Below are 230,686 nucleotides of genomic sequence, written 5' to 3' on the forward strand. Positions count from 1 at the left end.
TTTAGGTACTTTAGATGTTACCTTTGACCCAAAAGGTGTTGTCGTTAATCATAATGGTGCTTTATTAAAAGTAGCTGATTATACTGAGGATGCACAAGCAGTAGAACTGTTAAAGCCTTATAAGGCGAAAGTAGAAGAAGTTTCAAAGAAAGAGATCGGTGCAGAAGCTTTAGTAGCGTTAGAGAGTCCACGTACTGGTGGAGATAATACAAAACCAAGTGTTCGTAAAAATGAAACACCTTTAGGCAATGTTATTACAGATGGCATGCTTGAAAAAGCACGAAAATATAATAAAGACGTTATTATGGCTCTTCAAAATGGTGGAGGTATTCGTGCTGGAATTGATCAAGGACCTATTACAGTTGGTGAAGTAATAACAGTACTTCCATTCGGGAATACTTTAGCGACAATGGAAGTAACCGGAAAAGAGTTGAAAGAAGCATTTGAAGTTAGTGTTGGACAATATCCTGCTGAAAATGGCGGATTCCTACATGTTTCTGGTGCAAAGGTAGAGTTCGATTCTTCTAAGGCAAAAGGTCAACGTATTGTAAAAATTTCATATAAAGATAAACACGGGAACTATGTAGACATCAAAGATAATGAAACTTATACAATAGCAACAAATGCATTTACTGCAAAAGGTGGAGATGGCTTTGATGTCTTTAAAAAGGCATACGAGGAAGGGCGAGTGACAGACTTAGGCTTGTCTGACTGGGAGAACCTTGCTGAACAACTTAAGTCCTTAGGCAAAGTCGATCCAAAAACTGAAGGAAGAATTGTAGATGTTGCTAATAGTCAAGTACCTGATAAAACTATCCCTGAATTAGATTTCTCTGGTACAGCTGGTAAATCTAAAGTTTATGAAGGAAATGTAACAGTAGATATTAAAAATATTTCTTTATTAGAAAATGCGGTAGTGAAAGGAAATTTAATTATAACAGGTACTGTAAAGGATGAATTATCTTTTAAAAACGTACAAGTAGAAGGGAATCTAGATCTTTCAAAAACAGATACTACAAAAGTTAACTTTGATGGAATCACAGTTAAAGGAGAAACAATTCTATAATATTTTTGCAAAGTCTTCTCTTAGTAGAGGGAAGGCTTTGCATTTTATAAACTAACTTTCCTAAATTTGAAAGGGGAATTGACTGGATGTCGAAGAAGAATTGGAAAAAGCCGATAAATGCATTTTTAGCAACAACCCTAGTTGCAAGTGTTGTCGCACCAGCAGCACCACTTACAGTTAAGGCCGAAGCATTAGCAAATGATTTAATCATTTCAGAGTATATTGAAGGTAGTTCCTATAATAAAGCAATTGAAATATATAATGGTACAGGTGCCGCGGTTGATTTAAGTAATTATACTTTAGAGCTTCATACGAACGGAGCTGCTGACGCGGATAAAAAAGTGAGTCTGACAGGGATTTTAGAAAACGGAGCTACGTATGTTATACACCATAAAGATGCAGACCCAAACATTAAAGCTAAAGGAAATCTAGTAGACTCAAATGTTATTAATTTCAATGGTGATGATCCAATCGTATTAAGGAAATCTGGGGAAGTTGTTGACTCTATTGGACAAGCCGGTGTAAAAATAAAATTTGCTGAAAATGTAACTTTAGTAAGAAAGAGTTCAGTCTTGTCGGGTGATAAAAATATTAATGATCCATTTAACTCGGCTTTGGAATGGAATTCTTCTTCAGTTGATGATTTTTCTAATTTAGGGCAACACGCAATGGACAATTCAGGTGAACCTGTTGATCCTGTTGATCCTGTTGACCCGGAAACACCGGCAATCCTCTCAATTGGAGATGCTAGAACTAAAGGTGTGGGTGAAACTGTAACCATTAAAGGTAAAGTAGCGGCAGGCTTGAAAAATACGTTCTCTGTCCAAGATGATACAGGTGGTATTGCTGTACGACCTACTAGTCTCCCTTTGTCTGTCGGAGATGAGGTTACTTTAAAAGGTAAATTAGTTGACTATCACGGATTATTACAATTAGATGGGGCTACAATCGTTGGAAAAGTTGAAAATGCCGGAGCACCATCTCCAAAGGTAGTAACTGGTGCTCAAGTAACGGAAGATAACGAGTCACAGTTAGTAACCGTAAAAAATGTTACGCTTTCAGATGCTCAGCAAGGGACTGGATGGACGAACTATACTGCAAATGACGGAACGAATTTCCTCGTACGTGATGAAACAAATTCACTTGGATTAACTGCCGGTACATCCTATGAATCTATCACTGGTATTGTCCAACAGTATGATAAAGACTATCAAGTGATCCCACGCTCAAAAGCAGACATAGTTGTGGATAGCTCAGCATTAAAACCTGCTATCGCATCTCCTGGAAGTGGAACGTTTACTGGGAAAACAGCAGTTACGTTGACAACACCGACTGCAGATGCAGAAATTTATTACACATTAGATGGCACTGAGCCAACTGATAAAAGTTCTAAATATGAGACGCCAATAGAAATCAATAAAAATACTATATTAAAGGCAATTGTTAAGGATAAAAATGGTACGTTTAGTGAAGTAACTACGTTTGATTATGTCATTGCCGATAAATTACAAATTCATGATATCCAAGGAGCCGATCATAATTCCCCATTCAATGGTAAAACTGTTGAGGGCATTGAAGGAATTGTAACGTATTCATTCTCATTAAATAACAATTGGTATTATAACATTCAAACACCTGATGATTTAGCTGATAAAAATCCGAATACTTCTGAAGGGATTTTACTATACAGTGGTAAAAACCCTTGGCCAGTTCAAGTTGGGGACTTAGTATCTGTTAAAGGGCAAGTAAATGAATTTGCCTATGATGGTTATAATGACAGACAGCAGACAGATTTGAAAACAACACAAATCAATGTACGTAACGATCAAGGCGGAAAAGTAGAAGTAGTTAAAAATAGTGTTGCGCTACCGAAACCAATTAAACTTGATAAATTAAAAATGTCCTTAAGCAGCATTGACAGTGATCAGCTTCAAACATTTAATCCAACGATTGATGCTATAGATTTCTGGGAAAGCATTGAAGGTATGCGGGTGGAAGTAGAGGACGTAAAAGCGGTAGCACCACAGGAGCATGGAGATCTGGTGACAGTACTTGATAGTGCACCAACAAATACAATTCACGGTGGCGTATTGTACGAGAAAGGAAATGCCAATCCAAACAGAATTCAATTCCGATTAGAACCGAATGCAGCTGCACGAGATTTTGAAGTTGCTACAGGTGATAAATTTAAAGGACCTATTACGGGAATCGTAGGCTATTCCTATCAAAACTTTAAAATCTATGCTTCTTTAGATGAAATGAAAGCCGCCCATCAAAAGGGTACTGTATCACCTGAGAAAACAAAAATTGTAAAAGCCGATGATAAGTTAACAATTGCCTCTTACAATTTAGAAAACTTCTCTAATAACAAAAGTTCTACTACTGATGATAAAGCGAAAAAGCTAGCACGAGCAATTGGCATTGACATGGGAAGTCCAGACATTGTTGGGGTAACAGAGGTGCAAGATAACAACGGCGCTTCTCCTGGTGATTCAAAAGCAGATCAAAGTTATCAAAGACTAATTGACGCGATCAAAGCTGCAAGTGGTGTTGAATATAAGTATGTTAATATTGATCCTATCAACAATCAAGACGGTGGAGCACCAGATGCGAATATTCGTGTTGGCTTCCTGTATAATCCAGAGCGAGTGAAGTTGAAGGAAGGTATTCCAGCAGGAGATGCTACAACAGCTGTAGGTTATAAAGATGGGAAATTAACACTGAACCCTGGCCGTATTGATCCAACAAACGAAGCGTTTACTAGCAGTCGTAAACCTTTAGCGGCACAATTTGAATTCCAAGGTGAAGATGTAGTAGTGATCGCTAACCATTGGAATTCTAAAAATGGAGATACGCCATTATTTGGTTCTAAGCAACCACCTGAATACGGAAGTGAAGGGCAACGTAAAAAAATTGCACAAATTGTTAATAATTTTGTTAGTGATATTAAAGCAAAAAATCCAGATGCAAACATTGTTTCTTTAGGCGATTTTAACGACTATCAATTTGCGGATGCTTTAAAAATTCATGAAGGTCAAGTAATGACTAATATGATTAATAAAGTGGAAGAGTCTGATCGTTACACATACGTATTTCAAGGGAATTCACAAGTATTAGATCATATTTTAGTATCGAATAATTTAGCAGACAAAACAGTTGTTGATATTCTTCATATCAATGCTGATTTTACGGACATGGCTGGTCGTGCAAGTGACCACGATCCTGTAATGGTTCAAATGGATGTTAAGAAAGGTTCAAGTGTTGAACCGATTCAGCCTGACATAGTATATGACTTTAAGAACTACAAAACAAACAAATTGACAATCAATAAACCAAGCGTGGCAGTGCATTTAGATGCTCAATCTGTTATTCCAAAAGGTGTATTTCTTAAAGGTAGATATGCAGAACTACATGGAGACGGCTTTAAGACGACTGATGTTATCCTTAGTCCAGTGAAAGCAGGGATGATTGTCGACCTTAAAGGCAATAGCGTGAAAACACTCACAATTGAAGGTCCAAATGTCAGTGAAATAAGAGGCGCTGAAAATTTAGATATACAATCGATAATATATAAAAAGGGTGCAGCTCCTGAGCAAATTAAATTTACAAATTCGAAGGGGGATCCTATTACGGATCCTTCTTTGCCTGCTGAAAATAATGCACCTATAATTAAAAAACCTATAGCAAACAAAACTGTAGCTGTCGGTGAGGCAATTAACATTGATTTAACAGAGCATTTCTCAGACCCTGATGGTGACAAGCTTTCATTTACAGCTACAAAAGGAACTGTAAATGGCAAGGTACTAACTCTTAATTTAGAAGAGGGTAGCCATATTGTAGGCGTTACAGCATCTGATGGTAAAAAAAATGTTACAACAAATTTCAGTGTCACAGTTGTTGCCAATGATTATTATACAGGTGCATATAACAAAGAGGGGGAAGCATTAAAAAAGGCGCTTCATGATATCATTTCTGAACAAAAGGTACTTTCTTATGATGAAGTTTGGAATGCATTAAAGTATACAGATGAAGATCCTAATAACCTAAATAATGTCATCTTATTTTACTCTGGAAAATCAAGTTCAAAAGCAAATAGCGGCGGCAATGTAGGAAACTGGAACCGAGAGCATACATGGGCAAAATCACACGGTAACTTTGGAACAAGCAATGGACCAGGAACGGATATCCATCACTTACGTGCAACCGATGTACAAGTAAATAGCTCAAGAGGAAATTTAGATTTCGACAATGGCGGCAGCCCAGTAGCAGGCTGCAACGGTTGTCTTAAAGATTCAGATTCATTCGAACCACCTAATCGCGTAAAAGGTGATGTCGCACGAATTCTATTTTATATGGCAACTCGTTATGAGGATGGAGATAAGGTTGACCTAGAATTAAATGACAAAGTCAATAATGGAACAGCCCCTTATCACGGCAAACTTTCTGTTCTTTTACAATGGCACGAGCAAGATCCTGTAGACGAATATGAAAAACAAAGAAATGAGAAAATCTACGAAATCCAAGGTAATCGCAACCCATTTATCGACCATCCTGAATGGGTAGAAAAGATATGGTAAAATAAAAAGAAAACGCCCACTTCAGTCCTGAACCCGAAGTGGGCGTTTGACGTTTATTGTGCTCGTTTCAACTCAGGGTTTGAAATCTTCTCCATTTATTTCGTCTCTCTTCTATTTAAATGTATCTAACTTTCCCCTATAGCATAGAAAATTAGATTGCTAGTATTGCCATTGACTCAGCACCAAAAGTTGTGGATGACATTTGTAAGTTGATTGGCCTGGAACTGGTCGACTCCTTGGAGATTAACGGCTCATCGGACGCCCCCAGTCGGAATGGAAATCAACCACACGTTATGGTGATGAGCCTTGCCTTTGCATTATTCGATAAATTATGACATGCTTAAATGAGAGATAACTATATTTAGGAGAATGTTTTGTGATTAAAGAGTGGGATTTACTACGTGTGGTGGCGTGTTTATCTATTTTACTATTACACACTTCTTCGTGGATTATTATGGAAGTTGGTGCGATACCAGAGCAGACATTTTATCTGTTTTTACGTATTGCGCTGTGTTATGCGACACCGACGTTTATTTTATTGTCTATATTAATTTTGGCGAATCGTTATCAGGATAAAATACCGAGTAACTTTTGGTCGAATCGAATTCAATATATTTTTTTACCTTATTTAATATGGGCTATGATTGATGCTTTACTTGTGGAGTTAATTTATAGCAAGGGCTTATTTTGGGAAAAATTTGTCCGCAATATCGTCTACAGTGAGTTTGTAGGCTGGTTTGTTTTGGTCATTATACAGCTATATGTAGTCTTTATGTTGTTGAAACGTTTTAAGTGGTCTATGGCTTGGTTTTTACCATTATGTATGCTGATTACGCTTGTCCATCATTCAGTGATTTCATTGCCATATCCGATTTTTGAAGAGAATGAGTCAATGTTTCGTTTACTCTTTACTGGTTGGCTTGGGTATTTTGCCATTGCTTATGCGATGGGGGTGTATTATACACAGATTGCTGCGCTTGCGAAAAAGTATCGTTACGCAACGATTGTATTCTTCGTGCTATCTGTTGCCTTTTTATACATCCGTATGCTACTCGGTTATACAGAGACACATTCGAGACGCCTTGACTTAATGCCGCTTGTTATAAGTACTGCATTACTAGTAATTGCCTGGGGACAGTCAATACCTTATACGAAAACAGTTCGAGTGCTAAGTCAATATTCATTTATGATCTACCTCATTCATTGGGAGGTTCTGCGTCTATCGACAGATTGGTTTATAGAGCACTTTGATCGTACACTAGTCCGAGTACCTTTGCTGATGCTGTGGACGTTAGTTGTTTGTATTACGCTGACGAAGTTGATTTCTTTACTTCCATATAGCCAGTGGATAGTTGGAAAAATAAAAAAGCGTGCTACATAGTAAAAGCAGTGATTTCTATTATTATAGAAATCACTGCTTTTTTTGAGTGCGCCGGAAAAATAGTTGGTTCCGCCGGTAAAGTAGTCGTTTCCGCCGGTAAAGAAGCGGATATCGCCGGTAAAAGTGGAATTGCGCCGGTAAAGAAGCGGATTCCGCCGGTAAAAGTGAAAGTTGCGCCGGTAAAGAAGCGGATTCCGCCGGTAAAAGTGGAATTGCGCCGCTAAAGTAGTCAGTTCCGCCGGTAAAAGTGGAATTGCGCCGGTAAAGAAGCAGATTCCGCCGGTAAAAGTGAAAGTTGCGCCGCTAAAGTAGTCAGTTCCGCCGCTAAAAGTCGAAATATCGCCGCTAACATAGTCAATTCCGCCGCTAAAAGTGAGATCTCCGCCGCCAACCAAGCGAATCCCGCCGCTAAAGGTTGAAACACCACCGCTAAAAAATGATATCTACACTAAAAGCTCTCATCACTCTGGCATCAATTTTAAATTACGGTCATTGTAAGCAAGCACGACGTAGTCTGGGTGCATGCTTTGTAAATAAGGAATAAGATCTTTATCCAAATAGCGTAAGTCTAAAATCGTCATCTTTTTAAAGTGACTTGCTACATGAAATTGAATGGCATTAAAATATGAATCTTTGATGACGACGATATGTTTATCGCTGTCATAGTCATTGTTAACAATCGTGAGCTCTGCAAAGTCTCGGCTGTAAGCATCAGCATAGTTTACGACTTTGTCAGGACTCGTTTGTTTGGCACGACCGTATACTGCCTCGTATGGAGCCGTGACGCCATCTTCAATTGTGCCATCATAGATTGTAAATTGCGTTGAGAACGAAGCGGGCTCGTTGTAGCAAATTTGATCTTGGTTATCGACGGTCATGTACAAGATTTTATTCCATGAGCCAGCAAACTTATTTGGTAAGCAATAAGTATTGGCTTCCTCGTATGGAATTGGCTCAATTGTTTCACCGAGTCGTTCGCTCATCGTTTTCATTAGTGCCTCGTAGCCTGAGTATGCGCCACGCATTGTCCAGTGATGATCGGTTTTGTAGAAGTTCCGTTCAGCAGAAAAGTCGTTCTTCATTTCATCATAGAGACGAATATTGTCTACATCTGCATCAGTAACAAGCTCATGTAGGCGCGCATTATTGGCAATTCCCGCATCATCAGGCATATAGCTTGGACTTGGCTCACGTGAGTAAGTCGCCTTAGCTGGTAGTGAGTAAAACGTAAACGGGATATTTTCTTCAGCAAGCCCTTCGCTTAGTGTTTGTAAATCGGAAGCGAAGGAGGCAAGCTCTTCATCAGATTTTGCTTCAGCGGGCTTTGAAATAATCCAACCGCTGTCATCATCAACTGCGTACTTATCGTTTAAGTAGGTTTTCCCCATTGCACGTTGGAAGTAAACGTAGTTGCGCATCCATGTATCACGTGCAGGAAATTGATCGGAAATATATGTTTCTACTTGTTTTGACCATGCCCCAGATAAGATCTCCTGTGGGCTTGGTGAAATGTTTGCAGATTCTAACGGACGGTTCTCCATTTCAGATTGCGGACGATCCACCGTTAACACATGCACGACGAAGCCACCGAAAATGATGCAAAAAAAGGTTATTGGTAATAGATACATTTGTATTTTTCGCATGTTGTCCCACCTAGAATCTAAAGTAAATGAATGGATTATGTGTTGCGTTTACTAAAAACATCGTGATAAAGAGCAACAATGCCCCATAATAAATTGTTTGTACAAGACGTAGACTCCAATCAAATGACAGGGAAGCCGTCGCTTTTTGCTCGCTCCAAGTGTGATAAAGTCTATAAATTGGCATAGCGAATATGATCGCGACTACAAAATACACGGCATAGTCCTTCGCCAGTAAAATCGTTTCATAATTATAAAGTGGAGCATCGGATAGGCCGAACATCGTTTTGATAAAATCAAAAGCATATGTAAAGTCATTCGCTCTAAAGAATACCCAACCTATCAGAACGATAATAAGAATATAAACATGGCGTAAGAAACGAGGAATACGTTCCAACCATTTTAAAAGCACCCATTTCTCGAGGCAAATTAATATACCGTAATAAAAACCCCAAGCCATAAATGTCCAGCTTGCCCCGTGCCAAAAGCCCGTTAGCGTCCACACAATTAATAAATTTCGATAGAGCTTCCATTCGTGGCTAACACGACTACCTCCAAGTGGGAAGTAGACATAGTCTCTGAACCAGCTGCTAAGCGAAATATGCCAGCGACGCCAAAAGTCTGTGACGGACTGTGCAATGTATGGATAGTTAAAGTTCTCTTCAAAATGAAAACCAAAAATTCGTGCTAAACCAATGGCCATATCACTATAACCTGAGAAGTCAAAGTAGATTTGTAACGAGTAAGCTAAGATACCGATCCAAGCAGTCCCCGTCGTTAAATCTCCACCTGATAAACTAAAGACATGATCGGCGACTTCACCCATCGGATTCGCAATCAGTACTTTTTTAGCTAACCCTTGAACAAAGCGACGCGTACCAATCATCCAATCCTCAGCTGTAGAGAGACGCTTTTTAATTTGCTCAGCAACCGTTTGATAACGAACAATCGGTCCTGCCACAAGCTGTGGAAACAGTGTAATGAAAAGTGATAAATCTAAAAAATTACGCTGTGCCTTTACATCTTTTCGATAAACATCGATAACATAGCTAAGTGCCTGGAACGTATAGAATGAAATACCGATTGGAAGCGGAACAGCCTCCCATTCAATGGGCTTATCCAAATAGTTGTTAATAATATCCACAAAAAAGCCAGCATATTTGTAATAGCCTAAGATGGCTAGGTTACTCATAATAACAAGCCAAAGTAGCGCTTTTCGATTGGACTGATCAACTGTATTTTCAATAACGATCCCCAAAATATAGTTGAGCAAAATGGAAATCATCATTAAAAGTACATACTTCGGTTCGCCCCATGCATAAAAGAACAGACTAGCCAATAGTAAAATTGTGTTGCGTAACATCTTCGGAGAGATGAAGTACACAACGAGCACTAATGGCAAAAAGACATATAAAAATATAAGGCTACTAAAAACCATTCCTTCAAATCCCCATCTCTAATAATTGTGTAATTGCTAATAGAATCGCTGGTAACATCGTGAACATCGCTGATAAAATGTCGGAAATCGCTGATAAGATCGCGCCCACCGCTGATAAAAAGCCAGAATCGCTGATAAAACCGCGAACATCGCTGATAAAAAGGCAGAATCGCTGATAAAACCGCGAACACCGCTGATAAAAAGGCAGAAATCGCTGATAAAACCGCGCCCACCGCTGATAAAAAGGCAGAATCGCTGATAAAACCGCGAACATCGCTGATAAAAAGGCAGAATCGCTGATAAAATCGTGAACATCGCTGATAAAAAGGCAGAATCGCTGATAAAACCGCGAACATAGCTGATAAAAAGCTAGAATCGCTGATAAAATCGTGAACATCGCTGATAAAAAGCTAGAATCGCTGATAAAATCGCGAACATCGCTGATAAAAAGGCAGAATCGCTGATAAAACCGCGAACATAGCTGATAAAAAGCTAGAATCGCTGATAAAACCACGAACATGGCTGATAAAAAGGCAGAATCGCTGATAAAACCGCGAACACCGCTGATAAAAAGGCAGAATCGCTGATAAGATCGTGAACATCGCTGATAAAAAGGTAGAATCGCTGATAAAACCGTGAACATCGCTGATAAAAAGGCAGAATCGCTGATAACATCGCGAACATGGCTGATAAAAAGCTAGAATCGCTGATAACATCGTGACCCCCGCTGATAAAATGCTCTAAATCGCTGGTAACATCGTGAACATCGCTGATAAAATGTCGGAAATCGCTGATAAAACCGCGCCCCCCGGCTAATAAGCTGCCCCAAATCGCTAATAAAACCGTCCAAACCACTAATAAAATGCCAAAAACCGCCGATAACACCACGAACTCCGCTGATAAGACAAAAATCGCCGATAATATCACTACAACATGTTAATAAGTTCCAAACCCTAATAAAACCGTCGACATTATATCGAGAAATCGCCAAAATAACTGATAATCTGCAAAACTGCTAGAAAATTCTAATATAATCAAGGAAATACAAGAATAAATTACCTACCTTATTGTAACGTATATTCACGATTTGTTCACTAATGGTTTTTGATCAAATATTGGTAAAAAGTCGATTTTTGTCGAAAAATAGTTGGGGAAAACGACATGGGTAAATTGGTATAATTTCCGTGTGGCAGTAAGGTTTGTATGTTAATTTTCAGGATGGGGACAATATGCACTTTAATCTAAAAAATGGGTATAAACCCTTTAAAAATCTACTGTTACCATATCTTTCATTCCATATCTTGCCCTTTGAAATTTATTATCTCGTACTCTTATAATAGATTCGTAGTCACCAAAAGTGGCTAATTTATCTAGGAGGTTCTTTCATATGAAACAAAAATATAGTAAATGGGTTGTCGGCGCAGCATCAGCGGCCCTAGTAGCATCAGCAATCGTACCAGCAGCAAGCGCAGCAAGCAGCTTTTCTGATATTGAAAAAAGTGACCACAAGGATGCAATTTTAGCATTAGCAGACGCTAAAATCGTAGCTGGTTACCCAGATGGAACATTCAAACCGAATGCGGTTGTAACTCGCGGAAATGTTACAAAATTCTTAGGTAAATGGTTAGTATCAGAAAACTACGAAATTCCTGCAAACTATGCAACAGAAGCACGTTTCACTGATTTACCAACAACAACACCTGACAAAGAGTTATTACAATATGCAGCACTTGTTAAAGATGCAGGCGTATTCAAAGGCTCAAATAACCAATTAATGCACACTAGTAACATGAACCGTGAACAAATGGCGGTTGTTTTAGTACGTGCTATTAAAACAGTTTACAACGTAGATTTAGTAGCAGATTACAAAGAATCTGACTTCAAAACTACAATCACTGATTTAGACAAAGCTACAGCTACTGAAAACCGTGAAGCAATTATCGCGTTAGAATATGCTGGACTTACAAACGTGAAAGCGTTCAATCCTAAAAACACATTAACACGCGGTCAATTCGCATCATTCTTACACCGTACAATTACTAAAATTGGTCAAGAAGCGACTTTAACTGTTAAAGAAGCTAAAGTTGTAGATGCAACTACATTAGAAGTAACACTTTCTAATGACAAAAAACATACTGTAACATTACCAACTCCACTTCCAGAAAACAAAGAAACTAAAGTAGAATTTGTAATCGATGGTAAAACTTATTCAGCTGTAGTTACATATGTAACTGACGTAAAAGTAAAATCTGTTGATGCAGTAAATGCAAAAACTTTAGCAGTAACTTTCAATAAACCAGTTGAAACTGAAAAAGCTAAATTTGAGCTTAAAAAAGATGGCTTCAAATCTAACTTCTCTTCTATTACATGGAACGAAGATAAAACAGTTGCAACAATTGAATTAACAAGCAAAATTACAAAAGGTGAATTCACTGTTAACGTAACTGGTCTTTCAGAGAAAGCAGTAACTGGTTCAGTGAAAACTGAAGACGAAAAAGTTGCTGGTATTGAAGTTCTAGGTGATGTAGCTCCATCAACTGGCGACAAAACAGCTACTATCGGCTTCCAAGTTAAAAACCAATACGGTGAAGATATTACAAAATTAAACGCTTCATCTTTAACACTTACTGCAGCAGGTGCTGATTCAGCAGTTGCAAATGCAGACGGCTCTATCACTATTAATAAAGCTGCTGGTCTTAAAGAAGGCGACAAAGTTGTACTTACAGTGATCCACGGTTCAACTGCAACTACAACTACAAAAACAGTAACAGTTTCTGCTAAAACTGTAGCATCTGATGTAACAATTGGTGCACTTTACAACAAAGATGGCAAAACTTTAACTGAAGATACTAATTTAGCAAAAGATAAATTCTATCTTCCTGTTTCAGTAAAAGACCAATACGGTAAAGAAGTTACTGATTTAAACCGTCTAAATGGCGCAAATGGTGAGGTTCTTGTAACAAATACAAACCAAGCTGTTGCAACATTTGGTGCATTTGAAAAACAAACAATCGATGGCAAAGATGTAATCGTACTTCCTGTTACTAGCATCGTAGCAAATGGTGATACAAACGTAATCGTTATCGCAAAAGCAACTGGTAAAAACAACCAAGCTGCTGTAAAAGTTGCTGAAGGTTTACGTGCTGATTCAGTAACATTAGGAGCACCAACAAAAGTTGTTACTGCTGGAGCAGACATCCTATTCCCATTATCTGTATTAGATAAACAAGGTAATGCAATTAAAGATACTGCTGTATTAGGCGGTTCTAAAGGTATCTCTATTACTGGCGGTACTTTAGTAGAAAAAGACGGTGAGCTTTATGCAAAAGTAGCAGGCGATAAAGTAGTAGAAAACACACCAGTAACTGTTGTTGTTACATCTTCAACTGGTAAAGTTGCAACTCAAACAGTTATCCCTAAAACTACAACTGCACCAAAAGTAATCACTGGCTTAGATAGCAAAGTAAGCACATCTATCCGTGAACTAGCTGATGCTAAAGTAGAAATTACTGCAAAAGACATCGTAGTTGAAGATCAATTCGGTCAAGTTGTTTCAACAGACGAGCTTCTTGCAAAACTTGCAACAGCAGGTTACACAATCAAAGCATTCACAGACAATGATGCACCATTCACTGTAACTGGTGAAATCAAAGATGCTACTAACAACAAAATCACAGTAGCATACAAAGCAGGCGCTACTAAAACAACTGCTAATGTAACATTCAAACTTGTAAAAGTTGCGGATAATACTGCAATTGAAGCAAGCTCTTACTCTAAACAATTCTCAGTTGTAAAAGATAGCTCATTCTCTTCTTATAAAGTAGAAGATATCAAACCTATCTACGTAGCTGGTAATGCAGGTTCTTTAGCAATCCCAACTGGATATGGCAAAGACATCGTAGTGAAAGCAACAACAGCTAATGGTGGAGAAGTTACACTTAAAGCAGGTTCTGACTACACTGTAAAATCTACAGTTCTTACAAACGTTGCAGATGGTAACATTACTACAGATGATGCAGCTAAAGTAGAATTCGATAAAGATGCAAAAACTGCAACTGCAAAAGTAACAATCACAATCAACGCTACTGGTGAAGAAATCGTGAAAGAAGTAACATTCTCAAACGTTGCTCCTAAAGTAGAAAAAGTAGCTGTAGTAGAAGAAGGCAAAGCTGATAAATTCATCGCTGGCGAAGCTGTTAACGCTGTAACAACTTCTTCTTACAATGTACCTACTAACTTCGACCTAGATGCATTCTTCAAATTAGCTGACGTAGTTGTTACTGACCAATACGGCGTAATGGCAACTGTTGCTGAAGCTGACGGTGCTGGCGTAGTTAAAGGTCAAGCTAAATTTAACAACGTTCCAACTGCTGCAACAACTTTAACTTTATCTAAAGTTTCTGGTGAAGTAGTATTCAGCAATAACGGTACAACAACTGCATCTGCTACAGGTAAAGCAAACGACGTATTCAATGCTCGCGTAAACATTGGTGGTCAAAGCGCAACTCCTGTAAAAGTTACAGCTAAACAAGACTTCAAAAACTAAGAAATCCTTTAAAAACAGTGGAAGTTCGAATTAATCGAACTCTCCACTGTTTTTTTGTTATCTATGAGAGCGATAGAGTAGCGGAGCGGCGGAAAGAAAAGCAAGAGTGACGGAACGGAGTCAAAGCAACAGAACTTGCCATGTTAGCGGCGGAGTATCAATCTTTAGCGGCGGAGTTGGCAATGTTGGCGGCGAAGTATCAACCTTTAGCGGCGGAGTTGGCAATGTTAGCGGCGAAGTAACCCCCTTTAGCGGCGGAGTTGTCAATGTTAGCGGCGAAGTAACCCCCTTTAGCGGCGGAACAGACAATGTTAGCGGCGCACCAAGAACCTTCACCAACAGAAAGCAAAGCCAAAGCAACAAATAGACCATCGAACGGAGCAAGATTGGCAATCAATCTCTGACATTTGAAGTAGAACCAGAGGAATAGGTTATCAAAATGCCTCATCACCAAAAGTTGTAGATGTCATTTTTGAAAATATATGCGCAGTATATTAGTTGATCTTCGCTTCGGCTGGGCGACTCCTTGCGGCTCATCGGACGCCCTCAGGAAGCTTTGCTCTGTGCGAAAGCGAAGCATCAGCAAATGTTTTATCTGTGCGAAAGCGTAGCGACAGCAACAACAAATGTTTTCTGTAGCGAAAGCAAAGCGTCAGCGGCAAATGTTTTCTGTAGCGAAAGCAAAACGTCAGCTACAAAGCCCCCAGTCGGAACGGAAATCAACCACACGTTATGGTGATGAGCTTTCGAAATGGAAAAATATTAAATTTTTGGATTCCATTGCACGTATTATCATAGTATGATAGATAAAATGTGTTGAGGGGTTGAACAAGTGAAGAAGCATACATTATTTCAGGGCGCAATGGTTGCTGCTCTAACGACAAGTGCTATTGTAATAGTGCCAACTGCGCAGGCAGCAGAAAAATTTACGGATGTTGATTACACGAAGGAATATGGTGCCGCGGTAAAGGATTTAGCAGCACGCGGTATTATTAAAGGTTATGCAGATGGTACATTTAAGCCATTCGCTGATGTGACGCGTGGACAGGCCGCGAGGATTGTAGCGGGTCTTTTAGGGCTGGATACTAAAAATGTAGTGGATCCTAATTTCAAAGATGTTAAGCAGAGCGATGAGTTTTACGGAGCAATCGCAGCTTTAGAAAATGCGGGGATTACTTCAGGACTTGCAGATGGTAGTTTTGGTGTCAATCAAGCGATTACACGTGAACAATTAGCGCAAATGCTAACAGCGGCGTATCATTTAGAAACTGAGGGAGTTGGCCAGACATTACCATTTAAGGATATTGTGAAATATTCCGATGCTTATTACGCAGTCGCTCCATTGTTTGAAAATAATATAACAAAGGGGATTACACCAACTACTTTTGGTGTAAAAGAAACTGTCAAACGTTCGCAGCTTGCGTTATTTATTCATCGTATTGAAGCAATGCAAGCAAAACGAGTTATCCAAACATTTACCGCAAGCGAGCTAGGTTCAAATTATATTGAGGCCTACGCTTCAGCCAATCTAGCTGCAGATGGTGAGCATGAATTTTTCCGCATTCTTCGAACAAATAATGATGTGAAGGTCGAGGCATTACGAGAAGGATCGGGCTATTTCATGCTTATTGGCTTCAATATGGATAATGAAGATAATTATGAAATAGTTGAAATGCAAAAATATAAAATTGATGTAACAAAAGTAGATGGAAAGCTACAAATTAACTGCCAGCCAACCGATGAAGTTACGCCGGGCTCAGCGCTGTTTTTGGAGGAGGATTTAGGCTTTAATCCGAAAAATATTAAGCTAACTACGGCTACTGGTCATGCAGTGAGTGAGAAAGTCTACAGCTATCAACCGATTAATCTCGAAGATTGGGAGGTAGAAACTCTTCCTAAGGGCGGTAACTATGAGCTTTGGCTATCACAAGCAGGGGACTATATTGCAACATTATCTGATGATAAAGGACAGTCGGTACGAGTAGGCATTCAGGCTAAATCTGATGGCTATGATTTGTATACAACTTCTGCGGTTGAAAAAAATAGTGTGTTCATTCCGAAAAGTGAAATTGGCTTTACTGTGAAAGATTTCAAAATTGAACAATACACAGGTGCGATGTATGATCATAAAATAGTAGATGTAGAGCTTTCAGCAGATGGTGTAACTGTAAAAAGCGTAGGAAAAGGTGATTCTATCTTTTCTGTCCGCCTGATTGGAGCAAATGGTGAGAAGCTATATGTACATGGAATGGTCTATGAGGTAAGCGGCATAACTGCAATGCACTATGAAATAGCGACACAAGAACAAATGGAGAATTCACCACTGAGATAATCGCTAGAAAAAAAGACATCGCCGATAAAAGTACTGAAATCGCTGATAAATCAGAGAACATCGCTGATAAAAGTGCTGAAATCGCTGATAAATCAGAAACATCGCTGATAAAAGTACCAAAATCGCTGATAAACCAAAGAACAACGCTGATAAAAGTGCCAGAATCGCTGATAAACCAGAAACATCGCTGATAAAAGTACCAAAATCGCTGATAAACCAGAAAACATCGCTGATAAAAGTGCTAGAATCGCTGATAAACCAGAAAACATCGCTGATAAAAGTACTGAAATCGCTGATAAACCAGTGTACATCGCCGATAAAAGTGCCAGAATCGCTGATAAACCAAAGAACATCGCTGATAAAACCACCAAAATCACTGATAATCCAAAAAATTCACCCAAAACCAGAAAACCTCCCCAACATGTCGGGGAGGTTTCTGTATGTTAAAAGACAATATATTTTACGTAGTCTTTCCAGCCGATTTCTTTAAAATGCTGCCACTCAATCTTTTGAAGAGGCATTGTGCGGAAGGTGCGAGCTAAAATATTGCGTTCTTCATTTGTAATTATAGGTGTTCCAATATTCATGGAGCCTGTGAAGATAGTAGAATCTGCTGTTTTAAAGGCTACCTTAATATCCTCAAGGCGAATTTTGCCGTTTTCATCAATAGTATAAACGCTACGTTTATTTTTCTTTCCAGATTTCACCCATTCGGAATTCACTTTAAACGCATCGGATGCTTCATTTACGGTAATAGAAGCCTTACCAACAGTTGAAAATGGAATGTCTTCTAGAATGTTATCGGGATGTAATATTACCTCATAGCTTGACGGATGAGGTAGTTTTGCAGTTTTGGCTAACTCATTTGTCCAAAGTGATTCATTATTTGTAGCGATTTTTTGTTTTTGGAACACAACGCCTGATAGATCATCTTTGAAATGCTGCAAGTTAAAATCAACGGTTTGTCCATCTTTTACTTTTTGCCATTCATCTTCAGATAAGTAGGCAAGCATAGCCTTTTCTGATGAATAGATTTCGAATGTTACAGCACCAGCTTCTTCTGTGATTTTTGAAATTACACCGTCTGCTGGGCAAATAACACCTTGGCGTGCCTGAATTTGGGCTATTTGCGCATCCATTAATGCTATTTGACGAGTTGTCTCGGCGATGTGACGGTTTAAAATTGCCACTGCTGTTGATGGAGATGTTTGCTGACCTAATTCGAATTGAACAGAGACATTTAACTTATCACTAACCTGATCGGTATTAATAGAGCTTTGCGGGTCACTGTTTTCACCGTATTCAGATTCTATCTGATCTAAAGCAGATTCTAAATCACTTAATTCGGTTTCATAGGCAGTGCGTTCAGCCTCGAGCTTTGTTAATTCACCGTCAACTTCCTCTGTTTTATAGGTAGCTAGTATGTCATTAGCCATTACTTCCTGTCCACGTTTTACATCTATTGCAGAAAGGCTTTTTGCATCTGCTGAAATCGTATAGGTTTGTGAAGGTGCAACAATCGCATCCTTTTCAACTGTCTCTACACGTTTACCAGTAGTAGCTCTCTGAAATTCAGCGATAAAGTAGGATCTGGCTACTTTACTATCGTCCTTAAATACAAAATAAGCATTTACACCGATTAATAACGCAATCACAATAATACTCAAACTTGTCCAAGGTCTAGATTTAATAAAGCGCATCAACCTAACCCCCTTGTAAACCATTCTTGTAGTGGTAACACACTAACCATTCCGATAAAAATAGCCATTAACACATAAAGTCCGATAATTTTCGCTAATAATGCTTTACGATTGAACTCTTCCTCCCATTTCGAAAGGAACGTGTATTGTACAATAATTGTTAGTAAAGTCGCTACAGTAAATTGATTGATGGCGAATAGCACAAAATCTGTATCAATTACTTGCTGAGCAATTGGTGCAAGTGAAAAGAAGGAGAAGTTGGTTGTGTACCCAACTGCATAAAATACAGCAAATAAAATTGTTTTTTCAATTAGTAAAAATACCATTACATAAAGTTGTACCTTTTGAATCCATTTGTAAGGGATGTCTGTTAATAGATGTAACAAGTATGTAACGCCGTAATAATGGAAGCAATAATAAATGATTCCCCAGGCAATAATCCCAACCATTGATAGTAAACGGGCTGTATAGTATTCATTCGGATTATTCGATGCAAATAATGTTGTTAAGCTTTCAGTGCCCATGCCCCAATACTCACGAATGACAAATAGTATCATAAAGAGCAGGAAAACGGTGAAGGATCGTTTTTTATAGCCTCTTATTTCCCCTTGCTCGACAGCTTGGGTAAAGTTAGTGGGATGCGTTAAGCTATGCCAAAACTTATATTGATAAAACATATATAGCTCCCTTTCTAGTAAATAAATATTAAAGTTGTAGTATACACCTAATTACTGGTAAATAACATAGTAGAAATGCTAAGTTTTTCATAGATTTCCCTCAATAAAGAGAAACGTTTTTTAAGACAATTATACAAAGTTTTTATTACGTGATGTGAGTGTTTTTTTTGACACAATAGCAGGAAGATAATATAAAGTCTAGTAGCACTTTTACTCATAATTAGACACCTTTTGCCAAAATTTGCACCAGATCAATGCACATAATTCAATTATATAGTATCCTAACAATAACTTCCTATAAAAAGACTATTCAATCTAAAAATAGCAATTATCTTTATGTTAGTAAAGTAGTTAAGCGACTTTATGAAAATAGCTTGAAATAGAGTGGTAAGCACCGATACTAAAGGTAGTAAATTAGAAATAAATATACATATCTATTTTCCTATAATATAGAAAGGGTGGGCATTTTGAAGAAACAAATTAAAGTTGGTATCATAACAAGTCTATTACTAACTCCGGCAGCGATTGCCAATGCTCAAGAAACACAACCTCAAACAATCTCTCAGGAGAATCAAGTAACTAATGTGAATGTAGCAGCAACAGACACTAAATCACAAACCATTGCACAATTTGGAAAACTATTTGATAAATCGACAGCAACAGATATGGCTGCTGCAAAAAGAGATTTAGACCTTTTAAGCTCATATGGTTTTAATAATGATGAAATTGATTTTATTAAAGCGAAATATTACTATACCGAAAATCAAATCAATTTATTAAGAGAAATTAAGGAAATTGGTGCAAGCATTAATGGCATCTCGTATTCTAGCAAAACTTTTGTTCAGGATGTGAAAAAGGTATCAGATCGATATAAGGAATTTTTAGGCACAGAGGATTCTCCAGAAAAATCTTATTTATTTGTTCAAAATACCTTTAAAAAAGCTGTTAATACTGCAATTAACAATACAGCTAAAGATATTGTCGTTAACGTTACAGGCTCATCCTTACAGTATAACTTTGATGATAATGGTCGTAATGGGTATTTCAAAAATAATGGGGCAGATATCGCAAAGCTTAACAAACTGGAAGATGATGCAAATGCGGTAAGTGTAACAATTGAGAACTTAAATACTCTTGTCACATTACTTGGTGACCAATCTTCTACCTCAACTCAAATTGCGGAGGCTGCAGCTAAAATAACTGCTAGCTTTAGCCCGCTCACAGCTGATCAAAAGAAAATTGTCATAGCGCATAATCCAACTAATGCAGCGGTGACACCATATAAAAAATATACAGATGTGTTAGCCAACCTATCATCGGCTGATCAAGTGATTGCAAGTATTACACAGCTGAATAATAAGAAGCCAGAAGACTTTTCAACTGCTGCAAGCTTTATTAGTGCTGTAACAACAATTGAAACTGCCTACAATAGACTAGATGAAGGCTCAAAGCGTTTAGTTACAAATTATAAAGATTTTGAGCCATATCAGGAAGCGGCTAATGTTTCCAAGCAAATTACAGCATTACGTCCGTCAAGTAATGCCGATTATCGTAATGCAGTAAAGGCAGCAAGTGATAAGTTAACAAACTTAGATAAAAAATTATTTGTGAAAAATTCCGCTGATTTAGAATTAGCTGTGGCAAATATAGCAACAGCACAAGAAATTGAAAAATTAATTTCAGAAATTGCTACAACTACAGATAAAATTACACAAATAGAGAAAGCACGTGCAGCTTACAATACACCAGTCGCACCTGCGGGACAAAAAATAGATGCGACCACTGTCAAGAAAATCGTGAACAATTTGCCGGAGCTAACAAGCTGGGAAAGTTCACATAAAGCTGTTTTAAATGTTATATCTCTTGTAGAAAAGCTAGACCCAACTGCGAAGGATTATACTAAAAAAGTGAAGGCTGCTAACACGGCTTACCAAAAGCTAGACCCTACAAAACGCGAATACGTGAAAAGCTATAAAACGTTGAAAAGTCAAGTAGAGGCGATGGATATTGTGGCACGAATCATGGCCTTAAACACGTCGCAAAAAACATATAAGGAAACTGTCGAACTGTTATCAGCAGACTACGAAAAGCTATCATCCGAAGCGAAAGCACTTGTAACAAATAATGCAGATCTTCAAACAGCAAAAGGCTATATTGCGACAGCGAAAAATTTCGATGATCGTGTGATTGCTTTAGGTAATGAATCAGATACTACATTTGTAGCAAAAGTGGCAGCGTTGTCTTCTGAGTATAAAACGATGGACAAAAATGCGAAAAAATTAGTCACACAATACAAGACATTAACAACTTATGAGAAAAATAATGCCAATGTAGTGAAGGTTATTAAATTAATTGCAGACTTAAATCCAGCAAATAAGGATTATACAAAAAAGGTTTTAGCAGCACGTAAAGCATACAATGCATTAGATCCTGCCTCACAAAAACGTGTCACAAACTATAACCAATTAACTGCAGTCGAGGATGTAGCTACATTAATATACTTAATCGAATCATTGAAACCAACAAGTAAAACGTTTTTAAATGATTTAGATACGGCACGAAAAAATTACGATGCACTACCAACAGAAAAGAAAAATGCTGTCACTAACTATGAAAAGCTTGTTACTGCTGAAACTGAGCTGAAATCTGCACATACAGTTATAGCATTGATCGATGCGGCAGTGCCTGATGATCCGGATTATTTAACGAAGCTCATGAATGCTCGCGTTGCTTACGATAAACTATCATCAGGACAAAAAAAGCTTGTTTCGAATGTGAAGTTGTTAACGGATCGTGAAAAGCAAGTGAAGCCTATTTTAAATGCCATGGTGCAAATTGATGCATTAGAGCCGGGAACAAGTAAATTTGTCAGTCAAGTAAACTCAGCGCGAAAAGCATACGATAATCTGACAAAGGATCAAAAGCAATATGTAAAAAATATTGATACATTACAAAAATATGAACCAACTGCAAAAGTGATTGAATTAATTAGTAAGCTAAAGCCGTCTAATAAAACATTCAATGCGGATACTGCACAAGCACGTGCATTATACGATGCCCTAAGTAAGGACATGCAACAATATGTAACAAACTACAATTTATTACAGGCTGCTGAGGGAAGTATTTTAGGTGCAGGTAATGTACAGAGCATGATTGATGAGCTTCCGTCTGTCTCGCCAAATCAATATGTTAAACGAATTGAAGAGATACGTGCAGCATATAATGCATTACCAAAAGATCAACAACTAGCTGTTGAAAACTATAGAATATTGCAGGAGCAAGAAAAGCTTATTAAACCAGTTATTAGTGTTGTAAATGAAATTGACAAACTGATGACATCTAAAGATATGGACGGCCAATACCAAAAGATTTTAAAAGCATATGATAATCTTACTGCTACTCAGCGTAAATATGTTTATAACGACCAGTTGCTTCTATCATTAGATAACGTTATTAAAGTTTATAAGAGTATTGAAGATTTAAAGCCGAGCGACAAAATGTATTTTGGTATGATTGAATCTGTGCGAAAAGATTACGATAGCTTGAGTACAATGGATAAGCAAAGAGTATCTAATTACCATATTTTGCTCGAAGCTGAGAAAAGTATGAGTGAAGTGAAGAAGGTTGTAGAAATTATTGCGGGTCTTAATCCGGCATCTAGCACATATATTCAAGATGTAGCGAATGCTTCTGCGGCATATAAAGCATTAGACTCTAAAATAAAAGGACAAGTCCTTAACTACGATACTTTAAAGAAAGCAGAAAAAGATACAGCGGCAGTATTAAAAGTTGTAGAAGCGATTGGTAAGTTGGACCCGGATGCTAAAACATTTGAAAAGAATGTACTATCTGCAAAAAAACTATACGATGCTCTTACTCTTGAACAACAGGATTTAGTGTATAATTACCGTATTTTACAGGATCATATGAGAACATTAGGTTTAGAATAAGGAGAGAGGGTTAGCCCCTCTTTTCTTCATTTATATGGCCTTGAGGAAAGGGAGCATTAAATTGAAGTTACATAAAGCGTGGGCTGTTGCCACTGCGGTAGCAGTAGTACCATGTGTTGCAGTCATTCCTACAGAAGCAGCTACAATGCCGTTTACAGATATAAAAAATAGCGGAAGCGAAGCAGAATTATACAAGGCAGTTAGTGAATTATATAGCCAGGGAATTGTATTTGGTACAACATCGACTACGTTCAGTCCTTATCAAAATTTAACGCGAGGGGAAGCGGCATACTTTTTAGCTGAAGCTCTAAATTTGGAGACAAAAAATGTAGTGAATCCTGGTTTTAATGATGTACCAGCCTCTCATAAATATTACGGTCATATTGCTGCACTTGCCGAAAAGGGCATTATCCAAAAAGGTACAAATTATAATCCAGATCATTTTATTAAGCGAAGTCAAATGGCAAAGATGTTGACTCTTGGCTTTGATTTACAACAAGCAACTACATTATCTGCCCCTTTTTCAGATTTTACAAAAAATAATGAAACTAATATGTATATTCAAACGTTATTAAATTATGGGATTACACAAGGTACTAGCGCGACAACATTTTCACCGTACACAGACGTTCGACGCGGCCAGATGGCGTTATTTTTATATCGCACCTTACAAAAAAGTGAAAATAATTTTTATATTATTAACATTGAATAAAAGCAAAGACTCACTCTTAGGTTATCCTCAATCTTGGAGTGTTTTTTAAAAAAACATTTAGGAAAAAATAGGTATTAATGGTATATTTGCCGCTCATCACCGGAAGTTGACCCTGGAGCGGGCTACGCGAGTGAAGGGGCTCATCGCAAGAAGCTTTGTTCTGTGCGAAAGCGAAGTGTCAGAAACAAAGCACACAGCCGGAACGGAAATCAACCACACGTTATGGTGATGATCCAAATTGTTGCTCATCTGAAGCAATTTAATTAAATTAATTAAATCTGTAATAACTCTTTTATTACCACGAGTGACTTATCAGAATGGAAATTAACAACAAGTACCATAATTCTCTATCAACGAAAGAGATAAAGATAGTGATTTTTGTATTGTGAAGCCGTTTCATATGTTAGGGCATTGTCGTCAGGAAAGTACTATACATAACTGTATAAAGGGGAGGTAGCTATGTTTAAAAAAGTTTCTGGTGTTGTTGGCATGTCACTTATATTGCTGACTTCATCATACGCTGTGTCTCTGACTAACACATCTGGAGAAGTATTGGCGGCCAGTATTGCAAATGATATTTCACAATCACATTGGGCAAGTAGCTCGATAGAACATATGCTCGAGAAGAACTATATGACAAATTATCAGGATGGCTTCTTTAGACCAGAGCAACCGATTACTAGGGCAGAGGCTGCAGCTGCAATTGCTCGTTCCATGCAGATAAAACCTGATACTACATATACGCCAAATTTTACAGATATAACGATCAACCATCCATATTACAAAGAAATTTGCGCTTTAGTTGAGTTAGGTATTTTACAAGATGGTGATTGTTTCCATCCTGAAGCACCGTTAACGCGTACACAAATTGCCAAAATGTTAACGCTCGCTTATCAAATTGAAGTTGATTCCCAAAATAAAAGTAAGTTTAGCGATGTTAATGAAGGACATTGGGCGAAAGACTATATTGAATCACTTGCAGATGTCGGCATTATTAAAGGGGTCAATGCACAACAATTTGCACCTAATCAATTGGTAACACGTGCGCAATTTGCTTCTATGGTTGAGCGAAGTCTTGACTTTTCAACGAAGGTAACCAATTTCGAGCTTGCTTATGACTTTTTATCAAAGTCTTATATACCGACAAAAAATTATTCATCAACCATGTCTAATGATGTCATTCGTTTAGTTAATGTTGAACGACAAAAGAAAAAGTTACAGCCACTTACCTATGATGCAGCTTTAACACAAGTCGCTGTTATTAAGGCGCAGGATATGGTGAATCGACAATATTTCGAGCACGAATCACCTTACTACGGGATGCCATGGGATTTAGCGACACTATTCGACTATCCATATACAAGTTTAGGAGAAAATTTAGGAAGAAACATCCCATCACCAGAAGCGGCTGTGAAAGCGTGGATGGCTTCCCCAACACATCGTGAAAACATCTTGCGAGAAAACTACACAAACACCGGGGTAGCTATTGCCGTTGATAGCAAAGGAAATTACTATTGGGTACAGTTATTTTCTAGTCAATAACTTGTACGGAGCGGTGGGGAAATAAATACCCGCGCGGCAGTGGAAGAATGTTTGCGCGGCGGGAGAAGCGAATCCTCGCGCACCGGCAAAATACCCGCGAAAGCAGGGCAAATACCCGCGGAAGAGGAGCGAATACCCGCGAAGCAGGAGCAAATACCCGCGAAGCAGGAGAAAACCCGCGTCAGAAGAAGCGAATCCCCACCCCGCGGCAGCAGAAACGGATCCCTCCCATCCCTCTCCACCGCGGCAGGATCCCCGCGAACAAAAAGCAAATACTCAAACTTAATATGAAACTCGTGTTCTATTGTAACAAAGCATAGCTAATATTACAGGAATGTTACAAAACACCGGGATATCCATTAATTAATACCCATATTTTAGCGCTGATAAACCACGGAAACGTTGGTGTATCAGCGTTTTTTTTGCTTTCAGAAATCCGTTACACAATTGAAAAATTAAAATAGCATCTTTTATGATAGTCTATGTATAGGCAAAAAAGTTCTGAAAGGGGTATACCGAAATATGAAAAAGAAATGGTTATTACCGATTTTTGCGTCTTTTATGTTATTTACAACAACTCAAATAGATACAGCTGAGGCAGCTACAGCATCTGATGTTACTGAAACAGCGTCAAAATATTTAGGTATTCCATATGTTTATGGAGGTACAACTACTAAAGGGCTTGATTGTTCAGGCTTTACATCTAAAGTGTTTTCAGATTTAGGTATTAAATTAAACCGTACATCAGGTTCACAATACGAACAAGGTACAGCGGTAGAAAAAGATGACCTACAAGTTGGTGACTTATTATTCTTCAATACTAGTGGTAAAGGTGTCTCACATGTATCAATATACATAGGTGACGGAAAAATGATTCACTCACAAACAGGTAAAGGTGTTAGTTACTCAGATTTAAACGATCCATATTATTGGGGTTCTCGTTATATCGGTGCTAAACGCGTAGCAACATTTGATAGTGAACAAGCAGAAGCTGTTAAAGAAGAAGTAAAGGATGCCGCTATTGATTTTACTGTTTACGCTTCTCGTGCTGAAGTGGCAGAGCAAATTGCTAAAGCACTTAACTTGGATACATCCGATAAAAATACGAAATTTACAGACGTAAAACCATCATATGCACATGCTGGTGCGATTGCTGCTGTATCGAAGTTAGGTATTTTTGATGGTGATGGTAATGGCAAATTTAACCCATCTTCACCTATAACACGTGCTCAAATCTCGAAAGTATTAGTACATGCCTTCGGATTAGAGCAACAAGGCGATGTTGTAACATTTGCTGATGCTCCTGCAAACCATTGGGCAAATGAATGTATTTCAATTCTAGCTTCAAATGGTATTACTGAAGGTACAGGGAATGGTAACTACGGTTACGATGAGATGTTAAAAATTTCTCAACTTCAAACATTTATCGAACGCGCACAAAAATTACAAAAATAATTAAATTTCGTATTACTTAGACAAGGGCTACGTTTAAAGTAATACAATGCAAGGAAGTTCTTTTAAATAATGTATAAATTGAGGGGAGTTTGCACTTGCAGGCTCTCTTCTTTTTATGAAATATCAAAATTCAAGGGGTGATGCCTAAAAATAGTAGAATAGTTACATTCGTATGATAGTTTTGTCAGTGGAATTTTGCTAAAATGAACACGAGAACAGGAAGGGAGGAAATAAGACAGTGTATTTCAAAAAAATCAGTCTTATATTATGCGTCTTATTCATTTCAGCTTCTATGTTTACGATACATAGTGCCCAAGCAAGTGGTGGGTTTGTAGATGTTCCTAAAGATCATGAAGCTTATGAAGAGATCAATTATTTAGTTAGTTTAGGTGTTATTAAAGGATATACGGAAAACGGCAAAACGTATTATAAACCTAATAATAACGTAACGCGTGGACAAGTTGCCAAAATGGTTGTTGTTGCTTCAGGTAACAAACCACTAGTTGCCAATAAATCAAGCTTCTCTGATGTAGCAGTTGGCACAGAGCTTTCAGGCTATGTAGAACGTGCTGTACAGCTTGGTTACTTTGCAACAAATACAAAGGGACAATTCTTACCGAATAAACCTTTAACTCGTGATGAAATGAGTCATGTTTTAACAAAAGCTTTTAACCTTGATACAAGTGAATATGAAAATATCGATTCTCCTTTTGTAGATGTGGGTATTACTAATCCATACGTAAAATACGTGAATACGATTTACTATAATGGTATTACAAAGGGAAGCGGCCAAAATTATAATCCCGATAGCCAAGTGACACGTGCACAGTTTGCGTTATTTGTAGCGCGTGCCAAAAGTGAAAAGTATCGTTTAGAGCTACCTGTAAAAGGTGTAGCTGTACCTGATACGTCACAGGTTATTGGATTAGTTTCCTCAACGACTGACGGATTAAATATTCGTAAATCTAAAGATTCTTCATCTAATGCTAACGTTGTAGGTACAGTGGATAAAGGTGGTAAACTATCAGTCTATGCAGTTGAAGGAGACTGGTTAAAAGTTACCTATAAAGGTGCCTATGCTTATGTTTATAAAACGTATGCACAGTTTTTAGATGCAGATGGTAATGCATTAGGGAATGTCCAAAAACAGGTTACAACAACACAAAATATAAATCTTTATGTAAAACCAACTTCTTCCTCGAAAATTATTACAACAGTTAATAGCAAAACGAAATTACCAGTTTATAAGACGGTAAGTGGCTACTATTTAACTGTAGTGAATGGTTTACCAGGATATATTGTAGCGAATAGTACAGAGGATGTTGAAGTAGTAAAACCTCCTACTCCAACTCCAGATCCAAATCCGAATCCAAATCCAAATCCAGATCCAACTCCTCCAGTAGTTTCAGGTGATCTATTAGGTCGAGTGACAGTTGATAATTTAAATATTCGCCAAGAAGCTAACTCTACTTCTGCGGTAGTAAGTAAGCTGAAAAAGGGCGAGTATGTTCAAGTAAATAGTATTAACGGTTATTGGGCGCAAGTTACTTCTAACGGTCAAAAAGGGTATGTCCATAAATCTTACTTAAAACTATTAAATCAAAGTGGTAATCCGTTAAAAGATCGTATTATCATTCTTGATCCAGGTCATGGCGGTAAGGACCCTGGAACTGTTGTAGGTTCTAATTCCGAAAAAGCCATTACATTAAAGGTTGGCACACTTGTGAAGCAAAAGCTAGAGGCTGCAGGTGCGAAGGTAATGATGACTCGTACGGGGGATACATATCCTTCACTACAAGACCGTGTTGACTTTACAAATGCTAATTACGGTGAAATCTTTGTAAGTATCCATGTTAACTCAGCAGCGAATACGTCTGCACAGGGTACTGAAACATATTATGCTATTTCAACAGGTGATATGCAACAGGAAGACGTTGATCTTGCTACATTTGTAAACAATCAAATCGTTAATAACTTAAATATGAAAAATCGTGGTGTTAAAGAACAGCAATACTATGTAATTCGCAACATGATTATTCCATCCATCTTAGTCGAGCTAGGCTTCCTCACAAATAATGAAGACCGCGCTAAAATGACGGATGATCAATATGCTGAGTTATTTGCTGAATCCATTTACAAAGGGATTTCACAATATTACGCAAAAAAATAATAAAAGAAGCTACATTGTTCTAAAGTGAACGATGTAGCTCTTTTTTTGTTTTTGGTCACTTATAAAATTGATAGAATATTTTTTACTATAAAAGGCTCATCACCATACGTACAGGGCCTATATTTAAAAAAATGTCATCCACAACTTTTGGTGATGAACCCTATAAAACCCAAAAATACTAATAGTTACATTAATATGATGGTTTTAAGTGTTAAATTTTGTTAAAATAAATTTGAGAATAGAAAGGGAGGAAATAGAGCATTGTATTTCAAGAAAATCAGTCTTATGTTATGTATCTTATTCATATCAGCTTCAATATTTACCATACATAATGCAAGTGCAAGTGGTGGTTTTGAAGATATTTCTCCAAAGCATGAAGCTTATGAAGAGATCAATTATTTAGTTAATTTAGGTGTTATTAAAGGGTATACAGAAAAAGGAAAAACTTACTTCAAACCTAATAATAACGTGACGCGTGGGCAAGTTGCTAAAATGGTTGTTGTTGCTTCAGGTAACAAACCATTAGTTGTTAATAAATCAAGCTTCACAGATGTTGCAGTGGGTAGTGAGCTGTCAGGCTATGTAGAACGTGCTGTACAGCTTGGTTACTTTGCAACAAATACAAAGGGGCAATTCTTACCGAATAAACCTTTAACTCGTGATGAAATGAGTCATGTTTTAACAAAAGCGTTTAACCTTGATACAAGTAAGTATGAAAATATCGATTCACCTTTTGATGACGTAGATATTACAAATCCGTACGTGAAATACGTGAATACAATTTACTATAATGGTATTACAAAGGGAAGCGGTCAAAATTATAACCCAGGTAGTCAAGTGACACGTGCACAATTTGCGTTATTTGTAGCTCGTGCGAAAAGTGAAAAGTATCGTTTAGAGCTACCTGTTAAAGGTGTAGCTGTACCTGATGCGTCACAGGTCATTGGATTAGTTGCCTCAACGACTGACGGATTAAATATTCGTAAATCTAAAGATTCTTCATCTAATGCTAACATTGTAGGTACATTGAATAAAGGTGGTAAACTATCAGTCTATGCAGTTGAAGGAGACTGGTTAAAAGTTTCGTCAAAAGATACCTATGCGTATATTTCTAAAAAGTATGCACAGTTTTTAGATGCGGACGGTAATACATTAGGAAATGTTCAAAAGCAAGTTACTACAACACAAAGTATAAACCTTTACGTAAAACCAACTTCTTCTTCAAAGGTTATTTCGACTGTCAATAATAAAGTGAAATTACCAGTTTATAAGACAGTAAATGGCTACTATTTAACAGAAGTGAACGGTTTACCAGGTTATATCGTGGCAAATAGTACAGAGGATGTTAAAGTAGAACAGCCTTCTACTCCAGCCCCAAAACCAACTCCAGATCCAAACACGCCATCAGTTACAGGTGACTTACTTGGTCGAGTGACAGTTGACAATTTAAATATTCGCCAAGAAGCTAACTCTACTTCTGCGGTAGTAAGTAAGCTGAAAAAGGGCGAATATGTTCAAGTAAATAGTATTAACGGTTATTGGGCGCAAGTTACTTCTAACGGTCAAAAAGGGTATGTCCATAAATCTTATTTAAAACTATTAAATCAAAATGGTAATCCGTTAAAAGATCGAATTATCATAATTGATCCAGGTCATGGTGGTAGTGACGTAGGGACCCTTTTCGATAAAATTCTTCTCGAAAAGAATATAACATTAAAGGTTGGTACTCTAGTAAAGAATAAACTAGAGGCTGCGGGTGCAAAGGTATTGATGTCTCGTACTGGAGATACGTTCCCTACATTACAGGGGCGTGTAGATTTTACACATGCTAATTACGGTGAAATCTTCGTAAGTATTCATGTTAACTCAGCAGATAATAAAGCTGCAAAAGGCACCGAAACATTCTACGCTCAAACATCGGGTGATATGTTTGAAGAAGATATTGATCTTGGGACATTTGTAAACAATCAAATTGTTAATAACGTAAATATGGAAAATCGTAAGGTCAAAAAATTTAATTACCATGTAATTGTAAATACGAATATTCCGGCCGTTCTAGTTGAGCTAGGTTTCCTTTCAAATAGTGAAGACCGTGCTAAGTTGTCGGATGATAAATATCTTGAGTTATTTGCTGAATCTATCTACAAAGGGATTTTGGAGTATTACTCAAAGCAATAATAGTGAAGAGCTACATCGTCCAATAGTAGACGATGTAGCTCTTTTTGTTTGATTAGTAGTATTCAAAGGAATTTTATCAGCAATTCGGTACTTCTACCGGCGATATCTAGGGGCTTTGCGGCGAAGCGACACTTTTAGCGGCGCAATCCCCGAGTTTAGCGGCGAACGGAGAACTTTTAGCGGCGCAATTCCCGAGTTTAGCGGCGAAGCAGGCACATTTAGCGGCGAAGCGAGCACATTTAGCGGCGAAGCGAGCACATTTAGTGGCGCAAATCCCGAGTTTAGCGTCGAAGCGGGCACTTTTAGCGGCGCAATACCCGAGTTTACCGGCGAAGCGAGCACTTTTAGCGGCGTAATTCCGAGTTTAGCGTCGAAGCGAGCACTTTTAGCGGCGCAATGCCCGAGTTTAGCGTCGAAGCGAGCACATTTAGTGGCGCAATTCCCAGGTTTACCGGCGAACCAGCGCTTTTGCTGGATAAATTCACAAGTTTGCCGGTGAAACTCACAGATTTATCATCGATTTGCTTCACCAGCGAGAAAAACATTCCAATCAATGCTCTAAAAAATCAACCTTTACCCTTGTTATTTTGAATTTGCATGAAGTGTTCTATTTACGAATTGTGCAAAGTTTTGACGTGTTACTGTACCATTTGGTTTAAACGTATTATCGGCATAGCCTGTTGTAATGCCGAGTGCATATAAAGCTTGGACATCTTTATAATAAGCATGAGATGTAGGTACATCTGAGAAAGTATGATTCGTGTAGCCCTGTAGTTTGAAGCCGTTGACGAGTGCTCTTGCCATAGCAGCGCGCGTCATTGGCTGATGGGCATTGATTTTGCCATCTTCTAATGCAATAATGCCGTGGCGTAAGCCTGTTGCTAAAACTGCATAGCCATAATCACTTGCTTTGATATCACTTGCATTTAATGTAGCTGAGCTTGATGCTGGAATACCTAATGCTCGCAATATCATTTCTGTTGCTTGTAAGCGAGTCAATGTACCCTGTGGATTAAATTTACCATTAGATCCTTTCACGATGCCAAGTGCATATAAGTTTTTTATATCATGATAGGCACCATTCGATGATGATACATCTGGGAAGAATGGAGCGGAAGCAATTGTTGCTTTGTTGGAACCTTTTGCGCGTGTGAGCGTTTTAATTTCTGCAATCGTTGCAAATTTTTCATCAGCATTTTTGCGATCATCACGCCCCTCTATAAAGGATGTACGTATCGTATATGTTCCGGCAGCTAAATTACCAGGCATAGAGATTTGATACTTTTCAGAAAGGGTACTAATATCTTTCTTATCAGCATTATCTGTCGTGGAATCAGCAGCAAGTCCTGGAATATAACGTTCGTGCCCTTTACCAACAACTTTATCGTTTGCGTCTAGGATTTCTACTTTCAATGTACCACGTGCAGGTACATTACCATTGTTCTTAACCGTTACAGTGGAGTAGAAAACAAATTTACCAGACGGTGCTACATAACCTTGCACCCCGTCAGAGTAAAGCGTAAGGTTATAACGGCGGGGCACATTGCCATTATGATTTTCGGCTACCCAATTTAGAGCATGCTTCATAAATACTTGTGCATCTTTATCACCATTAGTTGTTGAATGGGCAGCACCATTTTCGTTATCCTGCCAATCAGCTTTAGCATCAATGTTAATATAATCATAGATTTTGAATCCAATTTGAACAACTCGGCCCTTACCGTATTCGATAGCGTGGGCAGCACCAAATTCATTTTTTTTCATTGTTTTAGCCTTGTCAGTGTAATTGTAATCTGAGAAATATAAAATAGGTGTTGCAGATCCTCCTTGCCAAGGCTTAATGATTTCTACCCAATCACGATCTGTTTTTGTTAGATTAAGCTTGCTTTTGCCAAGCTCTTTTGTTGTATTTTGAATAATTGGATGAACAGTATTTATATTGCTTATTGTTGTATTTCCTAATACAATATCGTCAATAAAACGTGAATTGAACACCTCAGTTAAATTATCCCATTCCATTACCCAAGAATCGACATCATAGATTAATGGAGAAAGATCCATTTGGCCGGATTTAGGGAATTTTGTTGATTCATTACGCGCTGTCTGGAAGGCGAAAATGGCACCACCGCCATTTCGGACGTACATTTTGACATTTTCGCGTTGCTGATGATTCATCATGACTGTATAAGCAAAGACGATTGCATCATACTCACTTAAATTTTCTAAATTGTTTAAGTCTTTCTCATAAATTTTCTCTACCTGGAAGCCTTGTTGCTGATAGAGAAGAAAAGCTTTAAGTTCCTTATTATATGTGGAACTATAGTCAACCTTTGCAGAAACAGATTGACCATTAAATTTTCCACTTGGGTGTGTTGTATTGGCGTATTTTTCACTACTTTCAGAGAAAACGACACCGATTTTCTGAGCAGCTTTAGCTTGTGTTGGTGCTAAAAAAGCTATAAGCATAATAGAGCATGCTGCAAGTAGTGAAATGAATAATTTCTTCATTGAATCCACATCCTTAGTTCTATAATTTTTCATTAAAAATTGCACTACATTACTTATATTACACCTAAATAATGGTTAAATCATTAAAAAATGGTTCTTTTGTTGGGGTTTTTTTAAAAGAATTGTCGATAAAGTGAGGCTAAAATTCTGTTGATTCGAGCTAAATCATAAAACATTAAGTTCAGTGAGTGGGGGCTGGATGACACCTTGGAGATTAGCAGCTCATCGGACGCCTTTAGGAAAGCGCCCAGCCGGAACGGAAATCAACCACACGTTATGGTGATTAGCCCATTAATTATCCAAAATGAGAAATTATTGCATAATTTTATATTAAATCGATTCATTCCTTTCTATAAGTCTACATGTATTTATGATATAATAACTTTTGTTTTGTATAAGAAATGAAAAATAAAACAACTATGATTCGCGATAGAGGAGGGCAATCACATCTACTTAGATGTATGACATTTATGAATAAACTGAAACAAACTTTAGCAAAGGTCAATAAGATTGATACGTTTTCACCGTATTTCTTTTTACCTTTTATATTAGTGCTCTATTTCTTTACAAGTCTATTCGATTTCCATCGATTTGAACTATTTAATGTACGTGTGTCAATTTGGCCAGCGGTATTTTTAGCACTTGCTTGCTATTACATCGGTGTGTACATCATTGATAAATTACAATGGACAATCCCATCATTCGGGTTATCCTTCTTAGGGAAATATGTTGTTCATTTTATTGTAATTTTAACTTTAATTGGTTTAACTTCATATTTATTAATGATTTTTGGCGGAGGATTTGGGATTTCTGATGAATCGAATCGACGTAACCTTGATCCAAAATTAAACTTCTTTGCCCAATTATTATGGTTTGGAGTTTTATTGTTATTATCATATAAAATGATTTTAGAAAAGCATATGACATGGAAGAAAGTATTAGTATACGGTTCCATTTATGCGGCTGTTATGTTCTTATTCTTATTAATGGGTTACCGTACACCATTAATTATTATGTTATTTACTGGTATTATTATTTTCCATTATGTTGTAAAGCGTGTGAAATTAACATGGTTCCTTTCTGCTTTGTTTGTGATCGGAGTAGCTTTCTCAATGTTTGGTTTCCTACGTGTCGTATCAGAGGATACAACGAAGGAATTTAATAACCGTGATCAACCAGATGTAGAATTAACTGAAACAGAAAAGGAAAAACTGTTAACAGTAGAGCAACAAGTTAATTTAACGCCAAAATGGATTCGTTCATTGAATGGTGAGAGTGTTACAGGTCATATTGTTTTAAGTAAAATTATTGAATATACGCAAGAGGAAGGCTATCTACATGGTGAACTTCATGCTGGTATCTTGAATACAATTTTACCAGGTGAACAAGTGTCACCTCGTATGAAAGTAACAGAAGTTGTAAACTCTCTAAGTGTAGATGAAGGTAAATATATTACACGCCCTAATAGAACAACAACACCAACGTTCATCGGTCAGTTATTCTTAGACGGCGGTTATTTACTTGTAGGAATCGGCTTCTTCTTATATGGTGTATTAATCTCATTAATTTATAATAAAGTGAAGCAAGGCGGTATTCGTAGCTTCCACTCAGTAGCCTATGCGTTTGTCATTACACTATTCACAGTGTCTATGCATACAGGCTTACTTGATTTAATATTTATTTTAATGCTTGGCTTTGTTGTCCTAGCCTCGGCGGTTATAAAAACGGACAATAAAAAAACTTCATATTAACAATAGTAGAGATGTCTCAATGGTCAGCTGAGGCATCTCTTTTTTTTATATGGGGCGTTCTATCCGTCAGTTCGAAGGTCCAATCTGTCGCATCAGATCTTCTATCCGTCACCATGAAGGTAGATGTCGATATTTTTCAAAAGTTGGTTGATAAATTAAAAAAGTTGGTTGATAAATTAAAATAGTTGGGTGATAAATCGATAAAGTTGGTCGATAAACAATCAAAAGTTCTCGGCAAATCTCAAAAGTGCAGCTCATTAAAGTTTTTGTCGCTGCCGTTGCGCTCCGCTCCACTTTCGCTGCAGAAAAGTGAGATTTTGCCCCAGCCTCTCTTTTTGTATATGGGGCGTTCTATCCGTAATATCAGATCTTCTATCCATCAGTTCGATGGTGCAATCCGTCACATCAGCTCATCTATCCGCCGCCTCTGTTTCTACAGGCACAACGCGTAGTTCTTCAGCAGGAGTGTCGAGCATTTACCTCCAAAACAATATTTTAGAGCCGCCTTCACAGAAAAAAGCCGCCCTAATGATAGGACGACTTCTTATTTATTTTACAGTATTGATCACTTGTACATAGTCTTTGCTAACAAAAGCTGTTCCTGTATGCAGCTTATCAGAAAGAACCTCATACCAGCCGTTTGTAGCTGAGTTTGTGATGATAACAGGCATCCCGCTACGTGCATAAGTGAATAGTGGAGTATCGCCAGTAGATGCGCCTGTACGAACATTTAAGCCGTGTGTAGTTGTTAAGCCAATTGTGTATGGATTATTAGCATCCTTGAAGCCTAACGCTTTTTCAGCACGGTAGTAATGTCCTGTAATTTTTGCACCCCAGTATGGGTCAGAAGCGTATTTTACGTTAAAGCCAAGAGCTTTTGAACCAACTACAGCGCCGTTGGCAAAGTTTCTGCCTGGTGAACCACCTGGCGTGATATAGTTTGGCTGTAAAAACTTATCAACAAGCTCATTGATATTGGCAGCAATACTATCAAACTTTTTCTTTAGTGGATTAGTATCATACTCATACAAACCAAATAAGTTATTTAAGTTTTGTGCATTTGGACTCATACCATAAGCACTTTCATGCTGTGCAAGTGATAAAATAAGCATGGCATTAATTTGCGATTTTGCTTCTACTTCTTTTAATGTTTTGCCTAAACCTATTAATTTACTTTTCTTTGTTGCATCTTTATAAAGAGCAATCCCCGTACTTTCCATCTCAGCTAACTTCTGCATAATATAAGCATCAATTTCTTCTGCAGTATAGTGTGTTGTTGCACGAGCAGGTAAAAACTGATAGTAGTTATACGCGTCACCTTTAGAAGATCCATCTCCATTTGTGAAAGTGATGCCGTTCCAGCTATAGTATTTTTCACCTGGCTTCATGAAAGAAGGTGCTTTTCCGTACACATAGCTAGAAGAATATTTATTTGTTTTGTAATCGTAGAGCGTGTGTTTAATTTCACCATTCTCATTTGTATAGTAAGAGCGACCTTTGCTCATTGCAAATGGGATTAATGTAACATCAGCCTGTTTTAAGTAACCAACTTGACCAGCTAAACGTACTTTTACTTGTGTTTCATCACTGCTAAGGTATTCCATCTCTGTATTACCTGCAACAGCAATCGAGTCATTAATTGTTTCAGATTTTAGTGCTACATAATTATTTGTCACTACATAGCCTGAAGACATTTTCACAATTTTATCATTTTGAACAATAACCTGTGTATTTTTTGTCATGGCCTTTTCAGCATCTGCAAAGGTAGCGAATCCTTGATTGCCAACTAGTGTGCCGTTTGAAATTTCCTTAATAACGTATTTAGAGGAGTTAGCATTTGGATCGTCAGTGTTCGAAGTGCCGCCGTTTGAATTGCCAGAGTTTGGATCGCCAGTGTTCGAAGTGCCGCCGTTTGTACTTCCGTTGTTAGAATCGCCAGCGTTTGAATTACCGCCGTTTGTACTACCACCGTTAGAATTGCCAGCGTTTGAATTACCACCGTTCGTATTGCCGCCGTTTGTACTACCACCGTTAGAATTGCCAGCGTTTGAATTACCACTGTTCGAAGTGCCGCCGTTTGTACTTCCGCTGTTAGAATCACCAGCATTCGAATTACCACCGTTCGAAGTGCCACCGTTCGTATTGCCGCTGTTTGAATTACCGCCGTTCGAATTACCGGTATTTGAATCATCAGCAAGTGTCATTAAGCGGTGAACAAATGTAGCAGCTTGTCCAATAGTTGCATTTTTGGTAGGCATAAAGTTACCACCAGAGCCTTGAATGATTCCTAATTGGGCACCTATAGCTACTGCTTGGCGGTAGTCTTTAATAATAGATGCATTATCCTTAAAGGTAATTGTAGGAGTACCTTTAGGGATTTTTAAATAATCAATCGCTCTTTCTAGCATAATCGCCATATGCTGTCTTGAAATAGCGGCATTAGGCTTAAATGTACCATCGCCGTAGCCAGTAATAATCCCAGCGGAAGCAGCAAGCTTAATATCTTTTGCGTACAAATGTGTTGCTGGGACATCTTTAAAGATTATGTTGCTTGATTCTTGAAGGTTCATGGCCTTTGCTAAATAAGAAGCGAATTCTCCGCGAGTCACATTAGCATTTGGACGATAACTTCCTTTTGCATCTTTTACTAATGCATTTTTTGAAATTAAATAGCGAAGACCCTGTTCATGGGAATGTCCTGAAAGTTCATCAGCAGCAGATGCCATTTGGGGTTGCCAAAAAAGCATGCCGACTACAGTCATGAGCAATACAATGATTGATAGTTTTTTCATATTTTACCCTCCTAAACTTCTACACCATTTTAACAAAGTTATAGGGTCACGATAAAGGTTAACGCTAGAAAAATCATAAAATGAGACTATATGAATAGTTTTCTTAACAATTACTATGAAACTGGAAAATAGCTTAAATGTTCCATAGCTATTTTGGCATATTTTTGCTAATGTAATAGGAGTAAAACATGTGAAGGGAGAGTTGAGGGCTCTATATTACTTAAGAGCGCAAATAAAATGAAAAAAATAGCAAAGAATTTACTAGTTTTAGTTGTATTATTGTCAATGGTTGTTAGTCCGTTAAATGCTTATGCAGCTCAAACGGTCAAGAAGGAATATCCATTATCAAAAGGTGTGCAGTATAAACAATATACATACAGCAATACCTATACAAATTCTATTAATCATCTTCAGATTGATTTAACTGAACCAAATACAGAAGTACAATTAGGTATGCCTGCAACAGTCAATGGCAAAGAATCGACAGTAGCGAATGCTAATCGTAATTCACGCGAGGGAAATCGTGTAGTTGGTGCTATTAATGCAAGCTTTTTTAATATGTCAGAAGGTTACCCATTATTTTTACTAGCTAAAGATAATGTTATTTTTAACGGTGGTGCAGTTTCAAACGGCTCCGATCAATATATGAATGTCCCTACAGCTTTTGGGATGACAGCAGATGGCCGCGGTGCGATTGACTATTTTGATTTTGATGTAACACTTTCTCATAAAGGCACAAATTATGACATGACAGGAATGAATCGTGAACGTAATATAAACGAATCGATTGTTTACACACCACAATTTTATAGTAAAACAACAAATACAAATGAATACGGTTTTGAAATTGTAGTAGATACAGGTGCTCCAATTACTGAAAATAAATTTGGTCAAACGTTAACAGGAAAAGTGACAAAAATTACACCATATGGATCAAAAGAAAAAATATCCATTCCTCCAACTGGCTTTGTCGTTTCTTTACAAGGTGGAGATTGGCACAGTAAGCTAAGTCAAATTGCACTTGGAGATGAGCTGAGTGTTAACTTCTCAATTGATAAGCAGTGGCAGGATGCAAAATTTATCATGGCAAGTGGTCCGTATTTAGTAAAAGATAATAAGCCTTACATTATGATGAGCACATCTAGCTCTCGCGCAAAAGAGGTTGCGCCACGCACAGTTGTAGCGACAAGTGATAATGGAAAAAAAGTACACTTTATTACTGTTGATGGACGTCAGAGCCATAGTAAAGGGATGAATATGGTTCAACTCGCTAACTATTTAGTGTCGCTCGGTGTTGAACGAGCAATTAACTTAGACGGTGGCGGCTCAACAACAATGGGTATTCGAAATTACGGTAATAATAATGTCGTATTAGCGAACCTACCATCCAATTCAGGAAACACACAACGTCTTGTGTCCGCAACATTACAAGCTGTTAGTACGGCACCAACAGGTAAAGGAAGATATATTGACTATAAAAATAGTACAAGCAATGCAACTCTTTTAGAAGGTGCTTCGTCTAGTATAGCAGTAAAATATGTTTTAGATGAAAATTATAATGCACTTCCACTTGATGGTCATTTATCGTTAACATCTGAGAATAATACTTTAAACGTTAACGGCTTAAGCTATACTGCAACGAAAGCCGGCAATGATCGTATTTTCATCAACCATGATGGCACTGCTGTTCAATCATTCCAAGTGAAAGTAGTAGATGCTCCGGCAGCAATGAACATTGCACCAACATCAAAAACAGTGAATTCTGGCGAAACTGTCAAATTTACTATGGATGCAAAGGATGACGGTGGTAAACCTCTAGTTTACAATCCATCACAAGTGAAATGGTCTGTAGAAGGAAATATCGGTACCATTACTAATGACGGTAAGTTTACAGCCAAAAATCCAGGTGCTACTGGTAATGTAGTTGCGACTTTAGGAACAAAAAGTGTAAAGGCTCCGGTGACTGTAGCAGCTGCTGGATTGTTTAAAGATATTCCAAATAATTATGTGTACTATAAAGAAATTGAGTATTTAACAAAAAATAATATTATTACAGGTCAAGCAGATGGCACATTTAGACCGAATGATAAACTTACACGTGCACATGCGGCAGTTATTATTAGTCGCGCACTTGGTTTAGATACATCAAACGTAAAAAATTCAGGCTTTAAGGATATTCCTGCGAATCACGTTTATTATAAACAAATCGCAGCTGTAGTTGAGGCTGGTATTATGAGTGGTAAAGGCGGTAATACCTTTGATCCAAATGGTACTTTAACGCGTGCACAAATGGCGAAGGTTGTAGCATTAGCTTATGATCTAGAAGGAACAAGTAACATTAACTTTAAAGATGTATCGAAGGATCATTGGGCATACCCATATGTTCAGCAACTAGCTGCAAATGATATAACTACTGGCTATGGTGATAACACTTTTAGACCAAATGAAGCGATTAGTCGCGCTCATTTTGGATTATTCCTTTATAGAGCAATCCATCAATAACAGTAGTCATTAAAGAAAGGCTTTGCATTTAATAGCAAACTAGTAGTTAAACCTAGTTTGCTATTTTTGTTTTTAAATCAAAGGGAGTCGTAGTAGATAGAAATCTAGTTGATTTTTTACCATATTGCAAGAACTATATTACCTTTTAAAGCTTACTTTTTTTTTACTATTTTTAAAAAGAAAGAAAATCTACAATTATGGTATAATCTCAGTATTAAAAAGTAAAAGGATGTTTTTTAATGAAAATAGGCATTGTGGGGAATTACGGCAATGATAATAATGGTGATGAATCAATATTATACGGCATTCTTCAACAAGTAAAACAAACATTTTCGGTAACTAGTGATGACATTACCGTTTTTAGTAATAACACACAACAAACATCCGAACGTTATGGGGTACACAGCTATCCGTTGTATTACAGAAAGAGTAATTTATTTAAAACGTTTATCCATACTTATAAAAACAATAAACAATATGTATCCACATTTGACCTCCTCATCATTGGTGGTGGTGGTATTTTAATGGATTTCTATAAACGTGAGGCTCACCTGTATGGAGCGTATGCAATGATGGCTAAACAAAGTAATGTTCCCTACATTATTTACGGATGTGGCGCTGGACCACTCGATACGATTTCAGGAAAAATCAGTATTCGCGCGATGTGTCGTTATGCAGCAAGTATTTCTGTACGTGACCCTCAGTCTAAAGAGCTTTTGCAAAGTATTGGGGTAAAAAAGTCAATAGAAGTTATTGGTGATCCTGCATTTACATTAAAAGGGGATCGCCAAAATTACGCCGATAAACCAATTAAAATAGGTGTCTCAGCAGTTCCATACTATAATGCAAACTATTGGCCAGAGGGAAATGTTGAAAAATATGATGCGTACATTACAGGCATGGCGAAAAATTTAGATTATGTAATTTCTGAGCATAATGTAGAAGTTACGTTTTTTGCCACTAAATTCCCGCAAGACGTTACTGTGACGAAGGATATTCAGAGAAAGATGCAGCGACGTGAACATACAGAAATTATTGAAGAGAATTTGGTGCCAGAGCGATTACTTGAGGTGACTGAGGAGCAGGATATTATTATCGGTACACGTCTACACTCGCTTATTTTGGCAACTAATTCGGAAACTCCGATAATTGCGATATCCTATCATACAAAAGTACAGGATTTTATGTCCTTTGTAGGCGCATCAGATCGTTGCTTGCAAATGCAGGATATAGAGGATGATGAGAAGGCTCTATCCACATTAGTTGGCAAACTAAGTAGCAATTGGAAGCAGTCAATTGCAGAGACGAAACAAATTGCTACCCATATTCATAAAGAGGCCATGCATGGTCAGGAATTAATGAAAAAGGCAGTGACACGTCTATGAAAAAAGTACTCGTCATTAGTAATATGTATCCAACATCTGATCATTTATCATTCGGTATTTTTGTGAAAAATCAAGTCACTGCACTTGAAAAAGCAGGACTAGACGTAGATATATCAGTAAATACAAATCCGGCGACAGGTAAGAAAAACACCATTATGAAATATACAAAATGGGGCTTATCGACATTGATGAAAGGCTTGAAAAACAGAAAGTCTATTGATGTCACACATGCACATTATGTGTTCCCATCTGGTATGCTGTCGTTGCTATTAAAGAAAATGTTTGGTATACCGTTTATCGTTACAGCACATGGCGGCGATATTGAGCGTATGGCGAAAAAGAGTACAAGGATTCGCAATTGGACAGCTAGTATTTTACGTGAAAGTGAACATGTTATCGCAGTAGGCCCTGTCTTAGCTCAACAAATTGAACAAGATTTTGGGATTGAAAAAGGTAAAATCTCTATCGTTAGCATGGGTGTGAATCGTGAGGTTTTCACAAAAGGAAGTCAAGCAGCAGTGTGCAAAGAACTGCAATTAGCTTCTGAGCCATTCAGATTTTTGTTTGTAGGAAATGTTATTAAGCAAAAAGGCGTTGAGGAGCTATTACAAGCTTTCCAAATGCTAAAAACAAAAGTATCTCGTCCTTTAGAGTTAATTCTTGTTGGTTCTAGAAGAGACCAAGCATTTTTCCAATCCTTGCAACCATTAATCAGTGAAGACGTCAAATTTATAGATCCACTAAAACAACAAGAACTAGTGAAGTGGTTCCAAGCAAGTGATGTCTTTGTATTACCATCCCATTTAGAAGGTTTTGGGTTAGTGGCATTAGAGGCTTTAGCGACAGATACACCTGTTATTGCTTCGAATGTAGGTGGACTTGTATCTTTGCTTGGAGAAGGCGCAGGGCATTTAGTGGAGCCCGAAAACGCTATGGTTTTATCTGAGGAGATGCTGCGTGCAGTGAACACGCCAAAAAATCAATATATGAATCGTGAAGCGGTCGACAAAGTATTAGCCATTCACGATGAAAAAAATATAACAGCTCGCTGTATAGCGATTTATAAGTCGGCCGTCGAAGGTAGGGATGGCTTATGAATAAGTTTATAAAATTAATTGGGGCAGTTGCGATTATTAATGTTGTGGCCCGTGTTTTCGGATTTTTACGTGAAATGATTATCGCATACCAATTTGGTACTGGCCATACTTCCGACAGTATTTCTACTGCGTATATGATTCCAAACTTTTTATATTTAGTAGTTGGAGGAGCATTTACAACAGTTTTTATTTCTATTTATAACCGAGAATCAACGGACAAAGGACTATTCGTAAAGCAGTCGTTTACAATAGTTGCTGTGACAGCGACAATAATGACATTGATTGGGATGATCTTTGCTGATCCAATTTTAGATAGCTTTAAAACCGATAAGATTGTTAGCGAAGAAGAAGTGGCTTTAACAAGAGATCTTTATTTGTGGATGATGCCATCATCTATATTTCTTGTGTTATCTTCTTGGTATAGCGGTTTACTAAATGTAAATCAAAAATTTCATTTATCAAGCTTTGCCATTTTAATTTACAATGCGGTTTTCTTACTGATCGCAGTTGTATTATCGCAAACTATCGGCCCGATTGGATATGGTATTAGCGCATTTGCGAGCGCAATACTAATGGTGTATTTCTTAGTTATCGGTTACCGTAAATTAGATTCGTTTAAGGTAGGATTGTCTTTTAAACAAAATGTATCAACAAAAGAGTTGTGGATAATGGTTGTACCTATTATGCTTGGCGGTGCAACGGTTCAACTTTATGCACTACTACAGCGCTATATAGCAGGGCTATTATCATTAGAAGGAGCAGTATCATCTGTTAACTATGCTTCTAAGTTGATGCAATTCCCACAAGCTATATTAATTACGGCAGTAACGACAGTTATTTATCCAATTTTAAGTCAAAAGGAAGCTGATAATGACCATGCTTCTATAAAAAGCTTATATTCAAAGGGATTACATTACTTGTTACTATTACTTGCTCCAGTGACAATTTTCTCTTATTTTTATTCAACTAGTTTAATTCAAGTTGTTTTCGAATACAGCAATTTTAATGCGAAGTCAACGGCTGCAACAGCGCCGGTACTTGCCGTCTTCGTACTTTCTATGTATTTCCTTGCAGCAAACGGATACATTACACGCTTTTACTATGCAAAGGGTGACTCAATGGCACCTGTAATATTTAGTTTACTAAATGTATTTGGAGTAAATATTGCAGTTATTTTCTTAATGGTAGATTCAACTGGAGTAGTTTCAATTGCATGGGGGACTTTAATAAGTTCCATTGTGAACTTTATCATGCTTGTAGTGTATGCAAGCATTAAATATGATCTGAAAATGGGTATTTTCAGCAAAGAGCTACAATTTTTCAGAGCATTACCACCATTGATCGTTATCACGATTGTTATGTACTTTTCAAGCGAGTATTTAGTATTTGATAACAAGTGGGTAACTTTCATTGTAGGTCTTGTTATTTTTAGTGCTGTGCTTGCAGGCTCCTATTTATTATTTGGAGTGAAGGAAGTTAAAGAATTTAGTGATAAACTAAAAAGAAAACTTTTAAAACAATAGCAAAAAAGTGGGTATCTTAGAAGAAATTCTTTGATACCCTTTTTGTATTTAGCTGGGTTATTCCAGGAAAGTCAGGGATGGCATTTTTAAACGTATGCCATGTTGTTTGGAGTAAGTCTAGATGACTCCTTAGATCGTCACAGATGAGGCCTGGAGCGAAGTGAAGCGGCTCATTGGATGCACTTAGTCGGAACGGAAATAACCCTGATGATGAGCCATTTATCCGCATTAACGGGCAGTAACTTTATCAGTACCAAAAGCGAAGTGTCAGGTACAAGGCTTCCACTTCAAGGTGTGAGATTAACTGCCCATAAAAGCCCGATTGGTGAAGACTAATAATCAGTGTGGCCCACTGATTAAAGTTTCACTTTATTTTTAAGTAAGGAAATAAAATTCGGATTAGTTAGACAATATAAGTACTTGTTGCAAAAAAAATGTCATATTCATAATATTTTATAGTAAAAAAATAGGGGCTGTATTATAATAATTTTATTCAGATAGCGTGGTATTTTTTAACTTATTTCAGCATTCATTTCCCCTTCTATAGGTGGTAATAAGTTAAAGCCTCTGGTGGATGAAAAAATGGATTATTTCGGCATCACTTAGGATCATCACCAAAAATTGTGAATGAGCCCAGGTGGAACGGAAATCAACCACACGTTATGGTGATGAGCCGGACATATAGATAATTTGGAATTAATTAGTATTAATAATACTTGAAGGAACTACAATCTAAGATAAGGTGGAAAGTATGACAAGAGGTAGGAAGATTAATTCAAATGGTGAACGAAGTAAACAATTATTGCTTGAAAAAGCAGTAGAGCTATTTTCTGAAAAAGGTTATCATAATACAAAAATTAGTGACATTGTAAAAGCTGCCAATGTAACACAGCCAACGTTTTATTTATATTTTGAAAGTAAGGACTCTCTTTATAACGATCTGAATAGACGATTTCAGCGTGGATTTGATGAGGTCATGAGTAAACAAGCAGAAGAAGTTGTAAAGGGATTAGAAGGCTTTGTGACAATGCTGAAGCAAAAAATACAAATGTTGTTCGTCTACATAATTGAAAACCCGAAATTAACGAAAATTGGATTATTTGAATCTGAACAGTCATTTTTAGTTAAATCTCAGCTTACACAGCAGTTAATTTACCTTATACACCTCCATGATTGTGATGATGTATTACAATCGTATCGTGTCGAAATTAACGTAGTTGTAGATAGTTTTGTAGGATCCTTGGAGCGTTTAATATTAACAAATTTACTTGAACAAAAAAGACTTCCTTGCGAGCTAGCAAGAGACTTAGTTCATTTATATTTTTTAAGAGAAAATAAAGTGAATCTTTAATCAATGAGGTTTTCTCTTCACTAATCGGGCAAAAAAATTCCCCTCACCACTAAAATGGTGAGAGGGATTTTTTTATTTCTTCACTGTAATATGAAGATAACTGCCTTTTTGAAGCTTTTTATCTGTTTCTTTTTGAACAGATGGATGAACAAGAAGCATATATTCTTGCTCAGGATTTAATGGTTTTGATGGGGTAACAAGTAATGATTGACCCTCAACTTTTGTAGTAATTGGTACCTCGTTACCACCTAAAGCGACGAGCTGTACACTGCCTTCAGCAATTTGCGAAGAAAGTGCTTGTGAGAATTTCACTGTAAATGTTTTAGATGGTGATACATTTTTTAAGCTGGCTAGCTCTTTGTAATTTGGATATTGTTCTTTTATAGCATCGTAATGGGCCTGGAAAATAGGAGGAGTCTTTGTTTGGATATTTGGTTTTACCCCAACTTCATTAATTGTTTTCCCTGAAGGACCTGTAAATTTACCGACTGTAAGTTTTAAATAGCTACCGTCACTCAATTCAAAAAAGCCTTGCATAGCGCCTTTTCCATATGTAGTTTCTCCATATAAAATAGCAGATTGCTGATCTTGTAATGATGCTGATAACATTTCAGACGCGCTAGCACTATAGCGATTTACTAGAATGCGTGTATTAGCTGGGAATTTTTCGTTTTGATGGGCTGCACGTACTTTATAAGAGGCATGTGCTTCTTCTAGTAAAAAGGCAATTTTTGCTTTTGGGAATAACCCCGTCATCTCCTCAGCCGTTGATACATAGCCGCCACCATTGTTTTGTAAATCTAATATAAAGGAAGTTGCACCACGCTGTTTTAATTCAATAAGCGCGTCCTTAACGAGCTTTGCACCGTCTTCTGAGAAGGATGACATGGCAATATAGCCAACATTTCCAAATAGTAATTTAGATTCCACATTCGGTAATGTGAATTTTTTTCGTGTAATTGTTTTAGTAGAAGTTTTACCATTTTCATGTTTGAGTGTCACTTCTAGCTTAGTACCCTCATCACCGACTAATAAGGACGAGGTTTCTTGTATGGAGCCTCCTACAACGGATTGCCCGTTAATGGCAGTAATAATGTCTCCAGCCACGATACCGGCTTTAGCTGCACCACTATTCTCAAATACTCGTAAAATATGAATGCCATCTTCATGTTCTTCGATGACTACACCAATCCCAATTGTTGATAGATTGATGCTATTGATAAATTCCTCAAATTCCTCTTTTGTAAAATATGTGGAATAAGGGTCTAGCATATCAATGATTTCTGGAATTGTTTTGGCGTTTTGCAAATTCCCATTGATAGTCCCAACATAATTTTGCTCAATAATTCCCTTGATCTCTTTTACAAGCTGTTGTTCATTGCTTGCAGCAGATGCGTTCGCAAATGGGAAGATGAAGAAACTTAGAATAAATACGAAAGACCACAATATTTTTTTCATAGGACACCTCTTTTCTGATTACTTTTATTATACATGAATTACCATATAACCGCGAATAGGGAAAGAGAGAATTTACTGAAAAAAAGAATCTGCAAGCCTTTTGCGAAATAGTAAGTCTATGCAAGATTCGTAGACAGAGACTTACTAGCAAAAAGCAAGCAGATTCTAATTAACTAATAAAATGGCTTATCACCAAAAGTTGTGATGACATTTGTAAAACGTATACCGAACAGAAATCCTCATGATATAGCGATGGACCTGTGTAGAAATTTTAAAAAATCTCTTTTACCTTTTTGTAAGCTTATGAATGATAAAGCCGATAATTGCGCCGATAATTGCAGGTACAAGCCATCCCAGACTTTGCTCGTATAATGGTAAAGCATTTAAAATGTTCTCATATGGTGTAATTCTAATTTTCATTTCCTTTAAACCATCATATAGACTAACACAGAATGTTGGAATTAAAGCTAAAATGTAAACGATTTGTCCACCTTTAAAGAAATGATCGACAAGCGACAGTACCATTAACACCATTGCTAGCGGATAGATAATTAATAGTACAGGCAGTGATGCACTAATAATTGTAGAAAGACCTACGTTCGTAATAGCAGCACTAAAAATTGTGAAAACTATTAAAAATGTTTTATATGATATTTTTGGGAATAACTTATGGAAATACGTAGCATTGGCAGTTAATAATCCTACAGCAGTTGATATACACGCTAGTAAAATTGTAGCGGATAAGATAATGCTTCCAAAATTACCAAATAGAACTTTAGCTGATTTTGCAATAATATCACCGCCAGTATCAAAAGTACCAATGGCATCAATACTAGTGTTACCGATTTGGCCAAGAGAGATGTAAACAAATGATAGGCCAATAGCTGCAACAATTCCGGCGAAAATCGTCGTTTTGACTTGTTTTTTAGTATCTGACATACCCATGTCACGCAATGCTTGTAAAATAACGATACCAAAAACGAGTGCACTCAGAACATCCATTGTTAAATAGCCTTGAACAAAGCCTTCAGTCAGAGGTGATACAGTGTATTCTCCCATAGCTCTCCCTGGTTCACCCATTGGAGAAATAAAGCTTTTAACCGCTAAAATTAAAATAACGATCAATAAAGCAGGAGTTAAAATTTTCCCTACACGATCGACAAGCTTTGTAGGGTTAATAGCTAAGTATAATATTAAGGCAAAAAATAATATAGAAGTAATGAACAGTGGTGCCCAATGATCAGCTATTGACTCAGGTAGAAATGGTGCAATCCCTATTTCATAGGAAACAGAACCTGTACGAGGTACTGCAAAAAATGGCCCAATGGCTAAATAAACGATTGATGTAAATATTACACCAAAAGCAGGGCTTACACGATTAGCAAGTAATTGTAAATCCCCACCTGCTTTCGCCACAGCAACGATTGCTAAGAGTGGTAAACCCACACCTGTTATTAAGAAACCAATCATTGCTAACGTAATGTTCTCACCAGCTTGTTGGCCTAATAATGGAGGAAAGATAATATTTCCAGCACCTAAAAATAAGGCAAATAATAGTAAACCTACTGCTAAATTTTCCTTGATGAAAAGCAAACTGTTTTTCATAAAAATTAAAACTCCTTTAATTGAAAAGCTGAAACTTTCTAAAAATTTTAAATACAGATGTGTATGTTACCATAGTAATACGAATCTTGCAATTAATATCTTTTTGTGATTCGTCGGATTCTGTAGTATTTAATAAGATTGATAATTTGTTTGAAAAATAGTCAGTTTTTCCGATTTCTCATTACTTTGATATCTAGTATGATAGACTCACAAGGAAATATTCTAGCATGAACGGAGGCAATTTGGTATGAAAAAATCAAAAAAATTGAGAATACTAGCTTTAAGTACGATAGCTACTTCATTTTTAGCACTACAGACCGCAGAAGCAGCTACATATACCGTACAAAAAGGGGATACTCTATCTAAAATCGCCCAAAATCATCAAGTAACAGTACAAGATATAAAAAGCTGGAACAAATTAAAGGATGATATGATCTATGTGGCTCAAAAACTTGAGATTTCAAAACAATCTACTAATGAAACAGTAAAACCTTCAAATCCATCAACAACAAAACCAACAACACCTACAACACCACCGAAGTCTACAACTGATTCTCATACAGTAGTGAAAGGTGATACATTATCAAAAATTGCTAAGCAATATAATGTGACACAGAAGGACATTAAAGATTGGAATGGACTTACGACTGACACTATTTACGTTGGACAGGTGTTAAAATTATCTCCAGGAGCTACAATACCTGAGAGCGAAAATGGGCCTTCTGGTGTAGGAACACCATCAAAAGAAACGTCTAAAGAGCCTACAGCTAATGGACAAGCTGTTTATAAAAAAACAATAGAAGTAGCTAATACATTGGTAGGAACTCCATATGTCTATGGCGGTATTACACCAGAAGGTCTTGATTGCAGTGGCTTTATTTACTATGCCTTTAATCAAGGTGGTTTAAAAATTGGAAGAGACAGTAGCGAAGGATATTTTAATGGTAATACAACACAAGTTAAAAATCCGGTAGCGGGAGATTTAGTATTTTTCGAGAATACGTATAAAAATGGAATATCTCATATGGGTATTTATCTTGGTGATAATAAATTTATCCATTCAGGATCAGATGGTGTTGAAGTTTCAGATGTTACGTACTCCTACTGGTCTCAAAGATTAGTATCTTATAAACGATTCGACGCTATAAAATAAAGGTAAAGCGATTTTTGCATACACGCAGAAATCGCTTTTTTCATGCAGTGAGATAGTAATCGCTGATAAGAAGGTGGACATCGCTGATAAAAAGATGAATACCGCTGATAAGAAGGCAGATATCGCTGATAAAAAGGGGAACATCGCTGATAAGAAGGCGAATATCGCTGATAAAAAGATGAATATCGCTGATAAAAAGGAGAACATCGCTGATAAGAAAGCAGAAATCGCTGATAAGAAAGCAGAAATCGCTGATAAGAAAGCAGAAATCGCTGATAAAAAGGAGAACATCGCTGATAAGAAGGCGAACATCGCTGATAAAAAAGTGAACACCGCTGATAAGAAAGCAGAATCGCTGATAAAAAGGAGAACACGGCTGATAAGGAGCAGAACATCGCTGATAAAAAAGTGAACACCGCTGATAAGAAGGCAGAAATCGCTGATAAAAAGGAGAACATCGCTGATAAAAAGATGAACATCGCTGATAAGAAGGCGAACACCGTTGATAAAATGTTCCATATCACCGCTAGAAATCTCCAAATGAAAAAATCCCTTCTTGCTATGAAAAAGAAGGGATTTTGATAGTTTATCTCGCATTAACGGGCAGTAATTGATCCGTACGGAAAGCGAAGGTCGGGTACGAGACTCCCACCTCAAAAGCAGGGAAATTAAGTGCCCGATTGGTGAAAACAAATAATCAGTGGGGATGAAGAAAACCCCACTGATTAAAGTTTCATATTATTGTGTTACGCGTGCTGTCCAGCGAGAAAGATCGGCATCTTTTGCATCAACAAGCTCTGCAGGGAAGATGAATGTCCAAGGCTTCGTTGAGTCTGGTTGTACAGTTAAGATTGGATCCATTTTAAATGAACCTTTAGCAATTTGTTTACCTGTTGCATCAATAATTTCTAGTGGTAGTTGTTCAAGATTAATAGCTTTATTATGTCCATTACGAATGAAGATAGACACGTTTAAACTACCATTATCAGCAAATTTTGCTTGCAAGCCAGTGAAGTTGACTTCTGTTTCACCTAACTTAGGTAAAGTTTTTACGATTTTTGCAAGCTCCTCTTTTTGTGCTGCAGGAAGTTGTTTTTCCCATGATGGATCTAATTCTAATTGGTGACCGCGTAGGGAAACAAGGTTGAATGCAATTTTCCAGCCGTCTTCTGGTACTTCATCGACTTTGATCGTTGATTTTTCAAATTCAAATACCCATGGACGAGCACATTCTGCTGGAATCGTGCCAAGTGCTGCAAAGTCGAATTTTTTAGATGCTACAAGCTCATCGTTTTTATCCATGATGTAAAGCTCAATTTCACCTAGCTCGATAGCTTGAGACAATGATGAGCGGAAAAATGCACGTACTTGCCATTTTTTAGAGCGTGGATCTTCTTCAATACTAATAGAAGAAAGTGATAATTGATTTGGCTTCAACGGTTCTAGCTCATTAGCAAGGAAATTAAAAATGTATTTTTGCTCCTGTGGAACATCCCACTCAGGATGGAATGATAGCTTCGTTACGACATCACGATTATCGCTAGTATCCGTAGTAGCACTTCCTAATATGTCTTTAGAGTCAATTGTGTTTTCTTGAACAACTTTGTCTGATTTTTTAAAGAATGAAAATAAGCCCATTATTGTACCTCCATTTGTGCTTCAATCATTTTCATGAAGCCAGTAATTTCTATAATAATAGAACGACGCAATTCTTGGAAATTCTTTCCGAATAATTCAAGTCCTTCACGTTGGTAAATTCGCATTGGATCTTCTTGCTGGTAATGACGTAAGCCAATTCCTTCTTTTAAGTGTGTCATGGCTTCTAAATGTTTCACCCAGCTACTATCTATGTAGCCTAGCATTATTTGTGGAATAACTGCCACTACTTGTTCATTCTCAGAGAACTTCTCCATACGATCAAGTAACTCTTGTTCAGAAGGCTGAATATCGCTTAAAATTTGTTTCACTTTACCTACTTCACGGTCAATTGTGACAGGATTAATAAATAGAGAGTTCAGGGAGCTTTCCATTTGATCATAATTCCACTCCACTGAAGGAAGTTCTTCTGGAGCATTATCGCGAACAGCAAAATCAACCGTTTCACTTAGCATTTTTTTTAGCTCATCCATTAAATTTTCACCAGCTAAAATTTTGTCACGCAGACCGTAAAGAACTGTACGTTGGTCATTAATAACATCGTCTAATTTTAGGTTGTATTCACGCATACCGTATTGAGAGCCTTCAACAATACGTTGTGTACGGTTAATGAGTTCTTGAACATCTTTGTTTTGAATAATACCTTCATCTACAACCATTTTTGCAGAGAATTTTTCAACATCTTCTTTTGCATAGCGGCGGAACATATCATCTTCAATAGAGAGAATGAAGCGGCTTTCACCTATGTCACCTTGACGGCCTGAGCGACCGCGAAGCTGATTATCTACACGACGGCTTTCATGCTTTTCGGTACCGATGACATATAGGCCTCCAAGTGCATGAACTTCTTCGCCTAACACGATATCTGTACCGCGACCAGCCATATTGGTAGCTACTGTAATACGACCTTTTTGACCTGCTTGAGAAATCAGTTCAACCTCTTGCTCGACTGTTTTAGCATTCAGCAATTGGAATTTTAAGCCTTCTTTCTTCAAGTAATCGGCAACTGTTTCAGACTGCAGTATTGACGTTGTACCAATTAAGATAGGTTGTCCCTTTTCGTGGCGACGTTTTACTTCTGCTGCCACGTACTTATATTTATCTTCTTGTTTACTGAAAATAATATCAGGCTGATCGACACGTTGACGTGGGCGGTTTGTTGGAATTTGAATAACTTCCATACCGTACACTTCACGAATTTCTTTTTCCTGTGTTTTCGCTGTACCCGTCATCCCAGAAAGCTTCGGATACATACGGAAATAGTTCTGAATTGTAATCTGTGCTTGTGCCTTATTTTCTTCAGTAATCGTGACACCTTCTTTTGCTTCAATCGCTTGATGTAAGCCATCAGATAGTGAACGACCTTCTAAAATACGGCCTGTGAACATATCAACAAGCTCGATTTTGTCATCCTTAACGATGTAATCAACATCACGCTTGAACATTACATGGGCACGAACAGCTTGGATAACATAATGGTAAAGTGTTTGGTGTTCAAGATCATATAGATTATCAACATTAAAGGCAGCCTCAACCTTTTCAATGCCTTTCTCTGTTAAAGAAGTAGCTTTTGTTTCATCATCAAAATCGTAATCTTCTTCTTCTTTAAAACGGCTAGCTAGCATAGAAGCAATGCGATGTAGTTCATCATTCGCTGCCATTTTCCCAGCGATAATAAGCGGTGTTTTTGCCTCATCAATAAGTACACTATCGACTTCATCGATAATGGCGAAGTGATAAGGACGTTGTACTTTATCAGCCAAGCTATGTGCCATATTGTCACGTAAGTAGTCAAAACCGAACTCAGTACCCACACCATATGTTATATCAGCATTATAGGCTTCTTTTTTTGCGGCTGGCTCCATCATTGGTATATTTAAACCAACTGTTAAGCCTAGGAAACGATGAATTTGACCAACAAGTTCGAAGTCACGCTTAGCTAAGTAGTCATTAACCGTAATGACGTGAACACCTTTACCTTCCAATGCGCGTACATAGGAAGGGAGAGAAGCGACAAGCGTTTTACCTTCACCTGTAGGCATTTCTGCAATATTACCTTCAGTTAAAACAAGACCACCGATAAGCTGTACATCAAAATGACGCATACCTAATACACGTTTTGAGGCTTCGCGTACAACAGCAAATGCGTCTGGGATGATTGATATAATTGGTTCACCTTGTTCTAAACGATCCTTGAAAATAAAAGTCATTTCTTTTAATTCTTCATCTGACTTGTTGACATATTTTTCTTCAAGATTATTAATCTGATCTACTATTTTATAGTAGCGTTTTAATTGACGAGCACTTGTTTGCTCATTGTTGCGTTTAAAAATTGAGAACATGAAATTTACGCTCCTTTTAAGTTGTCTAAATGCTAGACACTACATTATTTTATCAAATTTTACGAATGGTGACTACATTTGACATGCAGCATTCTACCATATTAAAAAAGGGGAAAAATATTTGTGAAATCGTGGAAATTAAATAGAAAAAGTATATTTCGGCGCGCATTCGTGCTATAATCAATTAGGATTTACATGTAGATTATTTGTTGAGGAGGAGAGACATGCTTTACGTGTCTTTAATAGCAGCATTCATTGCTTCCATATTGTTAACTCCACTAGTTAAACGATTAGCGTTCAGAATAGGTGCTGTCGATGCACCAAACTATCGAAAAGTACATGCACGAATTATGCCAAGACTTGGCGGATTGGCAATTTTCCTTTCGTTTTTAATAGCTGTGGCTATATTTCAGCCAATTTTGATTAAAAATATAGATGGTAGCGATTATTTACTGGCAATAATAATTGGTGCTTGTATCATCGTAGCGACAGGTGTCATTGATGATATGCGTGAAATTTCTGCAAAGGCGAAATTGCTCGGTCAACTTGTTGCGGCACTTATCGTTATTTTTGTAGGTGGCATTCAAATTAGTACAGTTAACTTACCATTCGTAGGTGAATTAGATTTTGGATTACTGAGTATCCCTTTAACAATTATTTGGATTGTGGGTATTACAAATGCCATTAATTTAATTGATGGCTTAGATGGTCTAGCTGCTGGTGTTTCAACGATTGCTCTTATGACATTAGCTGTCATGGCATTTATTATGAGCAATATGTTTGTATTAGCAATGGCTTCCATTTTAGCAGCAGCAACATTTGGATTTTTATTTTACAATTTCCACCCAGCGAAAATCTTTATGGGGGATACAGGAGCATTATTCCTTGGCTTTATGATATCGGTGCTCGCATTACTTGGATTTAAAAATGTAACGTTCGTTTCATTTATTATCCCAGTTATTATTCTAGGTGTACCAATCTCTGATACATTCTTTGCGATTGTTCGTCGAGTGCGTATGAAGAAAAAATGGTCTGATCCAGATAAATCACACTTACATCACCGTTTACTGGATATGGGCTTTACACATCGTCAAACAGTACTCCTTATTTATGGTATTGCCATCATGTTTGGATTAGCAGCTATCATTTTCTCTATGGCAAAAGTGTGGGGCGCGATTTTACTCGTAGCTGTCATTTTAACTGCCATTGAAATTTTGGTTGAAGTTATCGGACTCGCAGGTAAAAACTATAAGCCGCTATTAAATTTTGTGCGGATATTTAATAAATAAAATGTTAAAGTAATCATTCATTTTTAATGTGTGATTGCTTTTTTTTATGGGGTTTAGAGGGAGTAGAGGAAGAAAGTCTTGATCTATGTGAGTTTAGCATGGGTAGATTGGAGATGTGCTTGGGTAGAGTGGAAAAGTGATCGGGTGAGGTGGAAAACTGCTCGGGTAAGCCGAAGAACCGCTCGGGGGGGGGTGAAAAAGTGATCGGGTAAGTCGAAGGAACGCTCGGGTAGAGTGAAAAAGTGATCGGGTAAGTCGAAGGAACGCTCGGGTAGAGTGAAAAAGTGATCGGGTAAGTTGAAGAACCGCTCGTGTAGGGTGAAAAAGTGATCAGGTAAGGAGGAAAACTGCTCGTGTAGGGTGAAGAAGTGATCGGGTAAGTCGAAGAACCGCTCAGGTAGGGTGGAAAAGTGATCGGGTAAGTCGAAGAACCGCTCGGGTAGGATGAAGAAGTGATCGGGTAAGTCGAAGGAACGCTCGGGTAGGATGAAGAAGTGATCGGGTAAGCCAAAGAACCGCTCAGGTAGGATGAAAAAGTGATCGGGTAAGTCGAAGAAACGCTCGGGTAGGGTGAAGAAGTGATCGGGTAAGTCGAAGGAACGCTCGGGTAGAGTGAAAAAGTGATCGGGTAAGCCGAAGAACCGCTCGGGTAGGATGAAAAAGTGATCGGGTAAGGTGGAAAACTGCTCGGGTAGGGTGGAAAAGTGATCGGGTAAGTCGAAGAAACGCTCGGGTAGGATGAAGAAGTGATCGGGTAAGTCGAAGGAACGCTCGGGTAGGATGAAGAAGTGATCGGGTAAGCCAAAGAACCGCTCAGGTAGGATGAAAAAGTGATCGGGTAAGTCGAAGAACCGCTCGGGTAGGGTGAAGAAGTGATCGGGTAAGTCGAAGAACCGCTCGGGTAGAATGAAGAAGTGATCGGGTAAGTCGAAGGAACGCTCGGGTAGGATGAAGAAGTGATCGGGTAAGTCGAAGAACCGCTCGGGTAGGGTGAAGAAGTGATCGGGTAAGCCGAAGAACCGCTCGGGTAGGGCGAGAAAGTGATCGGGTAAGCCGAAGAACCGCTCGGGTAGGGTGAAAAAACGCTCAGGTAGGCTGGAAAACTGCTCGGATAAGCCGCTCAGTCGGAACGGAAATCAACCCCTAGCATTGCCGAAGAGCCCTAAGCTCTTAATACGACACTTTATATTTCATTAACATTAATAGTTTTTCAACAACATAAAAGCCCTTTCCACAAATAAATGTGAAAAGGGCTTTTATAGTTACTGTGCGTCTTTGTTATCTTTTGCATCATTTTCAACAGCATTATCTTGATCGCTATTGTTATTCGTTAAGCTAGTAGATTTTTTATTTCTTTCAAGATGGTTATTAAGTGTTTCTGATGCTTCATCAACCGATTCTTGATTTAATTTATAGTAGTAAACACCAGTAGACATATCATCTGTACCTTCTAATGTTAAAGAATCGATACTTGGCATTCCTTGTGTTAAATAAGATAGGAATGATTTCATCTCACTGAATGTCAGATTTGTCTTCATGTTATCACCAAGTGCTTTAATGACATCATCGTATTTTGTAATAGAACTTGCAGAAGAAGCTTTCTTGATGATGGCTGTTAAAATCTCTTGTTGACGTTTACCGCGTTCAATATCACTGTCTTGCTTACGTGTTCTTGCAAGTGCGAGTGCCTGACTACCATTTAAATGCTGTAAACCAGGTTCTAAGTTAATTGCATTGCGATCGAATTCGTCTTTTTCGTGTAAAGCATATGGTACTTCAGCTTCGATTCCACCTAATGCATCAACAACGTCAATAAATGCATTAAAGTTCATACGAACATAATAGTCAATCGGCACATCTAATAATTGTTCTACTGTGTCAATTGTTGAAAGTGTTCCACCATGAGCATGTGCATGCGTAATTTTATCTTTACGTCCCATAGAAGGAATATACACATAAGAATCTCGAGGGATACTTAACATTTTAATTGTTTTTGTTTTATTGTTTAATGTTGCTAGAATTAGTGCGTCGGAACGTGAGTTTTCAGAACCTTGTCCGCGATTTTCACTATCATCAACACCTACAAATAAGATTGAAACATTATCTTTTACTGGTTTTACTTTTTCTTCCCGAAGTGCAGAACCTTCTCGACCTTCTAATTCTTCATGTGCCGAGTTAGCTGCATGCTCTGCTTGCTTTGTAATATAGACTGCATAAGCCGTCACACAAATTACTAAACTAGCAACAAGAAGAAGTGATACTTTTATTATTAGGGAAGATTTAGAAGACCTCTTCTTGTGTTTATTTTTAGTTCTATTTTTCATATTTGATATATTCTCCTCTGAATTTTGGGAATAATGATGGGATTAAACTAAACTCTATTCAAATACAATTAGATGTGATTGATAAAATAGCTCAACATTAAAATTATACTATGGATATTTGGTATTCGACAATTAAAACTATTTATTTCACAACAAATTCAATAAATTGGGCATTTTCAAAGGTAATGTTTGCCTGCCCATTTGTCAGTTCCGTCATCCAGTTTCGGAACTGTTCTTCTTCCTCTTTTGGTACAGATACAATGATATCGACGCCTTCTAAGTAGCGAATTTCTTCTAATTTATACGAAGAACCTCGAATTTCATTTTCAACTTTACCAAGCCATGTGTAATCAATGGCAATTTTCATAAAATGATGAAGCTTGCGTTCAACTACTTGTGCAGCAAGTAAACCTTCAGTTGTTGCCTTTCCGTAAGCACGAATGAGACCGCCACCGCCCAGCTTAATGCCACCAAAGTAGCGTGTGACGACAACGACCGTATCCTTTAAGCCCTGTTTTTTTAAGACTTCTAACATAGGGACGCCAGCTGTGCCACTTGGTTCCCCGTCATCATTTGCTTTTTGAATATGATCATGCTCTCCAATAATATAGGCTGAGCAGTTGTGTGTCGCATTATGATGCATTTTTTTTATGCGTTCAATAAAAGAAATTGCATCCTCTTCTGTTTCTGCACGTTCTATATAAGTAAGAAAGCGAGATTTGGAAATAATAATTTCGCTTTCACCGTATCCTTTTACTGTTAAATAGTTTTCTCTCATCAGTATCAATCTCCTTTTAGGTAGAGTTCTATTCTATAATTTTCATAAAGAAAAAGCATTAAATTTTAACAGGGGAATGCTATAATAGGTGTAGACTATGGAATATATGAAATTGGTCTATTAAAATAGTAAGTAATCATAAGACATTAGACTGGGGAGTACACTATGTTTTCAACTGATACCTTCGATTTAAAGTCGCTTGATGGCATATTTAATCGAATGTTAGATACAATCATGAGCTCAAAAGACGATATCTTTATTATAAGTGAACAAAGCCGCATAAACTTCGAAGATATGCAAAATGAGCTGGAAATTGTTCGAAAACAAGTTGCAATTGTTATTGATGAAGGCGATGCTTTAGAAAAAAGTACACAGCTTGCTAAGCAAAGACTTGTATTAGTAAGTAAAGCTTTTGATAATTATACCGAAGAACAAGTTAGAGAAGCATATGAAACTGCACATGATTTTCAAGTGAAGCTTTCCGTTATTAGAACACAAGAAAAGCAGCTGCGCGATAAAAGAGATGATCTAGAGAGAAGATTAAGAGGATTACTCGATACGATTGAACGTGCAGATCATATTGTCAATCAAGTAAATGTCGTCTTGAATTACTTAACTTCAGATTTAAAAAATGTTGGTTTAGCACTTGAACAAGCTAAAATGAAACAAGATTTTGGTATACGTATTATCGCGGCGCAAGAAGAAGAGCGGAAACGTTTATCTAGGGAAATCCATGATGGACCTGCTCAAATGCTGGCAAATGTACTAATGCGCACTGATCTAATAGATAGAACGTATCGTGAGAAAGGCATTGAAAATGCTTTGGCTGAAATTGCTGATTTAAAGAAAACAGTGCGTAATGCATTAACTGAGGTGCGACGTATTATCTATGATCTAAGACCAATGGCACTAGATGATTTGGGCATTGTTCCGACATTGAAAAAATACGTATCGACAGTGACTGAATACAATCCTGGTGTTGAAGTTCATTTTCAATCGAGAAGCACCGAAAAGCGTATACCATCAAATTATGAAGTATCTATTTTCCGATTAGTGCAAGAATGTGTAACTAATGCCATGAAGCACGGGAAATGTAAAGAGATATGGGTAAAACTTGAGTGGTTGACCAATGCCGTAAATATCGTTGTAAAGGATGATGGCATAGGTTTCGATCCGCAGGTAGTTAAAGATCATTCCTTTGGGATTTTAGGAATGAAAGAACGTATCGAAATTTTGGATGGTACAATCTCCATTACAAGTGAGATAAATCGAGGGACAACGGTATTATTTAAAATTCCGTTGTGATGAAGCAATCGTTGCAGAAATTTAGGGGGTAAAGACAAATGACGAAGATTATTATTGTAGACGATCACCAGCTATTCCGCGAAGGAGTAAAACGTATTTTAGATTTTGAAGATACGTTTGATGTGGTAGCAGAAGGTGACGACGGTGCAGATGTGGTTTCATTGTATGCTGAAAATCAACCAGATGTTGTGCTAATGGATATTAATATGCCGGGTAAAAATGGAGTAGAGGCTACGGCAGATTTAATTAGTGAATACCCAGACGCAAAGGTTATTATGCTATCAATTCATGATGATGAAACATATGTAACACACGCGCTAAAATCGGGATCACTTGGCTATATGTTAAAAGAGATGGATGCTGACGAAATTGTTGAAGCCATTAAAGTAGTAGCGAATGGTGGATCTTATCTACATCCAAAGGTAACTAAAAATTTAGTAGCGGAATTCCGTCGCCTTTCTGAGCATGAAAATAAAGGTAATTTCCATCAAACAGAAATTCGTCGCCCATTCCATTTACTAACAAAACGTGAATGCGAAGTATTACAATTATTAACAGATGGCCAATCTAACCGTACAATTGGTGAGACACTGTTTATTTCTGAAAAAACAGTTAAAAACCACGTTTCAAGCATTTTACAAAAAATGAATGTAAACGACCGTACACAAGCCGTTGTTACAGCTATTAAAAATGGCTGGGTTGAAGTACGCTAATAGCATAACATTGAATTAAAATCTGTTTTTAAAAGCTACTATCTTATGTAGTAGTTTTTAAAGCAGTTTTTTTTATGGCCGAATACATCTAGGGAGAATAACCTCCATTAGATAAAAATGGCTCATCACCAGAAGTTGTGAATGAGATTTGTTAAGACGTATTCCATTTATCTTCATTCAGTAGAAAACTCCCACCTCTGCATTACGCAAAGGTGAAATTGATATAAGTTGATCTTCGTTCCGGAGGGGTGACTCCTTGGGGATCAGCGTCATAGATGAGATCCTGGAGCGAGCATCGCGAGTGAAGCGGCTCATCGGACGCCCCCAAGGAGCTTTGCTCTGTGCGAAAGCGAAGCGTCAGCGACAAATGTTTTATCTGTGCGAAAGCGAAGCGACAGCAACAACAAAAGTTTTCTGTAGCGACAGCTACAAAGCGCCCGGTCGGAACGGAAATCAATCACACGTTTTGGTGATGAGCCATAAGAATGGGGAAATCCTGTGGGTAACTAATCTTGTTAAAAGTGTAACAATTTAAGTTTAGAGATTACTTCAATGTGCAACATTTTAAAATCGTGGGCGTCATAAGAATGATGTAGCACCTAAATGTTGAAAATTCACAACAAAATTCCTACGACAGGATTTATATGCTACAATATGCGCGGGAGGTTTTTTGATGTTAAAGAAAAGTTTTCTAGCAGTTTTTACCTTATTAATGTTAACTGCCTGTGGTAATAAAGATGAAGAGATGAGTGCGGAAGATCGTGCAAAAACGATTGAAGATGGAACAGTTGGTTTTGAAATGGTGGGCGATAATGTAGAAAAAGCCACGAATGTACCAGCAAAAGAAGAAAAAGCAATTTTAGCAGCTTTCGATGAATATATCGCTGCATTAAATGAAGAAGAAATTGATCGTTACATGCAAACAATATCGAAGAATCCAAAAGGTTTTAAATATGATGAAGAGAAGGTTTATGCAACCGAGGTCTTCAATCAATTTGATAGTAAACGTGAAGTAAAAAATGTGACCATTGCGAAATATAATGATGAAGAAGCAGAGGTCTTTGCCAATATGAAAATGCATTCTCTGCAGCTTGAAACAAACGTTGAACATGAAAGTGCAGGGCGTCAAGTAACTGTCTTTGTAAAAGAAGATGGGGGCTGGAAGGTAACGAGCGTCTATTATATTGGAGATGACTCTAAATCAAGCACGGGCAAATAAAAATAAGGAATTTTTGATAAACCTCTATGGGATTTCAGCTTTCCGAGAGGTTCTTATACATAGATAATGAATGTGAAATGGATGTTAGGGTGTTAACTTGATTGGACAATAAGTTTAACAACCTGGCAGACGTCTAGAATGAAGAAAGAGTATATCAAACTTACTCCTATTCGAAGTTCGGACGAGATTACGCAATGTCGTAATTCATTTCACATTCATTTCTTTTTATCTGTAGCGAAAGCGAAGCGACAGCAACAAATGTTTTCTGTGCGAAAGCGAAGCGACAGCAACAATTGCGCCGAGGCGCAATTGATTGTAAACTAAGTAGAATAGGAGAGTGGACATGAATGAGGACAGCAATCGTAACAGATAGTACTGCATATATTCCGGCTGAGGAACGTGCACGCTTAAACATTCATATGATTCCGTTAAGTGTAAATATCGCGGGGCAATTATTTGCAGAAGAAGTAGATATCACGGCATCTGAATTTTATGATAAAGTACGCGGGGCAAAAGAATTTCCAAAAACAACACAGCCCCCAATCGGAGAGTTTGTCTCTCTCTTTGAAGAGCTGGCAAAAGAGTATGATGAGGTAGTAACTATTCATTTATCAAGTGGAATCAGTGGAACATATCAGGGCGCAGTTCAAGCAGGCGATATGGTGGAAGGCATTGATGTGTATGCTTTTGATAGTGAAATATCCTGTGCGGCACAGGGTTTTTATGTTTTACGAGCAGCTGAAATGGCTGCACAAGGTTGTTCAGCAAAAGAAATACTTGCTACATTAGCGGACATGAAGCAGTATATCCGAGCTTACTTCATTGTAGATGACTTAGCGCACTTACAGCGTGGGGGACGTCTGTCTTCAGCAGCAGCATTGATTGGTGGCTTATTACAAGTAAAGCCTGTACTGCATTTTGTGGACAAGGTCATTGTACCTTTTGAAAAAATTCGTACGCGTAAAAAAGCATTAAAGCGTGCTGAGGAGCTAATGGCTGAGGATGCTAAAAAATATGAAGCAATGGACGCTGTTGTTATCCACGCCAATTGCCAGGCAGAAGCTGAGGAATGGCTAGCACAACTAGCAGCAGCTTATCCAAACGTTACCTTTAAATTGAGCTATTTTGGTCCCGTGATTGGCACACACTTAGGTGAAGGAGCAATAGGGCTAAGCTGGATAAAAAAATAACCTTAGATAAGAAAGTCTCTACAGAAAATAAAATGTAGAGGCTTTTTTTATTTTAGGAAGTATCCGGTTTCGACGTAAGAAACGAGAGAATCGCTGATAAACGCGTGGATATCGCTGATAAAAGTCGGAGAATCGCTGATAAATCTGTGAAAATCGCTGATAAAGTCGAAGAATCGCTGATAAACCCATGAATATCGCTGATAAAAGTCGGAGAATCGCTGATAAACGCGTGGATATCGCTGATGAAGTCAGAGAATCGCCGGTAAACTCGGGAATATCGCCGGTAAAAGTCCGAGAATCGCCGGTAAACTCGAGAATATCGCCGGTAAACCCATGAGTATTTCCAGAAGAAAGCAAAAAATCACCTGAAAGGAGCAAAGTAAAATGAAATATAAAGGTTGGTTGTTGCCACCTGCATTACGAGATTTTCATGAAGGACGTATTTGGTTAAAGGAATATTCCCCATTTTCAAAGGAAGATATCGAGAAATCGATCAATCATAAATACTTCCATATAATAGAGGGGATTCAAATAGAGCCGCATTTAAAATGCAACCGTTGCCATAATAATGATCCTCAGCAATTTACAACGTTTGATTGTTCAAAGTGCCAGCAGCAATGTATATATTGTAGACATTGTCTGAATATGGGCAGAGTGAGTAGCTGTACGCAGTTGATAATCTGGACAGGCCCCCCTGTAATTAGAACAAGAAAGCATTCACTCAAATGGGCAGGACAATTTACAGTACTTCAACAGCAGGCAGCAAATGAAATGCTAGAAAGTGTTAAAGCAAACCGTTCTCATCTTTTGGCGGCAGTATGTGGAGCAGGTAAAACAGAGCTACTTTTTCCAACTGTTCATCATGCTTTAGAACAAGGCTTACGGGTATGTATTGCTACGCCGCGTACAGACGTGGTGCTAGAGCTATATCCACGCTTTCAAAAGGTCTTTCCAGAAACGGTGATGCATGCTTTATATGGCGGATCACCGAAGCAGGAGGGCTATGGGCAGTTAGTGTTGGCTACAACTCATCAGCTCTATCGCTTTGAACGAGCGTTTGATGTCATGATTGTTGATGAGGCTGATGCATTTCCGTATACATTTGATGAAACCTTACAAAGAGCTGTACAAAAAGCAAAAAAAGAAAATGCACCAATATTGTTCGTCACGGCAACACCGTCGCAAAAATTACTTACTGAGTATCAAAATAAAAGCTATTCATTCATCCCGAAACGTTACCATAATCATCCATTACCAGTCCCTCGATTTGATGCATTATGGAGCTATGAAAAAAGCTTAAAACGAGGGAAAATCCCACGAAAGCTAAAACAATGGACGGAGGAGCGTCTTGCACGCAAAGAACCATTTTTAATATTTTTTCCGAAAGTAGAGTTAATGAAAATAGCTACGCCTCTTTTTCAGTTATTAGATGCAAGCATTATGGCGGTCCATGCCGAAGATCCTCATCGTAAAGAAAAAGTGCTTACACTACGTCATGAAGAAGTTCCGGGTTTACTCACAACAACCATTTTAGAAAGAGGGATTACGATAAGGAATGTACAGGTTGCAGTTATTGGGGCAGAATCGACTATTTTTACTTCCAGTGCACTAATACAAATCGCTGGGCGAGTTGGTCGAAATGCTGATTTTGCAGATGGAGATGTTGTATTTTTCCATCATGGCATTACAACTGAAATGGATAATGCACGTACTAAAATTCTTTATTACAATAAGAAAGGATTTCCACTATGAATAAAATTGAAACACTTTGCTTATTATGCTCACGGCCTCTGCAATCAGCAATTTCTTGGAAAATGCTTTTAACGAAACACTTTCAACCAACCATCTGTGATAAGTGCTCAGCTCGATTTGAACATTCACCGACAGCAACAGCACTTTACCAATATAACGACGCTATGAAAGATTATTTGCATCAATATAAATTTCTTCAGGATGTAGCACTTGCAAAAGTATTTCGACAGGAGTTACATACACGATTTGAAAATGAAAAAGCAACCATTATACCGATTCCTATGCACCCACTCAAACAAAAAGAACGTACTTTCTCGCATATGGAGGAGCTCTTAAAGGCTGCCAACATTTCTTTTAGACAACTTTTAGAAAAGACGACCGCTGAAACGCAAAGCTCCAAAAATAGAGAACAGCGCATACAAGCGGCTCCTCTTTTTCGTCTGATGGCTGGTGTACATGTAGAGCATAAAGAATATCTTCTTTTTGACGATATAAAAACAACAGGAACTACTCTGCGGCACGCCACGGAGATTTTATTAAATGCAGGTGCCCGAAATGTTCAAAGCTTTACTTTAATTAATGGATGAAAATGCTAATGCATCATGTATAATAGATTACGAATATATAGGATTCGTATATAGCCTCCGGCGGGTGTCATCGATTTTGAAAGGAATGAATAAAGGATGTTAGCCTAAAATCTTCGCATCCTGCGAAAACGGCTAACTGACCTGCATAGTGCAGGCCTGAGCATAATTCAAAATCCGGACGCAATGTTTATCTGTAGCGAAAGCGAAGCGACAGCTACAATTATGCCAAGAGGAAATTGATGTAAGAGGAGGAAGAATAGATGGCAGAGGTTCGCAATTGTCCGAAATGTAATGAGTTTTTTAATTATACAGGGGTTAGAGAAGTATGTCATAAATGCGCTCAATCTGAAGAAGAATTATATCAAATCGTTTATCGCTTTCTACGTAAACGTGAAAACCGTGCTGCGACAGTAGAACGTATTGTTGAAGCAACCGGAGCTGAAGAGGCACTATTGTATAAATGGGTTCGTAAGGGTCGTTTACAGACTGCAATGTTTCCTAATCTGGGCTATCCATGTGACAACTGTGGTCATCTAACGACAAAAGGTAAGCTTTGTACAAAATGCCAAGATGAATTGAAGGCGGATTTACGTACATTTGAAGCAGCAAAAGAGTTCCGTGAAAGTGTGGAAGAACGTGATCGTGTTACATATCACGCAGAACGAAAACGCTAATGGGTTAAGGTGTGTTAATTTTAAACAAAATTAGCACACTTTTTTATATTTGAAAACTTAACATTATGTGAGACAATCCGAAATAATAGTAAGATAAGAGTTTTAGATGGGGGGTTAAAAAATGAAAATCACATCTTATGGGATTAATGCGGTAAACGCCTATAAAAATCAGGTGCGCAATGTGAAATCAGGCGCAAACAAGGCATCTTTCGCCGATAAAATCGAAATTTCCAAGGCTGCACAGGAGATGCAAGGAGTTTCAACATACAGCACAGAGCGTGCAGAACGCGTACAACAATTAAAAGAAGATATTGCTTCTGGTGAATATAAAGTCAACGCTCGCAAAGTTGCAGAAGATATGCTGAAATATTATCGTTTCTAAGGAATATCAGAAAGGGTGTTTAGCAATATGTCTGTAGAAGCGATCTGTTCTACACTAACAATGCTAGAAAGAATGCATAAAAGCTTACTTGAACTAGCCATGAAAAAAACGGAAACCATTACAGCTGGCAATATCGAAGCACTGGACCAATTGCTCAAGGATGAGCAGGCACATGTAGCAGCTATCGACAAGCTCGAGCAACAGCGTCAGAAACAGGTAACGGAATACCTTGGAGCAAAAGGATTTGCTTCAACTGACAAAACGACTGTCGCTGATGTCATCGATGCTGCTGAACAACAAACTGACAAAGACACGCTATCAGCAGTTCGCAATCGATTATTGCAAATCATCAATGACTTAAAAAAACAAAATGATTTAAACCAAAAACTAGTGTTCCAATCACTACAATTTGTCAATCTCACATTAGATGCTTTACGACCTCAACCTGAACAAATCAATTACTCAGGCAGTGAGATACGCGGCACAAATTCAATGGCCAAAAAATCATATTTCGATTCGCAAGCATAGTTTCTTGCGTCTATGAAAGAAAACTATACTTGCAATTATAAACGTTATTAAAAGGGAGGAAAAAAAATGCGCTCAACATTTATGGGCTTAGAAGCTAGTAAACGTGGTTTATTTACACAACAAACAGCTTTATATACTACTGGACATAATATTTCCAATGCAAATACATTAGGTTACTCTCGCCAACGAGTAAATATGCAAGCAACTCCTGGCTTTCCAACAGCAGGCTTAAATCAACCTGTTTATCCAGGCCATCTTGGTACTGGGGTTGAAGCAGGGTCCATTCAACGTATTCGCGATGAATTTATCGATCGTCAATATCGTCAAGAAACGAATAAGTTGGGTTATTGGGAATCAAAAACAAAGGCAATCTCTCAAATGGAAGATGTTGTAAACGAGCCTTCTGAATTCGGTTTAGATAAAGCATTCGAACAGTTCTGGAAAGGGCTTCAAGATGTAGGAAATAAACCAGCAGATAGGGCAGCGCGTGAGGTTGCTATTCGCCGTGCAGAGCACTTAGCAGAATCTTTTAACTATCTTGATAAACAATTAAAAATGATTCAAGGTAATCTTGGGAACGAGATTGATGTCTCTACTAAGCAAATTAACACGATTATAAAGCAAATTGCGGCTGTTAATAAACAAATTCAAGAAGTTGAGCCAAGTGGACACGTACCAAATGACTTGTATGATGTGCGTGATGTTTTGGTCGATAAGTTAAATGAATATATCCCGGTGTCTATCGAGCGTGTTCCTTCAGGCGGTCTTGCATCTGAAGTGGCTGAAGGTAGTTTGAAAATTACATATAAGGGCGCTGATGGTGTTGTCAGAGACTTAGTAGATGGAAAAGATTTTGCTCAATTTACTGCAATGGGAAGTAAAGGTAGTAAGGTGACAGGAGAAGACATTTCAAATGTATTCTCTGAATTGCAGCTAACAGGGATTGCATCTTTAGACGCACATGAAGCGGGGACTGTAACTACCTCACAAACAGCGATTAAACAACAGGACTTCGAAGCATCAAAAGGGAAATTCCTATCTCTAGTTAATTCCTATGGCTATAATGATGCAAGTGGTGTTACAAAGGGCTACTATCCTGAAACATTAGAGAAATTAGACCAGCTAGCTAATTCCTTTATTCAAGAATTTAATGACCTGCATTCAAAAGGCTTTACATTAGAAGAAAAAGATGCAAATGGCAACATTATAAAAGCTTCTACTAATGGAGGCGTGTTCTTTGAAGGTACTGGTGCAGGTGGTATTAAAGTTAATGAAGCTATTAAAGATAACCCAAACCTTTTAGCTGCATCTTCTGGGCAAACTAAAGAAGGGGACGGTAAGCATGCTTATGAGCTTGCGAATATGCAACATAAATTGTATGCATCTATTGGAAATGCGACTTTGCAATCGTTTTATCAAGGAATCATTGGAAAAGTTGGTGTAGACGGTGAGGAAGCCCTTCGTCTAGCTTCAACTGCTGAATCTCAGCGTTTGATGGTGTCAAATAGCCGTGACGCTATGAGCTCCGTTTCTTTAGATGAAGAGATGACAAATATGATTACTTTCCAGCAAGCGTATAATGCAAATGCACGTATGATTACAGTTGTGGATGAAACATTAGACAAAATTATAAACGGTATGGGCCGAGTTGGACTATAAGATTAAAATAGTAAGCAATTTATGGAGAATAACTCTCCGACCTACAAGAAGGGAGTTTTTACGAAATGCGCGTAACACAATCAATGTTATCAGGTAACATGCTTCGAAATTTAAATAATAGCTATGGCAAAATGTCTAAGCTTCAGGATCAACTTGCATCTGGCTCAAAAATCAATCGACCATCAGACGACCCTGTCATCGCAGTAAAGGGTATGGGCTATCGTCGTGATTTAGCAAAAGTCGAACAATACACTCGCAATATGATTACAGCAAGTAGCTGGTTAGATTCAACGGATGAATCCCTTAATCAAGTTGGCGAACAAATGAAGCGTGTGCGTGAGCTTGTTGTTCAAGCAGCAAATGATACAAACACACCTGAAGATCGAGAAAAAATGAAAATGGAAATTGACCAAATTCGCCAACAAATTCAAGATGTGGGGAATACAAATATTGATGGTAGCTATATATTCAGTGGAACGAGAACGAATGAGCCTTTATTTACTGGCGGCACTATGAATCAAAATGTCAATGCAGATGGTGTGAATATAGAAATTTTTGATGGAATTCAAATTCCTGTCAATACACCTGGTAAAGACCTGTTTAAAAATATAGATGATATGATGGGGAAAATCTCTAATTTACTAGGTGACCCAACAAAAACTGGTAAAGAGATTGGCGATATGCTTGGTGGTGTTTCTTCATCAAGTACCAGTGATGATATCACAACAATGCATAATAAAGTTTTAGAGGCACAGGCTGATATCGGTGCACGTCAAAATCGTGTAGAGATGATGGAAAATCGTCTAGGTATACGAGAAGTCAATGTTACAAAGCAATTGAGAGATAATGAGTCTGTGGATTATGCAAAAGCTATTACAGAGATGGTCACACATGAATCAATTCACCAAGCTGCACTTTCAGTAGGTGCTAAAATTATTCAACAAACCTTAGTGGATTTTATCCGCTAATTAATCAAAAGCGTTTGGACACTTTGTTCAGACGCTTTTCTTGAAAGGAGATGTTTATATGAGACTCCCACAAATTCAAATACGTACAACAGATGCGAAAATAGACCTAGATATTTTCAAACCTCAACAATATATAAAACAACCTAGCGCAACACAGCATATTGAGCAGCCTGCCGCAATTTTAGAAATTAATACAACAAGAGGCGTTTTAAAAATCGATTCTTCACAGGCAAGACGTGATTTAGGTTTAATCGGTCCTATTGAATCTAGTACGAACTACGCAGAAAAAGGTAAACAAGAGGCTCTCAAGGGAATGGCGCGAAGAGCTAGAGAGGGACGTCAAATGATGGAGAATGCCGGTAAAGATCAGGGACGTGCGACAATCCAAAATATCGCGAAACAAAACCACGGTCCTCACCGAGTACAATTTAACATTAAATTTGTCCCTTCAGTAGGCTCTGTAAAAATCGAAAACACTCCAGGAACAACGGATATCAATATCGAGCGTAGAGAGCCAATAATTGACGCGAAGGTGAACAAACCAATTCACGAATACACGCCAGGTAAAGTAACTGGTACAATGGTACAAAGACCAGATGTTGACATCAATGTCATCATGTAAAGGAGTGCAAGGAATAGATGAAAATTGCAACAAAATTTTTAGGTGAAGTCGAAATTGTTGAAAAAGACATACTTACGTTTGAACAAGGACTACTCGGATTAGAAGATTATAAAAAATTCGTACTACTTCCTATCTCAGAAGAACATCCATTAGTATTGTTACAATCAGTTGAACATGTCGAAATAGGCCTTGTAGTTGCTTATCCATTCGCCTTCAAAAAAGACTATAGTTTTGATTTAAGTGAAGAGGATTTAGAACAACTACAAATTGAAAATGAAGAAGATGTTCTAACATACACCATTGTCACAATGAAGGAAACACTTCAAGACTCTACTATTAATTTACTTGCACCACTAGTTATTAATATGGATAAAAAATGTGGTAAACAAATTGTTCTTCAAGATAATAAATCTTATCCTTTACGCTACCCAATGCAATGGTTGGAAGGAAGTGCGAAATAATGCTAGTCCTATCCCGTAAGAAAGATGAATCCATTATGATCGGCGACCAAATCGAAATAAAAATATTAGCAGTTGAAGGTGAACAAATTAAGTTAGGTATAGTCGCACCTAAAACAGTCAAAGTACACCGTTCGGAAGTTTTTGAAGCCATTCAAGTACAGAATAGAGAAGCTCTATCAGCATCATCAAGCTTCTTGGAACAACTAAAGGGAAAATAAAGACTAACTATTTTGGTCGTTTATTTTATAAGAAATATAAACTTGGAATCTATTACATAAAAAATAAAAAAAGTTTTAAAAAACTATTAAACATTTCCAACTAATTACGATATATAGATTGTAAGGTGCAGGAAGTACATACTACCTAATCCGAAATTCCACACGGATGTGGAATAACAAAAACAAACATTCAAGGAGGAATTCCAAATGAGAATTCAACACAACATTTCAGCTTTAAACACACACCGTAACTTAGGCTTCAACAACACACAGTCTGCAAAAAACCTTGAGAAATTATCTTCTGGTTACAAAATCAACCGTGCTGGCGATGACGCTGCTGGATTAGCAATCTCTGAGAAAATGCGCGCTCAAATCAAAGGTCTTGATATGGCAACTAAAAACTCTCAAGATTCTATCTCTTTAATTCAAACTGCTGAGGGTGCACTTAACGAAACACACGCAATCCTACAACGTATGCGTGAATTGGCAGTACAATCTCGTAACGATACGAACGAAAATACTGACCGTAAATTCTTACAAGATGAAGTTAAACAATTAAAAGAAGAAATCAACCGTATTGCTAATACTACTGAATTCAATGAAAAGAAATTATTAAACGGTGACCTTAAAGGAGCAGCTGTTACACCTTCATCAGGTGGTACAACTCCAGGTAAAAATGGTTCGTTAACATTCCAAATTGGTGCTAACCAAGGTCAAACTATGTCATTAGCTATCGGTACTATGACAGTTTCAGCATTAGATAGTGGATTAAATGCTGCTTCAATTGGTACTGGTAATGCTGCAAGTGCATCAATTAAATTAATTGACAATGCAATCAAGAAAGTATCTACACAACGTTCAGCATTAGGTGCTGTTCAAAACCGTTTAGAACATACTATTAACAACTTGGGTGCTGCTTCTGAAAACTTAACAGCTGCTGAATCACGTATCCGTGATACTGACATGGCTGCTGAAATGATGGCGTTCACTAAGAACAACATCCTTACTCAAGCTGCACAATCAATGTTAGCTCAAGCAAACCAACAACCACAAGGTGTTCTTCAATTATTACAATAATTATTGGCAAGGTTTAACTTTAAAAAATCACTCTCTGAAATATGAGAGTGATTTTTCTTTATATTTTAATAGATATGTCGATATTAATAAAAGAGGTGAATAATATGAATGTTAATCATGATTTAGAATTTTTAACGGCAAAAAATGGTGAGCAGATAATTAAAATTAATAATTATTTTTTACATAGTGAATATAATCCATCAAAAGAGGCAATAGAATTTGCAGAAAAACATTTTAAAGCGGAAAGACTAAATCTCGTTTATGGTTTTGGAGCTGGTCATTTTATAGAGGCATTGCATAAAAAGGCGATACATGGTGAAAAGATAATTGTAATTGAACCGTTTCTTGAGGTGTCATGCGAATTATGCGATGTAACAGTTATTAATGCTAGTTCGGAAAATGAGATACGGGTAGCGTTGGAAGAACAGATTTCGGTTGTGGATAATGTAAATATAATTACATCTCCTAATTATGACAAAATAGATAATAAAGTTTATATCCAAGTCCTGAGTGCTATTAATAAAAAATTAAATTCGGATTTTGTAGCAGAATCTACCCATAAACATTTTAATAAACTATGGCCACAAAATTATTTATTGAATTTACAATATATATTAAAAGATCAATCTGTCATTCACTTAAGTTCTAAATACACTGAACCAATTGTTATCGCTTCTGGAGGACCGTCTTTAACAAAGCAGATTAGTACGTTAAAACAAATTAGAAATAAAATTATTCTTATAGCAGCAGGCTCAACAGTTAATACTTTATTAAATAACAATATAGAACCTGACTATATTGTATCCGTAGATGGATCTGAAGCGAATTACAATCACTTTAAAGATATTAAAGGATGCAAAAGCAAGCTGATTTATGCATTGTATAATCATTATTTAATACGTAATGTTTTTGAAACGAGCGGATATTTTTTTGCAGTTGATCAAGCGACGATTCATCATATGCAAAAATTCACTGATGAATCAGTAGTATACGTACCAGGGGGAACATCTGTAGCAAACTATGCATATTCCTTAGCAACTTTTATGACTACTGGACCTATAGCGATTATTGGTCAAGATTTAGCTTTTACTGATAATAAGACACATGCTGACTACAATAAAAACGTGAAAGCATTGGAAGATATTAAGAAAAATAAGAATAATTTTGTTGAAGTTGACGGTTATTACGGGGAAAAGGTTTTAAGTGATTATATATATTTGACGATGAAAGAGTCTTTTGAAAATCTTCATAAATCTTTAGGTAAAGAAAGGTTAATTTTTAATTGTACAGAAGGTGGAGCAATGATAAATGGAATTGTAAATAAACCATTTAAAGAATTTGCTCAAGAGTATGCTACTTCCATCAAAAGAAATAAGGAAGTTGAAAAAGTAAACTTTATAGCATCAGAAAATAAAGAGAAAATGATCTTAGAATTAAAAAAAGAAAATAAAAGTTTTATAGAGTTAATCAAATTGTTTAAAAATTCCCTTAATTTATTAAGGTCAAATAAATCAACAAAATCATTTTCAGATGAAATACTATTTAAATTAGATAAAAATGATAAAAAAATTCAAAAATTAAGTGAAAATACTATGCTGAACATAGCATTTCAAGTAATTAATTTAAACGTATTAAAATATTTTAAACCGCAAAAAAATGAACTACCATCGGATACATATAAGCGTATCTATGAACAGAATAAAGCGTTATATGCAAAAATGTTAGAAGAAACAGTAGATACAAAAAAACATCTTGATACTTTAATTGAATTGTTAAAAAAGGGGATAGTATAAATGAATGAAATGATTTCAGAAATAATTAATAGTTATAATGAGTATTTAGAAAAGATTCCTCAAGGATGTGAAAGTATAATTAATAGTGCAAAATCCGAAACCCCCTTAGATGCATTACAACTAATTACTCAATTCACAGAGGGTGTTGATTGGCTAGTTCAAGTAAATGAAAAACTGTCTACATTAAGTTATGAAAACCCTCTGTATGTGAACAAAATACATGATTTTCTAGAAGGAATTAACAAAGGGCTTGAAATCCAAGATTTTTTACGAGTAGCTGATATTTTTGAATATGAAATAAAACCTTATTTTGAAAGTATTCCCCCTTACGAAATCCCTATTAACTAATTTATAATAAATTGAGGAATTTAATTAGAAAAGGTGACAATTATGACAAGTAATTCAATAGCAAATAAAACAGTTTTAGTTACGGGTGGTACAGGTTCTTTTGGGAAAAAATTCATCCGCAAGGCTTTAACATTAGGTGTAAAAAAAGTAATTGTTTTTAGTCGTGATGAGCTAAAGCAATATGAAATGGCTCAAGAATTTACTGATTCCCGCGTTCGTTTCTTCATCGGCGATGTACGAGACAAAGATCGTTTATACCGTGCATTTGATGGGGTAGATATTGTTATTCATGCTGCTGCATTAAAGCATGTAGGGGCGTGTGAATATAATCCATTTGAAGCTGTTAAGACGAATATTAACGGTGCGCAAAACATTATTGAAGCTGCTATTGATCGTGGTGTTGAAAAAGTCATCGCACTTTCAACGGATAAGGCTTGCAGTCCTGTAAATTTATATGGTGCAACTAAGCTTGCTTCAGATAAGTTATTCGTAGCTGGAAATTCATATGTAGGCGAAAAGCATACGAAATTTTCTGTTGTACGTTACGGCAATGTAGTAGGTAGCCGTGGTAGTGTTGTTCCATTCTTTAAAAAATTGATTGAAACAGGTACCTTCCCCATAACTGATGAGCGAATGACCCGTTTTTGGATTACATTAGAGCAAGGTGTACAATTTGTACTTGATAGTTTAGAGCGTATGTACGGGGGGGAAATTTTCATTCCTAAAATTCCTAGTATGAAGGTAATAGATTTAGCAAAGGCAATTGGTCCAGAATGTAAAACAGAAATCGTCGGTATTCGCCCCGGTGAGAAGCTCCATGAGGCAATGATTACAGAAGATGATGCACGTCATACATTAGAGTACGATAGTTATTATGTTATTCAACCTGAATTTTCATGGTGGTCAAAGGAATATGCAGTTGGTGGAAAGCTACTTGACGAAACATTTTCATATATTAGTAATATCAATGATCATTGGTTAACTGTTGAAGAATTAAGAGATTTAGTAGAGAAAATGTAGTCATTGACTGCGTTTTTTCTTTAAGGAGCGATATTTCATGAGAAAATCTTATTTGCCATATGGCAAACAATATATTGATGAAGCTGATATTGCGGCTGTAGTAAATATATTGAGAAGTGATTATTTAACAACAGGTCCAGTTATTCAACAGTTTGAAAAGAAAATTGCTGATTATGTCGGGGCGAAATATGCAGTATCTTTTTCAAATGGTACCGCTGCATTACATGGTGCTTGTTTTGCTGCGGGGATTGGCGAAGATGATGAGGTTATTACAACACCAATTACTTTTGCAGCTAGTGCAAACTGTATCTTATATCAAGGTGGTACAGTAGTGTTTGCTGATGTTGACCAACAAACTTATAATATTGATCCCTTAGAGATTGAAAAAAAAATCACAGCTAAGACAAAAGCAATTATTCCAGTTCATTTTACTGGTCAACCAGCTAATCTAGACGCGATTCATAAATTGGCGAAAGAACATAATCTAATTGTTATTGAAGATGCAGCTCATGCATTAGGAGCTACTTATAAAGATGAGAAAATTGGCGCGTTAAGTGATATGACAATGTTCAGTTTCCATCCTGTTAAGCATATTACGACAGGTGAAGGTGGAATAATTACCACGAATAGTGAAGAATATTATGAAAAGCTTATGCAATTCCGTTCACATGGAATTACACGTGATTCGAAGTTATTACCTGAAAATCCTGGTTCTTGGTATTATGACATGCAGTACTTGGGCTATAACTATCGTATGACGGATATTCAAGCAGCACTAGGTTGCAGTCAATTAAATAAATTAGATGTCTTTGTTAAAAGACGTAAGGAAATCGTAACAGCTTATAATGAAGCATTTAACGATTTGATAGAAGTACAAATGCCTTATCAACATCCAGATACGGATTCTAGTTGGCATTTATATATATTAAAATTAAATCTTGAAACTTTAACCCTTTCTAGGAAAGACGTGTTTAAAGACCTACATAACTTGAATATTGGTGTAAATGTACATTATATACCTGTTCATACATTGTCATATTATCAAGAGTTGGGCTATAAAAAGGGTTCTCTGCCAAAAGCAGAGCAACTTTATGAAGAAATTATTTCATTGCCTTTATTCCCGTTGATGACAAATCAAGATATACAGGATGTCATTAATGCAGTGAAATTTGTTATAAAGAGGGTAAGGAAATGAATGTAACGGCTATAATTCAGGCAAGAATGGGCTCCACACGATTACCAGGGAAAATTCTTAAAGAAGTGAACGGTAAGCCACTTTTGGCCTATCAATTAGAAAGAATAGCTCGTTCTAATTACATTGGAAAAGTGGTAATTGCTACTACTGTTGCACCGAAAGATGATGTTGTTATAGAATTTTGTGAAAATTACGGTGTAGATTATTATCGAGGATCAGAGGATGATGTGCTATCGCGTTATTACGAAGCAGCCGAACAATACGGGGGAGACACTATTGTCCGTTTAACTTCAGATTGTCCAATTATTGACCCAGTCATTGTAGATGAAACAATTCAATATTTTTTAAATAATCACTTTGATTATGTATCTAATACAATTGAACGAACATATCCAAGAGGATTAGATACAGAGATTTTTTCTAAGTCTGCTCTTGAAAGGGCATACAAAGAGGCAACTTTAACACGTGATAAGGAACATGTCACAGCATATATGTATTCAAATCCGGAAAGCTTCAGTTTAGGCTATATTAAGAATAAACAGGATTATAGTCAATATCGTTGGACGGTTGATACATTGGAAGATTACGAGTTAATTAAATTGATTTTGATGTCAATTTATCCATTTAATAAAGAATTTTCCTGGAAGGATGTTTTAAGCTTATTAGCTGAGAATCCAGAATGGAATGATATTAACGCTTTGATTGAACAAAAAAAAGTATAGATTTAATTATCCTATTTATGCTGTGGCAGGAGGTGGTTTTTATAAAATATATACAATGCTTTGTTTACAGCGACTTTTTAAAATTTCACTACTATAGAATAGAGGTTTCCTATGACTAAGGTTAAAATAAATGATTACGGATATTATGAGATTGCCAAACGTCCATCGCAAGAAGAATTGAATGAATATTACACTAAAACATACTACCAGAATAATAAGGGTTCTTATTCACATGAATATACTATTGAAGAAAAAAAATATTTTAATAATCATTTAGAACAAAAAGAAATTATTATAAGGAACTTTTTTGAAAGCAAAAATAACAAATTGTTTTCCGAACTTTCCTTACTAGATATAGGTGCTGGAGAGGGATATTGTTTGAATTATTTTTCGAATTTAGGATTAAATGTAACGGGGGTAGATTTTAGTACTCACGGCTGTGAAATTCATAATCCTAGACAATTAAAAAATCTTTTAGTTGGGGATACAATGGACGTTATTGATAACTTAGCTATTGGAGGTAAAAGCTTTGATATAATAACAATGAACAATGTTTTAGAACATGTTTTAGACCCAGGAAAGTTATTAGAAAAGTTAAGAAAAATTATGAATAAAAATTCATTGTTAATTATTGAAGTTCCTAACGATTTTTCTGAACTTCAACAATATTTATTAAAAACAAATAAAATTGATACAGAATTTTGGATAGCTATACCAGATCATTTGTCTTATTTCAATAAAGACGGCCTTGTAAACTTATGTAATAGTTTTGGATTTGAAAAGTATCAACTTTATTCTGATTATCCAATCGATCTTAATTTGTTATTAGAGTCTTCAAATTATATTAAAAATGCTGCTATAGGTAAAGATATACACAAGCAAAGGGTAGAAATTGAAAATTACTTACATTCCAAATCTCCCGAAAAATTATTGGAAATATATAAAATATTTGCGGAAATGGGAATAGGAAGACAAATAGTTGGTTATTTTTCTTTCGACTCTACTTTTATTGATAAATAAGTTTTGAAATATGCTGAATGGTTATTTTATTTACAACAAATCTTCATTTATACGTCTAGGTTATTACTTAAAATGAGAGCATAACTCTATTTTTATGAATCATAGATTATTCTGGAATTGTTGCTTGTATAAGTACCCTGGAACAATTTTCACAATATAATTTGGAGGTTGTCATTAATCTCATTAATCGTAAGATGAAATTTCTATATTCTTTTTAGAAAGGTATTTATTCCCTAATCAAAACAGATTTGCCTATGAACAAGGAGTCCTGCAAAGCCATTTTCTTTGCAAAGTAATGTAAAGTCGATCTTTAAATTCTAAAAGTGCTGTAGCGTTTAGTTAGCAGGCAATGATTTTAAAAATAAATTTTACTATGCAAAATCTAGTTCATTAATATAATTGTGAAATGGATGATTAAGTGAAAAAGTTTGACCATCAGCTATACAACAGCTAATTGTAAAGTGAAGACTTTCGGGGGGGGTTAATATTCAACGAATTAAATAAGTAGTAAATAATAGGAAAACGTGGATTTATGGATAGTGTCAATGCGAATAGAGTCTGGAAAAACTTTTAGTCCTAAATCAAATTTTAATTCAAATGTGAGTACATGGGATAATATATAAGAAATCAATAAAATCTCGAATGTTAAATGTCCAAAGTAGGTGTAACTGGTCGTGAATTTTAAATGAAAAAACAATATAAGGTGTGTAATTATGATAGTGTTAATTAGAACAGATTCATCAATACAAATCGGGTCGGGCCATGTAATGAGATGTCTTACTTTGGCGAAGCAACTAAGGAATTATAATGTAAAAGTATACTTTATTTGTCGAGAATTAGAAGGAAACATGGTGGAATATATTCGTAAAGAAGGCTTTGAGGTATTTGTTCTAACTAGGGTCAATACTGCTTTACATTGGGAATGGGTTCGTGATTTTTGGTTAGAAGATGCAATGGAAACAATTGATGTTATTGCTGAAATTCAGGGTTCTGTTGATATGGTAATAGTGGATCATTATTCAATTGATTTTAAATGGGAAGGAGTAGTTCGACCCTATACTGAGAAAATGATGATAATAGATGATCTAGCAGATCGAAAACACGATACTGATCTGTTATTAGATCAAAATTATTATAATGGCTTAGAACAACGTTATGATAATATGGTAGCTCCTAGTTGTAAATTATTATTAGGGCCAAATTTTTTATTGTTACGTGAGGAATTTCTATTATCTCTAAAAACCAATACAGATAGTGATACCAATAAGTTGAAAATTTTATTATTTTTCGGTGGAACTGATCCGACAGGGGAAACTTTAAAAGTTCTTAAAGCTATTAGTGAAATTAGGAATATTCCAATTACTATGGATGTTATTATAGGGGAAGGGAACCCTGATAAACAGAAAATTGAAATCCTATGCAGAAAGATATCAGATTGCAGATTATATTCGCAAGTTAATAATATGTCTGAATTAATCCAGAAGGCAGATGTGGGGATAGGAGCAGGTGGTACGAATCTTTGGGAAAGGTGTATACTCAAATTGCCTAGTTTGGTTATTATTACCGCTAAAAATCAGGAAGAAGTTGTAAATGCTGTTAGTGAACAAGGGTCAATTTATAATTTGGGATATTACACAGAAATATCCAATACATATTTAAAAGAAAAATTAATAAATTTTTTAAGTGAAAAAGAAAATTTTGAAAATATGAAAAAATCTTGTGGCGAACTATTAAGTCTTGAAAAGATTAAAAAACAATTAGTATGTGAAAATATAATGATAAAAATTCGTGCTAGAGGGGAGGTATAGAAATGAGGTTATTTATTATAACAGGAGTATCTAGCGGTTTAGGAGAGCAGATTGCTGATAAATTAATAATAAAAAAAGAAAAGTTAGTAGCTATAGGCAGGAAATTCACAAAAAAACAACTTGATGTCTCACAATTATCTCCTGATTTAATACATTTGTTATATTGTGATTTATCAAATGAAAAAGAGATGAATGTTTTATTCGATAAATTTCCCAGTAATTATTTTAATGATGTAAATGAGATAGTTTTCATAAACAATGCAGGTGTTATAGGACCTATTAATAAAATTGGTAAATATGGTGATTCTAACTTTATAAAAAAACATATTAATGTTAATTATTTGTCTCCTCTTATTTTAATCAACCAACTAGTAAGAATAACTCCAATAACTAAAAAGATAAAAATTATAAATATATCTTCTGGAGCAGCAACCAAAGCAATGGAAGGCTGGAGTTTATATTGTTCTTCTAAAGCAGCAATTAAAATGTTTTTATCAGTTCTGGAAAAAGAAAGTGAAAACATAGAAGTTTTAAATATTGATCCAGGAGTAATGGATACAAAAATGCAACAATTAATTCGAAATTCGGATATAAATGAGTTTCCTTTACTAGATCAATTTCAGAAATATAAGGATGATGGTCGACTTAAAGATGTAACAACAGTGGCTGATGAAATATTGAAAAGGATTATTCAGTAGTATGAAGATTGGAATACTTTCAGATATTCATGGAAATTATTATGCTTTAAGCGCTGTACTAGATCATGCAAAACTCTTGGGAATTGATCACTTTTATATATTAGGTGATTTAATTGGATATTACTCTAATCCTGTAGAAGTTATCCAAAAAATAAAATCATTAAATGCAACTGTTATTAGAGGCAATCATGAAGATTTAATTACAAAGGTGATTAATAAAGAACTAAAAATTAAAGAATTGACAGAAAAATATGGAGAAGGTCATGAAGTAGCTATTAAAGAAATGTGTAAAAAAGACCTTGAATGGCTAATTCAATTACCAGCTGAACAGGTGGTTTGTATTGATAACATTTCAATAAAGTTATGTCATGGTGCTCCAGGAAAGACTGATTATTATCTTTACCCAAATAGCCAATTTAATATACTAAAATCTTTTTGTAATAATAATTTTGACTATATTTTTATGGGGCATACTCATTATCCTTTTAATTTTAAATATGAGAAGTGTTCATTGATAAATGTGGGATCTGTTGGTCAAAGTAAAGATATAGGGGGACTAGCTTCATGGGGGATGCTAGATACCAATAATAATGTATATATACCTTATAGGACTCCATATAAAGTTAAAACTTTAATTAATGACATAGAGAAAAGTAGAAATTCAAACAAAGAATATTTAATTTCAGTTTTGAAAAGAAATAGGCTTGACCTATAAAAAGGAGTTTGAAAAATGAGATTAGAGTCAGTTTTAGTTACGGGTGCTGCCGGAGATATAGGCAGAGGTATGTCCCAAATATTAAAAGATATTCATTTTATCGATAAGGTGGTAGGTATTGATATCAATGATCAATTCCCAGCTCATTTATTTTACGATAATTTTATGAAATGTCCGAAAGTTAACTCGGGCAATTATTTAGATATAATTGATATTATTGTAAAAAAATACAATATCCAATTAATAATTCCAACATCAGAACCAGAAATTAGGTTTTTTAATAAAAATAAAATATCAGAAATATCTGATGTGAAAATTTTAATGCCAAGTTTTAATATAATGGACTTAGGTTTTGATAAATATGAAACATCAAAATTTCTACAAAAGAATGGATTGCCATTTCCTTGGACTTACGAGGTAGCTAATTCACAGCCTGCTGAGTTTCCATGTATAATTAAAAGTAAAGACGGGTCTGGTAGTAAAGCTGTTAGTATTGTTACTGAAGAAAATTATTTAGAAGTGAAAAAAGGAAAAGAAAATTGGATTTATCAAGAACTATTGCTTCCAAATGATGAAGAATATACTTGCGGTATTTTTAAATCTAAGAACAGTGAACATTTAAAAACCATAATATTTAAGAGAACGTTATCGGGTGGACGTACTGGTTATGCAGAAGTTGTCGAAAATACTAATATTTCTAATTTTTTAAATAAGGTATGTAAATATGTGAAGTTTTCGGGAAGCATTAATATACAACTGAGATTAACTACTAAGGGACCTATGATATTTGAAATTAATCCAAGGTTTTCCAGTACGTTAACATTTAGACATCAATTAGGTTTCAAAGATGTAGAATGGTCAATTTTAGACCAACTTGGAGAACTTAATCAGATTGAATTTGACAATAAAAGTATAATAGGTAAAAAAATATTCAGAGCAGACAATGAAATAATATACTAGGGAGTAGGCTATGGAAAATATTAATGTTAAAGATAAAATTGTAGGAAAAGGATACCAACCGTTCATAATTGCCGAAATGTCTGGCAATCATAATCATTCATTAGAACGAGCTTTAGAAATTGTTGAGGCAGCTGCAAAATCAGGAGCACATGCACTGAAAATCCAGACATATACTGCAGATACCATGACCTTGAATGTGGAAAATGCTGATTTTAATATCAACGATCGAGATAGTCTTTGGGATGGACAGAATTTATATCAATTATATCAACAAGCCTACACGCCTTGGGAATGGCATAAACCTATTTTTGATCATGCAAAGGAACTGGGGATGATTGCATTCAGCACACCTTTCGATGAAACAGCTGTTGATTTTTTAGAAGAGTTAGATGTACCACTATATAAAATTGCGTCTTTTGAAAATACGGATCTGCCACTTATCAGAAAAGTTGCTGCTACAGGTAAACCAATGATTGTTTCTACTGGTATGGCGACAGTTGCAGAATTAGATGACTTAGTGCGTACTGCAAGAGAAGCTGGGTGTAAGGATTTAATTTTATTAAAATGTACAAGTACATATCCAGCTACGCCTGAAAATACGAATATCTCAACAATCCCGCATATGCGAGAGTTATTTGATGTGCAGGTAGGTTTATCGGACCATACAATGGGAACAGGTGTAGCAGTAGCGAGCGTTGCTATGGGAGCAACGGTAATTGAAAAACACTTCACATTATCTCGTGCAGATGGAGGAGTAGATGCAGCATTTTCAATGGAGCCTGAAGAGATGAAGGCACTTGTTGTAGAAACAGAGAGAGCGTGGCAAGCATTAGGAAAAGTTACTTATGGACCAACTGAAAAAGAAAAAGCTTCATTGAAGTTTAGACGTTCGATTTATGTGTCAAAAGATATTAAGGCAGGAGAAATGTTTACAGAAGATAATATTAAAATTGTTCGCCCAGGATACGGACTTGAGCCGAAATATTATGAGATTCTGTTAGGTTGTAAAGCCAAAAAAGCTTATCAGTACGGACAACCGCTCAAAATAGATGATTTATTGTGAAAACGAGAATGTAATTTAGTGTAGTAGCAGCTCAGTTATCTGTATAGAGAGATTCTTCTAAAGCTGAATTAACGTAATGAATTAGGGTGTTTTTACATGTATTGATATAATCAATGCCCTAGCAAACCGATTAATAAGTCTTTAAATACCTATAATCATATAAAGTGTATAGCTATAAATGGAAATATGATTAATGCAATTAGCAAATCCGGTATTAAAAGTATAATATTGATTAATTTATACTTTTAATTATGTTAGACGTTTTTTAACGAAACTATACTGATATCTATGTATCGTATTTTTAAATAAGAGAAGCCCGCAAAATGTAGATAAAGTGGCTTCTCTTTAAAAGAATACTTTAATAAGTTAAGAAAATGTATGCTATTTTTTAGGTTTGAACCGAAATTTAATAAATTGTACAAATTAAAGAACGGGGTACTTTTTGTAAGTAGCTAAATTATGGTACTTACATTAATATCATAAATTTCGGGGAATTGGAGTGGGTAATTGTATGGAAAAAGTAGTATTAATAAAAGGGCAATCTAATTATAATGTATTACGTTATTGGATGGATGCTTTAGCAAGAGGACTTGAGAAGAATGGGATAGAAACAATTATTTTAGATGGGAAATATTCAGTTAATGAACAAGTGATTGCATTATTAGGCTTAGATGTAGATGCTGTAATTTCATTTAACGGTTTGTTTTTAGAAAATAAAGATATTATAGAGAAAGTCATTAGAGCTCCTTATATTTATTTACTTATCGATCATCCGATTGATCATTTGGGTCGCCTTGAAAATTTACGACCACAAGATATTTTGACGGTGATGGATCGAAATGATGCAAATAATTTAGAGAATTTTGGTCTGAATATATCCAATACATATATGTTACCTCATGCTGCAATTGAATTGTCAGTGGAACGAGTGGAAAAAACTATTGATATTTTAGTAAGTGGATCTTATTCAGATATGACAACGCATACAAAGTACATTGAGAGCCAGTCACCTGCTATTTTTGCAATTTGTAAAGAAGTTATAGATAATTGTCTTGAAGATTCAAGTAAATACTACATAGATGAATTTTTACAAGCTTTCGCGAAGCGAGGGGTATCAATAGATTTACGTCTAAATGAGAATCCGGAGATTATAAAGTTAGTACGTGATATTGGTAGATACATATATTCTGTGAATCGTTTAAGAGTTGTAACAGCACTTGCGGATGCAGGCTTGCCGATTAGTATTTATGGTAAGGGATGGGAAGATTCACCTCTTATGAATTATCCCAATGTGATTATTCATAAGTCAGTGAATTATTGGCAAACTCAAGAATTGATGCGACAGGCAAAGGTCGTTATGAGTTTTCAAGCATTACTTCGTGATGGTACTCATGAGAGAGTTTTTGCTGGGATGGCGGCACGCTCTGTGGTAGTGACAAATGAAACACCTTATTTGAGAGAGCAATTTACAGAAAATGAAGAATTATTGTTCTATAACTTTAATGATTTAGGCGCAATGGTGGAGGCTGTTCAGGGAATTTTAAAAGATGATGAGAAACGTGAAAAAATGTCTGAAGCAGCGTGGAAGGCTATTAAAGGTGCACATACTTTTGAAGAACGAGCACAGTCGATTATTGATATTTTTAATGATGTAGAAGTGCATTAATTAGAAGAAATTTAATTTGTCCGTTTTAACTGTATAATAATTAGATAAAGATTAAAGGCACATATATATATTTATTCGAGGGATATTTAGTTTTAGTAATGTTATGGTCATCAGCTAATAATTCTACTTGTACTTCTACAACCATTGTTGCGAATTAATAAAAATATTTTAAGGTGAATTTTCTTTTTGTAGAATAAGGAAATTCATCTTTTTTTATGTTTATTAGTTAAATTATAAACTTCTAGTAGCTTAATCATTCCTAATTATTTTAATTAGCTTTACTTTAAAGTGAAATATTTCAAAATTTATCCGATATTAAACACAAGTAATAGAAAAGCAAAGGAGGTCAGGTGTATGCGTATTGTACCAAAAGGACAATTAGTAGAAGCATTGGCTGTTTCAAGTAATACTACAGGTACTGAAGAGGCAACAAAGCCTACTGTATCTAATCAATCAGCTCCACAGCCAATAGTAGAAAAGCAAAATATTGCAATAGATGAGCAAGAAATAACAAAAGAAAAACTACAACAAGCTGTAGAAACAGTTAACGAATTTTTACAAATCAATCATAGTTCTTCGAAATTCGTACTTCATGATGGTTTAGAGCGTTATTTTGTACAAGTCGTAGACGCACAAACTGAAGAGGTCGTGAAAGAAATTCCACCGAGAAAGTTATTAGATGCTTTCTACGAGATGCAAAAACTTTTAGGTATGATTGTAGATGAAAAAATATAAGATTTTTAGGAGGGTATTACTATGGTAAACAGAATTGGTGGATTAGCGTCGGGAATGGATATCGATGCATTAGTAGCAAAGTTAATGGCGGCAGAAAAATCTCCTCTTATCAAATTGCAGCAAAAGAAACAAACAACTGAATGGATGCGTGATGCATATAGGGGTGTCAATACAAAATTAAAAACAGTTGATAGATATATTCAGGATAATCTTTTAAATAAAAGTTTCATGACTAAAACAGCTACATCTTCAAACTCAAATTATGTTACAGCAAAGGCAGGCGCAAATGCCTCCGGAACGTTAGCAATCGAGGGTGTTTCTCAACTGGCTTCAGCTGCTCGCGGTCTTGGTAAGCAAATAAATGCGACAGGGGATACAAAATTAAGCGAACTTAGAATTTCTGATGGAGTAATTGAGTTAAGCTCAATCAAAGCGGATGGTAGTATGGCTGCAACAGGGACAAAAATTGAATTTGATCCAAATAAAACGACTGTATCTGAGTTAGTTGAAAAAATAAATGATAGTAATGCGGGCGTAAGCGCTATATTTGAAAATGGAACTCTTTCAATCACAGCAAAAAATACAGGAGACAATAAAAATGGTGCTGAGGTACAAGTTATTTCAGGAGCAGATGTATTTGGAAAACTTGGTTTTGATTCGTTATTAGGCGCGACTTCAGGAGATTTAGCAAGTGGTGGTAAAAACGCAGTATTTCAAGTGAATGGAATTCCGACGGAAAGATCATCTAATACATTTTCTATTTCAGGATATACGGTAACATTAAAAGATACATTTAACGCTGCCACTACAATTGAAAATAATTTAACAGCAGCAAAAGAAGAACTCAAAAATGCTCAGTTAAGTAAAGATAAATTACAGGCATTATTAGATACTGCTATTGCTAATTTTGATACTGCTAATTTGGCATATACAAATAAGTATGATCCAGTTTTTAAAAATAGTTTGAATGCTACTGAGCAAGAAGCATACAACAAAATCAATAACAACTCTTTCTTTAGTTCACTCACTGATGCAGAGATGTTTGAATTGCAAAGTTTAGTAGTTGATGAAAATGCGGATGAACAAACTATCAAAGATGCTATTAATGCTAGTTCATCTTTTTCGACAGACTTGAAATCAAAGCTAATGAGTCTAAGTAAAGATGATTTATTGTTAGTGGAAACTCTAGATGAGCCCCAGTTAACTAATTTTAAAGATGCGGCTCAGAAAGAAACTTCACTGAATACTTATAAATCTTTAGATAAACAATTCCTAAGTGGCTTATCCGCTACAGATATTACTAGTATCACAGGGTTAGATTTTACAAGTAATGAAACATTAAATGAATCAATTAATAACTTACAGGACGAAGCATTAAAAACAAAATTATTAAAGTTAAGTGATACACAGAAGCAATCGTTAAAAAATTTAAGTGAAGAAGACTTGAAAAATTATCAAGAAGTTGCGACAGTTCAAATTCCTTATGATGAAAAATTAGCTTTAAAAGTGCAAGCAGAAAACAATTTCAAAGCTGGTGAAAATCGTTTAAAACAGGCACAAGCAACTTTAGATGCAGCTCAAGCTGCTGCAGATGCTGAAGCCAATAAGCCATCAACGGCACCAAATATTCCTCCAGTAACAATGACATCTTCAACAGATGTAGATGAGATGATGAACAAAATTAAAGAGTTCGTCACTACATATAACGGTCTTGTTAAGGAAATGAACGATCAAACAAAAGAAACAAAATATCGAGATTATTTACCTTTAACAGACGAACAAAAAAAAGAGATGTCTGAAAACGAAATTAAGCTATGGGAAGAAAAAGCAAAGAGTGGTTTATTGCGAAGCGACTCGATTTTAAGAAGTGGATTGTCTAGTATGCGTGGGTTGATTTACGAATCTAATCCTGCTGTAGGAAATTCAGAATATAATACGTTATATAAAATCGGAATTACGACTTCGAAATCATATAATGACGGCGGTACATTGGCAATTGATGAAGATAAATTACGTAATGCATTAAAAGATGATCCTGATGCAGTAACAGCGCTATTTACTAATAGAGGTAATCAAAAAGAAACAGTTGTTGTCGACGGTGTTGAAAAAACTGTGGATACTCGTGGTTTCCTCCAAAAGCTGCAAGGGTCTATGAATTCTTTTATGCAAGATATTGAGAAAAAAGCTGGTCGTGCTACATCGACAGCACAAGAGTACACAATCGGTAAAAATCTAGTTGATATGGATAAACGTATTGATACATGGAAAGACAAGCTTGAAAAAATTGAGGCCCGCTATTGGAAGCAATTCAGTGCAATGGAGAAAGCTATTAACAAAGCAAACTCACAATCAGGTATGTTTGCGCAATCTGGTAGACAGGGATAAAAGTTTTAGTATAATTTAGTTAAAAGGTAATATAAAGGAGTTGTCTTTGATTGACAGCACAAACATCAGCTCATAATGCATATAAACAAAATAGTGTTACAACTGCCTCTCCAGGAGATTTAACGCTAATGCTGTATAATGGATGCTTAAAATTTCTGCATAAAGCAAAATTAGCGATTCAAGAAAAAAAGATTCAAGAGAAAAATACTAACCTTCAAAAAGCACAGGCAATCATAAGTGAGCTTATGGCGACACTAAATATGGATATAGAAGTATCTAAAAATATGATGGCACTTTATGAATATATGAATCATCGATTAGTAGAAGCAAATATTCGAAATGACATTTCTATAATTGAAGAAATTGAAGAACTTGTTACGGAATTCCGTGATACATGGAAGGAAGTTATTCGTATTAATCGTCAGCAACAATACGGGAATGGGGACAGAATATGATGGGACCAGTTGAACGTTTGCTCTCTGTTTCAGCTAGACTTTATGAGCATATGTCGACCATTCCTAGCGGAGACGATCGAGAAGAATTTATCGAAAAAATAAATGAATTGCTTGATGAACGCGGTGCAATAATCGAGGAATTGAAGCAATCTGGAAAATCTTTAGATGGGCATCAATTAAATAAACATTTACAAGAACTTGATCGAGGCATACAGGAACGATTACAAAAGGTTATGGCTGCAATTAAAACAGATTTGAAAACCCTTCAACAATCTAAAAAAACTGAGCAGCAATATTTAAATCCTTATAGCTCTGTCCGTGTAATGGATGGTATGTATTACGACGGGAAAAAATAAGTTAAAAGTACTTTTAAGGATTTTATTCATCAAAACCAGGACTCATTTATAAGTGAGTTCCTGGTTTTGTGTGTTTGTTTCTAATATAAATGGATACTTAAATGGATACTAAGTAAGCCCGAATTCAAAAAATATGCGCACCTCACGGCACGCACGACAAATGGCCAGCTTTCTGATGTTTTTCAGATAGCTGGCTTATTATGCACATGTAGCTTGAATCGACTCGGACCAAGGCATGTATTCTTGTAATAATTCTGGTTGTTGATGAATTGCGAGATTGGGTAAATCCGTCAAAAGCTTGACGAGGTATTTATAGAAATCTACACCATTCGCTTTTGCTGTTTCCGCTAGACTTAAGCAGATTGCATTGGCTTTTGCGCCCGCCTCACTGACAGAAAAGAGCCAGTTCTTCCTTCCTATCACGGTTGGACGGATCGCATTTTCGGCTGGATTATTATCGATTTCGATTTGCCCATTATACAAAAATGCTTTTAGTTCATTTCTTCTGTTCAACGTATACTCTGTTGCTGTGGCTAATGCGTTTTGCCAAAGAATTGAGACTTTTCGAGCCAGTTAAAAAACTTCCGAATGACCCGTCTTGCGTAGCGCCATCTCATTTTTCGACGTTGCTTCGGCGGCAGCCCTTTGAATTTTGCTCTAAAGCGTAGAGCTGATTACAGTAGGCCAAACCAATACGTCCGTTCTTGCTATCGACTTTTAACCAATAACGTCGAACGTGCGCCTAACAGTTGGCGAATGTGATGTTGGGTAACTTATCATAGGCAGAGTAGCCATCACAAATAATGGTGCCCTCAAAATTGGCCAAATATTCCTCCAATACCGTTCGACTTCGCGTTAACGCATGTTCAAATAGAATGATTACTGGCCCCTCAGTTGGGACTGTTCGGAATACCCAGTTATACGCGTTTGATTGTGCTCGCTTTCCATCAGAACGATTCAATACTTGGGCAACAGTTTCATCAATATGAAGTAGCGTTTTGACTGAAAGGACATTTTCATCTCTTCATAAATTGGTAATAGCCACTCTTCTGCAACACGAATCACCCAATTCGAAAGATTTTTATCATTGGTGATTAAACCCGTACGTGCCCATTCTTTTACTTGGCGATAAAGTGGTAGGTAGAGTGAGAATTTATCATAGATGACTTTCGCCAACACCGTTGGCCCTGCGATACTACGAGGAATCACTGCCATCGGCGCTTTCCACGTTGAATAAACTGATTTTGTTCACGATCTTTTACATTGCTTACACTCATAGGCATGCTCAATATGCTGCACACGCACCAACTTGGCCGGAATAAACGCTGCTTCTTCACGGGTAATTGTGGAGCCGATTTCATGTAGCTGACTTTGGCAACAGTCACATTGGAGATTTACTGGATGATGGTGAATTTCTTCCACTTCCACACCTTCTACGAATGAATCGTTACGCTTTTTCTTTTTATTTAAACGGGTCACTGTATACGTCACAGTTTCCGTGCTTTGTTCTTCTGTTTGCTCAGACCCATTAAAAGACGGATCATTATCGAATAACGAACATTGTCCATCTGGTGGTTGGTATTTTGACTTCTCCGAGCGCGAACCATAAATCATTTTGGTTAACTGGCGAACTTGTTCAGACAAGTATTTATTTTGGGCGAGTGACACGTCTAACTTTTTAGAAAGCTCTTCGTTTTGTTGCTTCATAACAGCGAGTTGCTCTTCTAATAAGTGAATTAATTTTCTGTTGTTTCCATACTCATCTTGTTCACCACATTTCCGTTCAAATTATCTGCGGTTAATTATACCATTTAGAAAGTAGTGATTAAAAGACACCTTTTGCAGATTTCTGTATTGCCCTCGGTTGTTGAAGAGATAAACCTTCCAATAACCAACGCAATTCTTGTTGAGATAGATTTCGTACTTCCTTTTCATTTTGGGCCATTGTAGCCTGCCATTGTCTAGACGTTTATAAAGTAGTGCAAAGCCGTCACCGTCAAAATAAAGACATTTATAGCGGTCCTTACTTATACCTGAAAATAAAAAATCGAGTCACTATAAGGGTCCAGTTCAAACGAGTCCTGAACGAGGGTCGCTAGACCGTCAATCCCTTTACGCATGTCAGTTTTCCCGCAGACAATATAAATATTTTGCACGCGCGTAAAATCATGCTTCATTTTTGAACCAGCTCCTTCATCACAGCTTGAATGATGTGCTCATCTACGCCATTGAAGAAGGAGATTTCGCCCGCAGCAGTTTTAATCAGACAGCTTGGCCCAGCTGTCTGTTGGAAAGAATTAGTCGAGGTTGTTTCAGTTGGTATGGGATCCAGTTTAACTGGTACAATGGTTAATTTGTTAGTTGACATGAAAGCACCTCCTTAGATAGATACATCTATCGTACCGGAGGTGCCAGGTTGTTTATATGCGTTATTTGATTACGGGCTTACGATACTAAGTAAGCCCGAATTCAAAAATATGCGCACCTCACGGCACGCACGACAAATGGCCAGCTTTCTGATGTTTTTCAGATAGCTGGCTTTGTTATCACATGTAGCTTGAATCGACTCGGACCAAGGCATGTATTCTTGTAATAATTCTGGTTGTTGATGAATTGCGAGATTGGGTAAATCCGTCAAAAGCTTGACGAGGTATTTATAGAAATCTACACCATTCGCTTTTGCTGTTTCCGCTAGACTTAAGCAGGTTGCATTGGCTTTTGCGCCCGCCTCACTGACAGAAAAGAGCCAGTTCTTCCTTCCTATCACGGTTGGACGGATCGCATTTTCGGCTGGATTATTATCGATTTCGGTTTGCCCATTATACAAAAATGCTTTTAGTTCATTTCTTCTGTTCAACGTATACTCTGTTGCTGTGGCTAATGCGTTTTTGCCAAAGAATTGAGACTTTTCGAGCCAGTTAAAAAACTTCGAATGACCCGTCTTGCGTAGCGCCATCTCATTTTTCGACGTTGCTTCGGCGGCAGCCCTTGAATTTTGCTCTAAAGCGTAGAGCTGATTACAGTAGGCCAAACCAATACGTCCGTTCTTGCTATCGACTTTTAACCAATAACGTCGAACGTGCGCCCAACAGTTGGCGAATGTGATGTTGGGTAACTTATCATAGGCAGAGTAGCCATCACAAATAATGGTGCCCTCAAAATTGGCCAAATATTCCTCCAATACCGTTCGACTTCGCGTTAACGCATGTTCAAATAGAATGATTACTGGCCCCTCAGTTGGGACTGTTCGGAATACCCAGTTATACGCGTTTGATTGTGCTCGCTTTCCATCAGAACGATTCAATACTTGAGCAACAGTTTCATCAATATGAAGTAGCGTTTTGACTGAAAGGACATTTTCATCTCTTCATAAATTGGTAATAGCCACTCTTCTGCAACACGAATCACCCAATTCGAAAGATTTTTATCATTGGTGATTAAACCCGTACGTGCCCATTCTTTTACTTGGCGATAAAGTGGTAGGTAGAGTGAGAATTTATCATAGATGACTTTCGCCAACACCGTTGGCCCTGCGATGCTACGAGGAATCACTGCCATCGGCGCTTTCCCACGTTGAATAAACTGATTTTGTTCACGATCTTTTTACATTGCTTACACTCATAGGCATGCTCAATATGCTGCACACGCACCAACTTGGCGGAATAAACGCTGCTTCTTCACGGGTAATTGTGGAGCCGATTTCATGTAGCTGACTTTGGCAACAGTCACATTGGAGATTTACTGGATGATGGTGAATTTCTTCCACTTCCACCTTCTACGAATGAATCGTTACGCTTTTCTTTTATTTAAACGGGTCACTGTATACGTCACAGTTTCCGTGCTTTTGTTCTTCTGTTTGCTCAGACCCATTAAAAGACGGATCATTATCGAATAACGAACATTGTCCATCTGGTGGTTGGTATTTTGACTTCTCCGAGCGCGAACCATAAATCATTTTGGTTAACTGGCGAACTTGTTCAGACAAGTATTTATTTTGGGCGAGTGACACGTCTAACTTTTAGAAAGCTCTTCGTTTTGTTGCTTCATAACAGCGAGTTGCTCTTCTAATAAGTGAATTAATTTTTCTGTTGTTTCCATACTCATCTTGTTCACCACATTTCCGTTCAAATTATCTGCGGTTAATTATACCATTTAGAAAGTAGTGATTAAAAGACACCTTTTGCAGATTTCTGTATTGCCCTCGGTTGTTGAAGAGATAAACCTTCCAATAACCAACGCAATTCTTGTTGAGATAGATTTCGTACTTCCTTTTCATTTTGGGCCATTGTAGCCTGCCATTGTCTAGACGTTTATAAAGTAGTGCAAAGCCGTCACCGTCAAAATAAAGACATTTATAGCGGTCATTACTTATACCTGAAAATAAAAAAATCGAGTCACTATAAGGGTCCAGTTCAAACGAGTCCTGAACGAGGGTCGCTAGACCGTCAATCCCTTTACGCATGTCAGTTTTCCACCAGACAATATAAATATTTTGCACGCGCGTAAAATCATGCTTCATTTTTGAACCAGCTCCTTCATCACAGCTTGAATGATGTGCTCATCTACGCCATTGAAGAAGGAGATTTCGCCCGCAACAGTTTTAATCAGACAGCTTGGCCCAGCTGTCTGTTGGAAAAATTAGTCGAGGTTGTTTCAGTTGGTATGGGATCCCAGTTTAACTGGTACAATGGTTAATTTGTTAGTTGACATAAGGAAAGCACCTCCTTAGATAGATACATCTATCGTACCGGAGGTGCCAGGTTGTTTATATGCGTTATTTGATTACGGGCTTACGATACTAAGTTCCATATAACACATGAGAATTTAAAATAGAGCGCTAATAAATTGAATTACAAATATAGCTATACTATGCGAATTATCGACATTTATTATTAGAAAAATTTCTAACTTCTGTTTTGAATAGATTTAGTACATGTAGTCATAAATTAGCCCTTTATACGGTAAAATATGTTACTTATTCCCTCTAGATGTAAAACATGCATCGTGTCATAATCAACTAAATAGATGTTTAGAATAGTATTGGAGTGGGTAGATGATATTTAAGAGACAAGAAGGTTTTCGATTTAAATTCGATGAACCTATTAAAATGACTTTTGCGGTATATGAAAATGGAAAAGTGAATGAAGCACAAACAGCAATGGCTGACTTGCTCGATATTAGTCCACGAGGTTTGAAGATGTTTACTGAGGTGGATTTAGGTGTCAATCCTCCTCCATTGGATTTACGCTTTGTTCTTGATACAGTAGAGGTACGAGCTTGTGGAGAAATAATTTGGAGCCGTCCTTTTGGCAATGGCAAGCAGTATGGCGTGAATTTCAATAATCAAGGATCGGTAGAAGATTTGATTGTTGATGAATTGAAGTCGCGACGAAGAAAAGAAGCTGATGAGGCCAAATTAAATAACGTAAATTCATAAAGTGAAACTTTAATTCCACCAATAGGGCTTTTACGGGCAGTTAGGCTCCCACCTAAACTCCTTTGCTTTTGCTGAATTTTAGGTGGGAGTATTACAGCCCGTTAATGCGGGATAAAAAAATTTGCGAAAAAAAGAATTATTTTAGAGGAATTTCTCACACTTGTGTAGAAATATAAAGTATAGCAGTTATAAAGGAGGAGTTTACATGTTAAACTTTAACATTCGTGGTGAAAATATTGAGGTAACTCCAGCTATTCGAGAGTATGTTGAGAACAAAATCGACAAAGTTGAACGTTATTTTAACGAAGATGTTAACGCCAACGCTAACGTAAATTTAAAGGTTTATAATGACAAGCAAACAAAAGTGGAAGTTACAATTCCAATGAAAAACTTAACTCTTCGTGCAGAAGAGCGTCATAACGATATGTATGCTGCAGTTGACCTAATCGTTGATAAATTAGAACGTCAAATTCGTAAGCATAAAACAAAGGTAAACCGTAAATTCCGTGAGCGCGAAGGTGCAGGCCTTTATTTTGCTACTACTCAAGCAGTAGCTGATGTATCGACAGAGGATGAAGAATACTCTATTGTTCGTACAAAGCAATTTGATCTAAAGCCAATGGATCAAGAAGAAGCTGTATTACAAATGAATATGCTTGGGCATGATTTCTATATCTTTACAGACGCGGAATCAAACGGCACAAATATTGTCTACAAACGCAAAGACGGTAAATACGGCTTAATCGAAACAACTTAAACTTCATATGTACAAAGGCTCTCGCCACAGCGGGAGCCTTTTTTATGACTTTAACGTCATGCTAGTGACACTGTTTGCATGAAACTGTTACACAATGGTAAAATGAAAGTTGAGACTATATAGGAAGTGAAAAAATTCATGGTAAACCTATTAAATAAATTATTTGATTTCAATAAACGTGAGTTAAAAAAATTAGAAAAAATCGCTGACCAGGTTGAGGGATTCGCTTCTCAAATGGAACAGCTTTCAGATGATCAATTACAAGCGAAAACAGAAGAATTTAAAAAACGTTTTGCCGACGGAGAGAAATTAGAGTCGATTCGTGCGGAAGCTTTTGCCGTTTGTCGTGAAGCGTCTAAGCGTGTGTTAGAGATGTACCCATTCCGCGTACAGATTATGGGTGCTGCTGCACTTGATGAAGGTAATATTTCGGAGATGAAAACCGGGGAAGGTAAAACGTTAACGGCTACAATGGCTGTTTACCTGAATGCCATTACTGGTAAAGGTGTGCATGTTGTCACAGTCAACGAGTATTTAGCGAGTCGTGATGCTGAAGAAATGGGGCATCTGTATAATTTCTTAGGCTTATCAGTTGGTTTAAACTTGAACAGCCTGTCAAAAGAAGAAAAACGTGCAGCCTATGAAGCTGATATTACGTATAGCACAAACAATGAGCTAGGCTTTGACTATTTACGTGATAATATGGTGCTTTATAAAGAAGAACGTGTACAACGTCCGTTGCATTATGCAGTAATCGATGAGGTTGACTCGATTTTAATTGATGAAGCGCGTACGCCATTAATTATTTCGGGTCAGGCTGGGAAATCAGCGCAGCTTTATAAACAGTCTAATGCGTTTTGTCGTATGTTAAGTGCGGATACGGATTACACATATGAAGAGTCAACAAAAGGTGTTACGTTAACAGATGCCGGTGTTGAAAAAGCGGAGAAGGCATTTGGTATTGATAACCTATTTGATTTAACGCATGTACGTTTAAACCATGCTATTAACCAATCGTTAAAGGCACACGTAAGTATGCATAATGATGTAGATTATGTTGTGCAAGATGGAGAAATTGTTATTGTTGACGGCTTTACGGGTCGTTTAATGAAAGGTCGTCGCTACTCAGATGGACTACATCAGGCGATTGAGGCTAAAGAGGGCGTAGAGATTCAAAATGAATCGATGACGATGGCGACAATTACGTTCCAAAACTATTTCCGTATGTACCAAAAGCTTTCAGGTATGACAGGTACAGCGAAAACAGAGGAAGAGGAATTCCGTAATATTTATAATATGAGTGTTGTGGCGATTCCAACGAATAAGCCGATTGCTCGTGATGACCGTCCAGACTTAATTTTTGCTTCAATGGAAGGAAAATATAAAGCGGTGGCGGCAGATATTGCAGAGCGCCATAAAGCAGGACAACCTGTTCTTGTTGGTACTGTTGCCATTGAAACGTCTGAAATCATTTCGAATTTATTGGATAAACATAAAATTCCACATAATGTCCTGAACGCGAAAAATCATGAGCGTGAAGCTGAAATTATTGCTAATGCTGGTACGAAAGGCGCCGTAACAATCGCTACGAACATGGCTGGTCGTGGTACAGACATTAAGCCTGGAGAAGGTGTAATGGAGATTGGCGGTTTAGCGGTAATTGGTACGGAGCGTCATGAATCTCGTCGTATCGATAATCAGCTGCGTGGTCGTTCTGGTCGTCAAGGGAATCCAGGGGTTACACAATTCTATCTGTCACTAGAAGATGAATTAATGCGTCGTTTTGGCTCTGATAATATGAAGTCCATGATGATGCGATTAGGGATGGATGATTCACAGCCACTACAATCAAAAGTTGTTTCAAGAGCAGTAGAATCAGCTCAAAAACGTGTTGAAGGAAATAACTTCGATGCTCGTAAACGTTTATTACAATATGATGATGTGTTACGTCAGCAACGTGAGATTATTTATAAAGAACGTTATGACGTATTAGAAACAGATAATATGCGTGTCCTTGTTGAGTCTATGATTCAAGAAACGATCGACAATGTTGTCGCATTGTATACGCAAGGCGAGCAAAAGGATTGGAACTTAAAAGCCATTGATGACTTTGTCGGTGCAAATCTCCTAGGTGAAGATGATCAGACGGTAGAAGATTTCCAAGGCAAATCTGCTGAAGAAATTAACCAAATGATTTCTGATGCTGTTCATGCGCGTTATGATGAAAAAGAGACAGAGCTTACACCAGAGCGTATGCGTGAATTTGAAAAGGTTATTTTATTGCGCTCAATTGATACGAAGTGGACTGATCATATTGATGCAATGGATCAGCTACGTCAAGGTATCCATCTTCGCGCATATGGTCAAAATGACCCGCTTCGTGAATACCAACAAGAAGGCTTTGCTATGTTTGAGGATATGGTCGCTTCCATCCGTGAAGATGTAGCGAAATATGCAATGAAGGCAGAAATCCGCAGTAACTTAGAGCGTGAGGAAGTTGCAAAAGGACAAGCTGTTAATCCGAAAGAGGATGGTTCTCCAGCACCGAAAAAGCAACCTGTCCGTAAGGCTGAGAATGTCGGACGTAATGATTTATGTCCATGTGGAAGTGGGAAGAAATTTAAAAACTGCCATGGTGCAGGTCAATAAGTTTACGATTACGAAAAGATCATTTTAACTACACGTTAAAATGGTCTTTTTTTGCGTGTGCGGGCATGTGTAACTGGAGGAGGAATTTTGTGTAAGCTATGCATTGCGCATAGCAAGAACTTTTTTAAATCAAAATCAGCTCTATTAAAGAGGGGATGATTATTAGCATTCTTAAGTGAAGAGGAGGCTTCCATGCTCATAATTGTTGCTTTGAAATAAAGTCGTACTGTTTAAAATAAAGTTATACCGTTTATAAAAAAATTGCACCGTTTTGCCCCTTTAGATTATACTCATAATGACCATCTTCTGTTTTAAAAAAGTAACATCAAGATTTCCTCTGGTGTTACCTATACATTATAAGAGCCTTACTAAATGAGCAAGGCTCTTATAATTCAATAACTTTATTATCAATTCACAAAAATAGCATTAAATACTAGACTAAAACTGTTTCTATTACTTAGATTTTATAAAGTAGATTCCTATTCCAAAGTTATAAATAGCATGAGCAATCATTGAAGGAATTAAAGAACTAGTAAAATAAAACAATAATGCAAATATCAGTCCATTAATAAGTACTAATACGTATGCTAAATAAACACCTTTATACTGCGGTATATGAATGATCCAAAATAGAAAGGAACTAAAAATAATTACGACTCCATCAATGATATGATGATAACCAATAAACAAACCTATTAGTACACCCCTGAAGAAAAACTCTTCAAAAAAGCTTCCCCCTAGTGAACTAACGGCAATACCACTTGAAGTCTTCATTATTTTATTTATTATTTCTGCGCTTTCAGTTTGAGGAAGCTCTGTTTTTGTTTTAATTATGAGACCAACTACAATTAATACTATAATCGTACCAACAAGCAAACCTAGTAAGGTAACAAAAAGGTACGAGTGATCATTGGGAACAAACAACGAAACAATAAAGGGTATGATTTCTCCCCATCTAAAGATCGCTATAAGCATTAAACCTAATATTAAGAAAGGAGTTAATCCTAATACAATTTGACTCAATAATTTATAATGCTCTCTCGAACTTAATTCAATCATAAACTTATTCTCCTTTTCCCTCATGATGACTGTTAAACAATACACGAATCGCTTCTCCTAAAAACTCAGTCATATTAACAGGTAATATGGCTTTAATAATTCCCAATTGTTTTTCTAAATTATTATTGGAATTATAAAACTCTTCTAAAGGTACAGGAAGCATTTCTATTATTTCTTTTAATTCTCTCTGTACTTCGTGACTTTCAGGGGTTAGTTCATTGTGGATTGCTGCTTGAAAAAAAGATAACAACCTCATATTCAGCCTATCTAATGCTATTTGTTGAGATTTACTTTTGGGAATAATAGCATCAATTGTATCTATTGAGAAATACCGATTCAAAATTTTTCTTTGATCTTCTTCTAATCGAATAGAATTCATGAGCAACATAAGATCTTCGTTAGTTAAATCACCGGTTTCATTTAATAGAGCCTTAATCCTGGTCATCATTCCCAATGACATATTTATTTTATCTCTCTTATCGAGAAGTAAAGCTTCCTGAATTTCTAACATTTCTTTAAAAGAATACTCTGGGTCTTCAAGCCTTTGTTTGATTTCGTATAAAGGTAAGTTCAAACTTTTTAGCAACTGTATGTTATAAAACTTCTTCAATTCATCCCCAGTATAAATTTTCTGATTTAATTCATTTCTCTTACTAGGTACAAGTAGACCTATTTTCTCATAATGTCTAAGTGTCCTTATCGTTGTATTAACTGCTTTTGCAAATTTACCTATAGTAAGTTCCAAATAATCCCCTCCAAACATTAGTTACTTTTAAGCTCCTATATCATCTATATTAGATTGTGACGTAACGTCCTTCGCAATACATAATAAAAAAAGACAACCTTCTCTGCCAAAAAGGTTGTCAACGCCAACTGTTTAAACTTTCAACAAATGGGGTACTCATATTATACATATTTATCACTCTACAACTTCTATGTGGAGGCTAATAGATTTATGCGGATATACAACGTTAAGCTAAAAAAGCCTCCAAACGACGCTTTGGGTGCATTGTTAATTAAAATTTGGATATTTATGTTAATATCAATTATTATATAAAAACAAGTTTTTAATTAAAGGGAGTGAAAGAAATGACAAAAGAAATAATTAATGTTGTTTTACCAATGAAAACATATGATACAACTAAAATGGACTCGTGGACTAAAGAACAGTGGCGGGAATTTGTTGGAGAAGAAAAGGACCATGTAGGTATACAGCTATTGCTAATAAATGATAACGATTTTTATTTGAAAATAATGGGCATATACTTTGACGAAGCCTCAGAAGAAATGTTTTTTAGTTTTGATGCACAAAACAAACTTGAGCGAAATATAAATCTTCAATTCTGCCAATGGACAATTGATGAAAGTATTTTTAATTTATCTCACGAAAAGCCGCAATATTTGGAGAAGTTTTCTGGAGTTAGAGGCTTTCAAAAGTGTGTAAAGCGAACGTATTTAGAAGAGTGGGACAACACTACAATTGAAATAAAAATACTCGATGCAGAAACAAATCTAAACATTAGAAAGCTTGAACTCCAAATAAATAAGCATTTTACTCAGGTTTTTTAATAAAGTGCAGGAATTTAGTGCAAAAAAGTATTTATAAAGTATACATAATTATTTAAAATAACGTTCCCAAATGAACGCTTGGTGACATTTCAAACAGCGACAAGCACTGTTAAATCCGTGTTTGTCGCTGTTTTTATTAGAAAATAACGCTCTGAGATGCTGTGAGAAACTATTTTAAAGAGGACTGTTCGATTCACTTGTTCTGAATGGTAGAAAAATATAAATAGAATCTCAATGAAAGGCTACCAAAGGGCGCTTTGGTAATGTTAAACTTTAATTACACGAGGGGGCGAAAAAATGGATTATACTAAAATCTATAATGAGGAACTGATTGCCTTAGTAAAAGAGAAAATAAAGTCAGTCGGTGAAATTAAAGCGGTGAAGTTTTTGAGAGAGCAAACAGGTATATCCTTAATACAGGCAAAAAAATTTGTAGATTTTTGTAAAGAATAGACATAAAAATTAGAGACAATAAATTAACCTGTGTTTTATTGCAACAATATTTATAAAGCATACAAAATAAATATAATAAACGTTCCCAAATGGAAGTTAGGGAATAAAACACCCCATTCAATTGAATGAGGTGTTTGTTTTTTGCTGCTTATAATCAGTATGTCCCCAAATCAGGCTTTGGGAACAACCTCATTCAAATTAAATACTTGTAGCATATTTTTCAATCTGCTTTTCTTTTTGAGCTACTAATCCTGTTTTAGAAAACTTATTAAATTGTTCTTTATCCAAAATTTTTGTTAGTTGATTCATAACCATTTCAGTAATCATATCCTTCATATCACCAGAACTTTGTTCGTTTTCTTTTGATTTAGGTAACTTTGTTTCTTTAATCATCACTATCTCGCCATTTGCTTTCGTCACGTAATGACGTATATAGCCTTTCTCTTTTTTAATTTCATATGTTGCTTTAGATTTTTTATTTTTATCTAAAAACAAATCATCTGATAAACGATTGGAGCCATCTTTTTTTAGGGTGCTAAGGTAATTACTATTTCCTAGTTGAATATTCATTATAACCTCCTGATATGTAATATATTTACTTTTTATATCGGTCATTGTTTACTTTCTTGTACAACAGTTTAGTTGATTAATACGTTTGCTTAAGCTATACAATCCCATTTAAAATAACGTTCCAAAATCAAAGTTTGGAAACACACCAAAAAGGCACGAATGTTGTTAAATCAACGTTCGTGCCTTTTTACGAGGCTATTGTTTATACAGCTTTTTATACAAAGCTATATAAACATAGCTATGATAGGACTTTTCGAGATTTTTTTAATTTAACGTGAAATACGTGTTTGCAAGGTGTTTTTGATCAATCTTTATTCCAAAGCTATAATAATAGGTTCATCATCAAAAGTAGGGGATAACATTTGGTAAAACGTATTCCATGTATATAAGTGGATTGAAGTAGAGACTTGGTGACTTCTTGGGAATCAGCGTCACAAATGGGACCTTGGAGCGCGCAATAAGGGGAACGAGGGCTAGAGCATCACAACCTGTGATAACGCCTTCGTGACCAACCATCGTGCCACTGCCGCTCCGCTTTCGCGCAAAAAACACCTGTTGCTGCCCGCTACGTTTGCACTTCGCTTTCGCGCAAAAAACATCTGTTGCTGTCGCTCCGCTTTCGCACAAAAAACATCTGTTGCTGCCGCTACGTTTGCCGCTTCGCTGTCGCACAAAAAACACCTTTTGGCTAAGTGCTCATCGGACGCCCCTAAGAAAGCGCCCAGTCAGAACGGAAATCCCACCAACATTATGGTGAAATTTTAATTATTAGATAATTCAGAAAAAAAGTATATAATACTACAACAATAGGTAAATAGTTCAATGAAAAGGGTAATGTTTATAACTTTTATCTAGTTTATTATAAATATATAAATGGTTGAAAAGTTTTATATGGTGTGATAAGTGTGGACTTGCTTTCTTTGAATTAAGGGGGTGATTCATGTGTGGATATAAAAATTCTCGAGGAAATACATTGGAGTATACCAATATATTTATTACTATACTCCTCTTTACTAGAAAAAATAATTTTAAGGGGGATAAACATGCAAAATGATGACATTATGAGTGGTGAAACGATGCTGTATATGCCGGAGTATGATGCCTATGGGAACTTGTGTACACGTGTGATAGAAAGAGATTATCAATATATATCAAAATTATCACCGACAAAATTAATGGATTATAATCTACGGTATTTCGGTTCAAGCCTAAGAGGGGCATTCGATGGTTCGAAAATGATACTTGGAAAGCTGAATAAAAATCCAATAGTGGTTCATGAAGGGAGTGATATTGTATGGTTTCCAAGTAAATCTCCTTTACATCCTGAATGTATATGGTTGGCTGTCCATCATATTGAGGACTATCAAGTTGTGGATAAAAAGAGTACAAAAGTAGTTTTTATGAACGGCAAGGACATTATTGTGGATTTAAGTGTTAGATCATTTGAATACAGAATTCAAAGAGCGTTTTTACTAAAGGATAAACTAGAGAAACGAACAAAACACTTACTAGTACAACATGATCGAGTGAAAGTATATCCACGCGTGACAAGCCACAGTTCTGTATATGAGGATAAAGGTTAAGACGAATGATTACCGTACATTTAGTTATGTAAATCAAGCCGTATTGTTAAAAAAGTATGTTTTCCGACGTAAAAACGTTATAATAAAAAAATACGGGGCTTACAAAAAATAGAGATATGAGCATTTTGAATGCATCTCGAGAACGATGAGAACTTAGCAAGAATCATTTGGATTAAAGGCACATACCGATACTTCGGTAACTCATCATGAATATTTACAAATAGCCCCATTAATAATGTTCGGAGGATTTAACAATGATAGAATTAGCAGATGTACGTAACGCGTTAGACACTTCAGCCAAAAAATTGGCGGATTTTAGGGGGTCTCTTTGACTTAGAAAACAAAGAGGCACGCATGCAGGAATTAGATGAAATGATGCTTGAGCCAGGCTTCTGGGATGATCAGCAAGGCGCACAAGTAATCATTAATGAGGGTAATGGCTTAAAGGCAATTGTGAATGAATATAAAGATTTAGTGGAAACATATGAGAACTTAGATATGACGCTAGAGCTATTGCGAGAAGAGCCTGATGAAGAATTGCAGGAGGAGCTGGGCACAGAATTAGTAGAATTCCAGCAAAAAATGGGCGATTTTGAGCTGCAATTACTATTAAGTGGTCCATATGATCAAAACAATGCGATTTTAGAGTTGCACCCAGGAGCTGGTGGTACGGAATCTCAGGATTGGGGCTCAATGTTACTTCGTATGTACACACGTTGGGCAGAAAAACGTGGCTTTAAAGTCGAAACAGTTGATTATCTTCCAGGGGATGAAGCAGGTATTAAATCTGTAACATTGTCCATTAAGGGTCATAATGCTTACGGCTATTTGCAAGCAGAAAAAGGTGTCCATCGTTTAGTGCGTATTTCACCGTTTGACTCTTCTGGTCGTCGTCATACATCATTCGTTTCTTGTGATGTTATGCCTGAATTCGATGATAATATTGAAATTGATATTCGCACAGAGGATTTAAAAATTGATACGTATCGTGCAACAGGAGCAGGTGGTCAGCATATTAATACGACAGATTCAGCTGTTCGTATTACGCACATCCCGACTGGTACCGTCGTACAATGTCAGGCAGAACGTTCACAAATTAAAAACCGTGAAAAAGCAATGACGATGTTAAAAGGGAAACTCTATCAATTAGAGATCGATAAGCAGCAGGCACAGCTAGATGAAATCCGTGGTGAACAGAAGGAAATCGGCTGGGGCTCACAAATTCGTTCATATGTATTCCATCCATATTCAATGGTAAAGGATCATCGTACAAATGAAGAAACAGGTAATGTAGGAGCGGTGATGGATGGTGATGTAGATCCATTCATTAATGCATACTTACGTTCAAAAATAGGGTAATGAAAGCCCCCTCAGAGGCACAGTAAAATTGTGCTCCTGAGGGGATTTTTTGTTCTTCTAGATTAGCTATGATCGCCCGTCCTCTCAAAAAGGTGGATGATATGGATTGTCTTGACTAAGCTGCTTACGTTCATTCATGTAATGCTTATAAAGCATCGATGCATTGACAAATTGTTTGCTAATAGAAGCATATTGAATGGGTAGTTCAATTTGTTTATCATTTTTTAGTGTGACGATACAGCCCGTTTTACTCGGTACAATATTCGAAATGGCGTGTAGCCCGATCCAAATATTGTGGACAGAGTTTGGCGAATAAGTTGGTAGAAAAATACAAGGGTAACCATAATCATAAGCAACAACGATTGGAAGTTTATGTTGATTACCGAAGAAGCGTTTGGCGGAATGTTTTGCTGCCTCATAGGTTGTTCCGAGTGAAATGCAAGATTTTCGTAATATATGCAGTGGCTTCCGTGTGACGATGAGTTCATTATGCTTGTCGATTACCCGTGTGAAAATTTTAGAGTCGTACTGAATTGGTTGAAGTAAATAGGTGTTGAAAGACATTAAATATCCATTGACATAATTTGCTGGCATATATGTAGTGCCTCCTTTTCTATTTATTATTGAAGTGTAAAATACAAATTTGAATTCAGAAAATATAGATAAAAGGCAAAAGTGATTGATATTCCAAGCAATTGCTTAGAGAAATTGCTTGAAATTACTCGAGATTAATAGCAAATCGAAGTGATTTTCGGTTCTTAAGCATTGCTTTTTAAATTCAATTTTCATATAATTTAGAAAAGGATCGAGGTGAGATCGTTGGATAAATATTATTCGTATACAGATTTTCTAAAAGCCGTTGGTCAGTCAAAGAAAGTGGATGAGGCAGAGAAATTATTGAACGAGATTTATTTAGATTTATTTTTAAATCATATCCAGCGTATGCATCGTGAAGAGCAGCTCATGGTTCTGATAGATAGAGCACTCGATGAAAAAGATGAAAAGGCATTTCATCTATACGCAACCGAACTAAAAGTCTTACACGAAGTAGCAAGTGAATAATATGATGAGCCCGCTCTCCGTTTATTGGAGGGCGGGATTTTTTTTTGCTACTTTCTTTGGAAGATTGGTGATTTGGGGTGCCCTGAACTCGTCGGAACTTCATATGGCTTGAGTGGATATGGTGGCATTAAGCCGAGCCAGGACCTGAGCAGATATTTTTTGAAGTAATCGAAATCTTCCTAGGACCCGAGCGATTCTTGGTCGACCCCAATCAGATTTACGACCGCCCTGAGCGAATCTTCACCAAACCCGATCAGATTTACGACCGCCCCGAGCGAAACTTCGTCGAACCCGATCAAATTTATGGCTGACCCGAGCGAAACTTCGCCGACCCCGATCAGATTTACGGCTGACCCGAGCGAATCATCGCCAAACCGATCAGATCTATGGCTAAGCGGAGCGTATCTTCGTCGACCCCGATCAGATCTATGGCCAAGCCGATCGTATCTTCTGGTTACCTGATCAAATCTTCAATCAACCCGATCAGTTCTTCAGCCTACCCGAACATTTCACCTCCTTACCCAATCGAAACTCCCAGGACTCGAGCTCGACGAGGAGAGTCTATTATCAAACGATTGAAAATCTCCTCTAGGCTAATGCATTTCCATCCGTCCATCTCGATTAGCTAACATTTGGAAAGGGTAATCTATTAACAGGAACTCTATGTTTACAGACAGCAGTTAAGTCGCCGTAAGGAATATCACTTTTTTTGCTCTACAATTATCGAATGTATAAGTAAGCTTTCATTAAGCACTTCGGCCATATGTTCTACATTGTAGCAAAAGAATAAAAATTTACAAACATTCGTTCGTTAAATGTTCGAAATTTTAATACTGCTATGCTAAAATATATGTACAAATTGGTAGGAAAGGACGGGGACATGTGTGCAAACATTTGATTTACAAGCGCCATATACGCCTAATGGGGATCAGCCACAGGCAATTGCGGAATTAGTGGAGGGTGTACTTGCAGGTAAACGTCATCAAACATTGCTCGGTGCAACAGGAACAGGAAAAACGTTTACGATTTCTAATGTCATTAAAGAGGTAAAAAAACCGACACTTATTATGGCGCACAATAAAACATTAGCGGGTCAATTATATAGTGAGTTTAAAGAGTTCTTCCCTAATAATGCAGTTGAATACTTTGTCAGCTACTATGATTACTTTCAGCCAGAGGCCTATGTGCCACAGACGGATACTTATATCGAGAAAGATTCAAGCATTAATGATGAAATTGATAAGTTACGTCACTCTGCGACATCTTCATTATTTGAGCGTGAGGATGTCATTATTATTGCGTCCGTGTCCTGTATATATGGTTTAGGTTCTCCAGAAGAGTATCGCGAAATGGTCGTGTCAGTGCGTACCGGAATGGAAATTGAACGTAATCAATTGCTTCGAAAGCTAGTCGATGTACAGTATGAGCGTAATGATGTGAGTTTTACGCGTGGGACGTTTCGGGTACGTGGAGATGTAGTGGAAATATTACCAGCATCCCGTGATGAACATTGTATTCGTGTGGAGTTTTTCGGAGACGAGATAGATCGAATTCGCGAGGTAGATGCGTTAACGGGTGAAATTTTAGGGGATCGTGACCATGTCGCTATTTTCCCAGCATCCCACTTCGTTACACGAGAAGAAAAACTGCTAAAAGCCATTGAAAATATTGAAAAAGAGTTGGAGGAGCGCCTAGCTCTTTTACGTGCGGAGGATAAATTATTGGAGGCGCAGCGTTTAGAGCAGCGTACTCGCTATGATTTAGAAATGATGCGTGAAATGGGCTTCTGCTCAGGGATTGAAAACTACTCGCGTCATTTAACATTGCGTGAAGCGGGGGCAACTCCATATACGTTATTTGATTATTTCCCAGAGGATTTTTTACTTGTTGTCGATGAAAGTCATGTGACATTGCCACAGGTTCGAGGAATGTTTAATGGTGACCAAGCACGTAAAGGTGTGTTGGTAGAGCACGGCTTCCGTTTGCCATCAGCACTAGATAACCGTCCTTTACGCTTTGAGGAATATGAGAAACGTATTCATCAAGCCATTTATGTCTCGGCAACACCTGGCCCATATGAGCTTGAGCATACGCCGGAAATGGCGCAGCAAATTATTCGTCCAACTGGGCTGCTTGATCCACAAATTGACGTACGTCCTATTGAAGGACAAATTGATGACTTAATCGATGAAATTCAAGGACGTATTGCTTGTGATGAGCGGGTACTCGTGACAACATTGACGAAAAAAATGTCTGAGGATTTATCAGCTTATTTGAAAGAAATGGGCTTAAAAGTGGAATACTTGCATTCAGAGATTAAGACACTAGAGCGAATTGAAATTATTCGTGAGCTTCGCAAAGGTACTTATGATGTTCTAATTGGTATTAACCTATTGAGGGAAGGGCTAGATATTCCTGAGGTTTCTCTTGTCGCTATTTTAGATGCTGACAAGGAAGGGTTTTTACGTTCAGAGCGTTCACTCATTCAAACAATTGGACGTGCTGCACGTAATGCCAATGGTCATGTCATTATGTACGCAGATAATATGACGGACTCTATGAAAAAGGCGATTGAGGAAACGAAACGTCGTCGAACACTGCAAATGGCATATAACGAAGAACATGGCATTACACCGAAAACGATTGTTAAGAAGATTCCTGATGTTATTCGTGCGACACAGGTGGCAGAGGAAGAAGAGTCTTATGTAGCGAAGGCAACAAAAGGTAAGAAGCTGACGAAGGCGGAAAGAGAGCAGTTACTTGCTACGCTAGAAGTAGAAATGAAGGAAGCAGCAAAAGCGCTAGATTTCGAACGTGCTGCTGAGCTGCGCGATACAATATTTGAATTGAAGGTAGAAGGGTGAATGGCTTGTGAAAAATACTGAAATAGTCGTGCAGGGCGCGCGAGCACATAATTTAAAAAATATTAATGTCACAATTCCACGTGATCAACTAGTAGTGTTAACAGGTTTATCGGGCTCAGGGAAATCATCATTAGCGTTTGATACGATTTATGCTGAGGGACAACGTCGTTATGTAGAATCACTTTCAGCCTATGCCCGACAATTCCTTGGTCAAATGGACAAACCAGACGTCGATGCGATAGAGGGGTTATCTCCTGCTATTTCCATCGATCAAAAAACGACGAGCCGTAACCCACGTTCTACAGTTGGTACAGTAACGGAAATCTATGATTATTTACGTTTGCTATATGCGCGCATCGGTAAGCCTATTTGTCCGAATCATGGTATTGAAATTACTTCCCAGACGATTGAGCAAATGGTCGATCGTTTATTATCTTACCCAGAAAGAACGAAAATGCAGTTGCTTGCTCCAATGGTCTCAGGGCGCAAGGGAACGCACGTAAAGTTACTGGAGGATTTAAAAAAGCAAGGCTTTGTTCGAGTGCGGATCGATGGGGAACTACGTGATTTAGATGATGCGATTGATCTTGATAAAAACAAAAAGCATTCGATTGAAGTAGTCATTGATCGTGTTGTGATGAAGGAAGGTGTAGCGGCACGTCTTAGCGACTCCTTAGAGACAGCATTGCGTTTAGCTGATGGGCGTGTACTTGTCGATGTGATGGAACATGAGGAATTATTATTTAGTGAGCATCATGCCTGTCCATTATGTGGATTTTCTATTGGTGAGCTAGAGCCTCGTATGTTTTCATTTAACAGTCCATTCGGAGCTTGCCCAAGCTGTGATGGTTTAGGTTCAACACAAGAGGTAGATCTTGATTTGGTAGTACCGGATTGGGACCGTTCTTTATTAGAGCATGCTTTAGCACCGTGGGAACCAACTAGCTCACAATATTATCCACAGTTATTAAAGGCTGTTTGTGATCATTATGATATTCCGATGGATGTACCTGTAAAGGATCTTCCGAAAGAAAAGATGGATAAAATTTTATATGGTTCTGGTAAAGATAAAATCCACTTCCATTATGAAAATGAGTTTGGCAATGTGCGAGATCAAATGATTGAATTTGAAGGTGTTGTGCGTAATGTGGAGCGTCGTTTTAAGGAGACCACTTCTGATTACGTGCGCGAACAAATGGAAAAATATATGGCGCAGCAAGCATGTCCTTCTTGTAAAGGTTATCGCTTAAAGCCTGAAACATTAGCTGTAAAACTAGCAGATAAGCATATTGGTGAAGTCACTCAGTATTCGATTCAGGAAGCTGATACATTTTTCAACGAGCTGGATTTATCAGAAAAGGATATGCAAATTGCTCGACTAGTTTTACGTGAAATTGAAGAACGACTAGGCTTCCTCGTAAACGTAGGATTAGATTATTTAACATTAAGTCGAGCAGCAGGAACACTTTCAGGGGGAGAAGCTCAACGCATTCGCCTCGCTACACAGATTGGCTCGCGTTTAACAGGTGTCCTCTATATTTTAGACGAGCCATCAATCGGCTTACATCAACGCGATAATGACCGTCTCATAAGCACACTGCAAAATATGCGCGATATAGGCAATACGCTTATTGTTGTCGAGCACGATGAAGATACGATGCTGGCGGCGGATTATCTCATTGATGTTGGTCCTGGTGCAGGTGTGCATGGTGGTCAAATTGTAGCGGCAGGAACACCACAGGAAGTAATGGAAAATGAAAAGTCTTTGACGGGGCAATATTTAAGTGGTAAGAAGTTTATTCCACTGCCAATTGAGCGACGTAAACCGAATGGACGCAAATTATCGATTAAAGGTGCTAAGGAAAATAATCTTCAAAATGTGAAAGTTGATATACCACTTGGCTTATTCGTCGCAGTAACAGGGGTTTCTGGATCAGGTAAATCAACACTTATTAATGAAATTTTATATAAATCATTGGCTCAAAAGCTTAATCGTTCAAAGGTGAAGCCAGGCCAACATAAAGAAGTAACAGGGATGGAAGAGCTCGAAAAGGTTATTGATATTGACCAATCACCAATCGGTCGTACACCTCGCTCTAATCCTGCTACTTATACAGGTGTGTTTGATGATATTCGAGATGTTTTTGCAGCAACAAATGAGGCGAAGGTACGTGGCTATAAAAAAGGTCGCTTTAGCTTCAACGTTAAGGGAGGTCGCTGTGAGGCTTGTCGTGGTGACGGTATTATAAAAATTGAAATGCATTTCCTTCCAGATGTTTACGTGCCGTGTGAAGTCTGCCATGGGAAACGCTATAACCGTGAAACACTTGAAGTAAAATATAAAGATAAGAGCATTGCGGATATTTTAGATATGACGATTGAAAACGCAGTCGTATTCTTCGAAAATATTCCGAAAATCCAGCGTAAGCTACAAACCATTGTGGATGTTGGATTAGGCTATATGAAACTAGGGCAACCTGCAACAACATTATCTGGTGGTGAGGCACAGCGTGTGAAATTAGCCTCAGAATTACACCGTCGCTCAACAGGTAAATCATTCTATATTTTAGATGAGCCGACAACAGGATTACATGCAGATGATATTGCACGTTTACTTGTTGTTTTACAGCGTCTTGTAGAAAATGGCGATTCAGTACTAGTAATCGAACATAATTTAGATGTCATCAAGACAGCAGACTACATTATCGATTTAGGGCCAGAAGGTGGCGACAAAGGTGGTACCATTGTTGCGACAGGTACACCAGAAGAAGTCGTTGAAGTAAGCGGCTCTTATACAGGGAAATATTTAAAGCCCATATTGACAAGAGATCGTATGCGTATGGAAGCTGCATTAGCAAAGGCTTCTCAATAATAGTGGGGTTTTATCCCCACTGATTATTAGTTTTCGACACCGATAAATTACTGCGCGTAAAAAAAGTTCGCAAATTTCCTAAGAGAGATTTGCGAACTTTTTTACGTGCGCCCGGCATGCGGATGTCGATAAAAAGTAAAAGTTGGGTGATAAAACGTGGAAGTTGGTCGATAAAACTCAAAAGTTGGGTGATAAAACGTAAAAATGTTCCGATAAATTCAAAAGTTAGATGACATTATGTTAAAATGCTATGAAAATAAGCCTAAAAAAAGATATATGCCCAATTTTTTCATTTTTATGGTGAAACTTTTCACAAGATGATTCGTATAAATAGTATAACGAACTGAGGGAGGCTATTTAATTATGCAAAATGAACGTCAACGAATTTTAGAACTTGTGGAAAAAGGAACAATTACAGCGCAAGAGGCGATTACATTATTAGAAGCGTTAGAGCAACCTAGCAAGTCCACTCAAAATGTTATGAATGATGTCTCAAATGAGGGCCAGCATTCCTCGACAGAAAAAGAGTCAGTGTTTAAAGAAAGTCACAAAGATGAACAAACGAAAAAAGATGAAGATTTCACTAAGTATTTCCAAGAAGAGATGCGAGATTTCCGTAAAGATTTAACGCAAATTGGTTCACTCTTTATGGATATGATGAATACAGCAGTGAAAAAAGTAAAAGAGTTTGATGTTAACTCTCCGTTTGGTGATAAAGTTGAGTTTACACATACGGAAGAAGTGGCAGCTGAACATATAGATAATATATTTGCTGAATTACCGAATGGCAATTTTTCATTAGAATCTGCCGAGGGAGATAGCTTCCAAGTTATTTGCAAGGTGAAGGCACCACTTATTAATGACAGTGAAGAAGAAACGCGTGCTCATTTCCTAGAGCAATTCGTTGTAAAGGAAGATGAAGGTTCACTACGAATTTTAAGTCAACTAAAGCTTGTTCAAGTAAATGTTAAAGTACTTGTACCAAAGGAAAAATTAGAAAAACTATCTGTACGTTTAATGAACGGTAGTGTTACTTTACAAGATACGGATTTTGAGCAATTAAAAGTAAAGACGTTAAACGGTGTGATTAAAGGCTCTAAGTTTAATTTTGGAAAGGCAGAAGTTGATTCTTCTAATGGTTCGATTGAATTAACAAATGTCCGTGGTAAAGATTTAGAAGCTGAAACATTGAATGGTCGTGTATATTTAGATGGTGCATTGGATGAAGTTGAAGCAAAATCGGTCAATGGACATGTTGTTGTCACAACTTGCTCAACCAATTCATCAAAAATCAAGGCGCAAACAGTTGCAGGAGCTGTTGAATTGTATGTGCCACGTACAATATCGTTAAGCGGTAAAATAGTTACGAATTTTGGTAAAGTAGATATTGGTATTCAAGATGCTTCCAAAATCGAATCACAGGATCAATTCTTATCAAAAGTAGTACGTTTTGATAAAGAAGTAGAGAATGCCAATCGACTATTTATCGAAGGTGAATCTAAAACAGGTGCAGTTTTAGTACGTTATACAACAACTGACGAGCAGCATATTTAAGGAACAAAGCATTCGGGCTATGTAAAACAGCATAGCTTGAATGTTTTTTTACTTTCAACAGAAATCGACGCCTCTTCATTGAAGTCGATTTCTGTTTCTTTTATGTCGAGTTTTATGTCAATTTCGTTTTTGCAATGGCAATGAAAGAACGAAATAGAAAGAACTGACACGTAATGAAATGAAACTGTAATAAAAAAAAAGAAATAGAGTGCTATAATAGTAAATGAAATACCTCTTACATAGGTAAGAGATTTAGGTGGTTTAAATATGATAGAAATGAAAAATGTGACAAAGAAGTATCCAAATGGCGTTGTTGCGACAAATGGGATTTCCGTTAACATAAAGCAAGGTGAATTTGTCTATGTTGTAGGTCCAAGTGGTGCAGGTAAATCGACGTTCATTAAATTAATGTATCGCGAGGAAAAAGCTACTTCGGGAGAAATCACTGTTAATGGCATAGATTTAGCTACATTGAAAAATAATAAGGTGCCTTTTTTACGTCGACAACTTGGCGTTGTGTTCCAGGATTTCAAACTACTCCCTCGTTTGAATGTTTATGAGAACGTAGCATTTGCACTAGAGGTAATCGAGGAGGATCCTGTGGAAATTCGTCGCCGGGTAATGGAGGTTTTGGAGCTCGTGGGGCTGAAAAATAAGGCAAGAATGTTCCCTAATGAACTTTCAGGTGGCGAACAGCAGCGTGTTTCGATTGCGCGCTCTGTTGTCAATGTTCCGAAGGTCGTTATTGCAGATGAACCTACTGGAAATCTTGATCCTGAGACATCTTGGGAGATTATGAATTTATTTGAGGAAATTAATGCACGAGGTACAACTATTGTAATGGCAACGCATAACCGTGAAATTGTGAATACAATTCGTCGTCGGGTAATTGCAATTGAAGGCGGCATGATTGTCCGTGATGAGCACGGAGGTGATTATGGCTATGAAATTTAATACTCTAAAACGTCACTTCCGAGAAAGTATAAAGTCACTTGGTCGTAATAGTTGGATGACCATTGCCTCAGTGAGTGCAGTTACAGTTACATTAATATTAGTAGGCGTATTTGCGCTAATTATGATGAATTTAAATAAAGTAGCAACTGATTTAGAGAATGATGTTGAAATTAAAATTTTAATTGATGAAACAGCTGATAAAGCTGCTGAAAAAGCGCTCATGGAAAAAATAAAGAAATTGCCAGGTGTCGAAGAGATGAGTTATTCGACAAAGGAAAATGAGTTAACTAAATTAGTAAAAGATTTTGGGGACGATTTTAAATTATTTGAGCAAAGTAATCCATTACGTAATGTTATTTATGTGAAGGCTTCAGATCCTCAACAAACGGCTAAAGTCGCAAAGAAGATTGATGAATTTGAGTTTACATATGATGTTATGTATGGTGAAGGCAAAGTAGAAAAGCTTTTCAACTTCTTAAATACTAGCCGTAACGTAGGGGTAGTGCTCATTTTAGGCTTATTATTTACAGCAATTTTCTTAATTTCTAATACGATTCGAATTACGATTATTGCACGTGGTGATGAAATAGAAATTATGAAACTTGTAGGAGCAACGAATTCATTCGTGCGTATTCCATTCTTATTAGAAGGTATGTGGCTCGGGCTTTTAGGTTCTATTATTCCGATTGCGGTTGTCGCAACCCTTTACCACAATGTATATAAAATTATTGCGCCTCGACTAAAAGGTGAGCTTATTCAAGTACTTGATTTCTCACCACTTGTGTATCAAGTAAGTGCTCTGATATTACTAATTGGTGTACTAATCGGTGTTTGGGGAAGTTTCATGTCAGTACGTAAGTTTTTAAAAATCTAGTCTTTGAGGATATGGAACGAGTAAAGAAGCTTATTAAAAGCCTCGTGAAAAGTGCCGTCTAGAATGGAAACAACCTAATAGGTGATCAACCAAAATAATAGTCGAAAAGGAGTTCACTCGGTGAAAAGTATGGCGAAAAACTCAATGAAAACACTTACAGCAGCATCTGCACTATTTCTTTTTATCCAAACTCCATCAGCATATGCAACAAATTTATCGGATTTAAAAGATGAAAAAAAACAAATCGAATCAAAGAAAGATGGCTTAAATTCATCTATCAAAAATAAATCAAATGCCATTACTGTAAATGAAGAAAAGCAACAACAAATATTAGATCAAATTCAATCATTAAACGCTGAAATTGACAAAACTAATAGTAATATTAAAAATGTAATGGCAGAAATACATTCTACAAATGAAGAAATAAAAACTTTAGAAGGTTCTATAACGGAGCTTCTGCGCAAAATTGAAGAGCGAGATTTATTGTTAGAGGATCGTGCTCGTGCCATTCAGGCGAGTGGTACTGTTACCTATTTAGACGTACTGCTTAGTTCTAATAGCTTCGTAGATTTTATCGATCGATTCTCTGCTGTTAATTCATTAATGGAAGCGGACCGTCAAATTATCCATGATCAAAAAGAGGACAAGCAAAAATTAGAGGAACAAAAGCAAGTCTTAGAAAGCAAACGCAAAAAGCTTGAAGATAAAAAAGCTGAGCTTGATCGTTTAAAAGCATCATTGGATGGGCAGAAAACTCAGAAAAACAAATTAGTTGATCAGTTAGAAAAAGAACAAGAAAAACTAAAGTCAGAGAAAGTTTTACTTGAAAAAGAATACTCTGAGGCACTTGAAATTAGTGATGAATTACAACAAAAGATTATTGATGAGCAAAAACGATTAGCTGAAATTGCCCGTCAACAAGAAGAAAAACGCAAGGCAGCCGCAGCGGCCGCAGCCAAGTCTAAGGCATCTAATTCAGGTAATAGTGGTAATAGTGGTGGTGGGTCTTCAACAGTCCAGGCTCCACAATCGAATGGTACGTGGATTACGCCAACAAATGGTCGTTTTACATCGCCTTATGGCTGGCGTAATTTTGGCGGAGGTTCAGAATTCCACTATGGAGTCGATCTTGCAAATAATACAGGTACCCCAGTTTGGGCAGCTGCTGACGGTGTGGTTTCCTATGCTGCACCACTAAGCACGTATGGTAATGCTGTCATCATTACGCATTCTATCGACGGTCAAATTTATACGACAGTGTATGCACACTTAAATTCCTTCAACGTTAGTGTTGGTACAGAAGTAACAAAAGGTCAACAAATTGCAACGATGGGCAGTACAGGACGTGTAACAGGACCACACTTACACTTTGAAGTGCACAATGGCCCTTGGCAAGGACAAGCAGTCGGTAGTGTCAATCCATTAAAATATATTCCATTGTAAAAATATTGAAAGCTATACATTAGAATTCATCTAATGTATAGCTTTTTTAGTTTTCTATAACCATGCAATTTAAGATGAAAGTAAATGCCGCGACATGCCTTTCATAAAAGCTTGCTAGTCAAGGCCCCGATGTCAACAAATCGAGGAGGCTTTACAGCAAGTCGGCAGGATGTTGTTGAAGCTTTACATAAGTGCCTGAAGAAATAAAAGAGACTGGTAGATACCAACGAATCGACGGATGGAAGATGTGAAGAGACGGAAAGAAGAGATAAAGAGACGGATGGAGGCAGCAAAGCGACGGATAGGACGATTAAATCGACAGAAAGAACCTACGAATCGATGGAAAGAAGAAGAAAAGAGACGGATGGAACTATTAAGATGACGGATATTATAACATTAAGAAAGGGATCAGTCGGCAGAACGTTTTGGGAAGGCATTTCTATAGTGGTACCTTGAAATCAGCGTTGTTTTGGTAGATAATTGTAAAAGTTAATTAGAAATTATTTTCGGGCGCATTGGTTTTCTGTAGCGAAAGCAAAGCGACAGCTACAATTACGACAAGGCGAAATTGATATAAGTTGATTGGAGTGAGGTTGGGCGACTCCTTGGGATTAGCGTTCCAGACGAGAACCTGGAGCGAGCTTTGCGAGTGAAGTGGCTCATCGGAAGCCCCAGCTGGAACGGAAATCAACCACACGTTATGGTGATGAGCCAGTCATTTTCTAGTTGTGCCACATTTTATGTTAATATTAGAGTATATATACCTTCTGGGGTATTTCAATGAATTTGCTTATAAAAAGTATATTCTTTTCAAGTTTTAGGAAGATTTTTTGAACACAGTGTGAAATGACAGTTCACATAACGATTGTATGCTATGCTGAAATTATCTTTACTTGTGGAGGATTTATCAGGTGAATAATACAGAATGGTTCTCTATTCGGACACTAACATTACCAGCAACGGCTGTCGCTCTCCTTGTGGCATTTTTCATTGTATGGCTAGTTTTACGTGTACAATTTCCGAAAAAATGGTCGGGGGTATATGGAGACGCAGTTTTTACCTTTATTCTTGTTTGGAAATTTAGCATAATTGTCACTGATTTTAAAACTGTTATTGCTCAACCGTTTGCAATCCTTTATTTCAATGGTGGAACAATGGGTGTCATTTTAGGGGTAATGGCCGCATCACTTCAGATTTGGTGGAAGCGAAAAAAATTACAGTTTGATGCAACTGGAATCGTTGCCTGTAGCTGGGTAATTATTTTAACGCAGTCAATCTATCAATGGCTTGTGGTGTTACTAAATGATAATCCAATCAATAGCGAAGTAATTACTTTAATTGTGCTAAGTACATTAACAATCCTCATACTATGGAAAATGACGGTTATCAATCGTGCACTATTTTTATATACGATTGGGCTTATAAGTGTTGCCTTTTTTCAGCCGCATGGTTTATGGCAACCAGCAGTATGGGTGAGCGTCATATTACTTATACTAGGTATAGCAATATATGACTACTCAAAGAAATTTTCGCAAAGTATTTAATTATTGGGAGGTAAGGGATGAAAAAAAATATTGGGCTGCTTATCGTCGTGCTATTAGTAGTCGCGATGATTGGTACATATGTTAAACAGCAGATTGATAAGGACCGTGAAATTGAAACAGCTTCTCTTGGGAAAGCAGTGGATGAAGAAAAGATTGGCTTAAAAAAGGGAGATATACCACCGGATTTTACTTTAACAAGCTTGGATGGAAAAGATGTAACATTAAGTGAGCTTCGTGGAAAGAAAGTCGTGTTAAATTTCTGGGCAACATGGTGTCCACCGTGTAAGGCAGAAATGCCACATATGCAAAAGTATTATGAACAACATGCTAAAGAAGATAATGTGGAAATCATAGCTGTCAATTTAACATCGCAAGAACGTGATTTTTCAGCTGACGGAAAAATTGATACGGTCATGACATTTAGAGATAGCTTCGAACTAACATTTCCTATCCTTCTTGACCAAAAAAAAGAAGTTTCTCCACAATATAATGTTATGATGATTCCTACCACTTATTTTATTGATTCAAATGGATATATTCAACGTGCTATTAGCGGGCCGATGGATGCTAATATGTTAGAAAGCTATGTAGAAGAATTAGACTAAATAAAAAATAATAAATTCAAAGAATCTGCTCGTTTTTTCATTGAAACGAAGCAGATTTTTTATGTGAAAGTTTTATATAAAATATCCTTGATTCGAGAATGAACACCTGCGCTCAGGGGGAATATCCGTGCGAGCAAGGGAAATACCCGCGATAGGCGATGGAATATCCGCGCGATAGGCGAATATCCGCGATGGGCGATAGAATACCCGCGCGAGCAAGGGAAATACCCGCGAAAGACGATAGAATACCCGCACGAGCAAGGGAAATACCCGCGAAAGGCGATAGAATACCCGCGCGAGCAAGGGAAATACCCGCGAAAGACGATAGAATACCCGCGCGAGAAGGGGAAATACCCGCGATAGGCGATGGAATACCCGCGCGATAGGCAAATATCCGCGATAGGCGATGGAATACCCGCGCGAGAAAGGTGAATACCCGCGCGAGAAGGGTAAATACCCGCGATAGGCGATGGAATACCCGCGCGAGAGGCAAATATCCACGTTAGGCGATAGAATACCCGCGCGAGCAAGGTAAACACCCGCGAAAGGCGATGGAGTACCCGCGCGAGAGGCAAATATCCACGTTAGGCGATAGAATACCCGCGCGAGCAAGGAAAATACCCGCGGAAGACGATGGAATACCCGCGCGAGAGAGGCAAATACCCGCGAAGCCCGATAGAATCCCCGCCCGAAAGGTAAATACCCGCGATAGGCGATGGAATACCCGCGCGAGCAAGGAAAATACCCGCGAAAGACGATAGAATACCCGCACGAGCAAGGTAAATACCCGCGAAAGGCGATAGAATACCCGCGCGAGCAAGGTAAATACCCGCGAAAGGCGATAGAATACCCGCGCGAGCAAGGTAAATACCCGCGAAAGACGATAGAATACCCGCGCGAGAAGCAAATACCCGCGATAGGCGATAGAATACCCGCGCGAGCAAGGTGAATACCCGCGAAAGACGATGGAATACCCGCGCGAGCAAGGGAAATACCCGCGGAAGACGATAGAATCTCCGCCCGAAAGACAAATACCCGCGAAGCCCGCTAGAACATCCGCGCACGTAAGTGAAATACCCACAATTCACAAAAACCCACTCAACACTCATAGAATACTTGCAAAACAAAAAGCATAGTATTCAACAAATTATTTTGAAGCTGAATCTTGTATGTTTGAAAAATAAAAGTCATACAGTAAAAGAGACGGAGGAGGGAAGGTTTGCGCAAAATAATGGCTGGTGTCGGCGTACTTGCTAGTAGTTTATTGCTAGGTAGTGGATTTTATTTTGATTGGTTTAATTTAGGGGATAAAGAGAAGCCAGTCGTCACAGAGGTCGAATCAATCAATGAAGCGTTGACTTTAATTGAGAAAAAATCTGTATACAGTACGAAAAAAGATGCATTGGTGGAGGGGGCACTTCGGGGTATGGCAGATGCTATTAAGGACCCTTACAGTACCTATTATTCGAAAGATGAGGCAGAACAACACCGACAAATGTTAGCTGAAGAAAGAGTGGGCATTGGGATTGAGTTGACAGAAAATAATGGGAAATTTATTGTTGTGTCTCCTGTCCGTTCGTCTCCGGCAGAAAAAGCAGGAATGCGTTCTCTCGATGAAATTGTACAAGTTGATGGTGTTCGAGTAGATGGTAAACCGATGAGTGAATTAATGCATTTAATTCAAGGCGAAAAGGGGACAAAGGTGACGATTGTTGTCTATCGTCCAAGTGAAGATAAGCATATTAAAATGACAATGGAACGAGCAGCAATTTCCAATAAAACCGTATCAAGCGAAGTTGTGAATGTAGAAAATACACCTATAGGCTATGTAGAAATCTCACTTTTTGGTGAGAAAACGGCGAATGAATGGGTTGCTGAAACGAGTAAGTTACTCCGAAAGGATATCAAAGGGTTAGTAATCGATGTGCGAGATAATCCAGGTGGTTATTTACATAGCGTCGCAGCGCTGCTGAGCACTGTATTCGAGAATGGCAAAGTGTTTGCGTATATGCAAAATGCTGAAGGTGCTATGGAACCATTAAAAACAGAATCAAAGAGCTTTGATGAAAAATATTTGCAGATAATGAATAATATACCGATTGTTGTTTTGCAAAATCAAGGCAGTGCATCGGCTAGTGAAGTACTTAGTGGTGCTTTAAAAGGTTGGGGACGTGCCTCTATTGTTGGTGTCAAGAGCTTTGGGAAGGGAACGGTGCAGGAATCTTGGTCACTATCAAATGGCGGAGAGCTTAAACTGTCCACAAATAAATGGCTGACACCAAAACGCGAATGGATTCATGGTCAAGGTATTGAGGCTAATTTAGTTATTGAACAAAATGAATTAGTTGCTTTTCAAATGCATCCATTATCAGGGAAGTTTAAAATGGGCGATATGAGTGAAGAAATTGCTTATACGCAAAATGCTTTAAAAAAGCTAGGTTATAAAATTGCCCGTTTAGATGGTTATTTTGATGACACGACGGAGGAGGCTGTTAAGCTTTATCGCGAAGATAAGAAATTGAAACAAGTAGAAGATAAGATTTATATGGATACTACTTTCTTTAACAGCTTAAATGAAACATTGAAAAAATATAAAGAGGATCGTCAAAATGATTTACAGTTCCAAATGGCAACAAGCTTTTTAATGCATAATATTGAACAATAAATAAGTTAAAGCCTCTGGTGGATGTCACGGATTCGGACAGGAGTTCTATACGCAAGCACAAAGTCGAATCCTGACACTATTATATAGAGGCATAATTGAAATTTTATTCGCAACAACATCATTTAAAATCTACGACATCCGCTGAATGAAGATAAAAAAATAAGAATACTAGATTGTACTACGCAAGAGTGTAGTCGTTTGATACAATAAATTCATAGTATTCAAGACAGAAATGGCGGGTGTTCGTATGGTTAGTGATATATTAATAGAAATTGTAACATCGATTGGCCGCTTTTTACTCAACCCATTAATTTATATTGCCATTTTATTTGCGATTTTGTTGGGTTATAGTCGTGTAAAACAGGAGCGTAAATTTTTTAATAGACGTATTGTTTGGGGTTGGACAGAGCTAATTGGGCAATGGAAATATGGTTGGTTATATGCCCTCCTCATTTCACTAGTAAGTGTTGGTTTAGGTTTAACAGTGCCTAAAGCTTTTTTAATGATTTTAATCGCTATTTCTGCGTTGGCACTTTTATTGTTCTTCATTAATGCACTTTCACCTATTTATACGATGGGGCTTGCTACGCTAGCAATATGGTTGATGTATCAATACAATTGGACATTTTCTTGGTGGGAAATCTCTTTAGAAGGTGTAAATTTATTTGATGGTCCTATTGTAACGATTACGATTTTAGCGGGTTTATGTGTGATGGCTGAGGGCATGTTAATTCGTCAAACAGCAATGAAGGTAACAACACCGCGAGTTGAAAAAACGAAGCGAGGTATGCAGGCAATTGTCTATCGTTCAAGAAATGTATGGGTACTACCAATCTTCTTTGTAATACCAGGAGATATTATTCCAGCAGATTTGCCATATTGGCCACAATTTACAATAGGAGAGAGTACCTTTGCACTTGTACTATTCCCAATCGTTATAGGTTTTTCAAAGCTTACTAGAAAAGAATTACCGGCTTTGAAATTGCCTCAAATTGGCCGATCAGTGCTTATATTAGGACAGCTTATTTTAATAGGTGGACTGGCCGGATTTATAGAACCTTTCATCGGTTTGATAACGCTGGTAATAGGTGCAGTGATTCGTATTATTATTTCAATCTTCTATGCGATGCAAGATAAAACGGATATTTATGCAGTTGCTCCGAGCTCAAAGGGTGCTATTATAGCGGCTGTGCTTCCTGATTCCCCAGCTGAAAAAATGGGCTTACTTGCAGGGGAATGTATTCGTAAAGTAAATGGCCGTTCCATTTTTACTGAAAATGAATTATATGAAGCTTTGCAATTAAATGCAGCACATTGTCGTCTAGAGGTATTAGACTGTAACAATGAAATACGGTTAACACAGCATGTTATATATAGCAATGATCATTATCGTATAGGATTATTACTAGCTGAGCCGAGGGATTTCTAATGGATGATTTCGGGAAAATGATGTTAGCGTTATTTTTGCCAGCATTGCTCGTGTTATTGTTTTCAAGAATTACGTTTAATCGTTATGTTGCACTAATATTGGCAATTGCTCTTATTGCGGCATCTGTCTACGCAGGTTACACTACCACGCCTACTTTATATGTGATTGATGCATTTTCGTTAACAGTAGGCTTTTGGTTAGCAAGTAAAATGAAGAAAAATAAAGATACCGTTTAAAATATTATAAAAGGTCAGTCCAAAGTGATAGCTTTCTCACTTTTAGGACTGACCTTTTTACATGAAAAATCGTACAACTGCCATAATAATAACCCCAGCTACAACTGTAATAGATAAGCTTTTCGTGACAAGTGCAATAATTAGTGTTGGCACAAATGTAATAAATACGGGCCAATCGAGTGTAACGATATTTCCACTTTCTGTATCTAGTAAGTTTTCAATAACAAGAGCACTTAAAATGCAGACAGGGATAAAGCTTAACCATTTCATTACAACGTCTGGTAGTTTCACACTTCGTACGAATATAAAAGGGATAATTCTTGGTAACCAAGTTACAAGTGCACAGCCAATGATAAGCCAGACCATAGAAGCGGTTGTCGTCATTTATCTGTCACCACCCCTATTGTTGCTACAATAACTGTTGCAAGTAGAACAGCTACATGCGAAGGTACGATATAAGAAAGACCATACATAATAACGATCATATAGCCGATTAACATAAGATAATGCATTATTTTACTATTACCTACACTGCTAAGTTGAAGTACAAGAAGTGCCACAAACATAGCGATCAATGCGAAATCTAAGCCCCATTTTTCAGGGTTTGCCACCCATTGCCCCAAATATGCGCCAGCTACACAAGAAAGAATCCAAAATGAGTAAGCAGTGATATTTAGCCCATCCATCCATTTGCCATATAGCTTACCAGTTTGCATTTGTTTTGTAACAGCTACACCAAATGTTTCGTCCGTTAATAATGTGCCGAAACCAACATTTCTGAGCATGGAATAGTGTGTGAAATGAGGGGCTAATGTTAAACTCATTAATAAATGGCGTAGATTTACGACGAAAATGGTTACAATAATAGCGGAAGCAGGACTATCTGTTAAAAGAAGTGCACAAAAGATAAATTGTGCGGAGCCTGCATAGACGAGTATAGTTAAAAGTGCAATTTCGAGCACCGATAATCCAGAAGCGGAACCTACAACACCAAAAGCAAGTCCTATACTAATATAACCGAGTAAAGTGGGGACACAATCTTTAACGCCTTGTAAAAAGCTATCATCTGGCGTATTTGCTGTTTCATTCCGGAATTCTGTTGTACTTGCCATAAATAGGTCATCCTTTCTTGAAAATTTCGATGTATACTAATGATGGAATAGTTTGATATTTCTTAATGTTTATTAAAGTATACATATGTCTGATAAAATAAACAATAGAAATTGGTGAATGAAAATGGAACAAATGAGTCGAAATTTAGCATTTCAATTAAAGAAGATTCGACAGCAGCGTCATTTAAGTTTAGACGATGTAGCCAAAGCTACAGGAGTAAGTAAGGCGCAACTTGCACAAATTGAAAAGGGAGAGGCGAACCCTACAGTATCGACAATTTGGAAAATCGCTGCGGGTATGCGTACTTCATTTTCTAGCTTATTACAGCCGCCTACAGCACATTTCATGAAATATAGTAGTAAGAATGCGCCACATGTAGATGAAGATGATGGAAGGTATCGTGTATATTCTATTATTCCTTATAATCCAGAACGTGGCTGGGAACTTTATAAAGTTGAAATGGAGCCCGGTGCCTCTAGTAAGAGCGAAGCCCACACAGAAGGGGTAGAAGAAACTGTGACCGTTATCCAAGGACAAGCCACCATTTCTGCTGGGGATATGCATGAATTACTAGAAGAAGGGGATACACTAGTATTCTCAGGACATCAGCCACATGAATATAAAAATACTTCGGAAACGTTAACGATTTTACATTTAATTTTGCAGTATAAATAGAGGTGTCAATTTTGAGTGAATGGTTTACTGTAGAAAACATTGAGCATATTCGGGAACAATATCAAGCACTTGGCCCAATCATTGGTTTTTTATTACCTTTTATAGAGGCATTTTTGCCGTTTTTACCTTTGGTCGTGTTCGTTGTCGTCAATGCGAGTGCATATGGTTTATGGTTTGGTTTTTTATTATCTTGGCTAGGTTCTGTAGCTGGTTCATATGCAGTATTTTTGCTTGTCCGACATTTTGGCAAGCATCCAAAGCTTCGTTTTGTTACAGGCAGTAAAAAAGTAGAGAAGCTAATAAAATGGGTAGATATGAATGGCATTAGTCCACTATTCGTGTTACTATGTTTTCCTTTTACACCCTCAGTCATTGTAAACGTTGTAGCAGGCTTATCTCATATGCACAAAAAGTTTTATTTGATTGTGTTATTGGCAGGGAAGTTCGTCATGATTTTAGGAATGAGCGTGCTTGGTTATGATATAAAATCACTACTAACAAGCCCTATAAAACTGATTACTGCGGCAGTTGCGATTGTCGTGCTTTGGTGGGGTGGTAAGCTTTTAGAGAAGCGATTAAACGCGCGTGTGGAGCAAGATCTAAAACAAGCGCGAAAATTGACAAAAAATAGAGACAAACATGCAAGTTGAATAAGCACATTTAGCCCCTTGTATCATGTAGAATGAGAACAGGGGCTTTTTTCTTTGACTACTGGTAGGTAATGCTCAGGTAATATGGAGTAGTTCTCAGGTAGAACAGCAAAGTGATCAGGTCAATGCAAAAACCGCTCGGGTAGAACAGCAAAGTGATCAGGTCAATGCAAAAACTGCTCGGGTAGAACAGCAAAGTGATCAGGTCAATGCAAAAACCGCTCGGGTAGAACAATAAAGTGATCAGGTCAATGCGATAACCGCTCAGGTAGAGTCGTGAAGTGCTCGGGTATATCAATAACCGCTCAGGTTGGGAGCAAAGCGTTGGGGATATACGACTAGCATTTTTTATTAAATAGAATGTAACAGGAGGGGAAAAGTAAATGATATTGCGTATTGTATCAGGACGTTCAGGAACAGGTAAATCAACGTTTATTCATCATGAGATTGTCGAGCAACTAAAATCAGATCCGTTGGGTCATCCAATTTTTGTGATTGTTCCTGACCAAATGTCTTACTCAACGGAGTATGAGCTAACGAATAAACATGGCTTGCAAGGCTTAATCCGTGCGCAGGTCATGACATTTAAACGATTGGCATGGCTAGTGTTACAGGAAACGGGTGGGATTGCTCGGAAAGAAGTAAATGGCTATGGCTATCGAATGCTTATCCGCAAGCTTTTAGAGGAACAAAAAAGTGAATTTTCGTTATTTCGACAAGCAGCTGGGAAACGAGGCTTTATGGAGGAAATTGAAACGCTATTACGAGAGTTTAGTCGTTATAGCTTAAATAGTTCAGTGTTAGCTGAAGTGACAACCTCGTTGAAGGCTGTTGATGCGCCTAATACATTGCAAGCTAAAACGAATGATTTACAAGTCGTTTTACAAGCTTTGGAGGCACGACTTGGTACGACATATGTCGACAGTGAGGGGTATTATCCGATTTTAACGGAGCAATTGAAACACTCTGAGACGATGAAGCAGGCGACAATTTATATAGATGGTTTTACAGCATTTACTGTAAGAGAATTAGAGCTTGTAAAAGAGTTGTTAAAGGTGACGAAACAGGTAACGGTTGTTCTTCCCTTTGACCATATCGACGAAGTTTATGATGAGCAGTCTTTATTCCATGAGGCTGCATCTACGAACCAACGTTTACACGATATTGCAAATGAAGAGGGCATTGAAGTTGATGCACCATTGCACTTCTACAATACGCATCGTTTTCAATCCGAGGATTTACACCATATAGAAGCGCGATTTGCAGATATGGTGCCTCAAACGAAAGAAGCTTCAGGTGATGTCATCGTACTGGAGGCATCCAATCGTCGTGCAGAGATACATGCCATTGCCCGGGAAATAACAAAGCTGGCAAGAGAGAACGGTTATCGTTATCAGGATATAGTACTTCTTTATAGACAAGCAGAAGTCTATGATCCACTGATTACAACAATTTTCCAACAATATGAAATTCCTATTTTTACAAACTCGAAAAAGACGATGCTACATCACCCTTTAATTGAACTTAGTCGATCTGCTTTAGAGGTTATCACTTCTAACTGGAAATATGAACCGGTTTTTCGTAGTGTCAAAACGGATTTATTTTTCCCGTTACATGCTGAGCTAAATGTTTGGCGAGAGCGTGCGGATCGTTTAGAAAACTACTGTTTAGCACAGGGTGTCTATGGTGAGCGTTGGTTTGAAGAAGCTAGGTGGTTTTTCAAAAAGTATCGTGGTCTTGAATTCCATTCACGCGTGCAAACGGATGAAGAACGTGCTATGCAGGCAGAAATCGAGGCCGTTCGCGATGAAATTCGTTTGCCGCTAAAATTGTTACAGGACAAGCTAGAAATAGCGACAACAGGCAGAGATGTAGCGACAGCTTTATTTGAGTTGATTGAAAGATTACAAGTTTATGAAAAGCTTCAAGCGATAAAAGAACGTGAGCTTGATCGAGGTGATGCATTAGCTGCGAGTGAGCATGATCAGGCATGGAAAGAATGGATTGCCGTGCTCGATCAGTTTGTACACATGTTTGGTGAACAGGAGATGTCTGTAGAAGAAGCGGCTAAAATTTTAGATGAGGGCTTTGATACATTAGAATTTTCTCGTATTCCACCTACATTAGATGAGGTCATGGTAGCGACGGTTGATTTAGCTCGTTTATCGAATATAAAAGTCGCTTTCGTCTTAGGGATGAATGACGGAGTTTATCCAACTCGTATGGATTATGAGGGTTTGCTGTCAGATACAGAACGTGAATGGTTTAGTCAAATTGGTTATGAGCTTGCGCCGACATCTAAAAATCGTTTATTGCAGGAAAATTTCTTACTATACCGTGCTTTAACGACTCCATCTGATAAATTATATATGTCCTATCCAACGGCAGATGAAGAGGGCAAGGCGCTATTGTCTTCACTCTATATTAAGAAAATTATCGGCAATGATAAAACGGCTGGGCTTTTGAGTGGGATTAAGGTTGAGCGAGTTGTGATTGATCCAATTGAATTACTTGAAGAAAGTGCTTTATCGTATATACGTCATCCACGTACAGCCTTAGCACATTTAATGGTACAAAAACGCCAAGCTGAGCACAGCCGTGAGCTTGCGCCAGAGTGGCTTGCGTTACAAAAATTTTATAAGCAGGACCCTTATTGGGCACTTATTTTTGAACGAGTGCTACATCCAATTACTCATAAAAATGAGGCAGAGCCATTAGAAAACTACATTACACAGGAATTATATGGTCAAAAGCTAACATCTAGTGTGTCTCGTATTGAGAAATATTTCCGTTGTCCATTTTCGCATTTTACAACGTATGGTCTTCGTCTAGAAGAGCGGGAAGAGTACAGACTAGAAACATTTGCAATGGGCGATTTATTCCATGAGGCATTGAAATGGATTACGGAAGAGACACACCGTCTACAGCTATCGTGGATACGTTTAACGAAGCAGCAAATTAAACAATTAGCAAGACAAGCCGTTGAGCAAATTGTTCCGGTATTTTCGCATCAAATCTTACTGTCAAGCGCACGTTATCGCTACATTCAGCGCAAGCTTATTCGTATTGTCGAGCGAACAATGACGGCACTAACACAGCATTCGAATGTTTCTCACTTTAAGCCGATTGCTATTGAAGCATCGTTTGGACCAGGGCAACATGAACAGCTACCGCCGCTAGAAATTGATTTAACAGGTGGTAAGAAAATGTTTATGCGTGGTCGTATTGATAGGGTGGATAGTGCGTCTATTGATGATCGCTCCTATTTACGGATCGTCGATTATAAATCATCAGCTCGTGATTTAGATTTGAATGAGGTCTACTACGGGTTGTCCTTACAGGTGCTAACGTACTTAGATGTGGCGATGGAAAATTCCTCTTACTGGTTGTCAGGTGAAGCGGAGCCAGCCGGGGTTCTTTATGTACATGTCCACAATCCAATGCTAAAGCTTGATAAGGACTTAAGCGACAGCGAAATTGAGGAAGACCGTTTAAAACAATACAAAATGAAAGGTCTTTTATCAGAAAATGCGGAGTCCATTTTATCGATGGACGAGCAGTTAGAGGAATCGAGTGGGCATTCGAAAATCATTCCTGTCTATATGAAAAAAGATGGGACACCGTCAGAATCTCAGTCACGTATTGTACCTGTTAATGATATGAAAAACCTACAGCATTTTGTACGGCGCAAGCATCAAGAGGCTGGTAATGGAATTTTAGCAGGGGATACCTCAATAAGTCCTTATAAACTAAAAACAAAAACAGCATGTGACTACTGTCAATTTACAGCTGTTTGTCAATTTGACCCATCTGACGGTAAGCAAAGCTATCGTCAGTTACAGCAAGCGAAGCCGAATGATATCGTTGAGAAAATTCGGGAGGAGATGAAGTAAATTGGTACAAAAAATACCTGAAAAGCCGGCGGAAGTCACATGGACAGACGACCAGTGGAAGGCGATTTATGCAAGTGGTCAGGATACGCTTGTATCGGCAGCGGCGGGCTCTGGTAAAACGGCAGTACTAATTAATCGCATGATTGAGAAGGTAGTTGCAACAGAGAATCCTATTAATGTGGATGAGTTACTTGTTGTAACCTTTACAAATGCATCTGCTGCTGAAATGCGTCATCGTATGGCAGAGGCACTTGAAAAGGCTATTGCAGAAAATCCAACCTCCAATCATTTACGACGCCAATTAAGTCTTGTTAATAAAGCACAAATTTCAACACTGCATTCCTTCTGTTTAGCCATTGTCAAACAGTACGCCTATATGCTAGATATTGACCCAGGCTTTCGTATAGCAAATGAGGCAGAGGTTGCTTTGTTAAGGGACGATATATTAGCAGATGTACTAGAAAATGCTTACGATTCCGAAGATGATACACAGGTTCAAGCAATCTATCGTTTAGTTGATAGCTTTACATCGGATCGTGATGATCAGGCTATAGAAACATTAATAAGCAAGCTTTATGATACGTCCCGTGTTCATGCAGAGCCTAAAAAATGGCTTTGTAGTCTACCAGAGACATATGACTTAGCTGCAGACGTGACAATTGATGATTTAGAGTTGTCGAAATATGTGAAATTAACGGTCAAGCATAGTCTTGATGAGGCATTCGTTTTAATTTCTGAAATGCGTGCCATTACGTTACAGCCTGAGGGACCTGCACCATATGCTGAAACTGCAGAATTGGATTTTGCCATGATTCAGGAAGGAATTCGTATTAGTCGTGAAGGAACGTGGCAGGAACTCTTTGATTATTTTGCTACTGTGAAATGGTCAACTTTAAAGCGTGTATCAAAGGATGCTTTAGTGGATGTGGATCTACAGGAGCTTGCTAAGAAAAAGCGAGAGGCAGCTAAAAAAATTGTCAACAAACTTAAAGAGACCTTTTTTGTTCGGACTCCTGCACGACTACTGGAAGAGATTCGATTAATGGGTCCGACGATCGGAACATTAGTCGAATTGACGAATATTTTTAGTGAACAGTTCCGCATGGCCAAATTAGAACGAGGAATTATTGATTTCTCAGATTTAGAACATTTCGCCTTGCAAATTTTAACTGTAGAGGTCGAAGGTGAATTACAGCCTTCACCTGTTGCTCTAGATTTGAAGCAACATTTTAAAGAAGTGCTTGTGGACGAATACCAAGATAGTGCGACACGTTGCTAATTGAAAAGATTAGCCACTAACGAATGTTAGGAGAACTAAGAATCAGAAGAGTCGAATGAAGAGGTAACGCTCAGAAAGGCTCGCCTAATACTCCGAATAGCGTAGTTTTGTGCAATGAAGACTAGGTTATAAGCTCGGTGAAGTCAGCTGAATATCACCCTAATCGAAAGAAGGAAAGCGAGATAGAGGTATCTTGTGTGATAGATAGGCTGGGGCTCTAAAAGAGATCTATGGTTAGAATTTAGGTTAAACAACAATCTAATGACGAAATTCCGAATGTACGGCTCTAGAGGTATAGCCATTCGAAAGGGTGGTCCGTAACGCGCGGGTTAGTGAGGTGGAGTAAAAATTGTCTTTATGAAACACCTTATGATGTTATAGGCATCATCCAGCTAACAGGGCTAGAGGAATGACCTAAGGATTCTGTATGAACAGATATGGTTCTTGGAACGTGGGAAGCTGACTACGTGGAGAGATTGCACTCGATGAAACGGTACGAGGGAAAACGAATCTATCGTATAACCTTGTTTGAAGTTAGTGAAAGTGATGGCACAGTACCTAGGAAGCCGCGATAATAAGCGGTGGAGGGATAGCCATTAGTTAGTTAATTGAACACTTTATGTCATGATTTTCAGGTTCGAGTATTGCCAAATATCTTCAGAAGTTAACATTAACAGCGACTGAAATCAGTAATGTAAATAAGCTAAGAGCAAAAATCGGAAATGAAATAATGAGATATAGAGCAATTAACTGATGGAACGCCGTATGAGGGGAAACTCTCACGTACGGTGTGAATGGGGGGAAAAACTGGAGATCACTTCAAAGGCTTACCTATCCATATCGAATATGCTGCAAGAAACTATATTACAGCTTGTGAAAACAGGCGGTGAGCAGGACGGAAATCTTTTCATGGTCGGGGACGTAAAACAAAGCGTGTACCGGTTTCGTTTAGCAGAACCAAAGCTTTTTATGCGAAAATATAGTGAGTTTTTAGAGACCCCAGATTTAACGGGAATGCGTATCGATTTAAACGCTAACTTCCGTAGTCGGAAAGAAGTGTTGAACGCTACAAACTATGTATTTGCACAAATTATGGGAGAGCGTGTTGGAGAAATCCTTTATGATGAAAATGCTTCATTAAAGCCGGCAGCACCGTATGATGACAAAGAAGTCCCGGTGGAGCTAGTCGTTATGCATCCTTCTGAAGAAGAAGCGCTAGATGAAGAGACAGAAGATGTTGCAAGTGAAGCCTCTGATCTAGAGGAATTAAAAAAATCACAGTATGAGGCACGTTTTATCATTGAACGTATTCGGCAGATGATGGAGGATGGAACAACTGTATTTGATACAAAAACGAAGACAGAACGTCCTTTAAAATATAGCGATATTGTAATTTTAATGCGTTCAATGACATGGTCAACAGATTTAGTGGAGGAATTTAAGCTTGCGGGAATCCCTCTTTATGCGGAGTCCTCGAAAGGCTATTTCGATGCGCTTGAGGTCAAGATTATGCTAAATGTGCTAAAGGTTGTGGATAATCCATATCAGGATATCCCTTTAGCCTCTGTGCTACGTGCTCCATTTGTTGGCTTAACAGAAAATGAGCTAGCAAAAATACGGCTAGCAGAATCAAAAGCGCCGTTTTATGATGCATTAAGGCAATTTATTCGAAGTGATGGGCATGGTGTACAGTCTGACACTTTTGCGAAGCTTCAACGCTTTATGCTAGCTTTTGAAAACTGGCGGGATTTAGCAAGACGTGGTTCATTGTCAGATTTAATTTGGAAGATTTACTTAGACACGCATTATTACGAGATGGTTGGAGCTATGCCAAATGGTAAGCAGCGTCAGGCCAACTTACGCGTTTTGCATGATCGTGCTTTAATGTATGAGAAAACAGCCTTTCGTGGACTATTTCGTTTTTTGCGTTTTATTGATCGCATGCGTACGCGTGGAGATGATTTAGGAACAGCTAAATCGATTGGAGAAAAAGATGACGTCGTGCGTCTTGTAACGATTCACTCTTCAAAAGGATTAGAGTACCCTGTTGTCTTTGTGGCAGGGATGGGACGACCATTCAATAAAATGGATTTCCACAATCCATATTTATTCGATCAAGATTTTGGCCTTGCAGTGAAGGCGATTGATCCAGAAAACCGTATTACGTATACATCCCTACCATTTTTAGCTTTGAAGGAAAAAAAGGAGCTTGAAATGCGTGCTGAGGAAATGCGTGTATTATACGTAGCGATGACACGTGCAAAGGAGCGACTTATTTTAGTAGGGTCTGTGAAAAATTGGAGTAAAACGCTTGACAATTGGCAGGATGCGCAAAGTTTACCGACGGATGCCCCGCTTCAGGAGTATTTACGCGCTAGAGCTAATAGCTACTTTGATTGGCTTGGACCTGCAGTGGCAAGACATACAGATTTTGCAGCAATATCTAGTTCCTCTTATAAAGCACCTGAAGATGTATCACATTGGTGGGTACGTGCCATTGAAACGAGCCACTATATGTATGACATACAGGCGTTAGAGGATGAGGTGCAGCAATTGCTAGAAACGCCAGAAGACGAAGCATTGCTGTCGGAAATTACGACGCGCTTTCAAGCACAGTATCCGTTTCAACAATCAACACAAAAACGCTCAAAAACATCAGTTAGTGAAATTAAGCGTTTAGAAAATCTACAGCGGCAGGAGGAGCCTGAATATTATTTTTCACAACCTTCTAAGCAAAAAGTAACAACCATTGCGCCACGGCCAACCTTTTTACAGGACAAACAGCTAACAGGCGCAGAAATAGGAACAGCTGTCCACACAGTTATGCAGCACGTACCTCAAAATGGCTTTACGAGCGTACAGGAGGTTAAGGAGTTTGTCGCCGATTTAGTGGCAAGGCAGCTATTGACGGAGGCTGAGGGAAAGGTTGTTCCATGGAAAAAAATATATAATTTCTTTACAACAGATATTGGACAGCGCTTTAAAAAAGCAAAAACCATCCGTAGAGAGATGCCATTTACGATTAGTAGGGTCGATGAAGACGGCGATGCTCAAATTGTACAAGGGATTATTGATTGTTTATTTGAGGATGAATATGGTGAATGGATTTTGCTAGATTATAAGACTGATCGCATCCAATCACATTTTGCTGAGGAGCCAGCACTCTCGAAGGAACTATTAGGACGATATGGTGTGCAGCTCAGAGTTTATAGTGAGGCGATTGAATCTATTCTTCAAATTAAAGTGAGTGATAAAGTTCTATATTTATTCGATATTGAACGGACTTTACATGCATAAGTAAACGCAATGTGTAACGGGGCTATCTTTATTAATATTAGTAAGTATTGCAAGACCTTGCAGCTTACTACGCCCTGTTTCACTAAAGCGTTATCTTTATATAGCAAAAGCGAAGCGATAGTTGCTATTACGCCAAGGTGAAGTTGATTATATAGAGGAGGTTAGTTTGTGGAGTTAAAACCGACAATGTTGCAGGAACGCATTGCAACATTAGATATTTTACGTGGTATTAGCTTACTAGGTATTTTACTCGTTAATATGTATGCTTTTTATTTGCCAATGCCATATATTGATTTGGCATCATGGTTTACAAGACCGTCAGATATAGTGTGGCAGCAAAATTTAGATATTTATGTACAAAGTAGCTTTTATCCACTGTTTGCTATGTTATTTGGCTATGGACTTGCTATGCAATGGCAGAAAGCGCAAAGCCGTGAACAAAATTTTTATACGATAGGATTGCGAAGACTTTCTGTATTATTTGTATTTGGTTTTTTACATGCTGTGCTTATATGGTGGGGCGACATTTTGATGACGTATGCATTTTGTGGCATTTTTTTATTGCTATTACTACGTCTACATCCTATTTGGTTATTGTCAATCGGTATTATGATTAACAGTGTTTGGCAAGCTTTTATGTTATTTATTGTAGGACTTGTTAATTTTAATACACCGGTTGATGAGTATTTAGATATTACTTCAGTAGAGCAAGCGATAACTGCTTATGGAACGGGGAGTTGGCTAGATGCTTTTATGCAACGGTTAACCGATTTATCTGTTCAAGCGGGGATAGGCATGTGGTTTGCGGCATTATTTACAGTTTTGCCATATATGTTAATTGGTGCTGCAGCTTCTAAATGGCGTTTAGTGGAGCGAGCGAAGGAGTTCAAATGGTTATGGCTATCGTTAGCAATAGCTGGACTGGCAATTGGTATTTTTATCAAGAGCTTACCTATCATGTTTACTCGTACGTATTTCTTAGATTACTTGAAAGTATACATAGGTGGTCCAATTTTATCAGTTGGTTATATTGGGGTTATTGTATTGCTTTGCTTACTGCCAGTTGTACCAAAGTTACTCAGTCCTTTTGCAAAAATGGGGCGCATGTCGTTAACGATGTACATACTTCAATCGATCATTGGAACATGTTTATTTTATCAATTTGGATTTGGCTGGTATGGAAAAGTGAGTGTTGCAACAGGTGTGTTAATTGCGGTGAGTATTATTGTTGTACAAATGATTGTGGCGGAAATTTGGCTAGCGAAATGGAAACAGGGCCCGTTAGAGGCGTTGTGGAGAAAATTAACATATAAGACGAACACGAAAGCAGGTTAATGTTTTTTCAGTATAAGGTATTCGACTCTCGTACGGAAAGCGAGTAATCTGCGGTGGAAATCAGTCTTCATCTTCAATGTGATGGAAACATATAGTTAATAAACACGTCCTGTATTGTAAGGACAATTTATCGCGATTTGGCTCATTGGACGCTACCAGGAAAGCGCCCAGTTGGAACGAAAATCAACCACTTTTTATGGCGATTAGTCCGCGATTTAAAAGGAATAAAAATTATTGTCACAAAAGTAAGGCAATTTCTATAATATTGTTGTATTATGTAGAAAAAAGAAGGAGCTCTGAAAATCATGAAAATTTTATCGTTTAAATTAGGTGGACATGTAAGCTTTGGACCAAAAGTAAAAAAAGAAGAAGCGGTATGGGATGTACTCGCTATTCAAAATGAACTTCAAGTTCTCCCTTCTTTTTCAAGTTCAATTGTAGATGGCATTGCATTAGGCTTTGATTTTGTTGAACAGATTCGTAAATTAGTAGAAGCCGCTGAAAAATCAGATCGTGCTGAAAGCTTCAAACGTGAATTTACAGTTATCGAGTGGTTATCACCAATTCCACGTACACCAAAAAATATTATGTGTATTGGGAAAAACTATGATGAGCATGCAAAAGAAATGGGTGCAGAAGCAGCCCCAGCAGATTTAATGGTATTTACAAAATCCCCGACTGCTATTGCTGCTGATGGACAAACTATTTCTATCCATGCAGATCTTTCATCCAAAATGGATTATGAAGGCGAATTAGCCATTGTCATTGGTAAACGTGGTAAAAATATTCCGAAAAACCTAGCATTCGATTATGTATTTGGCTACACAATTGCCAATGATATAACAGCTCGTGATTTACAAGAAAAACATAAGCAATTCTTCTTAGGCAAAAGCTTAGAAGGAACTTGTCCACTTGGGCCATACCTTGTGACAAAGGATGAAATTCCTAATCCACAAGATTTAACAGTGGTCACAAAAGTGAATGATGAAGTACGTCAAAACGGCTCCACAAAAGATATGATGTTCTCTGTGGAATCATTAGTATCGATTTTATCTCAGCACGTAACATTAGAGCCAGGTGATGTTATTTTAACTGGTACTCCAGCAGGTGTTGGAAAAGGCATGAATCCTCCACAATTTTTAAAAGCGGGAGATACTGTGAAAGTATCCATTCAAGGCATCGGTACATTAGTGAATCATTTTGAATAATTTCTTCAAATCCGCGTGAGTCAACACGAGGGCACTGAAAAGTAGAAATACATTTTCTTAAATTATTAATCTGACTTTTGTTGGATTTATAAACTCAAAAAGTCGATTTGTATCACAATTTTTGTGGCAAATCGACTTTTTTCAATGCCATTAGTCAATACTCTGCGGATTTTTAAGTTTATTCTGTGAACACTATTGTAATGTTTGAAACCCTTTCCAACACATGGTAGGATAGAGTTTGATAGAAAAAGAATATGAGGTGGGACAATAATGAGTTTTTTAACTAGCCAAACGCATTTGCATATTACTACTTGGGTAGTTGCTATCGTAATCTTTTTGATTGCAGGATTAATGAGCAAGAATTCAAAAGGCTTACATATGGCATTACGTTTATTCTACGTTTTAATAATCATCACTGGTGGAGCACTCTTTATTACTGGCATGGATTATGGTGAAGGTATGCTATACGGCTTTAAATTCATAGGCGGTATTTTAGTCATTGGTATGATGGAAATGGTATTAGTACGTAAAGAGAAAAATAAACCAACAGGCATGTTTTGGATTTTATTTGCAGTATTCTTACTGATTACAATGTTCCTAGGTTTCAAACTGCCAATGGGGCAAACTTTCTTTGCATAATTGCTCGTAAAGGTCGTGAAGATTTCGCTTCACGGCTTTTATTTTTTGTAAGGTGGAGAATGCTCGGGTATGTCAGAAAAGTGATCGGGTAAGTCGAAAAACCGCTCGGGTAGGGTGGAAAAGTGATCGGGTAAGTCGAAGAACCGCTCAGGTAGGGTAGAAAAGTGATCGGGTAAGCCGAAGAACCGCTCAGGTAGGATGGAAAACTGATCGGGTAGAGTGAAAAAACGCTCGGGTAGGCGTGAAAACTGCTCAGGTAAGGTGAAAATTCGCTCGGGTAGACCGAAAAAACGCTCAGCTAGCCGAAAATTTACTCATGCAAAGCACACGACTGCTCAGGCACTCAGTTCAACTGCTCCACTGCTCCACTTCACCAATGAATAGTATCTAGGAGAAGTTGACACCTTTTTGTCGTAATTCATTTTGCATTTTCAGAAAATATTTTGAAATGATAGCGATGTGACTGTTTTATTTGGTAAAATGACGAAGGATTGGTTTGAAAGAGAGGGAATAAAAGTGAAATTCAAGAAGTGGATAAGTGCGACAGCTGCATCGCTTTTACTAGCAACTTCTTTAGTGAGTGCTGTACCAGTTGCACATGCTGATGAAGTGTCAACAAGAACTATTGCAGAAGAAAGCATCTATGATTTACTCGTTGACCGTTTCTTTAATGCTTCGGGCACTAACGATTTTGATACAAATACGCAAGACCCTACGAAATTTGCAGGAGGCGATTTTGAAGGTCTAAAAGATAAACTGAAATTTATCGGAGAGATGGGCTTTACAATCGTTTCCATTGGACCGGTTTTTGCCACTGAGAAATATGATGGTTCGATGCCAACGAGCTACTCTACAATCGAGCGTCATTTTGGGACAAGTAAGGAGTTTAAAAGTGTTGTTAAGGCATATAAAGAAAAAAATATGTCGATCATGGTGGATTTTCCACTTAACAATGTAAGTCCGAATCATGAGTGGGCAAAGGATCCAGCGAAAAAGGACTGGATTGCATCAACAAAAAATGGACAAGTACAGTGGGACTTGAAAAACAAAGATGTACAAGATGCGCTTATTAAATCAGCAACAGACTTTGTCTCTACATATGATATTGGTGGGGTTCGTTTAACAAATATTGCGGATGCCGATACAGAGTTTATTAATGCAATGATTGCTGCATTAAAGGATACGAAAAAGTCACTCTATGTCATTTCTAATGAAGAAAGTAATGCCGATTTTGATGCAAGTTTCTCACCAGCAACAGCTGATATTTACCGTAATATATTTAAAAATGTTGATATGGATTCTTCTAAGTTGATGGAGCCTTTTACAGGTGAGAAACCAACTCAGATTATGATTGATTCGCTAGAAACGCATCGTTTTACATTTGATTCTGCAACTGAAAATATGTTCCCGCCAACACGTATAAAAATGGCGATGGGTGCATTATTTATGATGCCAGGAATTCCAGTTGTACAATATGGTACAGAAATTGCGATGAACGGTGAAACAAAGCCGGATACGCATCAAAGCTTTAACTTTAAAACAGATGAAGAATTAATCGACTATATTAAAAATGTCCAATCTTTACGTAATCAATCTGCTACATTACGCAAAGGTGATTTTGAAGTTCTCAAAAATGAAGACGGCCTACTTGTATTTACACGTACATCCGATGAAGAGAAATGGGTCATCATGGTTAACAATACTAGTAAAACACAACGCTTTGATTTAACACCAGCTCAGGTTGGTGAAGGAAAAATGCTAAATGGTATTTTAAATGAAGAAAAAGTTCGTATTAATGAAAAAGACGTTTATCCAGTTATTTTAAATCGCGAAATGGTAGAGGTTTATCAAGTTAAGAAAGATGATGGTTTCAATATTCCGTATATGGTCGCTCTAGGATTAGTATGGGTAATATTCATAGGATTTGTAGTTGTTATTATGAAACGAGGTAAAGTACGACGTCAGGAGCAAGATGCTCAATAATAATATGAAAACCCCCTCTGCACTTTTATTATTTAAGTGTGAAGGGGGTTTTTGTTAAGCTTGATAGCTTTTATTCGTAAAGAAGATGGCAATTGTACCTGGTCCAACATGGGAGCCGATCGCTGAACCAATCATTGTTACTTGGATGGCTTTTGGAGAAAATCTTTCTTGGATAGAAGCCTTTACATCGTTGGCAAAGTCTATATCATCACTATGGCTAATGCCAACTACTTTTTCAGAGAAGTTCCCGCCACGTTCCTGCATTAAATCTAACATGCGAGTGAGGGCTTTTTTGCGTCCGCGTGATTTTTCGAGGGGCACAAGCTTACCGTCCTCTACATTTAAAATAGGTTTAATGCTTAGAAGCCCTCCAAGAAATGCGCTTGCCTTTGATACACGTCCACCTTTAGCGAGGTAATCTAAATCCTCAACTGTGAATATGTGTTCCATTTGTGAGGCAAGGGCAGTGATTTTTGCTTCAATTTCCTTCAATGAAGCACCTGTATTTCGAAGTCGGACTGCTTCCTCGACTACTTGGCCAAAACCTAATGAAGCACATTTAGAATCGATGATCGCTAATTTTAATGATGGATATTGCTCTTGTACTTGATTGCGAACCATGACTGCAGTATTATAGGTGCCTGATAATTCAGATGAAATGGCAATATAGATGCCTTCCTCTTCATTTTTTGCTAGATTTTCAAAATGCTTGAGAAAAAGCTCTGGTGACACTTGGGATGTTTTTGGGCGATCACCTTGACGAATAGCATCGTAAATTTCTATGGAATCAATCGAAATGACATCATCATATTCTTTATTGTTCAATAGCACTCTTAGTGGAAGAAGTTCAATATTGTTTTCTTCGAAGTAAGATTTCGATAAATCACATCCACTATCAGTAAAAATCTTCATCATTTGTCCCCCTAATTTAACATTCTTTTAACTCTATATGAAAAGTTTTTAAATACGTATACATAGCAGGCAAACAAGTGTCGAGATTTCTCGTCACCTATGCTTCTCTAAATTAATTTCTAGTATTATAGATAAATAATCATATCGAGTTTTAGTATCGTTCAGGATTGATTGAGAGAACTTTATTCAGTAAGTACTCATTCGTGTTAAATGGTACTTCTGAATAAAGTTAAATCATAAAAATGGGAATATTAATTTGAACTTACTATTTAATTATGTTAATTTCAAGCGTTCAATGAGTATTTTAGCGATACCATCGTCATTATTGGTTGTGGTAATTTCATTGGCAATATTTTTTAAAGTAGGAATGCCATTTCCCATTGCAACACCAAGTCCTGCATATTCAATCATTTCTAAATCATTATCTTCATCACCGAATGCGATAATACGCTCTCGTGGGATACCTAAATCCTTTGCTACATGAGCGATTCCCACTGCTTTATTTAAGCCACGGCGAACAATCTCAATAATATGAAATGGTGCACCCCAGCGACGATGTTCAATGACCTCTGCATGAACAGCATGTAAATGATCACGAATAACCATTGAATTCATATCATTAGCTTGAATCAGTAAACTAGTTGGGTTGTCTAGTAAATGAGTATATAGATCCCCATGAGTAATTTTGGGATTCCCCATATTAAAAATATTTAATATCCGTTCATCCTCTGTATGCACGTAAATATCGTCCTTAACTTCCGCAATAATATTTTCGTACTCATAGCTATTAATGGAATCGACGACATCATGCACAACACTTAAATCTATTGGTGTGTGCATATGGTGCCAAGAAGCATTTTTTGGGTGATGCACATATGCTCCATTGAAATTTACAATGGGTGTTTTCAGGTCAAGCTCCTTGTAGTAAATATCACTCGCACGATAAGGGCGGCCTGTAGCAATCATCACTTGATGACCTTGTTCCTTTGCCTGCAATAATGTATTTTTAGTTTTTGTGGAAATTTGTTGTTGGTCTGTTAATAACGTACCATCTAAGTCTAAAACGATTAAATGTGGTTTCATAGCTCATTGCCCCTTTCCTATAGTTTGAATAGTATCTCTTTGTCATCCGTTCGTCAAAATTTTGTCACATTGGAAAAAGTTTGCTAACATAAAGATGAGACAGTAATAGGGAGTGACAAAGATGATTGTTGAGAAAGAAACGTGGGGAAATATTCCTTTATTACATATACATACTGAAAATATGAATGAAGAAACCCCGGTAGTAATTTTCATACATGGCTTTATGAGTGCAAAAGAACATAACTTACATTATGCATATCAATTAGTAGATAAAGGGGTGCGTGTCCTATTACCAGATGCAAAATTACATGGTGACCGTAGTGAAGGTCTAACTGAGATGCAATTGAGCTTACAGTTTTGGGATATTGTTTTAAATTCTATTCATGAAGTTGAACAATTATATAATGAATTAAAGAATAAACAATTATTAGTGAATGATAAAATTGGCATCGCTGGTACATCGATGGGTGGAATAGTGACGTCAGGCTGCTTAAAGCTTTATGATTGGATTAAAACAGCTGCAGTATGTATGGGTGCGCCAGGTTTTATTAAATTAGGTGAATATCAATTACAACAGTTCACTAATAACGGTGTTAATTGGCCAATGTCCGAAGAACAGGTACAGCAAACAAATGAACTGCTAGCTAAATATGATATTAGTCTAACACCAGAAAAATTTGCAGGACGACCTGTACTATTTTGGCATGGGGAATTAGATAAAACTGTACCTTTCAAAGATACGTATAAGTTTTATTTAACTTTATGCCAATACTATGAAACAAATCCGGAAGACTTAAAATTTTTGGCAAATAAAAAAGCAGGCCACGCAGTATCACGAGACGGTATGTTAGCAGCAACTGAATGGCTTGCACAGCATTTGGCATAATAAGATGCATCTGCTATGATTAAGTTAACACTGTGATGGAAGGAGAAATACAGATGGATCAAGATATGAAAGACAGCATGTTCGGTGCATTAGAAAATGTAATTGACCCTGAGCTTGGTATTGATATCGTCAACTTAGGTTTAGTATATGATGTAGATTTAGATGAAGAAGGTGTAGCAACGGTTACAATGACGCTAACATCTATGGGCTGCCCAATGGGACCTGTTATTGTTGATCAAGTGAATACAGCATTAGGTGAGCTTCCGGAGGTAAAAAGTACAAATGTTAATATTGTATGGAATCCACCGTGGTCAAAAGATAGAATGTCTCGCTACGCAAAAATGGCATTAGGTGTACGATAAGTCCGCTTAGAGCACATGAAAGAGGCTGGGACAAAACTGGTCAAAACCTTAAAAAGCGTGAGAAATCAATTGTAGAAACGTTGATTTCTCGCGCTTTTCTGATGTTATCGGCGGTTTTCTTGATGATATCAGCGGTTGTAGGCATTTTATCAGCGGTTTTCTCGAATTTATCAGCGATTGTCGGCGTTTTATCAGCGGTATCACGAAGTTATCAGCGATTGTAGGGGTTTTATCAGCGATATCACGAAATTATCAGCGATATCACGAAGTTAACCTCAATTGTCAGCATTTTATCAGCGATTTTCTCGAAGTTATCAGCGATATCACGAAGTTATCAGCGATTGTAGGCATTTTATCAACGATCGGTATTTTGGAGCATCGAGCCGCTACGCTTTCGCACATGAAAAACATTGTTGCCGCTACCACTACGCTTTCGCCCAGAAACACATCTTGTTGCTGTCGCTACGTTAGCACTACGCTTTCGCCCAGAAACCCCATTGTTGCTACCGCTACGCTTTCGCACAGAAACACATCTTGCTGAAGTTTCGTTTTATCACAATAAATTAGAGTGACATGTCAGAAGATATATACTTAGTGAAGCGGCTCATCGAACGCCCCCAGGAAGCTCTGCTCTGCGCGAAAGCGAGGCGTCAGCTACAAAGCGCCCAGCCGGAACGGAAATCAACCCCTCATTTTGCCAATGAGCCATGCTTTAACGGCATAGTTTTTCTAAAACATAAAATCCCCGCTTATAACGGTAAGCGGGGATTAGCGTATTAATCGATACGACATATTTGTAACGGACAATTCTCACAGGCGATTTCATCCTTTAAAAATTGTAAATCGTGAATGGTTATATAACTCTTTTCGAAGGAAATAATATTGTGTTTCTTTAAATCATTAAGCATGCGATTGATCATTTCTCTACTCGTCGCACATAAATTAGCAAATTCAGTATTTGTTAATGGGAAATCAATAAAAACGTTGCCATTTTCTAAAGGCTTACCATAAGTGTTCGTAAGACGGATGAGCGTTGAAAATAAAGCGCCTTTTTTACCGTTTAAAACTAGATCACGCAAACGACTTTGATGCTTTAAATTTTCTGTTTGCAACCACTTCATATATTCCACCATTAAATTAGGTTGTTCTACTAATAAAAGTTCCAATGATTTAAGGCTTAGAACATATAAACTAGAGGGTTCTAATACTTTAGCAGTCATGGAATGATACGTAAAGTTACAAAATAATGAGCCTTCACCAATCATACTATCTGGACCACAAATTCGAATTGTTAGTTCCTTCCCGTTCTCAGTTTCCTGACTAATCGAGATAGCTCCTGTTTTTATATAGTATATTTCTTTCGCACGTTCGCCTTCTAAAAAAATTTTACTATCCTTATTCACTTTAATAAAAACACCGTGCTTTTGAAAAAGATCGTGAAATTGCTCTTGCATATTATCCATTAAAACCATATGTCCAACACATCTCTTTCTTTTTGTAATAAGTGGCTGTTTATTACAAAAGGATGGTGAATAATTTCGATACTAAATCTAAGAAACATGCTTTTATTATAGCGTAACTTTTCAGGTAGAAGTGAAGGAATTTTAGAGCTTATTCTTTGCTAAGGTTTGTCGTTTGTTGTAAAATAAAGTTAGTCAGAAAAGGTCAAACATTTTTCATTAAACAGAATGGCAAACGGGATTCCGCTAACATTATTCAAAAGGAGTGCTAAATATGCAATTTCAACAAACAGATAATAAAAAACCATTGGAGCAATTTGGACGTAATTTGATTGAAGAAGTGAAAAACGGCAAAATGGACCCGGTTATCGGTCGTGACGAAGAAATTCGTAATGTTATTCGTATTTTAACGCGTAAAACGAAAAATAACCCTGTCTTAATAGGTGAGCCAGGTGTTGGTAAAACAGCAATCGTAGAAGGGTTAGCTCAACGTATTGTCAAAGGTGATGTACCTGAGGGATTAAAAGATTGCGTATTGTACGAGCTTGATATGAGTGCTTTAATAGCGGGTGCTAGTTATCGAGGTCAATTTGAAGAACGCTTAAAAGGTGTACTTAAAGAAGTGAAGGAATCTGAAGGGCGTATCATTTTATTTATTGATGAAATTCATACAATAGTTGGTGCAGGTAAAACGGATGGGGCAATGGATGCTGGGAATATGTTAAAGCCAATGCTTGCACGAGGAGAGTTACATTGTATCGGTGCTACAACATTAGATGAATACCGTATGTATATTGAAAAAGACCCTGCTTTAGAGCGTCGTTTTCAACAAGTACTTGTACGTGAACCATCTATTGAAGATACAGTTTCCATTTTACGTGGCTTAAAAGAGCGCTTTGAGTTACATCATGCGGTACGTATTCATGACCGAGCAATTGTAGCGGCAGCAGAGCTTTCGAATCGCTATATTACAGAGCGCTTCTTGCCGGATAAAGCCATTGATTTAATAGATGAAGCATGTGCAATGATTCGAACAGAAATTGATTCCATGCCACAGGAATTGGATGCAGTAAAGCGCCGTATTATGCAGCTTGAAATTGAGGAACAAGCACTGCGTAAGGAAAAGGACGAGGCAAGTAAAAAGCGTCTAGAGCAACTACGTGAGGAATTAACAAAGCTAAAAGAATCCTCTGAGGGCATGCTTAAACAATGGGAAACTGAAAAAGCAGCGTTACATGCCATTCAGAAAAAACGTGAAACGCTTGATAAATACCGCCATGACTTAGATGAAGCAGAAAGTAAATATGATTTAAATAAAGCAGCTGAACTACGTCATGGGAAAATGCCTACACTTGAAAAGGAAATTCAAGAGATGGAAAAACAATTAGAGAATGGTACGGAATCACGTATTTTACGCGAAGAGGTAACAGCTGATGAAATCGCGTCTATTGTTTCACGATGGACAGGAATACCGGTGACAAAATTAGTAGAAGGTGAGCGCGAAAAATTATTGCGTTTAAAAGATACATTACATGAACGTGTTATCGGTCAGGACAATGCCGTACAGCTTGTCACAGAAGCGGTATGGCGTGCGCGGGCTGGTATCAAAGATCCACATCGACCAATTGGTAGCTTTTTATTCTTAGGACCAACTGGTGTTGGTAAAACAGAGCTTGCGAAGGCACTAGCTGCACAGCTGTTTGATTCTGAGGATCATTTTATTCGTATTGATATGAGTGAATATATGGAGAAACATAGCGTATCACGTCTTGTAGGGGCGCCTCCAGGTTATATTGGCTATGAGGAAGGTGGACAATTAACAGAAGCTGTTCGCCGTAATCCATATTCAGTTGTATTACTAGATGAAATTGAAAAGGCGCACCCAGATGTCGCGAATATTTTACTGCAAATTTTAGATGATGGACGCATTACTGATAGTCAAGGTCGTATGGTCAACTTTACGAACACAGTAGTCATTTTAACTTCTAACATTGGTTCAAACTATTTGATGGAAGCAAAAGAGGACGATGGAGCAGTTGAGGATTTAGTGATGGCTGCACTGCGACAGCACTTTAAACCAGAGTTGTTAAATCGTATGGACGACATTATTATGTTCCACGCACTATCTGATAAGCACTTTACAGCGATTGCTTGGAAATATGTCGAACAGCTTGTCAAACGAGTTGCAGAGCAAGATATTACTTTACAAGTAGAACAAGATGTAATTGATTGGGTTGTAGAACAAGGTGCGGATGCTCAGTTTGGCGCAAGACCACTAAAACGCTTCGTGCAGCGTTATATTGAAACGGCAGTTGCAAAAGAATTGCTACGTGGTGAAGTATTACCGGGAGAAACATTGCACATTAGAATACACGATGGCCAATGTATTGTTGAAAAATAACATGAAAAAACCTGTTTCGCACGATGTGGAACAGGTCTTTCTTGTTTAAATTAATGATGGTCTGCAGCTTCTGGAGTTGGCTCGTTTGGAATAATTGCACCAATAACGAAAATAAGAATTGAGAATACAACTGATACGATTGCACCCGTTTGGAATTCAAATGGTACGCCAAGTACAGAGCTTACTACGTAGTTTAACATTGAAACTAGTAGGAATGACCATATGAACGTTACGATATATTGCATTAATTTCACCTCAACCGAACTTTTTATCATAAAGTTTTACTACATATTCATTATCATATCATAACATAAATCGAAAAAAAAAGAACCTTTTCCGTGAAACATGGCGAATTTGTCACAACGATAACCTTACTACTTTTTTAATTTAATGCAATTCGAAACCGTAGCAAATACTGAAGGCAGGAGAGTGTCGTAGCCGCTCGATACGTGGTCGAGAAGAATAGGGCAAAAAGCATTAATTTTATTTCGGCTTGCACCTGTTCTTCATTATGAGTTTGAAGAGTTATTTTAGATAATTGTGGTTTTTTATTATGTCTTAAGCGATGGTTTTAAAATCTTCAACGAAACTTTTTACTTTCAACTCCGTAGAAAATATTGGAAATATAATAAGCGTTATAAGGGGAAAGAGAATGAGAGATTTTTTAAAAGAAATTATTAAAGAAGTTAAAAGGCAACTAACAACCGAACAACCATCAATTGAGAACATTTTAGACGGTAAACTATTCGATTGGTTCATACCTATTTTCGATTTCCTTCTGTTCCCGGAAGTGTATCTTTTCTTAGCTTCTACATTAATGTGGAAAATGATTTTTTCATTATTGTTGGTAGGTATGATTATTATCTTTGTTTTATTGATTGAAAAAGTGATAGAGAAAAAGACTAGTAAAGAAAAGGTTGAAGTATTGGATAAAAAATTAGCATGGTTCATACTCGCTCCAATTTTATTCTACGGAGTAAAAGGATTAGCATATGGTTATCTATTATTCAAACCAATGGTGTAGTCTAAGCTATCTCAATACGAGCTGGTGCATAGTGAACTAGAGCTTTTCAAAAGCGAAATTAGCTTGATGGGTATTTAAGGGATCTTCTGTGAGCTGGTCATTAAATATGAAACCTTTTTACGTACCATTCGTATTATAACTATACAATTCGAATTGATAGAACCGAAAAAAGGGAGAAATGAAGTTTTGAACCATTGAATGAAACAATTACTTTTTTTGATTTACTTGATTACCATTGCGGATGCGTATTATTCAACTTTGTTTATTGAACCAAAAACACCACCGCAACACCAGACGATTAAAGCATCAGCCATTACGTTGGCACAACTACGGTAGCACACCTCATAAAAAGAAGCGTACAACACGTCGTTTGAAACCTTCTGTGCTACAACCCATCAAGCGATTTCTTCAGAGTACTAAGTGTTCAAAAGAAAACGTGATCCTTAACGACCTATTAGAGAATGGGTTGGACGTACGCAAATCCATGCGAGAGCCACCTTTCATCTTTTTACGATATAGACTTTTGCGTTGTTGATAATATATGTTAATAATTGTTTGGAAAAAAGCTGCAGATTTATTTGCAGCTTTTTTTATGTGCGCCCGGCATGCGTATGAACTATAGGGTGCAAGTCCCGAACCCCGAAGACAGAAGTAGAGGTTAGCCAAGAGCAAGGGTGTCCGTGGCGACGCGGAATCTGAAGGAAGCTGGAGGCAAAACACCGGTCCGAGGAACACGAATCTCATATAAGGCTAGGTATGATTGGATGAGTGTGCATAACAACACAAAGTCCTTTCTGTCGAAGGTCATATCGAGTAAATGAGGCGGATAGATGGTGTGAAAGTGCATGCGCTTACCCGGGGAGGTCTGATGGAAACGCAAAGTACACTTTGTAACCTACTTAGCGATAGGTAGCTGAACCATCAGAAGTCAGCAGAGGTCATAGTACCATTCACTTCTAGAATGAATGGGAAGGACCGAACAATTCGGAGAGAATAGCCCTTGGCATGCAGTTTTCTATGGTAAACACAGAAAATCCAGAAGGACCGACTTAATGGAGGTAATGGTGAATCCCATGAGGGACATTGAGCGGGTGCAGTAGAAACTGTTATAAGAAGACAAGCTATTCACGGAGGAGTCGAACGAGATGTTAATGAGTCAAATATTATCACGGGAGAATCTGCTTCTCGCACTCAAACGGGTGGAACGAAACAAAGGGAGTCATGGAGTAGACAAAATGCCCGTAAAATTCCTACGACAGCATGTAGTCGAAAACTGGCTAACGATTAAGAAGCAAATTCTTGAGGGAACCTACCAACCACAACCAGTTCGCAGAATCGAAATCCCGAAACCTGACGGCGGTGTGCGACTATTAGGAATCCCAACCGTGACAGACCGACTCATTCAACAGGCGATTGCCCAAGTGCTATCCAACCTATATGACCCGAACTTCTCGAATCATAGTTACGGATTTCGACCAAAACGAAGTGCTCACGATGCAATCCGAGAAGCCAAAGGTCATATAAAAGAAGGATACCGCTGGGTAGTAGATATGGACTTAGAGAAATTCTTCGACAAAGTAAACCATGACCGTCTAATGAGTACATTAGCGAAGAAAATTTCTGATAAACCTCTACTCAAGCTGATTCGTAGATACTTACAATCGGGTGTCATGATAAATGGTGTCGTTTATGATACAGATGAAGGAACACCCCAAGGGGGCCCACTGAGTCCACTTCTCTCAAATATTGTGCTGGATGAATTAGACAAAGAATTAGAGAAACGTGGTCATAAATTTGTCCGTTACGCCGATGACTGCAATATTTATGTGAAAACAAAACGAGCAGGAGAACGAGTGATGGCAAGTATCAAAACCTTTATTGAGAAGACGCTACGATTGAAAATAAATGAGAAGAAATCCGCAGTGGCTCGTCCTTGGCAACGTAAATTCCTAGGATTTAGCTTTACCTCCCGCAAAGAACCACAAGTTCGAATTGCGAAAGAGAGCATAAAGCGAATGAAGAACAAAATTCGGGAATTAACAGCTAGAAAGAAGCCACTTCCAATGGAGTACCGAATTCAACAATTGAATCAATACTTAATTGGGTGGTGTGGCTACTTTGCATTAGCGGATACGAAATCAATATTTGAATCACTGGATGGATGGATTAGAAGAAGACTTCGTATGTGTTTATGGAAGAATTGGAAAAAGCCTCGTACGAAAGTGCGCAACCTAATTCGCTTAGGAGTTCCAGACTGGAAGGCTTACGAATGGGGCAATACTCGCAAGAGTTACTGGCGTATCTCGAAAAGTCCAATATTACACAGAACCCTTGGTAACTCTTATTGGAGTAACCAAGGGCTCAAAAGTCTGCAAGCTCGTTATGAAATCTTGCGTTATTCACCTTAATTGAACCGCCGTATACGGATCCGTACGTACGGTGGTTGGAGAGGTCGGGAGTTAATCACTCCCTCCTACTCGATTAATCACCATTATAAAATTTATTAATCCCACTTATAGCCCCAAAAACATGCTGCTTCTTGCATTGTTTGGCTCATCACCAAAAGTTGCGGATGACATTTGTTACGTATGCCAAGGTTGATCTTCGTTCCGGTTGGGCAAACTCCTTGGGGATTAGCGTCAAATAGATGAGGGCCTGGAGCGAGCAGGGAAAGGAACGAAGGGTAAAAGCATCACGTCCAGTGATAACTTCTTCGTGACCAACATTTTGTTGTTGCTGCCGCTACGCTTTCGCACAGACAAAAACCGTGTTGTTGCTGCCGCTACGCTTTCGCACATAAAGCATATGGTGGCCCAAGTAGCTCATCGGACGATCCCGATCGGAATGGAAATCAACCACACATTATGGTGATGAGCCCATTATTTTACTTTGTTAAGAAAACTGTACATATCATTAAACCCCTTGATACTGCTAGCTTTAATGCCTTGAATTTAAATCATCTTGCACCATTCCTTCATTATGAGTTATAATTATGACCAGTTACTAATAATTGATAGTAAGAAAGCAGAGGGGTTGCTAAATGAACGCTGGTATTATAGGAATAGGCAAATATGTTCCGGAGAAGGTCGTTACAAATTTTGATTTAGAAAAAATTATGGACACTTCGGATGAATGGATTCGAACTCGAACTGGGATTGAAGAACGTCATTTTGCCGCAGATGATCAGGAAACTTCAGATTTAGCAGTAGCTGCTGCAAAAGAGGCTATTGCAAATGCGGGTATTACACCTGAAGAAATAGGCTTAATACTTGTAGCAACTGTAACTCAAGATCAAATGTTTCCAAGTGTAGCATGTATGGTTCAGGAGCAAATTGGAGCAGTTAATGCAGCAGCGATGGACCAATCGGCTGCTTGTGCAGGATTTATATATAGTTTAGTGACAGCAAAGCAATTTGTAGAAGCAAATGCTTATAAATATGTCTTAGTAGTAGGTGTTGAAAAGCTGTCGAAGGTACTTGATTGGGAAGATCGCAATACAGCAGTGTTATTCGGTGACGGTGCATGTGCAGCAATTGTTGGTCAAGTATCAGAAGGTAGAGGTATCTTATCATTTGAGCTTGGAGCTGATGGTACAGGTGGAAAGCATTTATCTTTAACACAGCAGGACACAATCGCTATGAATGGCCGTGAAGTATTTAAGTTTGCAGTACGTCAAATGGGTGAATCTGCAGTAACCGTGTTAAATAAAGCAGGTTTAACAAAAGAAGATGTAGATTTTTTAGTGCCGCATCAGGCGAATATTCGAATTATGGAATCTGCTCGTGAGCGTCTAGAGCTGCCACCGGAAAAAATGTCAAAAACGATTCACAAATATGGTAATACGTCAGCAGCATCTATTGGTATTTCCTTGGTAGATGAGCTTGAAGCAGGTAAGATAAAAGATGATGATTTATTAGTACTTGTTGGATTTGGCGGTGGCTTAACATGGGGCGCCGTTGCAATGAGATGGGGAAAATAATAACTAAAAATGCTTGAGGGGAGTAAGACAATGAGTAAACGACGAGTAGTAATTACAGGAATTGGCGCAGTTACACCACTAGGGAATAGCATCGAAGAAACATGGGCTAACATTAAAGCTGGAAAATCAGGGATTGGCGAGTTAACTCGTTTAAATAAAGATCAATTCGCAGCAAAAATCGCTGCTGAAGTGAAAGACTTTGATATTGAAAAATATATCGAACGTAAAGAAGCTCGTAAAATGGACCGCTTTACACAGTACGCTCTAGCAGCGTCTATTATGGCGATGGAAGATTCACAATTAACGATCGATGAAGAGCTAGCACCACGTGCAGGTGTTTGGATTGGCTCTGGTATCGGTGGTATGGAAACATATGAACAACAATTTGTAACATTCCAAGAGCGTGGCGCAAGACGTGTAAGTCCATTCTTTATCCCAATGATGATTCCGGATATGGCTTCAGGCCAAGTGTCGATTCACTTTGGGGCAAAGGGTATTAACTCTTGTTCAGTAACTGCTTGTGCTTCAGGAACAAACTCGATTGGGGATGCTTTTAAAGTAATCGAACGTGGCGATGCAGATGTCATGATTTCTGGTGGTGCTGAGTCGCCAATCGTTACGATGGCAGTGGCAGGCTTCTGTGCAAATACTGCTTTATCTTTAAATACAGATCCACAAAAGGCTTGTCGTCCATTCGATAAAAATCGCGATGGTTTCATTATCGGTGAGGGCGCAGGGATTGTCATTTTAGAAGAGTATGAGCACGCAAAAGCACGCGGTGCAAAAATCTATGCGGAAGTTCTTGGCTATGGTTCAACAGGTGATGCGCATCATATTACAGCTCCAGCCCCAGAAGGAGAAGGTGCTTCACGTGCAATGTTGCAAGCATTAGCTGATGGCGGTGTAGAAGCTTCACAAGTTGACTATATTAATGCACATGGAACAAGTACACCATATAATGACTTATTTGAAACACAGGCTGTAAAGGCTGCCTTTGGGGAACATGCTTATAAACTTGCAATGAGTTCTACAAAGTCGATGACAGGTCATTTATTAGGTGCAGCTGGTGGTGTTGAAGCTATTTTCACAGCGTTAGCTCTTAAAGAAGGTATTTTACCACCAACAATTAATTTAGTAGATCCAGATCCAGAATGTGATTTAGATTATGTACCAAATGAAGCTCGAGAGGCAGATATTAAATATGCTATGAGTAACTCACTTGGATTTGGTGGACATAACGCTAGTCTTTTATTCAAAAAAATCGAGGAATAATAAAGTAAAATTAAAACAGTGGGGGTTTTTCATCCCCACTGTTTATTTGTTTTCACCAATCGGGGCAGTTAATTAAAGTGTCATCAATGTTTTAAAAAAATTAATGTCCGTTGCGAGATATATTTTACCATTAAAAAAGTGAATGCTATGTCTACTTATCATAACCAAACAGAATTGACTTATAACAGTGAAACGATTGTACATCTGTTGTTGTGTTGCTTCGCTTTTGCACAAATAACACTTGTTGCTGACGCGATGTTTTCGCATATAAAGGCATTTTGTTTACAGAGCGGTTGATTGGAGTGGAGACTGGGCGACTCCTTGGGGATCAGCGTCACAGATGAGACCCTGGAGCGAGCATCGCGAGTGAAGCGGCTCATCGGGCGCCCCCAGGAAGCTCTGCTCTGCGCGAAAGCGAAGCGTCAGCGGCAAATGTTTTCTGTAGCGAAAGCAAAGCGACAGCTACAAAGCGCCCAGTCGGAACGGAAATCAACCCCTCGTTTTGCAGAAGAGCCTTACATAAAAAACGTCAGCCAATTTACGTGGCTGACGTCTTTTTTTATAGTTTTGTGAATAGATGATAAGTAAGAAGAAATAGAAAGGATGCCCTTATTATGTTCCGACTCTTTTTATTTTTAATATGCTACGGCCTATTGATTCTCTCATTAGGGAATCTCATATTGTATTTGAATTATCGGACACTCGGATATTCCTGGATAGTTGTTTTTAAATTCATGGTGCATACAACAGAATTTTATATGGCTATTGGATCAGCCATTGTGTTATGTGCTATTGTTTTTGATCTTGGTTTTGATAAGACTCTAGACATAAAAGATAAAATGTGACGCTTCTCTTATTCTCTTTTTGGCCAAGCTCTTACAATCAATTTCGCCAAAGCTACAAGATCAATTCCGTTTTCTTTTAGCGACGCGCACGACCAAGGCCCATTGCTTCTTCCATGCGTTTTAATGTAGCGCTAGCAATAGCGTTTGCCTTTTCAGCGCCTTCATCTAAAATAGTATCTAATGCTGAGGATTCTACTAAATTGTAGAACTTCTCTTGAATTGGTGTAAGGTGATCAATAACTGCTGCTGCAACACCTTGCTTGAAACCACCATAACCAACGCCTTCGTATTTTTTTACAAGATCGTCAATAGATACGCCTGAAATGGCAGACTCGATTGTTAGTAAATTAGAAACGCCAGGTTTATTTTCCACATCAAATGCCACAATACCATCAGAGTCAGTTACAGCTGATTTAATTTTTTTCTCAATATCTTTCGCTGAATCTAAAAGCTTAATTGTAGCTTTTGTATTTGGATCTGATTTACTCATTTTCTTTGTTGGCTCTTGAAGTGATTTAATACGAGCTCCTGCTTTTGGTAATTGAATTTCAGGAATCGTTAAAACATCACCATAACGTTTGTTAAAGCGTTCTGCAAGATCACGAGTAAGCTCAATATGCTGTTTCTGGTCATCGCCAACTGGAACAATGTTTGTGTTGTACAAAAGGATGTCTGCTGCCATTAGTGGTGGATATGTTAAAAGAGCTGCAGAAACACTTTCTTTACCATGAGATTTATCCTTGAACTGTGTCATACGTTCAAGCTCTCCAATCGATGCGACACATTGTAACATCCAGCCTGCCTGTGCATGAGCTGGCACCTCAGATTGAATAAATAATGTAGATTTTGTTGGATCGATGCCAGTAGCAATATACGTTGCTGCTAAGTTGCGAATATTTTGACGTAATTCTTTTGGATCTTGTGCCACTGTTATGGCATGCTGATCAACGATACAATACACAGCATCACCTTCATCTTGTAATGCAGGGAATTGCTTGAATGCTCCTAAATAGTTCCCTAAAGTAACAATACCGGTTGGCTGTACGCCTGAAAAAATAGTTGTCATTGTCATTTCCTCCTTGAATTTAAGTCCCTTAGACGTTTTTACATAAGTGCCGAAATAAAAAACATCATGCGTCCTCATTAGTTTTTCTAATGAAGGGACGAATGATGTTTGAATCCGCGGTACCACCCAGCTTGCCTAAAACGGCCACTTTGCTTCGTAACGTGAAGGGACGAGCTTTGCTAATAGACTTAAGTAAGGATACTTAGACGTTCACAAAGCTAACTCGGAAGTCCATTCCAAATGCTTACACGATCTGTTTGCAGCAACCACAGACTCTCTAAACGTGTAAAGCATAAGTACTACTCTTCGTCAGCGTTTTTAGTTCATTCAATAACCGTCTTCTTCCATCTGTGTAGATGGCGAGGTGGAATTGATTTGTTGCAAAGAATTATATTATAAAGGCTCGGTGTAATGCAAGTGTGGAAAGTCAGACTTTTGGCGGTGTTTTTTTTCTGAAAAAACTTATATGCTATTTTTGCTGTTCTTTTTTGTTAGAAAAGCAACCAATATTAGTAAATATACGTCTAGATTTGTACATACTAGGCTGACAATATTCTCGTTTAAGATTTTTAAATGAGAACAAGGGCAATTAAGAAATGGATGTTTAAAATGTTCAGCGAATGGGAATATTAATAGTAGTGCATGAAGCATACAAAGAAGTAACTACTTTGGATGTTATGTAAATAGACAGAAAATTTCGTGATAAAGTTATTCTTTTTTTTATTGGAACTATATTCAAATACAACAGAGTACTGTATAATGGGTATGTAGTTTTACATTACATTAATTCTAATTTAACACACTGGTTTATAGATAATGATTAAAAGGAAAGGATGTGTCAGTATGATAGTAACTTTATTTACATCACCAAGTTGTACGTCTTGCCGAAAAGCGAAAGCATGGTTAGAGGAGCATGAAATCCCATATACAGAACGTAATATATTTTCCGAACCGTTAAGCATTCGTGAAATTAAAGAAATTTTACGTATGACAGAGGATGGTACGGATGAAATTATTTCAACCCGCTCGAAGATTTTCCAAAAATTAAATGTAGATGTTGAAAGCTTGCCATTACAACGCTTATATGAATTAATTCAAGAGTATCCAGGTTTATTACGTCGCCCAATCATTTTAGACGAGAAACGTTTACAAGTTGGCTATAACGAGGATGAGATTCGTCGTTTCCTACCTCGTAAAGTACGTGCTTATCAATTGCAAGAAGCACAGCGTATGGTGAACTAATATCTCCGAGTTCTGCATAAAATAAGTATTAGATGTTACAAATGCAACAAGCATATTGTGACATCTATTTTTTTGTGTTTTACTTATGTAAAACCTTCTATATAAAGTATAATAATTAGTAGGGGAAAGTCATATATTTCCGTAAAAGTATGTTAAACTTGATTTAAACTTAATAGTTTACTACAATTTCAATAATTCAAATATCTTCTGTGAAACGGTGTATATCCTTTTCATTTTATGACAGGACAGCATACAATAGAATTAGAGACAACTGTGGACAATTAAATTTTGATTTCGGTTGCTCAGGCGGTTTTACTGTAGTGTGGTCAAAGGTTGAAAAACAAATGGAGTATGAGGTTAAAAACAATGAATAATAGCATACTAATGAAACAAAACTGTTTTTCGACAAATGACAGTGAAGGGAGATGAGGTCTAGTGGACATCGAACGTGTAAACGAAAATACACTCAAGCTCTTTATTACGTACAATGATATAGAGGATCGCGGCTATAGTCGTGAAGAAATTTGGTACAATCGAGCAAAGGGTGAACAACTTTTTTGGGATATGATTGATGAAGTAAACACGGAGGATTATTTTGATGTAGAAGGTCCGATTTGGATTCATATCAATGCATCTGAAGTAGGCTTAGAAATCATTGTCACACGTGCACATATTTTAAAAGACGGTGAAACCTTAGATGGTCAATCGCATTTTGATGAACACAAAGATATGTTTGCCCCATTCGACGACGTTGGAGAGGATCTTCTCAGTCAACTAACTCAATTTGGTGACATTGATGAATCAGAATTATTTATGGATACAGACATTTATGTTTATAAATTTAAAGATATTGATGAGTTAATCCCTGTAGCAAAACGCATGACAGATGAATTAGTGGATTCCTCATTATTTAAATATGAAGATTGGTACTATTTGGTAGTTGACTTTGCGAACGCAGATGATGACCTAAATCGTCACGATAGAAATGCAGTTATCAAAGAATTTTTAATCCCATCAAATTTCACAATCCATCGCCTAGAGGAATATGGCGAACAAATTATGGAATTTAATTGCTTCGAAACAGTACGAAAATATTTCATTTAAAACAATAAGCTTCTGATTCAAAGACTTAGACTGTAAACAAACTTGATGAGATTCAAGATTGTTTACAGTCTTTTTATTTAAAAGGTTCAATAATATCAATTTTAGATATAGATGAAAAACTGGTTAATTAAGAACCTGCAACTGAGTAGGTCTGTCAGTTAGTTGCAAAGAACGTTTTAGGAAGCTTCATATTGTATGTAGAACTCATTAAAAGGTGGCATTTTTTAAATTTCAAGGAAAAGCCGTTATTTATTTGGTGCTATAAAACCACTCCTTTACAATTAGTCAAAAAGGAGATGATTTTATGCTTAGTGCTTATAACGAGCAGCAGCAGCTTTTTCTCCCATATCAATATTCAAGGGAAGCTTTACAACGATTTAGGCAACAAATGAAATTTTATTGTCCTCAATGCCTACAGCCTGTCCAATTAAAGATAGGTGAATATAATATTCCTCATTTTGCTCATAACGCCAATAATAGCTGTGTACAATTATTTTCAGAGGGTGAATCAAAACTTCATTTACAAGGAAAGATTCAATTATTTGAATGGCTGAGAAAACTCGGGCATACAGTAAAGCTGGAGCCTTATTTACCGAATCTTTCACAGCGGCCAGATGTACTTTTGATAAAAGAGCAAAAGCAAATTGCCATTGAATTTCAATGTAGCTCAATTTCTCATGAAAAGTGGCAATTGCGTACATCTGGATATGAGAAAAATTCAATACAGCCATTGTGGCTTTTTCAAACACCTCAAAGACAATCAACACAAGGTATTCAAAAGATTTTTATTGCTCCAATTATGCAAAAAATGATTACTACTACAGCGCAAGGCTTGTCTTATTTAGTAACCTATGATGCAAAGATATCGAGATTTATTTATTGGACGAATCTTCTTCATGTTCATGGGCATACTTTTATAGGCAAAGTACAAGAACTAACTATTCACAAGCAGCATTTTCCCTTTTATGAGCCTACGTCAATAACGAAAGAGGAATTTCGTCTTTATTGGCAGCTTTATAAAAAGCAGTGTAAGCAATTTGTGTATCAGCGATTATTACATAGTAAGAAAGGGGCGCGAGATTCATTTTTACGAAGTAGTTATGAATTACGCTTTGCTCTAACTGCTATGCCTGATTACGTGGGTGTCCCGGTAAAAGATGCGGAAGCGATTCCGTTGTTTCCTATTGAATGGCAAACGATTTTACATCATTATTGTCGAGGTTTACAATTATTACCTCATGAACTATCTGAGAGAGAGATTAGATTGTTTTTACTTCAACAAAATATAGAGATTACAGATCGAGCAGTACAGGCTATCGAAGATTATGGAATGGTGCTAGCGAAAAGTTATCAAAAAAATGATTATTTTCCAGATATTTATGAGCAAGTGTACGCACATTTATTTGCAATTGCCACAATATACTGAGAAAATATGAGAGTATAGGAAAAACTCACATATATAGGGGGGCTGGCACATGGCTAGTAACAGCAATAAAGTTTTATTAAGAAATGAAGTTCCAGAAGAGTTAACTTGGCGCTTGGAGGATATTTTTGCAACTGACGCCCTATGGGAAGCGGAATATAAGGAAGTCGCAGAAATTGCTAAAAAGGCACCTAGCTATGCAGGTACTTTAAAAAATGGAGCAGATGCTTTATTAGCAGTTCTAACATATCACGATGATATTTATGAACGTGCAATGAAGCTTTACACGTATGCCCATATGCGTAATGACCAAGATACGACAAATAGCTCTTACCAGGATATGAATAGTCGTATTCAAACATTGGCGACTAGTATCTCAGCTGCCCTATCTTTCTTAACACCAGAGATTTTATCATTGAGTGAAGAAACAATAGAAAGTTACTTAGCAGAAAATAAAGATTTACAACTGTATAAGCAATCTTTAAAAGAAATAACAATGGCACGTCCGCATGTATTACCGGCAGAGCAGGAAGCATTACTTGCACAAATGTCTGAGGTTACAGGTACCGCTTCAAATGCATTTAGTATGTTAAATAACGCTGATATCGTCTTCCCTAAAGTGAAAAATGAAGATGGAGAAGAAGTACAGCTAACACATGGTAACTATATTAAGTTTTTAGAAAGCAAAGATGGCACTATTCGTGAAAATGCCTTTAAAGCCATGTACGAAACTTATGGCAACTTTAAAAATACATTTGCTGCTACATTAACTGGTAATGTAAAAAAGCATAATGTTAACGCACGTATTCGTAATTATGATTCTGCACGTCATGCTGCAATGTCTAATAACTTTATTCAGGAAAATGTTTATGATCAATTAGTAGAAACAATCCATAAGCATTTGCCAGCTATGCAGCGCTATATTTCATTACGTAAGAAACTTTTAGGTGTGGACGAACTGCATATGTGGGATTTATTTGCGCCACTCGTTAAGGAAGTTGATATGAAAGTCACTTACGACGAAGCGAAGGATATTTTAGTAAAAGCCTTAGCGCCACTCGGTGAAGAATATCAAGGTATTGTCCAAAGTGGCCTTGATAACCGTTGGGTAGATGTCTTAGAAAACAAAGGGAAACGCAGTGGTGCGTACTCTTCAGGCGCCTATGGAACAAATCCATATATTTTAATGAACTGGCAAGACAATGTTAATAATCTGTTTACACTTGCTCATGAATTTGGTCATAGTGTACACAGTTATTACTCACGTAAAAACCAGCCGTTTGTTTATGGCGATTATTCTATTTTTGTGGCTGAAGTGGCTTCTACATGTAATGAAGAACTGTTAAATGATTATTTATTGAAAACAATTGAAGATCCACAACAGAAAATTTATTTATTAAATCATTGGTTAGACGGCTTCAGAAGTACTGTTTTCAGACAAACTATGTTTGCTGAATTTGAACACCTAATCCATCAAATGGATAAGAATGGTGAATCTTTAACAGCAGAGCGTCTAACAGAGGTTTACTATAATTTAAATAAACAATACTTCGGTGAGGATATTGTTGTAGATGAGGAAATCGGCTTAGAATGGGCTCGTATTCCACACTTCTACTATAATTACTATGTGTATCAATATGCTACAGGTAAATCAGCTGCAACAGCATTAAGTAAACAGATTTTAGAAGAAGGCACACCAGCTGTAGAACGTTATATTAATAACTTCTTAAAAGCAGGTTGCTCTAATTTCCCAATCGAGGTGTTAAAGGCAGCGGGTGTTGACATGAACGTAGCAAAACCGATTGATGATGCATGTAAAGTATTTGAAGAACGTTTAAATGAGTTAGAAAAATTATTGTTGAATAACTAATTAGAAAGGCTGTAGGAAAATTTCTACAGCCTTTTTTCTATGATTAGTTTGACGGTAAAAAAAATAAAGTATAATGAATTTTTTTGATTTCTAAATGATTAAAAGTGTGTATCTTGAAAAAATACTGTCTGTAATCGCTTTCTATTTGACAAATTTGTGAATCTACTATTGGATTCATTGCTAATTTTATTATTCCGTGATAAAGTGATTCTTGTGAAATAAATCACAAAACAAACATACACCCCTTTGTTTGAACGTGAACATTTCTCCCATCCCCTTTGTGAAAAAGAAGTGTCACTATCTGTCGAGGATAGTGACGCTTCTTTTATTTTTTTGTTTTTTTATGTCGATTTAGCGGAGAATTCCGATAAAAATGAAAAAGGTTCCGATAAATCGCTGAAACGTTCCGACAAATTACTAATATGTTCCGATAAATCACTAGAACATTCCGATAAAGTCCTTATTCTGGTTGAGATGTCCGATGAGCCGCTCGACCAGTTTGTCTGACGAAATCCTACTCGAAGGAGTGGTGTAATTCATGATGCTATCGACGAGAGGACCCTTCTAGCGTTACCCTATCATTTGATTCGTTATAACCTTTCAATTCCAAAAGGAACTGCCTAGCCTTTACCAGATTGATGTAACCATCATCGATTTGAACTAGGAACATTGCGCATAACTTTTCTGCTTCGTTAGTGAAAAAGTGATTGCTCTAATTGAACAATCGCACCTGTTAGTTTAAGTAATAGAAAGTAGAAAGTAACAAAGAGTCGTACTTTCAATTAAATTAACATTACTTATTTGATTTCCTCAGCCAACTCCAAAATAATTCCCTCTGGACCACGAACGTAGCATAATTTATAACTTTCTTCATATTGCTGTATCTCACTAAAGATTTCCGTGCCCTTCTTTTTCAATTTGGCAACAACAGCTTCAATATCTTCAACAGTAAATGCAATATGTCGGATACCCAGTGTATTTGCAAGGAATTGCTGAATATTTTTTTCATCTGACGGCGTATAAAATTTGATTAGCTCTATCCATGTTTGACCGTCTGGCGTTCCCAATCCTACACACGCTACTTTAACGTCATTAAGCCCAACTGCATATCCCATCAACTCTCCTTCCATTTTCCATTCCCCCTTCACCTCAAGTCCAAAATCGAGAAAAAACTCTTTAGCGGCAGAGAGATCATTTACGATTACTCCCACATGATCTATTCTTTGGATCCTCAAATTTCATACCTCCTATGTTCCTGTTATGTTGCAATATCCTGTATTCAAATTCTAGTATTAACAAAGGGACGATTACTATAATAATATCAGTGAAGAAAAGAATCGTTTAACTAACTGTATTAAATTATTTTTAAATTCCTTCCCATTTCCCTAACGGTGTCAATTAGGGATAATTATTCATATACTTTCCACCTGTTTTTTCTTAATGTTTCCCTTTGATTTTTAAACAATACTGTATCGTTAGTGAAAAAGTGATTGCTCTAATTGAACAATCGCACTCCGTTAGTTTAAGTACATTTCTTTACATTCTTTTCTTTAAATAAAATGAATAAAATCCTGAAACACAAAGGTAGATAAACGTCCAAAAGTTAAAAATAAATGATTACAGGAGCGATTGAGGAAGCAGAATATGAGAATTAATCATAAACACAAGTCCTATTCTAATTAGACTAAGCTTAATTAGAAAAAATAAAATATTTGGTTGGGATAAGTTAATCTTTTTCGAACAAAATAAACATAAAAAAGAGGTGCGAAAAATGAAAAAAGTTATTATAGTTCCTTATTTTTCACTGTTATTTCTAATTTCAACAACATTATCTTATGCTGAATCAGATTATTATCAGCCTGCTAAAGAGTCTAAAGAAGAAATAGTAATGAACATGTTTTTTTCACTACTGTTACCCAATATCCAAGAAACAGTTTCTAAATACTATTCAGATTATCTTACAGAGCGTCCCTTGGTGTATCCATATCAAATAAAAATTATAAATATGGAAAGAACAGGAACTGATTTTATGTATTCAGTAACCCTTGAAGTCACTCCAGTTTTGGGTGCGCATAACCCAGTAGGAAGAGACCAACTAACGTTTTCTATAACTCCAAATGAAATCAAACTTAAAAATTTTAAACATATGGAAACTTTTGAACTTCCACCGCATTTGCAAGATATCATAAAGAAAAAGTAAATGATTGTATGTTTGAACCGTTTGGATTCAGTACCTATTTTTAGGTGTTTTTATACCTAACCTTCAAATAATTTAGTCAATATCTTCAATTAACCTGTACCGTTAGCATAATAAGAAAAGCTACCTTCGACTTTGGCAACTGGTTCTTGTGGTATGGTTCATTGTGATATATTTTAGTGCAGTTCTTATTTGACCACTACAATAAACTCTAAAGTAATACTATTATATTGGAATTTTTAACTAAAAATGACCTTACTTGTGTACCGCTCTAACTTAAAAGCGTCTTACATATTTTCAAACTGAAATAAATCAACTAAAATGGTATATAAATGATGGAAATCCTAAATTCCACTCATTTATCTTTATTTATACAAATTTACTAAAGAGGAGCACGAAGATGAAAAAGAATTTTTTATCGTTACTGATGGCCATAATAATGGTCCTATCAGTTAGCGTATCGGTGTATGCCGATGAAACGTCGCCACCAGCGACAAGAGGAGAGATCGTTAAAACCTTGTTGATGGCAGCAGACGCTTATCAACCAGGAATTAATAAAGAAGCCATTATGAAATACTCTAAAAACGAAGATTTAAGAGAGAATGAGCCAGCAAAGAAGGTTGAAGCTTTAGTCATGTTGAGTAGGGCATTCGGCGAATTACCAGAGCCTGTCGGAAATGATCTGCGCAGTGGAACATTTGGCGTAGAGTTCACTGATGTACCCGCTTGGGCTAAGAAAGATATCGATAAACTGGCAAAAGCAGGCGTACTGATGGGCAAACCCGACGGCACATTAGGCGTAAATGACACTATTACGATCGATGAGTTCCAAAAAATTATCGCCAGAGTGTGGACGCTTGAAGGCTCCCATTTAAATGACGATTTTTATGAAGCAATCAATAAGGAATGGTTAAATAAATCGACAATTCCGGCAGGAGAAATCATGGGCGGCGGATTTCCCGAGCTGCATAAGCAAAATAACGATAAAATAGAAAAGATAATAAATGAGTTAGCTGGCAAACAGTTCACAGAAGGAACAAAAGAACAGAAAATTGCCGACTTCTATACGACAGCGTTAGATACAAAAAATAGAAATAAACAAGGGATTGAACCTATTCAAAAATATGTAAAGGCCATTAATGAGGCTAAAACGTTTGACGAGCTCGTTCAAGCAGATCTTACCCTGGAGAAAGAATTGGGTCTAAGCGCATTATTTAGCTTTGCAATCATGGGCGATGCAAAGAACAGTAGCGAAAATGCTTTGTATTACACTGGATTAGCTACCGGTCTGGACAAGAACAGCTTTGTAACGGAAGACGAGAAAGCGAAAAAAGCCTATATTCAATATATGAGCAAACTTCTCGTGTCATCAGGGGAGGAAGAGTCTGCAGCGAAAGCCCATGCCGAGAAAATTTACGGAATGGAGAAAAGCCTAGCTTCTGTATCGCTTGAACCTCATGAACAAGGCGATGTCAATAAATTCTATAATCCGTATACGATCGAACAATTCGATGACATGTTCAAAACAGTAGATATGAAACAAGTCTTGAAATCGATGAAAGTCGACAGTGCTGATAAAGTAATCGTATTCGATGTGAAGCTGGCGCAAAAAGGCGCAGAACTCTTGACTGAAGCTAATCTTGACGTACTTAAAGCTTACTCCAAAGTACAACTGCTTTCGGCAACAGGCGGTTTGTTGGCAGATGAATTCAGAGACGCTGCAAATGAGTTTTCTGCAACGTTATACGGTGTTGCAGGAGAAAAAACAGATCAGGAAATCGCAGTAGCCATGACAACTGGCACAATGAGCGGGTATTTGGAGCAAATGTTTGCAGAAAAACATTTTTCACCAGAAGCTAAAAAAGATGTTGAGCAAATGGTAGAGAAGTTAATTGCTACGTATGAAGAAAGAATCAAATCTCTTGATTGGATGTCAGAAACGACAAAAGCTAAAGCGATTAAAAAGCTGGATACGATGATTGTTAAGATCGGTTACCCAGATAAGTGGGATACGACATTAGACAAAGTAGCGATCAAGACATATGACGAAGGTGGTTCACTGTTCACTAATACCTTCGCAGTAAAGAAAGCATACATTGATAACACGAAAGCCAAGCTAGGAAAACCGGTTGATAGAACGGAATGGGCAACGAGTGTTTATACCGTAAATGCTTTCTACAATCCGCTTAATAACGAGATTACGTTCCCAGCAGGTATTCTCCAAGCACCTTTCTATGATATTAAAGCTAAACCTGAAGAAAACTATGGTGCTATTGGCATGGTCATTGGCCATGAGATCACCCATGCATTTGATAATAACGGATCGGCATACGATGAAAACGGAAATGCAAATAACTGGTGGACAGAAGAAGACTTTAAGAAATTCAAAGAGAAAAACCAGGAACTGATTGAGTTCTATAGTAACATTGAGATTATTCCGGGTGTGTTGAACGACGGTCAGCTTACACTAAGCGAGAATGTCGCTGATTTAGGTGGAATGGCCGCTTCACTGCAAGTTGTATCCAAAATGAGTAATCCGGATTATAAAGCATATTTCGAAAGTAATGCTGAAATATGGAAATCTACAACTACAAAAGAATTTGCAGAGGTTCTGAGCAAAAACGATGTACATTCAGCCAATAAAATTCGGGTAAACCGCACGATTGTGAACTTCCAGCAATTCTATGATACGTATGGAATTAAGCCGGGAGATGGCATGTATGTAGCTCCAGAGGATCGAGTTTCTATCTGGTAAAATTAGAGCAGATAGAGTTAATTCCGATAGCCTCTTACATCAGTGTATAAAGGCAACGAGGTAGTCAGGAAGTAAGGCTGTTTTTTCAAAGATTGTTGCTGTTAAAACAAAAAGGCAGATTTAATCTACAAAACGTGTAGATTAAATTCTGTCTTTTTGTTTCGATTGCGAATAGTAGAATCAAGTTGAACACTTTAGAAAAATAAAAACATCGTACGCGAAATCGTGTATTATTGAGGCTCCTACACCAATCAATAAGAAGGGATTTCGAATACGATGCTAGAACAGGATAACATAAAAACACCGAATAAGAAACCACGCCTTACACAATTTCAACGTGGAGAACTTCAAGGCTACTTGAATGCCGGAATTACAAATAAAAGCGAGCTTGCGCGAAAACTCAATGTTTCGGGTGGGACAATCTACAATGAACTTGCTCGTGGCACGACCACTCAAGTAAAGAAAATTAACGGAAAACATATTTACACGACGCAATATCTTGCAGAAACAGGTCATACAACGACAAAAGTTGAGGAGGAAGCTAGTTAGTAATTCAAACTAAGGAATGCCCAAATCAAAACGCCCTTATGATGATCATAAGGGAATTGCATGTATATATTAATGTAATTAAACTGCACATTAAAAATAGTAATTTGAATACACAAACTATTGTGAATATACTAAAAAATATAAATTCGCAATAGTTAATGAGCTTCCTAGTGTAAACGTTATCAATGTGCGAATTTTATAACTTACATTGGGAGAGGGGATTTTAAATGAGTAATGTCAAAGCTGTAGAAGTATATGATGCAGGTAATATCTGCCCAGATGATTTACCGTGGGTTTCTTATTTTGGGGTGGCTCATTTTAAGTTACTTAAAGTTAATCCAGTAACAGGACAAACTATTACCCTGTTAAAAGTTCCTGCGGGGACACAGCTTCCTACACATTTCCATCCTGGAACGGTTATTGTGTATACCATTAGTGGCTCTTGGAGATATATGGAGAATGATTGGGTTTCTAACGCTGGCGATGTAGTTTATGAGCCTGCTGGATCCCAACACACACCTGAATCTCTAGGAGATGAAGATGTTATTACGTTAAATATTGTTGAGGCAACATTAGACTATGTGAATGAAAATGGAGAAATTATTGCTAGAGATAATTGGAAGTCATTATTGCAAAAATACCATGATCATTGTGAGGCTGAGGGAATTACACCTATAGATTTGACTCAATTTTAATAGTTAGATTGATAAAAAAGAGAAGCCCTTTCATAAGACGAAGTGGCAACTCTTTTTTCTTATATTTTAGAAATTTCAGATTTTAGGTAATGAATATACTTGTTTAGTAAAATGGATAAATGTTTATCTTCAGATAAAACTAACCCAAAAGAAATATTGAGACCTCTATGATTTACCAAATCAATGGGAATGATCTCTCCATTTATAACGGGGGGATAATTTTTCATGATGAAATCAGGAGCGAATGTAATAGCCGAACTTTCAATGATAGCTTGGAGTATGCCGTCCGAATTGTTTGATGTAAATAGGATTTTCATGGGCTGGTATTTGTTAAAGAAATCATGAACAAAGTATTGCATAAATTCACCGTAATATGTAACAAGCGTTTGATCTAGTATCTCATGTGAAGATATGGCACCTGTAAACGCTAAAGGAGAATGTTTAGAAACATAGATCTTCTGCTTCCCTTCAAATAGTGATTCAAAAGCTATTCCTTCCATGTTTATGTTCCAGTCTGGTGAATAGGCAATCAGGCCGATATCGATCTGATGCTGGCGAACATCTTCAATCACAGAAGAGCCGCTTTTTTCATTTATTTCTACATTTACTTGTGGATAATCTTGTTTAAAAGCAGCTAAGGCCTTTACTAGAATCGTCGTCAATCCTGGTATGGAAGATACTTTTAGTTTTCCTTTTACCATGGAATTAAATGAGTGGGCGGTCTCTTTGATTTCCTCCAATTTTCTTAACACTTCGTAGGCTTGCTTCAGAATGATTCTACCTTCATCGGTTGGTACAGCACCGTGACCCCTTGAGCGATGTAAAATTTTTAGCCCCAATTCCTTTTCTAAACTAGTAATGGATTGGCTAATACCGGATTGAGTCACATAAAGATTCTGTGCTGCTATAGAGAGTGAATTGTGTTTTGCGACTTCAACAATATAAAGTAGTTGTTCAAAGTTCATAGTTTTCCTCCTTGTCTATTAAAAAATGCTTATCAAAATAAATATTGGGAATGAGAACCAGTAACATATACAACCAAAAGTTGTGGATGACATTTTTTAAAATATATGCTCTGTATATTAGTTGAGTGAAGGCTGGGTGACTCCTTGATGAGCCACGAAAATGAAGAGAATTGCAATTAAGTAAAATTACAATTCTCTTCAAACTATAAACAACTAGGGGGAAGTATTCATATCACTTCTGATGATTCGTTAAATTAAAGGGCGATATATATCTTTCCAGTAAGGAATCATCTCTTCTGAAAAAATATAAACAAAATCATTGGAAGTTAGGTTTCCTAAATTATCTAATGCAATTCCAAACTTGAAATATATTTTATAGTTTCTGTTTATAAAATACTCTTCATTTTTTAAACTATCCAATTTAGAACCGAATTTTGATAACATTTTATTATCAATAAAAACTTCCTCTTTACAATTTAAGGCTAGTTGAATTAACTGTCCTTTTTCATTATACATTGCTTGACTATTCGTCCTGTTTTCTGTAGTTATTCCCTTTTTATTATTCTTGCTTATTTTTAACGGAACTTCCCATATTTTTTCAATTTCACTCGGTTGCATGCCGAATTTCAATAATCCTACAGATTGATACGGAGTAATTTCATATTTTAAGTTTATTAGCTGTTTATCAAAACTTCTGAATTGAAAAGCTAATTTTATATCTTTCTCGTAAATATTTTTTTGGTTATCTGAATAAATTGTTAATTGAATTCCATCATCAGGATAATCCAAACCGTAAATCGACATGTTATATTGAGGAAATATATAACATCCATCAACAAAATACGGATTTTCTTTGAATAAAAATTGCTTTGATTCATTCATTAAATCAATTTTTTGTTTATTCAAAAAAATAATCTTTGGATTGTTCACAGAAATACTTACTAAAACATCATCTACAAAATGAAATCTATAATCATCTTGATATTGAAAAAATTCTTTTCCATTGACATTTTTCTTATTCAATTCACCTAGGATATTGTTTAAGTTTGAAGATGTCATAAATAGCTTTACTTCGTTTATCCCGATTTTAGGTAATATTTTCAACTCTCTTCTCATACCTTTTGCCTCATCTACAATATTTTTTTGTTACTCTTTTTTGTTCTGCATGGGGTTATATTTCCATTGTCTCCTTCGCATTTCAACATTTCTCTTATTCCATCATTAAATTGAGAACAAATTTTCTTTGTATCCAATCGAAAACTTGACTTACAAATTTTCCTATTAAATATATAAATTCTCCCAAGAATAGATAAATCCTTCTTCAACTAATCTATCCTGTTAGCCATTCAGAAGCAGAATCATACCCTGTAAGTGCCAAGATGATTATTGCGTATATTAAAAAATGTAATTATGCCGAGGCATTTTTGATATTATTTATGAAACTTTCTAACTAATTTGAAAATATAATCAAACCGTTTGCTGTCTCCCTTCGTTTCCTTTGATAGTACCGTTAAAAAAACATGTATAAAATGGAGGAGAAATCATGAAGAAGACCGTGTTTCTATCAGTTTTACTGCTCTTTGTCATTACGGCTACCGGATTGTCAGCCAATGCAAAAATGGACCGTAAGCAGGCGTCCCAGGCGACACTAAATTCCGTTCAAAGTGATCATGTCATCCGTGTGTACGGACCAGGCGGACCACTTGGACCAATCAAGGAAGCTGCTGAACATTTTTCAATTGAAACGGGAATAAAGGTGGAAGTAACAGCAGGACCAGAGAGCAATTGGATCAGCCAGGCAAAGCAAGATGCAGATATTATTTTCGGTGGCTCAGAATATATGATGCAGGACTTCATCTTTAACCATCCCGAAATGATTGACACTAAATCACGAACGGAGCTTTACCCGCGTGCTACAGGAATATTGGTGAGGAAAGGGAATCTGAAGAAGATTGAAAACCTGGAGGATTTAACGAAAAATGGAGTCAAAATACTTGATGTGAATGGTGCTGGCCAGCTCGGCTTGTGGGAAGACATGGCAGGCAGAAAAGGGATAATCGAAGGTATTTCTCAAAATATTGACCTTTCTGTAAAGTCGAGTGCAGAAGCCATTGAACGATGGAAATCGAATCCTAGCTTAGACGCCTGGATTACCTATGAATCATGGCATTACCGGCTCAAGGATGTGACCGACCTGGTCGAACTTCCCGAAGAAGAAAAACTCTATCGTGGAACGCCGATCGCCCTGACGAAAATCACCGATCAGAAAAAAGAGGCACAGCAATTTATTGAGTATTTAAAAACGGAAGAAGGTCATCAAATCTTTCAAAAATGGGGATGGAAATAAGGTTGGGCCTTAAATCTGGCTCTTCATCAAAACGTGTGGTTGATTTCCGTTCCGACTGGGCGCTTTGTTGCTGCCGCTTCGCTTTCGCACAGCTAAAACATTTGCCGCTGACGCTTCGCTTTCGCGCAGATAAAACATTTGCCGCTGCCGCTTCGCTTTCGCGCAGCTAAAACATTTGCCGCTGACTCTTCGCTTTCGCGCAGAGCAGAGCTTCCTGGGGGCGTCCGATGAGCCGCTTCACTCGCGTTGCTCGCTCCAGGGTCTCATCTGTGACGCTGATCCCCAAGGAGTCGCCCAGCCTCCACTTCAATCAACTAGTATACAGCACATATATTTTAAAAAATGTCATCCACAACTTATGGTGATGAGCCTTAAATCTAAAAAAACTGGGAGGAACATGTATGAAAAAAGGGATTTTTACCTTCACAATACTATCGATTATTTTTGTTTTGGCTGCCTGTGGAAAAAGCACTGAGGAAAAAAAAGAGACGGATCAACCCGCTCAAGCCCAAACGGAACAAACTAAATCGGAACAAGCTCCAGCTGACAGCCTTCAGCTTTTGAAGAATGACAAAGTTGGAGAATACCTAGCAGATTCACAGGGAAAGACGCTGTACTACTTTAAGAAGGACGAAGCAGGAAAAAGCAATTGTAGTGGCGACTGCCTGGCAACCTGGCCAGCATTTTCTCAGGAAGATTTCTCTGTCCCAGAAGGTTTTGACAAAAAGGATTTCGGTACAATTACAAGGGAAGACAACGGTAAGAAGCAGGTCACGTACAAAGGCTTTCCTCTTTATTATTTTGCTAAAGACCAGCAAAAAGGGGATGTAAACGGACAAGGAGTAAAAGATGTATGGTTTATCGTAAATAGCAAAACAGAATTTAAGTAAGCCTGTCCAGGGAACGATCAGTAGCGGTCGTTCCCATCCATACTTTTACAATAGTATAATGGCAATGGCTCATCACCAAAAGTTGTGGATGACATTTGTTAAAACGTATGAAATGTATGGGAATATATTTTTATCCAATAACAGGGAGTGCCACATGAAAGAAAATTACGATGCGGAATTAATGAAATTGGTAAACGAAAAACACGGTCACGCATTAGAGGAGCTTTATGATCGATATATAAAGCTTGTTTACGGCTTCGTTATGAAGTTTTGTAATGGGAATGAGGAGAAGACGAAAGAGATTATTCAGTTGGTCTTTTTGAGGCTATGGACAACAAACAGCCATTACGATCCCGCTCAAGGCAGCTTTGTGAATTGGCTCCTCACGATTACTCGCAATATTTGCATTGACTACCACCGCAAAGAGAAGAGGCATACGCAACACTATCAAGAGGAACATGAAGAGATCGCCGACCTTGCCAATGCAATCGAGCAACGAGTAAATATGAATGATATTGAGATGGCGAAAAACAAATTGCCGACGGCGCAAAGGAAATTAATCGATTTGCTTTATTGGAAAGGGTATTCTCTTTCAGAGATCGCCAAGCTGGAACAAGAGCCGCTCGGCACGATTAAAAGCAGGTTGCACCAAGCACTTAAAGGTTTGAGGAAACATCTGGAATTGGAGGATATAAAATGAGAAGGGATTGTGATCATTTAATTCCATATATAGCAAATGAGCTCAAGGAGAGCGAACGCATGGCCTTTGATGAACATTTAAAGAATTGTACGAAATGTAAGAAAGAATGTCAGGAATTGTCCCAGGCTTGGCATGCTTTGCCGTTTGATTATACCGAAATCGAGGTGCCTGAATCGCTAAAAGGCGAGGTGCTGGGTTTTGTTTTTGATCACAAAACGAAAAGCGATACGGAAACATTCATGGCTAAGATGAATAAGCTTGCGATGATGCTAAAAAACCATTTTACTCCAGTTTCAACCAGTATCTTGGCCGTCTTGTTGCTCGTGATTATTGGCCTTGAAATAGCGAATGTACAGGAAAAAAATCGTCATGCCGAAAATATACCCATTGAGATTTTAACGACCATTCCCTTAAAAGCAGCCAATCAAAGCCACCCGGGAACAAACGGCATCGCATATATTGTCCAGCAGGGATCTGAGAAAAATCTGGTGGTGCAGGTTCATGAATTACCCGGCGTCGAAGGTTCACAGGTTTACCAGGTTTGGCTGCTGAAAAACGGCACAAGGGAAAATAGCGGCATATTCAAGCCAGACGAAAACGGATCTGGAATACTGACCTACCAGCTCGCTGAAGGGCAGACTTTTGATCAAATCGGCATCACTGTTGAACCGGACGCCAACAGCAGCCAGCCAAAGGGAGAAAAAATAGCCGGGTCATAGATGGTAACAGAAAAGGGCAGATACATTTTAGTGACAAGGAATTAAAATACCATTGGACTGTAATAGCAGCTTATAACTCTGATGGAGAAGTTGGTTATTTTATTTTTACAGTCTATGTGGTTGAATCGAGAACGGGATAATTGATTTATGGGGCTAATAAAAAAAAGCAAGTGAAGTTCTCTTCACTTGCTTTTTTTTAGGGCTTTTTGGACAAATCCCTATTCTATAGAATAATAGTATAATTGCATTATTTAATACGCCATAATGTAGCGTGTTCTGTCTGAATTCGTTCAATCTTTTGTTGCAGCATACGTTTCTTTAATTCACGTTCAACTGTTTGTTCTGTTAACGAGTAGATAAAAGCTACTTCGTGTGTTGAAAGCGTATTGAATTTTATAAATAACTCTTCCATTGTTGGTAATGGTTTGCGTACAAGCTGTTCATCCATCATTTCTTGTAAAATATGTTCATAAACGTCATAGGAATAGTTACCACTAACTTTTAGACCCTCATCTTCAATACATTCATTGAAAAATACAATGCTAGGCACTTCATCAACTTCCATTTCACGTTTCATATACAAATCGCATTGGAAGGCACGTGCTGTTTCCTTTGACCCAAAGTCTGCAGAAAATTCTTTCATGTCTAATTGAACATCCTCCGCAATTTTTAACAGCGTAGCATAAGAATTTACATCTTGATGGTTGAGTATTACATATTCTTGTAGTTTCGACAAATAGCGAGCTCCTGCACGTTTGCCCTGTAACTCTGCTGCTTTAATAGCGATAGATGGTAAAACAGGGTGATTAATGTCGAGTTCGATACCAGATACACAACCCTTTACGCGCTTACTTAAACAATTCAAAGAGGCAAGCTCTGTGCTTAGTACAAGGCGCCAGGTAAAGTAATGATTGTATTCTAGTTGTAACTTACGAAGAATGGCTTGCATACTAAAAGCTTCAGGACAAAGTGGATCTACGAAAATATACAATTCAATAGGCTTATTAGCAGTAGAAATCTCAGGAGTTGGCTTTTGCAACATTTGAATATTATTCACGTAACAATTCCCCCTCATCGTCATTTGGTGTATTAATCATGTGATGAGCTGTTAATACTAAACGTTGATAATAAGTTTCGCGGAACTTCCCTTCCAAACCAACTTCATCCATCGCTTCGGACATACATTCAAGCCAAGCTTGAGCACGATCAGGTGTAATCGGAAAATTCATATGACGTGCACGCATCATTGGATGTCCATGCTCCTCAGTGAAAAGATTTGGTCCACCTAAATACTGTGTTTGAAATTGAATTTGCTTGCGGGCTGTCTCTGTCAAATCTTTCGGAAAGATTGGAATAAGATCAGGATGCTGAGCTACTCTTTTATAGAACGCATGAATTAGCTCTGAAAGTTTTTCAGCTCCCAGCTCCTCATAAGGAACAGTGTATTTTCGAGTCATAAGTTAAATGCTCCTTTAATTCTTTATATCGTAAAGTATAATTTTCTACTCGGTCATCTTCAAAAATGTGAATTTCTTGTGACTACCTTCATTCTATCAACGTCTTTTCGTTAACACAAACAAAGCGCTCTTTCGAAATGTTTTTCGCTAGAAAAACACAAATTTCACCACAATGGGTGAAATTTGCCGGAAAAGACTGTAATAACAGTGATTATGCGATTAAGCTGTGTAGTAATTCATCACTTTATTGACATAATTCTGCGTTTCTTTGAAAGGAGGAACGCCACCATACTTTGTAACGCGTGAAGCTCCTGCATTATAAGCAGCTAAAGCTAACGATGGATCATTATCGAATTTATCTAGCATTTGGCGTAAATATTTAGCCCCAGCCATAATATTTTGCTCAGGATCAAAAGCGTTTGTAACCCCTAAATATTGTGCTGTTTTGGGCATTAACTGCATTAATCCTTGTGCACCAGCATGACTAACCACTGTTGGATTAAAATTAGACTCTTGCTTAATCACTGCAGCGATCAGTTTCTCGGGTACATTATATGTAGCTGCTGCCTTTTCAATAATCGAAGCGTATTGGTTCGCTCCTGCTAATGCATTGGCATATGCTGTTGAACCAATGACATTATCTGAAACATAGGAGTCGAGTTTTGTACTAGATTGTGCGTTTGCTAATGCTGCCTGCACAGAATCAGGGATATAGACGGCATTAGAACCATTATAGAGCAATGATTGATACGCACTATTTTGCATGTTTTCAGACAACCCATTTAAACTACTAAGCTGGTTCATCATTGACGAGGCACTTGATACACCCCCGAGCAAACTGGATAATTTTGCACTATTAGCAGTTGTTGCACCACCGAGCAATTCGTTAATCATGTTTGAAAACATAGAATTACTGTCTGTAAGATTGTTTGACGTTGAATTTGCTGTAGAGCCTAGTGTTTGTAATGCTTGAATTTCAAGCATAGTTCTGAGTGATTGGATATCCAAGGAGTTGGTCACCCTTTCTTAATTTAAGCTATTAGTATTATTTTTTATTCATTTGTAATGCTTGCATAAAACGTGCGATTTTTTTATCCGCAGTTCGTTTTTCGATGCCATATTGCTGTAGAAATTCGTCGAAGATTGCATTTCCTTTTATTGCATCTTTTGATTCATATTCTACCTCATAATCGTCACACTGCAAATAGAAAGAATGGTCAAATACTAGAAGACCGTCCTTATAAGGTATTTCGACACGATCCGTTGTAAGTGAACCAAATATTCCTAATTCATCTAAAGGAATGTTATATAAAGCTAATCTTTTTGCTACTTCTTCGGCATAGAAGCCTTCACCAACAAGCATTTTCTTAGCTTGTTCAGCAGTTAATTCATCAGTTGTCTCTAAATGTGCATGCTCTGCACTTTTTTCTTTTAAAGTACATTCAAAGTATTTGTCGATTTGTCTAATACGAAGCCCGCTTTGTAATTTCCGAATAGCTTGGGAAGGAGTGTCGAAATAATGATTTGTTTGACGATGAATAGCATTTTCGGGAATGTGAAACTCTTGCAATAAATGCTCGTATTGTTGTTTTGTTAAGAGATTTTTGAATTCTATTTCAAGTTGTTGTGCCATTTATGCTCACCTGTTTATTTTTAAATTTTTTTACGTGTGTTGATTAGGAGAAAGATAGGTTGTTGTTGATGTGAAATTGGTTATTTAAAACATCACGTCTTGCGATCATGCCTCCGTGACCAACATCATTTTGGCCTAAGTGGCTCATCGGAAGCTTTGCTCTGTGCGAAAGCGAAGCGTCAGCAACAACAACAAAGTGCCCAGTCGGAGAGGAAATCAACCCCACGTCCTAGTTATGGATATGAGCTAAAAAGTTTAATTCATTGTTTTAATATTTACACACTGCAACTATTTACCCTGTATGCTAAAATAAGAGGAAGAGTACGAAAAAAAAGGGGAACCGCATGTGCGTAAAATTTATACAATAGAAACATTGAATTTTGAAAACGAGCAACTTCATTTTAGTTTAAACGACATTGAGGAAAATTTACAGTTAAAACCTGCTGCACAATTAATTGCAGATTCTGATGACTTTGCGTTTATTTATTTACTTGATGCAGGTGAAGATTATCATTACTTGCGTTTTCCACCGAGTAGTTGGGAACAACTTGTACATATTTTACAAAAAAAGAAGAATCCAAAGCTACAACTAGGTGAAGCAGTTATTGAACTGACAAATTTTTACGATGAATTAGAAATGCTCGTGTATAATATTGAAGGAAATTACAATTATGGAGCGGAATTTGTCCAGGCAGTGGAACAACACTTCAAGACATTTCTAGCTGAATAAAAAGACAAAACGAACAGACGGTGTTGGTTTTGTTTGATACCGAATGTCGGGAGGTTTTTCGATGGGACAATGGGAAATATTTTTAAGTCCTTATAAACAAGCAGTAGATGAGTTAAAAGTAAAATTAAAAGGTATGCGTTCGCAGTTTGGTATTGTTAATGCAAATTCTCCAATTGAATTTGTTACAGGACGTGTAAAGCCTTTAGCAAGTATATACGATAAAACACTAGAAAAAGGACTTGCGTTTGAGCCTTCTAAACAACTAGGTGATGAGCTAGGGGATATCGCAGGCCTTCGTATTATGTGTCAATTTGTAGATGATATTTCAACTGTTACGGAGCTAATACGTCAACGTAATGATATACGTGTAGTGGAAGAACGTGACTATATTACACATAATAAGCCAAGTGGATACCGATCATATCATATGATTGTGGAGTATCCTGTAGAAACGATACAAGGGGAAAAAGTAGTGTTAGCTGAAATACAAATAAGAACACTAGCTATGAATTTTTGGGCATCTATTGAGCATTCACTAAATTATAAATATAAAGGCATGTTCCCAGAGGAAATAAAAAATCGCCTTCAAAGTGCAGCAGAGGCTGCCTTTCGATTGGACGAGGAAATGTCTTCTATTCGCAGTGAAATCCAAGAAGCACAGGCTTACTTTAGTGAGTACAAAGAAGCATCGAATCCTAATTTACTATCCGAGAAGGAGCGTGACACACAATGAAATTTTCCATTCAATCACGTAGAGATGCACAATCGAACGAATTAATGGAGCTAGCCAGAACGTATTTGCAGGATTTTGGGCTAACTTATGATGAAGAAGCGCCTGAAATCGTAGTCTCTATTGGAGGAGATGGCACATTATTACATGCCTTTCATCGATATGCTCATTTGCTAGATCAAGTTGCCTTCGTAGGTATTCATACGGGACATTTAGGATTTTATGCGGACTGGAAGCCATCTGAATTAGAAAAGCTTGTTTTGTCCATTGCTAAAAAGGACTTTAACGTTGTGGAGTATCCACTTCTAGAAGTAAAGGTGGAGCATCATAATGCGGAATCCAATACGTATTTAGCGTTAAATGAAGCGACTGTGAAATCACCTGATGTCACGCTTGTTATGGATGTGGAGTTAAATGGTAATCAGTTTGAACGTTTCCGTGGAGACGGGCTATGTGTGTCGACTCCTTCGGGTAGTACAGCTTATAATAAAGCCCTCGGTGGAGCAATTATTCACCCGACTTTAGCAGCAATCCAAATTACTGAAATAGCATCTATCAATAACCGCGTCTTCCGTACAGTTGGTTCACCACTCATTTTACCAGCACACCATCACTGTATTTTACGTCCAGTTAATGAACAAAACTTTAATATGACGGTTGATCATTTACAAGTTACGCAAGGCGATGTGAAGTCGATTGCTTTTAATGTAGCAAGTGAAAAAGTACGTTTTGCTCGTTTCCGTCCATTCCCATTCTGGGAACGAGTACATGAATCATTCGTGGCAAATGAGTAAGATGGATACAAGGTTTACACTGCATTTTATAGCAGAAAAGGAAGGCCAGCTTCTAAGAGAGGCCTTAACTGAATGGCGTATTTCCAAGCGAGCTTTAACAGCCATTAAATTTGATGGAGGCCTACTAACAGTGAATGGTGTTGAACGCAATGTTAGACATCCTCTTCACATTGGGGATCGAGTTGAGGTGAAATTCCCTCCTGAAGAAAAAAGTGAAGGGCTCGCTGTTGAACATGGTGAACTTTCTATTATTTATGAAGATGAAGCTATTTTAGTGCTTAATAAGCCAGCAAATCAGAGTACGATTCCTTCACGAGAGCATCCAACACTTAGCGTAGCTAATCTAGTGTGCGGTCATTTTCTCAAACAAGGTCTAGCATCTACTGCCCATATCGTTACGAGACTAGATCGTGATACTTCTGGCTTATTATGCATTGCTAAACATGCTCATATTCATCATTTAACAGGACTTGCACAACGCAGTGGAGAAATTTCTCGACAATATGAAGCAATCGTCCATGGACATGTAGCTCAAGATATACAATCAATCATTGCTCCTATTGGTCGCAAAGAGACGAGTATCATTGAGCGAGAGGTGCGTGAAGACGGTCAATTTGCGCATACAGATGTGACAAGTTTAAAACGCTTTTATTTACAGGATGAACCGATGACACATATACGGCTAAAGTTGCACACGGGGCGTACACATCAAATTCGTGTGCATATGGCTTATATGGGACATCCACTTGTTGGAGATGAACTTTATGGCGGAAGTCGCGTCCATATAAATAGGCAAGCCCTCCATTGCGTGTCCTTAAAGATGCTCCATCCTTTAACAGGTGAGAGTTTACAATTCACAAGTAACTTAAACGAAGATATGCAGCAATTACTGAATGACTCCTTAGCTTAAAGTTTCGAGAACTGCACTATGACGAAGACTATCTAAACAGTCTATAGTTCACTAATTGTGAAAACTATTACTAAATCATGTTATATATTTAAGGAGATGTTCGCACAAACGGGCATCTCCTTATCATTTTTTATCTTTAATAGGGAAGGTTTTTCTTAACAGCACGTTAACAGAAAATCAAGTGATTGTAGGGTATAGTGAAGTAGATGGTTTTTTAGGCACATTACTATAAGGTGGGGTTGATTTCCGTTCCGACTGGGCGCTTTGTAGCTGCCGCCTCGCTTTCGCATAGAAAAAACATTTGTTGTTGCTGCCGCTTTGCTTTCGCACAGAGCAAAGCTTCCTGGGGGCATCCGATGAGCCGCTTGGGCCTACACGACGTAGGTCACGAAGCGTTAACACAGGACGTGATGTTTTTAGCCTTCGTTCCTCTACTGGCTCGCTCCATGGTCTCATCTGTGACGCTAATCCTCAAGGAGTCGCCCAGTCGAAACGATCATCAACTTATATACATGGCATACGTTACAATAAATATCATCTCCAACTTTTGGTGATGAGCCATTTTTTATTCAGTAAAGGTGAAAAATAGAAACTTTTATCCACAGATTTATCCAATTAGATTGTAGCAATGGTGCACATTGTTAAGAATTAAAAAAAGGGTTTGCAGAAAAGGTACAATACACACTATTATATAAAAGGTAGATTTACGGCATTGTCCGTATCAATGATTTAACTTATTTCAGCAAATGTTTTCTGTACCGAAAGCATAGCAACAGGTTCAAATGAATTTACTTTTCGGCGGTTGGTCAAACACCCGCTGAAATAATTTAAAGCCTCCGGCGGATGTCACTGAATCGGAAAGGAGTTCTTTGTGCAAGCACAAAGCCGATTCTGGACGCAATTATGCCGAGGCATAATTGATTCTCGGAAGGAGGGGACAAGCATGATAGAGGAAAGAAATGAAAAGGATGATGTCCAATTCGACGAGGCACGTTTGCGAGAAATGCTCGAAGCACATGATATTGACGCATTTCGCGATGAGTTTTTAGAGCTTCATCCGTATGATCAGGCAACGTTTTATGAGAAGGTGGAACCTGATATAAGGAAGATCATCTATGCGTTCTTGTCTCCGACGGAAATGGCTGATATTTTTGAGGCAATCGAAATAGATGATGATGAGTACACAGCGTATCTAGCTGAGATGGCTCCGGCATATGGTGCAGAAATGCTTTCTCATATGTATGCAGATGATGCTGCAGACGTTTTAAATGAGTTGGATACAGAGCAACGTGAAAGCTATTTAGGCATGATGGATGAGGAAACAGCTGAAGAAATTAATGAACTATTAAGCTACGATGAATATACGGCTGGTTCTATCATGACAACAGAATATGTAGCTATTCCAGAAAACTCCACTGTTCGTTCAGCAATGGCGATTTTACGAAAAGAGGCGCCAGATGCTGAAACGATTTATTATATTTTTGTCGTTGATGAAGCACATCGATTAACAGGCGTTATTTCACTTCGCGATTTAATTATTGCTGATGAAGATACTCTTATACGTTCGATTATGAATGAACGTGTTGTGATGGTGCACGCAGGGGATGACCAAGAAGAGGTTGCTCAAATTATGAAGGACTATAATTTCTTAGCAACTCCAGTTATCGACGATAAGGGAGAATTACTAGGGATTATTACAGTCGATGATATTATTGACGTTATTGATGAGGAAGCATCGGAGGATTACTCTAAATTAGCGGGTATTTCCGATATGGATAAATTTGATACGACCTCATTTCAAGCGGCAAAAAAACGCTTGCCATGGCTTGTCATATTATTATTTTTAGGGATGTTAACAGCAAATTTAATGGGACAGTTTGAGGCAACGTTAGAACAAGTTGCGTTACTCGCTGTGTTTATTCCTCTCATTTCAGGTACTTCCGGAAATAGTGGAACACAGGCACTAGCGGTAGCTATACGAGGAATTGCGACAGGAGACGTCGAAGAACATAGCAAGCTAAAATTACTACTACGTGAAGCAGGAACAGGCTTAATGTCTGGAGTTGTATGTGGAATAATTGTGATCGGTATCGTCTATATTTGGAAACAAGAGCTTATTCTTGGAATGTTGGTAGGTGCAGCGCTTTGTGGTTCTATTTTAGTGGCAACACTTGCAGGTTCTTTTATCCCACTGCTTATGCATCGCCTGAAAATTGATCCAGCTGTCGCATCAGGTCCATTTATTACAACATTAAATGATATTACAAGTATTTTAATTTACTTAGGTTTGGCGACAGTTTTCTTAAGTCAAATAGCCTGAGAACCAAATTCCTTTCCTTTGCATATTGTATGAAAAAAGGGAAGTGAGTAATGTGGGTCGAGAGCCACGCTTGTTTATAAAATCACCAACATATTTTCTAAATATTTCTAAGATGCTACATGAACTTGATTTGAATGAAAGTACATCGGTGTATGTAAAGGATGGCTATTTCAACGAACAAACTATTGAAGAAAAAGAAGAAGAACAAATAGATCCGTATTTACTGAAACAACTTCAATTTTTAGAAAAGCCGTTTCGGCAAAAAGCCTATCAACCGTTAGTCATATCTTTGAAAGATGGTAGGAATTTACGCGGTACTGCATCTGAAGTACAGACTGATTCATTGATGCTAACTTCTTTAGAATTAAAGTCACAAGAGATTATCTATTTTGAAGATATAAAACAAATATTATGGCGAGGTAAACAATTACCTACCTTATGAAAAAGGTGTACAGCAGAGGATGCTGTACACTTTTTTTTGTGTAGTGTGTCAAAGGAGAAAAGATTAGTCACAAATCCCTAAGTCAACATCAGCAATACATTGTACAGCGCAGAAACATGATAAATCTACAGTGATACAGCTTTCAGTTGAATTCCAATCATCTACTTTACATATTTTTTTCATGTTGACACAGCAACCATCACGACTTAATAGGTCTACTGTACTTTCACTAGAGTCAAATGAACATAAAGGCTCTAAAACACGCAAAGTGGCGCAGCACTCATCGAACATATCTTCTACACGGAAAAATACTGATGTACATTTACATGGATCTGCTGTTGGAGAACTAAAGAATGCTTTGAAAGGAGTACCATCTTTGGTAATTAACATGAATACACGTGTATCTGCATGAGAGCGTGCAGGACTTACTATGCCTCCAAGTGGTTCTAAGAAACAGTTAGCTGTACATGGTTGACATTCTTCTCTCACCGCTTGATTTTGAATGTCTAAAATAGCGCGTACTACGTCACAAACGCAGCCTGCTGAATGGATTGGTCCAATAGGATTTGTTGGCTTGCCACAACCCATATTGTCACCTCCTTTCCTCGTTACTACTTCTACAATATGTACTTATGAAAAATGGACTCGGGCTTTCGTATATATAGTCAAATGAATAGTTTTTTTATGGTTGGAGAAACTTTAAAGAAAAGGAGGGTAAAACTTGAAGCTATTAGGAATTATGTTACCTCTATTAGTCAGTTTAACGCTTTTAAGTGGTTGCGGTGAAAAAGAAAAATTTATTGTCTATGGTTCACCAGAAAATGAAAAGGAAGTTGAAACCATTTTAAAAGAACAGGACTTTGTGGACAGAGCAACGGTTATCCAATATGACAATAGTATGCTTGTAGCAGTTCAGATTAAACCATGGGATAAGTGGAAAAAGGCTAAATTAGAGAAAAAGTTGCAAAAGAAATTTGATGAAAAATATCCAAACAAAGCCATTTTGGTTTCAGCTGATTATAAAATTTATTATGAAGCCAATAAAATAAAAAAGGATAAAGTTGAAGATAATAAACTGAAAGAAAAAATCAAGGAATTGAAAGAGCTTTCAAAGGAGGAGACATAAATGGAAAAAGAGCAATATAAAAAATTAGAACAAAATGTCACACCGAAGCCTCCCTACTTAAAGAATGCCGCAAAGGCTTTTATTATAGGAGGCATTATTTGTACAATTGGACAAGCTGTTTCACTTTTTTATATGATCTTCTTTAATTTTACGGAAGCGACAGCTGGAAATCCAACAGTTGCAACAATGGTGTTCTTTGCCATGGTTTTAACGGGCTTTGGTTTATATAAGAGAATTGGTCAATTTGCTGGGGCTGGATCGGCTGTGCCTGTTACGGGCTTTGGGAATGCTGTCATTTCAGCTGCTATTGAGCATAGATCTGAAGGATTAGTACTAGGTGTTGGTGGGAATTTATTTAAATTAGCCGGTTCAGTTGTATTATTTGGTGTTGTATCCGCTTTTTTTGTTGCCCTTATTAAATATATTCTTGTGACGATAGGAGTGGTTTCATGGTAATTGTCTTTCAATCGAAGCCTTCCTTAATAGCAGGTGGTGTAGTAGCAGGTCCACTAGAGAAACGTAGTATATTTAGTCAATATTTTGATGCGACCTATGATGATGAACGTTGGCAAATGAAAACAAATGAACAGGGCCATCGAAAAATGGTTGAAGAGGCTTGTGAATCTGCCATGAAAAAAGCGGGCGTGAAAAATATGGACATTGATTACTTGATGGGTGGCGATTTAGTGAATCAAATGACCCCGACCAATTTTGCGGCCAGAGACTTAGACATTCCTTTTATCGGATTATTCTCAGCATGTGCCACCTCTGTATCTTCAGTAATTATTGCGAGCCTTTTAACAGAAGTAGGTGCCTCTAATTTATCGCTAGCTGGTGCATCTAGTCAACATAATGCAGTGGAACGGCAATTCCGCTATCCAATCGATTATGGCTCACAAAAGCCGCAAACTGCTCAATGGACCGTAACAGCTGCTGGTTATGCTCTTATTGGTAAGCATCATGAAGAATACCCTTCTATTGAAGCAGCAACAGTTGGAAAATCGATTGATTACGGTATGGATGATCCATTTCACATGGGCGCAGCGATGGCACCAGCTGCTTTTCAGACGATTCAATCCCATTTAGAGCAGCGTAATCAAAAAATTTACCACTATGATTTAATTTTAACAGGTGATTTAGGTCAACTTGGCTTAAAACTGCTAAAAGGAATGTTTGTTGAAAGTGGCATAAAGAGTGAGGAGCTAACGTTTTTACGTGATGCAGGTGCAGAGTTTTATGGACAGGATGAAACATTTCAATCCGGTGCAAGTGGTGCAGGTTGCTCGGCTGCTGTTTTTTTTAGTTATGTGATCCAACAGATGCGGGCAGGTACCTATAAACGAGTACTTCTTGTGGCGACAGGAGCATTACTGTCTCCGCTTACATTTCAACAGGGCGAGACAATTCCATGTACGGCACATGCAATTGAAATTACAATGAAATGAGGCAAAAGCTATGGTTATGACATTTGTATTTGCATTTATTGTAGGTGGCCTTATTTGTGTTATAGGCCAATTACTAATGGATGTTGGTAAATTAACACCCGGACATACATTGAGTACTCTAGTCGTAGTTGGGGCAATTTTAGACGGAATGGGCTTGTATGAACCTCTAATTGATTTTGCAGGTGCTGGTGCAACAGTCCCTATTACATCTTTTGGCAACTCTTTAACGCACGGTGCAATGGCTGAGGCAGAGAAACATGGACTTGTAGGTGTGTTGACTGGGATGTTTGAAGTAACAAGCTCAGGAATCAGTGCTGCCATAGTCTTTGGCTTTATTGGAGCATTAATTTTTAAACCAAAAGGAAATGTTGACTAGACGAATACCCCACCCATTTCTACACCGAAAACATATTATAGGTTGTAGAAGGGAGGGGTATTTTTATGGGATATCAAGGCTGGTGCACACAACAGTATGGAGGAAATGTTGGTAGCTGGAACGATAGTTATTGCGGAGGCGATTACTACGGTGGCTATTGTGGCCATGGTCAGAGCTCAACATTTGTTCTAATTGTTGTCCTATTCATTCTTCTAATTATTGTCGGCGCTACTTTCATGTAATTTAACATCTATTGACCTAAAGCCTCTGGCGGATGTCACGGAATCGGAAAGGAGATCTTTAAGTAAGCACAAAGCCGATTCCAGACACAATTATGCCGAGGCATAATTGATTAAATGTGACATTAGATAAAAGGCTTTAGCTTTTCTTCAGAGCGCCCCATGATCTGAACCAAAGTTTAAAGCCTTCACTCGTTGTTAAATATTTCGTTCATAAAAAACAATGGAAATAAAGAATTGTAACTGATAGGAGGGGGAACATGCATCGCGGGTTTTTTAATTCAATTGAACAGAAAACAGGGGTATCAATGGAGGAAATCTTCGCATTAGCAAATGCAATTCAGCATGCAGATTTTAAAAATGAAAAACAAGTTAGAAAAATCGTACGACGTGTAAGTAAGATATCTAAGAGACAAATTACGCAAGAGCTTGAGGATAAAATAGTACAATCTATTATTCAAGATGGTGATTCACTAGATTTAGATAAAATCACTAAAATGATGAAATAGTATGATATATCCACTAGGCAAAGCAATTTGTCAAAAAGGTTGGGTAAATGGACGTTCATTGATAATTCAACCTTTTAAACAATTAAAAAAACAAAAAGGGTGTTACGATATGCATCAGCATTATCGTAACACCCATTGGTCTTCATTCACAGAATAGAAATTAAGAAACTCAGACTAAGGAATTCCTGTTGTTCTAAATTATTTTTTCCATAGCACGATGTGGGATACCAGCGTCCATAAACTCAGGAGATGTTACCGAATAGCCAAGCTTTTCATAAAAAGGAATAGCATAGCTTTGTGCATGGAGTTTTAGTTTTTTCTTATTAATAGAAATGGCATGATTCTCCATTTCCTTCATTATTAAAGCACCTAGTTTTTTGCCACGCTGATCTTGTAAAATACAGACACGTTCAATTTTTGCTGTATCGTTTTCAATACCACGAAGACGTGCGGCACCTACTGGCTCACTACCCTCATACATAATGAAATGCGTTGAAGATGCATCCTCAGTATCACATTCTAGATGTAGCGGCACACCTTGCTCTTCAACAAAAACCTGTTTGCGAACTGCAAACGCATCCTCATGCTCTTTTGCTGTTTCCACAATCTTAACGTTGTACAAGAATTACTCAGCTCCTGACAATCGGAATGTTTCATATGTTGTCCACGAGCCATCTTCCAATTGGTATAAAAGATGAATACGATCAATTGTATCTTTTTCGTCAACACCTGTCATACGTAATTGCCCAAAGATGTCATCGTGCTCAGAGGCTGTCATTTTTTGAGCAATTGTAATATGTGGTACAAAAACATGTTTAGTTTCTCCATACGGAATTTTTTCTATTAGTGCATCATGAAATGCTTCTAATTGTTCTGTCGGCTCAATGCGGAAATAAATTGCATTGGTTGTAGGGAAAAACGAACTTATGCGTGATGCATGAATGTTTAAAGGTGCATATTTGGCAGCAAGTTCATCTAATTGATTTACGATGGATTTAATATCCTCGTCTGTTGCTTCAAAGCTGTCCTTGAACGTCATATGCGGTGTGATTTTCGCATAATGCGGATCGTAACGTTTGCGATAAGTATTAGCTAGGTCTTGCAATTTTTTTGATGGAAATGCCACAATACCGTACTTCATAGTCCATTACCTCCCGAAAGTAAACAATTTTTCTATTAAAGTATAACAGATATTTCGCTTTTCGTAATTTGAATCGCCCAAATTAATTGAAATTTTCGATTAATGCACGACGTAAATCAGGTTTCCAATATTTCCACGTATGATTGCCGTCAAACTCGTCATAAAATGTAGAAAATCCTTTGCTTAACATAAGGTCATGCAATTGACGATTCGGTGTTAAAAAATCCTTTATTGTTTTGTCCATTGTCACCACTTGGTCTTCTTTTTTTCCGACAATATGATAAATAGAAATTGCCCCTGGATCTTTAAATTTTTCAACAGCTTTAAGTACATTTTCGTCGACATATGGTGACTGTAAAATCGCTTTACCAAAAATACTTGGATATTTTAAAGCAGCCATTAAGGAAGCAGTTGCAGCCATAGAGTCACCTATCACTGCACGACTCATACCCATTTGGTAAGTTGCAAATTCAGCATCTAAATAGGGCACAAGCTCATGTGCTAAAAAACGCAGATAAGCTTCATGTTGCTCTCCGCTAGGGATATATTTGTGACGTCGATCCTTAATATCTTTATATGGGACGAACGCGATAATTAAATTTTCGATTTCATAGTCATCGATAAGTTCATCAGCTAGTTTTGTGATACCCCCAAGTTGGAAATAATCCTTGCCATCTGATGCAATTAAAATATTATATTTATATAGTGGAGAATAATTTGCAGGGACATAAATATAAAGCTGTAATTCCTCCTGCAACGCTTCACTATAGAACTTTAAGTCCTGTACTGTTCCCTTATCCAATGATGCCACTCCTTCATGTGTTTGTGAGAAAATTGTACCATATACGAAAGTAAAGGTATAATAGATTGGGCTAGCACTATACTAGCAAAAAAAAACGAAATGAGGGTTATTTATGCATAATAAAAGTACTCGCATACACTCTGATGAAGTTGCGAAGGCAGCCCAAGCTGCACTCATTCGTCGTGGTGTATCGCTAGAGGATATTGCTAAAATCGTTTATGAAATGCAAAAGTCCTATAATGAAGGCTTAACATTAGACCATTGTATTCATTCTGTCGAGCGTGTATTACGCAAGCGTGAAGTTCAACATGCTTTATTAGTAGGTATTGAATTAGATGAACTGGCAGAGAAAAAATTATTATCTGCTCCATTACAGCAAATAATAGAATCCGATGAGGGTTTATTTGGTGTGGATGAAACAATCGCACTTGGATCTGTTTTTACATATGGTAGCATAGCGGTAACAACTTTCGGTCACTTAGACAAGCAAAAAATTGGTATTATTAAGAAGCTGGACACAGAACCAGGACATCATGTAAATACGTTTTTAGATGATTTAGTTGGCAGTATTGCAGCTTCTGCAGCATCTCGTATTGCCCATCGTATGCGTGACTTAGAAGAAGAGGGCGAGACATTTGCAGATATAACGCCAAAAGAGCTAGGACCAAAACCAAAATCACATAATGAAATTTAACAAAGCTTTACTATATAAAACAGAGCCTCCTCTTTCACTTTAGGAGGCTCTGTTTTTAGTATGCATAGGCAATTGTTTTGTATACTCACACACGTCTTTTATAAATTCTTTAAAATATTACTGCTCAACACGTTATAAGATAAAAATAGTCAGTTTGTTGAAGTATCCTCAAATCATCGAGTTGCTTGCACCTACATAGCTTGAATGTAGTAGCCTGATATTTTACAATAGAAACATCGTGAAACTTTTTAAGGTTTTTGATTAGTGAAGGATGCTGTTTGAAAGCTTCTTTAAATGTAATAAAAATGTGAGGGACCTACTACATGAAAATGCAAGATATAAAAACGTTAATTACGAGTGGTACAATCATTCTAGCGGTTGCATTGTATATGATTTTTGGCAGATCACCTGCCGAAGAAAAGAATGCAACAACAACTACCGACCAGCAGGGTACTATTTCCATTGAACAGGTTGAAGAAAAAACAGGAAATAAGCGCTTTGATGTTGACTATATTAAAGCATATGATGGCGATACAATTCAGGCGACAATTAACGGAAAGAAACAAAAAATTCGCTTACTGATGGTAGATACACCAGAGATGAATTATAACAAAGGTGAAGCACAGCCTTATGCTAAAGAGGCGAGAGATTATACGATTAAATTGTTAGAAAACGCTAAAAAGATAGAAGCGGTTTACGATGTTGGACCAGAAACAGATAACTATGATCGACTATTAGCCTATGTCTTCGTGGATGATGTATTATTGCAGGAATCTTTATTGAATGAAGGGCTTGCGGCAGTTCGCTTTATTCATAAACCAAACAATACGTTTGAGGATGAGTTTAGAGAAATCCAACAAGGTGCAGAAAAAGAAAAGTTAAATATTTGGTCACATAAAAATTACTTCCAAAAAGATGGTTTCCATCCGGAGGTATTAAAATAAAAAACAAAAAATCATTTACTGTTTCGAACTGCTTTCTTTCAAGTGGACAACGGAAATAATAAAAATATATTAAGCGGCTTGAACCCTGAATTCTAAAGGGCTCAAGCCGCTTAATCGTTTCTGGTGGTAGCGATAGTGATTATTAAAATGAATTCACAGCGTTATTATTGATAATTATTCTGAAATAAGGAATTTTTACCTTGGCAAAAGAAAGTGAATGAGGTAGTTAAACAATGGGTATGGAAATGAAAGAAGAGAGGAACAGTGTGGAGCTATAAGAAGAAGAAGCGGTTTAGATTAAAAAATGATCTAACCGCTTCTTTTTTATCTGAATGATGTTGTTATTCCTTTGAAAATGTGTAAAGTCATATTGACATGTTAAAAGTGATGCTGCCCATGATAATCATATTAAACCCTGAATTGCGCTGCTAAATCTCTTAACTCCTCTGCCAAGTTTGCAAGTGCATAAGCAGATGATGAAATTTCTTCCATTGATGCCGTTTGTTCTTCAGTTGCAGCAGAAATACTCTCTGTGCCGGCTGTAGTAGATTTAGTTATGGAGTGGATTGTATTCATACTACCAACAATTTCTTCAGTTCCAGCTGCCATTTGCTCGACCGCTGCAGATACTTCTTCTACTTGCATCGTAACACTTTGAATGGCACCTTGAATTGAAGCGAAAGTTGTACGTGTACTTTCTGTTGTTTTAATCCCTTCATTAACTCCTGCTGTTACTAACTTCATTGATTCAACAGCCTTTTGAGTATCTTTCTGTGTCTCTGAAATCAATACTTCAATTTGGTTAGAAGACACTGCAGACTGTTCTGCTAATTTCCTAACTTCATCAGCAACGACGGCAAAGCCTTTTCCATGCTCACCAGCACGTGCGGCTTCAATTGCGGCGTTCAGGGCAAGGAGATTTGTTTGTTCAGCAATTGCTGTAATCGAATCAATAATTTGACCAATGTCATTAGAACGTTTTCCTAACAAGCCGACAACTTCGGATAAGCCATTTACTCGTTCTGTAATGTCCATCATTTGTTGATTCATTTGATCCGCGGCATTCATACCATTTATCACCAGGGATAAAGAATCACCTGAAAGCTCGGTAACAGCTTGAGCATTTCCAGCTACTTGTTGCACACCTGTGGAAAGCTCATTGACAGTATTGACGGTGTTAGACACATTGTTTAGTTGCTCTACTGATCCATGAGCAATAGTTTCCATCGTATTTGCAACCATCTCTGTTGCCTTCGTAGTTTCTGCTGCATTGGCGTTTAATTCTTCAGATGCTGATGCTACATGATTAGCAGTTTCAGTCACTTTTGTAACCGTATTACGAATATTGTTAATCATCGAATTAAATGATTGGGTTAATTGACCGATTTCATCCTTAGATGAATAAGTACCTTGCACAGTCAAATCGCCATCGCCTGCTTTTAACATATTAGCCTGCAACTCTTTCACTGGATTTACAATTAAACGTGCAATCCATGTTGCCAATGTAATAAAGAAAATAATGGCCACAACAGAGAGAATGGCAGAAATAATCATAGTAGTGAATAGACTTTGTTTATTTTCTTCATTCAGTTGATTGGCATCTTCAGAACATTGAGTCATAAGATTGCGTGCATCACTTGCCATATTCTCAGCAAAATCATCTAAAGTTGTGGTGTAAATAGAATAGGCTTCGTCGTTTCGGTTCTGACTAGCTAAATCAATAACATCTGCCATGGTGCTCAAATACCCATCAACATTGGATTTAAGAGACTCTAACAGTTTTTGTTCATCTTTATTTCCATTGAAAGTGGCTTCAAATTTCACGATCAAGTCTTTAATACTTTCAGCTCTCTCTGAGATCATTGTCTTTAGGTCAGCATTATCATTTGCATCCGTAGTAATCATGAGTTCTAAAACGAAAGAATCCATCGCACGAATATCAGTTCGAGTTTGGCCGATATATTGAATTGGCAAAAGTGACTCGTCGTACATTTCACTAGATTTTTTTGCCATATCCTTAATGTAATAAAAACCAACGCCTGAAATAATTAGTAAAAATATAACAGCGGATGAAATAAGTGTTAGAATTTTCTTTTTAACCGATAAGTTTTTCAAAATATTCCCTCCATTAGCTCAATTATCTTCAAAAAAGTGGGATATAGTAATAATTTTGGATATATTGAGTAATTTAGATTTGGTAATAATATACCACATCCCAGTCTTTGATAAGAGAAGAGAGAATTATGGGATTTTTATGAAAAATAGAAGATTACAGCTTATTGCAATCGAGTTTACTGACGGTAGTAACATGACACCACTATAGATTTATAAAAAAGATTGAACATTTAAAACAAAGGCATTTAAAACAAAGTTCGATTATTTAAAATAAAGATTGATTCAAGCAAAAGATGATAAAGAAAATAAAAGGGACAAATAAAAGATGGTATATTGTTCGAAGATAAGAAAGGGGTTAATCCCTAAATCATTGTTTAATGACTTTTAGGATAACCCCGAATTTTTCCTGGTTAATGTTGTGGAAGATAGTCTTGGCCGTTTATCGTTACTTTAGAAGCTGAGATAAGGATTTCTTTATTTGCAATAAAATATGGGTCTAAAATATTGTAAAATGCTTCCCATTTTTCTTCAATTTTTTCTTGTTCTTCCTTTTCATCGAGAGCTAAGATTTCTTCATAGAGCTGTTTTAATTGCTTGCTATCTGCTTCACTAACTTCGAATTCAAAGTCAGCCATGTATTCTTCAAATGTTTGAGGCTTTAAGAACTGATTAAGGATCCCGTAGAATTCTTCATGTAGTTTATCATACAACTCATCATTTTCATCTTTTAATGCTTTTTGTAAATCCCTATGAAGAGTTTTTAGTTTGGCTAAGGTTTCTGCAGGGATCTCTAAAATTTCCGTGACTTTCATACAGCTAGCCATAAATTCTTCAAATGTTTCTGGTGCATTTAGCTCATCTAAATATGGTTCAAGGATTTTATCAAATTCTTCATATTTTTTGTTAGCTTTTTCCTCATCACCACTTTTTTCAAGCTTTATCCATTCTTCATAAATAGCTTTAAGTTGTGCGTTATCGTTTTCTTTAATAACAATATTTTTCTCATTAAATCCGTATTCTTTCATATACTCTTCAAATGATTGAGGTTGCCAATTAGCTAATGTATACGGCTTTATGATTTTATGTATTTCTTCGTAAATTTTTTTTAGTTCCTCATGTTTCTTTTCTATCTCTTCATCTGTTAGTCCTTCTACTTTTGTAAATTCTTTGTGTACGTGTTTCATTTCATTAAACAATTTTTCTAATTTTGTTAGATCTTCTTTTGTTATCTCTTTAGGCATGTCTTTTTTAAATACTTCAAACGTGAAGAAGTCTGAAAAACTCTCTGCAATGTTACCTTCTACAGAGATTTCTTGTCCTTCTACTAATTTCATTTTTTCTATTTGCTCATCAGAAAATTTATGGAAACTGATAAAGTAATTTTTGCCATCTTTTCCTTTAAGGTTCATTCCATCGTCGTAGATGTTTTTAATAGTTCCTGTAATTTTTTGTTCAAGTTGAACAGTAATACTACTATTATTTGTTGTTTCTACTGATGCAGCCCCTGCTTGAAGTGGTGTCAGAACAGCCATTCCAATTGTAAGTACTGAAGCAATCATCCAAGTTTTTTTAATCGGTTTTTTCATATGTATTTCTCCTCGTATTAAAAATAAGTTATTACCATTAATTAGACGATTTACCATTTGAAAAAGTTTGTTGTTTTAAAAAAAAATTGGAGAAATGGTAAAAAGTTTATATAGTAAAAGGTATTCGGAAAAGTAGTGTGCAGTATTATTAAACTAGCGTAAGCAGGTTAGTTGAAAAATGAACAAGAAAGTGTTGTAAAATAATGTGAAAAACTGAAGACTTGGGAGATGTGTAAATTTGGCTTATATTCACGAGTTTGGAATAGTTGCATGTATTGAAAAAAAAAAGAGTATGTTAGTTATGAACCTGAAAAATATAATTGCATAGGTGTAGATGGGGGTCTTTTTGATGAACTTATGTCTAAGGATTTTGGTGAAAAAACGAATCATCTAGAAACATTTGCACATAACACAAATAGACCATATAAAAGCCTCGACTATTTTGGAATAACATTGATACCGCCAAGTTCTCGTAAACAATTTTTAAATATGGTTAGTGAAGCAAACGACGAGTACAAATCAGAAGAACTTGAAGAACTGATGAAAAAAATAGTTGAAGCAATAAAAGAAGATAAATGGATGATTCATTTTGGTGTTTAATACTGTAAATACATACAAGTAAGCTTAAGAGGTGATTGTTCAATTAGAGCAATCGCTTCTTGTGCTAACGATGCAGGTTACTGTTTTGAAAAAAGTTTAACCAGAAACCATTCCTTTATTTTCGAACAAATTTTCTTTACTCATGTTTTACTAAAACGATTTTCAATATTATAGATGTACAATGGTAAATATAGAAAAATGATATACCTAGAAAGGTGATGGAGTTATGTTTATAGTTCTTTTAGAGTATATGAAACCATTAAATGTAGTCGAAGATTTTTTGAAAGAACATGTAGATTTCTTAGATAAACATTATAAAGGAGGCGACTTCATTTTTTCTGGACGACGTGATCCTAGAATTGGTGGAGTTATTTTGGTTAACTCGAATGATGAGGCTACGGTTCAGGAAATGTTAAAAGAAGACCCTTTTTATATAAATAAAGTTGCTGAATATGAATTAATTAAATTTACGCCAACTAAATATGCCGATGAGTTCTCACCATTTGTTAATAGCTAATTTGAAATAGAGAATAAGACATCCTGAAAATGATTAAACTTTTTTATAAAAAGTAATTTCATATGTATATATTTAGAGCAGGTTTTGAGCAATCTTTTTTCAAAACCTGCTCTTTCTATTGGTTCATTTATTAAGGGTCTTAATTTGATTAAACTTTATTTCGAAGTAACAAAATGTAGTAGTACGTTCAACCGAAAACTAAATTAATGGCTGTTTTCTCAAAGGTTGTTGAAAGTGCTGTTCCTAGAACAAGCGAACATCAATCAGGATTAGCAATTGACGTTAGTGGATCTGATGGATCTTGTGCAGCAGATGACTGTTTCGCGAATACAGAAGAGGCAGCATGGCTTGAAGATAACGCCCATAAATATGGGTATATCATTCGCTTTCCAAAAGACAAAGAAAATATTACTGGCTACCAATATGAACCGTGGCATATTTGTTATGTTGGGGTAAATTTAGCCACTGAGTTATATAATAAAGGGTTAACATTGGAAGAATATTATGAGTTGCACAAGTGAGTAGAGTGAGAAAATAACAATGAGTATCTTAAAAGTATAAAATTCTTCCAATTAATTTAGTGGGCTCCTATTGAAGAATGGGGGCTCTTTTTTGAATTAAAAAAACCGAAGTGATATATAAAACAAGCTCCTCTATCAATTGGATCATCACCATAGCGTGTGGTTGATTTCCGTTCCGGCAGGCACTTTGCCGCTGACGCTTCGCTTTCGCGCAGATAAAACAATTGTTGCTGCCGCTACGCTTTCGCACAGATAAAAATTCTAAAGGGTTCAAGCCGCTTAATCGTTTCTGGTGGTAGAGATAGTGATTATAAATGAATATCACAGCGAATGTTCTTCTAAACTAAAAGGTGCCCCAAAGTGATCGGGTGCAGTTTATTTGAAGTTGAAAGAGTATTTTTAGGTGCATATTGAAGTTAATGTTGCGACGAAAATTATTTCCAAAATAATAGATTTGAGGATTTGGTTTCAAAAAAATGGTAAGTGAACAAAATAGTTGATTTTTTATCTTTGATTTATTTAATTGTTTTCCATTCCATATAGCGAAAAAACGAAATTTCGAATGGATTGATAAACACATATGATAAACGTATAGAAGATCAATAGAATTTGGAAAGGATGAATCAAATATGGCAGTAGAAAAACGAGATGTACTAGTAATTGGTGCTGGGCCAGTAGGGATGACAGCAGCCCTTGCCTTGGCAAAAGAGGGTATTCAAGCCACAATTATAGAGGCGGACCCACAAAATCGTGAGCGTGCAGGAAGTCGTGCTATTTATATTCATAAAGCCACATTGGAGCTATTAGAAGATATTTCAACGGGGCTTGGTTTTAAATTAGCTGAGATCGGAATCGTTTGGCCAGTAAAACGGACATTATATAAAGGAGATAATATTTATAAGCGTGTGTATGAACCACCAAAGCCAAACACATTACCTGCTTTTTCATCGTTACATCAACATGAAATTGAAAAAGCATTATATGCAGCCTGCTTAGCCGCTGGTGTTGAATTTAGATGGAATGAGCCTGTTAGTGAGGCCAAAACAACAGAAACAGGTATAACGATTACAACAAATCAAAATGAATGGCATGCGCAATATGCTATTGCAGCAGATGGGTCACGTTCTGTCGTTCGCCAATCGTTAAATATTAAATTTGAAGGGCCGCGTACGTCAGATACATTTGTTGTGGTTGATGTGAAGGAGGATAAAAACAACCCTTTACCGATCGAGCGTATATTCCATTACCAGCATCCTTTAGTGGATGGGCGTAATGTGATGTATGTACCTTTTGCAGGAGGCTGGCGCTTAGATTTGCAATTATTAGAAGGCGACGACAAAGAATACTTCGGTTCTGAAGATGGTGTACGGGAATGGTTGCCCAAAGTATTTCCAGCCTCGTATGCAGAGAACATTACATGGATTTCAACGTATACATTTTACCAAGTTGTAGCCGAAACATATACAGATGGGCATGCACGTATCGTATTAGCTGGTGAAGCTGCACATTTATTCGCTCCATTTGGTGCACGTGGTTTGAATTCAGGTGTCCCAGATGCGATCATTGCAGCACGTGGTATTGTAACCGCATTACGTACAGAAGATAAAACAGTAGCAAAAGAGGCTGTATTAGCAGCGGCAAATGAGCGCCTATATGCAGGACAATACAATCGTGAATGTTCAAATTTAGCACTTGAGCATATTCAAGGAACATCTGAAGACATTCGTTTAAAGCGAGAAATATCCGCGTTTTTAGCACCACATATCCCAGCACTTGGAAAGTGGCTAGACGAAGGACCATTTGGACCACGTTCAGGGCCAACACTTACTACAAAATATTAGAATACAACGTAACAAATCTGAATCCCGTTAACATTGGGCTCAGATTTGTTACTTTTATGCCATTAACTATAGTAACCTAACAATTCTGAAATTTCAGCTGCTGCGTTTTTTAATTCCTCTAAAATAACCGTATAATCATCTTTTGAAATTGTACTTTCGTGTGCAATTAATGTGATAGCGGATACGACCGATCCAGTGTAATCTCGAATAGGATAAGCAAAACTAATATAGCCAATAGAATATGTATGCTCAGTTACTGCAAATCCTTGTTTATAAATGTTCTCCAGTTGTTGCCGTAATGCCTCACCTATATGTGTATATGGCGTATATTTTTTTAATGGTTGTTGTACATACTGATTAATAGTAGTCACATGCTGATGTGCTAAAATGACTTGTCCCTCTGCTGTACAATGTACATCCTTTGTAAAACCCATTGCTGTAGTAATTTCAGTTTGGGCATGAGGTATACATTGTAAAAAGTATACAATTTTTTTATTTTCAATTAAGCATAAATTTACAACTTGTCCGAAAAAGTTGGATAGATGCTCTACTTTTGGATGGGCCTCTTTATATAATTCATACTGGATATGAATAATGCCACCTAATGTTAAAATGGATAATCCTAAACGATATTTGTTAGTATGGCTCCGTTTTATTAAAAATCCCTCATTAACGAGCTCTTGTGCAAGACGATGAACGGTACTCTTAGGTAAATCTAATAATTTTGCGATATCGGTGATGCCTAGTTCTGCTCGATCAGTTCGGTATAAGCGTAATAGACGTAATGCATTTTTTACAGATGAAAGGTTCGTTTTATTATTTATTGAAGATGTCATTTGGTGACCCCGCCCCGTATTTTTGAATAAATTGGGTTATCATCTCAGCCGTTTGTTTTAGGCTTAGTGCAAATGCTTTTTCATTAGGTTGTAGCGCTTTAACTTTGCCGGCAATACTAACAGAAGCGACTACTTCATTTTGTTTGTTAAAAATTGGTGCAGCAATGGACATGAACTGCATATGTAATTCCTCTCGACTAATCGCAACCCCTTGTTGGCGAATTTGTTGAAAACTTCTTTCATACTGTTCAATTGTGGTTAAAGTTGACGTCGTGAAATCTATAAATTGTGTTTGTTGTAATAAGGCTAATCGCTGATCATCGGGCATAAATGCAACAATAACTTGACCGGAACTTGTTGCATAAAAAGGATTGCGGCGCCCAATATGGGATTTGAGCGGTACCTGTATAAGTCCATCTTCTTTTTTTAAATATAATACTTCTTTTCCCGAAAGCATTGCAATATGTGCAGATTGTCCAGTTTTTTTAGTTAATGATTTTAAATAAGGTGTCATTCCCTTCAAAACATCTAAATCGTCTATAAAAATATTCGTAAATCGTAATATAGATGTACCTAATTTATAATGTTGCTTCTCATGTATAATAAAATTTTCTTCTTCCAGGGTTTTTAGTAGCCTGTGAGCTGTGCTAATAGAAATGTTTTGATTAGCTGCAATCTCACGCAATGACCATTCTGGCTGTTCTAAATTGAAACTTTTCAAAATTTGTAGTGCATTTGTTAATGAGCTATTCCTCGTTCGTGCTTTCATATGTTCACACCCCTTTATTATTGTATATAGTTTGGCTCATCACCAAAAGTTGTGGATGACATTTTTTAAAATATATGCGCTGTATATTAGTTGATCTTCGTTCCGGCTGGGCGACTCCTCGGGGATCAGCGTCACATTAGCACTACGCTTTCGCGCAAAAAACATCGTGCTGCTGCCGCTACGTTAGCACTACGCTTTCGCGCAGAAAACATCTGTTGCCCCAAGCGGCTTATCGGACGCCCCCAGGTATCTTTGCTCTGTGCGAAAGCGAAGCGACAGTAACACGGTTTTCGTCTGTGCGAAAGCGTAGCGGCAGCGACAATGCGCCAAGTCGGAACGGAAATCAACCATACGTTATGGTGATGAACCTATAGTTTATATGATATCCGATAAATAGAATTTTAGGGAATTCTTTTCCTTGTTCCATATAGAGAAATTCTGAACTATTCATAAATTTACGTGATGTATATTATCAATATTAGAAATTAGTGTTTGTAGAAAAGGAGGATTTAAATAACGAAAAATTAAGAAGGGTAGAAAATGATTGATATGAATTATTTTCTCAAGTGTAGAATGATTTTTTTATACTACTATATCGAAGCATCTATTCTTTAATCTAGGGGGTATTTTATGGCGGGTCCAATGTCTAAAGAAGTAACTGAATTTTTGAAAAGTTCTGTTGTCACTGATTTTAAGCAAGATATTGCACAGTATAATTTAGGTCCACTCTGGGAAGCAATTCCAGAAATTATGAACAAAACACCAAATCCGCAGGCCGAGGCATATCTTTGGTCAAATGAATTACTAGAAAAGAAAATGAAGGAAGCCGCTCAAATTTTTACACCCGAACGTGGTGGAGAGCGTCGAGCAATTTACTTCCAAAATCCAGGCTTAACATACCGTAAACCTTGGGGATGGGCATCAACAACACAAACGATATATGCAGCGGTGCAAATGTTGCAGCCGGGGGAAAAAGCACCGTCACACCGTCATTCCCAGTCGGCCCTTCGTTTTATTTCAAAAGGGAGGGGCGCGTATACAATTGTACAAGGGGAACGTATTTTCATGGAGGAAGGAGATTTTCTAATTACTCCTAAAAATTTATGGCATGGTCATGAGCATGTAGGAACAGAGCCTATGCTATGGATGGATGCGTTAGATATACCAACGCTATATGCTATCGGTGGTACGTTCTTTGAGCCATATGCAGATGGGTTACAACAACCTGGTGTGCCAGATAACTTTACTGAACAGCGATATAGAGGTGGCATGGTACGTCCAGTTGGCGATGACAAGTATACAGTGGCACCACTTGCAAACTATAAATGGAACCGAACTGTCGATGGGATAAAAGGGTTAATGGCATTTGACCCAGATCCACATCATGGTTTTGCGGTGGAATATATTAACCCATCGACAGGAAAATCAGCTAACCCAACTCTGGGTACACGCATGCAACATTTACCAGCAGGGCTGCATACCAAAGCATTACGACATACACATTCAACTGTATATCACGTGCATAGGGGGGAAGGCTATACGGTCATTAATGGTGTGCGTTTTGACTGGAAAGCTGGGGATTACTTTGTTGTACCAAACTGGGCTTGGTATGAGCATAAAGCTGAAAAAGATGCGTATTTATTCTCTGTAAATGATATTCCTATTATGGACCGCTTTGAATTGGAGCGGGAACAAGCATATGAGACAAATAATGGTCATCAAGATATTGCTAGCGAGTTTAAAGCAGATTTTCGTTAGCTTTAAAAAAGGAGGTAAAAGCGTATGAAAATTATAACATTTACTGAAAATGGTCATACACGTATTGGAGCAGTTCATGAATCTATTGTTATCGATTTACATCGCGCAACAGAGCAGTGGTTATTATCACAAGGTAAAATCCGAGCAACAAAAATTGCAGAAGCATATGTACCTACAGATACAAAGGGTTTTTTAGAAGGTGGCGAAGAAAGCTATGCTTACGCCAATCAAGCAATTGAATATGCATTAAATAACGTATCTGATGTTTCATTAACATTTGCATTACAAGATGTAAAAGTAGGTCCACCGATTACGAATCCTGGTAAAATTATTTGTGTTGGTCATAACTATCGCGAACATATTTTAGAAATGGGCCGTGAAATTCCAGAGAACCCTGTCATCTTCGCCAAATATGCAAACACCTTACTTGGTCCAACAGAGGATCTACCTTACTATCAGATTTCTGAACAACTTGATTATGAGGCAGAATTTACCTTTATTATTGGGAAACGTGCCAAAGATGTGCAAGAGCATGAGGCACTTGAATATGTAGCGGGTTATACCATTGCTAATGATGTCACATACCGTGATTTACAGCGTCGTACAATTCAATGGTTACAGGGGAAAACAGTAGATGGTTCAGCACCAATGGGACCATATTTAATTACATCAGATGAATTGTCAGATCCATATGGTTTAGAAATGGTGTTAACAGTTAATGGTGAAGAGCGTCAAAGGTCGAATACGAAAAATTTGGTATTTGATGTACCAAAATTGGTGGCATTTTTATCAAGTATCATGACATTAGAGCCTGGGGATATTATTTTGACCGGCACGCCGGGTGGAGTAGGAGTTGCTCGTGAACCACAGGAATTTTTACAAGAGGGCGATGTTGTTAAAGTAGAAATTGAAAAAATCGGCTATATCGAAAATAAAGTAACAGTTGTTCAAAAGGAAGTATCTGTGTAATGGTGGTATTAGTCAGTGAAATCAGTCGTTATGAGCAAGCTACAGCACAGATTAATCGTTTAATACAAAGGATCAGTGATATAGAGTTTTTTCAACAACCTTCAGAAAATGAATGGTCTATTGCTCAAATTGTAGCACACTTAAATGAAGCTATTATATTTTGGTTAGACGATATACAAGCACTTCAGAGCATTCCAGATGGAAAATGGGGAAGAAACCATGAACATGTTCGCCGGTTGGCCGCAGTTGCCCCTAAAAATATTGAATCATTAACGCGACAAATTGCAGTCGAGAAGTTAGAAAGGCTTGCTACTATAGTGGCGGATGTCCTTGCCACGGTGACCGTTAAGCAGTTACAACAAACAGCACCTAGTTATAATACTAATTTTAATAACAAACCGTTATCATTTATAGTCGAACATTTAATTGTTAAACATATTGAGAGTCATTTTAATCAAATGGAACGTCATTTAGAAAAGGTAAAGTTAATGAGAATATAATAAGCTTTCTATAATACCAGCTATCGAATAATATTCGATAGCTGGTTATTTAGGTGCGCCCGGCATGCGTATGAACTATAAATCATCCTCTTCAAATGTATAAAAATGGTTAATCAACACACCTGTAATGATTTCTTTAATACAGATACTTATGGTTGTCAAATTCAAACTTCTATAGAAAATAATGAATCAGTTTACTGTAATCGGGCTCATCACCAAAAGTTGTGGATGACATTTTATTAAATATATGCCCTGTATATTGTTGATTGGAGTGGAGGCTGGGCGACTCCTTGGGGATCAGCGTCACAGGTGAGACCCTGGAGCGAGCAAAGCGAGTGAAGCGGCTCATCGGACGCCCCCAGGAAGCTTTGCTCTGTGCGAAAGCGAAGCGACAGCAACAAAGCGCCCAGCCGGAACGGAAATCAACCACACGTTTTGGTGATGAGCCAAAGAATTGAAGAACTTAGAAAAGAATGGCTGATAAAAGCTATTCCTTTTTATTAGGCATAAAATAGAAAGGTGGAAGTGAAAAGTTATATTTTGTGTTGGGTGCAGTTGTTGAATGTGCCTCTAGAAATAAAGAGCGTCGTATTAATTAAATAAGATTTTCATTTATTAAAGAACGCGATAGGTTGTGATCTTTTTTTGTTAAGTGAATTAAAGTTGTTGCATCTGACGTAACGGTAGATTTTATACTTAAGAAAAGGGAGCTGAAAATATGTATTCAATTGGTCAATTTGCGAAAATGACGGGGCTAACCGTACGAGCGTTACGATTTTATAGTGAAAAGGGGTTGCTAGAACCATGTTTTATTTCAGATTCGGGTCATCGTTATTACAATGACGGTAGCATTGAAACAATTCAAAAAATAGTAACATTAAAATATTTAGATTACTCATTGGAGGAGATTGAAGATCTTTTACGGAATGGGGAACAGCAGCTAATAGAATCATTAATGTTTCAAAAACTACAACTAGAGAAGAAGCGAAATCAAATTGATCGTGTTATTGCGAGCTTGGATCAGGCGATTGAAATAGGAAAACGAAGTGAAGTAATCGATACATCCATTTTTTTAACGGTGATTTTTAACTTACTAAAAGAGGATGAACAAAGGGACTATTGGCGAAGTATATTACCTGATGAGTTGGTAGATCGCCTATATGATTTTTTCGGAATGAATATTATTGAAATAAATCAAAAATACATAGATTTAGCAAATCAGTTGAAGCAGGCATACATTCAACCGCCTCAAGACGAATATTTGAAATCGTTAATCGAGCAGTTATTCTCACTAATTCCACAAGATTTGATAGAAGAGTTAGTAGAAGTATTAAAGGAGTATGAGGATATTCAAATAAATGAATGGTTATTTCCTACACCATTTACAAAGGAAGAGGAAGAGTGGTTGATGTCGCAGGTTGAAAGACTTGGGGTTTATGGAGGTGTGGATGTTGAATAATTCTGTAAGAGGAATTTGGCAGCTTGTTAATAGTAATCGATTGTCGAAGCAACTCACGATAGGCACTCTTTTATTAAGTATCGTTGAAACACTTATTGGGTTGGCGGTTCCCTTAGTTACGATGAGAATGATTAATGATTTTTCAACCATTGGCTTTTCATTGCAGGCGATTTTATTAGTAGGTGCATTTCTAATTTCCCAAGCTGTACTGAGTGGAGTAACTTTTTATATGATGCGTAAGCTTGGGGAAAGAATTGTAGCTAATTTGCGCAATACGGTATGGGCACATGTTTTACGATTACGTATTCCTTACTTTGATGCACATGAATCTGGTGAAACAATGAGCCGAATTACGCAAGATTCTAATGTTATTAAGGAGCTTATTACAGATCATTTGATTAGTTTTATTTCGGGGTTATTTGCTATTGTTGGTGCAGTAATAATATTAATCATCATTGATTGGAAAATGACACTGCTGATGCTAATCGCAGTTCCAGTAGCAATTTTATTGACACTGCCCCTTGGACAACGTATTCATAAAATCGCGAAAGCAAATCAAGACGAGCTTGCTAGTTTTACGGGACAGTTGGGGCGTGTATTAACGAATATTCGACTCGTGAAAACTTCGCAAACAGAAAATTTTGAGCAGCAAAATGGAGAAGAAAAAATTCATCATTTGTATCAATTTGGGTTGAAGGAAGCAAAAATTTTAGCAGTTTTATCACCGATTATGACGTTCATTATGATGGTTGTGCTCATTTTATTATTTGGCTATGGTGGCGCAAAAGTAGCAACAGGTACGATTTCAGCTGGTGAACTTGTAGCGATTATGATTTACCTAGTGCAAATTATTGTGCCATTTACGCAAATGGCAACATTTTTCACTGCACTTCAAAAAGCGATGGGGGCAACAGAACGATTACAAGAAATTTTGAACGAACCAATTGAAGGGCATGGGATGGATGCTATTTCGTCTCCAAACGAGTCGATTGCTTTTGAAAATGTTGCGTTTCAATACAATGATACCCCTATTTTAAAAGGAATCTCCTTTACGATTCCAGCAGGAAAAACAACTGCATTGGTTAGTGCCAGTGGGGGAGGAAAGACCACAATGTTTTCATTAATAGAACAATTTTATGATGTAACAGATGGTACTATTCGATTTGGAAAACAGCCTATTGAAAGTATCGATTTAAAACAGTGGCGCAGTTTATTTGGGTATGTATCGCAAGAAGCACCACTCATGAATGGAACAATTCGAGATAATGTAACTTATGGCAAAAGTGACGTTTTAGAAGCAGATATTATAAGGGCATTAAAAAACGCTTATGCATGGGATTTTGTCCAACAGTTTGAAAAAGGGTTAGATACAGAAGTAGGGGAGGGAGGAATTAAATTATCAGGTGGGCAAAGGCAGCGGATAGCGATAGCACGTGCTTTATTCCGGGATCCAGCGATATTATTATTAGATGAAGCAACATCTAACCTTGATAATGACTCAGAGAGAGAAGTACAAAAAGCATTCGAGCACGTCATGAAAGAACGTACAACGGTCATTATTGCACATCGCTTATCGACAATTACACATGCGGATCAAATTCTAGTGTTTGAGGATGGTCTGATTACTGGTTCTGGAAAACATGAGGAGCTTCAAGAAAACCATACTTACTATAAACAGCTAATTAAATTAATGGCGACAGAAACTGAATAATGAATGATTATCGAGTTTGAATGTTGATGAGCGTGCATCTGTATACCTCGCTATGTTGTTTGGTGGAACTCTAAATTTTAGCGGATACAGGTGCTTTTTTGTATTCATTTTCAATCAAGAATTTTTGGCGAATTGTAAAATCAGATTAGACACTGTGTAAAAAAATACATCAAATCGGAAAAATCGTGTATTATTGGAGTTCCTACACAACAATATACAAAGGAGATTTTTCGATTTGATGCAAAAAAGCTTAACATAAAAGGAACTCAAAAGAAACCCATACTTACTGAAATTCAACGTGGAAAGTTAGAAGCTTACCTTGATGAAGGGAATTTATCAAAAGCTGAGATTGCCCGTAGATTGGGCGTTTGTCGTGCTACTATATATAACGAAATCAAGCGTAAATTATTGAAGGTTACATTCGTAGCGACGAAGTAGAGGAATCGTTTATTATCCTCAATTTATCAACTAAAGAAACCAATCCATTTTATCAACCCGTTGCCAAACTTTAATCAGCAATACTGTTTTAAGCGACGATAAAAAGAGCCAAATTTGACCAATCAAAAGTCAAAGTCGGCTCTTTTTATTTATGTGCCCGTATTTAAATAATATCTTGTATCGTAAATCTTCGAACTCCAATAAAAGTAAAGAGAATAACAAATAAGAAACTTAACATATAAAAGCCACTAAACTGAAGGAAAGTTTGCAAGCCTTCTAGATGAATTGGATCCATTGCAAATCCTGGTTGCGCGAATGGCCATACATACGGAATATTTAAGTAATGAAATAGCATTCCAATACACGTAAAACCAAAACTCATTCCAACTGGAACAGCAAAACTTTTTATTGAAGATGAGAGAGATAATTGGAGAGCAGCAATTGAAAATGTACCAACCCATCCATTAAATGACCAATTTAATAATGAAAACCAAGGGATAGGACTTGTAATACCTAGTAGCTTACCAATTACGATATAAGCAATTAAAAAAAATATTTGAGTCAAGAATGTTAACCAAAAGATGACTAATAACTTTGCAAGATAGACGTTTTGAAAGGGAACAGGTAAAGAGATAATTTTTTTTCAATTGCCTTCACTATGTTCAAAGCGGCATACAAATGCGCAATAAATGCTTACTATGACAGGAAATAAAAATAATCCATAGATTAAACCAACTTGTGTCCAAGCTTGCTCCCATTCATTTGTTGAGCTTTCCATTAAGACATCATGGTTTACTCGGAAGTTTATGAGTCCAAGCGTAATACAAAAAAGCGGAAGGAGTGTCATAACAATCCATACTTTTGAACGTTTTAATTTTAATAGTTCACATCGAAATGAGCTTAATAACATATTTGCATCCTCCTAATGAATATCTTTGTGTGAAAAATGAATAGTGCTAAGAACGATAAATAATAAACTAACTCCTAAACTTAACAAAAGGTATGTCAGGACTTCTTCGTTTGGGAAATGTACTATTTTTCCATTGGAAAACGCCGAAGAAATAGGGTTTGTCAAAGATGGATAAGTATGAATTATCCAGTCTCTCCAAGGGAACATCTGCCCGAAATACCCAAGAAATGAGCCTATTACGCCTGCTGTTAAAGCAAATACTTGATTTTTCACAATCAAAGATATCCAGAGTTGCAAAATGACCATAGGAATACAACCTATAATGGTAAAAAGACCGTATTTCAGTAATAAAATCACTGGGACTCCACTTTCAAAATTAAAGATTTTTCCTATTACTATAATTGCGGAAATAGAAATTACCCCTGCATAGATAAGAAAAACGATACTATAAATAATTTTAGACATATATACTAGCTGTCTAGATGTGGGAATTGCACACAATAGCTTCCACGTATTACCTTTATTTTCAAAATCAATTATTCGAGAAGTAATGATCGCAATCATTATAGGTAAAAATAAAGCATTTATCATACTTACTCTTGAGAGAAGCGACTCCCAATTTAGAAATTCCTTTTTGTCTTGTGAAACAATTGCAAATAACCAAAGTAAAGCCAAAGATTGTATTAAAAATACTACTAAAAATAATTTCTTCCTTTTATATTTCAATAATTCACTTCTTAAGGCAGCGATCATTATAGAACACCACCTTTTTCCGTTAAACTTAGAAATATTTCTTCCAGCGTATGCTTTTCTTCTTCAATTCGAAACACTGATAAATTCTGCTGTACTAATAAATGATTTATGTGAGAAATAAGGTGGTCTTCTTGTTGATGCGTAACAAGATAATCACCGTCTATTGTAAGATGAATTTGATGTTGTTCTAAAATTTGATGTGCCCTTACTACATCATTTACACGCATTTTTATGGATGCTTGACTTTTTTTGCGTAACACTTCAATTTCATCTTGAAAAATAAGCTGTCCGCTGTTAATAATGCCCACTTGTGTTGCAATTTGATCCATCTCATTTAACAAATGACTAGAAATAATCACGCTCATACCATATTGCTTTGGCAGTTGTTTGATGAGTTCACGGATTTCTTGAATTCCGGCAGGATCTAACCCGTTTGTAGGTTCATCTAAAATTAATAATTTGGGATTTCCAAGTAGCGCCATTGCTATGCCAAGGCGTTGCTTCATGCCAAGTGAGTACTGTTTAACTAGTTTATCTTTTTGTTTCTCTAATCGGACGATACGCAAAACCTGGTCAATATTCTTTTTCGGTACTTGTAACATTTGTCGAATTACTTCTAGGTTTTCATAACCCGTTAAATGCCCATAATAAGATGGTGATTCAACAAGAGAACCAACTTCTCGCAATATATCTAATCGATTTGTTTTCAGATCTTTATTGAATATTTTAATATTACCGGTAGTCGGCTTTACTAATCCTAGTAACATTCTAATTGTCGTCGTTTTTCCAGCCCCATTTGGTCCTAGAAATCCATAAATTTCACCTTCACCGACTCTCATTTGTAGCTGACTCACACTATTTACAGCTCCATATGACTTTGTCAGATTTTCTGTTTCTATGATATAAGTTCCCATTATTGGCACCTCTTTTTTGATTAAGCTAACAATTATTATGAAAGCTCTTGCTTAATCTTCAATTGAGATGACCTTAAGTTTCGCTTAATTTTCTAATGGAAGCTTAAATGTAATGTTAGTACCGTTTCCTTTGCTGCTTTCAACTACAATTTCTCCACTGTGAGCTACAATGATTTCCTTTACAATCGCCATTCCTAAACCTGAACTATTTTCTGGGTCAGTATTTGTACCACGGTAATATCGATCGAAAATATGTGGTAAATCATTTGTATTTATTCCGTCACCATTGTCCTCAATTGTAACTACGGCGTGTGTGGATGTTTGTTTTATATGAACTTGTATGAATGTATCATGATCAGTGTGAATGAGTGCATTATTCAATAAGTTTACTAGTACACGATGAATTAACCCTTGATCTGCTTTTATAAGTAGTTGTTCCAGAGAGCATTCAAACTCAATAAGCTGATTTTTATAATACGGCATATTCATAAATTCAATAATCGTTTCTCGAGTAAGATCTACAATATCTACTGCCGTTTTTTCGATAGGCAACAACGCATTCTTCAATTGATATGTTAGTTTTAGATCATTAACTAGTTTTTCAATATAAATGGCTTTATTTTGAATTACATCTGCATATTTATACATTTCTTGTGCCGTTATTTTATAGTCTTGATTCGCAATAACTTCACTATAACCTTTAATAGAAGAAAGTGGCGTCTTTAAATCATGAGAGATGTTGACAATCCATTCTTCTCGCATCGCATCTAGCTCTTTTCTTTGAACATTAATATCCTCTAATTGATGTGATAACTGATTCAAATTTGCATATACCTCTGCATATATTCCTTTTTTTGCGGATACTTGTTGATAGTGACCTTGTTTTAGTTTGTTAATATGGTCAATTATCGTAACAACAGGGTTTGACATATACCTCGCCACAATATAAGCAAATAATAAAATACAAAGAACTGATACCCCAATTAACATTAAAATCCCAAATGGATAGAGGCTAGATAAATTACTGAAGTTCAAATAGACAGATTTTCGCAATGCTTGTTTTGACGGAAAAGCGACAATATAACTTTCAGCGTGTGTACTGTGATCTAACTTAGCCACAAACGTTGTATAATCTCCAACAGCGTATTTATAGCGGAAAATCAGCTCACTAGGGGAATAGTGGGTAGGCGTATTTTCTGGTTTATACATTTGAAATACTTCATCGCTATTATGATTTAATACTTGTAACCATGCGCCATGCTCTTGTAAAAATTCTTTACCTTTATTCGTGATAGAAATATTTTCATCTTCTACAATAATTTCTTTTTGAAAATCTACTACTAAGCCTTCTGGATCGTCCATTCCTTCAGAGTCATAAGAAAATACTAAATAACTAAAAGCAAAAAATAGAGCGATTAGGATAAACATAGTTAAGCCAATTAATGATGCGATATAGAGCCCTGTGACCTTCCACTTCATCTAAGTTCACCTTTTGTCAGAAGTTTATATCCTAGTCCTCTTACGGTTGCAAGATACTGTGGTTTGGAAGGATTATCTTCAATTTTTTCTCTTAAATGCCTCATATGCACCATCAGAATATTATCATTGCCTAAGTATGATTCTCCCCAGATAGCTTCGTATAATCGAGCTTTACTGAAAATTTGATTTGGATTCTTTACTAAAAATAGTAAGATGTTAAATTCTTTTGCTGTTAAAGTTAATAATGTATTCCCCTTCAACACTGTCCCTTGTGTTTCATCAATCGTAACGTCTCCAAACTGATATATAGACTGAACCTTTTCTTGATATTGATTACGTCTAAAAAACGCTTTCATCTTATATGCTACTTCTTTTGGACTAAAAGGTTTTGTAATATAATCATCGCCACCTATACTTAATCCAAGTATTTTATCTAAGTCTTCGTTTTTCGCCGATAAGAAAAATATAGGAATGAATGTAAACTGTCGAATTTGCTGACAAACAGTATATCCATCTATATCTGGAAGCATAATATCTAATAGAATAAGATCTGGCTGTATTTGCCTACACATGCGTACGCCATCTTCTCCTGTTGTATACGTATAAATATGTTGAAATCCCTCTTTCTTTAAAACATCCTCTAGCAAATTCAAAATTTCTTCTTCATCATCCACTATAAGAATTTTCTTCGTATGAAGATCCGGTATATTATGTATCATTTATTGCACCTCAATATCATTCTAGTATTACTTTTAATAATTAATGTACCATTTTCAATCCATAGTAGAATAGTAATTTGAGGTTTTTCTTACCAATCGTGGGGAATTATTATTTTTTCGATATACTTAAACGATCTAATATCTTTACAAAGGGAAGTGTCCTGCTATTAATATTGGGGGTTTAAAAATACACAAAGATGAAAGGTTGGATTCAAATGGTTTTTGCAGACATTTACTCTGTGTGTTTAAAAGGTATTTACTTCCAAGACCCATTCATTTAAAATAAAATAAATAAACGTTTATTTATTTAATCTTCATTCAGCAAAAGATTCCTATCTATGCGGATGTGATCTCTTTTCAGAGGGTGTTCAAACGCCTACTGAATGAAGATAAAGCCCCAGCGGATGTCACGGATTTTAAAAGGAATGAATTGTACGGGCACAATTCAAAATCCGGACGCAATTACGCCAAGGCGAAATTGATTGGGAGGGATAATGATGGCGAGAACAGTCAACAATCAACAGAGACAAGAGAAACGAAATGCCATATTAAAAGAAGCAAGAAGGCAATTTCCAAGAGAGGGTTTTTCTAAGACGACTCTATCTAGTATTGGGAAGGCAATCGGTATTAATCCTGCTACGATTTTGCTGTATTTTCCTAGCAAGGAGGATTTGTTTGAGAATACCGTCAAAGAAGCATTTGAAGTAACTAGAAAAGGGCTTTTTTATTTACCAGGAAGCCTTGAACAGTCAGCACAAATAGAACAGATGGTGAGGCATCACGTGAGGCAGTATCGTGAAGACCCAACAAATCTACGAATTTTACAGTACCTTTTTTCTCAATCTGGAAGGTTTCCAGAACTAGAGCAAGAAGCAATTTCCATCACTTATGAGTTTGTGGAGAGAATGACTGAATTGTTGAAGGAACGCTCTAGTTTACAAGAAACCGAACAGGAGCTTCGTGATAAAACGTGGGCCTATTTATCTTTCCTAAGTGGATTTACGATGATTATGCTTGAACCTGAAAAATATCCATTATGGGAAGGAATCGTAAAACAAGGCGTTAAGCTAATTGGAACATAAAGGAGATAAAGAAGCATGATCCATAACGAAGTCAAGAAAGTAATGATGCACTATAGTAGTAGGTTGAATGAAATGTTTCCAACTGAAGTTCGTGGTGTCTATTTATATGGCTCAACTATTTTAGGGGCCTTTCATCCTGAAAGCAGTGATATTGATTTTGTTACAGTGTTTAGTCGAGAATTGACGGACGAAGAGTTAAAAAAACTATCGTACCTTCATAAGCAGGTTAGAGCTGAAAATCCATTAGTCAAAAAGTTTGAATGTGAGTACTTATCCTTGGATGAACAGAATCAATTGCATTTAGATAAATCTTTCCCTTTTTTTGAGGGTACAAAGTGTAAAGGGGAAAGAAGGCTTATGAAAATTGCGGTTTATCAGCTCATTCATGATTCATATGCTGTATATGGCCCGAACTTTTCTACATACTACTCAAGCATAAATCGGCAGGACATTATGCAGGAGATGGAATACAATCTTAACCACTATATAGCGAGTAAAGCTTCCAAAAGCTATTTGTTTTTATTCGATTCTTGGATTGAATTCATTGTCTTAACTTTATGTCGAGTGTACTATACATTAAAAACAGGAAAGATTACGTCAAAAGAACTGGCCTGTGAAGAAGTAATCAAGGACTTCGATTTAAGTTATTCTGATATTCTTCATGAAGCGCTTAGAATTAGAGGGAGAGACCAAGCCAAGTCCAATTATAAAAATCGATGGGAACGAAAGAAAGCAACGATCCAATTTATAAACTCTTTGAGAGAATATTGTAATCAAACTTTTTTAACTAGATAAGTCTTCAAAAAGTAATATCATGATGAATGTGCTTCATAAGAAAAAATCCATTTACGGATCAGTAAATGGATTTTTTCGTGCGCGCATAATGGAAGTAATCAATGGGGGCAAGTCCCGAACCATGAAAACAGCAGTAGTGGCTAACCAAGTGCAAGGGTTTCTGCGGTGAATTGAATCTGAAGGAAGCTGGTGGCAAATTTCAATTTCAATAATAATTGGGCTTGCAAAACATTTACTATTTGTATATATTGCATATAAAGTATATGTACAATATTTATTCTTAAGTAATTTAAATAACTCAATTAAAATGCACATGGGAGGAAAATGATATATGAAATGGATACTTCTTATGCTCGCTGGATGGTCAACATTAGTCGCTAGTTTGTTCCTAGCTTCTCTTTCCGGTGAAGTTTCTGCACAGTTGTTCAACTCATCGAGATATTCTCAATATTTTATTCAGGGTCTTGTGATGAGCGGGCTGGTTGTTCCTATTATTTTGTATTTATATAAGCATGTCTATCGGATGACGGGAGTTAAACCTAAGGTACCGGTATATTCTTGGAAAAGGCTAAATCACTTTTTTACTGGGGTTTTCTTGGCAATTGCACTGGCTTCATTTGGATTCATTATAACCAGTCTTCAAGGGTGGATAGTCATTGAAGACTGGCATACTCCCGATCAATGGTTTGGTGCGCTACTAATCAATATTTTATTTGCTTTTTTCTATGAAGCTTTGCCAGAGGAATTTGGATTGCGGGGTATGTTATATGATGTCTTACGCTATCGATTCGCCACTTGGTTATCCGTTTTACTTCAAACCTTACTATTTGTTTCTGTCACTGTAGCGGTTGCCCTGATTCAAGCGCTCGTTGGACTTACTCCTGGCGTATCTATAAATATCTTTTATATCATTTTAATTTTTTGCTTCGGAATATGTTTGCAGTTGCTCCGTCTATGGACCGGGAGTCTCTGGACATCAATTGGTTTTCATCTCGCATACTTAGAAATCATGAGGTTTGCCGTCTCGCCACAACAATATGGCGCACCACCAATCATAACCTACCACGAATCAGTGCCTGGACTCGCCAGCTTAATATCTATCATTATGATAATTATTGGGGGCATCATTGTATCACTCGTTATACTAGGTGCGAAGCGATTTATAAGGAAAAGTACATAGTTTCGACCGAATCGCTTTTATAAATTATTTGATTCATTGTTCAACTTTTGGGCGCGATTGTCGCATAAAAAAATTTAAAAAAGTCGATTCCTGCTTGTACTAGGAATCGACTTTTAGGTAAAAAGGAAGACAGAAGCTTCCAATATGTAAAACCGCTAGACAGTGTATATAAAACATATCATTCGAGTTATTTTATCAGGCGTGTTGATTAGGGAAATATAGACTTATTATTTTTTTGTTGATATTTTGCTAATGTATGCCCATTTTAACTGATTGTAGCCCGCAGCGGAAATCAGAGCTTTTAATAAATTAATATGGATAAAAATGGTTAATAAATATACCTGTTATTTTACATCCTTTGTCCACTCTGAAACTTTCTTCTCATTTTCTTTAATCCATTTTTTAGCTGCTTCTTTAGGATCAGTGCCTTCCATAATATCAAACATAACACTTTCTATATCTTCTGCAGTCCAGTGGAAGTTGTCGAGAACACTATATGCTTCTGGATCATCTTCTTTCAATCCTTTACGTGCAAAGGTACCAATATATTCTTCAGCTCCGTATATACCTTTAGGATCGTCTAAATATTTTAAATCAAAAGCATTGAATTTCCAGTGAGGAGACCAACCTGTAACAATGATTTCTTCTTTTTTCTCAATTGCTTGACTAAGAGCTGCTGTCATTGCGCCTGCAGATGAGGTAAGTACATTCCAGCCTTCAAGGTTACTATATTCCTTATAAGCATTTTCTGTTGTTCCCGTCATATTTGCTCCTGGTTCAATACCTGTTATTGTCTTATTAGCTTCATTTGTTAAATCTTCGATAGAGTTTACATCCATATAACTAGGGACAACTAAGCCAATTTTTGCACCTGTTAGATTTTCACCTAAATCGACTATTTTCTCCTTGTACTTCTCAACTTGTGGGGCATGTGTTTGTGGTAGCCAAGCTGACACCATACCATCGACCTCTCCGTTTGCAAGAGCTTCCCACATAATTCCATTATCAAGCGGTGTTAGTGTTACATCATATCCTAAATCCTCTAGAACTTGTCCTACTACGTTCGTAGAGGCAACTTCAGTGTCCCATTCAACATAGGCTAAGTTCACTTCTTTTTTTTCTTTATTTTGCGCGCCTTTATCATCTGAACCACAAGCAGTTAATACTAACAAGAATGTGAAAGCCAATCCTATCTTTAATAAATTACCGAATCTCATGAAATCTCCCTTTCTTCTACATGTATATACCTAAAATTAACAAGTAACAACTTAACGTTATCAAAAGGTTGTTACTTTTGTCAAACTGGCGTTTTTTAGAAAAAAGTGGCTCTTCACCAAAATGTGTGGTTGATTTCCGTTTCGACTGGGCGCTTTCTAGGGGTTTCCGATGAGCGCCACTAGTCCCCAAGGAGTGGCTCTCAACCACAACTTTTGGTGATGAGCCAGAAAGCGTAAATTAAAGGGATAGTGCAAATAGGATATTCCTTTAGAAATCCGGTATTTCTTTTGTATAAGAAAAATTGGCTTTAATCATTCTTATAGTTTAGGGCTAGTAATTTAAGGCTGTCGTAAGGTTCACTTTAGATTTGGGAAAGGTGACTTCATTAAAGTCTAAGCTGTAGAGAAAAAAAGACTTGAATGGAGATGATTTTTCTTATGAGAACATCGGCTATTGTACAAACACAAAACCTGACCAAAAAATATGGATCTATTAATTCTGTCAATAAAGTTGATCTTCAAGTTCAGGAAGGAGAGATCTATGGGTTTTTGGGTCCGAATGGTGCTGGAAAAACAACCACACTAAAAATGCTGCTCGGACTTATCAAACCTACGGAAGGGACAATCAATATATTTGGGGACAGTTTAAGCAAAAATCGGTCTTCCATTTTGCAACGTACGGGATCCTTAATCGAATCACCTTCTTACTATGGGCATTTGACAGGACTCGAAAATATGAGGGTCATGCAACGGCTGCGAGATGTACCTGATAAAAACGTGCATGAGGCACTTCGTATCGTACGGCTGGAAAATCAGAAAGACAAAAAAGCTGAACAATATTCGCTAGGAATGAAGCAACGATTGGGTATTGCAATGGCTTTGCTTGCTTTTCCGAAGCTACTGATTCTTGATGAGCCGACGAACGGTTTAGATCCAGCGGGTATCGGTGAAATACGGGAACTCATTAAATCATTGCCTAAAAGCTATGGAATAACGGTATTGCTTTCTAGCCACCTGCTCTCTGAAATTGAACAGATTGCTACTTCAGTAGGTATTATCAGTGATGGGAATCTGCTGTTTCAGGGTAGTGTAGAAAGCTTAAGGGAAAAAGGTAGAAGCACCATTCTTCTTAAAACTGGAGACAATACTAAGGCAGAGCAGCTGCTTCATACGCAAGGCTACAGTCTAACAAAAAGCGGTAACCGTCTTGAGTTCGACATTCTTCAGGACAAAGAAGTGGCAAAAATGAACCGAATTCTTGTTGAACATAACATTCCTGTCACTAGGATTGAAGAGCATAAGAAAAGTCTGGAGGACATTTTCCTGGAGCTGACAGGGAAGGGGAGGAGCTTGTGATTAAAACATTAGGATTAGAATATTACAAAATACGCCGCAAAAAAATATGGATCATGATTACATTATTTCTTGGTGTGGAGATGCTGTTTGCTTTCAATTCCATCAACCATTCTATTGCTAAAAATCCGGACCACGCAGTGTGGGAATCGATCTTTTTTGATATATCTTCTATGAATGGCCTTTTTATGCCAATTATTTCGGCTATCGTCGTCTCTCGTATTTGTGATATGGAGCATAAAGGAGCCACCTGGAAAATGCTTGTTGCTACTAACGTGAGCCGCAGCTATCTTTACGCGGCGAAGTATATTTGCGCTAATAGTTTGCTCCTGTTTGGCATTCTTACGCAGACCGTACTGATGATTATATTCGGACTGATAAAAGATTTCCCTGGTGCACCTCCTACCGATTTTCTATTCAAGTTTATTGTTGGTAACTTGATGACGACTCTTGCTGTTACGGCACTTCAGCAATGGGTTTCTTTAGCCATTAAAAACCAAGCATTTGCGCTGTGCTTAGGCATGCTGGGAGGCTTCATCGGTATGACCGCAGGATTTTTCCCAGCGGCAGTCAGACATATTTTTATATGGTCCTATTATTTGGATCTCAGCCCGGTAACTTTTCATTTCGCTGAGTCTGCAAGTTTTTATATGGCACAGTCTGTAGGGTCTGGTCTTGTATTGCTTGTACTAACGATGACTGTTCTATTTTATATTGCCGGAAGTATTCATGTATCCCGGCAGGAAATCTGAGGTGAGAAGTTGATGAAACAAAGTATCTTTGCTGAATTGCTCAAGCTGCGACATTCTCGTATAGGTCTTGTACTAGCTGCACTTCCTATCATAAGTCTGCTGTTTGGATGTACGAATTATTATTTAAACAAGGGCGTCTTGGGAAATGGATGGTATAGCTTATGGAGCCAAGTTTCCTTGTTTTACGGCGAGTTTTTTCTACCTATTTTAATTGCCATTTGTTGTTCCTATGTATGTAGGCTGGAGCATTTGAATCGAAATTGGAATATGATTTTGACCGCTCCAGTATCGGTTGCAAGTGTTTTTCTTGCCAAATTGTTTGTCGTTAGCATATTAGTTATGTTCACACAAACATTTTTCCTAGGGTTGTACTGGTTAGCGGGTACCCTGTTTTCTTTACCGGATCCTTTTCCTGTAGAGACTATAGGTTGGACGGTTCGTGGTTGGTTTGCCACTCTCTCCATTAGTGCTCTGCAATTAGGAATATCGTTGCGAATGCGCAGCTTTGCTACACCTATTGGAATTAGTCTATGCGCAGTGATTATCGGTTTGGCTATGTACGCTGCTAACTTAGGTATGTTTTTCCCGTTTTCACTACTCACAATTGGCATGAGTGTTTTGAATCAGGCTGGGCTTACTGACATACAGAATACTTTATTTTGGATAGTAAATTTAACTTTTGTCATTATTTTTGCGTCGATATCTATTCGCAGCTTGAAGAATAAAGATATTGTCTCAACCTAATGATGCTTGGAGGAATTAAGATGAAAAAAATATTGCTAATGCTGGGACTTGTCATCGTGCTTGGTGGTGTTTGCTTGTGGTTTTTCTTAACCCCAGAGAAGCTAACACCTGAAAATCCTGCGGGAAAAACGATCTATTATACAATAATATCCGATTCTGGTATTCACGATAACAATGGACGTTATGACTATGAATTAACGGCCTACAATAAGAATGGGAAGGAAAAAAAGCTTGAATTTTCGGCTGGAAAGCAATTGAGAGAAGGAGCGTATATCCAACTTAATTACACACGGATTCGAGGCGTCACTTATTGGGAAGAAATTGCCTTCGAGGAGTTGCCAGAAGCGGTACAACAGAAATATCAAAAATAAAAAGAGTTTATCTGTAGCGGCAGCAATAACAAATGTTTTCTGTGCGAAAGCGAAGCGACAGCAACAAATGTTTTCTGTGCGAAAGCGAAGCGACAGCAACAAATGTTTTCTGTGCGAAAGCGAAGCGACAGCAACAACAATTACGCCAAGGCAAAATCAATCACACGTTATGATGAGGAGCCAAAATACTGCTAAATTTCCTATTCATGTATAATAAAAGTCAGGTGATGCAGCATGATAAATTTAAAAGACAAAAAAATATTAATTGTAGATGATGAACCGGAAATCAGAAAAATGATTGAAAGTTTTTTAAGAAAAGAGGGCTTTTTCCGTATATATAATGCAACTGACTGTAGTTCCGCCCTGTCAATCTGCCAAACAGATAAGCCTGATATAGCTATTCTCGACGTTATGTTACCTGATGGCGATGGATTCTCACTTTTGTCTTCTATTAGACAGTTCTCAGAAATGCCAGTCCTTTTCCTTTCTGCACGGGGCGAGGATGAAGATCGTCTACTCGGACTAGGCTTGGGTGCAGATGATTATATTGTGAAACCGTTCCTACCGCGTGAACTAGTATTAAGGCTTATGGCTATTCTGAAAAGGGTCTACTCCTCTCCTATTTCGGAACAGTTGTCTGTTTTTCAATTAGGAGAACAGACTATTAATCTAGAAAGTGCTGTCGTATACGGGAATCAAAAGGAGCTACCATTGACGGCAAAGGAGCACGCTATACTTGTGAAATTGTATGAAAATCAGGGCAGAATCGTTACGAGTGATGCCTTATGCCAGGCCGTCTGGGGAGATGACAGCTACGGTTACGAAAATACATTGATGGTCCACATCAGGCGGGTTCGTGAAAAAATCGAGGTGGATCCATCCAAACCACTTTATCTTCTTACTGTCAGGGGACTGGGATATAAACTGCTAGTGAAGGAGACGCGTTAAGTGGAAGGAGTTATTCGCATATTACGACGATTTGTCGCCGCTACTATTATCATCTCGATATTTCTGCTTATTTTTAACTTAGTAATGTTATGCGTGCTAGTGTTCACAGAAAATAATCAGTCTCCGTCCCCAGAAAACGTGGTGAAGCAAGTGACCCAAAGTATGGACAAACAGGGTGACAGCTACCGATTAAACGAGAACACTGCTGAGCTTCTGCAGCATAACAATGCCTGGGCTATGTTAATCGGTGAAGATGGTAATGTGCAATGGGATTACCATCTACCTAATGATGTTCCACAATCCTACAATCTAGTAGAAGTAGCCAAGTTTTCACGCTATTATCTTATGGAATATCCTGTTTATGCTTGGGAGCATGAGGATGGTCTGATTGTAGTAGGATATCCAAAGAAAAGCCATTGGAGGTATCAGCTTGACTATCTCTCAGATTGGTTAGAGTCATTGCCTTTGCGACTTATATTATTACTGATTTCTAATGTGATACTTGCTTTGCTAATATCGATCATGATTGGGACACGACTAATAAGAAAGATACGTCCTCTTGTGGATGGAGTTCACAGCCTTGCCAAGGAGGAAGCGGTTCAGTTGGATGCCGACGGGATTTTCGATGATTTGGCCCAAAGCATTAATTCCACATCTACTATGCTTCAAAACAAAACGGATGCGTTAAAGGCGCGGGATGAAGCTCGCTCCAACTGGATTGCTGGGATTTCACATGATATTCGAACGCCCCTGTCGCTAGTTCTCGGCTATGCAAGCGAAATGGAAGAAAATTCGGACTTGCCAGACGAGCAAAGGCATCAGGCTAGCATTATTCGACGTCAAGGCGAGAAACTACGATCACTTGTAAGTGACCTGAATCTGGTCTCCATGCTTGAGTATGAAATGCAACCTTTACATTTGAAGAACATTCGACTATCGGTTTTGGCAAGACAGGTTGCCACAGATTTTTTAAATAACGGAATAGATGATCGCTATACCATTGATTTAAAACTAACCACCGAACCGATTCACATCATTGGAGACGAAAAATTATTACTTAGAGCAATTAACAACCTCGTTCTAAACAGTATGCATCACAATCCAGAGGGATGCGAAATCATACTGGAAACCGCCTTGTCTGAGGGAGGCTCCAAGTATCACTTTATCGTAACGGATAATGGACAAGGTATTCCGAATGAACAATTAAAGAATATTACCGAGTTACCTTACTCACCAAAGAGAAAGGGCACTATCAAGCAAGGTCACGGTCTGGGGCTTCCGATGGTAGCAAGGATTGTGCAGGCACATCATGGCCGCCTTATTCTTGAGAGTGGCGTAGATCAAAGAGGTCTAACTGCTGTGATGGAATTTCCTATCAAATATCAAAATGATGAACATTAGAAAACACTAATAGGCACGTGAGTGAGATTTAATGTGAGGCTGGAACGTAATTATATTTTCACAGCAAAATTTAAAAAATTCACATGAGAAAAGCGCGAGAAATCAACATTTCTAAAATTGATTTCTCGCGCTTTTAAAGTTTTAACCAGTTCTTTTTTATTGAATTAACTACCCGTAAATGCCCGAGTAAGGGATGAAGAAAACCTTCACTGATCAATGTCGCCCTTTATCTTTTTTAGAAGTCTATCGCGAGTTGCAAGTGTTTTTATATTCTGCAAATATAGATGAATATATCGCTAGATTTAAGGGGTGGCTGAAGTTTTATGGTGCAGATTATGATGAGATTTGCAACAAAAAGGATTATCAAAATATGTAAGAAAACTAACAAAAATTGATTTTAGTACATTTGTAAATAATGCTATAGTTTCAATGTCAAATTTAAAATATAGATCTATATATTATGGAGATGAAGAAATGAAAAAAGCATTCTTATTATTAGCTGCTATACTTTTGTTATTTTCTCAACTATCACTAGGTAATCTACCTGCTTACGCAAACGGTGATAGAGAAGGTGATTATATAACTGAGAGTGTGAATGGCGGTGTTGCCATTGTTGGGTATAAGGGCGAATCAAAGGATATTGATATTCCTAATGAGATTGAAGGACAACCAGTCGTAGAAATAGGGTATAGAGCGTTTAGGAGTGCGCTATTAACAAGTGTAAAAATACCTTCAAGTGTTACAAAGATAGGAATTAGTGCATTTGAATATAATCGATTAATAAGCGTAGAGATTCCACCAAGCGTTACAACGATTGGAAGTAGAGCATTTTATTCTAATTATTTAACAAGTATTGAACTCCCATCAAGCATAAAGACAATCGGACATTCTGCATTTCATGTCAACAGGTTGGATTCTGTAACATTTCAGGGGGAGTCTTATGATTACCAGTTTTTTGGAACACCATTCGATCAACAAGGCCAACCAGACAAAATATTCATTGGATGGTTTGAAGATGCAGATCATACCATTAAGTGGACTAAAAAAATTTCACAGCCGATGACCATTTATGGGAAATGGAGTCATTATATTATCACTTTTGATTCTAATGGAGGAAATAAAGTTTCGCGTCAAATAGTGGGATATAAAGAACGAGCAAAAGCGCCGTCTAATCCTGAGAAAGAGGATCACATATTTGCTGGTTGGTATAAAGATAAAGAACTGACAGAACCATGGGACTTTGATCAAGATGTAGAAACAAAGGATATAACGCTGTATGCCAAATGGAATAAATCAAATTATTTAGTTACTTTTGATACCAATGGAGGAAGTGAAGTTCCAGCGCAAACCGTTGGATACAACGAATTAGTGCAAATACCAATTGTTCCGAAGAAGGAAGGCTATACATTTGCAGGGTGGCATAAAGATAAGGAATTGACAGAACCATGGGGCTTTGAACAAGATGTGGTAACAGAAGATATCACGCTATACGCCAAATGGACGAAAGTAAGCTACATCGTTACTTTTGATTCCAATGGAGGAAGCAAAGTTTCATCCCAATCGGTAGGATCTGGTGAGTTAGTAAAAGCTCCTTCCACTCCGGTAAAAGAAGGGTACACATTTGCAGGGTGGTATAAAGACAAAGGGCTAACTGAAGCATGGAATTTCGATCAAGATGTAGTGGAAAAAGATATCACGCTATACGCCAAATGGTCGAAAGCAAGCTATATTGTTACTTTTGATGCCAATGGAGGAAGTGAAGTTTCATCGCAAACTGTTGGATATAACGAGTTAGTGAAAGCCCCTTCTAATCCAACGAAGGCAGGCTATACATTCAACGGCTGGCACAAAGATAAAGAATTGACAGTACTATGGGATTTTGCAAAAGATGTAGTGACAAAAAACGTGACACTATATGCGAAATGGACAAAGGAAAGTACATCAGGCGGGGGCTCAGGCTGGGCTCATCTAAATACTGTCACTTTTGACTCCAATGGTGGCAGTAAAGTGCCGTCACAAACGGTCGGCTTTAACGACCTAGTGAAAGCACCATCCACTCCAGTGAAAGCAGACTATCAATTTGTTGGCTGGTATAAGGATGCAGCGCTTAACAATGCATGGGACTTTGCGAAAGATAAAGTAACAGCAGACATAACGTTGTATGCGAAATGGACAAAGGATAATTATATTGTTACTTTTGATTCAAACGGAGGCAGTAAAATCCCTTCACAAACAGTGGCATATAAAGCTTTAGTGAAAGCCCCTTCTAATCCAAAGAAGGAAGGTTACTTGTTTATCGGCTGGTATAAAAATAAAGAATTCACAAAAGCATGGGATTTTGCAAAAGATGTCGTTGCAGAAGACCTAACATTATATGCTCGATGGATGAAGGAGAGTAATGGCTGTGACATTACTTTCAAGGATATTGATCATAACTGGGCACAAGATATGATTAAAGAAGTTGCCAAGCGATGCATTATTATAGGTTATCCAGATGGCACTTTCCGACCAAATGATATGACGCAACGTCAACACGTAGTACTTATGATTGACCGTGCATTACAACCAATACCAATTCGAGAGTCTGTCTCCTTTTCGGATGTCCCTAAAAGCCATCCCTATTATGAACAAATCACACGACTACAACGAGCAGGAATTGTGGATGGTTCAAACGAGACATTTCGTCCAAACGCTTATATCACACGTGCCCAAATGGCAAAAATGATGGTGCTTGCATTTGGCTTAACGCCAACAGGAAATAGTACGTTTAAGGATGTCGATCCATCGCATTGGGCGAGTGGATATATTGCCGCTCTAGCAGACCATAACATTGCGTTAGGTGATGAAGATGGTAATTTCAGACCGAATGAAAATTTGACGCGTGCACAATTTACGGCGTTTATGTACCGAGCGCTTAATTTATAAGTCTTACCATAAAGGGATGTATCGTAATTTTGATACATCTCTTTTTCTATTTTAGGAGCTGAACGCCATTAGTGTTATTCGAGGATTGACTTGTGCGAGCACAAGTCAAAATTCGAACGCATTGTTTATCTGTATGAAAACGAAGCGACAGCAACAAATGTTTTCTGTAGCAAAAGCGAAGCGACAGCTACAATCATGCCAATGCGAAATTTATAGAATTGATAATCCTAAAAAGACCTAAAAAGAAGAAGATTTTTAGGATTATCAAATTATGTAACAAAACGAACAAATAGTGATTTTGCTTGTTGTAAAATGCTTGTTATAGTTTAAATATCCTTTAAAACAAGAGGCTTTATTCACAGTTGTGCAAAATAAGTGAATCTAATGAGAATAAGATAAAATTGTTGTTTAAGGGAGTGAAATACTCATCGGACATCTGTTTTTTTGTGAACTTTGATTGTCTAGAATAGTTATAAAGTATTAATAATGATGCTTTTTAATGTTTAGTGTCGTGGAAAAGGGGAATAAAGTTATTGATAAGAGCTATAAAAATCTTATTTATATTTGACACAGCTAGAAATTGCTAGTGCAAGACATTGAGGTGTTTTTATGTATAATTTTTTAGATCGTTCCGCTTTACAAAGAATAGAGGTTTTACATCAGATGTATAAAGAACAGAGACTATTTTCAAGTTTAGAGTTATCTCAAGAAATGGCTCTGTCAGAAAGAACAATATTAAAAATAATTGAGGAAATATCAAGGGATTTAAAAATTATTACAGAATCTGCTGATATCCAAAAAGTTGAGAATAAATATTTTCAATTAGACTACAAAGACAATTTCTCTATTAAAACTATAGAAAGATATTATTTGCAAAATTCCTTAACATATAAAGCTTTTGATGAGATTTTTTACAATAATTTTAATGATATTAATATGTTTGCTTTAGAAAATTTCACCAGTGTGGCCTCCATGTATAGACGTATAAAAAAAGTGAAACCTTTGTTAAGTCAATTTCATTTAGAATATACATCTCATGAAAAAGTCATTCTAGAAGGTGAAGAAAAACAAATTCGTTATTTCTATTTCTTGTTCTATTGGAATTCGTGTTGGGGAGAAGTATGGCCATTTACTCTCGTTTCAAGAGAGGAAATACTAGAAATAATGAAGGAAGTAAAAATAGAATTCTCAGAACCAATTTTATACTGGCTTGCTATTTGCCTAACACGTGCAAAATTAGGTTGCTTAATCGAATATCATCCAATGTATGCAAACTTTACGCAGCATCATCATAACTATGAGCAATTATCGGAAAAAATTAAGTATATATTTAAAGAATTTACAACGCTATCAGAAGAAGAAATTGAATTAGAAACAATGTTTTCATTTTCCATAATTAGCTGTATGCGTCATTATCAGAAAAAAGATAATACAGTAAGTTTATTGATGAATTTTGCACAGCACCATAATCAGGAACTATTCATACAAGCCACTTTATATTGGATGGAAGTATTTATGGATCATTTTTCTATTACTTTAGATGTGGAAGAATATGGAGCACTCTTTGTAAATTTACTACATCTTCATTATTTTATTTTAACCTTCTCTAGTCCAGCAAATTTATTTAAAGAAGATCATTATAAAATGCGATTAGAAATGCATGAAGCTACTCAAATAGAAATCATGAATCAGTTTTATGATCGGCTATTGGAAAATAAGAACTTCGAAAAAGTATTTAAACATAGAGAAGTATTGATTGGCCGATATCATAAATTACTAAAACAAACACTAAGCTTTGTTAATAGATATACCATTAAAATAAAAATATTTTCAATAATATACGATGTTCCTTATCTATTCAATCAAATAAAACGTGTTTTTGTTCACGTTGATTTATGTTCTGAAGATGAAGAAGCGGATTTAATTATATCAGATCGCTTATACATGAATATTAAAAAAAATCCAGAAGATATATTTGTTTGGCATTCAATTCCTGAGAGAGGGGACTACGAAAGGTTAGCAAGAAGACTACAGGAAATCTATTTTGATAAGTACCAACAGCCAAATAAGTTATTATTGAAAACTTTACTAAGTGATGTTTAAAAAATGGAGGTTATCTATGTTCTGGAAAAATAAAAATAAACAGATAGATCACGCCTTTATATTACTCGATAGTAATATAAAAATGAATATTCAAAATGGCAGTGAAATAGAGAAACAAATAAAAATGATCCATTTTTCGATAGAAGAGTTACAAGTATTAAAAAACTTGCAGCCATTTATTGTAGAAAAAATAGATGACATTGTTGATTATTTTTACAAGAGTCTAGCATTAGAAGATTCTTTATTGAGATTAATTACTAATAATAGTTCAGTGGATGCTTTGAAGAAAACTTTGAAATTACATATTTTAGATATGTTTTCTGGAATAATTGATGATGAATACTTTATAAAAAGAGCTAGAATAGCACAAATGCATGTGAAAATTGGTTTGCAGACAAAATGGTATTTAAGCGCTTTTCAAAATTTGTTTATTACAGTTATTGAGATTATCGAAAAGAATCTTTCTGAAAAAGAACTTTATTATTCTAGTGTAAAAGCACTCTCAAAATTATTTAACTTAGAGCAACAAATAGTTCTTGAAGAATATGATAAAGAGATAAGTAGAATTAAAGAAAAATCAAATAAACAGGTAGAAACAACTAAAAACCAAGTTGTGAATTCAACTGAAAATTTAGCAGCAATTTCAGAACAAACTAATGCATCATTTCAGGAATTACATATACTTTGCACAGAAATGATAGAGATCGTAAATACCGGAAAAGAGTTATCTACTTTAGCAGAAGAGAGAGCTGAAAATGGAAAATTACAAATAAGTAAACAGAATAGTAATATGAAGAAGGTTCATGAGGCAGTCCAAATAATCTCCATAGATATAGACGAATTGTTAAAGATTACAAAGGAAGTTCAAGGCATTATAGATATCGTCACGAAAATAGCAGATCAAACAAATTTATTATCTTTAAATGCAGCAATTGAAGCAGCAAGGGCTGGCGAAAATGGCAGAGGATTTGCAGTTGTAGCAGAAGAAGTTAAGAAACTATCAGAAGTAACGAAAAAATCAGTCTTGAATGTAGCTCATTTAGTTTTATCCACCGTATCTAATGTGGAAAAGTTATCTACTTCACTTGATATGATTAACAAATCTGTTCATGACGAACATCAAATTATGAAACAAACAAATATATTTTTTGAGCAAATTTTAAATTCTATGAAGGAAACACAAGAACATAATAAACATTTACAAGATGAACTGGAGATTTTTATCGGTGTGGTAAATGAGTTGGGGAAATCATTTGAAGAAGTTACATTGTCAGCTGACGGACTTGCTAGTTTTGCTAATGAATTAAACAATTGATGAGGGGTTTTCTGAATGAGCAAAAAAATGCCAAAAGAATTAACGTATTATTTAAAATTGGGTGATGCAGTTGTAATTGTTGGTGAAGATCAATTAATTATTGATGTAAATGAACAATACGAAACGATCACCGGCTATAAAAGAGAATTTCTAATTGGGTTTTCAGTAGAGGATTTAAAATCGAGTGCAACGCCATTTGTTATGTATAAATCGTTGAAAAATACATTAAGAAATGGAAAGCCGTGGTCTGGGACAATGGTTAATGTCAACAAATCATTAGAGATAAGGCACTCATTTATAACAATCACTCCAATTGACATAAAAGGAATTATTTATTATGTAGGAGTAATGCGCATGGCAGAACAACTATTGATAGAGGAAGTGGATCAGAAACAAATAGATCAAAAGGAGTTATTTAAATTGTTAGCTCTATCAAGTGAAATGCGCGATGTAGATATCGCAGAACATCTTCTAAATGTGCAAAAGCTAACAGAGGAATTCTTACTAAGCCTTTTTGAAGAGAGAACATATAATTTATCTGTAGACTATATTAGTAATGTTGTACAATACAGCGTATTACACGACATTGGAAAATCGAGTATACCAGAATCGATACTGTATAAAACCGGTTCACTAACAATCTATGAAAAGAGAATTATGGAGATGCATCCTCTTATTGGTGTAGATGTATTGGATAAACTATCCCATGAAATGAACAATAAACTTTTTCAGGATATAGAAATAGCCCAAAATATTATTAAATTTCATCATGAGAATTGGGATGGAACAGGATATCCAATGGGATTAAAAGGAGAAGAAATTCCTTTTGAAGCAAGAGTTATATCAATAGTAGATGTATACGACGCTTTAGTTAGTAATAGAGCTTATAAAGAAGCTTGGACAAAAGAAGAGGCCCTTGCTTATTTAAATGAACAGAAGGGCATTAAGTTTGACCCTAATTTAGTAGAAGTGTTTGTAGAAAAAGTAATAGGCAAGAATAGTATTTTATTAAAATAAAACAGAGTGTTCAGATAAAAAATATATGTAATAGTAACCGAACTTTAATCTATAAAAAAGAAGTACAAGCTTTTATGGGCAGTTTCACGACATTTCTTAGGTACAAGTTAGAGGAGCAAGGAAAAAAGTTAATGTGGTCAAGTAAAGGAATCTCTATCTTTTCTGAGCATACATTCCGCTGTGAATGTGGATTTGTAGCAGGGAAACAGGGATTGGAATATCGTCATCAACATCAATCATGAAGCAGGATTGCGTTTATTAGCATAGCAAAAAGAACTTTTGGAACAAGAGGGATAGCTCAATCAGTTTTCATTGGCACTAAAAGCAACGATGAGTCAGGAAGCCTCCACCCCAAAAAACGTTAGGTTTTAAGTGGGGGCTAGTTTTTCACATTATTGTTATTAAGGTGGAGAGGAAATGAAGTTTTATAAAAATTTATCTTTGGTTGGAAAGTTCGGAATATTCAATACCGTTATACTGGCTGTACTTGTAATTATAGGGGTTACTGGGATATATGGTGTTAAAGAAATGAATGATAATGCAAAGTATATTTATGACGAAAATGTAACTTCTGTTTATTTATTAAGCAATATTTCCATTAATCAGCAAAAAATAACTAATTTAAAGTTTAAGCTATTTTATAATTCGCAAGATACTGATGAGAAGATTGAATATTACGAAAAAATAGTAGCTTTGGACGAAGAAAATAGTCGTATTTTTAAAGATTTAAAGAACACAGAAATGGGAAGCGAAGAAAAAAAGTTAAGTAAGGATTTAGAACAAGTACTTGAAAGTTATAAAGGTATACTAGAATCCATTTTCCAACAAGCTATCTCGGATGGGGACATAGGAGATGTTGATGAATTACTAAAGCCTCTATTAGAAAAAGAACAGCAGAGAGATAATCTTATGGAACAAATAGAGGGAATAAATATCAAGAGTGCTGAAATGAAAAGCGAAGAAAATGATGTAGCCTATAAAAAAACATTGTATAGAAACATCATTATTATAGCTATTGCTCTAATATTTAGCGTAAGTGTTTTAGTTTATTTAAGCAGATATATCAAAAAGGCAATCTCCAATATTAAAAATGTTGTATCTGGAGTTGAAGAGGGAGATTTATCACGACATGCTGAGGTGATCTATTCTGATGACCTTGGGAAAATTACTGAAGGGTTGAACAATTCAATTTCACATATTCAGGATCTTGTTTCTAGTGTTAGTAGCACATCAACACAAATGAGTACTTTAAGTGAAGATTTAACTGCAACTATTGAAGAGATTACTGCATCAATGAATGAAATTGATACAACTTCAAAGGATGTCGCTATGGGGAGTACTACACTAAGTGCAACAACTGAGCAATTAAACGCCACTGCCATTGAGATGCTTGAAAGTACAAAAAAATTAAATGAGAAAACAGAATATAGTCTGAATTTCTCACAAAAAGTAAAAGATAGAGCAATTGAAATTAAAGAAACAGCTATTCAAGCATATAGTACAGCTCGTAATCTATATGATGAGAAACAAAAGCTAGTTTTAGAAGCGATTCAAGCTGGAAAAATCGTATCTGAAGTAAAAGTAATGTCTGATACAATAGCAGATATTGCTGCTCAAACCAATTTGTTAGCCTTAAATGCAGCGATCGAGGCCGCAAGAGCAGGTGAGCAAGGTAATGGCTTTGCTGTTGTAGCTGATGAAGTTCGGAAATTAGCTGAACAATCATCTGAAACTGTTCAAAAAATACAAATTGTTACTAGTGAAGTAGAAAACGCATTTACGAATGTGTCTACTAATGCTCAAGAGCTATTACACTTTATAGATAATAAAGTAACACCTGATTATGAGCTTTTCCAAAATAGCGGAATTCAATATGAAGAAGATGCTATGTACTTTAATACATTAATAACTGAAGTGACAACGTTTGTTGGAACGATGAAATATTCTATGTTAGAAATACAAAAAGCGATTGAAAATGTAGCTACTGTCGCTATAGAATCGTCTGATCAGTCAAATGGTATAGCAAAGGGTATTTCAGAAGCATTACAAGCCATACAGCATGTAGCAGAGTCATCCGTACAAACTGCAAGTATCGCTGAAAAAATTTCTCAACAATTAAATAATTTCAAGCTATAGGATAGGAAATAGTACCTGCGGGTAAAAGACGTTGAATAATGTGAAACTTCAAACCTTTGGGTGTAATGGTCATTGAAACGCAGTTAATCCCAATCTCTCCTAAGTAATGCCATTTTCGCATGGATGAACAAAAATTTTTTCCTTTCATATCATATGTGAGAATGGATTTTACGTTATTGAGGAGGAAAAGGATGCATTGGATAGCCATCATTCTTATTGGGATAGCTGCCAACTTAGATAACTTAGGAATTGGCCTCGCCTATGGTATTAAACGAGTAAAAATACCCGTATTATCCAACATGGTGATTGCGCTTATTTCAATGATTATCACATTTGTAGCGGCCACTACAGGTAGCGTAATTATTGATTTTGTCTCTCCAAAGTTTGCGAATTTGCTAGGAAGCTTTTTACTTTGTGTTATTGGGTTGTGGACTTTATTATCTAGTCGCTTTTCGAAACAAGGGATCTTGGAAAATCCTGAAGTGTTTGATGAGGATAAAAATCATATTATTTCATTTAGAGAAGCAATGACACTTGGCTTTGTTTTATCTGCCAACTGTTTAGCGGGTGGAATAGCACTCGGGGCAAATGGTATTTCTGTAATATGGACAGTTATCTCTATCGGAGTCTTTTCGTTCGTAACAGTAGCTACTGGCACTCACTTTGGTGCTTTATTAACAAAGACGTTTATAGGAAAACACTCAACGGCTATTTCAGGAGGGCTACTTATTCTTATAGGGGTTATTGAAATGTTTTCTTAAGTTAGCGATTCTGTCATGCGTGGCGATTATCGTTTTGTCGTCCAAGGTAAAAAGGAGTTTTCCTCTTTCATTGGGAAGCTTCTTTTTATATGAAGAAAGTCGTCGAAGTAAAATTCCTGTAGTCTGAGAAATCTGATCAGGTAACACATGCAACTGCTCGGATAAAGCACATAATCGCTCGGGTATGCCGAAAAAGTGATCGGGTAAAGCCCAAAACCGCTCGGGTATGCCGAAAAAGTGATCGGGTAGCGCCCCGAACTGCTCGGGTATGCCGAAAAAGTGATCGGGTAAAGCCCAAAACCGCTCGGGTATGCCGAAAAAGTGATCGGGTAAAGCCCCGAACCGCTCGGGTATGCCGAAAAAGTGATCGGGTAAAGCCCAAAACCGCTCGGGTATGCCGAAAAAGTGATCGGGTAAAGCCAAAAACCGCTCGGGTATGCCGAAAAAGTGATCGGGTAACATCCAAAACCGCTCGGGTATCCAGTAGAACTGCTCAGGTAAAGTCCCATCTGTCCAGATAAGCCGAAGAACTGCGGTTAGTAGAACTGCTTAGGTAGAAATAAGTCCCAAAGGAAATCTCGAATCCAAACCACCAACCACACACAACCTTCGAAATGAAAACCTAGTATCATTGATTGAAAAAATTTTTAATAATCACTTGACGTAATTTAATTATTAATATATAGTAAGTTACATAAAGTAATTGATTACTTTTAGTAACTAATGTATACTAGGATGTACAAAAGAAGTAACTACAAATATTTATTCTCAGAATACTGGGGAACATAATTAATGTAGTTACTTCATATTTTAACATATATCTCGAATTCGAGATATAATAACCAAATTGGAGGAATTTATAATGACAAAATGGAACATTGATTTAGGACACTCAGCAATTAACTTTCAAGTAAAACACATGATGGTATCAAAAGTAAAAGGTGTCTTTGATACTTATTCAGCAGATATTGAAGCAGCAAATCTTGCAGATTTAACAACAGCAAAAATTGGCTTTACAATTGATGCAGCTAGCATTAACACACGTAGTGAAGATCGTGATAATCACTTAAAAGCAGCTGATTTCTTCGATACTGAAAATTATCCAACAATCACGTTCAAGTCAACAAACATTACAAAAAAATCAGCAGATGAATATGCGATTACAGGTGACTTAACAATTAAAGACGTCACGAAATCAGTTACATTTGAAACTGAATTTAATGGTAAAGGTACAAATCCGTGGGGCCAAGAAGTTTATGGCTTTGAAGCTGAAACGACAATCAATCGTGAAGAATTTGGCTTGACTTGGAATGCAGCTTTGGAAACTGGCGGTGTTCTTGTTGGTAAAGACATTAAGATTACAGTTGAATTAGAAGTAAATCCGGCTTAATCTTGTATACTGTGCCTCGATAAATATTATCGGGCACATTTTTTTTATTTTCTAAAACTAATTTGTAAAAATAATACAATAAATAAGTTTCTTGTATAATTTTAGTAATTACTGCATATAAATCATCATATTGTTTTTGGGGGCGATGGGATGAATGTATTAGTAACAGGTGGTTATGGTTTTATAGGTAGTGCAGTGGCAAGACGTTTCTTTAAAGAAGGGGCAAATGTTTATATTATTGATAATTTAAGCACAGGTCATTTACGCAATGTTGACTTTAAGCATAAATCTTATCTTTTGAATGTGGAAGATGAAGTTTGTGAGCATCTCTTTAAGGAAATATCATTTGATGTGGTCATCCATTGTGCAGCACAAACAAGTGTCCAAAAATCAATGCATGAGCCTGTGAAGGATGTTTTAACGAATATTGTAGGGCTTAGTCAAATGCTCTTCTTATCGTCAAAATATAAGGTACAGCATTTCGTTTTTGCCTCTTCTGCAGCTGTTTATGGTGATAGTCACTATCCACCACTAGAAGAAACAGATGTTAGTGAGCCGATTTCTATGTATGGATTAAATAAAAGTATTGGTGAAACATACTGCGAAAAATGGCAAAAAGATTATCGTTTACCAACATTAATATACAGATTTGCTAATGTATTCGGTCCAAGGCAATGTATGCATGGGGAAGCGGCAGTTATTCCAAGCATGCTAAGAAGCAGTATTGAAGGAAAGCCCTTTACGATTTATGGAGATGGAGAACAGACACGAGATTTCATTTATGTAGATGACATTGCAGATGCCATTTATGCAGGTGTACAGGCTAGATTACAAGGTATTTATAATGTATCGACTAATGAGGCATGGTCAATTCATCAAGTCATTTTATTACTACAGCATTTAAACCATCCTTTAGAAATTCAATATGCTCCTGCAAGAGAGGGAGATATTGAGCACTCGTTTTTAAATAATGAAAAGTTG

General features: G+C 37.1%; 205 protein-coding genes, 8 pseudogenes and 1 other annotated feature (2 of these 214 running past the window's edge). Of the genes and pseudogenes, 153 read left to right on the top strand and 60 right to left on the bottom strand.

Features of this window, described 5'->3' with window-relative positions; translation table 11 throughout:
- From QUF91_RS03975 to QUF91_RS03990, 4 genes are all read left to right on the top strand, one after another.
- Positions 1 to 1,066 carry the 3' portion of a bifunctional metallophosphatase/5'-nucleotidase gene (locus tag QUF91_RS03975; protein ID WP_289420020.1) on the top strand. 746 nt of this gene lie to the left of the window's left edge, so only the last 1,066 of its 1,812 coding nucleotides appear in the window; its start codon lies off the left edge, out of view; its stop codon occupies positions 1,064 to 1,066.
- Between the two features lie 86 nt (positions 1,067 to 1,152).
- Positions 1,153 to 5,643 carry an endonuclease gene (locus QUF91_RS03980; RefSeq protein WP_289416913.1) on the top strand — a complete coding sequence of 1,497 codons (4,491 nt, stop codon included), beginning with the start codon at positions 1,153 to 1,155 and terminating at the stop codon, positions 5,641 to 5,643.
- A gap of 376 nt (positions 5,644 to 6,019) precedes the next feature.
- Positions 6,020 to 7,024, top strand: a complete 1,005-nt coding sequence (locus tag QUF91_RS03985) for an acyltransferase family protein (protein ID WP_289416914.1) — start codon at positions 6,020 to 6,022, stop codon at positions 7,022 to 7,024.
- Between the two features lie 8 nt (positions 7,025 to 7,032).
- Complete coding sequence (locus QUF91_RS03990; protein WP_289416915.1) at positions 7,033 to 7,248, top strand: hypothetical protein; 216 nt, start codon at positions 7,033 to 7,035, stop codon at positions 7,246 to 7,248.
- Between the two features lie 237 nt (positions 7,249 to 7,485).
- Here the strand turns inward: QUF91_RS03990 and QUF91_RS03995 are convergent, their stop codons facing one another.
- From QUF91_RS03995 to QUF91_RS04010, 4 genes are read right to left on the bottom strand one after another with little or no spacing between them, the layout of a single operon-like run.
- A complete protein-coding gene (locus tag QUF91_RS03995; protein ID WP_289416916.1) occupies positions 7,486 to 8,667 on the bottom strand; it encodes an alginate O-acetyltransferase AlgX-related protein in 1,182 nt (393 codons plus the stop codon).
- A 10-nt stretch (positions 8,668 to 8,677) separates the two neighbouring features.
- On the bottom strand, positions 8,678 to 10,102 hold the full coding sequence (locus QUF91_RS04000; protein ID WP_289416917.1) for an MBOAT family O-acyltransferase: 1,425 nt from the start codon (positions 10,100 to 10,102) through the stop codon (positions 8,678 to 8,680).
- A 4-nt stretch (positions 10,103 to 10,106) separates the two neighbouring features.
- Positions 10,107 to 10,616: a hypothetical protein gene (locus tag QUF91_RS04005; protein WP_289416918.1), complete on the bottom strand. Its 510-nt coding sequence runs from the start codon at positions 10,614 to 10,616 to the stop codon at positions 10,107 to 10,109.
- Positions 10,595 to 10,987, bottom strand: coding sequence for a hypothetical protein (locus tag QUF91_RS04010; RefSeq protein ID WP_289416919.1), 393 nt, complete (start codon positions 10,985 to 10,987; stop codon positions 10,595 to 10,597). Before QUF91_RS04010 ends, QUF91_RS04005 begins: the two co-directional genes overlap by 22 nt.
- 502 nt (positions 10,988 to 11,489) lie before the next feature.
- Between QUF91_RS04010 and QUF91_RS04015 the strand changes: the two genes are divergently transcribed.
- The 4 genes from QUF91_RS04015 (at position 11,490) to QUF91_RS04030 (ending at position 16,980) form a co-directional block, all read left to right on the top strand.
- Positions 11,490 to 14,648: an S-layer homology domain-containing protein gene (locus tag QUF91_RS04015; protein ID WP_289416920.1), complete on the top strand. Its 3,159-nt coding sequence runs from the start codon at positions 11,490 to 11,492 to the stop codon at positions 14,646 to 14,648.
- 106 nt (positions 14,649 to 14,754) lie between these two features.
- Positions 14,755 to 15,015 carry a hypothetical protein gene (locus tag QUF91_RS04020; RefSeq protein WP_289416921.1) on the top strand — a complete coding sequence of 87 codons (261 nt, stop codon included), beginning with the start codon at positions 14,755 to 14,757 and terminating at the stop codon, positions 15,013 to 15,015.
- A gap of 159 nt (positions 15,016 to 15,174) precedes the next feature.
- On the top strand, positions 15,175 to 15,387 hold the full coding sequence (locus QUF91_RS04025; protein WP_289416922.1) for a hypothetical protein: 213 nt from the start codon (positions 15,175 to 15,177) through the stop codon (positions 15,385 to 15,387).
- Between the two features lie 93 nt (positions 15,388 to 15,480).
- Positions 15,481 to 16,980 (top strand): S-layer homology domain-containing protein, encoded by a 1,500-nt coding sequence (locus QUF91_RS04030; protein WP_289416923.1) that lies wholly within the window; start codon positions 15,481 to 15,483, stop codon positions 16,978 to 16,980.
- 92 nt (positions 16,981 to 17,072) lie between these two features.
- On the opposite strand, the gene QUF91_RS04035 is transcribed toward QUF91_RS04030, so the two are convergent.
- From QUF91_RS04035 to QUF91_RS04045, 3 genes are read right to left on the bottom strand one after another with little or no spacing between them, the layout of a single operon-like run.
- On the bottom strand, positions 17,073 to 17,381 hold the full coding sequence (locus tag QUF91_RS04035) for a hypothetical protein (RefSeq protein WP_289416924.1): 309 nt from the start codon (positions 17,379 to 17,381) through the stop codon (positions 17,073 to 17,075).
- Positions 17,382 to 17,423: 42 nt separating this feature from the next.
- A complete protein-coding gene (locus QUF91_RS04040) occupies positions 17,424 to 18,680 on the bottom strand; it encodes an efflux RND transporter periplasmic adaptor subunit (RefSeq protein WP_289416925.1) in 1,257 nt (418 codons plus the stop codon).
- Positions 18,680 to 19,357, bottom strand: a complete 678-nt coding sequence (locus QUF91_RS04045; RefSeq protein ID WP_289416926.1) for a hypothetical protein — start codon at positions 19,355 to 19,357, stop codon at positions 18,680 to 18,682. Before QUF91_RS04045 ends, QUF91_RS04040 begins: the two co-directional genes overlap by 1 nt.
- A gap of 467 nt (positions 19,358 to 19,824) precedes the next feature.
- Between QUF91_RS04045 and QUF91_RS04050 the strand changes: the two genes are divergently transcribed.
- The 6 genes from QUF91_RS04050 to QUF91_RS04075 all read left to right on the top strand — a co-directional run bounded on the left by QUF91_RS04050 (position 19,825) and on the right by QUF91_RS04075 (position 31,364).
- Positions 19,825 to 23,307, top strand: a complete 3,483-nt coding sequence (locus QUF91_RS04050; RefSeq protein WP_483308077.1) for a hypothetical protein — start codon at positions 19,825 to 19,827, stop codon at positions 23,305 to 23,307.
- Between the two features lie 61 nt (positions 23,308 to 23,368).
- A complete protein-coding gene (locus tag QUF91_RS04055) occupies positions 23,369 to 24,019 on the top strand; it encodes an S-layer homology domain-containing protein (protein ID WP_289416928.1) in 651 nt (216 codons plus the stop codon).
- 459 nt (positions 24,020 to 24,478) lie between these two features.
- Positions 24,479 to 25,561, top strand: coding sequence for a CAP and S-layer homology domain-containing protein (locus tag QUF91_RS04060; RefSeq protein ID WP_289416929.1), 1,083 nt, complete (start codon positions 24,479 to 24,481; stop codon positions 25,559 to 25,561).
- 522 nt (positions 25,562 to 26,083) lie between these two features.
- Positions 26,084 to 27,016 carry a C40 family peptidase gene (locus QUF91_RS04065; RefSeq protein WP_285396571.1) on the top strand — a complete coding sequence of 311 codons (933 nt, stop codon included), beginning with the start codon at positions 26,084 to 26,086 and terminating at the stop codon, positions 27,014 to 27,016.
- A 238-nt stretch (positions 27,017 to 27,254) separates the two neighbouring features.
- The gene (locus QUF91_RS04070) at positions 27,255 to 29,186 is read left to right on the top strand and encodes an N-acetylmuramoyl-L-alanine amidase (protein WP_289416930.1); all 1,932 of its coding nucleotides are present in this window, start codon (positions 27,255 to 27,257) and stop codon (positions 29,184 to 29,186) included.
- Between the two features lie 261 nt (positions 29,187 to 29,447).
- A complete protein-coding gene (locus QUF91_RS04075) occupies positions 29,448 to 31,364 on the top strand; it encodes an N-acetylmuramoyl-L-alanine amidase (protein ID WP_289416931.1) in 1,917 nt (638 codons plus the stop codon).
- 582 nt (positions 31,365 to 31,946) lie between these two features.
- Here QUF91_RS04075 and QUF91_RS04080 read toward each other — a convergent pair.
- A complete protein-coding gene (locus QUF91_RS04080; protein ID WP_289416932.1) occupies positions 31,947 to 33,872 on the bottom strand; it encodes an S-layer homology domain-containing protein in 1,926 nt (641 codons plus the stop codon).
- 470 nt (positions 33,873 to 34,342) lie between these two features.
- Between QUF91_RS04080 and QUF91_RS04085 the strand changes: the two genes are divergently transcribed.
- Together QUF91_RS04085 and QUF91_RS04090 are read left to right on the top strand one after the other, a co-directional pair.
- On the top strand, positions 34,343 to 35,623 hold the full coding sequence (locus tag QUF91_RS04085; protein ID WP_285396576.1) for an oligosaccharide repeat unit polymerase: 1,281 nt from the start codon (positions 34,343 to 34,345) through the stop codon (positions 35,621 to 35,623).
- Between the two features lie 11 nt (positions 35,624 to 35,634).
- Positions 35,635 to 35,808 (top strand): hypothetical protein, encoded by a 174-nt coding sequence (locus QUF91_RS04090; RefSeq protein ID WP_289416933.1) that lies wholly within the window; start codon positions 35,635 to 35,637, stop codon positions 35,806 to 35,808.
- A gap of 363 nt (positions 35,809 to 36,171) precedes the next feature.
- On the opposite strand, the gene QUF91_RS04095 is transcribed toward QUF91_RS04090, so the two are convergent.
- Positions 36,172 to 38,415 carry an S-layer homology domain-containing protein gene (locus tag QUF91_RS04095; protein WP_289416934.1) on the bottom strand — a complete coding sequence of 748 codons (2,244 nt, stop codon included), beginning with the start codon at positions 38,413 to 38,415 and terminating at the stop codon, positions 36,172 to 36,174.
- A gap of 237 nt (positions 38,416 to 38,652) precedes the next feature.
- Here QUF91_RS04095 and QUF91_RS04100 point away from each other — a divergent pair, with 237 nt between their 5' ends.
- The 5 genes from QUF91_RS04100 to QUF91_RS04120 all read left to right on the top strand — a co-directional run bounded on the left by QUF91_RS04100 (position 38,653) and on the right by QUF91_RS04120 (position 46,273).
- Positions 38,653 to 40,917, top strand: coding sequence for an S-layer homology domain-containing protein (locus QUF91_RS04100; protein ID WP_289416935.1), 2,265 nt, complete (start codon positions 38,653 to 38,655; stop codon positions 40,915 to 40,917).
- Between the two features lie 239 nt (positions 40,918 to 41,156).
- Positions 41,157 to 42,302 carry a polysaccharide pyruvyl transferase family protein gene (locus QUF91_RS04105; protein WP_289416936.1) on the top strand — a complete coding sequence of 382 codons (1,146 nt, stop codon included), beginning with the start codon at positions 41,157 to 41,159 and terminating at the stop codon, positions 42,300 to 42,302.
- Entirely contained in the window at positions 42,299 to 43,399 is a 1,101-nt protein-coding gene (locus tag QUF91_RS04110) for a glycosyltransferase (RefSeq protein ID WP_289416937.1), read from the top strand. The genes QUF91_RS04105 and QUF91_RS04110 overlap by 4 nt, the downstream gene beginning before the upstream one ends.
- Entirely contained in the window at positions 43,396 to 44,922 is a 1,527-nt protein-coding gene (murJ, locus tag QUF91_RS04115; protein WP_289416938.1) for a murein biosynthesis integral membrane protein MurJ, read from the top strand. Before QUF91_RS04110 ends, murJ begins: the two co-directional genes overlap by 4 nt.
- A 751-nt stretch (positions 44,923 to 45,673) precedes the next feature.
- Positions 45,674 to 46,273, top strand: a complete 600-nt coding sequence (locus QUF91_RS04120; RefSeq protein ID WP_289416939.1) for a TetR/AcrR family transcriptional regulator — start codon at positions 45,674 to 45,676, stop codon at positions 46,271 to 46,273.
- A gap of 72 nt (positions 46,274 to 46,345) precedes the next feature.
- On the opposite strand, the gene QUF91_RS04125 is transcribed toward QUF91_RS04120, so the two are convergent.
- Together QUF91_RS04125 and brnQ are read right to left on the bottom strand one after the other, a co-directional pair.
- Entirely contained in the window at positions 46,346 to 47,731 is a 1,386-nt protein-coding gene (locus QUF91_RS04125) for a S41 family peptidase (protein WP_289416940.1), read from the bottom strand.
- A gap of 285 nt (positions 47,732 to 48,016) precedes the next feature.
- Entirely contained in the window at positions 48,017 to 49,336 is a 1,320-nt protein-coding gene (gene brnQ / locus QUF91_RS04130) for a branched-chain amino acid transport system II carrier protein (protein WP_289416941.1), read from the bottom strand.
- Between the two features lie 247 nt (positions 49,337 to 49,583).
- Between brnQ and QUF91_RS04135 the strand changes: the two genes are divergently transcribed.
- Positions 49,584 to 50,489 (top strand): C40 family peptidase, encoded by a 906-nt coding sequence (locus tag QUF91_RS04135; protein WP_289416942.1) that lies wholly within the window; start codon positions 49,584 to 49,586, stop codon positions 50,487 to 50,489.
- A 73-nt stretch (positions 50,490 to 50,562) separates the two neighbouring features.
- Complete coding sequence (locus tag QUF91_RS04140) at positions 50,563 to 50,901, top strand: hypothetical protein (protein ID WP_289416943.1); 339 nt, start codon at positions 50,563 to 50,565, stop codon at positions 50,899 to 50,901.
- A 326-nt stretch (positions 50,902 to 51,227) separates the two neighbouring features.
- Here QUF91_RS04140 and QUF91_RS04145 read toward each other — a convergent pair whose 3' ends face one another.
- Together QUF91_RS04145 and secA2 are read right to left on the bottom strand one after the other, a co-directional pair.
- On the bottom strand, positions 51,228 to 52,127 hold the full coding sequence (locus tag QUF91_RS04145) for an accessory Sec system S-layer assembly protein (RefSeq protein ID WP_289416944.1): 900 nt from the start codon (positions 52,125 to 52,127) through the stop codon (positions 51,228 to 51,230).
- Positions 52,127 to 54,487 (bottom strand): accessory Sec system translocase SecA2, encoded by a 2,361-nt coding sequence (secA2, locus tag QUF91_RS04150; RefSeq protein ID WP_289416945.1) that lies wholly within the window; start codon positions 54,485 to 54,487, stop codon positions 52,127 to 52,129. Before secA2 ends, QUF91_RS04145 begins: the two co-directional genes overlap by 1 nt.
- A 224-nt stretch (positions 54,488 to 54,711) precedes the next feature.
- Here secA2 and QUF91_RS04155 point away from each other — a divergent pair, with 224 nt between their 5' ends.
- Positions 54,712 to 55,776, top strand: coding sequence for a glycosyltransferase family 4 protein (locus QUF91_RS04155; RefSeq protein ID WP_285396594.1), 1,065 nt, complete (start codon positions 54,712 to 54,714; stop codon positions 55,774 to 55,776).
- Between the two features lie 1,262 nt (positions 55,777 to 57,038).
- On the opposite strand, the gene QUF91_RS04160 is transcribed toward QUF91_RS04155, so the two are convergent.
- Together QUF91_RS04160 and QUF91_RS04165 are read right to left on the bottom strand one after the other, a co-directional pair.
- The gene (locus QUF91_RS04160) at positions 57,039 to 58,100 is read right to left on the bottom strand and encodes an LCP family protein (RefSeq protein ID WP_289416946.1); all 1,062 of its coding nucleotides are present in this window, start codon (positions 58,098 to 58,100) and stop codon (positions 57,039 to 57,041) included.
- Between the two features lie 142 nt (positions 58,101 to 58,242).
- Entirely contained in the window at positions 58,243 to 58,878 is a 636-nt protein-coding gene (locus QUF91_RS04165; RefSeq protein ID WP_289416947.1) for a YigZ family protein, read from the bottom strand.
- A 165-nt stretch (positions 58,879 to 59,043) separates the two neighbouring features.
- On the opposite strand from QUF91_RS04165, the gene QUF91_RS04170 reads away from it, so the two are divergent.
- From QUF91_RS04170 to QUF91_RS04330, 33 genes are all read left to right on the top strand, one after another.
- Positions 59,044 to 60,183, top strand: a complete 1,140-nt coding sequence (locus QUF91_RS04170; protein ID WP_289416948.1) for a sensor histidine kinase — start codon at positions 59,044 to 59,046, stop codon at positions 60,181 to 60,183.
- Between the two features lie 38 nt (positions 60,184 to 60,221).
- On the top strand, positions 60,222 to 60,896 hold the full coding sequence (locus tag QUF91_RS04175) for a response regulator (RefSeq protein ID WP_068986512.1): 675 nt from the start codon (positions 60,222 to 60,224) through the stop codon (positions 60,894 to 60,896).
- 256 nt (positions 60,897 to 61,152) lie between these two features.
- Positions 61,153 to 61,431: a hypothetical protein gene (locus QUF91_RS04180; RefSeq protein WP_289416949.1), complete on the top strand. Its 279-nt coding sequence runs from the start codon at positions 61,153 to 61,155 to the stop codon at positions 61,429 to 61,431.
- Between the two features lie 138 nt (positions 61,432 to 61,569).
- Complete coding sequence (locus QUF91_RS04185; RefSeq protein WP_289416950.1) at positions 61,570 to 62,115, top strand: nuclear transport factor 2 family protein; 546 nt, start codon at positions 61,570 to 61,572, stop codon at positions 62,113 to 62,115.
- A gap of 138 nt (positions 62,116 to 62,253) precedes the next feature.
- The gene (locus QUF91_RS04190) at positions 62,254 to 62,439 is read left to right on the top strand and encodes a hypothetical protein (protein ID WP_289416951.1); all 186 of its coding nucleotides are present in this window, start codon (positions 62,254 to 62,256) and stop codon (positions 62,437 to 62,439) included.
- Between the two features lie 23 nt (positions 62,440 to 62,462).
- The gene (locus QUF91_RS04195) at positions 62,463 to 63,305 is read left to right on the top strand and encodes a DegV family protein (protein WP_289416952.1); all 843 of its coding nucleotides are present in this window, start codon (positions 62,463 to 62,465) and stop codon (positions 63,303 to 63,305) included.
- 384 nt (positions 63,306 to 63,689) lie between these two features.
- The gene (locus tag QUF91_RS04200) at positions 63,690 to 65,057 is read left to right on the top strand and encodes an ATP-dependent helicase ComFA (RefSeq protein ID WP_289416953.1); all 1,368 of its coding nucleotides are present in this window, start codon (positions 63,690 to 63,692) and stop codon (positions 65,055 to 65,057) included.
- Positions 65,054 to 65,644 (top strand): ComF family protein, encoded by a 591-nt coding sequence (locus QUF91_RS04205; protein WP_289416954.1) that lies wholly within the window; start codon positions 65,054 to 65,056, stop codon positions 65,642 to 65,644. The genes QUF91_RS04200 and QUF91_RS04205 overlap by 4 nt, the downstream gene beginning before the upstream one ends.
- A gap of 260 nt (positions 65,645 to 65,904) precedes the next feature.
- On the top strand, positions 65,905 to 66,318 hold the full coding sequence (locus QUF91_RS04210; protein ID WP_289416955.1) for a TIGR03826 family flagellar region protein: 414 nt from the start codon (positions 65,905 to 65,907) through the stop codon (positions 66,316 to 66,318).
- Between the two features lie 121 nt (positions 66,319 to 66,439).
- Positions 66,440 to 66,700: a flagellar biosynthesis anti-sigma factor FlgM gene (gene flgM, locus QUF91_RS04215; protein ID WP_289416956.1), complete on the top strand. Its 261-nt coding sequence runs from the start codon at positions 66,440 to 66,442 to the stop codon at positions 66,698 to 66,700.
- A 27-nt stretch (positions 66,701 to 66,727) separates the two neighbouring features.
- Positions 66,728 to 67,228 (top strand): flagellar protein FlgN, encoded by a 501-nt coding sequence (locus tag QUF91_RS04220; RefSeq protein WP_289416957.1) that lies wholly within the window; start codon positions 66,728 to 66,730, stop codon positions 67,226 to 67,228.
- A gap of 66 nt (positions 67,229 to 67,294) precedes the next feature.
- Entirely contained in the window at positions 67,295 to 68,887 is a 1,593-nt protein-coding gene (gene flgK, locus QUF91_RS04225; protein WP_289416958.1) for a flagellar hook-associated protein FlgK, read from the top strand.
- Positions 68,888 to 68,952: 65 nt separating this feature from the next.
- Positions 68,953 to 69,855 carry a flagellar hook-associated protein FlgL gene (gene flgL, locus QUF91_RS04230; protein WP_289416959.1) on the top strand — a complete coding sequence of 301 codons (903 nt, stop codon included), beginning with the start codon at positions 68,953 to 68,955 and terminating at the stop codon, positions 69,853 to 69,855.
- A gap of 58 nt (positions 69,856 to 69,913) precedes the next feature.
- A complete protein-coding gene (locus QUF91_RS04235) occupies positions 69,914 to 70,477 on the top strand; it encodes a DUF6470 family protein (RefSeq protein WP_289416960.1) in 564 nt (187 codons plus the stop codon).
- Between the two features lie 17 nt (positions 70,478 to 70,494).
- Positions 70,495 to 70,938 (top strand): flagellar assembly protein FliW, encoded by a 444-nt coding sequence (fliW, locus tag QUF91_RS04240; protein ID WP_289416961.1) that lies wholly within the window; start codon positions 70,495 to 70,497, stop codon positions 70,936 to 70,938.
- Entirely contained in the window at positions 70,938 to 71,156 is a 219-nt protein-coding gene (gene csrA, locus QUF91_RS04245) for a carbon storage regulator CsrA (RefSeq protein ID WP_289416962.1), read from the top strand. Before fliW ends, csrA begins: the two co-directional genes overlap by 1 nt.
- A gap of 207 nt (positions 71,157 to 71,363) precedes the next feature.
- Complete coding sequence (gene hag, locus QUF91_RS04250) at positions 71,364 to 72,233, top strand: flagellin Hag (RefSeq protein ID WP_289416963.1); 870 nt, start codon at positions 71,364 to 71,366, stop codon at positions 72,231 to 72,233.
- Positions 72,234 to 72,337: 104 nt separating this feature from the next.
- On the top strand, positions 72,338 to 74,026 hold the full coding sequence (locus QUF91_RS04255) for a motility associated factor glycosyltransferase family protein (RefSeq protein ID WP_289416964.1): 1,689 nt from the start codon (positions 72,338 to 72,340) through the stop codon (positions 74,024 to 74,026).
- A complete protein-coding gene (locus tag QUF91_RS04260) occupies positions 74,027 to 74,374 on the top strand; it encodes a DUF8042 domain-containing protein (protein ID WP_289416965.1) in 348 nt (115 codons plus the stop codon).
- Between the two features lie 42 nt (positions 74,375 to 74,416).
- The gene (gene pseB / locus QUF91_RS04265; protein WP_289416966.1) at positions 74,417 to 75,394 is read left to right on the top strand and encodes a UDP-N-acetylglucosamine 4,6-dehydratase (inverting); all 978 of its coding nucleotides are present in this window, start codon (positions 74,417 to 74,419) and stop codon (positions 75,392 to 75,394) included.
- Between the two features lie 37 nt (positions 75,395 to 75,431).
- Complete coding sequence (gene pseC / locus QUF91_RS04270) at positions 75,432 to 76,589, top strand: UDP-4-amino-4,6-dideoxy-N-acetyl-beta-L-altrosamine transaminase (protein WP_289416967.1); 1,158 nt, start codon at positions 75,432 to 75,434, stop codon at positions 76,587 to 76,589.
- Positions 76,586 to 77,311 carry a cytidylyltransferase domain-containing protein gene (locus tag QUF91_RS04275; protein WP_289416968.1) on the top strand — a complete coding sequence of 242 codons (726 nt, stop codon included), beginning with the start codon at positions 76,586 to 76,588 and terminating at the stop codon, positions 77,309 to 77,311. The genes pseC and QUF91_RS04275 overlap by 4 nt, the downstream gene beginning before the upstream one ends.
- A gap of 111 nt (positions 77,312 to 77,422) precedes the next feature.
- Positions 77,423 to 78,331, top strand: coding sequence for a class I SAM-dependent methyltransferase (locus QUF91_RS04280; protein WP_289416969.1), 909 nt, complete (start codon positions 77,423 to 77,425; stop codon positions 78,329 to 78,331).
- A 713-nt stretch (positions 78,332 to 79,044) separates the two neighbouring features.
- Complete coding sequence (gene pseG / locus QUF91_RS04285; RefSeq protein WP_289416970.1) at positions 79,045 to 80,139, top strand: UDP-2,4-diacetamido-2,4,6-trideoxy-beta-L-altropyranose hydrolase; 1,095 nt, start codon at positions 79,045 to 79,047, stop codon at positions 80,137 to 80,139.
- A 2-nt stretch (positions 80,140 to 80,141) separates the two neighbouring features.
- Positions 80,142 to 80,837, top strand: a complete 696-nt coding sequence (locus QUF91_RS04290; protein ID WP_289416971.1) for an SDR family NAD(P)-dependent oxidoreductase — start codon at positions 80,142 to 80,144, stop codon at positions 80,835 to 80,837.
- Between the two features lies 1 nt (position 80,838).
- The gene (locus tag QUF91_RS04295; RefSeq protein ID WP_289416972.1) at positions 80,839 to 81,552 is read left to right on the top strand and encodes a metallophosphoesterase family protein; all 714 of its coding nucleotides are present in this window, start codon (positions 80,839 to 80,841) and stop codon (positions 81,550 to 81,552) included.
- Between the two features lie 15 nt (positions 81,553 to 81,567).
- Positions 81,568 to 82,512 (top strand): ATP-grasp domain-containing protein, encoded by a 945-nt coding sequence (locus QUF91_RS04300; RefSeq protein WP_289416973.1) that lies wholly within the window; start codon positions 81,568 to 81,570, stop codon positions 82,510 to 82,512.
- Between the two features lie 10 nt (positions 82,513 to 82,522).
- Positions 82,523 to 83,575 (top strand): pseudaminic acid synthase, encoded by a 1,053-nt coding sequence (gene pseI / locus QUF91_RS04305; protein ID WP_289416974.1) that lies wholly within the window; start codon positions 82,523 to 82,525, stop codon positions 83,573 to 83,575.
- A 511-nt stretch (positions 83,576 to 84,086) separates the two neighbouring features.
- Positions 84,087 to 85,241: a glycosyltransferase family protein gene (locus QUF91_RS04310; RefSeq protein ID WP_289416975.1), complete on the top strand. Its 1,155-nt coding sequence runs from the start codon at positions 84,087 to 84,089 to the stop codon at positions 85,239 to 85,241.
- A gap of 354 nt (positions 85,242 to 85,595) precedes the next feature.
- Entirely contained in the window at positions 85,596 to 85,976 is a 381-nt protein-coding gene (locus QUF91_RS04315; RefSeq protein WP_289416976.1) for a flagellar protein FlaG, read from the top strand.
- Positions 85,977 to 85,997: 21 nt separating this feature from the next.
- Entirely contained in the window at positions 85,998 to 88,361 is a 2,364-nt protein-coding gene (gene fliD / locus QUF91_RS04320) for a flagellar filament capping protein FliD (RefSeq protein WP_289416977.1), read from the top strand.
- A 50-nt stretch (positions 88,362 to 88,411) separates the two neighbouring features.
- Positions 88,412 to 88,816: a flagellar export chaperone FliS gene (fliS, locus tag QUF91_RS04325; protein ID WP_289416978.1), complete on the top strand. Its 405-nt coding sequence runs from the start codon at positions 88,412 to 88,414 to the stop codon at positions 88,814 to 88,816.
- Positions 88,813 to 89,172 carry a flagellar protein FliT gene (locus tag QUF91_RS04330; protein ID WP_353957836.1) on the top strand — a complete coding sequence of 120 codons (360 nt, stop codon included), beginning with the start codon at positions 88,813 to 88,815 and terminating at the stop codon, positions 89,170 to 89,172. The genes fliS and QUF91_RS04330 overlap by 4 nt, the downstream gene beginning before the upstream one ends.
- Positions 89,173 to 89,370: 198 nt before the next feature.
- Here the strand turns inward: QUF91_RS04330 and QUF91_RS04335 are convergent, their stop codons facing one another.
- The 8 genes and pseudogenes from QUF91_RS04335 to tnpB (QUF91_RS28055) form a co-directional block, all read right to left on the bottom strand.
- Complete coding sequence (locus QUF91_RS04335; protein WP_353957865.1) at positions 89,371 to 89,745, bottom strand: IS66 family transposase; 375 nt, start codon at positions 89,743 to 89,745, stop codon at positions 89,371 to 89,373.
- Positions 89,746 to 89,914: 169 nt separating this feature from the next.
- Positions 89,915 to 90,387: pseudogene (locus tag QUF91_RS28045) on the bottom strand (IS66 family transposase).
- A 33-nt stretch (positions 90,388 to 90,420) separates the two neighbouring features.
- Complete coding sequence (locus QUF91_RS04350) at positions 90,421 to 90,879, bottom strand: IS66 family transposase zinc-finger binding domain-containing protein (RefSeq protein WP_289416981.1); 459 nt, start codon at positions 90,877 to 90,879, stop codon at positions 90,421 to 90,423.
- A gap of 258 nt (positions 90,880 to 91,137) precedes the next feature.
- A pseudogene (tnpB, locus tag QUF91_RS28050) lies at positions 91,138 to 91,349 on the bottom strand (IS66 family insertion sequence element accessory protein TnpB); the annotation flags it as partial.
- The gene (locus tag QUF91_RS04355; RefSeq protein WP_285395386.1) at positions 91,346 to 91,540 is read right to left on the bottom strand and encodes a hypothetical protein; all 195 of its coding nucleotides are present in this window, start codon (positions 91,538 to 91,540) and stop codon (positions 91,346 to 91,348) included. The gene QUF91_RS04355 and the pseudogene tnpB (QUF91_RS28050), both read right to left, overlap by 4 nt.
- A gap of 69 nt (positions 91,541 to 91,609) precedes the next feature.
- Positions 91,610 to 92,730, bottom strand: a pseudogene (gene tnpC, locus QUF91_RS04360) (IS66 family transposase).
- A 244-nt stretch (positions 92,731 to 92,974) separates the two neighbouring features.
- The gene (locus QUF91_RS04370) at positions 92,975 to 93,127 is read right to left on the bottom strand and encodes a hypothetical protein (RefSeq protein WP_289416984.1); all 153 of its coding nucleotides are present in this window, start codon (positions 93,125 to 93,127) and stop codon (positions 92,975 to 92,977) included.
- Between the two features lie 351 nt (positions 93,128 to 93,478).
- Positions 93,479 to 93,691 (bottom strand): annotated as a pseudogene (tnpB, locus tag QUF91_RS28055) (IS66 family insertion sequence element accessory protein TnpB); the annotation flags it as partial.
- Positions 93,692 to 94,225: 534 nt separating this feature from the next.
- Here tnpB (QUF91_RS28055) and QUF91_RS04375 point away from each other — a divergent pair.
- The 3 genes from QUF91_RS04375 (at position 94,226) to secA (ending at position 98,015) form a co-directional block, all read left to right on the top strand.
- Positions 94,226 to 94,609 (top strand): PilZ domain-containing protein, encoded by a 384-nt coding sequence (locus QUF91_RS04375; RefSeq protein WP_289416985.1) that lies wholly within the window; start codon positions 94,226 to 94,228, stop codon positions 94,607 to 94,609.
- Between the two features lie 205 nt (positions 94,610 to 94,814).
- On the top strand, positions 94,815 to 95,366 hold the full coding sequence (gene hpf, locus QUF91_RS04380; protein WP_285395384.1) for a ribosome hibernation-promoting factor, HPF/YfiA family: 552 nt from the start codon (positions 94,815 to 94,817) through the stop codon (positions 95,364 to 95,366).
- 138 nt (positions 95,367 to 95,504) lie between these two features.
- Entirely contained in the window at positions 95,505 to 98,015 is a 2,511-nt protein-coding gene (gene secA / locus QUF91_RS04385; protein WP_285395383.1) for a preprotein translocase subunit SecA, read from the top strand.
- 453 nt (positions 98,016 to 98,468) lie between these two features.
- On the opposite strand, the gene QUF91_RS04390 is transcribed toward secA, so the two are convergent.
- Both QUF91_RS04390 and QUF91_RS04395 read right to left on the bottom strand, forming a co-directional pair.
- A complete protein-coding gene (locus QUF91_RS04390) occupies positions 98,469 to 99,074 on the bottom strand; it encodes a CPBP family intramembrane glutamic endopeptidase (RefSeq protein WP_289416986.1) in 606 nt (201 codons plus the stop codon).
- Positions 99,075 to 99,078: 4 nt separating this feature from the next.
- Positions 99,079 to 99,819, bottom strand: coding sequence for a MerR family transcriptional regulator (locus tag QUF91_RS04395; RefSeq protein ID WP_289416987.1), 741 nt, complete (start codon positions 99,817 to 99,819; stop codon positions 99,079 to 99,081).
- 344 nt (positions 99,820 to 100,163) lie between these two features.
- Here QUF91_RS04395 and QUF91_RS04400 point away from each other — a divergent pair, with 344 nt between their 5' ends.
- Both QUF91_RS04400 and QUF91_RS04405 read left to right on the top strand, forming a co-directional pair.
- Positions 100,164 to 100,643, top strand: coding sequence for a hypothetical protein (locus QUF91_RS04400; protein ID WP_289416988.1), 480 nt, complete (start codon positions 100,164 to 100,166; stop codon positions 100,641 to 100,643).
- 297 nt (positions 100,644 to 100,940) lie between these two features.
- The gene (locus QUF91_RS04405; RefSeq protein ID WP_285395380.1) at positions 100,941 to 101,096 is read left to right on the top strand and encodes a hypothetical protein; all 156 of its coding nucleotides are present in this window, start codon (positions 100,941 to 100,943) and stop codon (positions 101,094 to 101,096) included.
- Between the two features lie 198 nt (positions 101,097 to 101,294).
- On the opposite strand, the gene QUF91_RS04410 is transcribed toward QUF91_RS04405, so the two are convergent.
- Both QUF91_RS04410 and QUF91_RS04415 read right to left on the bottom strand, forming a co-directional pair.
- A complete protein-coding gene (locus tag QUF91_RS04410) occupies positions 101,295 to 101,666 on the bottom strand; it encodes a hypothetical protein (RefSeq protein WP_285395379.1) in 372 nt (123 codons plus the stop codon).
- 473 nt (positions 101,667 to 102,139) lie between these two features.
- Positions 102,140 to 102,340, bottom strand: a complete 201-nt coding sequence (locus QUF91_RS04415; RefSeq protein WP_289416989.1) for a hypothetical protein — start codon at positions 102,338 to 102,340, stop codon at positions 102,140 to 102,142.
- Positions 102,341 to 102,709: 369 nt separating this feature from the next.
- On the opposite strand from QUF91_RS04415, the gene QUF91_RS04420 reads away from it, so the two are divergent.
- Positions 102,710 to 103,249: a competence protein ComK gene (locus tag QUF91_RS04420; RefSeq protein WP_289416990.1), complete on the top strand. Its 540-nt coding sequence runs from the start codon at positions 102,710 to 102,712 to the stop codon at positions 103,247 to 103,249.
- A gap of 254 nt (positions 103,250 to 103,503) precedes the next feature.
- A protein-coding gene (prfB, locus tag QUF91_RS04425; RefSeq protein ID WP_481817426.1) for a peptide chain release factor 2 occupies positions 103,504 to 104,608 on the top strand; the annotation gives its coding sequence in 2 pieces (ribosomal slippage) (positions 103,504 to 103,578 and positions 103,580 to 104,608; 1,104 coding nt in all).
- A gap of 84 nt (positions 104,609 to 104,692) precedes the next feature.
- Here the strand turns inward: prfB and QUF91_RS04430 are convergent.
- Entirely contained in the window at positions 104,693 to 105,202 is a 510-nt protein-coding gene (locus tag QUF91_RS04430; protein ID WP_285395377.1) for a competence protein ComK, read from the bottom strand.
- Between the two features lie 225 nt (positions 105,203 to 105,427).
- Here QUF91_RS04430 and QUF91_RS04435 point away from each other — a divergent pair, with 225 nt between their 5' ends.
- The 13 genes from QUF91_RS04435 (at position 105,428) to QUF91_RS04495 (ending at position 122,710) form a co-directional block, all read left to right on the top strand.
- The gene (locus QUF91_RS04435) at positions 105,428 to 105,670 is read left to right on the top strand and encodes an IDEAL domain-containing protein (RefSeq protein ID WP_285395376.1); all 243 of its coding nucleotides are present in this window, start codon (positions 105,428 to 105,430) and stop codon (positions 105,668 to 105,670) included.
- Positions 105,671 to 106,554: 884 nt separating this feature from the next.
- The gene (uvrB, locus tag QUF91_RS04440; protein ID WP_285395375.1) at positions 106,555 to 108,534 is read left to right on the top strand and encodes an excinuclease ABC subunit UvrB; all 1,980 of its coding nucleotides are present in this window, start codon (positions 106,555 to 106,557) and stop codon (positions 108,532 to 108,534) included.
- A 7-nt stretch (positions 108,535 to 108,541) separates the two neighbouring features.
- A complete protein-coding gene (gene uvrA / locus QUF91_RS04445) occupies positions 108,542 to 111,406 on the top strand; it encodes an excinuclease ABC subunit UvrA (protein ID WP_289416991.1) in 2,865 nt (954 codons plus the stop codon).
- 363 nt (positions 111,407 to 111,769) lie between these two features.
- Complete coding sequence (locus QUF91_RS04450; protein ID WP_285395372.1) at positions 111,770 to 112,960, top strand: DUF4097 family beta strand repeat-containing protein; 1,191 nt, start codon at positions 111,770 to 111,772, stop codon at positions 112,958 to 112,960.
- Between the two features lie 267 nt (positions 112,961 to 113,227).
- Positions 113,228 to 113,914, top strand: a complete 687-nt coding sequence (gene ftsE, locus QUF91_RS04455) for a cell division ATP-binding protein FtsE (RefSeq protein ID WP_285395371.1) — start codon at positions 113,228 to 113,230, stop codon at positions 113,912 to 113,914.
- Positions 113,904 to 114,788, top strand: coding sequence for a permease-like cell division protein FtsX (gene ftsX, locus QUF91_RS04460; protein ID WP_285395370.1), 885 nt, complete (start codon positions 113,904 to 113,906; stop codon positions 114,786 to 114,788). The genes ftsE and ftsX overlap by 11 nt, the downstream gene beginning before the upstream one ends.
- Before the next feature lie 120 nt (positions 114,789 to 114,908).
- Positions 114,909 to 116,231, top strand: a complete 1,323-nt coding sequence (locus QUF91_RS04465; protein WP_289416992.1) for a murein hydrolase activator EnvC family protein — start codon at positions 114,909 to 114,911, stop codon at positions 116,229 to 116,231.
- A gap of 247 nt (positions 116,232 to 116,478) precedes the next feature.
- On the top strand, positions 116,479 to 116,613 hold the full coding sequence (locus QUF91_RS04470) for a hypothetical protein (protein WP_289416993.1): 135 nt from the start codon (positions 116,479 to 116,481) through the stop codon (positions 116,611 to 116,613).
- 529 nt (positions 116,614 to 117,142) lie between these two features.
- On the top strand, positions 117,143 to 117,775 hold the full coding sequence (locus QUF91_RS04475; protein WP_289416994.1) for a hypothetical protein: 633 nt from the start codon (positions 117,143 to 117,145) through the stop codon (positions 117,773 to 117,775).
- A gap of 17 nt (positions 117,776 to 117,792) precedes the next feature.
- Positions 117,793 to 118,380: a peroxiredoxin family protein gene (locus QUF91_RS04480; protein ID WP_285395366.1), complete on the top strand. Its 588-nt coding sequence runs from the start codon at positions 117,793 to 117,795 to the stop codon at positions 118,378 to 118,380.
- A gap of 1,219 nt (positions 118,381 to 119,599) precedes the next feature.
- On the top strand, positions 119,600 to 121,045 hold the full coding sequence (locus tag QUF91_RS04485; RefSeq protein ID WP_285395478.1) for a S41 family peptidase: 1,446 nt from the start codon (positions 119,600 to 119,602) through the stop codon (positions 121,043 to 121,045).
- Between the two features lie 247 nt (positions 121,046 to 121,292).
- Entirely contained in the window at positions 121,293 to 122,474 is a 1,182-nt protein-coding gene (locus QUF91_RS04490; RefSeq protein WP_289416995.1) for a PDZ domain-containing protein, read from the top strand.
- Positions 122,474 to 122,710, top strand: coding sequence for a DUF2198 family protein (locus QUF91_RS04495; RefSeq protein WP_285395480.1), 237 nt, complete (start codon positions 122,474 to 122,476; stop codon positions 122,708 to 122,710). Before QUF91_RS04490 ends, QUF91_RS04495 begins: the two co-directional genes overlap by 1 nt.
- 57 nt (positions 122,711 to 122,767) lie before the next feature.
- On the opposite strand, the gene QUF91_RS04500 is transcribed toward QUF91_RS04495, so the two are convergent.
- A complete protein-coding gene (locus QUF91_RS04500) occupies positions 122,768 to 123,094 on the bottom strand; it encodes an AzlD domain-containing protein (RefSeq protein ID WP_285395481.1) in 327 nt (108 codons plus the stop codon).
- Complete coding sequence (locus QUF91_RS04505) at positions 123,091 to 123,822, bottom strand: AzlC family ABC transporter permease (protein WP_289416996.1); 732 nt, start codon at positions 123,820 to 123,822, stop codon at positions 123,091 to 123,093. The genes QUF91_RS04500 and QUF91_RS04505 overlap by 4 nt, the downstream gene beginning before the upstream one ends.
- Before the next feature lie 124 nt (positions 123,823 to 123,946).
- Between QUF91_RS04505 and QUF91_RS04510 the strand changes: the two genes are divergently transcribed.
- From QUF91_RS04510 to QUF91_RS04550, 9 genes and pseudogenes are all read left to right on the top strand, one after another.
- Positions 123,947 to 124,498 carry a helix-turn-helix domain-containing protein gene (locus QUF91_RS04510; protein ID WP_285395483.1) on the top strand — a complete coding sequence of 184 codons (552 nt, stop codon included), beginning with the start codon at positions 123,947 to 123,949 and terminating at the stop codon, positions 124,496 to 124,498.
- 11 nt (positions 124,499 to 124,509) lie between these two features.
- Entirely contained in the window at positions 124,510 to 125,148 is a 639-nt protein-coding gene (locus tag QUF91_RS04515) for a TVP38/TMEM64 family protein (protein ID WP_289416997.1), read from the top strand.
- A gap of 383 nt (positions 125,149 to 125,531) precedes the next feature.
- Entirely contained in the window at positions 125,532 to 129,041 is a 3,510-nt protein-coding gene (gene addB, locus QUF91_RS04520) for a helicase-exonuclease AddAB subunit AddB (protein ID WP_289416998.1), read from the top strand.
- A 1-nt stretch (position 129,042) separates the two neighbouring features.
- Positions 129,043 to 130,305 (top strand): annotated as a pseudogene (locus QUF91_RS04525) (UvrD-helicase domain-containing protein); the annotation flags it as partial.
- Between the two features lie 855 nt (positions 130,306 to 131,160).
- Positions 131,161 to 133,617, top strand: a pseudogene (gene addA / locus QUF91_RS04530) (helicase-exonuclease AddAB subunit AddA); the annotation flags it as partial.
- A gap of 168 nt (positions 133,618 to 133,785) precedes the next feature.
- Positions 133,786 to 134,952, top strand: coding sequence for a DUF418 domain-containing protein (locus QUF91_RS04535; RefSeq protein WP_289417000.1), 1,167 nt, complete (start codon positions 133,786 to 133,788; stop codon positions 134,950 to 134,952).
- A gap of 305 nt (positions 134,953 to 135,257) precedes the next feature.
- Positions 135,258 to 136,160, top strand: a complete 903-nt coding sequence (locus QUF91_RS04540) for a fumarylacetoacetate hydrolase family protein (protein ID WP_285395489.1) — start codon at positions 135,258 to 135,260, stop codon at positions 136,158 to 136,160.
- A gap of 270 nt (positions 136,161 to 136,430) precedes the next feature.
- Positions 136,431 to 136,799 carry a YisL family protein gene (locus QUF91_RS04545; RefSeq protein ID WP_285395490.1) on the top strand — a complete coding sequence of 123 codons (369 nt, stop codon included), beginning with the start codon at positions 136,431 to 136,433 and terminating at the stop codon, positions 136,797 to 136,799.
- Between the two features lie 516 nt (positions 136,800 to 137,315).
- Complete coding sequence (locus tag QUF91_RS04550) at positions 137,316 to 138,782, top strand: alpha-amylase family glycosyl hydrolase (protein WP_289417001.1); 1,467 nt, start codon at positions 137,316 to 137,318, stop codon at positions 138,780 to 138,782.
- A 54-nt stretch (positions 138,783 to 138,836) separates the two neighbouring features.
- Here QUF91_RS04550 and QUF91_RS04555 read toward each other — a convergent pair whose 3' ends face one another.
- Both QUF91_RS04555 and QUF91_RS04560 read right to left on the bottom strand, forming a co-directional pair.
- Positions 138,837 to 139,694, bottom strand: coding sequence for a DegV family protein (locus QUF91_RS04555; RefSeq protein ID WP_285395492.1), 858 nt, complete (start codon positions 139,692 to 139,694; stop codon positions 138,837 to 138,839).
- 273 nt (positions 139,695 to 139,967) lie between these two features.
- On the bottom strand, positions 139,968 to 140,777 hold the full coding sequence (locus QUF91_RS04560; RefSeq protein ID WP_285395493.1) for a Cof-type HAD-IIB family hydrolase: 810 nt from the start codon (positions 140,775 to 140,777) through the stop codon (positions 139,968 to 139,970).
- Positions 140,778 to 140,898: 121 nt separating this feature from the next.
- Between QUF91_RS04560 and QUF91_RS04565 the strand changes: the two genes are divergently transcribed.
- Together QUF91_RS04565 and QUF91_RS04570 are read left to right on the top strand one after the other, a co-directional pair.
- Positions 140,899 to 141,663, top strand: a complete 765-nt coding sequence (locus tag QUF91_RS04565) for a prolyl oligopeptidase family serine peptidase (protein WP_289417002.1) — start codon at positions 140,899 to 140,901, stop codon at positions 141,661 to 141,663.
- 53 nt (positions 141,664 to 141,716) lie between these two features.
- Positions 141,717 to 142,025, top strand: coding sequence for a metal-sulfur cluster assembly factor (locus tag QUF91_RS04570; protein WP_285395495.1), 309 nt, complete (start codon positions 141,717 to 141,719; stop codon positions 142,023 to 142,025).
- Between the two features lie 355 nt (positions 142,026 to 142,380).
- On the opposite strand, the gene QUF91_RS04575 is transcribed toward QUF91_RS04570, so the two are convergent.
- On the bottom strand, positions 142,381 to 142,548 hold the full coding sequence (locus QUF91_RS04575) for a hypothetical protein (RefSeq protein WP_289417003.1): 168 nt from the start codon (positions 142,546 to 142,548) through the stop codon (positions 142,381 to 142,383).
- Positions 142,549 to 142,598: 50 nt separating this feature from the next.
- Here QUF91_RS04575 and QUF91_RS04580 point away from each other — a divergent pair, with 50 nt between their 5' ends.
- On the top strand, positions 142,599 to 142,805 hold the full coding sequence (locus QUF91_RS04580) for a hypothetical protein (RefSeq protein WP_289417004.1): 207 nt from the start codon (positions 142,599 to 142,601) through the stop codon (positions 142,803 to 142,805).
- On the opposite strand, the gene QUF91_RS04585 is transcribed toward QUF91_RS04580, so the two are convergent.
- The gene (locus QUF91_RS04585; protein ID WP_285395546.1) at positions 142,802 to 143,488 is read right to left on the bottom strand and encodes a Crp/Fnr family transcriptional regulator; all 687 of its coding nucleotides are present in this window, start codon (positions 143,486 to 143,488) and stop codon (positions 142,802 to 142,804) included. The two genes, QUF91_RS04580 and QUF91_RS04585, sit on opposite strands and share 4 nt — an antisense overlap.
- Positions 143,489 to 143,759: 271 nt before the next feature.
- Here QUF91_RS04585 and QUF91_RS04590 point away from each other — a divergent pair, with 271 nt between their 5' ends.
- Positions 143,760 to 145,886 (top strand): ATP-dependent Clp protease ATP-binding subunit, encoded by a 2,127-nt coding sequence (locus QUF91_RS04590; protein ID WP_289417005.1) that lies wholly within the window; start codon positions 143,760 to 143,762, stop codon positions 145,884 to 145,886.
- Between the two features lie 50 nt (positions 145,887 to 145,936).
- Here QUF91_RS04590 and QUF91_RS04595 read toward each other — a convergent pair whose 3' ends face one another.
- A complete protein-coding gene (locus QUF91_RS04595) occupies positions 145,937 to 146,131 on the bottom strand; it encodes a YjzD family protein (RefSeq protein WP_285395498.1) in 195 nt (64 codons plus the stop codon).
- Between the two features lie 407 nt (positions 146,132 to 146,538).
- Between QUF91_RS04595 and QUF91_RS04600 the strand changes: the two genes are divergently transcribed.
- The 6 genes from QUF91_RS04600 to QUF91_RS28270 all read left to right on the top strand — a co-directional run bounded on the left by QUF91_RS04600 (position 146,539) and on the right by QUF91_RS28270 (position 153,006).
- On the top strand, positions 146,539 to 146,910 hold the full coding sequence (locus QUF91_RS04600) for a hypothetical protein (RefSeq protein ID WP_289417006.1): 372 nt from the start codon (positions 146,539 to 146,541) through the stop codon (positions 146,908 to 146,910).
- A 1,145-nt stretch (positions 146,911 to 148,055) separates the two neighbouring features.
- The gene (gene ltrA, locus QUF91_RS04605; protein ID WP_289417007.1) at positions 148,056 to 149,318 is read left to right on the top strand and encodes a group II intron reverse transcriptase/maturase; all 1,263 of its coding nucleotides are present in this window, start codon (positions 148,056 to 148,058) and stop codon (positions 149,316 to 149,318) included.
- Between the two features lie 632 nt (positions 149,319 to 149,950).
- Complete coding sequence (locus QUF91_RS04610; protein WP_285395500.1) at positions 149,951 to 150,889, top strand: beta-ketoacyl-ACP synthase III; 939 nt, start codon at positions 149,951 to 149,953, stop codon at positions 150,887 to 150,889.
- 30 nt (positions 150,890 to 150,919) lie between these two features.
- Positions 150,920 to 152,161: a beta-ketoacyl-ACP synthase II gene (gene fabF, locus QUF91_RS04615; RefSeq protein WP_285395502.1), complete on the top strand. Its 1,242-nt coding sequence runs from the start codon at positions 150,920 to 150,922 to the stop codon at positions 152,159 to 152,161.
- Between the two features lie 321 nt (positions 152,162 to 152,482).
- Positions 152,483 to 152,734, top strand: coding sequence for a hypothetical protein (locus tag QUF91_RS04620; protein ID WP_285395503.1), 252 nt, complete (start codon positions 152,483 to 152,485; stop codon positions 152,732 to 152,734).
- A gap of 41 nt (positions 152,735 to 152,775) precedes the next feature.
- Entirely contained in the window at positions 152,776 to 153,006 is a 231-nt protein-coding gene (locus QUF91_RS28270) for a YuzI family membrane protein (protein ID WP_481817428.1), read from the top strand.
- Between the two features lie 76 nt (positions 153,007 to 153,082).
- Here QUF91_RS28270 and trpS read toward each other — a convergent pair whose 3' ends face one another.
- Complete coding sequence (gene trpS, locus QUF91_RS04625) at positions 153,083 to 154,072, bottom strand: tryptophan--tRNA ligase (protein ID WP_285395504.1); 990 nt, start codon at positions 154,070 to 154,072, stop codon at positions 153,083 to 153,085.
- A gap of 90 nt (positions 154,073 to 154,162) precedes the next feature.
- Positions 154,163 to 154,394, bottom strand: a binding site (T-box leader).
- Between the two features lie 524 nt (positions 154,395 to 154,918).
- Between trpS and spxA the strand changes: the two genes are divergently transcribed.
- From spxA to pepF, 4 genes are all read left to right on the top strand, one after another.
- A complete protein-coding gene (gene spxA / locus QUF91_RS04630; protein ID WP_068983509.1) occupies positions 154,919 to 155,314 on the top strand; it encodes a transcriptional regulator SpxA in 396 nt (131 codons plus the stop codon).
- Positions 155,315 to 155,749: 435 nt separating this feature from the next.
- Positions 155,750 to 156,418: an adaptor protein MecA gene (mecA, locus tag QUF91_RS04635; RefSeq protein WP_285395505.1), complete on the top strand. Its 669-nt coding sequence runs from the start codon at positions 155,750 to 155,752 to the stop codon at positions 156,416 to 156,418.
- A 304-nt stretch (positions 156,419 to 156,722) separates the two neighbouring features.
- The gene (locus QUF91_RS04640; protein ID WP_289417008.1) at positions 156,723 to 157,844 is read left to right on the top strand and encodes a competence protein CoiA; all 1,122 of its coding nucleotides are present in this window, start codon (positions 156,723 to 156,725) and stop codon (positions 157,842 to 157,844) included.
- A 49-nt stretch (positions 157,845 to 157,893) separates the two neighbouring features.
- Positions 157,894 to 159,711: an oligoendopeptidase F gene (gene pepF, locus QUF91_RS04645; RefSeq protein WP_289417009.1), complete on the top strand. Its 1,818-nt coding sequence runs from the start codon at positions 157,894 to 157,896 to the stop codon at positions 159,709 to 159,711.
- 797 nt (positions 159,712 to 160,508) lie between these two features.
- Here pepF and QUF91_RS04650 read toward each other — a convergent pair.
- A complete protein-coding gene (locus QUF91_RS04650; RefSeq protein WP_289417010.1) occupies positions 160,509 to 160,946 on the bottom strand; it encodes a VOC family protein in 438 nt (145 codons plus the stop codon).
- Positions 160,947 to 161,482: 536 nt separating this feature from the next.
- Between QUF91_RS04650 and QUF91_RS04655 the strand changes: the two genes are divergently transcribed.
- From QUF91_RS04655 to QUF91_RS04670, 4 genes are all read left to right on the top strand, one after another.
- Positions 161,483 to 161,911 carry a DUF3888 domain-containing protein gene (locus QUF91_RS04655; protein ID WP_285395510.1) on the top strand — a complete coding sequence of 143 codons (429 nt, stop codon included), beginning with the start codon at positions 161,483 to 161,485 and terminating at the stop codon, positions 161,909 to 161,911.
- A gap of 397 nt (positions 161,912 to 162,308) precedes the next feature.
- The gene (locus QUF91_RS04660; protein WP_285395511.1) at positions 162,309 to 164,663 is read left to right on the top strand and encodes a M13-type metalloendopeptidase; all 2,355 of its coding nucleotides are present in this window, start codon (positions 162,309 to 162,311) and stop codon (positions 164,661 to 164,663) included.
- Between the two features lie 276 nt (positions 164,664 to 164,939).
- On the top strand, positions 164,940 to 165,212 hold the full coding sequence (locus tag QUF91_RS04665; RefSeq protein WP_289417011.1) for a helix-turn-helix domain-containing protein: 273 nt from the start codon (positions 164,940 to 164,942) through the stop codon (positions 165,210 to 165,212).
- 227 nt (positions 165,213 to 165,439) lie between these two features.
- Positions 165,440 to 165,907, top strand: a complete 468-nt coding sequence (locus tag QUF91_RS04670) for a 2,4'-dihydroxyacetophenone dioxygenase family protein (RefSeq protein ID WP_289417012.1) — start codon at positions 165,440 to 165,442, stop codon at positions 165,905 to 165,907.
- A gap of 59 nt (positions 165,908 to 165,966) precedes the next feature.
- Here the strand turns inward: QUF91_RS04670 and QUF91_RS04675 are convergent, their stop codons facing one another.
- Both QUF91_RS04675 and QUF91_RS04680 read right to left on the bottom strand, forming a co-directional pair.
- Positions 165,967 to 166,872 (bottom strand): LysR family transcriptional regulator, encoded by a 906-nt coding sequence (locus QUF91_RS04675; RefSeq protein WP_289417013.1) that lies wholly within the window; start codon positions 166,870 to 166,872, stop codon positions 165,967 to 165,969.
- A 249-nt stretch (positions 166,873 to 167,121) separates the two neighbouring features.
- Positions 167,122 to 167,988 carry a hypothetical protein gene (locus tag QUF91_RS04680; protein WP_289417014.1) on the bottom strand — a complete coding sequence of 289 codons (867 nt, stop codon included), beginning with the start codon at positions 167,986 to 167,988 and terminating at the stop codon, positions 167,122 to 167,124.
- 427 nt (positions 167,989 to 168,415) lie between these two features.
- Here QUF91_RS04680 and QUF91_RS04685 point away from each other — a divergent pair, with 427 nt between their 5' ends.
- Positions 168,416 to 169,219 (top strand): extracellular solute-binding protein, encoded by an 804-nt coding sequence (locus tag QUF91_RS04685; protein ID WP_289417015.1) that lies wholly within the window; start codon positions 168,416 to 168,418, stop codon positions 169,217 to 169,219.
- A gap of 9 nt (positions 169,220 to 169,228) precedes the next feature.
- On the opposite strand, the gene QUF91_RS04690 is transcribed toward QUF91_RS04685, so the two are convergent.
- Positions 169,229 to 169,357, bottom strand: coding sequence for a hypothetical protein (locus tag QUF91_RS04690; protein ID WP_289417016.1), 129 nt, complete (start codon positions 169,355 to 169,357; stop codon positions 169,229 to 169,231).
- A gap of 263 nt (positions 169,358 to 169,620) precedes the next feature.
- On the opposite strand from QUF91_RS04690, the gene QUF91_RS04695 reads away from it, so the two are divergent.
- The 3 genes from QUF91_RS04695 to QUF91_RS04705 all read left to right on the top strand — a co-directional run bounded on the left by QUF91_RS04695 (position 169,621) and on the right by QUF91_RS04705 (position 171,528).
- Positions 169,621 to 170,109, top strand: a complete 489-nt coding sequence (locus tag QUF91_RS04695) for a hypothetical protein (protein WP_285395519.1) — start codon at positions 169,621 to 169,623, stop codon at positions 170,107 to 170,109.
- A 154-nt stretch (positions 170,110 to 170,263) separates the two neighbouring features.
- Complete coding sequence (locus tag QUF91_RS04700; RefSeq protein ID WP_285395521.1) at positions 170,264 to 170,809, top strand: RNA polymerase sigma factor; 546 nt, start codon at positions 170,264 to 170,266, stop codon at positions 170,807 to 170,809.
- The gene (locus QUF91_RS04705) at positions 170,806 to 171,528 is read left to right on the top strand and encodes an anti-sigma factor (protein ID WP_285395522.1); all 723 of its coding nucleotides are present in this window, start codon (positions 170,806 to 170,808) and stop codon (positions 171,526 to 171,528) included. The genes QUF91_RS04700 and QUF91_RS04705 overlap by 4 nt, the downstream gene beginning before the upstream one ends.
- Before the next feature lie 247 nt (positions 171,529 to 171,775).
- On the opposite strand, the gene QUF91_RS04710 is transcribed toward QUF91_RS04705, so the two are convergent.
- From QUF91_RS04710 to QUF91_RS04725, 4 genes are all read right to left on the bottom strand, one after another.
- Positions 171,776 to 172,585 carry a DsbA family protein gene (locus tag QUF91_RS04710; protein WP_285395523.1) on the bottom strand — a complete coding sequence of 270 codons (810 nt, stop codon included), beginning with the start codon at positions 172,583 to 172,585 and terminating at the stop codon, positions 171,776 to 171,778.
- Positions 172,578 to 172,985, bottom strand: coding sequence for a globin domain-containing protein (locus tag QUF91_RS04715; protein WP_285395524.1), 408 nt, complete (start codon positions 172,983 to 172,985; stop codon positions 172,578 to 172,580). The genes QUF91_RS04710 and QUF91_RS04715 overlap by 8 nt, the downstream gene beginning before the upstream one ends.
- 219 nt (positions 172,986 to 173,204) lie before the next feature.
- Positions 173,205 to 173,993: a lytic transglycosylase domain-containing protein gene (locus QUF91_RS04720; protein ID WP_285395526.1), complete on the bottom strand. Its 789-nt coding sequence runs from the start codon at positions 173,991 to 173,993 to the stop codon at positions 173,205 to 173,207.
- A 37-nt stretch (positions 173,994 to 174,030) separates the two neighbouring features.
- Positions 174,031 to 174,618 carry a CYTH domain-containing protein gene (locus QUF91_RS04725; RefSeq protein WP_289417017.1) on the bottom strand — a complete coding sequence of 196 codons (588 nt, stop codon included), beginning with the start codon at positions 174,616 to 174,618 and terminating at the stop codon, positions 174,031 to 174,033.
- Positions 174,619 to 174,964: 346 nt separating this feature from the next.
- Between QUF91_RS04725 and QUF91_RS04730 the strand changes: the two genes are divergently transcribed.
- The 4 genes from QUF91_RS04730 to QUF91_RS04745 all read left to right on the top strand — a co-directional run bounded on the left by QUF91_RS04730 (position 174,965) and on the right by QUF91_RS04745 (position 177,782).
- Positions 174,965 to 175,348 carry a UPF0738 family protein gene (locus QUF91_RS04730; protein WP_289417018.1) on the top strand — a complete coding sequence of 128 codons (384 nt, stop codon included), beginning with the start codon at positions 174,965 to 174,967 and terminating at the stop codon, positions 175,346 to 175,348.
- A gap of 61 nt (positions 175,349 to 175,409) precedes the next feature.
- Positions 175,410 to 176,081 carry a GTP diphosphokinase gene (gene yjbM, locus QUF91_RS04735; protein ID WP_285395530.1) on the top strand — a complete coding sequence of 224 codons (672 nt, stop codon included), beginning with the start codon at positions 175,410 to 175,412 and terminating at the stop codon, positions 176,079 to 176,081.
- A complete protein-coding gene (locus QUF91_RS04740) occupies positions 176,078 to 176,872 on the top strand; it encodes an NAD kinase (protein WP_285395532.1) in 795 nt (264 codons plus the stop codon). Before yjbM ends, QUF91_RS04740 begins: the two co-directional genes overlap by 4 nt.
- Position 176,873: 1 nt before the next feature.
- Positions 176,874 to 177,782, top strand: a complete 909-nt coding sequence (locus QUF91_RS04745; RefSeq protein ID WP_285395547.1) for an RluA family pseudouridine synthase — start codon at positions 176,874 to 176,876, stop codon at positions 177,780 to 177,782.
- Positions 177,783 to 177,959: 177 nt separating this feature from the next.
- On the opposite strand, the gene QUF91_RS04750 is transcribed toward QUF91_RS04745, so the two are convergent.
- Positions 177,960 to 178,238 (bottom strand): hypothetical protein, encoded by a 279-nt coding sequence (locus QUF91_RS04750; protein WP_289417019.1) that lies wholly within the window; start codon positions 178,236 to 178,238, stop codon positions 177,960 to 177,962.
- A gap of 487 nt (positions 178,239 to 178,725) precedes the next feature.
- Here QUF91_RS04750 and mgtE point away from each other — a divergent pair, with 487 nt between their 5' ends.
- Positions 178,726 to 180,102 (top strand): magnesium transporter, encoded by a 1,377-nt coding sequence (gene mgtE / locus QUF91_RS04755; protein ID WP_285395534.1) that lies wholly within the window; start codon positions 178,726 to 178,728, stop codon positions 180,100 to 180,102.
- A gap of 52 nt (positions 180,103 to 180,154) precedes the next feature.
- A complete protein-coding gene (locus tag QUF91_RS04760) occupies positions 180,155 to 180,544 on the top strand; it encodes a hypothetical protein (RefSeq protein ID WP_285395535.1) in 390 nt (129 codons plus the stop codon).
- A gap of 63 nt (positions 180,545 to 180,607) precedes the next feature.
- Here QUF91_RS04760 and QUF91_RS04765 read toward each other — a convergent pair whose 3' ends face one another.
- Positions 180,608 to 181,132 (bottom strand): CotY/CotZ family spore coat protein, encoded by a 525-nt coding sequence (locus QUF91_RS04765; protein WP_285395536.1) that lies wholly within the window; start codon positions 181,130 to 181,132, stop codon positions 180,608 to 180,610.
- A gap of 133 nt (positions 181,133 to 181,265) precedes the next feature.
- Here QUF91_RS04765 and QUF91_RS04770 point away from each other — a divergent pair, with 133 nt between their 5' ends.
- The 6 genes from QUF91_RS04770 to QUF91_RS04795 all read left to right on the top strand — a co-directional run bounded on the left by QUF91_RS04770 (position 181,266) and on the right by QUF91_RS04795 (position 184,239).
- Positions 181,266 to 181,670 (top strand): hypothetical protein, encoded by a 405-nt coding sequence (locus tag QUF91_RS04770; protein WP_285395537.1) that lies wholly within the window; start codon positions 181,266 to 181,268, stop codon positions 181,668 to 181,670.
- Positions 181,671 to 182,126, top strand: a complete 456-nt coding sequence (spoVAC, locus tag QUF91_RS04775; RefSeq protein ID WP_285395538.1) for a stage V sporulation protein AC — start codon at positions 181,671 to 181,673, stop codon at positions 182,124 to 182,126.
- Positions 182,120 to 183,115, top strand: coding sequence for a stage V sporulation protein AD (locus QUF91_RS04780; RefSeq protein WP_285395539.1), 996 nt, complete (start codon positions 182,120 to 182,122; stop codon positions 183,113 to 183,115). Before spoVAC ends, QUF91_RS04780 begins: the two co-directional genes overlap by 7 nt.
- Positions 183,116 to 183,131: 16 nt before the next feature.
- Complete coding sequence (spoVAE, locus tag QUF91_RS04785) at positions 183,132 to 183,491, top strand: stage V sporulation protein AE (RefSeq protein ID WP_285395548.1); 360 nt, start codon at positions 183,132 to 183,134, stop codon at positions 183,489 to 183,491.
- A 65-nt stretch (positions 183,492 to 183,556) separates the two neighbouring features.
- Positions 183,557 to 183,733, top strand: a complete 177-nt coding sequence (locus QUF91_RS04790) for a YjcZ family sporulation protein (RefSeq protein WP_285395540.1) — start codon at positions 183,557 to 183,559, stop codon at positions 183,731 to 183,733.
- A gap of 257 nt (positions 183,734 to 183,990) precedes the next feature.
- The gene (locus QUF91_RS04795) at positions 183,991 to 184,239 is read left to right on the top strand and encodes a stage VI sporulation protein F (RefSeq protein WP_285395541.1); all 249 of its coding nucleotides are present in this window, start codon (positions 183,991 to 183,993) and stop codon (positions 184,237 to 184,239) included.
- A gap of 193 nt (positions 184,240 to 184,432) precedes the next feature.
- On the opposite strand, the gene QUF91_RS04800 is transcribed toward QUF91_RS04795, so the two are convergent.
- The 3 genes from QUF91_RS04800 to QUF91_RS04810 form a co-directional block, all read right to left on the bottom strand.
- Positions 184,433 to 184,861 (bottom strand): GNAT family N-acetyltransferase, encoded by a 429-nt coding sequence (locus tag QUF91_RS04800; protein ID WP_285395542.1) that lies wholly within the window; start codon positions 184,859 to 184,861, stop codon positions 184,433 to 184,435.
- 3 nt (positions 184,862 to 184,864) lie between these two features.
- The gene (locus QUF91_RS04805) at positions 184,865 to 185,380 is read right to left on the bottom strand and encodes a YjcG family protein (RefSeq protein WP_285395543.1); all 516 of its coding nucleotides are present in this window, start codon (positions 185,378 to 185,380) and stop codon (positions 184,865 to 184,867) included.
- A gap of 82 nt (positions 185,381 to 185,462) precedes the next feature.
- Complete coding sequence (locus QUF91_RS04810; protein WP_289417020.1) at positions 185,463 to 186,182, bottom strand: alpha/beta hydrolase; 720 nt, start codon at positions 186,180 to 186,182, stop codon at positions 185,463 to 185,465.
- 112 nt (positions 186,183 to 186,294) lie between these two features.
- On the opposite strand from QUF91_RS04810, the gene QUF91_RS04815 reads away from it, so the two are divergent.
- The gene (locus tag QUF91_RS04815; protein WP_285395545.1) at positions 186,295 to 186,876 is read left to right on the top strand and encodes a phosphatidylglycerophosphatase A family protein; all 582 of its coding nucleotides are present in this window, start codon (positions 186,295 to 186,297) and stop codon (positions 186,874 to 186,876) included.
- Positions 186,877 to 187,199: 323 nt separating this feature from the next.
- Positions 187,200 to 187,820: a thermonuclease family protein gene (locus QUF91_RS04820; protein ID WP_289417021.1), complete on the top strand. Its 621-nt coding sequence runs from the start codon at positions 187,200 to 187,202 to the stop codon at positions 187,818 to 187,820.
- A 408-nt stretch (positions 187,821 to 188,228) separates the two neighbouring features.
- Here the strand turns inward: QUF91_RS04820 and QUF91_RS04825 are convergent, their stop codons facing one another.
- Both QUF91_RS04825 and QUF91_RS04830 read right to left on the bottom strand, forming a co-directional pair.
- Positions 188,229 to 189,935 (bottom strand): methyl-accepting chemotaxis protein, encoded by a 1,707-nt coding sequence (locus QUF91_RS04825; protein WP_289417022.1) that lies wholly within the window; start codon positions 189,933 to 189,935, stop codon positions 188,229 to 188,231.
- Positions 189,936 to 190,345: 410 nt separating this feature from the next.
- Positions 190,346 to 191,521, bottom strand: coding sequence for an RNA recognition motif domain-containing protein (locus tag QUF91_RS04830; protein WP_289417023.1), 1,176 nt, complete (start codon positions 191,519 to 191,521; stop codon positions 190,346 to 190,348).
- A gap of 357 nt (positions 191,522 to 191,878) precedes the next feature.
- On the opposite strand from QUF91_RS04830, the gene QUF91_RS04835 reads away from it, so the two are divergent.
- The 4 genes and pseudogenes from QUF91_RS04835 to QUF91_RS04850 all read left to right on the top strand — a co-directional run bounded on the left by QUF91_RS04835 (position 191,879) and on the right by QUF91_RS04850 (position 195,000).
- The gene (locus QUF91_RS04835) at positions 191,879 to 192,121 is read left to right on the top strand and encodes a hypothetical protein (RefSeq protein WP_285395185.1); all 243 of its coding nucleotides are present in this window, start codon (positions 191,879 to 191,881) and stop codon (positions 192,119 to 192,121) included.
- Positions 192,122 to 192,347: 226 nt separating this feature from the next.
- Complete coding sequence (locus tag QUF91_RS04840; protein WP_289417024.1) at positions 192,348 to 192,638, top strand: YciI family protein; 291 nt, start codon at positions 192,348 to 192,350, stop codon at positions 192,636 to 192,638.
- Positions 192,639 to 192,871: 233 nt separating this feature from the next.
- A pseudogene (locus QUF91_RS04845) lies at positions 192,872 to 193,159 on the top strand (M15 family metallopeptidase); the annotation flags it as partial.
- Positions 193,160 to 193,788: 629 nt separating this feature from the next.
- Positions 193,789 to 195,000, top strand: a complete 1,212-nt coding sequence (locus QUF91_RS04850) for an FAD-dependent oxidoreductase (protein WP_289417025.1) — start codon at positions 193,789 to 193,791, stop codon at positions 194,998 to 195,000.
- Between the two features lie 62 nt (positions 195,001 to 195,062).
- On the opposite strand, the gene QUF91_RS04855 is transcribed toward QUF91_RS04850, so the two are convergent.
- The gene (locus QUF91_RS04855; RefSeq protein WP_289417026.1) at positions 195,063 to 195,836 is read right to left on the bottom strand and encodes an IclR family transcriptional regulator; all 774 of its coding nucleotides are present in this window, start codon (positions 195,834 to 195,836) and stop codon (positions 195,063 to 195,065) included.
- Positions 195,817 to 196,605 (bottom strand): IclR family transcriptional regulator, encoded by a 789-nt coding sequence (locus tag QUF91_RS04860; protein ID WP_289417027.1) that lies wholly within the window; start codon positions 196,603 to 196,605, stop codon positions 195,817 to 195,819. Before QUF91_RS04860 ends, QUF91_RS04855 begins: the two co-directional genes overlap by 20 nt.
- A gap of 215 nt (positions 196,606 to 196,820) precedes the next feature.
- Here QUF91_RS04860 and QUF91_RS04865 point away from each other — a divergent pair, with 215 nt between their 5' ends.
- The 8 genes from QUF91_RS04865 to QUF91_RS04900 all read left to right on the top strand — a co-directional run bounded on the left by QUF91_RS04865 (position 196,821) and on the right by QUF91_RS04900 (position 203,440).
- Positions 196,821 to 196,979 (top strand): hypothetical protein, encoded by a 159-nt coding sequence (locus tag QUF91_RS04865; RefSeq protein WP_285397096.1) that lies wholly within the window; start codon positions 196,821 to 196,823, stop codon positions 196,977 to 196,979.
- A 256-nt stretch (positions 196,980 to 197,235) separates the two neighbouring features.
- On the top strand, positions 197,236 to 198,363 hold the full coding sequence (locus QUF91_RS04870) for a cupin domain-containing protein (RefSeq protein ID WP_289417028.1): 1,128 nt from the start codon (positions 197,236 to 197,238) through the stop codon (positions 198,361 to 198,363).
- A gap of 24 nt (positions 198,364 to 198,387) precedes the next feature.
- On the top strand, positions 198,388 to 199,332 hold the full coding sequence (locus tag QUF91_RS04875; RefSeq protein ID WP_285397094.1) for a fumarylacetoacetate hydrolase family protein: 945 nt from the start codon (positions 198,388 to 198,390) through the stop codon (positions 199,330 to 199,332).
- Positions 199,332 to 199,832 (top strand): DinB family protein, encoded by a 501-nt coding sequence (locus QUF91_RS04880; protein WP_285397093.1) that lies wholly within the window; start codon positions 199,332 to 199,334, stop codon positions 199,830 to 199,832. Before QUF91_RS04875 ends, QUF91_RS04880 begins: the two co-directional genes overlap by 1 nt.
- A 290-nt stretch (positions 199,833 to 200,122) precedes the next feature.
- The gene (locus QUF91_RS04885; RefSeq protein WP_289417029.1) at positions 200,123 to 200,290 is read left to right on the top strand and encodes a hypothetical protein; all 168 of its coding nucleotides are present in this window, start codon (positions 200,123 to 200,125) and stop codon (positions 200,288 to 200,290) included.
- Positions 200,291 to 200,550: 260 nt separating this feature from the next.
- Positions 200,551 to 201,291, top strand: coding sequence for a MerR family transcriptional regulator (locus QUF91_RS04890; protein ID WP_289417030.1), 741 nt, complete (start codon positions 200,551 to 200,553; stop codon positions 201,289 to 201,291).
- The gene (locus QUF91_RS04895; protein WP_483308078.1) at positions 201,281 to 203,002 is read left to right on the top strand and encodes an ABC transporter ATP-binding protein; all 1,722 of its coding nucleotides are present in this window, start codon (positions 201,281 to 201,283) and stop codon (positions 203,000 to 203,002) included. Before QUF91_RS04890 ends, QUF91_RS04895 begins: the two co-directional genes overlap by 11 nt.
- A 291-nt stretch (positions 203,003 to 203,293) precedes the next feature.
- Complete coding sequence (locus tag QUF91_RS04900; RefSeq protein ID WP_483308103.1) at positions 203,294 to 203,440, top strand: helix-turn-helix domain-containing protein; 147 nt, start codon at positions 203,294 to 203,296, stop codon at positions 203,438 to 203,440.
- A 163-nt stretch (positions 203,441 to 203,603) separates the two neighbouring features.
- Here the strand turns inward: QUF91_RS04900 and QUF91_RS28275 are convergent.
- From QUF91_RS28275 to QUF91_RS04930, 5 genes and pseudogenes are all read right to left on the bottom strand, one after another.
- A pseudogene (locus QUF91_RS28275) lies at positions 203,604 to 204,350 on the bottom strand (ABC transporter permease).
- 12 nt (positions 204,351 to 204,362) lie between these two features.
- Positions 204,363 to 205,103 (bottom strand): ABC transporter permease, encoded by a 741-nt coding sequence (locus QUF91_RS04915; RefSeq protein WP_285397088.1) that lies wholly within the window; start codon positions 205,101 to 205,103, stop codon positions 204,363 to 204,365.
- The gene (locus QUF91_RS04920) at positions 205,103 to 206,017 is read right to left on the bottom strand and encodes an ABC transporter ATP-binding protein (protein ID WP_289417034.1); all 915 of its coding nucleotides are present in this window, start codon (positions 206,015 to 206,017) and stop codon (positions 205,103 to 205,105) included. The genes QUF91_RS04915 and QUF91_RS04920 overlap by 1 nt, the downstream gene beginning before the upstream one ends.
- A gap of 84 nt (positions 206,018 to 206,101) precedes the next feature.
- Complete coding sequence (locus QUF91_RS04925; RefSeq protein ID WP_285397086.1) at positions 206,102 to 207,496, bottom strand: sensor histidine kinase; 1,395 nt, start codon at positions 207,494 to 207,496, stop codon at positions 206,102 to 206,104.
- A complete protein-coding gene (locus tag QUF91_RS04930; protein ID WP_285397085.1) occupies positions 207,493 to 208,215 on the bottom strand; it encodes a response regulator transcription factor in 723 nt (240 codons plus the stop codon). Before QUF91_RS04930 ends, QUF91_RS04925 begins: the two co-directional genes overlap by 4 nt.
- Before the next feature lie 497 nt (positions 208,216 to 208,712).
- Between QUF91_RS04930 and QUF91_RS04935 the strand changes: the two genes are divergently transcribed.
- From QUF91_RS04935 to QUF91_RS04945, 3 genes are all read left to right on the top strand, one after another.
- A complete protein-coding gene (locus tag QUF91_RS04935) occupies positions 208,713 to 209,297 on the top strand; it encodes a TetR/AcrR family transcriptional regulator (protein WP_289417035.1) in 585 nt (194 codons plus the stop codon).
- Between the two features lie 15 nt (positions 209,298 to 209,312).
- Entirely contained in the window at positions 209,313 to 210,092 is a 780-nt protein-coding gene (locus tag QUF91_RS04940; protein WP_289417036.1) for a nucleotidyltransferase domain-containing protein, read from the top strand.
- Between the two features lie 331 nt (positions 210,093 to 210,423).
- Entirely contained in the window at positions 210,424 to 211,272 is an 849-nt protein-coding gene (locus QUF91_RS04945; RefSeq protein ID WP_285397082.1) for a CPBP family intramembrane glutamic endopeptidase, read from the top strand.
- Between the two features lie 344 nt (positions 211,273 to 211,616).
- On the opposite strand, the gene QUF91_RS04950 is transcribed toward QUF91_RS04945, so the two are convergent.
- A complete protein-coding gene (locus QUF91_RS04950; RefSeq protein WP_285397081.1) occupies positions 211,617 to 212,489 on the bottom strand; it encodes a glycine betaine ABC transporter substrate-binding protein in 873 nt (290 codons plus the stop codon).
- A gap of 438 nt (positions 212,490 to 212,927) precedes the next feature.
- Between QUF91_RS04950 and QUF91_RS04955 the strand changes: the two genes are divergently transcribed.
- The 14 genes from QUF91_RS04955 (at position 212,928) to QUF91_RS05020 (ending at position 228,315) form a co-directional block, all read left to right on the top strand.
- The gene (locus tag QUF91_RS04955) at positions 212,928 to 213,845 is read left to right on the top strand and encodes an ABC transporter ATP-binding protein (protein ID WP_289417037.1); all 918 of its coding nucleotides are present in this window, start codon (positions 212,928 to 212,930) and stop codon (positions 213,843 to 213,845) included.
- Positions 213,842 to 214,594 carry an ABC transporter permease gene (locus tag QUF91_RS04960; protein ID WP_289417039.1) on the top strand — a complete coding sequence of 251 codons (753 nt, stop codon included), beginning with the start codon at positions 213,842 to 213,844 and terminating at the stop codon, positions 214,592 to 214,594. The genes QUF91_RS04955 and QUF91_RS04960 overlap by 4 nt, the downstream gene beginning before the upstream one ends.
- 12 nt (positions 214,595 to 214,606) lie before the next feature.
- Positions 214,607 to 215,338: an ABC transporter permease gene (locus QUF91_RS04965; protein ID WP_285397078.1), complete on the top strand. Its 732-nt coding sequence runs from the start codon at positions 214,607 to 214,609 to the stop codon at positions 215,336 to 215,338.
- Between the two features lie 20 nt (positions 215,339 to 215,358).
- Positions 215,359 to 215,709: a YxeA family protein gene (locus QUF91_RS04970; RefSeq protein ID WP_285397077.1), complete on the top strand. Its 351-nt coding sequence runs from the start codon at positions 215,359 to 215,361 to the stop codon at positions 215,707 to 215,709.
- Between the two features lie 32 nt (positions 215,710 to 215,741).
- Complete coding sequence (locus QUF91_RS04975) at positions 215,742 to 215,882, top strand: hypothetical protein (RefSeq protein WP_289417040.1); 141 nt, start codon at positions 215,742 to 215,744, stop codon at positions 215,880 to 215,882.
- Positions 215,883 to 215,943: 61 nt separating this feature from the next.
- Positions 215,944 to 216,657, top strand: a complete 714-nt coding sequence (locus QUF91_RS04980; protein ID WP_289417041.1) for a response regulator transcription factor — start codon at positions 215,944 to 215,946, stop codon at positions 216,655 to 216,657.
- Entirely contained in the window at positions 216,658 to 218,058 is a 1,401-nt protein-coding gene (locus tag QUF91_RS04985; protein WP_289417042.1) for a sensor histidine kinase, read from the top strand.
- A 474-nt stretch (positions 218,059 to 218,532) separates the two neighbouring features.
- The gene (locus QUF91_RS04990) at positions 218,533 to 220,983 is read left to right on the top strand and encodes an InlB B-repeat-containing protein (RefSeq protein WP_289417043.1); all 2,451 of its coding nucleotides are present in this window, start codon (positions 218,533 to 218,535) and stop codon (positions 220,981 to 220,983) included.
- A 90-nt stretch (positions 220,984 to 221,073) separates the two neighbouring features.
- The gene (locus QUF91_RS04995) at positions 221,074 to 221,199 is read left to right on the top strand and encodes a hypothetical protein (protein WP_289417044.1); all 126 of its coding nucleotides are present in this window, start codon (positions 221,074 to 221,076) and stop codon (positions 221,197 to 221,199) included.
- Between the two features lie 393 nt (positions 221,200 to 221,592).
- Positions 221,593 to 223,086, top strand: coding sequence for a helix-turn-helix domain-containing protein (locus tag QUF91_RS05000; protein ID WP_289417045.1), 1,494 nt, complete (start codon positions 221,593 to 221,595; stop codon positions 223,084 to 223,086).
- Between the two features lie 16 nt (positions 223,087 to 223,102).
- The gene (locus QUF91_RS05005; RefSeq protein ID WP_285397218.1) at positions 223,103 to 224,401 is read left to right on the top strand and encodes a globin-coupled sensor protein; all 1,299 of its coding nucleotides are present in this window, start codon (positions 223,103 to 223,105) and stop codon (positions 224,399 to 224,401) included.
- A gap of 15 nt (positions 224,402 to 224,416) precedes the next feature.
- Positions 224,417 to 225,418, top strand: coding sequence for an HD domain-containing phosphohydrolase (locus QUF91_RS05010; protein ID WP_289417046.1), 1,002 nt, complete (start codon positions 224,417 to 224,419; stop codon positions 225,416 to 225,418).
- Positions 225,419 to 225,835: 417 nt separating this feature from the next.
- Entirely contained in the window at positions 225,836 to 227,554 is a 1,719-nt protein-coding gene (locus QUF91_RS05015; protein WP_289417047.1) for a methyl-accepting chemotaxis protein, read from the top strand.
- 191 nt (positions 227,555 to 227,745) lie between these two features.
- The gene (locus QUF91_RS05020; RefSeq protein ID WP_285397215.1) at positions 227,746 to 228,315 is read left to right on the top strand and encodes a manganese efflux pump; all 570 of its coding nucleotides are present in this window, start codon (positions 227,746 to 227,748) and stop codon (positions 228,313 to 228,315) included.
- On the opposite strand, the gene QUF91_RS05025 is transcribed toward QUF91_RS05020, so the two are convergent.
- Positions 228,277 to 228,777 carry a hypothetical protein gene (locus tag QUF91_RS05025; RefSeq protein ID WP_289417048.1) on the bottom strand — a complete coding sequence of 167 codons (501 nt, stop codon included), beginning with the start codon at positions 228,775 to 228,777 and terminating at the stop codon, positions 228,277 to 228,279. The two genes, QUF91_RS05020 and QUF91_RS05025, sit on opposite strands and share 39 nt — an antisense overlap.
- 400 nt (positions 228,778 to 229,177) lie before the next feature.
- Here QUF91_RS05025 and QUF91_RS05030 point away from each other — a divergent pair, with 400 nt between their 5' ends.
- Both QUF91_RS05030 and QUF91_RS05035 read left to right on the top strand, forming a co-directional pair.
- Positions 229,178 to 229,705, top strand: a complete 528-nt coding sequence (locus QUF91_RS05030) for a YceI family protein (protein ID WP_289417049.1) — start codon at positions 229,178 to 229,180, stop codon at positions 229,703 to 229,705.
- A gap of 150 nt (positions 229,706 to 229,855) precedes the next feature.
- Positions 229,856 to 230,686: the 5' portion of an NAD-dependent epimerase/dehydratase family protein gene (locus QUF91_RS05035; protein ID WP_289417050.1), read on the top strand. The gene runs 96 nt beyond the window's last position; 831 of the gene's 927 nt are visible here — the first part of the coding sequence; it begins with the start codon at positions 229,856 to 229,858; its stop codon lies beyond the right edge, outside the window.

It is taken from the genome of Lysinibacillus sp. G4S2 (assembly GCF_030348505.1).
Lineage (GTDB): Bacteria > Bacillota > Bacilli > Bacillales_A > Planococcaceae > Lysinibacillus.

Coding starts and splice junctions, on each gene's coding strand:
- QUF91_RS03980 (WP_289416913.1), top strand. CDS start 1,153: ATGTCGAAGAAGAATTGGAAAAAGCCGATAAATGCATTTTTAGCAACA.
- QUF91_RS03995 (WP_289416916.1), bottom strand. CDS start 8,667: ATGCGAAAAATACAAATGTATCTATTACCAATAACCTTTTTTTGCATC.
- QUF91_RS04000 (WP_289416917.1), bottom strand. CDS start 10,102: ATGGTTTTTAGTAGCCTTATATTTTTATATGTCTTTTTGCCATTAGTG.
- QUF91_RS04015 (WP_289416920.1), top strand. CDS start 11,490: ATGAAACAAAAATATAGTAAATGGGTTGTCGGCGCAGCATCAGCGGCC.
- QUF91_RS04040 (WP_289416925.1), bottom strand. CDS start 18,680: ATGCGCTTTATTAAATCTAGACCTTGGACAAGTTTGAGTATTATTGTG.
- QUF91_RS04045 (WP_289416926.1), bottom strand. CDS start 19,357: ATGTTTTATCAATATAAGTTTTGGCATAGCTTAACGCATCCCACTAAC.
- QUF91_RS04060 (WP_289416929.1), top strand. CDS start 24,479: ATGTTTAAAAAAGTTTCTGGTGTTGTTGGCATGTCACTTATATTGCTG.
- QUF91_RS04065 (WP_285396571.1), top strand. CDS start 26,084: ATGAAAAAGAAATGGTTATTACCGATTTTTGCGTCTTTTATGTTATTT.
- QUF91_RS04080 (WP_289416932.1), bottom strand. CDS start 33,872: ATGAAGAAATTATTCATTTCACTACTTGCAGCATGCTCTATTATGCTT.
- QUF91_RS04085 (WP_285396576.1), top strand. CDS start 34,343: ATGAATAAACTGAAACAAACTTTAGCAAAGGTCAATAAGATTGATACG.
- QUF91_RS04090 (WP_289416933.1), top strand. CDS start 35,635: ATGTCTCAATGGTCAGCTGAGGCATCTCTTTTTTTTATATGGGGCGTT.
- QUF91_RS04095 (WP_289416934.1), bottom strand. CDS start 38,415: ATGAAAAAACTATCAATCATTGTATTGCTCATGACTGTAGTCGGCATG.
- QUF91_RS04100 (WP_289416935.1), top strand. CDS start 38,653: ATGAAAAAAATAGCAAAGAATTTACTAGTTTTAGTTGTATTATTGTCA.
- QUF91_RS04105 (WP_289416936.1), top strand. CDS start 41,157: ATGAAAATAGGCATTGTGGGGAATTACGGCAATGATAATAATGGTGAT.
- QUF91_RS04110 (WP_289416937.1), top strand. CDS start 42,299: ATGAAAAAAGTACTCGTCATTAGTAATATGTATCCAACATCTGATCAT.
- murJ (WP_289416938.1), top strand. CDS start 43,396: ATGAATAAGTTTATAAAATTAATTGGGGCAGTTGCGATTATTAATGTT.
- QUF91_RS04120 (WP_289416939.1), top strand. CDS start 45,674: ATGACAAGAGGTAGGAAGATTAATTCAAATGGTGAACGAAGTAAACAA.
- QUF91_RS04125 (WP_289416940.1), bottom strand. CDS start 47,731: ATGAAAAAAATATTGTGGTCTTTCGTATTTATTCTAAGTTTCTTCATC.
- brnQ (WP_289416941.1), bottom strand. CDS start 49,336: ATGAAAAACAGTTTGCTTTTCATCAAGGAAAATTTAGCAGTAGGTTTA.
- QUF91_RS04135 (WP_289416942.1), top strand. CDS start 49,584: ATGAAAAAATCAAAAAAATTGAGAATACTAGCTTTAAGTACGATAGCT.
- QUF91_RS04145 (WP_289416944.1), bottom strand. CDS start 52,127: ATGGGCTTATTTTCATTCTTTAAAAAATCAGACAAAGTTGTTCAAGAA.
- secA2 (WP_289416945.1), bottom strand. CDS start 54,487: ATGTTCTCAATTTTTAAACGCAACAATGAGCAAACAAGTGCTCGTCAA.
- QUF91_RS04155 (WP_285396594.1), top strand. CDS start 54,712: ATGCTTTACGTGTCTTTAATAGCAGCATTCATTGCTTCCATATTGTTA.
- QUF91_RS04160 (WP_289416946.1), bottom strand. CDS start 58,100: ATGAAAAATAGAACTAAAAATAAACACAAGAAGAGGTCTTCTAAATCT.
- QUF91_RS04165 (WP_289416947.1), bottom strand. CDS start 58,878: ATGAGAGAAAACTATTTAACAGTAAAAGGATACGGTGAAAGCGAAATT.
- QUF91_RS04170 (WP_289416948.1), top strand. CDS start 59,044: ATGTTTTCAACTGATACCTTCGATTTAAAGTCGCTTGATGGCATATTT.
- QUF91_RS04175 (WP_068986512.1), top strand. CDS start 60,222: ATGACGAAGATTATTATTGTAGACGATCACCAGCTATTCCGCGAAGGA.
- QUF91_RS04185 (WP_289416950.1), top strand. CDS start 61,570: ATGTTAAAGAAAAGTTTTCTAGCAGTTTTTACCTTATTAATGTTAACT.
- QUF91_RS04190 (WP_289416951.1), top strand. CDS start 62,254: ATGAAGAAAGAGTATATCAAACTTACTCCTATTCGAAGTTCGGACGAG.
- QUF91_RS04195 (WP_289416952.1), top strand. CDS start 62,463: ATGAGGACAGCAATCGTAACAGATAGTACTGCATATATTCCGGCTGAG.
- QUF91_RS04200 (WP_289416953.1), top strand. CDS start 63,690: ATGAAATATAAAGGTTGGTTGTTGCCACCTGCATTACGAGATTTTCAT.
- QUF91_RS04205 (WP_289416954.1), top strand. CDS start 65,054: ATGAATAAAATTGAAACACTTTGCTTATTATGCTCACGGCCTCTGCAA.
- QUF91_RS04210 (WP_289416955.1), top strand. CDS start 65,905: ATGGCAGAGGTTCGCAATTGTCCGAAATGTAATGAGTTTTTTAATTAT.
- flgM (WP_289416956.1), top strand. CDS start 66,440: ATGAAAATCACATCTTATGGGATTAATGCGGTAAACGCCTATAAAAAT.
- QUF91_RS04220 (WP_289416957.1), top strand. CDS start 66,728: ATGTCTGTAGAAGCGATCTGTTCTACACTAACAATGCTAGAAAGAATG.
- flgK (WP_289416958.1), top strand. CDS start 67,295: ATGCGCTCAACATTTATGGGCTTAGAAGCTAGTAAACGTGGTTTATTT.
- flgL (WP_289416959.1), top strand. CDS start 68,953: ATGCGCGTAACACAATCAATGTTATCAGGTAACATGCTTCGAAATTTA.
- QUF91_RS04235 (WP_289416960.1), top strand. CDS start 69,914: ATGAGACTCCCACAAATTCAAATACGTACAACAGATGCGAAAATAGAC.
- fliW (WP_289416961.1), top strand. CDS start 70,495: ATGAAAATTGCAACAAAATTTTTAGGTGAAGTCGAAATTGTTGAAAAA.
- csrA (WP_289416962.1), top strand. CDS start 70,938: ATGCTAGTCCTATCCCGTAAGAAAGATGAATCCATTATGATCGGCGAC.
- hag (WP_289416963.1), top strand. CDS start 71,364: ATGAGAATTCAACACAACATTTCAGCTTTAAACACACACCGTAACTTA.
- QUF91_RS04255 (WP_289416964.1), top strand. CDS start 72,338: ATGAATGTTAATCATGATTTAGAATTTTTAACGGCAAAAAATGGTGAG.
- QUF91_RS04260 (WP_289416965.1), top strand. CDS start 74,027: ATGAATGAAATGATTTCAGAAATAATTAATAGTTATAATGAGTATTTA.
- pseB (WP_289416966.1), top strand. CDS start 74,417: ATGACAAGTAATTCAATAGCAAATAAAACAGTTTTAGTTACGGGTGGT.
- pseC (WP_289416967.1), top strand. CDS start 75,432: ATGAGAAAATCTTATTTGCCATATGGCAAACAATATATTGATGAAGCT.
- QUF91_RS04275 (WP_289416968.1), top strand. CDS start 76,586: ATGAATGTAACGGCTATAATTCAGGCAAGAATGGGCTCCACACGATTA.
- QUF91_RS04280 (WP_289416969.1), top strand. CDS start 77,423: ATGACTAAGGTTAAAATAAATGATTACGGATATTATGAGATTGCCAAA.
- pseG (WP_289416970.1), top strand. CDS start 79,045: ATGATAGTGTTAATTAGAACAGATTCATCAATACAAATCGGGTCGGGC.
- QUF91_RS04290 (WP_289416971.1), top strand. CDS start 80,142: ATGAGGTTATTTATTATAACAGGAGTATCTAGCGGTTTAGGAGAGCAG.
- QUF91_RS04295 (WP_289416972.1), top strand. CDS start 80,839: ATGAAGATTGGAATACTTTCAGATATTCATGGAAATTATTATGCTTTA.
- QUF91_RS04300 (WP_289416973.1), top strand. CDS start 81,568: ATGAGATTAGAGTCAGTTTTAGTTACGGGTGCTGCCGGAGATATAGGC.
- pseI (WP_289416974.1), top strand. CDS start 82,523: ATGGAAAATATTAATGTTAAAGATAAAATTGTAGGAAAAGGATACCAA.
- QUF91_RS04310 (WP_289416975.1), top strand. CDS start 84,087: ATGGAAAAAGTAGTATTAATAAAAGGGCAATCTAATTATAATGTATTA.
- QUF91_RS04315 (WP_289416976.1), top strand. CDS start 85,596: ATGCGTATTGTACCAAAAGGACAATTAGTAGAAGCATTGGCTGTTTCA.
- fliD (WP_289416977.1), top strand. CDS start 85,998: ATGGTAAACAGAATTGGTGGATTAGCGTCGGGAATGGATATCGATGCA.
- QUF91_RS04330 (WP_353957836.1), top strand. CDS start 88,813: ATGATGGGACCAGTTGAACGTTTGCTCTCTGTTTCAGCTAGACTTTAT.
- QUF91_RS04350 (WP_289416981.1), bottom strand. CDS start 90,879: ATGAAGCAACAAAACGAAGAGCTTTCTAAAAAGTTAGACGTGTCACTC.
- QUF91_RS04355 (WP_285395386.1), bottom strand. CDS start 91,540: ATGTCAACTAACAAATTAACCATTGTACCAGTTAAACTGGATCCCATA.
- QUF91_RS04370 (WP_289416984.1), bottom strand. CDS start 93,127: ATGATTTATGGTTCGCGCTCGGAGAAGTCAAAATACCAACCACCAGAT.
- QUF91_RS04375 (WP_289416985.1), top strand. CDS start 94,226: ATGATATTTAAGAGACAAGAAGGTTTTCGATTTAAATTCGATGAACCT.
- hpf (WP_285395384.1), top strand. CDS start 94,815: ATGTTAAACTTTAACATTCGTGGTGAAAATATTGAGGTAACTCCAGCT.
- secA (WP_285395383.1), top strand. CDS start 95,505: ATGGTAAACCTATTAAATAAATTATTTGATTTCAATAAACGTGAGTTA.
- QUF91_RS04390 (WP_289416986.1), bottom strand. CDS start 99,074: ATGATTGAATTAAGTTCGAGAGAGCATTATAAATTATTGAGTCAAATT.
- QUF91_RS04400 (WP_289416988.1), top strand. CDS start 100,164: ATGACAAAAGAAATAATTAATGTTGTTTTACCAATGAAAACATATGAT.
- QUF91_RS04405 (WP_285395380.1), top strand. CDS start 100,941: ATGGATTATACTAAAATCTATAATGAGGAACTGATTGCCTTAGTAAAA.
- QUF91_RS04410 (WP_285395379.1), bottom strand. CDS start 101,666: ATGAATATTCAACTAGGAAATAGTAATTACCTTAGCACCCTAAAAAAA.
- QUF91_RS04420 (WP_289416990.1), top strand. CDS start 102,710: ATGCAAAATGATGACATTATGAGTGGTGAAACGATGCTGTATATGCCG.
- QUF91_RS04430 (WP_285395377.1), bottom strand. CDS start 105,202: ATGCCAGCAAATTATGTCAATGGATATTTAATGTCTTTCAACACCTAT.
- QUF91_RS04450 (WP_285395372.1), top strand. CDS start 111,770: ATGCAAAATGAACGTCAACGAATTTTAGAACTTGTGGAAAAAGGAACA.
- ftsE (WP_285395371.1), top strand. CDS start 113,228: ATGATAGAAATGAAAAATGTGACAAAGAAGTATCCAAATGGCGTTGTT.
- ftsX (WP_285395370.1), top strand. CDS start 113,904: ATGAAATTTAATACTCTAAAACGTCACTTCCGAGAAAGTATAAAGTCA.
- QUF91_RS04480 (WP_285395366.1), top strand. CDS start 117,793: ATGAAAAAAAATATTGGGCTGCTTATCGTCGTGCTATTAGTAGTCGCG.
- QUF91_RS04490 (WP_289416995.1), top strand. CDS start 121,293: ATGGTTAGTGATATATTAATAGAAATTGTAACATCGATTGGCCGCTTT.
- QUF91_RS04495 (WP_285395480.1), top strand. CDS start 122,474: ATGGATGATTTCGGGAAAATGATGTTAGCGTTATTTTTGCCAGCATTG.
- QUF91_RS04500 (WP_285395481.1), bottom strand. CDS start 123,094: ATGACGACAACCGCTTCTATGGTCTGGCTTATCATTGGCTGTGCACTT.
- QUF91_RS04505 (WP_289416996.1), bottom strand. CDS start 123,822: ATGGCAAGTACAACAGAATTCCGGAATGAAACAGCAAATACGCCAGAT.
- QUF91_RS04510 (WP_285395483.1), top strand. CDS start 123,947: ATGGAACAAATGAGTCGAAATTTAGCATTTCAATTAAAGAAGATTCGA.
- addB (WP_289416998.1), top strand. CDS start 125,532: ATGATATTGCGTATTGTATCAGGACGTTCAGGAACAGGTAAATCAACG.
- QUF91_RS04540 (WP_285395489.1), top strand. CDS start 135,258: ATGAAAATTTTATCGTTTAAATTAGGTGGACATGTAAGCTTTGGACCA.
- QUF91_RS04545 (WP_285395490.1), top strand. CDS start 136,431: ATGAGTTTTTTAACTAGCCAAACGCATTTGCATATTACTACTTGGGTA.
- QUF91_RS04555 (WP_285395492.1), bottom strand. CDS start 139,694: ATGAAGATTTTTACTGATAGTGGATGTGATTTATCGAAATCTTACTTC.
- QUF91_RS04560 (WP_285395493.1), bottom strand. CDS start 140,777: ATGAAACCACATTTAATCGTTTTAGACTTAGATGGTACGTTATTAACA.
- QUF91_RS04565 (WP_289417002.1), top strand. CDS start 140,899: ATGATTGTTGAGAAAGAAACGTGGGGAAATATTCCTTTATTACATATA.
- QUF91_RS04570 (WP_285395495.1), top strand. CDS start 141,717: ATGGATCAAGATATGAAAGACAGCATGTTCGGTGCATTAGAAAATGTA.
- QUF91_RS04580 (WP_289417004.1), top strand. CDS start 142,599: ATGTCAGAAGATATATACTTAGTGAAGCGGCTCATCGAACGCCCCCAG.
- QUF91_RS04585 (WP_285395546.1), bottom strand. CDS start 143,488: ATGGATAATATGCAAGAGCAATTTCACGATCTTTTTCAAAAGCACGGT.
- QUF91_RS04590 (WP_289417005.1), top strand. CDS start 143,760: ATGCAATTTCAACAAACAGATAATAAAAAACCATTGGAGCAATTTGGA.
- QUF91_RS04595 (WP_285395498.1), bottom strand. CDS start 146,131: ATGCAATATATCGTAACGTTCATATGGTCATTCCTACTAGTTTCAATG.
- QUF91_RS04600 (WP_289417006.1), top strand. CDS start 146,539: ATGAGAGATTTTTTAAAAGAAATTATTAAAGAAGTTAAAAGGCAACTA.
- ltrA (WP_289417007.1), top strand. CDS start 148,056: ATGTTAATGAGTCAAATATTATCACGGGAGAATCTGCTTCTCGCACTC.
- QUF91_RS04610 (WP_285395500.1), top strand. CDS start 149,951: ATGAACGCTGGTATTATAGGAATAGGCAAATATGTTCCGGAGAAGGTC.
- fabF (WP_285395502.1), top strand. CDS start 150,920: ATGAGTAAACGACGAGTAGTAATTACAGGAATTGGCGCAGTTACACCA.
- QUF91_RS28270 (WP_481817428.1), top strand. CDS start 152,776: ATGTTCCGACTCTTTTTATTTTTAATATGCTACGGCCTATTGATTCTC.
- trpS (WP_285395504.1), bottom strand. CDS start 154,072: ATGACAACTATTTTTTCAGGCGTACAGCCAACCGGTATTGTTACTTTA.
- QUF91_RS04640 (WP_289417008.1), top strand. CDS start 156,723: ATGCTTAGTGCTTATAACGAGCAGCAGCAGCTTTTTCTCCCATATCAA.
- pepF (WP_289417009.1), top strand. CDS start 157,894: ATGGCTAGTAACAGCAATAAAGTTTTATTAAGAAATGAAGTTCCAGAA.
- QUF91_RS04655 (WP_285395510.1), top strand. CDS start 161,483: ATGAAAAAAGTTATTATAGTTCCTTATTTTTCACTGTTATTTCTAATT.
- QUF91_RS04660 (WP_285395511.1), top strand. CDS start 162,309: ATGAAAAAGAATTTTTTATCGTTACTGATGGCCATAATAATGGTCCTA.
- QUF91_RS04665 (WP_289417011.1), top strand. CDS start 164,940: ATGCTAGAACAGGATAACATAAAAACACCGAATAAGAAACCACGCCTT.
- QUF91_RS04670 (WP_289417012.1), top strand. CDS start 165,440: ATGAGTAATGTCAAAGCTGTAGAAGTATATGATGCAGGTAATATCTGC.
- QUF91_RS04675 (WP_289417013.1), bottom strand. CDS start 166,872: ATGAACTTTGAACAACTACTTTATATTGTTGAAGTCGCAAAACACAAT.
- QUF91_RS04680 (WP_289417014.1), bottom strand. CDS start 167,988: ATGAGAAGAGAGTTGAAAATATTACCTAAAATCGGGATAAACGAAGTA.
- QUF91_RS04685 (WP_289417015.1), top strand. CDS start 168,416: ATGAAGAAGACCGTGTTTCTATCAGTTTTACTGCTCTTTGTCATTACG.
- QUF91_RS04690 (WP_289417016.1), bottom strand. CDS start 169,357: ATGTTTTATCTGCGCGAAAGCGAAGCGTCAGCGGCAAATGTTTTAGCT.
- QUF91_RS04695 (WP_285395519.1), top strand. CDS start 169,621: ATGAAAAAAGGGATTTTTACCTTCACAATACTATCGATTATTTTTGTT.
- QUF91_RS04700 (WP_285395521.1), top strand. CDS start 170,264: ATGAAAGAAAATTACGATGCGGAATTAATGAAATTGGTAAACGAAAAA.
- QUF91_RS04705 (WP_285395522.1), top strand. CDS start 170,806: ATGAGAAGGGATTGTGATCATTTAATTCCATATATAGCAAATGAGCTC.
- QUF91_RS04715 (WP_285395524.1), bottom strand. CDS start 172,985: ATGACTCGAAAATACACTGTTCCTTATGAGGAGCTGGGAGCTGAAAAA.
- QUF91_RS04725 (WP_289417017.1), bottom strand. CDS start 174,618: ATGGCACAACAACTTGAAATAGAATTCAAAAATCTCTTAACAAAACAA.
- yjbM (WP_285395530.1), top strand. CDS start 175,410: ATGGGACAATGGGAAATATTTTTAAGTCCTTATAAACAAGCAGTAGAT.
- QUF91_RS04740 (WP_285395532.1), top strand. CDS start 176,078: ATGAAATTTTCCATTCAATCACGTAGAGATGCACAATCGAACGAATTA.
- QUF91_RS04745 (WP_285395547.1), top strand. CDS start 176,874: ATGGATACAAGGTTTACACTGCATTTTATAGCAGAAAAGGAAGGCCAG.
- QUF91_RS04750 (WP_289417019.1), bottom strand. CDS start 178,238: ATGAGACCATGGAGCGAGCCAGTAGAGGAACGAAGGCTAAAAACATCA.
- mgtE (WP_285395534.1), top strand. CDS start 178,726: ATGATAGAGGAAAGAAATGAAAAGGATGATGTCCAATTCGACGAGGCA.
- QUF91_RS04765 (WP_285395536.1), bottom strand. CDS start 181,132: ATGGGTTGTGGCAAGCCAACAAATCCTATTGGACCAATCCATTCAGCA.
- spoVAC (WP_285395538.1), top strand. CDS start 181,671: ATGGAAAAAGAGCAATATAAAAAATTAGAACAAAATGTCACACCGAAG.
- QUF91_RS04780 (WP_285395539.1), top strand. CDS start 182,120: ATGGTAATTGTCTTTCAATCGAAGCCTTCCTTAATAGCAGGTGGTGTA.
- spoVAE (WP_285395548.1), top strand. CDS start 183,132: ATGACATTTGTATTTGCATTTATTGTAGGTGGCCTTATTTGTGTTATA.
- QUF91_RS04790 (WP_285395540.1), top strand. CDS start 183,557: ATGGGATATCAAGGCTGGTGCACACAACAGTATGGAGGAAATGTTGGT.
- QUF91_RS04795 (WP_285395541.1), top strand. CDS start 183,991: ATGCATCGCGGGTTTTTTAATTCAATTGAACAGAAAACAGGGGTATCA.
- QUF91_RS04805 (WP_285395543.1), bottom strand. CDS start 185,380: ATGAAGTACGGTATTGTGGCATTTCCATCAAAAAAATTGCAAGACCTA.
- QUF91_RS04815 (WP_285395545.1), top strand. CDS start 186,295: ATGCATAATAAAAGTACTCGCATACACTCTGATGAAGTTGCGAAGGCA.
- QUF91_RS04820 (WP_289417021.1), top strand. CDS start 187,200: ATGAAAATGCAAGATATAAAAACGTTAATTACGAGTGGTACAATCATT.
- QUF91_RS04830 (WP_289417023.1), bottom strand. CDS start 191,521: ATGAAAAAACCGATTAAAAAAACTTGGATGATTGCTTCAGTACTTACA.
- QUF91_RS04835 (WP_285395185.1), top strand. CDS start 191,879: ATGTCTAAGGATTTTGGTGAAAAAACGAATCATCTAGAAACATTTGCA.
- QUF91_RS04840 (WP_289417024.1), top strand. CDS start 192,348: ATGTTTATAGTTCTTTTAGAGTATATGAAACCATTAAATGTAGTCGAA.
- QUF91_RS04850 (WP_289417025.1), top strand. CDS start 193,789: ATGGCAGTAGAAAAACGAGATGTACTAGTAATTGGTGCTGGGCCAGTA.
- QUF91_RS04855 (WP_289417026.1), bottom strand. CDS start 195,836: ATGACATCTTCAATAAATAATAAAACGAACCTTTCATCTGTAAAAAAT.
- QUF91_RS04860 (WP_289417027.1), bottom strand. CDS start 196,605: ATGAAAGCACGAACGAGGAATAGCTCATTAACAAATGCACTACAAATT.
- QUF91_RS04870 (WP_289417028.1), top strand. CDS start 197,236: ATGGCGGGTCCAATGTCTAAAGAAGTAACTGAATTTTTGAAAAGTTCT.
- QUF91_RS04875 (WP_285397094.1), top strand. CDS start 198,388: ATGAAAATTATAACATTTACTGAAAATGGTCATACACGTATTGGAGCA.
- QUF91_RS04880 (WP_285397093.1), top strand. CDS start 199,332: ATGGTGGTATTAGTCAGTGAAATCAGTCGTTATGAGCAAGCTACAGCA.
- QUF91_RS04890 (WP_289417030.1), top strand. CDS start 200,551: ATGTATTCAATTGGTCAATTTGCGAAAATGACGGGGCTAACCGTACGA.
- QUF91_RS04895 (WP_483308078.1), top strand. CDS start 201,281: ATGTTGAATAATTCTGTAAGAGGAATTTGGCAGCTTGTTAATAGTAAT.
- QUF91_RS04915 (WP_285397088.1), bottom strand. CDS start 205,103: ATGATCGCTGCCTTAAGAAGTGAATTATTGAAATATAAAAGGAAGAAA.
- QUF91_RS04920 (WP_289417034.1), bottom strand. CDS start 206,017: ATGGGAACTTATATCATAGAAACAGAAAATCTGACAAAGTCATATGGA.
- QUF91_RS04925 (WP_285397086.1), bottom strand. CDS start 207,496: ATGAAGTGGAAGGTCACAGGGCTCTATATCGCATCATTAATTGGCTTA.
- QUF91_RS04930 (WP_285397085.1), bottom strand. CDS start 208,215: ATGATACATAATATACCGGATCTTCATACGAAGAAAATTCTTATAGTG.
- QUF91_RS04935 (WP_289417035.1), top strand. CDS start 208,713: ATGGCGAGAACAGTCAACAATCAACAGAGACAAGAGAAACGAAATGCC.
- QUF91_RS04940 (WP_289417036.1), top strand. CDS start 209,313: ATGATCCATAACGAAGTCAAGAAAGTAATGATGCACTATAGTAGTAGG.
- QUF91_RS04945 (WP_285397082.1), top strand. CDS start 210,424: ATGAAATGGATACTTCTTATGCTCGCTGGATGGTCAACATTAGTCGCT.
- QUF91_RS04950 (WP_285397081.1), bottom strand. CDS start 212,489: ATGAGATTCGGTAATTTATTAAAGATAGGATTGGCTTTCACATTCTTG.
- QUF91_RS04955 (WP_289417037.1), top strand. CDS start 212,928: ATGAGAACATCGGCTATTGTACAAACACAAAACCTGACCAAAAAATAT.
- QUF91_RS04965 (WP_285397078.1), top strand. CDS start 214,607: ATGAAACAAAGTATCTTTGCTGAATTGCTCAAGCTGCGACATTCTCGT.
- QUF91_RS04970 (WP_285397077.1), top strand. CDS start 215,359: ATGAAAAAAATATTGCTAATGCTGGGACTTGTCATCGTGCTTGGTGGT.
- QUF91_RS04975 (WP_289417040.1), top strand. CDS start 215,742: ATGTTTTCTGTGCGAAAGCGAAGCGACAGCAACAAATGTTTTCTGTGC.
- QUF91_RS04980 (WP_289417041.1), top strand. CDS start 215,944: ATGATAAATTTAAAAGACAAAAAAATATTAATTGTAGATGATGAACCG.
- QUF91_RS04990 (WP_289417043.1), top strand. CDS start 218,533: ATGAAAAAAGCATTCTTATTATTAGCTGCTATACTTTTGTTATTTTCT.
- QUF91_RS05000 (WP_289417045.1), top strand. CDS start 221,593: ATGTATAATTTTTTAGATCGTTCCGCTTTACAAAGAATAGAGGTTTTA.
- QUF91_RS05005 (WP_285397218.1), top strand. CDS start 223,103: ATGTTCTGGAAAAATAAAAATAAACAGATAGATCACGCCTTTATATTA.
- QUF91_RS05010 (WP_289417046.1), top strand. CDS start 224,417: ATGAGCAAAAAAATGCCAAAAGAATTAACGTATTATTTAAAATTGGGT.
- QUF91_RS05015 (WP_289417047.1), top strand. CDS start 225,836: ATGAAGTTTTATAAAAATTTATCTTTGGTTGGAAAGTTCGGAATATTC.
- QUF91_RS05020 (WP_285397215.1), top strand. CDS start 227,746: ATGCATTGGATAGCCATCATTCTTATTGGGATAGCTGCCAACTTAGAT.
- QUF91_RS05025 (WP_289417048.1), bottom strand. CDS start 228,777: ATGTTACCCGATCACTTTTTCGGCATACCCGAGCGGTTTTTGGCTTTA.
- QUF91_RS05030 (WP_289417049.1), top strand. CDS start 229,178: ATGACAAAATGGAACATTGATTTAGGACACTCAGCAATTAACTTTCAA.